Source organism: Paenibacillus sp. MAHUQ-63 (assembly GCF_028765165.1).
GTDB lineage: Bacteria > Bacillota > Bacilli > Paenibacillales > NBRC-103111 > Paenibacillus_E.
Map to the genome: position 1 here is coordinate 479,210 of NZ_JARADB010000003.1, position 230,686 is coordinate 709,895.

Sequence of the window (230,686 nt, forward strand, 5' to 3'; positions counted from 1 at the left end):
CGGCGACGCTATTTGGCGTCATCGGGCATGAATTTGCCTCGAAACCGGCAAATAAGGGCACCCGTGTCCGTTAGAATCGCGTCGCGCCGATTTGCGCGCAATTAGCGGCCGTGGTGTCCGTTAGCGCGGGCGGCGGCGGGGAACGGCCCCCGTGCGGGCGGCGCCAACAACGCAGCGACTCCCTGTGGCCGCTCGCTCCCAGTCCGCACGGCCACAGCTGCCATCCGCCCGCTCCTCGGCGAGCAACGGACACAGCGGACCTTATTCCGCGAATTCGGGCCGGCGCGGAATTCTAACGGACACCGGCGACGCTATTTGGCGTCATCGGGCATGAATTTGCCTCGAAACCGGCAAATAAGGGCACCCGTGTCCGTTAGAATCGCGTCGCGCCGATTTGCGCGCAATTAGCGGCCGTGGTGTCCGTTAGCGCGCAGCGCTCGCCCAGCCCCTCCAGCACGAGCGTCCACCGGCACGCTCTCCCGCCTTCGCGCCCCTCCAGCACGAGCGCCCGCCGGCACGCTCTCCCCGCCTTCGCGCGCAGCGTCACTCGCGGCAGGCACCACCGCCCCCGCGCAAACAAAAACCCCAGCCACAAACATGGCTGGGGATCCTTCTACGCGTATGTACGGCGAATGCGCTCCGCGATCCAGTGGTTGACTTGGAACAAGTCGGCAACAGGCTGGCGGGTAAATGGCAGAGTCGGCATATAGCCCGGAGGACCGAACTCCGGTGTGAACGTTGCGACGGGCTGCGCGGTGATAATGCTATTGCGGAACATCTCATTCCACCATGCTTCGAACTGCTGCAAATGTCCGGCAAACTCCGGAGCTGCAGGATGAGGCACCTGCGGGCCCTCCTCGAAGCCGACCCGGCCGTGAATATGCAGCGCCCGGCTCATAATCAGCGCGAGGTCCTCGCCCTGGTCGGCAAGCATCGACTCGCACACACAGGTGAAATGGCTGAAATCAGCCGTCACCTTCAGATCCGGGAACTGTCTCAGCACGCCGGCCGTCGCTCGCGGTGTGAACATGATGCGCCCGCGGTGCGTCTCATGGCCGACTTGAATGCCGGACGCTTTCTCGACACGCAGCGCATGCTCAAAAAAACGATACTGCACATCCTCGGACATATAATCTTTGCCGCTGTGACTATTAATGATAACCGGCGAGAACTGCTTGGCCCTCTCAACCTGCTCGGCAAAAGATTCCTCATTCGCCGTGAAAATTTGCGGAATGTAAGCAAGCCCAAGCTCTTCCATCAGCTCTTTGAACTCATTCTCCTGCTCAACACTTGGCAATGGCGCCTCGATGCCTTCGTAGCCGTGATCCTTCGCATGGTTCAACTGCTCGCGAAGCGAGCCGGTCATGCCCCAAAGGGCGTGAAACAAGTGTAACTTCATCAGATTCCCTCCTTTATGATCTCATGGATACTTTTCGTGCTGAAATCAGGAATTCCTCCCGCGCTCCCGTTTTTTTCCTGCTTTTTCCCAAATTAACACGAAAAAACACGTTAACGCAGCATATTGCCGCACTAGCGTGTTCATATCGCCTAGATGGAGAAGGCATATTTGCCCGCTGGAGGAATTTCCGCCAATTCGGGACGATTCTCCTTCACCAGAATGCGATCCAGAATCAACTGTTCGAAATAAGCGAACCCGCTGTCCCGCACGCGCGGGCGCGAAAGCGAAATTTTCACATCCAAGGCAATCCTGCCTTCTTCTATTAAAATGACGCGGTCCGCCAGCTGCACAGCTTCCGACACGTCATGCGTCACAAGCAATGCCGTGAACTTCTGCTGAAACCAGAGGCGCTCGATGAGCTGCTGCATCTCGATACGGGTCAGCGCATCCAGCGCGCCGAGCGGCTCATCGAGCAGCAGCAATCTCGGCTGCCCGGCCAGTGCGCGGGCCAGAGCGACGCGTTGGCGCTGCCCGCCGGACAACACCCCCGGCCATTCCTTCGCTCTGTCCGCCAGCCCCACCTGCTTAAGAACCTCCTCCGCTCTCCAGCGTGAGCCGTCTCTTACGCCTACTTGCACGTTCGCCAGTACTCGGTTCCAAGGCAGCAAGCGGGCGTCCTGAAACAGCACGCGCGTATCCGCATGAATCCCCTTCACCTGCTGTCCGTCAAGCTCGATCTGACCGCCGGACGGTTTATCCAATCCTGCGATCAGCCGCAGCAGCGTGCTTTTGCCGCATCCGCTGCGCCCGACAATCGCAATGAACTCGCCTGGCGCTGCGTCAAGCTCGATCTCGTGCAGCACCTGCTTTGCGCCAAACTGCTTCGCCGCCTGTTTCACTTGCAGCCGAAGGCCTTTAGTCTCCGTCATGGTGTCCACTCTCCTCTACGGTTTCAAGAAATTAGGATGCCACTGGAGCCAAGCGCGTTCCAACAGCTTCGCCATATAATCGGACAATTTGCCGAGCAATGCATACACAAGAATACTAAGAATCACGACGTCCATCTGCAAAAATTCCCTGGCATTCATTGCCATATAGCCAATACCCGAACTGGAGGAGATCGTCTCCGCCACGATCAGCGTGATCCACATAATGCCTAAGGAGAAGCGTATGCCCACCAAAATCGAGGGCAGCGCGCCGGGAACGATGACTTTGCGGAACAAATGGATGTGGCGCAGCCCGTAGACGCGGCCCATCTCGATGAGCCCGGGATCGACCGACCGGATGCCATGAAACGTATTGAGATAGATTGGGAAAAACACCCCAAGCGCCACGAGAAAAAGCTTGCCTTCCTCGCCGATGCCGAACCACAGAATGACCAGCGGAATCATCGCCAGATGCGGGATATTGCGCAGCATTTGGACGGAGGTATCCGTAATTTTTTCTAGGATAGGAAGAAGTCCATTGATCAGACCAAGTGCGAAGCCGATACTGCCGCCAATGGCAAAGCCGAGGAAAGCCCGCTTGGAACTGGCGCCGATATAATCGAATAGCGTCCCTTTTTCGGCCAAATGAATACCTGCTGCAAGAACAGCCGATGGCGTGGACAGAATGCGCGTGGAAATAATCCCGAATTGTCCCAACAGCTGCCATAAAGCAATCAGCACGATCGGCAGCGCCCAAGGGAGCAGCCCTTTACCCAGAGACTTTGACAGGCTGGTTGGCATCGGATGAAACCCCCTTCGCCGGCTTCGGCAGCTCCGTATTAGCAATGAGCTCACCGAACGGACTAACGTAATTGGCTGTTTCTTTCGAACGGTTCACGGCAGTCTTCAGCGGCAGATGCGGAAACAGCAGCTCCGCCGTCCGGTAAGCCTCTTCCAAGTGCGGGTAGCCGGAGAAGATGAACGTCTCGATCCCTAGATCCGCATATTCTTTCATGCGGGCGGCTACCGTTTCCGGATCGCCGACTAATGCGGTGCCCGCTCCGCCGCGAACGAGCCCGATACCGGCCCACAGATTCGGACTGACCTCCAGCTTCGTGCGGTCTCCGCCATGCAGCTCCGCCATGCGGCGCTGGCCTTCGGAGTCCATACGGGCAAATATTTGCTGCGCGGAGCGAATCGTTTCATCATCCAAATGAGATATTAACCGGTTGGCATCCGCCCACGCCTCCTCGGAAGTTTCGCGCACGATGACGTGCAGGCGGATACCGAATTTCACCGTGCGGCCGCGTTTGGCAGCGGCTTCGCGCACGGTCTTAATTTTCTCCGCCACTTGAGCCGGCGGCTCCCCCCATGTCAAATACATGTCCACATGGTCGGCCGCAACCTCAATACCTGCCGGCGACGAACCGCCGAAGTAAAGCGGAGGATATGGCGCTTGAAGCGGCGGATAGACGATTTTGCCGCCTTTGACCTGCAAATGCTCACCGGTGAAATCCACTTGCTCGCCGGCCAGCTCCTTTCGCCAGATGTGCAAGAATTCATCCGTCAACTCATAACGGGCATCGTGATCCAGGAACAAGCCGTCGCCTTCCAGCTCCTGCGCATCGCCGCCGGTCACGACATTAATTAGAAGCCGGCCGCCCGAAAGCCGGTCGAAGGTGGAGGCCATACGGGCCGAAAGCGTCGGCGACATCAAGCCCGGACGGACGGCAACGAGGAATTTCAGCCGCTCCGTTGCGGGGATCAAGGATGATGCGACAACCCAAGCATCTTCGCAGGATCTCCCCGTAGGCAGCAGAACGCCGCCGTAGCCGAGTCTGTCGGCCGCTTGCGCAATCTGCTTCATGTAGTCGTAATCGACTGCGCGCGCCCCTTTCGTAGTCCCCATGTATCTGCTGTCTCCGTGTGTCGGAATAAACCAGAATACTTCCATCTTCATCGTCTCCCTTTATCGGTATTAGTTTAAGCTCGAAACTATTTCGCAGCCGGCAATACGGCGTCTTTCACTTTGATTTCTTTCGGAATCAAGCCCAATTTGAAGAACGTATCGGCAATTTTCTGCTGCTCGGCAAGCAATGCCTCATCGATCGGTTGAATCCCGTACGTTCTCCGTTTAGCTGCACGCTCCAAGGAAGGAACGTCAATCCCCAACTGCGGCGACAACGTTTCGGCGAGCTCCTTCGGATGATCCTTGGACCAGGCGTCGACCTTGGCCAGTTGTTCCAGAATCGTTTTCACCGTATCCGGGTTGCTCTCCGCGTACGAGCGGGTGGCAAGATAAAATTCGTGGTTCGCTACGGTGTCTTTGCCGTCCGCCAAAATCTTCGCCTTCGCCGATGTTTCGGCAGCTGCGAAGAACGGATCCCAGATGACCCAAGCATCCACGCTGCCTTTCTCGAACGCAGCCCGTGCATCTGCCGGAGGAAGGAAAGCCACTTGAATGTCCTCATATTTCAAGCCCGCCTTCTCCAGCTGTTTGACTAACAGATAATGCACGTTGGAGCCTTTGTTCAGGGCGACTTTCTTCCCTTTCAGGTCGGCAACGGTTTTGATGTCGGACTTCTCCGGGATAAGGATCGCCTCGCTGGCCGGGCTCGCCGGTTCATGCCCTAAGTAAACGAGCGGCGTGCCTGCCGCCTGCGCGAATATCGGCGGCGCCTCGCCGGTATGACCGACATCGATGCTGCCGACATTCATCGCTTCGAGCAGCTGCGGTCCGCCTGGGAACTCCGTCCATTGCACGGAGATGCCCTTCTCTTTCAGCACTTTATCGAGCTCGCCGTTAGCCTTCAGGAAGTTCACCGTCCCGTATTTCTGGTAGCCGATGCGGAGCGTCGTGCTTTTACCTTTTCCTTCTTCGGCCTTCGCCGCCGCAGGTGCCTTGGAATCGGCTGAGTCTGCCGCAGGCTTGGCGCCTGACCCGCAGCCGGTTAACGCTGTAACGAGTAAAGCGGATAAGGCGAAAGTAACGAATGCATGTTTTTTCATGTGCAAAACCCCTTTTCTTTAAATGAATCTAACCAGAACAAAAAAGAGACACAGCAATCCCGTTATGGATGATTAGCCTGTGTCTCCGGTGGTCCGGTCGATACATAATTATTCTGATGTTTTTACTTGGTTTTAATTTACCAACATTCCCCTTATTCGTCAATCTATTTTTTAGGTATAACATTTTCGACTTTATTCGCCGAAATTAAACATAGGATAATTTACCCAAACGGGAAAACATGACCCCTTACAAAAAAAAAGAAAAACTTCGGAGGCTGGACAGAAATGGATTTGACGAAATTCACAAGAATCACCAGTTTGACAAGGTTGACCAAAATGACGCTTTACAAAAAACTGCTCTGCAGTTTTGTCGTTGTTTTATTGCTTCTTACGGCAATTAGCGTGTCCTCTCAATTGAGAATGAAGTCGATGAGTGCGGCAGCTAAACAAACGACCGAAAAAGGGCTTCCCTCTGTGATCCTGCTTGGCAATTTAAATTTCGATTTGAAAAGTCTCGACGATCAAATGCTGCGTCTTCAATTCAATATGGAAGATAAAACGAAGGAGAACCTAAGCGGAACCGGGATGCTGGAGGAAGAAACGACATCCTCGCCCACCGAAAGGGCACAGAGCTTATTCAATGACATTCAAAAGCAAGTCCAGCTCCTGGACGGGATTTTCCAGAGCGAGAAGGACCTTCAGATGCTGAAAGTATTCAAAGATCAATGGCAGCAATATGCAAGTGTGTTTCCGGCAACGCTCGCAGCGGCTGAGAAGCATGGCGCCGAAGGCATGGCGATGATTCAACTCGCGGACACCAATCTCGGCAGCTGTTCCTTGCTGATTGAATCGTTCACCAAACGTATTCAAGAGAATGCGGAAGGCTGGTCTGCCGAAGTCGATCAATCTTATCAAGACGGCGTGACTTGGAATATGACGCTTAGTTTGATTGCTATCGCACTGGGACTGATCATCTCGTTCCTGATCGCGCGCCACGTCTCCAAACCGATTATCTCGATGAGTGCCGCGGCGAAGCGCATTTCCGAAGGCGACCTGTCCGTTCGTTATGTGCCATTGAAAAGACAGGATGAGATCGGTGGTCTTGACGCATCCTTCGCTCAAATGACCGAGCACATGCGGACCATGATTCAAACGGTAAGCGGGCATGCCCAAAGTGTCTCCACCTCGGCAGAGCAGCTGCGCGCAAGCTCCGTCGACATGCAGGAGGTATCGGAGCAGATCACGCAGACCGTTAAAGAAGTCGCATCCGGCGCCGATCAGCAAACGTTGACGATGGAAGAAACGTCCCGCTCCATGGAAGAAGTCGGCTCCGGCATCTACCGGATGGCCGAGAGCGCCTCGTCCATCGCCGAGTCGATCGAATGGACGAAGCAGCAAGCCGAGGCCGGCGGAACGTACGTGCAGAGCACGGTGCAGCAGATGGAATCGATTCACGCGTCCGTGCACCAGACGGATCAGGTCATGACTGAGCTTGAGCGCAAATCGCAAGAAATCGGGCATATCCTGCAGTCGATTCAAGAGATCGCCCAGCAGACGAATCTACTCGCTCTCAATGCCGCTATCGAGGCGGCACGTGCCGGCGAGCAGGGGCGCGGCTTCGCCGTCGTCGCCTCCGAAGTGCGCAAGTTGGCCGAGCAATCCGGCCAATTCTCGGCTGAAATCTCCTCTCTGCTTGCGGACATCCAAACAACCGTGCACGACTCCGGCCATGCGTTAAGCCAGGTGAAAGACGAAGTGCAAACGGGCATTGAGCTCGTTCAGAAAACCGAGCAAAATTTCGGCGAAATCGTACAATCCACCAATCAGGTGGCGTCGCAAATTCAGGAGATGGCCGCAACCTCCGAGCAGATGTCGGCAGGCGCTCAGCAGATTACGGCTTCCGTCCAGCAAGTCGCGTCCATCGCCAGACAAACGGCCGATTCCTCGCAGGGCGTTTCGCAATCTGCCGTCAATCAGCTGGAAACGACCGGCGAAGTGAAAGTTGCTGCGCAGTCATTGTCCACAATGGCGGAGGAGCTGCAGGAAATTCTTTCCCGTTTCCGTATCGCCTAGCCATAAAGCTCCACGGAGCTGCGTCTTTTGTGTTGAGACGCGAGTTAGATGACTTCCCTCTGGTCCTATGGACCTAGAGGGAAGTTTTTTTGTGGTTGGCGCGGGGGTGCGGGGGCGCGGAGCGAGCGCCGCATGAAGCGTAACTGGAATTTCTCCAGTTATTTCCTCCATTTCCCCCTTCAACTGAGGCGATAACTGGAAATTCTCCTGCTAATTTCACGAGAAATTGCAGTAAGGCTCGTCAATCGCTAATTTTAGATGGAGAAATTCCTTTTATTCCGTCCAGTGGGCTGCCTGGACACTGGAATAACTGGAGTTTTTCCAGTTATTCCAGTGCGGCTAGTTGTGCAGCTTAATGTGGTGCAGATTGCTCAGCTTATGCAGCGCAGCTCAATGTGGTGCAGATACGGCCGCACCTCCCTCACCAGCAAGTTAACGGAAATACGATTCGTTATTTAGCCTCAAGAAGGAGATTTGGGGGAGGAAGCGGAAGTGTAAGACCTTATTTCGCGGTTATTCCTTCAAATTCTGCGAAAAACCGCTTAATAACGAATCGTATTTCCTCTTCATCCGCAGAATGGGTGGTTCTTGGTGAAATAGCGAACTGTATTTCCCTTTCACCGATAGGGTGTGCAACGCAACGCGGGAGCTTACGGGGCAGAAATCAAAAAAGAGCCAAGCCGTATAAACAGCTTAGCTCCTTCTTTACCGACAATTACAAAGTCCGCGCTCGTGCCTCCACCGGCTGACGCCGCTTCATATTGGCGATGGCGACGCCGAGCAGAATCAGGATGCCTCCGCCGATCTGAGCAGCGCGAATCGGATCGCCGAGCAGGAAAAAGCTGACGATAATCGCGATGAACGGCGGAATATTCATAAACATAGAGCTCGTGGACGGACCGACGACGGCGATGCCTTGGTTCCACCAGAAGCCCGCCAAACCTTGGCCGATGACGGCCACCGTAATGAGCAGCAGCCAGGTCAGCCATTGGTGACTAGAATGAAAGTTCCCTTGAAATGCCTCAACTCCGACAGCCGGCGACATCATGATGGTCCCGATCACCGTTGAATAGATGGTCACTTCATACGAGCTCATCCCCGTTGTCAGCTTCCGGATGAACAGCAAGCTGGCTGACATGCCCAGCATCGCCAACAGCAAGTAAATATCTCCTTTGGAAATCCCCAGCGATTTCCCGCCGTATAGCACGATGCACACCACACCTGCAAGCGCAACAACCGCTCCTGTAAGCTTCGTTGCGGTTACTTCTTCTTTTAGAAACAGACGGGATAACAGTGTCGTGGCAATCGGCGATAAAGCGATGATAAGTGCGGCATTACCCGCAGTTGAGTGCTGCAGCCCCGTGAAGTAGAAGAGCTGGTTGATCAGCGTGCCGAAAATACCGGCGAACAGCAGCAATCCCCACTCCCGGGAGGTCGGCCTACGTATCGATTTGTTAATTAGAGCCACGGAAATTAGAAAAAGCGACATGACGACTAAACGGGCGAATGACAAAAAAATCGGCGAGAAATCCCGCAGCAAATAGGCGCTTGCAACATAATTGAAGCCCCATAACAGCGACACTCCCCAAAGCTTCCATAGAACAGTACGGTCTGACATCTCTCTGTAGTCTCCTTGAATGGTTATCGTTCCATGTTTCTTATCATACCAAATTATAAGGGGATGGGGTATGGAAATGTGGAGATGGGTTATGGAAATGTGGAGATGGGTTAGTTATTGAAATGGAAATGTGGAGATGGGGTATTGAAATGTGGAGTTGAGTTAGTTATTGAAATGTGGAGATAGGATATTGAAATGTGGAGATAGTGTATGAAAATGTGAATCCCGCCTAACCGACCAAAGGCTGCCTCCAATTCGTCAGGAAGCAGCCTTCTTTGCTATTTTACCGCCTTGCCAAGTCTGTAATATTCATCGCATCGCGCTGCGCAATCAGGCACAATTCAGCCGCCTTGAAGGCATGCTCTTGCGTCATCGCAACTTCGGTGCGGTGGAGACAGTCCAAGATGAGCTGGCCGAAGTAAGGGAAGCCGACCTTCCCGTTCACTGCAAAATGCTGCTCCCCGTCCCGATTGACCAGGTAAACATGGTTGCTCGATTGATCGCGGGCAATGTCCACATATTTGCGAAGCTCGATATAGCCTTCGGTACCCAAGATCGTCATGCGGCCGTCTCCCCATGTGGATAGACCGTCCGGCGTCATCCAGTCTACGCGGAAGTAACCGGTAGCGCCATTGTCGCCGACAAGCGTCGCATCGCCAAAATCTTCAAATGTCGGATACTGCGGGTACTGGTAGTTGGCGACTTTGCTGTGTACGACTTGGGCATCCTTCGCACCGGTGAAGAAGAGGAACTGCTCGATCTGGTGGGAGCCGATATCGCATAGAATGCCGCCGAACTTCTCTTTCTCAAAAAACCAATCCGGTCTGCTCTTCTCATTCATCCGGTGCGGTCCGAGACCGATCACTTGCACGACGCGTCCAATCGCGCCCTGCTCGATGAGCTGCCCGGCATAAATTGCGCTCTCTACGTGCAGGCGCTCGCTGTAATAAACCGCATATTTGCGCCCGGTCTCAGCCACCTTCGCACGCGCCGCCTCCAGCTGCTCGAGCGTTGTGAACGGCGCCTTGTCCGTGAAGTAATCTTTGCCGCTATCCATAACGCGCAGCCCCAGCGGTCCGCGCTCCGAAGGAATAGCCGCAGCCGCTACAAGCTTCACCTGCTCATCCTGCAGAATCTCCTCCAGCGAGCCGGCCGCTTGAACCTCGGGATACGTGCTGACGAATTTGTCCACCTTCGCCGGATCCGGATCATACACCCATTTCAGCTGTCCTCCCGCTTCCCGCAGTCCGTTGCACATGCCATAAATATGGCCGTGATCCAAGCATGCTGCAGCAAAAACAAATTCCCCCGGCTCACAAACGGTCCTGAAATTTCCTTGTGGTGCGTAGTTCATTCCGTCACTCTTTTGCATAGTTGCTGAACTCCTCTTTTATTTGTAATTGCTGCCCGTCGTAATCGTCTGGGGCGCGAAGTTTTCGATGGATGTTGTCTTCTCATAAAAGTGTGTCGCGTTCGCCTGAACGCCGCTTCTTGTGTAGAACGCGTCTTCGCTCGTTAACGGAAGCTTCACGAGCTCCCCTGTGCTAGCGGATTTATAAATCGCTGTGATGAGTTCAAGCGTTTGGCGTCCGGCTATTCCGTCGATGAGCACAGGCACGCCTGTCTCAATCGCCGTCAGCACGTCATTGATTTGGCCGGCATGCGCTTCATAGACCACTTCCGGCAGGTTGTCATAGAAGGCCTGCAGCTCGGCCTCAAGCTCACGGTTCGGCTCCGGGAAGCCATTGGACGTCGAATTGGATGCCTTGACCTTCCATGGTGTGGATACACGCGCTTTGCTCCCTTGGAAGATGAGCTGCTGCTCTTCGCCGTGATGCACAACAGAGGAAGTCACTTGTCCCAAGGAGCCGTTCGCAAACCGCAGCATGCCGATGGACAAGTCTTCAACCTCCGCATTATCATGAGCCACATTGCTCATGAAAGCTTGAACTTCCGTAGGGCTGCCCATCATCCAGAGCAGCGCATCGATATGATGCACGGCATGATTCAACGTAGGGCCGCCGCCTTCCTTCTCCCAAGTGCCGCGCCACCACAAATCATAGTAGCAATGCCCGCGCCACCAGAAGGAGTCCACCTGCACATGCCCGATTGTACCCATCAGACCGCTATCGAGAACCGACTTCATTTTCATCATCGGCGTTTTGAAACGGTTTTGTGCCACAACCGACAGGATTTTGCCTGTTCGCTTAGCTGCCGCATTCATCTGGTCGCATTCTTCGAGCGACGAAGCCATCGGCTTCTCCACCATGACATGCGAACCCGCTTCCAGGAACTCCGTCGCTAATGCCGCATGCGTATAAGGCGGTGTGCAGATCGAAACGAGGTCGATCTCCTCCTGCAGCAGCTCCTTGTAGTCCTTGACCGCCCGTGCGGACAACTGGAACTGGTCGATGCGCTCCTGCGCCTTGTCCACATAAATATCGCTTATCGCAACAATCTGACATCGTTCAGGGAATTGCAGATATCCTTCAATATGCGCTTTGGAGATCGCGCCTGCGCCGATAATGGCTACCTTTAACATGATCTTCACACTCCATCTCTATTGGTTGCTCTAAGCATACCAAGAACGCGCTTTCATTTGTGACGCTAGTTTGCTCAAAAATACCGTTACTTTGCGGTGGGCAAATCGAAAAGCCGGCTCGGATGAGCCGGCAATGTGCGAACGGATCTGTCTATTCGTGAATGATCACTTGACCGTACTTTTTCTCGGGAAAGCCAGGAATATCGTATAACAAATAAAACCGCCCGTTCACTTCCCCGCGAAAGGAAGGTGGACTTGCCAGATACTGATCCTTGGACAGCAGCGGCAGAACGGCTATATCCACACTCATCCCGAACTTCTCCTTCATGGATAAAGCGGCAGCAAATTTGTTTTCGATGAGGATGATCCGGTCATATTTGGTGTCGTATAAACAGAACTTCATAGGATGCATTCCCCCATTACGTAATAATCCAATTGTAGTGAGAATGGACGCGCTTTCAAATGATACAATTTGTGCTTGGCTTTGATAATTTTTGTTGTCGAATATTCCAGCCCTTCCAAGGAAATGATAACCAGAACTACAAATGCAAACTACCATTGTAAAGCGGGTATGCCCAATGCTTGAACGAATTATCATCTTGCTGATCATTACAGCGCAGCTTCTGTCGGCCGATTTCGGCAAGTTGCAAAAAGCGTCGCGGCGGGAAACGATCGTCTATACCGCAGCGACGCTTGCGGCTGGCTATCTCGCCTTTCTATTTATATTCGGGAAAGACTGGTTCAATTTTAACGATTTGCTCAATCTGGTATTCTCGGCTCCGGCACATAAAATTGTCGAATACCTCAAAGCTCCATCCTAACCCCTGTCGAAGGAGTATGACATGAACAAAAAAGAGCAAATCTCTCTATGGCAGCTGATGTTTTTGTTCATCATAACGATAACCGGCTCAGCAATCGTCAATATCCCGCAGCCTATCTTGGCCGTGGCCCATAACGGAGCCTGGATTTCCCTTATCATGTCCAGCGGGTTCGGGTGGCTGGGCCTTGCTTGCATTTATTATTTGCATCGGCAATATCCGGAAATGACTTTGGTTGAATATGCAAAACAAATTCTAGGACGTCCGATAGGAACTATCATCCTCATCCCTTTCCTGTGCATGCCTCTGATCCTGCTTCCGAATATGGTCGCCGATATCGGCAATTTCTTCACATCGACGATGATGAAGGAGACGCCGGTGTATGCGTTTAATATCGTTATCGTTTTTACGGCCGCCATGACCGTGCAGGCCGGCATCGAAGTGATGGCGCGCATGTTCACTTTCCTGCTCATCGTCATGTGCATCTCGGTCGTCATTGTCTTGTTCTTGGTTTTACCGCTGTATCATCCGGAATATTTGCTTCCCGTCCTGCCCAAGGGGTGGAAGCCGGTCCTTCACGGCGTCTATATTTCGTCCAGCTTTCCCTTCGCCGATGTCATCTTTCTCTCGATGCTTCTTCCCTTCATGCGCCAAGAGAACCGCAGCCGATTCGGCAGCACGGCAGCCATTGCTTATCTGTTGGCCATTGGCAGCCTAATCGTTGTTACACTTTGCAGCACAATGGTGTTGGGGAATGTGGCAGGGCATATCAAGTTTTCCCTCTACCAACTGGCACGCATGATAAGCGTAGGGGACGTCGTAGAAAGGGTCGAAATGCTGGTCGGCATCACCTTAATTGTCGGTTCTTACATGAAGACTTCGATTATCCTGTTCAGCCTCACACTGGGAATCGCGCAACTGACAGGACTCCGCGACTACCGCATCCTGACTTATCCGGTAGCCTGGACGGCCTTCTTTCTATCTCTTACAATGTACGCCAATCAGTCCGAATTCACTGAAAATGTTTCCGTCACCCGGCCATTGATGAGCATCACGGTTTCCACCGTCCCGCTTCTCTTCCTTGCACTCGTGTCTTGTGTGAAGAACCGGTTCACCAAGCGCAGCGGGCTGGAAACCTGAGTCCATCCCGACCACTACACAGCAAGAGAGGGACCTAAGATGAAACTGAAATTTTTCAATCAGAGAAGGTCATACACCTCGTCCCAATCCAATCAAGCGGCAATGGAACCGGCACAAGAAAGTAACGGTATCATGCCATCCATTTCCAAAAATTTGGATTTAAATCGAAAAAAAGTGGAGGAATATTTCCTCAATTGTTATGACCTCGTTTATCATACCTGGAGCTATGGACCCAATTTGGCTTATACCGCTTTGTCCGTCTATTTGGGAACGCTGGTTCAAAATAAGCAAGTCAATTATATGAAAGAGTCTCTTCAGGATCTTGTCGATCACGAAATCGGACCGGCGGATACGGTAACTCCTGAGCAGATCATGCATTTCTTCAATCGTAATGGGGTTTCCGCGCAAAGCGCTTCCGTACTTGAGCATTTCGACGATGCCGTCAGCCGGATTCTAAGCGGGAATATTATCATCTTCTTCGATCAATGGGACAAGGCGCTGAGTTATGAAGCGCTTGGACTAACGTCCAGACAAATTACGGAGCCCGTCACCGAACCGGTCGTACAGGGACCTCATGTGAGCACCATCGAGGATCTCGATAGCAATGTCGGTCTCATTCGCAATTTGTTGAAATCTGCCAATCTCAAAGTTGAAATGTTGACGGTCGGGGCAGAGTCCAAACGGAACATCGCTTACTGTTACTTGAACGGAGCCGTCGACCCGGAGACGTTAAGCGAATTTCAGAAGCGAATAGCGGATATCGATCAGGAGGAAATTCTGGAAACCTCCTATTTGGAGGAATGGATCGGCGAAGGCACCTTTTCTCCTTTCCCCGCCGTACGCTATACGGAACGTCCCGATACGGCCGTTGCTGCGCTGATGGACGGCAAAATCATCGTCATGGTTAACGGTACGCCAACGGTTTTAATTTGCCCCGTTACCTTTTTCGAGTTCTTCTCTTCCAGCGAAGACTATTACCATCGGTCGATCTTCTCAACCTTGATTCGTCTGATACGCGTCGTCGCTTTTCTCATCGCTTTACTGCTGCCAAGTACGTATATCGCGCTGTCTACTTTTCATTCCGAATTAATTCCGACGGTGCTTCTGCTCGCTATCTTGGATACCAGAGAAGGCATTCCCTTCCCTGCCTTTATCGAGGCGCTCCTGATGGAATTTTTCTTCGAGCTGCTGCGGGAAGCCGGTATCCGCCTGCCGCGGCCGATCGGCTCGGCCGTCAGCATCGTCGGGGCGCTTGTTATCGGGCAGGCTGCGATTCAAGCCAAAATCGCCTCGCCCGTCATGGTCATCATCGTGTCCTTAACCGGCATCGCTTCTTTCGCTCTGCCGCAATACAACATGGGCATCGCCCTGCGCATTCTGCGGTTCCCGTTAATGGTTCTCGCCGTTACCTTAGGCGGCTTTGGGGTCATGGCCGGCATCTTGTGGATACTGCTCCATCTATGCTGTTTACGTTCCCTGGGGCAGCCTTATTTCACCCCTATTGCCCCGCTGCGAGTCGAGCAATGGCGGGATGTTTTCATCCGTATTCCCCGCAAAATGCTCCTTCACAACCCGCGCAACCGGCACCTTCATAAGAAAAACGGGGAAAGGGGGAAAGGCCGATGAAATCTTGTATCGCGGTGATGACCTGCCTGTCGCTGCTGTTCCTGTTAACCGGCTGCTGGAATAAAGCGGAATTGACGGAATTCGGCTTTGTCCAAGCCGTTGCCGTTGATCTGAGCAAAGAAGGGAAGATCGAGCTGACCACCCATTTCTATTTGCCCTCCGGCGGTGAAGCGGTGAGTAATACACCGCCAAGACAAAGAGGGGTGAGCATTCAGACGGTAGGCGATACTGCCTTCGAGGCGGTCCGCGATATTCCGATTCATTTCGGGCGCAAGGCCAAATGGGACCATTTCCGGGCCATCCTGTTCGGAGAAGAATTTGCCAAAGAGAAAGGCATTACGGAAGTAATGGATTACTTCATGCGCGACCACGAGCCCAGAGAAACGGTATTTGTCCTCATTGCCAAAGGTCCGGCCAAGGAAGTGCTCAATATAAAGCCGTTTATCGAAAGCACGATCGGCCAGCAAATCCGGCGCATGGTCGATTCCGCCGCCCATTATTCCGCCAAAACTACCCGAGTGCCGCTGCTGGATCTGGCCAATCAATTAAAAAGCGAAACAGGTGTCGCCATGCTGCCCTTAATTCAAATTAATAATAAACCCAACATCGCGTCCGTCGCCGGAATTGCGGCAATTAAAGATGAGAAAATGACGAATCAGTTCATGACTCCTGCCGATGTCGAATCGCTCCTGATGATGCTGAATAAATATCAAAGCGGGGTTATCGAATATCCTTGCGGAGAGCCGGAAAATAACATACACGAGGCGCTTGAGGTTATTGCCTTGAATGGAAAAGTGACGCCGCAGGTCAAAGGGGACAAAGTGCTCTCCCGAGTTTCCATTAAGATTAAGGGGTCTCTGGGAGAAATCAGATGCTCGCCTATGGCAACCAAAGAAGACGGCCGACGATTGGAGCAACGGATCAGCGACTATGTGGAGAATAACTTGCGCAAGACGATTACGGATTTGCAAAAGGCCAAACTCGATTTGATCGGAATCGGGAACAAGATATACAGAAAAGATCCCGCCGTATGGTTTAAACTGAAGCCGGATTGGGAGGAGCATTTCGCGAAAAGCCGGTTCGACATCCAGGTGAAGGTACAGGTCACGAACTCCGGCCAAGATGCGGGTAAGCCATTTTCCAAGGAATGAGGGCGGACGGCGAAAAAAGAGAGGCCCCTAAGCCAAGAAATGGCTAGGGGCCGAATCTTACACAACGCGAATGCCCGCTGCGGCCTTGGAGAAATCGTTACCTTCCATGCTGCTCATCGAAGCATCGACGTCCCGCAGCACTAAATACGTGCCGGTCCCAGCCAAAGCTCTCGTTCTTTCGAGCACGAAGCCTTGAACATGATGCAGCTCCATCACGGACAGATCTTCATTAGCGGCTTTCCCCTTGAACCCTTGGACGTGCAGGTCCTCCAGGTGTTCACCGTACAAGGCATTGGACCAATTGACATTGCGGTCATCTCCCCACTTCACTTCCACATCGCTAAGTACGACGTCCTGCGCATGCCGGAGGAAGATCGCCGGAATAGGATGCGGGAACACCCCGCGCGCAGATGGCTGCGTATCGAACACACCACCGGTATAGCCGCTGAGCTTGCGCAAGGTCGTCTTCACATTGCGGAGCGAAATCCCCTCAATGACGTTATCTTCGGACCCTTCGATGTAGATGCACCCTTCCGCTTCGGCAAGCACCTGATCGAAGCGAATGTTGCGAATTTTCCCAGGCGCAGGCGCGTCCGGCACGTTCCTCCGCTCCGCCGTCATGAAGATCGGCTCAGCCTTGCCCCACCAACGGAGCGTACGCTGAATTTCCTCCTCGTTGCTGAACAATCGGGTTTCGATCAGCAGATTGGAGAAAAGCATATTTTCTACGGTCGCCCCGTCGCGAACCCAGATCCCGACGCCACGGTTGGAATTGCGGATCACACAATTGGTCACCACGATATTGCGAATATCGGCGTGCGTTTCCGTTCCGATCTTAATCGCCGAGTCATGGGATTGCAGCGTGCAATTCGTCACCGTAATATTCTCGCAAGCACCATAACGCTCAGCGCCGTACTTGGTCGTTTTGATCACGATGCAGTCGTCGCCCGTTTCAATATGGCAATTGGAAATATGTACGTCCTTGCAGCAATCGGGGTCGATCCCGTCGTTATTCGGACCGCGGACTTGGCCGAGAATCTTCACGCCGTCGACGGTAACCTGGTTGCATCCGGTCATATGCAGCCCCCAGGAAGATGCCCGGTACAAGGTAACGTCGCGGAAGACGACATTCGTGCAGCCTTCGAAGTCGATCAGCTTCGGACGGAAGCCGCCGAGCGGCTGCAGCACATAATCGCTCACGCCATCCTCCGGCTCCAGGAATTGCTCGCCTCTGCCGTCGATCGTGCCCAGACCGGTGACACCGATATGCACCGCATGCCTCGCACATACGAGTGCCCGGCTGCCTTGTCCCTCGCTCAGTTCAAGCGCCTCCGCTCCGGACGGCAGAATGAAGTCCGCTTCCTCCATGGAGCTGACAATCCGTGCCGCCGGTGTCAGATGCAGTTCTACATAGGAGCGAAGATACAGCGTCCCCGATAGAAACTCCCCTTTCGGAACGACGACCGTCCCTCCGCCTTGTTCCGCACAATAATCAATCGCTTGCTGAATGCTCGCCGTATCTTTGGCGACGCCGTCGCCGACAGCGCCATAATCTTTAATGTTCACGATCATGCCTTACACAGTCTCCTTCCCCTATTCCCCTTCTTTGCCTGCATCGCCGATATAATACGCAAATACTTGATCGATCTGTTTGAAATATAAATATCCGTCTTCCCATGGCTGGAAATGGAGATCCATTCGCGAATCGTTCCAGTTCTCAGGCGTTCCTTTCGTATGAAGCCGCCCAGGCACAACCGGCTCTTCGACGACCTTCGGAAATTCCTGGTAGCCGAAGAGCAAATTCTCGTGCATTGCGATAATTTCATATTTGTCTCCGAAGAAAGCCCGCTCCTCTTGAAGCTGATAATGATAATAGATGTAGCTGCTCATCATTTCCGGCTTCAGGAAAGCGACCCGGCCCGCCCGGCGTTCGACCGGCTGCTCGCGCAGCCAATGTTCCGTGCTTGCCGGCTCGTTGAAGTGAAATACGTCGATCATGCCAATCCACTTGCGCGGTTCGGCTTGCCCCGGCCAGTCCTTCAAGTAGGGGGTAGCGGCTCCGGCAACCTCTTCCGGCGGCAGTTCGCCGTCTATGCATTCGTAGTAGAGGAACAGATTGTTACGCCATGAGAACGCCGCCGCCGTCATGAGCTCCCCCTTCGCTACGCGCTCTTGGGCCTGGGCGCTTGATTTCAATGCCTCCAAACCGGCCGACTCCTGATCTTGCAGCCACTCGGCCCGGTACATCATTCGCTTGATCATAAGGTAGATGCCTCCTATCCTTCCTCTTCTCGTTCTTTTCCTCTTTCTATTTCTCTTTCAGGAAACGCTGCACCTGCATAACCTCCACGCCGGCCAGCATCACGATTCCGATACCGTGGGTATCGTTCAGCAGCCACGGCAGCTCGTCCCGGTAATAACGTCCGGAGAACGAATAACCGGAGCCTCGGCATACGCCGTATACATTGCCGAACTTATCGATGCTTATTTTCGTAAGACCTTCCCAGCCTTTCATCACCGCATGGACATAAGCTTCAGGCTGGAGCAGCCAACCGTTCCGAATACCCTTGGCGAAAGCATACATAAACATGGAGGTGCAGGAAGTCTCCTCATACGAAGTCGGATCGGTCAGCACCTGATGCCATAGCCCGCCTGCCCCTTGGAGCCGCAGATAGCCCTCGCATAGCTCGCGGTAGAAAACAAGCAGAGCTTCCCTGTGCGCATGCTCTTGAGGCAGTGCGCCTAACAGCTCGGCAAGCGAGAACAGCACCCAACCGTTGCCGCGGCCCCATGGAACCAACGTCGGCCGATCGCTTTTGAAATCGTACACGTGCGACATGATCTGTTGATCCGGCATATATAAATACTCCTTATACAGGAGAATTTGTTTGACTGCGTCTTCCATGTAAGAAGCATCCTGGGCGTACGCAGAGTACCTGTATAAGAACGGAACGCTCATATACAGATCGTCGCACCACAGCGTATCTTTCATGAAATCGACGCTGCCGCGCACCCGGTAAAGGGCGCCGTTCGGCAGCCTGTCTTGGACGCGGGCGATGTACGCGGCGATTCGGGCGGCCACCTGCTCCGAACCCTCGACCTTCCCGTACTCCAGCGCAGCGAGCATCGTAGCGCCGAAGGAGCCGCAGTCATCCAAAGAATCAATCAGAGCCAGCTGATTGTTGATGCCTGCCGCGCCATACTGCTTGCCGTCCCACAGCGCATATTCGTCGAACGATGCGCTCTGCTCCACATGGCGAAGCACGTAATCGATGTAGTCTCTGCGCCCGATGGCCGCTCCCGTCTGCATCAGACCGTACAGCGTGACCCCAAGCGGGTAGTTCCATTTGGCGAACAACGTATTCTCCAAATAAGGCCTAACCCAAGTATTCGGCAGATCGGCTCTCCAATAGGTGCCCTCCCGGCCGTCGTTATAGACGCGGTTCAACACCGGGAGCTCTTCCGCAGCCGGGATGTGCTCATTAGCGAAAGTCCCCAGATACAGCCAGTTGTCCTTCAAGCCTTCAACCGGAAAAGGCGGCGTCAGAGACAGCCCCGATTCCTCTTGGGCAGGCTCCAATTCGAATCCCCATTTGCCGCCTGTACACACACTATATGCGGCGATGTCGTTATCGCCGAAGCTCAGCGGGATATCCACCTGGAATTCGGCGCTTTGAGCAGCGGCATACACTTCGGTGCCGTTGACATACAGCTTCAAGGCGCCGTCGTGCTTCCCTATCCAGCGGGCGGGCTTCTCGCGCGTTACCGTGCTGCGCGCTTTCGTCCAGGCAATGGCCGTGCGGCCGCTCTCCGCACCGAACAGCCGCGCGAACACGCCGCTTTGGCGGGCCTCCTCGCTCCAGCCAAGATTCGGCAGCCACTGGGTAAGTCCGCCTGATTCCTTTAATCCCTCGGCCAGCATCTGCTGCGCATCCGCCATCGTCGGCTCCGAGTACACCCAGCCCTCCTGGCCGTCCCGCCCCGGCGTCGGGCAGATGAAGTGCAGCGGGAAATTTTTGTACGAGCCCGTGCCGAACACACCGCCGCAGCCATTCGCCGTTTTCTCGAACTGCAGCAGGAACTCGTTCCAGCCCTTATTCATTTGCGCACGGAAGACGTTCTTCCGTTCCGGCGCCATTTCATCGGATATGTTCGAGGCAAATACGCGTACTCCGTTCACATAAATATGCGTGGGACTATAACAGCTAATGCCGAAATTAAGCTCCGCAGGCTGATCGCTCCAAAGCTTGGCCCAAGCGTACACATACTCGCCTAAGCGCATTTGGTCCCAGCGGTCCTGGAAGTCCATCACATATCTGTAATCGTGAATACGCGTGAAACCATCCTTGCTAAATAACCGATAAACATAAGGATGCGGGGGATTCGCCCCGATATAGCGCTGCGCGATCGTGCGGAGCGTCCCTTCCACATCGTGAAACTGCTTATTAAATACGGATTCATTCGGCTCAAAATACGTCATGGCAGACTTCTCCTCTCTTCTGTAAGACAAAGGCTCCCACACCTAAGCGCGGGAGCCGGTCGAGCTTTTTTTATTTGGCGGCAGCCAGACGCTTCTTGTAAGCATCCGTCAGTTCTTGGCTCATTTTCACAACATTCGCGTCCGCTTTCATCTTGTTCACGAATTCATCCCATCCGGCGATCGATTCTTTGCCCAGGATGACTTTGATTTTCATATCAAGCACTTTCTTCTGCAGCTCAGGCAAGTATTGCATAGCAGTCGGGGAGTACAGACCGATGCTGATATCCGCTTGGCTCGTTTTGGCACGCTCGTCCTGCACTTTTTTGTACAATTCTTGCGTATCTTTCTGGAAGAAGTTTTTCACTGTACTTGCGTAAGGGTCCGCTACATACACGATTTGGTTGAAATCAGGACCGCCGTCATCCGCCAATTTCTTAGAGTCAACGACTTTCACGCCGTCTTTCACGGTATGGTCAACACCTTCAATTCCATAAGTTTGGATAGCGAATACATCGTCGTTCATCCAAGTATCGACCATTTTGAGAATACGCTTCATTTTATCTTCTTTAACGGTTTTCGGAATCGCCAGTACGCCGGAGAAGCCTGGACCTTTCGGATTGTAACCGTTAATGTTCGTAGCCGGGTAGAAATCCGTCTCTTTCACTTTCGTATCGATCTTTTTGAGATCGTTCAAGTAGTCGGACACGACCGTTCCCGTTTTATCGACGAGACCGCCTGCTTTACCGGCTTTCACGATATCTTTCACTTGGCTCGGTTTCAGAGCGGCGAAATCCTCCGGAATCAATTTCTCCTGATACAGCTTAATGACGAATTCCAACGCTTTGCGCTCTTCCGGAAGGAACGATTTGAATACCATCTGGTCGTTCTGCCATTTCCAGTCTCCATTAGAGGCGGCGAAGGCGTTCTCAATTTGACCCAGTGTATCGGAAACTTTATCCCCGCCGTTCGTCGCATTAATCGCAAGACCGATCGTATCTTTCTTACCGTTCTTGTCCGGATCGTTCTCCGTGAACGCTTTGTACACTTGGTACAATTCATCCGTCGTCGTCGGCACTTTCATCCCGAGGTTATCCAGCCAGTCTTTGCGGAAAATAAAGAACGTATCGCCTTCGGTAGGACGAGGACGCGGAATGGAGTAGTTTTTGCCGTCATCCATTTTGGTCAAGTCCCAAGCGGTTTTGGAAATCTTGCTGCTCAAGTTCGGGTAATCTTTGATGTAGTCGCTGATATCCCAGAACGCTCCCTGCTGGACCATCCCGCGGAATACGGAAGTGAACGGATCGGGAATATAAATAAGCTCAGGAATGTCCCCGGATGCGAGTGTAACGTTCAATTTGTCGGGATAGCTGTTAGCCGATACCCATTGAATGTTCATTTTGGAATTCGTTGCTTTCTCGATCGCTTGCTTGATAGCGTTGTCATTTGCCGGCGGGTTAGCGCTGAGCAAAATCGTCATAATGCTGACATCGAGCGGTGAATTATCGCTGCCTGCTCCAGCCGCTGGCGTATTGTTAGATTTGGCTCCGCAAGCCGTAAGCGCCGTTGCGGCGATCAGCATGGCGCTCAACCCGAGCACAGCTTTCTTTTTGACTTGAAATGTCATTCTGATTCATCCCCTTAATCATGTTCTATAAAATGGTTCCGAGCTGTGATTCACACTTTAAGGGATGTTCCTCTTCCCGACAACCAAACTTTCTTGCAGCCCCTCGTAATCGGGGAATTATCCTTTGTTGCACGGTATTCATTCCTTGCGCAGACAGCAGAAACCGCCTACAGCGCCTGTTTTGCGGTTCGTAACAGGCTTGTAAGCGGCATTACCGGCTATTGGTCTTTCTGTATCATCTCTCGGTATTGACCTGGGGATACGCCTTCGACTTTCTTGAAAATACGGTTGAAGTACGTATTCTGGTAGCCGACTTGATCGGCAATCTCATTGATCTTCATCGTCGTCGTACGCAGCAGTTCTTTGGCCTGCGTGATGCGAAGATTGGTCAAATAATCGATGAAATTAATGCCCGACACTTGCTTGATAGCCCGGCTAAGCGTATACGGGGAAGTGTTGAAATGCTCGGCACAAGACTCCAGGGACAGATTCGTTCGGTAATTCTCCTGAATGTAGAGCATCACCTTCTCAATGAACTGCTTCATCTGGAGATCCTGCCTGCCCGCATGCTCGCGGACATAAGTGCCGACCACGCGCGTTTCCAACCACCGGAGCATCTCATGAGGCTCATTAAGCGCGTTCAACTCCTGGAACAGGTTCGCGCCTTCGAACATCGAGATCGGATTAATACCCGACTGCAGCATCGTATGCTGAATGCTTCCCAGCAATTGATTGATCCCCTGCTGAATGACAAGCTTCTTCAAGCCGGCGGACGTCAGCTCGTCCATGAATTGCCGCGCCAGCTTGAGCGCTTCCTCTTCAGAGCCGATCCGAATGGCGTGAATCAATTCTTTCTCCAGCATAAAATTATAAGGAAACGCCAGCTGGCTGGAGGTTTGGTGGAACTGCACCACATCGATGAGCTCGTTGCTGTTGTGCAGGTCCCAGTAATTCAGCAATTGTCTCGTTTCATCGAATAAATACGGCACATGGCTGATCTGGGTCGTCGTATTGCCCATCACGACGACGGCTTGCAATTTCAAAATTTTCTGGATGATCTGCAGCATCTCATCCCCGAATTCCCGCATCCACGCTTTGCTGCGCTCCGCCTCCCACTCCTGCGGCATGGTCAAGAACAACCCCAGCGAGCAATCGTGGAAGTTCAGAACATCGCACCGAATGCCCATATTCTCTCCCAATTCCGCGGCGATATTCCCTACGGCGAAGGCAACCAGCTCCTCGTCGCCCTTGGCGAACCTCGCGCCTTTCTCCCAGTTCAAGCCGCGCATCTGTACAACCATAGCCCCGATCTGCTTGTTCTCCATATCAAGGCCAAGCTGTTTGGAGCGCTCCTGAACTTCGACCTCGGTAAGCTCGAACAAATATCCCTGAACCAGCTGCATCAGGAAGCCTTCCCGCAATAGAGGAAGCTGAAGATCCAGCCTGCTCCGGAGCTTCTCGCCTTCCTTCGTCAGGGATTCCCATTTCATCTCGATCCACTCGAATTCGTTGCGGTTCCCGTCCCGGCCATGGCCTCCGCTCAGCTTGCCGAACAATCGCTCCAAGGGGGAATAGATGCGCCGCGAACCCATCCACGACAGGAGAAGCGCCAGCAGCAGGCCGCCGAGGCTGACGAAAATAATAACTTTGGAGATTAACAAAACCGGCGACGTAATACTTGATAGCGGTGCTGCCGAGAGGAACACCCACGTCGTTCCCAGCCGGGTGAATTGGCTGATGGAGACGGAATAGACCGATTTCTCATAGGAGAACAGGAAGGAATCCTCTTTGGAGCCGCGGCTCTGATATTCGTTCTCCAATGCGGCGTCGAGGTCTGTCCACTGGCCGCCTGACGAGATTTTCCACTGGTTGTCTCCGCTTAACAGCAGGATCGAACCTTCACCCAGAGGATTAAGCGTTTTCAGCTGTTCCTCCAGACGGTTTTTGTTCAGTGTTGCAATCAGCAGCCCATAAGGCTCCGTCGGTCCGCCGGGAAGCTTGTTGACCAGAGCCAGCGTCGTCCCGTTCGTATTCTTCGGTGTGCCCGGAATCCCCGCAGCATCCATCCAATAAATCGATTTGTCCCGTTTCATTAAGGCCTGATATTGATCAAGCGCTTCCTGATTCGTCTGGTAGTCGTAGCCTTCCTTATTCATAACGACCGGACGGGGACTTCCCATGTAGAGAGAAGCCCTCTCGATTAACGGACTGGAGCCTTCGATGATCAACAAGGTCCGGTACAGCTCGTGAACTTGCTCGTAATCGGCCGCGAAGCTCAAATTTTTGAGCTTGGCTCCCAGATTCGGCTCGAACGCCCAGTGCGAGAAGGTCATCTCCAGGTTGGCGAATTGCGCTTCGATATTTTTCTCCTGTTGAATAATCTTATTGTGATGCAGGCGCTGCAGCTCGCCCTCGATTTTATTCGTCACGGTCCAATATGTAACAAGCCCCATCCCGATGCCGGGAATGGCGGCAATTAACATGATCAAGACCAAACTATTCCGGTAAAAGCTTCCTCTTCGGTTCGGCAAAGCATGTCCACCTTCCATGCAGATCTCTGATGATATTCATCCATTATAACGCAATAAAAACATGATTTCGATGGAAATTTCCATCGAAACCATGCTCTCACTGCAAGCCTATCCCTTGACCGACCCTACCATCGAGCCTTTGGCAAAATGCTTTTGAAGGAACGGATATACAAACAGGATTGGAATTGTCGCGACGACAACCGCCGCCATCTTGAGCGTTTCCGCCGGAGGTGCGGCAACGAAAGCATCCTGCCCGAGGTCGCTGTTTTGCGCATTTTGCAGCATATTTTGGAGCAGCACTTGAATCGGCCATTTATCCGCCTCGTTCAAATACAACAGTGCCGAGAAGTAGGCGTTCCAGTAGCCAACCGCGTAGAACAAGCCGAACGCCGCCAAGGATGGTAACGACAGCGGCAAAATGATGCGGAAGAACGTCGTGATATCGTTGCATCCGTCAATCGCCGCCGATTCTTCCAGCTCTGCCGGGATGCCTGCGAAGAAGCTGCGCATCAGAATGACGTTCCAGCCGCTCGCCAAGGCTGGCAAAATGAGCGACCAGGTGTTGTTGATCAAATTCATGTCGCGAACGAGCAAATAGTTCGGAATGATGCCCGGGCTGAACAAAATCGTCAGCAGAATGAGCAGCGAAAACATTTTTCTTCCAGGCAGCCGTTTCCGCGAAATCGCATAAGCGAGTGCCGCCGTAACCATCAGACTTAGCGCAGTGCCGACGATTGCCAGGTAGGCGCTGTTGCCGAGGGAACGCACGAAGGCTTTGGTGCCGAGCAAGTATTTATAGGAATCCAGCGACCAGTTCTCAGGGAAGATAATGAACTTCTTCTGCAGGAACTCCGTCGGATCCGTGAACGATACAACGAAAACGTAGTAGATCGGGAAAAATGTAATCAGGGCAACCAAGGCCATGATCGTGATGTTGACTGCGTCAAAGATGCGGTCATTTGTACTTTTTTTCATATGAGAGCCTCCTTAGTAGACGCCATCTTCGCCCATTTTCTTAGCCAGTTTGTTGGAGAGAACCACCAGGATCAAGCCTACGACCGATTTGAACAAGCCCGCAGCCGTACTGTAGCTGAACTGCCCTTGCTTAATCCCGACCGTGTAGACGTACGTATCGAATACTTCTGCAACTTGGGAAACCGCACCGTTGTACATCAGGAAGATCTGCTCGAAGCCGACATCCATCATTTGACCGAGGCGCAAAATGAGCAAGACGACGATTACGCTTCGGATCGCCGGCAGCGTAATGTGCCAGATCTGACGCAGTCTGCCTGCGCCGTCCATGCGTGCAGCTTCGTATAGGCCGGGATCGATACTGGCGATCGCAGCCAGGAAGAGAATCGTTCCCCAGCCGGCTTCTTTCCAAATCGACTGCACGACGATCATGAGCCAGAACGCATTCGGATTCGTCAAGACGTCGATTTTCTCCCCGCCGAACGACTCGATCACTTTGTTGACGAGCCCGTCCCCTTTGGAGAACAGGAGGAAGGTTAAGCCCGCGATAATGACCCACGACAGAAAGTGCGGCATATAAATGATCGTTTGCACGAATTTCTTGTAGATTTCTTTGCGCAGCTCATTCAAGAACACCGCGATAAGAATCGGAAGCGGGAAATACAGAATCAAGTTCAATAAATTGATCCCCATCGTATTGCGGAAAATGATCAAGAAATCCGGATTGGAGAAAAAGCGCTCGAAATGGGCGAACCCCACCCATGGACTGTGCCACATCCCTTTGAACGGGGAATAGTTCTGAAACGCAATCACGATGCCGAACATCGGAACGTATTTGAAAATCAGGAAAAAGAGCAGCCCCGGCAAAGCCAATAAATATAAATACCGGTTTTTGAAAATTTCTTTGGCCAGGCCGCTTTTCTTGCGCTTGCCGGCCTCTCGGGCCGAAATCCCCGGAGAATGGGAGATCGTTGGCTTCACTGTGTTGTGCATTTACGGTATTCTCCTCTCGCTGTGTATGTCATCTATGCGGTGTTCCCGGTAATCGAAATATTTGCCTTCCAACAGGCCGATCAGTGTGCCGGTCACCCGCACTTCGATCCGGTTGACGCCTTGCTGCAAGCCGGGCGTATCGCCTTCCCACGTGTAAGGGGACCACGGCCTTACGCCTAATGACTTGCCGTTCACCAACACTTCCACCACATCGTGAACGTTCCAGCCGTCGAAGGCCAGCTCGTAGCGCTCCCCTGCCGGCAGAGCTTCCAGCACCCATTCGCGGCTGAAAGCAAGTGTTCCGGCCAGATAAGGATATCCCGGGTAGTAGCTGTCCGTAGAAAGGCTAGCTGCTGCGCCCGGCGCCTCCGTGACGACCGGGCTCTTCGATTCTTCATCGAGCTGTACGCCGAACGTTCCGTATAAGTAGAGCGCATCGACGACGCCTTGCCAATCTTCATTTATCTCAACATGAACCGTAAGCTCGTTCCAGCCTTGAACCAGGCTCTCCTTCAGATCGCATAAGCGGTTCGCATGATCATAAACGATTCGCTGCTTGAAATCCGTCTCGGTGTAGACGTTATCGTTAATTGCAAGCTTCCAATCGCCCAGAATGGCGGATTGATCCATCAGCAGCTCGCACTGCTCCGGTATGCGCTCCACGTAGAATCTGGCGGTATACCGGCATGGAATCGGGTACGCCAGCTTCATCTTCTTCGGCGTGCCGAAGATTTGCGCGAACGATACGGGAAGCTTGAAGCTATCCGCCAAATCGGCGCATTGATCGATGAAGGTTTTCGCCTGCACCCACTCGCCCGCGCCTTCCTGACTTCCGATCGACAGCTGGAAGTTCTCGAAGCGTACCGCATTCGGCGTCAGCGCTTGCTGCTCCCACGGGCCTTCCGCACTCACCGCAAGGCGCTCCATCGCATCAATCGGCTCTGCCGCCGGAATTGCCGCTGCTTCCTGCCTGCGCAGACGAATCATACGCGAGCCATATGGTGCAAAGCTCATCGTAAGCGTACTGCGTTCATCGCTTGTTACTACCGGTACAGGGCTGCTGCCGCCTGTTTCCAGTTCAAGCAGCTCGGCAGCTGCGTAAGTCGCAGGTCCGGCATCAGGCCAGATCTCCGATAGATCCGCTGTGATCCGGGTTTCCCACGCTTCGCCTTCCTGGTTGCTCGCGAAGACGATATACTCCGACTCGGATATATATCTGCCCTGCAGCAGGAAAGAGCGGTTGGGCCGGCTGCATTCGAGCGTAACGGCTCTGGCCAGTACGCGATCCAGCAGCGCATCCAGCTTACCGAGCGCTTCCTGCGGCGAAGCTGCGCCTTGGCGCGGGATGAAATAGGCTTCCTGCTCACCCTTGCACACATCCTGGCTGGGCAGCCCTTGTCCATGCCAGTAGCCGTTATCCGGCGCTTGCGGCAGCCCGAACGCCTTCATCGCTTCTTCCGGCACGGTATTGCCGGCTTCGATGCGCTGGCTCGGCAGCAAACCGAAGGAGATCACGGTGCCTCCGGCGGCAAGAAAACGCTGTGCCGCTTCCCAAGCCTTCTGCTCCAGGTTCGCCATCGGCGGCAGCAGCAGAACCGCATATTGCGCATCGCCGATCACGAGCTTGCCGTCCCGAATCTCCGCTTCAGCCAGCAGTTCGGGATCGAGATGATCGTAATCGCGGCGCGTCTGCAGCAGATTGACGCTCAGGGAACGCCAATCGTCCTTCAGCTGCTCCAGCTTCGCTTTCTCGACCGCGTCATCGCCGCCGTAGTCAAAATGGTGCAGCGGGTTCCCCATGTGCGTCCAGAACGTTGTCGTCGGATCCAGCATGGCGATGCGAATATCCGCGGTGCCCTGCGCCATTATATAGCTGATGCGGCCGGCATAGTCCCCGAGCTTGCGGAAGTGCGGCCAATACGGGTTCTGATAAAATTGGGATGGCGGCGCATCATGCTGCGTCAAACCGTCCACCGTATAGAAAAACGCATGGAACGTGAAGAAATTCGTCCCCAGAGCCGCCATGCGATCGATCATCCATTTGGCATCCTGCATATTCATCGACCAGCCGACGCTGTGGAAGCATTCATCCACGTTCCGTTGGCGGCGAAGCTGGCGGGCGATCGAGCTCGTCATTTTGGGATTGTCGCGGAAGCTGCACGCATACCGCCGCAAGATCCACTCCAGCGAGCGTCCAAGCTTCTCGTGCGCGCTATCCCCGCCCGGTACATGACTGAACCGCTGGGTCGTCATGCGAATCGACGGCACCTCCGCCAAATACTGCAGCCCGCGCTCATCGCACCAATCGTAAACTTGCTTATGATAGGACTGCGTTAGCAGCTCATGCAGCGCTTGATAGTAGTCATAGCGGATCCGTGCAGCATCCCGGTAATCCGCGTGGGACAGCGCCGCGATGTTTGCCGTAATCGAATAGCCGTTGCGCTCTTGGAAGTAAGCCTCCAGCCTCGGCGTCCAAGGCATCGAGCCGAGCAGTCCGATTTCGTCCGTGAACATCCCTTTGACCGTCTTGCCGAATTCATCTCCGATGTATCGGGCGTACCGGTCATGCGTCAAATGGATGAAAGTCTGCATCGCTTCCTTATGACACGGGTCCACGAAAGTCCCGTAGTATTTGAAATCTTCAATCTCCTTCTCCTGGTACACGAGAATATCCCACTCATACGCACTGTCCGGCGCTTGCCAATCAAGCTGGAATACAGTCCGGTATGTGAAAAAGCGCTTCTGGTTATAAGTCGTCAGCCCCGTCTTCTGAAACACGGGGTCCGCTTGCAGGTTGCCGATCGCGTCCTTCAGATCGACGAGCTGATCCCACAGCCGAACGCCGCCTTCCGTGACCGGCACCGCTTTGGCATAGATCACCTTCGCCCAAGGGTACTCCTGCCGCACCTTGGCTCCGCCCCTGACTCGGAGCGTCTTCGTCACCAGCGTCTGGTGCTTGGCGTCCGGATGAAGCAGCGTCACTTCGCCGCCCGCTATGCCGCTCGGATACGGATACTCGTCGTAGAGGTACACGTGCATGCCCCGCTTCTTCGCAGCTTCGATCGCAAAACGCACCTTATCGAACCAGGCTTCCGACAAGTACGGAATCTGCAGCCCTTGACGGGGACAAATGAAGAAGCCGCCTACGCCTTGCACGTGCATCTCTTCGATCTGTCTCTCAATCTCATCATCGTTCATATCGCCGTTCCAAAACCAAAACGGCTGAACTCTATACTCCGCACCCGGATCCATAAACCGTTCCATGTTATTGTAAAACCTCCCCATACTCGCAACTTTGTATCCCAACTTTATGCGCGTGCCCGCTTCCCGGCAAGAATCATTTCTTGCAGCTGGCCAAATGGCCCGATTACACTTTTTTGCGGGCTTAGATTTCGTTGCAAATCATTGCAAATTGTTGCACAGGCTAGGGATATCGGGCTTTGCCGGGTATGCGGGCGGAACAGACAAAAACACATACACATGGCTCATGAGCTAACATACACATACGGCTCATGAGCCGATGGGATAGTGGTATGAGCGGGGCATGCATGCGGGGGGCAGGCGAACACACAAACACAAAAGTCAGAACGCACACTCCTCATGAGTCAACGGGATAGTGGCCTGAACAGGACTTGCATGCGAGGGGCTGCTGGACACACATACAACAAACACAGACGCATACGGCTCATGAGCGGATGGGATAGTTGCATGAGCAGAGCATTCATGCGAGGGGTGAGCGGATTCGGCTCATGAGCCGACGGGATAGTTGCATGAGCAGGGCATTCATGCGGGGGGCGAGCGGATTCGGCTCATGAGCCGACGGGATTGTGGCCTGAGCAGGGCATCCGTGCGGGGGCGAGCGGGTTCGGCTCATGAGCCGACGGGATTGTGGCCTGAGCAGGGCATCCGTGCGGGGGCGAGCGGGTTCGGCTCATGAGCCGACGGGATAGTGCCCTGAGCAGGGCATCCGTGCGGGGGCGAGCGGGTTCGGCTCATGAGCCGACAGGATAGTGGCCTGAGCAGGGCCATCCGCAGAGGTAGAGGGGCGAAGGCCGGAAGAGCTAACGGACACCACGACCGTTATTTGTGAACTTTGGCCTGATGTCTAGTTCTAACGGACAGGGGAGACGCTATTTGTCCATTTTCTGCCTAATTCTGCCCTATTCCAGGGGAATAGAGGCTCTGGTGTCCGTTAGAGCCTGGGGAGAGCCATAAATCGCCAAATAACGGCTGCTGTGTCCGTTAGCGCAGGAGAAACAGTCTCCGACAAAAAAAAGAACCGGAATCGCTTCCGGTTCTTCATTCTTGTTACAGCTCAACTCGCGCACATACAGGGTAATGGTCGGACGGATATCGGCCGCCACCATATAAGCTTCGGTCGACATGCGCCGAGACGATGCCCGCTTGCGCGGAGATGAAAATATAATCAATCGGCTCCCCCGCCTCACCGCCTCTAAAATTATGGAACGTCAGGCCGGGAGGTTCATCCATGACGGCGTACACACTGCGCATGCCCGCCTGGTGCAGAATGCGAACGGCTTCACTCCCCGGTCCGCAGTTAAAGTCGCCGCACAGCACTGCGGGAAGTTCCGCCGATCCGTCACTGACGATATCCTCCATCCGCTGAACGATCAGCTTGGCCCCTTCTCTTCTGGCTTCCTCGCTGATATGATCCAAATGCGTATTGAAGACGAGCCACGAGCGACCGTCTTTATGCCGCAGCTGCGCCCATGTGCATATGCGCGGGCAGGCGGTTTGCCAGCTCATGAATCCGAGCTCTTCAGGACGTTCGGATAAACCGAACGTCCCGCTCTCCATGAGCTCGAAGTCTTCGCGGAGGTAGAAGACGGCGCAATACTCGCCATCTTCCCCGCCGCTGCGACCTTCGCCCAGCCATGCGTACTCGGGGAGCCGCTCCTGCAAATCCCTCAGCATAGCATGCTTGCCTTCTTGCGTACAAATGATAGCCGCCCGGGACGCACGCACGGCCTCGGCCGCCGCCTCTATGCGGTGCGGCCAGGCGTTCTCGCCATCCTGCTCAACATGAACACGGAGGTTAAACGTCATAACGGTTAACTCCAAATTCCTTCCTCCTCGCCGATTATAAATACGCAGCCAACCTTGTCAGAGTTTGCGCTTGTTCGGCCGTCAATTTCTTGCCGCTTAGCGCGCTCATCTCGACGTTGAAAGCGTGGATCATAGCTTCCTTTATATTCTTCTTCCCGCGCTGGTCCGCTTCCTGCGCCAGCATCAATTGCTTGCAGAGGCCTTCTGCATCCGAGCCCAGGAATTGACGTATCAGTTCACACATGCCATCATACGTGACATCAATTCGGAATGTATAAACCGCTGTCGTCGTGTTCCCTGCCCGGTCGGTAGCCGTAGCTGCGATTTCATGATTGCCGGGCTCCAGCGTATAAGCCGGCACTCCCATGAGTTGCTCGGAGCATGGGTTATTCGTTAAACCGGATACGGTATCGGAAGCTGCGCAGCCGATATAGACCGCTTGCTGAACGGTATAGGCAGGCTGCCCGGTGAATTGAACGAGAGGTGCCGTCTTATCGATCCGCACGTCGAAGGACCGACTTGGTTCCGCCAAGCCTGAGAAGTTGGCTGCACCATAGGTCACCGTGGTGACGCCTTCCGCCGTAATCGCTAACTGTGCCGTATTGCTCTGGACCGTCGTCTTGTCGATGACCTGCGAGCCGGCGGCGGAATAGGTGATGTTATAGGCGCCGGTCGATTGGATCGTTATCCCCGCATCCCGGTTGATCCATCCATATTCATTCGGCTGCGGATTCATGCTGATGGTAGAAACAGGAACGGCGGTATCCTTCACGCTCACAGCGAAGTCATCATAGAAAGCGGACGCCATGTTGTATCGGCTCGTCACGGCGATCAGGCTGGCGCTGACGGCATTCGCCGGCGCTTTGCCTTGAAGCGCAACCTTCTGCCACTGCGCTAACCTGGATTCGTCGAGATGAATCTCGAGCGTCGAGATCGTTGCGTTGTTTTGGTCAAAGAAGCGGAACATAAAGCCCGGTTGGCCGGATTCAATATAGATGTTCACGCTCGCTTTGTATTCGTCGCCTGCTTTCACCGGAAACTTGGCGCTCTGCAGTGCGACGGACGCGGTTCTTAAGTTATCCGTGATTTTCAAGCTTTTCGTCCCGGAGAAATGCTTGCTATCGCTAATTTCGTAGCGGTAATCGGCACCCGTTGCGAAAAGCGAGGACCATCCGGGGATGGTGCTCCCGTTCAGCGGCTCCTCAAACCCTGCGTTGCGAACGGAGACGGGAAGTCCCGGCGGCGGCTCCACAATGTCGCCGTCTACCTGCATCCGGTACAAAATGGTATTCGTTGCCTGATCCGTGAAGTACAAGTTGCCGTCCATGCCCAAATCGAATCTGGACGTGTCCGCAAGCGTACGGAATTCAAGCGTTTCCGGATCGATAACGGTCAGCTTATTATTGAAGAGAACATAGAGCAAGCCGTCGTCGGACCAGCGGAGCGGATGATGGGCCCATTGGCTGAAATTGAGGCTTGGATATATTTTTTTGCTTTTCACGACGTTGTACGTCACTGGATCAATCGCAAAAATATATTCATAGGATGCGCCCCAAATAAGGCCGTCCGGTCCTGCTGCGAGGTCGCCGATGAAGATCGGCTTCGTTAAGCCGGGAACGCGGAGCGGAAACTCGGCGATTTTGCGATCGGAGGCGACATCCCAAACGAAAATCTTAGCCTCCTCCGCCGTAGGCTCAGAGCCTAAGCCGCCGCGAATGGTCGTCGAGCCGAAAATTTTGCCATTCAGGTAGGCCGTGCTGAGCACGCTTTGATTTTCCACAACATGGCGGTGAACGTCGGTTTCTCCGGTTGCCGGGTCATAAACCGTGAGCGATCCGCCCAGCGTTCCGTAACCCGAAATCGTGGAAACGAACAATTTGCCTTCCGCCCCCGTTATATTCACAAGCCGTTCCTGATCGTTGCCCAGTACTGCCAGGCGTTTCGGATTCGTTTCGCCCGGTTCGGCGCTCAAATCGTACTCGTACAGCCCGCCTTCCGGATACACGCCCATGTATACTTTATTGCCCACTGCATAGACGCTGTCCGCCTGGCCGATGCTGAAGGGCTTCGCCGTGTTAGTCGTCAAATCGACGAGCGACGAACGCGCTTGCGAGCCGGTTGTGATCAGCTGTGTCGGAGAAACCGCCGCCACCCGATTCACTACGCCCGGGAGACCGGGGATGACCGGAGGCTTCAGAATCACTTGCTTCGTTGCGATATTCATGAACGTCACGCCGCCGTCGTACCGCACGGTGACGAGCGTTTTGCCCGGCAGCTCAGGGTTGTTCGGGAATTCCGCCCAATCCGCGCCGCGCAAGCCGGATGCATATTCCATCCCCGTCAACGCCACTTCGCGGGTAGCCAGATCGAATGTTTTCAGCTTTTTATCGGACATATAATAAATCTTGCCATCCACCGAGTCCGTCGCGTGCAGCCCGGTCACATTCTCCAGCTCCACATCCAGCCAAGAGCCGCTCTGCGTATCGTAAATATACGCCTCTCCGGGAATACCGCTGCCGTCTGTGTATCGTGCAAACAAATAACGGTCGTCGATCGTATCCAGATCGTAAACGGTATCGTTCTTCACCGGAAGGGCAGCGGCGATGTCCGTTTTCTCTCCGGTCGCCAGGTTGACCCGGACGATTTGCTTATGCGCGGTTCCGGCATACACGTTACCGCCCTGGTAAGCGATCGAGCGCACGTACTCCTGATCGGTTGCGCCGATCACTCTGCCGTAATCTTTCGTCAGCTTCGTAACAGGGTCATACTGATACACCTTGCCCCCGGGATAAGTTCCCACGTACACGCGGCCTTGCTCATCCGTCGTAATGCTGTTCGGCACGGATTGTCCGTCGAACTGGGCAACTTGAACGGGCGTATGTGTGACGGGCGAATAGCTCCACAGCCTGGCTCCGCCGCCATCTGCGGCAAGAAACAGCGTGCCGTCCGGTGCGACTGTGTGTGCCCAGGAGCTCTCCGACGGAGCAAGCGGAATGCTTCTCAGCAGTTTATAGTCCTCCAGATCGATAACGTTGAGGTGGCCGGGCTTTCCTTTGCTCGTAGCATAAAGCACATACCGGCCCTCCTCCTTGCCGACCGTACCGTTAAACACTGCTACCGTATAATTGTTCGGGATGAGCAGCTCCTCCGGGCTCCCGTACGTTTTCTGCGACAAGCGGCTGCCTTCCGCCGCAGATAACGTCCCCGTTCCCCACCCTGCCATTGCGACAAGCCAGCACATCATAAGGATAAAAACACGAAACTTTGCGATTATCATGACATGGCCTCCTTCAAGTTTCAGTTAGATTTACGCCTTGAAATGAACTCTTCATTTTTGCAAACGCTTTCAAACTTACACAAGTCCGTGTTCCACATTCCCGTGTCCCTGGCGTTTAACTCGATGTTTTGCCGTAACTCAGCAGCGTCCCCATGCGGTTAGACGACTGCGCATACCCTTCATAGGCCTCCTGCGCCCGCTCCATCGGATACGTGTCTGAAATCAGTCCTTCCAGGGAAATTTGGTTCTCGGCAAGCAGCCGGATATATTCGGCGATGTTCCTGCCTTCCGTCCAACGCACGAAGCCGATCGGATAATCCTTGTTTTCCAGCTCATATCCGGCATCGTACCGGCCTGGTCCGCCGGCTCTGGAGATCAGCACCTGCGCCTCTTTGCCGAACATCAGCCCTCGTGAGAACGACGTCGACAAGTCCCCGACGATCACAATCTTCCCTCTGTCGCGTATCCAGCGAAGCGAGCTGTCGATCAGCTCCTCCCCCGGCCCTCCGGCGCATAAAATGACACTGTCGGCGCCATGGCCTCCCGTGAGCTCTGCCAGCCGCTCCTCCAGCTGCGCCTGATTGTCAACCGCACATTCGACGCCCCGCTGCCGGAGCAGCTCGGCCCGGTGCGGATTCGTATCGAAGCCCGCCACGCGGTAGGCCGCTGCCGAGGCGATCCTGGCGATCAGCTGCCCCAGAATGCCGAGCCCCACGATAATGGCGGATTCGCCGAATCGCAGATCGGCCGTGCGCAGCGCATGAATAGCGATCGCTCCCAGCCCCGCGAAGGCGGCATCTTCCGGCTGCACGTGCGGGGGGACCGCTGCCGTCAAGTTCGTCGGCACCGTCAGCCGCTCCGCATGGCGGACATACGGCGCTCCGTAGCAGGCAACACGCTGGCCGACCTGCAAATGACGGACATCCGCGCCCGCTTCTTCAACGATGCCCACGGCGCTATAGCCCAGCACGGCCAGCTGTTCGGACGCCCGGCGAATGAACGTCATTTCCGTGCCCGGACTAATGGCCGAATATTCCGTGCGCACCCGCACATGCCCTGGCGGCACCGGGCCGGCTTCCAGCTCGGTAATCGTAATCTTCCCTTTTAAAGCGGCAACAGCTTTCATCCTTGCTCTCCTCATTTCCTCCGGCAATTAACCTCCTGGCTTCTTGCGAAACTCGCTCGGCGAAATGCCATAATATTTCTTAAATGTGGTGGTGAACGTGGAAGCATTCAGATATCCTGTCTTCTCCCCGATCTCCGCCACGCTTAGCTCTGTCTGCTTGAGATACTCCCTGGCATGGGACAGCCTTATCTTATTCAAATAATCCACATAGCCGACGCCGAACGTTTTCTTGAAATAGTTGGAAAAATATTTCGGGCTCGTATTCAACACTTCAGCCATATGGTCTAGATAGAGATTATCCATATAATGAAGCTCGATGTATTGGGTGATAAATTCCGGATTCAGCTTGCTTTTGCCCTCCTGCAGCCGTCTGCTTCCGATCCACTGCACGACCGTTTGCAGCGCTTCCGTAACTTCCCCGCAGCTGTACGCATTGTCAACCTTCCGGCAAAAGGCCGTCTCCAGTTGAAAACTCTCCTTGCTCGAGGCAGCCGACGAATCCGTATGCTTCATCAGATAGTAAAAGATGCTTTTGGCAATGTGTGCAAACTGGTGCAGATGGATGCCGCGTTCCGTATTCTCTTGAACGATTTCCAGCAAAATGCTCATCGCTTCATCACTTTTGCCGCTAAGCAGCGTATTCGACAGCTTCTCGATTCTCTCGAATGGAAAATGAATTTGGGACACGTACCGGATTGTCTCCAAATCAACGACCGACCGCTCTGCATTGATATTCCGGTATAGCCGGGCATTCTTAATGTCTTGGTAAGCCTCATGGCAATGGGCTGTCTTGGCATCGTAGAGCTTGCTCACACAGGCCCAGAGCTCGTGCCCTTGCAGCTCTTCCTTGACCGCCCGCTTCACGAAGTTCTCCAGGCATTCGATGACGACTTTGCGCATGGAAGGCTGGCGAATCGCAACGAGCGCCACGAATTCCAGATGTCCCGTGTAAAAGACGGCGGCAGGTCCCGCGGTACGCAGCCCCTCATCCATCATGGACGCGATTTCTTCTATCGGCCTTCCCGGCTGCGAATCGCCTGCTGCCGGCGGCTTCATCTGCAGCGCAGCCATCACAAACTGCCTTTCCGGGAAAAAGAATGCGTAATGCTTCTGCAGCTGCATTTCCAGCTCCCTGGAATACGAATAGCCGTCCAGCATTTGCAGGAAAACACCTCTGCGCAGCTCCTTATCCGCGAAATCCATCGCTGCTCTCAGCGATTCGTTCTCCGCCTGCACCTTGACGATGCCGCTGTATATTTTCCGGAAATCGTTGCCCTTCACATGTCCGCCGCCAAACAGCTTCAAAATATCTTTAACCGGCCGGTACAAATACACACTAAGCAAAGCGGACAGCAGCACCGCACTGATGATGGCAGAAATCATAATCATGTGATTGGCGGCTTCTACGGAACCGATATTTTGAAATTGGTACGGAACTTTGTTGATATAAATAAAATCGTTGTACTCCGACTTGTAGAAGTTATACTCGAAATTCTTGCGGGTCAGCGTCGCCTCTTTGTCCGGACTGAAATAAACCTCATCCAGAATATCGCTCGGATCCTGCGACTTGTCGGTGCTCAGCACAACATTCCGGTTGGCATCAAGCACGACTAAGGAAGCACCCGGAATCATCGACTTGAGGTCCATCTGCTTGAGCAGCCGCTCGGCATTCAGCAGCACCATCACGTTTTTATTGGATAACCGCACCTTATTGCCGTCCGACACAGCCATCAGCTGCTGGGTTCTGCGGGTTAATCCGTCCGCCATGACCGCGAAATCCGTAATCGGAAACACCGTCTGCTCATGCTTGGAGCTGGCAAACATTCGCCAATATTTGGCACTATACGTATCGTGCTTATACTTTTTGTCGAACAAGACGTTGAAGTCGCTCGTTCCCTTGGCCGTAACGGTCAAATCCAGATTATCGTAAAAAACGATCACATCTTCAATATAATCGATGGAGGATGCCAGCCTTGCGATATGCTCTTGAAGCGTATAAGCTTTGGCCATATCGATGCTCTTGTCTGGCGACTCAAGGTCGTAAGGCAGCCCGTGTACGGCAAAAATCAGATTGTTCACCGCAGCGAAGGAGCTGTCGAACGACTGAATAATATTTTTAATGACAAGCCGGTTATTCTGGGTCACTTTATCATAAATGCCGGAAATCGAATTTTTGTAGACGATGTAGTTGGATACGACCATAATTACGATGACTAACAGCAATGCGCAGAAAATTTGCAGGAGCCCCCTGCTCGCCATTAAACGATTGATCGGCGTCACCTTATCACCTCATACGATGTCATCCAACTATAATTCAACAGTCGTCGCTTTAACCCTTTTCCGAACCGAGCATCACCCCTTTGGCGAAATATTTCTGCGCGAACGGATACATCAGCAGCACTGGAATCATCGAAAGCACGATCGTTGCATTCTTCATCGCCTGCGGCGCCAGTGCGGCCCGGTCGACAAGCCCTGCATCATTCTCCGCGTTGTAGATGAGCATATCCCTCAGCACGACCTGCAGCGGGTACATATCCTTATCGCTCAAATAAATCATCGGCAGGAAGAAGCTGTTCCAATGTCCCATGAAATAAAACAGTCCGATTGAAGCCAGCGCCGGCTTGGAGAGCGGAATGACGATGGAGAACAAAATGCGGTAATCGGATGCGCCATCGATAAGCGCTGCTTCGCGAATTTGCGTGGACATGTTCTCATAGAAGCTTTTCAAAATGATGAGCTCCATCGTCCATATCGCGTTCGGCAGCACCAGCGCCCACACCGTATCGAGAAGTCCGAGCTGCTGCACGACCATATAAGTCGGGATGATGCCCGCATTGAAAAACATCGTGATGACGATCATCAGCATAAACCATTTCCGCCCGAAAAACGTGCGTTGGGAGAGCGGGTAAGCAGCTACCGCCGTAAAAAGCAAATTGATGAACGTACCGAGCGCCGTATAATAAACGGAATTGAGATAAGCTCTCGGAATTTTATCGTTTTTGAGCACTTCCTTATAGGCGTCGAAGTTCAAGCCCTTCGGAAATAAAAATACTTTGCCTTGAATGACCGCTGACGTATCGCTCAAAGAAACCGCCAAAATATACAGCACCGGATAGAGCGTTGCTACGGCTACACAGGATAAGAGCAGCGCGTTCAGGATGGTGAACAAGGTAATTTTGCGGCTTCCTACCATAACCCGTTTCCTCCGATCCGTTTACTTATATAGTTGGCTCCGAGCAGCATCATCATCGCGACGAGCGCTTCGAACATGCCGACCGCCGATGCATAGCTGTAATTCGATTCCAGCAGCCCCTTCCTGTACACATAAGTGGAAAAGACGTCGCCGACCTCATACGTCATCGGATTGTACAACAGCAAAACTTTTTCATAGCCGATGCGGATCATCGAGCCGGTTTTCAAAATAAACATCACCAGCAGGGTTGGCAGCAGACCGGGAAGCGTAATATGCCGCATCATGCCGAATCGGCTTGCGCCATCAACCTTCGCCGCTTCATACAGCGTCGGGTTAATGCCTGCTATTGCCGCCAAGTAAATGATTGCTTCATACCCGATCTTCTCCCATATATCCGAGATGACATAGATGGAGCGGAACCAGCCCGGATCGATCAGGAAATATTTCTTAGGGAAGCCGAGCGCCGCCAGAAACTGATTGAACAACCCGCTGCCCGGAGACAGAAAGTCAATAATCATCGAGGATATGATGACGACGGACAGGAACGCGGGCAGATAACTCAGCGTTTGAACCGACTTCTTGAACCATTGCACACGTACTTCGTTCAGCAAAATTGCAAGCAGGATCGGAAACGGAAATCCGAAAACAAGGGTGTAAATTCCTAATAGGAAGGTGTTTCTGAACAACATCCAAAAATCTTGATTCGTGAAAAATTGAATGAAATACTTGAATCCCACCCATTCGCTGCCCCAGATTCCGGTAAACACACTGTAGTCCTTGAAGGCAATGATTAAGCCATAGAGCGGACCGTAGCGGAACAAGATGTAGAACAGCAAACAAGGGGCGAAAAGAATCAGAAGCTGCCTGTCCCGCTTCATGTGCCGCAGAGCATCGGCAAGTCTGGCCTTCATTGGCTTCTTGGAGCGTGCCGGGGCTTCCGCCCCAATGATTGGTTGTTGCATTGGCGGGTCTCCCTCCGATCCGGACGAGTGGCGCCTTCCCCATGCCGGCGGTGCCGTCATGCAACCGCCCGCAGCAGTAGGTCAAGCGGTCATCACCGTACCCCCATGAAGGCGCCACTCCCGGTTTCTTCCTTATTTCGCAGCGTCATAACGCTTTTGCGCGTCGTTGTACACTTTCATATAGGCGTCCACGCCTTTTTTGGCAATGTTTTTCTTCCACTCTTCCCATTGCTCGTCGCCGTATTTTTTATCCAGCACATACTTGGCGTTAAACTCTTCGGCCGCTTTCTGCAGCGTCGTTTGCAGCTCGGCCAGCGTGGAGATCTCCGCATCCGTGAAGTTCAGAATCGGATCAGCCGCTTCCCGCTTATTTCCTTTAAGAATTTTGTCCTGCGCCTCTTGTTCCTTCTCGGAGAATTTGTAGTACACGCTTCGGCGGTCCGGCCGCAGATAGGCGCTCTCCAGCCACATGGCATACCGGTCTTCCAGCACGCTGATATCCACCAGAGGCAGATCCTTCAGCTCAGGGTATACAGGAACGCCGTCTTTGCCCCATTCGAAGTTGACGCCTTCCACCCCAACCGTCATCAGCTCGCTGCCGGACGGACTGGTCAAATAGTCAAGCAGCTTCAAGGCGGCTTCTTTGTTTTTGTTATTCGCTACCGTCACGCTGAAATCGGATACCTTCGGCAGCGTTCTGACGTTGCCCGTCGGACCGATCGGATACGCATACCGCAAATTATAATCCGGATTTTTGGCTTTAATCTGGTTGTAGAACAAGTCAAGACGGCCGATCCAATCCCACGTCACAAACGATTTGTCCGTCGTCATCTTCGTTGTCCAGGAATCCTGCGTATCCGTCAAAAACTCAGGATCGATCAGCCCTTCATTGTACAGCTTCTTCATGAAATCAAGCATTTCTTTATGCACGGGCTGAATTGCGGCAAACTTCCATGTTTTATCCTTCTCATCGTAGTAGGCCGGATAGCTGTCGCTGCCTATCCCCCAACCGTATGACCAGTCTTTGAATACGTTGACCAGCCCTTTGGACGCGTAGGGATACGAGTTCGGGTACGCTTCTTTCAATTTTTTGAGCGCCTGGTAGAACTCCTCCGTATTGGTCCACTCCTTGATGCCGAGCTTATCGAAAATATCTTTCCGGTACATGAAGCCATGATTGACATCCCGGTTCAAATTGTAAATGGGCCACGTGTACAGCTTGCCGTTCTCGTCGCCGTAGGATTTCACAACCCAGCTGTTTTCTTCCAAATACAGCTTTTTGAAGTTCGGCAGCATATCCGCATAATCGTTAATCGCAACGACCCCTTTTTGCTTCCCGATTTTCTTTAATTCCGCAGGCTTTAGCCCGTCGAAAATGTCCGGCAGCTTACCGGAAGCTACGATAACTTTAAGCTTGTCTTGATAGGTCTGAGGGGAATATGTCTGAAACTCGACTTTAATGCCTGTGCGTTTCAAAATTTCCTGAACGACCAGTTTATCTTCTTTAATATTGGTGGAATTGCTTGGCAGCATCCAAGTCACCGTGGTCGGTTGATCGACGAGCGGCAGCTTCAACCCTCCTGTGTCGCCATACTGCTTGGCTGTCTCTGCCGGCTTACCTGCCGGTGCGGTCGATGCTTGCGTTGGACTGGCCGTCTGATTGACGCCCGCGTTCCCGCTGCAGGCAGCCAGTACGGAAGTCATCATCGCAATTCCCGCTACAGCGCTGATCAGCTTCTTTGACATTGTTGTTCCTCCCTTTTGAGCTTGCGTTGGTTCCTATTTCATCATAAAAGCGCTTCCACCTCTCGTAAATAAAATGATTTCCATTCGCTTGTTTATTTCACTGCTGAACGCAAAAAATGCCGAGAAACCTTGTCAGATCAAGGCTTCTCAGCATGTAGATAATGCTAAAGCGGTAGATAATCATAAAAGCACAGGTCAGCATCGGGGGCGGATACACCTCAGTGGCAACCTGCGCCGCGGGTTTATCCGGTGTGAAAGTGCGTGTGTGTAATACTGTGAACATTTCACCGTTCATGGCACAAGCGCTATTAACAAAGCACCGCTCGCTGCTAATGGGCTAGCACTGAGGGATGTAATTTACCGTCCATGGACTAAGTAACCCTAGCACTTCGCACCGCAAAGTCACACCCGCAAAGTTTAGTAGTGCCACAACCATGCACCTTGCGAGGACATCGCTGAAATCATCTCACCTACCCCGCTAAGGGACAGATGATACATTATTTGGCACTTTTTTAATCTCTTTACATTTTAACGGATGCCAGTGCTGCTATTTGCGTATTCATATTCAGGCGACAATTCCCCCCAATAAAAGCAAATAAGCACTCTGGTCTCCGCTAGAATTGAAATGAGGCTAATTTCCGCGTTTAGCAAGCAAAAATTTATTCCCCGGGAAATTTCCTTGGAATTAGGAAACTGTTTGCGGCTTAGGCATGCCGGCCCGAAGATAGCCGATTGCACATATAATGGAGAGGATCACAACCAACGTAAGCCCCCAATAAATGTTACTGTAGGCGTGCGCCAAAGGAAAATCTTTCTGCCATACAAGCGCGCTTGCCGTTGCGGCAACCCCGAAAGCACCGCTAAAAAATTGCAGCAACTGATACAATCCAAGTCCAGAAGCGATCTGTGAAGGGAGCAGCAATCTGGAGATTTCGTTGGAAATACTGCTCGTCAAAATGGTGTAGCTAACACTCATCAGCATATAAATGAACAGGATCGCCAAGAAAGAAACGCCCTCAAGCAGCGCGAACAAAATAACGGAAGCGAGCAAAAACAACGGCGTGTAACGAATGAGCGAGCTGTTCCCGCGAGCATCGATAATCCGTCCTACCTTGCGTGAGACGATCATTGCCAATGCTGAGCCTGGGAAAATAACCAAACCAGCTTGGATGGCGCTCAGCCCGTATTGTTTGACCAATATTTGAGGCATCAGGAATAAAGTTGCAAAACTGCATAAATACGCCGCAATTCCAACGGCACCTAAAATTAAAAATGAACGATTGCTAAACAACGCCGGAAGTACGAAGGGATCTTTGGCCGAGCGAATGCGTATAATAAATAGAACAATGGAAACCAGCCCCGCCAGAAGTGCGATGACCGAATGGTTCGTCAAAAATAAGAGCAGCCCTGTTGTTCCAACTCCAATGAAAAACGCGCCAATTGCATCAAAGGACCCTTTCCGCGGCTCCTCTTTCGGAATCATTGACATATAGAAAGGCACGAGCACTAAAGTGACAGCTGTAACGACAAATAAAAGCTTCCAACCGAGATACTCGACGACAATTCCACCAACGACGGGACCGAAACCAAGTCCGAAAGCGACCGAAGACATGATCATAGCCATAGCTTTCCCACGACGTTGAATAGGAATGTACCGAGATAATAAAACTAGTGCTAAGGCTGGAATCGAGCCTGCTCCGGATGCTTGCACAATACGCACGATCAGCAGCATAGCAAAACTGTTGCTGAACAGTCCCGCGATAGCACCTAGGCTGAGCGATAATATCCCAATAATGAAAAGTCTCCTGATGGGAATAAAATCAGCAAGCCGGCTGTACGTAATCGATGAGATCGCAAATACAATGGAATATCCGGTTACGATCCAAGAGGTAGCCGATGCCGTAAGACTGAACTCCTTAGCCACGTCCGAGAGAGCCAAATTGAACATCATCGTGTTCATGATGACAAGGACGATCGTAATTCCGAGCAGCAAGGTGACGACGCCTTCTCTCATACCGCTATCGCTGCCCTCGCGGTTAACATGGCCAATATGGGCCTTGCTGGCTTGAATTGTATTTTTATGCTTCGGATCATGCTTTTTTCGCATGGTTATTACCTCGCTCTCTTTAAATTCGTTATTTCGATAATAATCGAACAATAGAATAATAACACGGGTTGTGCTATAATTCAATCATATACTGTAAAAAAGTAAGGGGGATGCTCGAGTGAAGCACTTATTTCATCCAGATCGCGCAGACATTCAATTATCCACCGTTCTATATGCACTGAGCGACCCGGTTCGCTTATTAATTGTTTCGGAGCTTTACAAAGGATGTGAACGGGCATGCGGCGACTTCGCAGTTCCCGTTGTGAAATCCACGATGTCACACCATGCTCGCACGTTAAGAGAAGCCGGTGTCATCAACGTACGCATCCACGGCACCCAACGTCTTATTTCCCTTAGATCCGAGGATTTAGACATACGTTTCCCCGGACTATTAACATCTATACTATCCGCCTACGAAGCTTCCGGTGAGAAAATGAAGCTTTATCCCGACCTGTACGAGTCGGAGGCGGAACCCCAACATGAGCACGAGTCTAGAGTAGAATAGTCTCCAAATAAAACGCACAAAGTCCAATGAGCTAATTTCGTATTAGCCATTGGACTTTTGCGTTTGGTAGGAGAGCAGCCCGATTTGGAATAAGGGGAATTTCTCCCGTTATTCTTCACCTTTAATGGTTTAAACAGACTCATAGCTGGAAAAACTCCCGTTATTTTCTCCTAAATGCCAGAACTTCTCGCATTTTCAATGAAAATAACTGGAGAAATTCCAGTAATTTCCCCTCAAGCCATTCATTTAAGGCGAAATAACGGGAGGAATTCCAGTTATCACCGGGCAAGCACTCGCGGTTGGTAGCCAAAAGTAGCTGGTAGGTGTAGTAAGGTATAGTTAGCATCCACTTGCAGCTAGTTTTACTTAGTTGCAGCAGGTGCAACAGTTCGGGCAGTCGCATGCAGCAGGTGCAGTCAGTTACAGCATTTACAGCATTTACAGCATTTACAGCAGGTGCAGCAGTTTTGCGGCAGTTGCACCAGTGCACCAGTTACCAGTAGTTACTACAGTTCAGGCAGGTGCATCCAACAGTCGCAGCAGGTGCAGAGGTAAGTCAGTTGCAGTAGGTACGGTCAGTACATAGGCGCAACAGGTACATGCAGTTACTGTAGTCACTTCATTAATAACAGGTGCAGACAGTTACTTTGCCGCTGCAACCGTCAGCGGCGAAATCGTCCACGCCGGCGATGCCCCCCGGAGCCCGACACGGCCCAGCAGGAACGCATTCGGGTCCGTCCATTTCACAACCGGCGCTTGGCTGCCCTCTGCGAAAACAGCAATGGTCGGCCCGTGCAGCTTCACGGTGATCCGGCGGGTCTGGCCAGGGAGGAATGCCAGCGTGCCGGAGGCTGCCTGAACGGCATTCTCGTAGCTGATTCGCCGCAGCACGACCCTGCCGTTATAGAACGCGAGCCCGTACCCCATGAAAGCATCCTTCACCTGATCCTTGAACTCGGACTCGTTCGTCGTCCTCAGCAGGATGCCCGCTTCCTCCGCGCTTTCAGCCGCATCGGCCTTGAGCGTCAGATCGAAGCTGACGTCGTAGTCCGTCCAGCCCCAATCGCCGCCGAAACGGTTGAAGATGCCAACCGCCGCCGGCTTGACGACCGTCGTCTCGGGCACAGGCGCCGTCAAACTCGCTTCCGCGTACCTGAGCGTGATCTCTCCCTTCGCCCGGCTCAGTGACAGCCACTGCGGCCCTTTCGTTAGCGCGAACTCGCCCAGCGGGACCGTCGTCCACTCCGCATCGGCTGCGAATAAGGAGGCATCCAGCTTGACCTCCTTGCTCTTGCCATTGATTGCCACGGAGAGCGTGGAGCCTGCTGACGATCGGGCTGCCTTCACCGCAAGCAGATAGCTCCCGTCCTGGCGAACGTTCACGGGAAAGGAAATCCCGTCGCCCTTGCCCGACAGGACCACGGCATCGCTGCCGTCGGGCGTTATACCGGATCGTACGTCCGGGTTGCCGTCGCGCAGCCCATGCACAGCTTCCATCGCGCCGGGCAGCGGCTTGATCACTTTCATATCACTGCTGCCGTTCGCATCATTCGCGAATGCCGTATAGCGCAGCTCCGGCTTCGCTCCCTGCGGCCATGCATAGCCGATCCGGCCGGCCTTAGCCGCCATACCCGCCTGCTCGATTCTGAGCAGCCCGTCCCAGTAAAGCAGCGTGCCCGCGCTCCCCGACTCGACGCGAATCGTATGCAGCTTCGCCATATCAGGCAGCGGCTTCGCAGCAACAACCGTGTCGACGCCGTTCACACGGTCGACCAGCGCCAGCTCCGCCCCGTTCACACGGACTAAACGATAATTGCGCTCATCCGCATAGGCGAATATAGCATCCAGCGAGGAACTTCCCCCGGCATCGCCCAACCGGAAGTTATACTCTACGGTATATTTCTCTTCTGTACGGCTTCGCGCCAAAAGTGTCTCACGGCCTTCAAGCTCAGCCGACTCCCACTTCTCCCCGGCTGGCACTGCACCCGGCACGTCCCGGAACACCGGCATCGCCGGCGCTTCTTGCGCTGTCCCGTGCGTCGGCCCGAGAACGGACATTTTATCCCCGTTGAATACGAGCCGGTCCAGATTCAGCTTGCGGACGGGAGGTCCTTCCGCAGAGCGTCCGATCAGGTTATGGTAGACGATATAATAGGAATCGAGATCGGGTCCCATTACAGTCGCACTGTGTCCCAATCCGTTGAAATCAGCCGCCGTGGAAATCAGGATCGGATTGTTCTCGGGAATATGGTAGGTCCCCATCGGAGATTCTTTGCTCACGCCATAATTGACACGGTACCCTTTGCTGAATACGTGATTCCCGGTGTACGTCATGAAGTACCGCCCATTGCGCTTAATGATCATCGAGCCTTCCGTCCAATGACCGAGCGAGGCGTTCAACTGCGTATCCGCTCCGATCGTATACGGATCGGACATTGGGCTCGCCATAATGCCTCCGAATTTGGCGTGTGTGAAATACCACTTCTCATCGTCGTCGATAAACACCGAGCCGTCGATCGTGAACCCGAGATTGTCCGTCTTCTTAACGAACGGTCCGGTTGGCTTGTCGCTCTGGAGAACGTAATGTCCTTTGCCTGCAGGCGACGTATACATATAGAACGAACCGTTCCAATAAACCACCTCCGGCGCATAGGCGCCTACGCTAATGGGCTCCTCCGTAACCAACCCTTCATAGCGCCAGTTCACCAGATCGTCCGAACTCCATGCTTTAATGCCGACTCTGCGGTCCTTCGTACTGCAATACAAATAATATTGGCCATCGTACCGAAGCACATAAGGATCTCCGATGCCATAATCCTCCCACTCCTGATCCAGCACGAACGGATTCTGGTACGTTTGTCCCAAAGCAACCTCCATCCTGTTCGCTCCCTTCTTTCCATCCGACGGCAGCATCGGCGTAACCAATACCAGCGCCACCAGCACAATTGCACTCGCAGCAATAATAAGCAACCACGATTTTCTAGACTTTGGCATTTATCTGTCCTTTATTCAGACTTTAGCATTTATCTAACCTTCTATCCCAAACTTTAGCATTTATCCATCTATCTCTTCTTCTAGCGGGTAATTTCCAGCGCATAAACGGAAGAAGCCCTAAGCTGACAAGTCACTTGTGAATGCATAACCGGCAATTCGCGGGTGACGCACACCACATTCTCCGGGTTCAGCGCATTGTTGATGCTCTCATAATGATCGCCGGTCAGTTCCAGCAAACGGGCTGTACCCGATTCAGCGAACCCGCCCAACTCCACATCGGTTATCGTATCCTCGAGACTTCGGTTCACGATCAGAACCGTCAATTTATCGCCGGCTGTATTCACACAAGCGACGACATCCAGGTTCGGCAGATCATTCAACTGCGGCGCGGGTACCGTCCCCTCTGCACGTTGAACCGAAAAAACGGCGCAATCGGTCTGACTCTCCACAACGTACCCCAAGTCGCTGTTTGCATACATCTTCATGACATAATAAGAAGGTGTGCCGTACACGGTCAAACGGTTCTCGCTTCTGCCGGCAGATTTCCCTCGGAACTGGTCCGCATAGAAATCTCCCACCCGAATGCAGCCGCCAAGCCAACCGTTCACAAGGTCGGAGAAACTGCCGATCTCGATCAAATCGCTATTGCGGATGAATTCGTTGAGATTCGCCGCATTCGCAGCCGCCGCCTCCAGCGTATGCTCATTCGGAAGCCCTTTGCGGATTGTATTCGCATAATACATCGTATTATATTCGGTGACAGCCAATTTCAGATGGGCGTAACGGTCCGAGGACCCGAACTTTTCCCTTAATTGTCTGACGGTTTCCCGCGTCCACTCCGGATAAGTGACGATAGCTTGAAACCGCTCTTCTTGCGGCGTACGGGCATTCATCCCGAACCGGTTGGCGCCATGATACAGATGCAAAGTCAAATAATCGATATACTCGGCAGCCCGCTCCAATAACGGCTCGTTCCAATCCATCCTCACATCGCCGCAAGCCAACAGCACGATTCCCGGATCAGTTGCTTTCATCGCCTGTGCGAATTGCAGATAACGTTCTGCGAACTGCTCCGCCGTGCAGTGACCGACCTGCCAGCCGCCCCACACTTCATTGCCGATCTCCCAATATTTCACGCCATATGGTTCAGGATAGCCATTGGCGGCACGCAGCTTGCCCATCGGCGTATGGGCATCGCCATTGCAGTATTCCACCCATGCGGCCGCTTCCTCGGGCGTTCCCGACCCGTCGTTGACACAGATGAGTGGCTCTACGTTCAGCTCACGGCAAAACCGGATAAACTCATCCGTTCCGAAATATTTGTTCGTCCAGCCGCCCCACGCTTCATTCATCACGCACGGGCGTTCATACATGGGCCCGATAGCCTGCTGCCAATGGTAAGCGCTGATATAATTGCCCGCAAGCCTCATCATGCCGGCATTCAATTCCTTCGTCATCGCCATGACTTCCTGGCGGACATTGCCTGTGCGTACGGAAGGGAGCAAGGAAATGTGATCCAGCCAAAGCATCCCCGTGGATACGTGATCCAGCCAGCGCTCATGCTCCGCAGACACATACAAGCGGAACTCTGCTTGCTCGCAATCGCGTGAAACGGTGAGCACCGCTTCATAGTGCCGCCAGTCGTGGCTGATCGGCTCGATATTCGTCCGGCCCAGCACTTCGCCGCATGCCCGATCTACAATCTCCGCCGTGACCTGCTTGATCTCCACAGAAGCTCGCGCATATAGCGCCAAATCATAGCCTTGCGAATCCTGCTTCACTGCGATCGCTTGGCTTATGCCCGCATAAGCCTCATCATCGCTATAGATGCGAATCATTTGACTATGCCCGGAATGGCGGGCGGCCGCAGCCTCAAGCCCATAAACGGTGCTTTTGCCGTTCGTGTAGGGACGCCAGTCACCGGAAAGCCCTCTGTACGTGACGTCCATACTTTCAAAGTCCATATCTTTGAGCGGATAAGCCAACATGGCATCCATATGATCGCGGATGTCTTCGACGAAGTGTCCGAACAAGAACGGATTAATTTTACTTGTGCCGACGCGATTCGGCATGACCTGGATTCTAGCTTTTGATTGCACCATAGTCTAAACGCTTCCTCCCCCTGTTATCCTTTTAATGAACCAATCATAACGCCTTTCACAAAGTGCCTTTGAACAAACGGGTACATAACTAGCACCGGCAGGCTGGAAATAATGATCACAACATATTTGATGCTTTCGGCAAGCAGCACTTTGGACTCCAGCCCTACATTGCTGTCAGCCGCATCCGCCGAGTTGACCATCAGCACCTCACGCAGCACGAGCTGCAGCGGATACAAATCTTTGCTGCGAATGTAAATCAGCGCGTTGAAATAAGAATTCCAGTGACCGACCGCGTAGAACAGGATCATGACGGCCAAGATCGGTTTGGATAAGGGTAAAATGACATGCGTCAACAGCTTCCAGTTCGAGCACCCGTCGATATGTGCTGCTTCCTGAATCTCCCAAGGGATGCTGGTTTGAAAATAAGTGCGCATCACAATCAAATTATAGGTGGCAATAGCGCCCGGGATTACCAGCGCCCACATTGTGTCCACCATCCCCAAGTTTTTCACGAGGAGATAAGACGGAATGAGCCCCCCGCTGAAAAACATCGTAAGCGTTACGAAAAACATAATGATCCCGCGTCCGGGCAGATCCGGTCTTGACAGCGGGTAAGCGGCGAGCGTCGTCATTAGCAGATTGATCAGCGTACCCACGAGTGTGTAGATAATAGTATTGCCGTAGCCGTTCCAGATTTGCTCGTTCTCAAAAACGTTCCGGTAGGCGTCCAACGTTATTTGCTTAGGCAGTAAGACGACTTCGCCGCTTAGCACCAATGCGGGATCGCTGAAGGATGCGCTAACGATAAAGATGAGCGGGTACAGCACGGCGACCACGATCAGGACGGCCAATATGTTCACGACGGCATCGAATATCTTCTCGTCCGATTTCCTTTTCTTGCGCGTTATTTCCTGCACGACAGGCCCCTCCTTACCATAAACTTGTCTCCGCCTTTTTCCGGGCGAACCGGTTCACGAGCAGCAGCAGCGCCAGATTAACGACAGAGTTAAACAAGCCAATAGCAGCCGTGTAGCTGTATTCGCCTTTCAAAATACCTGCGGAGTAAACGAACGTGGAGATCACATCGCTGGACTCCAGATTTAAATTATTTTGCATAAGCAAAATTTTCTCAAACCCGACATTCATGAAATGACCGACGTCGAGTATTAACAAAATGACGATGACCGGCAAAATTCCGGGAATCGATACGTGCCAGATGCGCCGCAGCCGGCTTGCGCCATCCATTTTGGCCGCTTCGTACAGCTGCGGGTTGACGCCGCTCAGGGCTGCAATATAGATGATCGATTGCCACCCCATATTTTGCCAGATGTTAGAGCCGATGAAGATCGTCTTGAACCATCCTGCCGAATCGAGAAACCGAACCGGCGTACCGCCAATCGCTTCAATAATCGTATTGACCGGTCCCCCTCGGGTAGACAGGAACAGCATGATCATCCCGACCATAACGACAATGGAAATAAAATGGGGAATATACGTAATGTTTTGCACAATTTTACTGAACGCCTTGTTTCGAATTTCCGTAACCAGCAAAGCAAGGAGGATCGGAATCGGGAAAGCGAACAGCAGAGAAAATAAATTAATCGAAATGGTGTTCCAGAGCAGCCTCCAGAAGTAGTACGACTCGACGAACCGCTCGAAATGATCCAGACCGACCCAGGCGCTGCCGCTGATGCCTTTGGCCGGTGAGAAATTCTTGAAGGCAATCTGCAGCCCGTACAGAGGCCCGTAATGAAACACAAGATACCATGCGATGGGGATGAGCAGCATCAAATAGAGGTCGTACCTGCTGCTCACCGCTTTCCAGAGGCTGGAGCGCCTCGATTGGGTTCGAGACGCCACGCCTGCCGTATTTACCGTACTCTTCATCTATAGCCCTCCAGCCGTCAAATACCGCTTATTTTCGCTGCTTTATCTTGTCGTAAGCGTCCTGATACAGCTTTTGCAGCTCGTCGATTTTCATTTTCTTGAGCGTGCTCTGGAACTCGCCCCACTTGTCAAAGCTAAGCGCTCCAGCGATAAACTTGGTGCTTTGTTCTTCGTAATACTTATCAATATCGTTACGTAAAATATTGATTTGCTGCGCAGTTTGCTCGTCGAACATCGGAGCCGCATAGAGAATTTTCGGCATATAAGGATCGAGCTTCTTTTGGGCTTCCTGTACCTGCGGCGGGTTGATGAACGAAGCTACCTTTTCGCTAATCAGATGAGGAGCCCCGCCTCCGGCGTAAGGAGTGATTTTGGACTGATTGCCTGTCGCCAGGAAGGCGTCCGTATAATAAGGAATCCCATTGCGCATTTCATAATTCTCTCCTTGGCGGCCGAATCGCAGCAAAGTAGCTCCTTCGTCACTGTAAAAATAATCAATCCAACGCATCGTTGCTTCCGGATTCTTATTCACCGAGGTGATGGCGAAAGCTCCGAAATCCCGTGGCACTGGAGCTGACAACTGCAGCCTGTCGCCATGCGGCCCTTTTACTGGAGCTATGCCGGCGTATTGTTCGTTCACTTTCCCACCCAGCATCGGATTGTTCGTCTGGTCAAAGAAGAAGCCTGTATTGCCTGATCCTTGCTTCGCCAAATATTGCGCTTCTTTCTGTGAAAAGATCTCCTGATCCAGAAGCTTTTCCGAATACAGCTTATTTAAATACATTAACATCTCTCTATTCCGGTCATTCCCCATCCATATTTGGACTTTGTCATTCTCGATGTTAATGTAATAGCCAAGCTGCTTATCCAGGCCGAATGACCCGCCCATGATATCGGCAACCGGGATGCCTAAGCCAGGTCCACCGCTGGCACGAGCCGTCATCGGAATTTCATCTTGCTTGCCGTTGCCATTCGGATCCTTATCACGGAACGCTTTTAGAACTTCGTACAATTCTTCCGTCGTTTCCGGTTCTTTCAGATTTAGTTTTTTCAGCCACGATTGGTTCATCCATCGCTTGTCCGTTCTGGCAGCGTTTACAGAAACAATGCCTGGCAGCGCATAAATATGACCTTCCGGCGTCGTGATCGCCGAGCGAATCTCCGGATACGTGTCCATCAGCTTCTTCATGTTCGGTGCATATTTATCGATCAAGTTCTCAAGCGGAATCAGCTGCCCGCCCGAGCCGTAGCGAATGGCCTCAAGAGGTGTGAGACCGGAGCGGTACATAGCGTCCGGAAGCTCATTGGACGCGAACAACAAGTTCTTCTTCTCCGCGAAGCCGTCCGTCGGCGCTTCAATGAATTCCACCTGCACGTTGCTCAGCTTCTCATAATCCTGGAACACCGGCATATCCTTGAAAGGTCCGTTAGCCGGCGCAATCCGCGTGAACATCTTAAGCTTGAGCGGTTGGCTTACAATCGGGAATCCTTCGGATGACACGCTTTTCGTTGCATCGCCCTGAGGCTTCTTCTCTTGATCTGTGCTCGAAGCCGTATCGGAGCTGCAGGCGGATAACGTCATACTGGAAACAACTAAAGTAGAAAGCAGTAAAGTCCCCCAATTTTTTTTCATTTTATCTTTCCTCCGTTCGTGGATGTTAGCCCTTGTTGAGAAAGCGTTTTCTAAGGGTTGCTCTCATTATAATGAATGTCGACTCCCCAATGGTTCAACATATATGACTTTCCATTCTACTTTTTTGACTGTTTCAAATGATCGATATACGCTTGCGGCGTCATTCCCGTTATCCCTTTGAATACTTTGAAGAAATACGTATAGCTCACGAAGCCGACCTCGCTGCTGATCTGTTTCAGTGCATAAGAGCCTGATTCCATCAGCATGCAGCCTTTCTTAATGCGAACCCGGTTCAAATACTCGGTGAAGGTCAACTGCGTCTCCTCCTTGAACAGCCTGCTTAGATAGGAAGGATTCAAGTTCAAGGCGCCGGCCGTACTGTCCAGAGAAATGTTAGAAGCATAATGGTCGGTGATGAATTGCACCGCTTTGGCAATATGGCGCGAATACGGTTCGCCGGCATGCTGCTTCTTGATCGTCTCCACCAACTGGGCGAAGTACGCTAACAGCCGCCGTTCCAGCTCGGACACGCTCCCCATGCGGGCAAGCTCGTTCCGTGATGACGCCATGTCCAGATCCTCGGTCGACATGTGCGGATCATGCCGCTTCAACGATAATTGCACGAGATGCAGCATTTCGCTGACGATCACTTGCACCGTCATGGCATAGACAGGGAGATGAGCTGCTGCGGCAAAAATCGTTTGAACCGTGTGCTGGATCCGCTCACCGTCCAGCTGCTCCAGGAAGAGCAGCAGCTGCTTCTGCTGCTCGGCAAACCGGGCATCCCGCAGCATGGAGGCGTTCATGCCTTGCTGGAACTTGGCGTCCAGCTCTTGGTCGGCTGTGCGGTAGCTGCCTCCAAGCTGCTTCAGGCTGCCGCATAGAGGCCCGATGACATGCACGCATTTCATGTTCAAAAACTTCTCCAGCGCGTGAGCTAGCGAGCTAACCGCCTGGCGGATGGAGCTGGCGACCGTATGCTCGCTTCGTTCCTCCGAGGCGAAGAGCGCAATGAAACGCCCCTCCCCTACATAGCCGACCGTCCGCGTCTGCACGTCGCCGATCGCCATCTGCATCACATCGATGGCCTGCTGCACAAGCCGGTTCTTCTGCACATCGTTCAAAGACTCCGTCAGCAGCAGAAAAGGAACGATTTGTACGGCGGCTACGCCGTAATTAACACAATGGGCGTAGAGCCCATTATCCTTCGCATAAGCTTGCAGCGCTTCCCCTGCATGCTCCGCATCTCGGGCCAAATTAGCCACGTATTCCCGAAGGATGACCGGGCTTAAGCGCTCGATCATTTTGGATTGCGCGCTTCTAGCTTCATGCTCCCGTTCTTCGCTCCGCAGCGCTTGAACCGCCTGTTCCAGCAGTCCCAGAAGCGTCGCCGGATTCAAGCGGTGCTTGAGCAAATAGTCCATCGCCCCGTTCATCAAGCAGGTTCGCACATAATCGTAATCGTCGAACGAGCTCAGCATAATCATCTTCACCTTCGGGAACCGCTCTCGGATCATCCGGCTCAGCTCCACGCCGTTCATAATGGGCATGCTCACATCCAGGATGGCAATATGCGGCGCCTCCCGCTCCATCATCGTAAGCGCGATCTCTCCGTTCTGCGCTTCACCGCAGATGGTGAACCCATGCTTCTCCCAATCCAGCATACTCTTCATATCGTTACGGGCCAGCGCCTCGTCATCCACCAACAAAACACGAAACATCTTTCATCCCTCCTGCTGCAATTGGGCCTGCTCCGCCGCCTTCCACGGAATGAGCGGAAATTTAATCTGTACCGTGGTATGGCTGTTCGGCTCGCTATGAACAAACACGCCGTAAGACTCTCCGAACAGGCGCACGATCCGTTCATGCACGTTGCGGACTCCCATCCCGCTGAAACGCGTATTCGTCTGAACCTCGAACAGCGCATCGATCTGCGCTTGCGTCATGCCCTTGCCGTTATCTCTGACTTCAATTCGCAGCTCTTGGCCTTCCACATAAATGTGAATATGCACGAGTCCTTCATGCTCGGAGGCGGAGATTCCGTGAATGATTGCATTCTCCACAAGCGGCTGCAGCATCAGCTTCAGCACGCTGAATTGCAGAAGCTCCTCCTCTTTCACTTCAATAAGCAACCGGATCGGCTCTACATATTTGTATTTTTCAATATTGACATAACTGCGGACATATTGCAGCTCTTCCTGCAAGGTAAGAAATTCATTCGTATTGCCGAGCACACCGCGCATCAGCTCGATGAGCGACTCCGATACCTCCACAATGTTCGGCACCCCGTTCAGCTTGGCCAAATATTTCACCGTATTGAGCGAATTATATAGAAAATGCGGGCGAATCTGCGCCTGCAGTACGGCCAACTCCGCTTCCCGCTTAGCCTTCTCGGTCGTCACGATCCCTTCTAGCAAGCGCTTTAATTCCTCGACCATGCCCTTGAAAACATGGTATAGCTGGCCGATTTCATCTTTGGAGCGGATCTCAACGGCCGGCAGCGTCATGTTGCCTTCCGTCACATGCATCATCATCGATCGCAATCTGCGAATATTCCGGGTAATACGCGAGGATACCTGCAGCGTGCCGATTACGATGAACATAAACACAATAATGGCTACTGTTGCCAGTACATTGCGGATTCGAGCCGTTTCCGTGAGCAGAGACTTCATCGGGACGAGAGTGAGTGTCGTCCATCCGGTATAAGCGGATTTCCGCATGACGACCAGGTACGATTTTTGATCGATCATTCTTTCCACCGATCCGTCCGTGCCCGCCAATTCCTGGCCAAGCCCAACGATCGTTTCCTTGTCGAAGGCGCTCGTCTGCGGCTGGTAGATGAATTCATTCTTCCTGTCCACGACATACATCATGCTGTCCGAGGTCGGTTTGACGTCATATATTTTCTTAATGAACTCGTCATTCAGATCGAACATGACCATGCCGATCAAGCTTCGGTTGTAGCGCAGCTCGCGCCCGGTCACGATCGAATCGCTGACGCCGGTTTGATGGAAATAAGCATGGCCCGACGGATTTTGCAGCAAATCTTTCATCATCGGTGTCAGCAAAATATTCTTATCCAGCCAAGGGGAACCGACGAAGAACACCTTCTCGTTCAAACCAATGACAGCTACCCGCGATATGTAAGGCTTATAGGCGATCAAAGCGGACAAAAACTCCTCGATCCTCTTCTGCTCCTGGAACCATTCGTAACTCGGCTCTACTGACTTGCTTTGCAGCGTATCCAGCACGGTCCGATTCGTAGCGACTACCGTATTCAGACGGCTAACCTCCTCCAGCCGGAGATTCAAGGACTCATCCGCCTGCCGGATGCTTTCGGTTACGGACGTTATCGCATTATTTTTGACCGTTTCTCTCATATACAGATAGACAATACTCGTCACGGCTACGATGCCAAGCAGCGTGACCAGCGAGAAAGCGACGAAGATTTTCCCCTGGATGCTTACCGTAGGTGAAATGAACTTCTTTAAGGAGAAAAACTTCATGGACGGAACCCCTTTCCCATTCGCCTTAATTAGAAAAAAACATGAACCCGGCCCGTCTCCAGGCGTGATTCATGTTCTAATATTACCTACTGCAGGGCGTTATGCATAGCCCCTCTCCGTCATCTTCGGCCTGAAGCAGGACGATACCCGGACGGGTGCGGAACGGAGCGGTCCGGTCGTTGCCGAAGAAGGTTGACCACAGCTTGCCTTCCCGGTCGGTGAACATCGTGCCATGCCCGCCGTGCGGAACCGCCAAGCGTCTCGGCGTATACGGACCGTACACGTGGTCGGAGACGGCGTACATAAGATCGTACGTGCCGTCTACGCGCGTATCGCCGTTCCATTCCGCAGCCCCCAGAATATACTTGCCTTGATGCTTGACAATGAAAGCTCCTTCATACCCGACGCGCTGTCCGTCCGAGCATAGCAGCTTGCAGGGGTCTTCCGCGAAGCCCGTCATATCTGTCTTCATCCGGGCGATTTTACCGTCCTGCCAGACGAAATACACCTGGCCGTCCTCATCTTGGAATAGACTGGAATCAATATCCGTATTCGTCATCCGGCCCATATCGAGATAAGGTCCTTCCGGCTTGCCGGATGCGCTCTTGATTAATCCGGTCCCCCCGCCCTTCAGCGAATATGTGATCCAGAACGTGCCGTACAAATAGATCATCTCCGGTGCCCATAGGCACGGGTCTTCATAAATGTTGTTCTCCCAGGTGCCGTTCTCGGCCAAGTCCCATACTTTGGCCACATGCCGCCACTGCTGCATATCGGCAGAGTTCCACACATGAAGCTGATTGTTGCGGTCCCAGAAATTGCTGTACGGCTTATCGGAGGTCCCGGTCATATAATACGTCCCGTCGGGTCCGACGCTGATATGCGGGTCGCGAATCGGGAAGCCGGCGACCGGCTTCAGGCTGCCCACGGCCCCTTTCTCCAGCACGGCATCCTCATTCGGACGGATGAAGCCCGGTTCCGTCACGGACATCGGAACGATGGAGGGGTAGTGCTCGACAGGCGAATAGCTGCCGCACCCGGTGAAAGAAGCATACAGCCGGTCATCCGGGCCGTCAAACAAGCTGATCTGCCCGCCGTGCGGCAGCGCCAAATACCGGCGGCTGTAGGGGCCATAGATCGACCGGCTTACCGCTGCGAACGTATCGACGGCATCGCTGCCCATTCGAGCGAGCCGGTCCGCACAGAACAGATAATAGTACCCGTCCCGTTTGTACAAACAAGCCCCGTGCGAGCCCGCTTGCCATTGATTCGTGAAGGATGGCCGGTCCTCACGTCCCGGTACTTTCCAAGGCTGCACTTCGGCCGTAATCGGACTCTCCGCAAGGCCGGTCAGATCGTCCTTCATGCGGGCGATTCGGCCATTGCCGTAAACCCAGTAGACGGCCCCGTCTTCATCCTCGAACAGCGAGGCGTCCCGGCCGTCCGCCGTCATCCTTCCCATATCCCGGTAAGGGCCATGAACGGAGCCGGATTCGCTCCGCAGCAAGCCCGTCCCTCCTTCGGTTAACCCGTAAGCGACCCAGAACGTGCCATGCAAATAGCGGATTTCCGGCGCACGAACGCCCTGCCCGCTCCCCTTCTCCTGCTGCCATGTTCCCTCGGCTTCCATGCGCCAGACCGTTTCCGGTCCCGTCCATGCCTTCAAATCCGGGGAAGTCCATATTTGCAGGCTGGTGCCTTGTGTCGTTCCGGTCAAATAGTACGTTCCGTCAGGTCCCTTGCAGATACTCGCGTCTTCCAGCGGGACCGGCATAATCGGGCGGATGACGACGGCCGTGTCCGAATAGCCCGTGCATGCGGACCATTCCGTTTCGGGATGCGGAGGTTTGATGAGAAAGTCGCTCTTCACAAGTAGCGCCTCCTAGCGTGTGTTTTTAAGAATAGTATAACGCGCGTTAGGCTTACGCTTAATAGAGAAACCGGAAGAACAGGTGAGGAATATGGACATCTCCTTCACTCCAAAGCCGTTTTTGTCAATTGTTGTCCTACTTCTTCGCGCCATGCTACAATATAATGACAAGAAATGACAAGCATCGGGATCGACTTATAGAGGGAGCTGCGGACGATGTCGAATACCCCGGGGAAACAAGGGCCTATCTACCATCTGCCTCCTTTTGGAGAGCCGCCACCGTTAAGCGTACAATTCATTGGCGTCAATTACTGTGAACCTCATTACCGGAACGTTCGAACGCTGGCCAGAATTACCGTGATCGGTTATGTGCTTGCCGGCCAAGGCCGTGTACAAGCCGGTCCCTTGTCAGGCATTGCCCGGCGCGGGGATATTTTCATCCTGCCGGCAGGCTGCAGACACGAAGTGACCGCAGACCCGGATCATTCCGACACATGGAGTTACATCTGGTTAAACATAAGCGGCTCGTGGATCTTGAACATGCTGGAGGCTTATAAACTGCTTGATCATATCACGGTACAGGACAGCGGTCTTGAGCCTGTCTTTCAAGATGCTATTGAAAGCGCTAAGACCCTAACGATTGAAGACATGCAAAGTTATATTCAAATCGTCCTGATGCGTATCGTCGTCTCCCTGTCGGAATCGCTTCGCGGAAGAGGAGACACGCTTACCCCTACGGTTCGCGCGATTAAACAATTTCTGGACAATCATATTCTTCATCCGTTCGACTCCGGTAAGCTCGCGGACCATATCGGCCTTTCCTACAAACAGATGAACCGGTTGTTCAAACAAGAAGCCGGTACGACGCTATACAATTATGTTATCAACAAAAAGATTGAATCCGCCAAACTGATGCTGCTGGACACGCAGCTGACCGTCAGCGATATCGGGTATAAGCTGGGATATGACGATCCGCACTATTTCTCCAACTTATTCCATTCCAAAGCTGGCGTAAGACCGAGTGAATTCCGCAAGCTGCTTGGCCGAACGGAGTAATACCGTTCCATCACTTTCAGACGGAGCTTCCCTATGAACGTACAATTGGATTTGACAACGATGCTGATTGCGCTTGTGATCGGGCACCTCTTCACGGTGATGTTCATAGCCGCTTATCTGCGCGGGCAGAAGAACGATACGACCGTTCAACTCTTCATCACGGCCAAATGCGCCCAAGCCGCAGCTTGGTTCGTTCTGATGCTGCGCGGTGGCATGACCGACCCGTTGACGGTCTCTTCGGTGAACTCGCTGCTATTCATCGGGTACGCCTTCGAAGCCGTTTCCATCGTCCATTGCCGGCAGGCACTCAGCCGTTTAACGAAGTTCCTGTACATCGCACTGGTTGCCGTGAATATCGCCGGATTCCATATGATCCTTCTCTTCTTCAACAGTGAGAGATTACGGATTATTTTTGCTTCCGCAGGAATAGCGGCGCTGATAGTCCTGCCCGCATACCGGCTGCTTCGCGGGCGAACGGGTTCCAATCTCGCGAAGATCATGGGCTATTTCTATACGCTGGTTATCGTTACGCTTCTGGGCAGGATCGCTTTGGCCCTTCTTTTCAACAATCCGCTAAGCTTATTCAGCCACGGCGCCAATCAGACCGTGATGCTGCTTGCCCAATATTTGATCATGATTTCGGGGAATACGGGTTTCGTACTATTAATGAAGGAACGAACAGACCGTGAGCTGTACATACTGGCCCATTATGACGATTTGACCGGCGCCATGAACCGCAGAGCGTTTATTTCACGCGCCAAGATGTGCTTAACGGCTCATGCCAGGGTCAGGGAACCGGTCAGCCTGCTGCTGTTCGATATCGACCAGTTCAAACATATTAACGATTCGTTCGGCCACGATGCGGGCGATCGCGTCCTGGTCGACCTTTCCTCGCAAGTGAAACGGCATATGGGTACGGACGATCTGTTTGCCCGGTACGGCGGGGATGAGTTTGCCATTTTACTTCCAGGCACGGCTGAAATGGCATCCACACAGCGCTCGGAACGCATTCGGCAAGCGGTGGAGGAGTCCGTCGCGATGTCCGCTAACATCCCCTATACGATCAGCATCGGCGTCTTGACGGTTATACCGGACCGCGATACGACATTTGAAGCGCTATACAGCACTTGCGATCAAGCGCTATACCAAGCCAAAGCGCTGGGACGGAATGCCGTATCCCGAGCCTTACCCGCCGAATAACGCCTGGTTATGACTTCTTAGAGCGTATCTCTTGGGCGATAAGCTGCGTGATCTCCGCCAAGCCGCTCGAGCCAAGGTCGCCTTCGCCACGCTTTCTGACGGACACCGCTGCGGAGCGTTTCTCGTTCTCGCCCAGCACGAACATATAAGGGACTTTCTCAAGCTGGGCCTCGCGAATTTTGTATCCCAGCTTCTCGTTCCGCACATCGGCTTCAACGCGAATGCCAGCCTCCTCCAAGCTGTGCTTCACTTGCAAAGCGTAGTCGGCATAGTTCTCCGATACCGGCAATAGTTTGACTTGGACCGGCGCCAGCCAGAGCGGGAAGGCCCCGGCAAAATGCTCCGTCAATATCCCGATAAACCGCTCGATAGAACCATATACCGCGCGATGGATGACGACAGGACGATGCTTCTGGCTGTCTTCGCCGATATAGGAGAGATCGAATTTCTCAGGCATCTGGAAATCGAGTTGGATCGTTCCGCACTGCCAGCTTCTCTTCAACGCATCCAGAATATGGAAATCGATCTTAGGCCCATAAAACGCTCCGTCGCCTTCATTCACCTGATAAGGAATTCCGAGCTTCTCCAGTACGTTCTGCAGCGATTGTTCCGCCTGCGTCCACAATTGTTCGGAGCCCATGGAATCTTCCGGCCGGGTAGACAGCTCGACCTTGTACGAGAACCCGAGTACTTGATACACGTGATCGATAAGCGAAATAACACGACCGATCTCTTCCTCGATTTGTTCAGGCTGTACGAACAGGTGCGCATCGTCCTGACAAAATGTCCGAACCCTCATCATGCCGTTCAAGGCTCCCGAGAACTCATGGCGGTGTACTTGACCGAATTCACAAATGCGCAGGGGCAGATCCCGGTAGGAGCGCAAGCTGTTCTTGAAGACGAGCATATGTCCCGGGCAGTTCATCGGTTTGAGCGCATACTTCGTATCGTCTACGTTCGTGAAGTACATGTTGTCTTTGTAATGATCCCAATGTCCGGACTGCTCCCATACCCGGTTATTCATCATCAGCGGCGTGCGCACCTCTGCATAGTCCCGCTGCCGCTGCAGCTCACGGGCAAAGTTCTCGAGCTCGTTGCGAATCGTCATCCCTTTGGGAAGAAAGAAGGGCATCCCCGGCGCTTCTTCCGAGAACATGAACAGCTCAAGCTCTTTGCCAAGCTTGCGGTGATCGCGCTTCTTGGCTTCCTCCAGGACGTGGAGATGCTCTTCGAGCTGGGCCTTCTTCGGGAATGATGTCCCATAAATGCGCTGCAGCATTGGATTGCTGGAATCTCCGCGCCAATAGGCGCCCGCCACGCTCATCAGCTTGAACGCCTTGACCAGGCCTGTCGAAGGAAGGTGAGGTCCCCGGCACAGGTCCGTGAATTCGCCTTGGTCGTACATCGTAATGACGGCATCTTCCGGCAATCCTTGAATGAGCTCCAGTTTAAGCGGCTCTTCAAGCTCCCCGAATGCCTGGACCGCTTCCGCCCGGCTGACCACTCTGCGGATGACCGGCAGATTCTCGCCGATAATGTTCGCCATCTCTTGTTCGATGGCTGACAGATCTTCGCTGGACAGCGGTTTCTCCAGATCCACATCGTAATAAAATCCGTCCTCGATGACAGGTCCGATCCCGAGCTTAACGGACTTCCCGCCATATAGGCGTTTGAGGGCTTGCGCCAAGATGTGAGCCGTGCTGTGTCTATAAATATCCAAGCCGTCTTTGCTGTCCAGGGTAACAATTTCAATAAGGCTATCGTGCTCAATCGGTTGGTTCAGATCAACGAGCTTGCCGTTTATCTTGCCTGCCGCCGCATTTTTCTTCAAGCCCGTGCTGATCGACGCCGCCACTTGTTCAATGGTCGTGCCTTGCGCATACCTCCTATTTGTTCCATCCGGCAATGTTACTTTGATCTCCATGATTTAGCCTCCATTCCTCATTCGTTATTGTTTCGTTGAACGCAAAAAAACGCATCTCTCCCTAGAAGGGACGAGTGCGTTCGGCTCGTGGTTCCACCCTAATTCGACCAGGCTCTTCCGCTCGGCTGTACGCCAAATACTGAAGATGCAAGGTCCTTGTTGGTATCCGGTATCGGGGATAAACCGGTGCCGCTTACTGCCGCCAACATCGGTTGGCTGGGTTGGGCGCCACGGCTGCAAAGGGGTAATTTCACAACCGGTAACTGGAGAAGCTTTCAGCTGGAACTTCTCTCTCTGGACAGTTCGTGAAGGAAATCATGTCTTTGGTCATTGCCTGTTATGAGTTTCAACTTTTCTTGGAACAATCATACATAAGGACATTTCGAAAAGTCAAGCCCCAAATAAAAGCCCGCCGGTTAAGCAATGAAGCGGGCTTCTCTCACAGGCCGGCCTTACGCCTCAAAATGATACTTTTTCTTGGCGAACCGGCCGATCGCGTTCACGATTCCGTACAAGACAATGGAGAGGAGCGCCAGCATCGCAATGCTCACCATGACCATGTTCATCTGGAATACCTGGCCGCCATAAATAATTAAATAGCCAAGCCCTGCCTTCGATGAGAGGAATTCTCCCATGATCACGCCCACTAACGTTAGCCCTACGTTAACCTTCAACGTGGCCAGCAGATTAGGAATGCTCGCCGGCAGGAGCACCATCCGCAGCATTTGCGCCTTCGACGCGCCGAAGGACTCCATTAATTTCAGCTTCGTTTTGCTAATTTCCTTAAACCCGCTTTCGACCATCATGATCGTGACGATCACCGAGATCGCCATCGCCATGCCATAAATCGAGTATCGGTCTCCCAGCCAAATATAAAAGATCGGACCGAGCGCAACCTTAGGCAGCGCGTTTAAGACGACCACATAAGGCTCCAGCACCTTCGACGCGAAAGTGGACCACCAGAAGAGAACGGCAACGAAAGTGCCGATCAACATCGATACGGCGATTCCGATCAAGGTTTCCAGCGCCGTCGTCCAAGTATGCTTGAACAGATCGCCATGGAAGGCGAGCTCTTGGAATGAGCTGACGATTTGCGAAGGCTTGGAGGTCAGCATCGCGTCCACCCATTTCCAATTGGCGGCCAGCTCCCATAACCCGAGGAACAGCACCAGGACAAGCAGTTGGGACAGGCGAACGGTCCACAGCTTGCGCTTCTGAACCCGCAAATAGTCGGCATACTGCGCAGATACCGCCTTCTCCGGGACTAAGGTGATCCCTTGCTCTTTTAATGGCTCCGAACTGATGCTAGGCTCTCTAACCGGCATGAACGACATGACCTTCCAGCTCCCTCCAAATGTGATTAAAGTAATCGTTATACCCGGCGGCTTCCCGTTTGTTCCACGGTGTCAACTGCGCGCCTTGCCCCAAATCAATGTCATAAATGGCAGAGATCGTGCTCGGCCGTTTGGACATCACCATAACCCGGTCGCCCATGCTGATCGCTTCGGATATATCGTGCGTAACCAGTACAGCCGTCTTGCCCTGGTCTTTAATAATGCTATGAATTTCATCCGCCAGCGTAATGCGCGTCTGGTAATCGAGGGCGGAGAACGGTTCATCCAGCAGCAGAATATCCGGCTCCGTCACGAGCGTCCGGATGAGCGCGACCCTCTGGCGCATCCCGCCGGACAGCTGGGCCGGACTATGATGGGCAAAGCCGCCCAAGCCGTAACGGTCCATCAACTCCAGCGCTTTGCGCTTCGCCTTCCCCAGATCCATCTTGCGAATCTCGGCGCCAACCAACAGGTTGCTCAAAATATCGCGCCATTCGAACAAATGGTCATGCTGCAGCATATACCCCACCTTGGGGGAGGTGCCTGTCACCTCCTGCCCGTCAATGAGCACCTTGCCTTTCGTCGGTTGATACATCCCCGAGATGAGCGAGAGCATCGTGCTCTTGCCGCAGCCGCTCGGCCCGACGATACTGATGAATTGACCCGCTTCGATGGCGATATTGATCCGGCGAATCGCCTCAGTCTCCTGTTTGAGCGTGAAATAGCTTAAGCAAACATCCTTGAGCTCGATTTGGGCCATCGTTATTCCGCCTTTCCGATCTTGTTCACGAAGGTCATATCCACAACGGCATTGATATCAGCCACTCGATCGGCCGGCTTCAGTACGCCATTGTCAATCAGCACCTGCTGCAGCGCAGCAAACTGCTGGGCGTTCAATTCAGGAACGGCAGGCCAAGTATCCTGTTTCAGATAGCGGTCGACGGATTGAATCAGAATATCTTTCGGCGTCCCCTCGAAATAAGGCGTCAACGCGCCCGCAATCTCATCCGGAGAGGCGGTTTGCATCCACTCTCTGCCTTTGGCCACGGCATTCACGAATTTCTGGATCACGGCAGGGTTTTTCTTGATGTAATCGGAGGTTGCGACATAGGACGTCTCCGGGAATGCGCCGAATTCCTGACCGACGGAAGCGACATAATGCGCTTTGCCTTCCTTCACCAGACTGGAGGCAATCGGCTCGAAGACTTGGATGAAATCTCCTTTGCCGCTGGTGAAAGCGCCGGCCATCGCGGTCGAAGCGATATTCGTGATCACGTCCGTCTTGGCCACTTTCTCCTGAGTCAGTTTCGTGTTCAACACCATTTGCGGCGCACTGCCCGGCCTCCAGCCGATAACCGACTTGCCGGCCAGATCGCTCCACTTGAAATTAGCAACCGGATTGCGCGAGAGCAGGAAGGAACCGTCTCTCATGGTGAGCTGATGAAAGATTTTGAGCGTTTTGTCCCCCTTCTGGTTATAGATGTAGATGGCTGTTTCCGGTCCGACCAGCGAAATGTCGGCGACACCGGCGATGAGTGCCGCAGCTCCTTTATCCGAGCCCTGCGCCGTGTTCATATCGACGTTCAACCCCATCTCTCGGAAGAAGCCCTTCTCCATCGCAATGTAATGGGGCGCATAGAAGACGGAACGGATCACTTCGGAGAACTTGACCGTTTGCAGCGCCTCGGGCTTCTTGTCTGCAGCCCCGGTTGATGCAGCCGGCGAAGTGGCTGCCTGGCCGCACCCGGCGGCAAGCGTAACTAACATGGCGGAGAGCACAAGCGAAGCGGTTTTCCTCATTGTCAACATGGTCGATCATCCTTTCAGGTTGATTAAAGTATTTGAGCAGCCTGGGGCTGTTTAAACACCAAATGCGATTCGGCCATTTCCTTGCCATATTGAACCATGCCCGAATGTCCGACATCCTTCAGCGGAACAGCGGTTATTCGCTCTCTGAGCAAGAACACCTCGACGCCCGGAAGCAGCATTTCCAGCGCATAAGCAAGCGGAAGGCCATTCTCCATCAGTTCAACGGAATGCGAATTGCCGACGATGAAATTGAGTCCCCGCTGTTTGGCCAGCCGGACGAAGTCATGATCCTCTCTCACCCTGGAGATGCTGGCGATAATCGTATCGGTTTCGGGATACATCTGCAGAGCCGTTTCCAAATTGTGCATCGTAAATCCAGTGTGCGGGAAGAAGTGCAGCACATGTTCGACGGGACTATCCGCCGTGCCGCTGAGCAGCCGCGCCGGATTGGCGAGCGTCGCTTCCTGCAGGCTCATCTCTCCGCGAATGCCCCGCTCCGCCTCGAGAATATCATGATCGATGTCTCTGCCCATGAGCCGGTCGATGCGGGCTAAAATATCGCCGGCCGTGCGGATCTCTTCCAGAGCGATCCCTTTATGTAGGACGTTGCCGGGGACGCCGCCGAAGGCGATGTCCGTTTTCAATTTGCGGTGGCCGTGCAGGAAGGTCATGCCGGGATGGAGCCCGTGGAACGCTTCATGCATTTCGATCAGCGCCAAATTGTACAGAGGCAGGTAATCCGAGAAAGGCACGCCTCCCGAGCTTGCAGCGTCGGCAACGGGATGATGCACGACGATCAAGTCAAGCTCCATGGCGGAGGCCAGCTCGATCACCGATTCCGTCAGCGTCATGCCGACGCCGATCTTCTTCACGGCCTTCTGCTTGTCGCCGAATATAAGGCCGGGAATTTCGATCACGCTTTTGCCCGGAATGTTCGAAGTTTTCATCACGACATACGGATTCGTTCCCGAAGTGATTTCATTCCAATCCATCACCATCCTGCCTCTGGAAATGTGATTCAGCGCCTCAAGGACGGCTCCTACATCGGCTTGCGGTGGTATCCTCTTCATCTCTCGCCCTTCCTTTCTCCTGCTGTTTTGGCCTGCTTGGCCTAACGGGTCCAACAACAAATAACCGCTACTATGCGCATACGGAATCCATGAAGAAATCCGATAGTGTCAATAGTAGCGGTTGTAAAGCTCTCCAGGATTCCGGAGTTCCTTAGCACCTGCTAGAGGTTAAATGAGTGAAGTCAAGCACTATGGCATCCCGTCTCTTGTTTGCACAAGGATTCGATCCGTAACGCTCTCCCTCTTTGTAAAACGCTTCCATAGCCATCATATCATAGATTTGCCAAAAATGCTTGACTAATTGCATATTGTATACAAAAATTTATGACAACTTCTATGTCATCTAAAATAACATGAATCTAGCGTATCGGTCAACAAAAATATAAAAATTTCAATTAGTTTTTTGAATTCATGTGATATTAAATAACACAAATATCACTCCAGCGGCTCTTTAAGCACAATCACTGTTCCTGAGAATTCCGTCTCGGGATCGTAATCCTTCAGGACCAGCTTGACCTCAAGTCCGAGCTTACTCTCGATCTGTTGCTTGAGCATGCGCTTATTAGCTTCCATAAGCAGAATGTCCACACTGGCGGTCAGACTCCGGTTCGATGCATCCAGTACTTTCAAAGCAGGTATACGCTTATGCGTGGCAAAAATAAACACTTTGTCTCCGGATATTTCTATCTTCTGCGACTTGATGCCGGTTCCGAAAATTTCCTGATTGATCGAATTATAAATCTTAATGAATTCCTGTTTTAATTCACCGGTCGAGTATGCCTGCTTCATCCAGCCGCCCCCCTGCCTTTTTTATTACTCATTATAGCATAGGAACCGATAGATTAATGCTCGTTTACATCAACCGGCGATCGGCAGATGAATACTGATGGTTGTCCCTTTACCTTCCCTGCTTGAAATTCGAACCGTTCCGCCGTGAGATTCAATAATTTTCATGGTCGCCATCATGCCGAGCCCCGTTCCGTTTTCTTTGGTCGTGTAAAAGGGAGAGCCGATCTTGGCGATCGCCTCTTCCGGAATTCCTTTGCCTTGGTCCATCACTTGAACCAGGATGGTATCCGGATTCGGTCGCGCGGCTGCAATCCGGATTTCCCCGCCATCCGGCATGGCCTCCATCGCATTCTTAATCAGATTAATGAAGACTTGTTTCAGTTGTGCCGCAACGCAAGCGACAGCGGGCAAATCGTCGACATCGACAGCCTTAATTTCAATACGATTAATCAAAGCTTGGGAGCTAAGGAGCATGACGACGTCATGAATGATTTTGCCCACCTGCTCGCTTTTGAACTCCTGAGCTTGCGGCTTCGCAAGGAATAGCAGCTCATTCGTAATGATTTCAATCCGCGTTAGCTCGTCCGTCATAATGTTGAAATATTCCGGATTCACACCCCGCACATTCTTCTCGATCAGCTGGATAAACCCTTTGAGCGAAGTAAGCGGATTCCTGATTTCATGCGCAATGGAAGCGGCCAGCTGCCCGACCGCCGTCAATTTCTCTGATTCGAGCAGCAGCTGCTCATTCTTGTTCTCCTTGGTAATGTTTCGCGCAACCCCGTACACCCCTACGGTTTCACCGTTCATGATGATGGGCATATTGGTGACTTTCACATCGATAACTTTCCCGTTCTTATGTATCGCTTTCGTTTCATAATGCTGGGTAATTCCTTTGACCGCTTGGGTAAACCGCTTTATCGTCAGTTCTAATTCCTCGGGCTGAATCAATGGGATGAACGACATGTTCAAATATTCACTTTCCCTGTATCCCAGCAATTGCTCCATAGCCGGATTCACGCTGAGGTAGTACCCATCGAGATCAAACGAGAAAACAGCTTCGGGATTATATTTAAAAAGCGACTCATAGTGGAGCTCCTGCTGCAGCCTCGCTCCCTTCTTGCGTGTTATATCTTGGAAAATGACGGTTAGCCCGTCAGGCGATGGATACGCTCTCACTTCAAACCAAGACGCGAGCGGCGGATAATACGCCTCGAACTCCACCTTCTCTTGTTCGCGCATCGCTTTATGATACTGTTCATAGAATGGCAGATGCACCGCTTCCGGAAATTCATTCCACATGCATTTGCCCACTAGCTCCACTTGCTCGCGGAACAAGACCCTTGCCGCTTCCTTATTGATATAGGTGAATTCCCAAAGGCTGTTTACCGCAAAGAAAGCATCGGTGATTCGATCTATCATTCCGTTCATTTCAGGATAATCCGTCATCTTAACCTCCACGCTCCTCGTCTCGCGAAAAGTAACACAGCAAATTAAAAAAGCCTAAATAAAAGCTGCTTCTGCAGCTTGTATTCAGGCTTATGCCCAGCACTGTCTCTGGTTCATTACCGCCAAATTATGGACTTGGATTCAGAATGAACACGATGACGCTTTTATCCAGATGAAAGTCCCAATCGACAAACACATCGATAACTCTCGTATGTAAAATCGGTTCGAAATGGCCGTTGTTATGCAGATAGCTTTTCTCCAGACTGCGTTTCGCAAGCCGAAGACTCTCTTCATGGCCGATTCGAATCAATTCTTTCTCAATGCTAATCAGGATCCCGTTGCGAATGACGACGAGCGTTCTGTCATTAAGCTTGCAGGAATATAACTCTTCCGGCCTCTTCTCAACCTGATGACTCAGACTGTCAATTTCCTGGTGAAGCTCCTCCTTGCCTGTATACCCTTCAAGTAATTCGGGATGCTCCTTACCCTCGTCCGCTTCAATCCCTACCATGATCCCGGAATGATTATGCAAGCCCCAATCGTAATAAAACTCCTGAATGTTCATGCCCGCAATGACAAGCAAATAAGCTTTAAATTCAGGAATTAACGATTTGACCAGCAGGTCTCTCGTATGTTGAATAGCAGCGATTTGGTCCTGTTGAAGGAGCACTTTCTCTGTCGGGGATAAAAAGTTACGCAAATAGATGACGACAAAAGGGCGGTTGATACTGACGAATATGGATTGCGGCCCTTTGCCGAAAGCTTCTCTTAACAATCTGCCTACATGGCTGGCTAGCTCGTTCTGAATCCGTTTCTCATCGGTTTCCAAGATTTATTCATCCTCGATTTAGGCAAAAGCATCGTATCTCTCGCCCACATTAATATTAGTTTCTTTTCTCTCATAAGACAACCTTTAACTGCACATTTCAGTAAGTACATCTACCATTCTGTCCATAGTTTGTAAAAATAAGCTTTTAAATGAAAAAGCAGCTCAACGCGGCTTGAATATACATCCCTATGGTGCATTTGGCGTTAAAATAAACACAATGATACCTTTATCCAGATGGAGATTCCAATCCGCAAACACGTCTGTCAGGTCGGATTTCAAAATTTTCGCGAATTGCTTGTTGTTGCGTAAATATCTTTTGGCGAGATTGCGCTCCGCCAGCTTCAAGACTTCTTCAAATCCGAGCCGAATCATTTCTTTCCCAATGTTAACCAGAATTCCGTTCCGGATCACGAGAAGTGTTCGTTCATTGATCATACAGGAATAGATGTCGTTCGGCTTCTTCTGAATCAGATGAGAGACTCGTTCGATTTCATCGTGCAGTTCTTCCTTACCTGCGTAGGCCTCTCCCGGGCTGCGGACCAGCGTATCGCCCTCGTTCTCAATCCCGACGATAACACCGGAATGGTTGTGCAGGCCCCAATCATAGTAAACTTCTTGAATGTTCATTCCAGCGAGCAGCAGCAAGTACGCCTTGATCTCAGGAATTAACGATTTCATCACCAAGTCCCTCGTATGCTGAATAGCTGCAACCTGCTCTTGCTGAAGCAATATTTTCTCGGTCGGCGACAAAAAATTTCGCAAGTATATGACAATAAACGGCCGTCTGATGCTAACAAAAATCGATTGCGGTCCTTTCCCGAAAGCGTCTCTCAGCAGCCTGCCGATCTGGCTTGCGATTTCGATTTGAGATTGTTTTTCCTTATTATCCAAAAAATCCATCCTCGATCTTGATAATGAATGTCAAGTAAAACTAGTCGAGCTTTCCTTTCTTCGCAGCTAAAAAAGCCTAAATAAAAGTTGAACATTCCAACTTTTATTCAGGCTTATGTCCAGCGAATTATTCTGGTTCATTAATGCCGTATGAGTTTACCGTTACTACCGTTACATGATACACCGTGCAACACGATATAGATAAAAGCATTATTTCTTTTACCCTACTACGTATTGTAATAATTTTTGCCGATTATCACAACTGCAAATTTTCCCAAGCTTGTAGCCAACCCTTCGGCAGCCCTCGCCGCTTACCGATATCCTTTGCTGCCTAGCTCCTCACAGGCAAGTCCCGCTCATCGGCAAGTCACCTCACCGGCACGCCCTCTCCCGGCAGGCGGCAGCCCTAGCCCCGACGCATGCGTAACTGGAATTTCTCCCTTTATTTCAGGGTAAAGGGCCTCCTATCGGCGTGACAACGGGAATTTCTCCTGTTATTTCGGTAAAATTCGCCGCACTTCGGCCATCTGACGCAATATGAACAGGAGAGATTCCTGTTATTCTTCCAGTAGGCCCGATTGAGGATCAATTAACGGGAGGAATTCCCGTTATCGCTGATCGTTGAAAAAGGACCCGCCCGTACCGGCAGTTCCTCCCGTCAATCCCTGCTCCCGCAGCAGCTTCCTGTGCCGCGCGTCAAACCGCTACCGCCCCTACGAAACCTAAGAACTGGCCGCCACGCTCTTGCTTCGCATCAACACAAGCATCAGGACGATGCTGGCCATAGAGGTAAGGATCATCAGAATGAACGGCAGCCTGGGGTCGATCGTATAGGTCCATCCCCCGATGACTCCCGTCGGCGAAATGCATAATAAAACGAGAACTTGCAGAATCGAGAACATGTTGGCACGCTGATCGTCATCGATTGAATTGGCGACAACCGCCTCCAAATATGGACTCGATATAATGCTGCCGGCAGCGGCAAGCATCGTGCTGACAATGATCAAGCTTATTTGCCCTGGCGCTGCGGCGATCAACACAACTTTGGACAGGATCATCAGCAGGAAGCCGCCTATCATATACCGGTAAGCCCGGTTCTCCTGCAACCGCGGTACCACGAGAAACATCAAGACAAGCATCGCCACGGACGATATAGCCGGGAAAATCGAGATGAGCGCATCATTCATGTTCAAAGCTTCGACCAAATAGATCGAGAGATAAGCATTTTGCATCGTCACTTGAAAATTAGAGCATATATACACGCCGAAAATAATCAGCAAAGCGCGTTTGGCCAGAATCGCTTTGACTGCGCCGGCGTACGCGCGAAGCGTGTCCTTGACCTGCAGCGTCGAACTCTCGCTTCGCTTGCGAATGCCGATCTCCGTCTCGTGCGTTGCGAAGTTCCGCGCGAAGAACATAATCGTCAAGCTGATGAAGAACATGACATACAGGATCCGCATGGCAGGAACGAGCGTAAAATGGTTCACAAGCAGCCCGCCAAGAGGAGCAAACAGGCCTCCGATCACGCCGATGAGCTGCAAAATCCGAAAAACCTGAGACCGGTCACTCTCATGGGTATCCTCAACCAGCAAACAGTACCATGCGGTATTCGGCACCCGGAGGAAACTGTTAAGAACGGCCGCGGCGAGAAAATACCAAAAATTTTGCGATACCGCCCAGATCAAGGCAGCCGCACTCCAGCTGACAAGGTCGTAATAGAGCAGCGCACGCCGCCTCCCCATCCGGTCCGTGAGGTATCCGCTCAGGATGGACGTGAAAATTTGCATCACAAGGCCTATGGAAGTAATCCAGCCGATTTGCCTCTCATTCACACCTAGCTGAAACATGTAAACGGTTGCATACATCGTCAGCATACTGTACGGCACAATAAACATCGGTTCATAGATGAGGCAGCCTCTGGCATTGCCTTGAATTTTCCTGAACATTTTGAACCCTCCCATTCCTGCCGCCGCTCCAAAAAAAATCAGACAGAGCTGCTGTGCATCTGACTGATGTCGGTAGAAGGCCTTGATTATTTTTTGAAAGGAAGCTCGATCCGTACGGTCGTCCCCTGATCAATTTGGCTTTCAATCGTTAATTTGCCGCCATGTCCCTCAATAATTCGCTTGCATACCATGAGCCCCAAACCGGTGCCGTTCGTCTTCGTCGTGAAGAAGGGCTCCCCTAATTGTGACAGTCTGTCCTCGGAGATACCTACGCCCTGATCTTCCACGGAGATGATCAAGCCTTCGTGGCACTGATGCTTAATCCCAATTCGGATAATTCCACCGCTGACCATAGATTCTATCGCATTCTTCAGCACATTGATGAGTACCTGCTTGATTTGGTCCGGGTTACATGCAATGGCGGGAAGATCCGGGTCGGTGTCCATTTGGATTTGAACATTATACAGATGAGCATGCGGCTGCAGGAAAGCAATGACACTCTGCACAAGGTCCTGAATTTTGTTCTCCAAGTAATAATTCAGATGCGGTTTGGCCAAAGTCATGAACTCATTCACGACATAATTAATATGCTCCAGCTCTTCCAGCATGACATCGACATAGTCCGTATTTTTGGCTTTAAGCAGATGCACGAACCCCTTCAAAGAGGTCAATGGATTCCGGATATCATGAGCGATTCCGGCGGCCAACTGCCCGATCAGCGACAGCTTCTCGGACCTGATGATCGCTTCTTCCGACTTTTTGCGCTCGGTGAGATCCCGAATCACGCTTTGTACGATGGGGAACCCGATATTTTTGTGGACATAGATCGACGATAATTCAACATCGATGAATGTGCCGTCTAACTTGCGCATCTTCATCTCAATAAACTCGCTGTACCCGTCGGAATTCATGACCTCATGAAGCCGCGCGATGATAAGATCCATGTCGTTGGGGCAGAAAAAATCATAGATCGACCTGCCTTTGAACTCCTCCGAAGAGGTGCCGCCGAACAGTTTGCAGCAAGCATCGTTGACGAACTGGACGAAACCGTCCTTGTGCAAAACAATCGCTTCCGGATTCAGCTTGATCAACCGTCTGAACTGCTTCTCGCTTTCCAGAAGCTCCTCTTCGAATTTCTTCCTCTCACTGATATCCCGTTCGATACCGACGAAAGCGATGACTGTTCCTTCGCTATTTTTCACAGGCGAAACCGTAACGTTCGCGTAGAAGGAAGAGCCGTCTTTTCTAAGCTTCAGCGCCTCGAAATCCTTGACCGTCTGGCCGTCAATGAGCGACTGGTATAAGCGCAGCGCGTCCTCCCTATACGCTTCAGGCGTCATGGGCAGAAACGTGCCTACCACTTCCTCCCTCGTCCAGCCGTGCAGCTCTTCGAATTTCTTGTTCACCTCGAGCACCGTGCCATGTATGTCAACGATTACAATCCCATCGGAGGTTAAGTTCATTAAGGAATCGATTAAATGTTGTTTCAATGTCATGTCTAGCATCCCATCCCTAATTCTAACGATTCAATGCGGTTTAGTAGCTTTATTCGTTTTCGATGGAAAAAATACCTTTTTTATTTGCGCCAATCGATAAAAAAAGAGCAGCCGCCGAGGCGATCTGCTCCTGATCCTCACAAGACCGGCACATCTAGTGCCGTCTTTATATTTTGCAAATCCAATAGAAGCTGTTCGTTCATATTCCATGGGTGATACCACCCTTTTTCCATCATATACCTCATGATTTTCTCATGCGTATCGATGCTTTCTTCCAATTGCTTCTGAAGGATCGCTTTAATTTCCGGCGTGCCCGCTTCGGTTACAGCCATGGCGTAGCTCCTGACGGCGCTTTTGGCCGAAATTAGAAAATCGGTCGCGATGACCTGATCCGTCAACGTATGCATACCCGTCAAATGCTCGATAATCGTATTCATACTATCCGCCTCCTAGAGGATCGCATTGGATATAATCTGTTCCAGCTCCTGCAGCTGCCGCGTCGATAGTTGAACGTCCGCCAGCAATATTTCCTTCAGAGCCGGATCTGAGACCAGAAGATTCATCGTCTTCGCCTTCGTCAGGCCATTCGTTTTGAACGTCGCGATTTCGTGAACTTCCAGCTTTTCGTGCAGCGCATAAGCCATCGGTCATTTCTCTCCTGTCTCTCAATCAATTAAGGTTTCAGCAGCACTTTAATACAATGATCCTGCCTCGTATCGAACAATTCATAGCCTTGCTTCGCTTCGCTTAAAGGCAGCACGTGTGTTACGACATCGCTCGGATCCACTTTGCCGGAATCGATCAGTTCGTACATATACGGCATATAGTGGATCACCGGCGCTTGTCCGCTGCGGATATTGACGTTCCGTTGGAAAATGTCGCCAAGCGGGAAAGCGTTATAACGCCCTCCATATACACCTGTGATTTGGATAGTACCGCATTTGCGAACAGCTTGCGAAGCGAGGACAATCCCGCCCATCGCGCCCCCGTGCAGCTTCAGCCCGGAAGCGATCGACTCCAGCGGAGTCATTTTCCCGCTCATCCCGGTGCAGTCGATCACGACGTCGGCTCCGCCTTTCGTCATTTCCTTCAATATATTTCCGGTTTGTTCACTGTGCTCCAAATTAACGATTTCCACGCGGTTCGTCCTTTTGGCATGCTCCAGACGGTAGTCCAGATAATCGACGGCGATCACGCGGCTCGCTCCTTTGAGCCAGCTGAATTTTTGCGCGAGCAGCCCCACCGGGCCGCAGCCGAGAATGATTACCGTATCTCCGTCTTTGACTCCTGCGTTATCTACGCTCCAATAGGCCGTTGTCATTGCGTCTGCAATCAAACAGAGACTTTCGTCCGGATGCTCACAGCTTTCGGGAATTTTAAAATGCGTAAAGTTGGCATACGGCACCCTGAGCATTTCAGCCTGTCCCCCGGGGTACCCGCCTGTTGTTCCTGAATAACCGAAATAAGCTCCCATTTCACCGTTCTCGTTGGAGTTGTCGCACTGGCTCTCCAGCTGATTTTTGCAGTAGAAGCATTCGCCGCAAGAAATATTGAACGGTATGATAACCCGGTCGCCTTTTTTCAATTTCGTTACGCCGGGGCCGACTTCTTCCACAATGCCCATCGGTTCGTGTCCGATCACATAGTCTTCCTGGAGATTCGGAATCATCCCATGGAGCAGATGCAGATCGGATCCGCATATCGCCGTTGTTGTCATTCTGACAATCATATCGTCGGCTTTCTCGATTTTCGGATCGGGTACTTCTTTCACCACAACATTCTTAAGGCCTTGATAAGTCACAGCTTTCATAATAGTGTTCCTCCACTCCTGTTATTGATCGGGTGTCCGGTCAAACATGCCTTTCCTTGAGGTGTCGCCGGGGAACAGATTCATTCGTCCCATATGTACAGCATTGATCGCGCCTAATTGATCCAGTTTGTACTGTTCCTGAAGCTCGTAAGGGTGAAACCATTTCTTTCTCATCATTAGCTCGGATACTTCCTGGTGAAGCGCAATCCCCTGATGAAGCTGGCTGCGCAAGAGCGCTCTCGCGTCGGCGGACACCGTTTCCGTCAAAGCGATCGCCGTGTTGATGACCCCTTCCTTGACACGAACCAGAAAGTCCATGGCAAAGGTCATATCGGCCATTTCCGGCATATTCAGCGCATTGCTCGGGTCTAAATTATCGTAATCGTACGCTTCCTTCATCTATGCTCACCCTCAATTTCGTATAGGAGTTGGACGATCGGGAATCGGTGCTTGAAACGGGACTCTCTCATAAATGGCCTGCAAATCTGCGATGGCTTGCAAGGATTGTTCCACATCTTTCTGCATCAACGCTTTTAATTCTTGATCGAAAACCAACCCTTGCATCATTTTGGATTTCAGAACACACAACGTTTTGAAATTAAGAACTTCATGAAATTCCATGGACTCGTGCATAGCTAATGTCGGTTGGACTGTCATTGAAACACCTCCACAGGTAGAATGTCCCAATATCGCTTTTTTAACCGGAACACAAACGATAATAACCCTCGAGGCAATGCCTTGAGGGTTAGTTAGGTATGGACATGGTCTCACGTGGCCGGACGTTTTAACAATTCGATCCCGTTAACCGGCAATTCTATGATGCCAGATACGATTTCATTCGATTCCAATCGCGTGTAGACGCGGTCATCAAGAAACACGCTCTTCGCTTCTCCGCTGAAATTCATCACAAATACGTAGTCCGACGAACCGTCCGTCCGCACCTGAGCGGTCACTCCCGGAGGCAGCTCCGTATCTATGGACCGTACGATTCCATTGTGCGTAATCAGCTTATGATAGAAAGCTTGCAGAAAATCCGGCTTTAACCGCGTCGCCATATGATAGGCTTTCCCTGCGCCGAATCGGTTCACGGTCAGAGCAGGCTGTCCGGCATAGAAGCTGTCGGTATAAACACCCAGCACCTCTGCGCCCTCGGCATGGATGATCTCGCATATTTCATGCGCTTCGAATGCCCCTGCCAGTCCGAGCGGATTATCCGGGTGCATAGCCAAGCCATTGCGATCGTGATCGTACAACCCTTCGATCTCTTCCGCCCAAATGCCGAGCGTTCTCCGAAGCGGTCCCGGGAAACCGCCGAGATGGCACAAATCATGCTCATCGACGACACCGGACCAATACGTCGTGACCAGCGTTCCGCCTTGCTCGACGAATTTCTCGAGCTTGCGGCCCGTCTCTTCGCGGCACATATACAGCATCGGAGCAACGATGAGCTTGTATGCGGCCAGGTCATCCCCTGAGCCGATCACGTCCACCGGCACGCCTTGCTCCCAGAACGCGCGATGATGGGCAAGCACGGTTTCCTCGTAATGGATGCCCATATTGCGCGGACCTTGGGCGTCTTTCACCGCCCAGCGGTTATCCCAATCGAATATTATCGCCGTTTGGGCCGGGGTAATCGTGCCGACCAGTTCGGAGACGTTCGCCAGCGTCCGGCCCAGCTCCGCCACATCCTTGAACACGCGCGTATGCTCATGCCCGGCATGATCGACGACGGCGCCGTGAAACTTCTCGGAGGAGCCTCGGCTCTTCCGCCATTGAAAATATTGCACCGAATCCGATCCGTGCGCTACCGCCTGCAAAGAGGACAATCGGTGCATCCCCGGCTGCTTCAGCTTGCTGACCGGCTGCCAGTTCGTCAAGCTCGGCGTGCTTTCCATCAACAGGAACGGCTTCCGTTTCAGCGAGCGGTACAGGTCGTGATAGAAGGCAACGGAGGCTCCGAGCGTGCTGTCATCCTGCCGCTCATGCCAAGTCGGATAAGCATCCCATGAGATGACGTCCAGCATGCCGGCAAACTTGCGGTAGTCCAAGCTTTCAATCATGTGCATATTCGTCGTCACGGGGAGCTCGGGATTCGCCCCGCGAACGGTATCGATTTCATGCCGGCAGAAGTCAACCGTTTGATCCGTAACGAACCGGCGCCAATCCAGATTATGTCCGTGAACCATATGTTCCCCATGCGGGGCCGGCGATTCCACCTGCTGCCAATCCGTATACGTATGCGCCCAGAAGGAAGTCCACCATGCCGCGTTCAAAGCTTCGAGCGAACCGTATTTCTTTTGCAGCCACTTGCGGTAAGCGTCCTGACAATAGTCGCAATGGCAGTCTCCGCCGAATTCATTGGAAATATGCCAGCCGACGACCGCCGGATGCTGACCGTAGCGCTCGGCCAGCTGGCCGTTCAAGATTGCCGTCTTCTCCCTGTACACGGGACTCGTATAGCAATGATTGTGCCTGAGGCCGTGCAAATTGCGGATGCGATTCGCCCCCACCCTTCTTACCTCCGGGTACCGTTCCGACATCCAGGCCGGCCGGGCGCCGCTCGGCGTCGCAAGCCATGCATAGATGCCATTGTCTGCGAATGAGTCCAGCAGCTTGTCCAGCCACTCGAACGTGAACGTGCCTTCCTCCGGCTCCAGAGCAGCCCATGCGAAAATGCCGATCGCCATCACATTGCAGCCTGCGAGCTTCATCAGCCGGATGTCTTCCTCCAAAATGTGCGGGTGCTGCAGCCATTGATCCGGATTATAGTCAGCGCCGTGCATCAGCACGGGCAGCTTCTTGCTGACCGGCGGGAACTTGCGTGTCATCGCCATCTCTCCTCTATGCAGGATATCGTCGTATTCTCTTATTCGCTTTTGATTATAGGATAATTCGCGTCTATACTAATAGAACAGAAAGCATGAAAAATCGTACAATATGAACATAGGTGGTGAGGATCCGCATGATGCCGTTCCTGCTGGCTGAACTCGTGACGTTGGAGAATATCATGCCGCTCTACGTGTACTGCGTAGGCAGCCATGAGCAAAAGCATCTTAAGAGGCCTGACGGATATCCGGCGCAACAGCTCTTCTTGAGCCGCAGCGGCCGGGGAACCTTCCGGCTGGAGGGCGGTCCCGATATGGCGATGACTCCCGGAACGATGCTCATCCTTCCCGCCGGCGTACCGCACGAATATGATCCTGCCCATGGCGAGGATGCCTGGGAGCTCGGTTTCGCCGCCTTCAGCGGCTCTGCTGCCGCTTCCATAATGGCGCATCTGGGCTGCCGGGAGCCCGTTCTGCTCGAGAAAGCTCATTTCGCTGCGCTTTGGGATAAGCTTGAATCGTTATGGCAGCACATCTCCCTGAATGGAGAGAGCGGTTATTGGGAGGCTTCGCGACGGATGTACGATATGCTGCTAACGGTCCTTCAAGGGCAATCGGACCAAGAGGTGAAACAGCGAATGACCCCCGCGGGGCAGCCCAATGCCGCCCTGCAGGAAGCGGTCAAGCTGATCCATGACCACTATAACGAACGCCTGCATGTGTCCAACTTGGCCAGAGCGGTCGGTTACTCCGTCCAGCATTTCCACCGGCTGTTCGTCGATAGTTACGGCGTTACGCCGCAGCAGTATATCCAGCAGATTCGCATGCGCCGGTCGGTTCAGCTGTTTCAAGAGAACCCCGGGATGACCGTTGAAAAAATAGCGCACCAACTGGGAATGGAGCCCAGTTATTTTATTCGTATTTTCAAGCGAACCTATGGCGAGACGCCTAAGCAGTTTATGAAAAGGAGCTAAGCGGGCGGCTGGGGAGGGCGTGCGGTGGCGGGGGCGTGCGCTGGCGGGGGCGTGCGCTGGCGGGGGCGTGGCTGGCGGGGGCGTGGCTGGCGGGGGCTAACGGACACAGCAGCCCCTATTCGTTCCATCGGGGCTGCCTGGAAACTGCAACGGACACCAGCGCCGTTATTTGCTCGTTTCGGGCGTATTTCACGCTCGATTACGGCAAATAGGGTACCTGGTGTCCGTTAGGCGTGAAAACCTGCCGGTTTCACGGAAATAACGGCCGTGGTGTCCGTTAGAACACCACGGCATGCCTCAGCGCGAGGGTCGCGCGCTGACTATCCACAACGCGCGGGCTAACGCGCTCGCGCTAACGGACACAGCAGCCCCTATACGTTCCACCGGGGCTGCCTGGAAACTGGAACGGACACCAACGCCGTTATTTGCTCGTTTCGGGCGTATTTCACGCACGAATACGGCAAATAGGGTACCTGGTGTCCGTTAGGCGTGAAACCCCGCCGGTTTCACGGAAATAACGGCCGTGGTGTCCGTTAGAACACCACGGCATTCCTCAGCGCGAGGGGCGCGCGCTGACTATCCACAACGCGCGGGCTCACACGCTCGCGCTAACGGACACAGCAGCCCTTATTCGTTCCACCGGGGCTGCCTGGAAACTGCAACGGACACCAGCGCCGCTATTTGCTCGTTTCGGGCGTATTTCACGCACGAATAAGGCAAATAGGGTATCTGGTGTCCGTTAGGCGTGAAACCCCGCCGGTTTCACGGAAATAACGGCCGTGGTGTCCGTTAGAACACCACGGCATTCCTCAGCGCGAGGGGCGCGCGCTAACGGACACAGCAGCCCCTATACGTTCCACCGGGGCTGCCTGGAAACTGCAACGGACACCAACGCCGTTATTTGCTCGTTTCGGGCGTATTTCACGCACGAATACGGCAAATAGGGTACCTGGTGTCCGTTAGGCGTGAAAACCTGTCTGTTTCACGGAAATAACGGCCGTGGTGTCCGTTAGAAGCGCCGGTTCATGAGCCGACGGGATAGTGTCCATAGGCGAGAGTCGGCGAGGGTCAGCGAAGATCGCTAACTCCTTGCCCGTCAGGCGCCACCCCCGCAGGCGAGCTGCTAAGGAAGCACATTGCCTGCCGCACGATAAATCTCATACCATTCCTCGCGCGTCAATTGAATCTCGCTTGCTTTACAGCAATCCAGCAAGCGCTCGATATTCATGGTCCCCGTGACCGGCTGCATCCGTGCCGGATGGCGCAGCAGCCAGGCCATGGCGAACGTCGTATTCGTCACATCATATTTGTCCGCGATTTCATCGATCTTCTGATTCAGCTCCGGGAACTTCTCGTTCCCGAGGAAAACCCCTTCGAAGAAGCCGTACTGGAAAGGCGACCAAGGCTGAATCGTAATATCGTTCAGTCTGCAATAATCAAGCACATTGCCATCGCGGTTGACGGCGGAATCGTTCAGCATATTGACATTCATGCCGTTCGAGATCATCGTCGCATTCGTAATGCTGAGCTGCAGCTGATTGGCGACAAGGGGCTGCTTGACGAACTTCTTCAGCAATTGAATTTGCAAAGGCGTCTGGTTGGAAACGCCGAAATGCCGAACTTTCCCGCTGCTCTCAAGAAGATCGAACGCTTCCGCAACCTCTTCGGGCTCCACGAGCGCATCCGGGCGATGCAGCAGCAAAATGTCCAAATAATCGGTTCTCAACCGCTTAAGAATGCTATCTACCGATTGCAGAATATGTTCTTTGGAGAAATCGAACATCCCTTTGCGAATGCCGCATTTGGATTGCAGAATGATCTTCTCGCGAACATCGTCGTTCATATGAATCGCGTCCGCGAAGATTTCCTCACATTTGCCTCCGCCGTAAATATCCGCATGGTCGAAGAAGTTGGCTCCCGCCTCCATCGAAGTCTGGACGAAGCGCTCAGCCTCCCCTTTCTCCAAAGCATTGATTCTCATACAGCCTACCGCTATAACAGGAACTTCCAATTGACTTGTACCAAGCTTGATCGTTCTCATTGTTGGCTAATCCTCCTCCAAGGCTCTATCACAGTGCGCCATATACCTAATCTAGTTGTAACGCTATTATTGTGACACATAAGCCCGACGGTTAGCAAGATTAGCTAACAATGACAATGCCCTCACCCTTGAATGCTCTTCACCATGCAGCCGCAAGTGGCAAGATGCATCCCTTCATGGACGGCCACGAAGCCCAGCAATTCGCCCGCCCGGTGAAAGGTCAACGGTCCCAGCTGCAGCGGCGCTGCCAGGGGCTCCTCCAGACGATCGGGGGCGAGCTCGGAGAGCACGTTGAGCTGCAAGCTCAGCTGCTCGAGGAGCTCATCTTTGGAAGGGGGCGAACCGGTCCAGGCCGCCGGCGAGGTACCGGTATTGAACAACGCGGCGTATGTCTCCGGAATTGCCGATGCATTGGAGAAGCCGAGCATCATGCACGCATCCATCCAATAAACCATATGACCTATGTTCCAGCGAAGCGTGTTGTTGTAAGACGGGGGTTGAATGTCGAGCCATTCCTCAGGAATGGCCTGCACCTGCTGCAGCACCAATTGACGTACAGTTTGAGCCGTGTTCTTCATCATTTCGGACATTTTCGTTTCCTCCTTTGTCATGTGAAGCGCTTGTTATGTACCAAGTATAGGTCTCGGGGCATCAACCATCAATGCACTGCACATTACCGGAACGTTAAGTATAAGTTAACGTTTCCTCATTGACAGATATACAGGAACACGCAAAAATAAGCTTAAAAGGTATCTGCGCTCAAGAACGGAGGAAAGCGATGGAATTCAAGCAATTGGAATATTTCATGGCGATATGCGAAGAGCTTCACTTCACTAGAGCAGCCGAGCGAATGGGTGTCAGCGCTCCGAATATCAGCCAGCAAATCCGAAGGCTGGAAGAAGAGTTGGGGGTCCTGCTTTTCGACCGCATCGGCAAAACGATCGCCCTTACCGACGCCGGCGCAATTCTTCACGAACATGGAACCGCTGTATTCGGACATCTCCAGCAAGCCAAGGACGCCATTGCCGATTTGAAGCAAATGCAAGGCGGCTCGCTATCCATCGGCGTGCTGCCCGGCGATGCGGATCTGATGTTCAACGCTTTGCTGCTGAACTTCCATCAAACGTATCCCACTATCTCGCTATCGCTGCTGGAAACGACCAAAGTCACCGAACAGGTGCTGGACCGAACCATCGATGTCGGCGTTACCATCGGCCCCGTGGCCGATGAGCGTCTCACCGTAATCCCTCTATTCCATGAGGAATTTTCTTTGGCCTTAAGCGCCAATGACCCGTTTTCTGCGGAAAGCTTCATTCCGCTTAGCAAGCTAAAGACCATGAAGACCGTCATGTTCCCGTCCGACCATCAATGCCGCAAGCTGATCGACCGCTTCTGCATGGAGAAGGGATTTGCCCTGCAGCCGCATATGGTCACAACCACCCTGTCCTCCCTCATCCAAATGGTTCAAAGCGGCGTCGGCGCCGCCGTTCTGCCACGGCTGCTCTTGGAGAACCTCCGCAACCCGGACATCAAGGTTGTGCACCTGACCAACCCGGTGCCTTCCCAGGATATCTGTCTAATCTACCGCAGCGATAGATATGTCGGATATGCCATGCGTACGTTCATCAAAACTTTGCGCGCGTACATCGAGTCCGCTATCCATCATGCGCAGTCGTCATAGACAAAGAGAAAAGCTTACCCCTGCCGCACCTCGGCCGGGTAAGCTTTTCTTGCATCGCTGCATCTACTTCTCGAAACGAAGGAAAATGAACGTAACCTGCTGGACGCCTGTCACTTAATGAACCTCCTTCCGATGCCAACCGATGCTGTTCTCATAAAGATCCAAGGTCTGATAGATCAGCCAATCATGAGGCAGGTGACGGGCTCGAATAAGAGATCCGCAATAGCCGATATAGCTGTTACCTCCAAGGAGCTTTCCCAAATTCCCAGCTATCGTTAAAAAGTAAGTTACGATTCATACGCTTCTGGCCTCCTCGACAAAAAAGGCTGTCGATCATGATCGACAGCCTTCCAAATCTCCGTGTATGGGGTCTGAATCACAGCTTCTCCAGCCGGCGAAGTTAATGCTGAGGTAATCGTATGAAGCCCGCGGCCGGCTAACGGACACAGATGCTCTTATACGGCGAATTCTCGCCGTTCTGACGATCTAACGGTCACCAGCGCCGCTATTCGCGGTTTTCGAGCCGATTTCACCGAGAAATCGGTAAATAGGAGCTCCTGTGTCCGTTAGCGCCGAAACAGGCCAGGGCGCCTACAAATAACGGCTGGGGTGTCCGTTAGCGCCCGGCGAACTGAGATTGGCACGGACAGTCCCACTGTTCGGCATGTGTGCCTGCCGTACGTACACCCCAGTCCGGTGCAACGGGATTAGCGGTTAGCAGTCTGGCTCTGCTCGGCCAAAGCTTTTGTACCCGCTTCCAAAACAGCAAGAATACGCTCCACATCGTATACGCTCCCCGCCCAGGTGCCTCCGCTGACAGACTGGAGGGCTGCCCATAGACGCGTGTCGTCGGGGAGCTTCTCGTCAGGCGCAAGCATCGGATGAGGCGAACGCGCTGCAAGCACTCGTGCGCCTTCTTCAGGCGAGAGCAATGCGACTCCGGCAACGGCTTCCGCTCCGACGGTAGCAGTGCCTGCGACATCCGCCCCAATTCCTCCATCGCCACCGCCATGCTCTACAGCCTCTGCATCTCCACCACCTCTTACACCAACCTCAGCTTCACAAGCTTCCACAGCTTCCGCTCCGACTGCGACTTCGCGATCAACGCCCGCTTCATTTGCGCACTCAGCACACCCGGCGCCAACGCCGGCGCCAGCGCCAGCTCCAGCTCCAGCTCCAGCTCCAGCTCCACCGTGTGCGACACTAACGGCGCCAACACCGACAAAATTAATGCTGCCCACCAGCCGGTTGCGGTCAATGACAATGTCGATCAGATCGCCATCCCGCAGCTTCCCGATCGGACCGCCGGCCAGCGCTTCCGGCCCGACATGACCGATGCAGGCGCCAGTCGATACGCCGGAGAACCGGGCATCCGTGATAAGTGAGACGTATTTGCCGAACGGCAAGTGCTTCAATGCCGACGTCAATTGATACGTCTCCTCCATTCCCGTACCCGACGGCCCCCGGCCGATCAGCACCATCACATCGCCGGCTTGAATGCCGCCGTTCTTAATGGCCGAGATGGCCGCCTTCTCCGAGGTAAATACTTTGGCCATACCCCGGTGGCGGTAAACCCCGTCCTCGTCAACGGTTGAAGGATCAATTGCCGTCGATTTGATGACCGAGCCCTCCGGCGCCAAATTCCCCATCGGAAACGTAACCGTAGAAGTCAGTCCCCTCGCTTTGGCTCGTTCCGGACTCATGATGACATCATCCGGATCAATCCCGTCTCTCTCCATAAGCAGGCTTCGCATCCGTACCCGGCGTTCGCTCGCCTCCCACCAATCCAGAACGGTGCCGAGCGTTTCGCCGGTGACGGTCAACGCCTGCTCTTTCAGGACGCCCAGACTGCGAAGATGAAGCATCACTTCCGGCACCCCGCCGGCCAGAAACACCCGCACGGTCGGATGATAATCCGGACCGTTGGGAAGTACGCTCACGAGTCGGGGCACTTCTTGATTGACGCGTATCCAATCCTGAACATCCGGCACTCGCAGTCCGGCTGCATGGGCAATAGCAGGTATATGCAGCAGCAAATTCGTCGATCCGCCGAAGGCCGCATGTACAACCATCGCATTGTGAATGGACGCTTCCGTCACAATGTCCTTCATGCGCAGTCCCGCTTCCTCGAGAGTCATCATCGCGCGGGCCGATTGCCTCGCCATCTCCAGCCACACGGGCTGGCCCGAAGGGGCGAGCGCTGCATGAGGCACCGTCATGCCCATCGCTTCTGCGATCACCTGCGAAGTAGCGGCAGTGCCGAGAAACTGACAGCCCCCGCCAGGTGTGGCGCAAGCCCGGCAGCCCAGGTCTGCAGCGGCTTCCAGACTGAGCTCGCCGCTCGCATATCTGGCGCCGATGGTCTGGATCTTCCCGGCATCCTCCCCTTCCGTCGGAGGCAGCGTCACGCCGCCGGGGACGATGACGCAAGGAAGCTCATGCATGCCGGCTAATGCGATCATCATCGCAGGAAGTCCCTTATCGCACGTTGCCACACCGAGCACGCCTTTGCGAGTCGGCAACGAACGGATGAGACGCCGGAACACGATCGCCGCATCGTTGCGGTACGGAAGGGAATCGAACATCCCTTCCGTGCCTTGAGACCTGCCGTCGCACGGATCACTTACATAGCCGGCGAATGGAACGCCTCCGCTCTCTGTGATCACCTCCGCAGCCGCTTGTGTCAGCAGGCCGACCTCCCAGTGTCCGGTGTGATAGCCGAGCGCGACAGGACTGCCGTCTTCCTTGCGGATCCCGCCCTGCGTGCTCAACAACAGATACTGCTTCCCCTTCAGCCTGGACGGCTTCCATCCCATCCCCACATTCTGGGTCAGGCCGAACAAGTCCCCGCTGGGAGCATGCAGCAGCATGTCCGGGGTAAGCGGCAGCGCGCCTTCCGGCCCCTGTGCGTGCGTACGAATCGCATAAATATCGTTATTTTCAGCCAAAGCCATAATCGATCTTAATTGCTCTGTCATCGACTTTCACCCTTCCGCATAAGGTTCCCTAGCCAGATTGCGCCATGCTGTCAGAACAGCCCAAAAAACTACGCTTTTAGAAATACCGTTTTAATTGAGGTGAAAAATTCGATCGCCGCCTGCCCCTGTTCGCGCGAGTGGGAGCTGGATTGCTTCATGCCGCCGAACGGTGCCTGCAGCTCCACCCCGGCTGTCTCGGCATTAATTCTGACCAGACCGGCATCCATCTCTTGGATGAACGATAAAATGTTGCCGATGTTTTGCGTATAAATCGAAGCGCTCAAACCGTAATCCGAATCGTTCGCGAGCCGAATCGCTTCTTCCATCGTTTTCACCTGAATAAGCGCAAGCACCGGCCCGAATATTTCTTCCCGGGCAATCGCCATATCCGGCGTCACTTTATCGAATACGGTCGGCTGAATATAGAAGCCTTCACGAAGGTCCGGATGATCCGGCGAAGCTCCGCCGAACAATAGCTCGGCGCCTTCATCGATCCCTTTTTGAATATAGGATTGTACCGTCGCCAGTTGATTCTCATTCGCGCAAGGCCCCAGCCATGTCCCGGCATCCAGACCATGCCCGACGGTAAGTCCTTGCAGCTTGGTCAGCAGCTTTTCCTTGAAGCTTTCATACACGTCACGCATCACGATGACACGGCTCGTTGCCGTACATTTCTGCCCGGTCGAGCGGATCCCGCCGCTGATCGTCCCATCAACCGCCAAATCCAGATCGGCATCCGCTGCGATCAGAATCGGATTTTTCCCGCCCATCTCAAGCTGATACTTGGCCCCTCTGGCCAGCGCTGCCTGACCGACCTTTTTGCCGACTTGATTGGATCCGGTAAAAGTAATGCCGTTCACGTCCGGGTGCTCGGCAAGCCCTTGACCGATAACCGCGCCGCTTCCGGTCACCAGATTGATGACGCCGGCAGGCAGCCCCGCTTCTGCGAAGCACTCCACGACTTTGGCAGCGGTCACCGCAGTCTCCTGTGCAGGTTTCAGGACGACCGTATTCCCATAGATGAGAGCCGGAGCCATCTTCCAGACCGGAATCGCCACGGGGAAATTCCAAGGCGAAATCACGCCCACTACGCCGAGCGGAACCCGAGTCGTAAACATCAGCGCTTCGCTGTCCGTAGAAGGAATCACATCCCCGATCTTGCGCATCCCTTCGCCGGCGTAATAACGCAGGATGGCAACGCCCCGTGCGGTCTCGCCTTTGGCTTCCGGAAGCGTTTTGCCCATTTCCCGGGTCATCGTCTCGGCAATTTCATCAAGCCTTCTTTCCAGCGCATTGGCCGCCCGGTATAAGAAGTCGCCTCTAGCTGCGCCCGACAGCTTCCGCCAACCCGATTGCGCGCCTTTGGCAGAGGCGACGGCTTCATTCAAATCCTCCAGCGACGATGACTGCACGTAGCCGACGACTTCGCTGTGTTTGGCGGGATTAATACTGGGAACTGTGTGCCCGGTACCGGCCTGACGCCATTCGCCATTGATATAATTCAAATACGTTTGTCCTCCAACAAATACGGATTCCATACTCATTCCTCCTGCCTAATTTAGTAAATTTAAGATGATTGGCCTGCATCAACAACATGATTAATAAGAGTCCCAATTCCTGCAATATTGATTTCAATCCGGTCTCCAGGTGCGAGAGTAAACTCGTTCGGCGGCACAATACATGTTCCAGTCAGCAATACGGTACCGTCAAACAATTCATTATCGCGAATTAAAAACTGGATCAATTCCTCCAGCTTGCGTTTGAGCTGTCCCGTATTGGCCGTTCCTTCGACGACTTGCTCTCCGTTGCGGTAAATGCGGCTGGTGATTTGCAAATTGTAAGGATCTTCAACCGTTTCGGGCAGCCGGATGGCCGGCCCCAAGGAACAGGATCGCTTCCACATCTTGGCCTGCGGCAGGTACAGCGGGTTCTCGCCTTCAATATCCCGGCAGCTCATATCATTGCCGGCGGTGTAGCCGATCAATTGCCCGCTGGCGCTCAGAACAAGCCCCAGCTCCGGTTCCGGCACCTGCCACACGGAGTCGCTGCGAAGCTGCACATCTCCGCCGGGGCCTACCGTCCGGGCAGCCGTCGATTTGAAGAAAATCTCCGGACGCACGGCATCATAGACCTTATCGTAAAAAGTCGTGGCGTCCAGTCTGCCTTCCGTTGCCTCATAATTGCGCGCATCCCGGCTGCGCTCATACGTAACTCCGGCCGCCCATACTTCAGGCGCTTCGATAGGAACGAGGAGCTGCAGCTGCTCCAGCGAACTTGAAAGCGCTTTAGAATTGGATGCCGTTTCGTTTACTAACTGCAGCGGTGAGATCCCCCTTTCGGCAGCCTCATGGACCAAGGCCAAGTAATCGCGCTGCGGAAGCAGGTAAATCTCCTCATTGTCAGTAACGGCAGCTAACTGGGCAACTCCTTCATTGGCATAACGGATTATTCTCATCCATGCTCACTCCTCGCATTTTGTTTTATAATATAAAACGACGTTCTCAAAATGAGGTGTAAAAATGCCTGGAACTGGCATGCAATTGCTTAAACGCGCCGAAACCCCAGGGTTTGCGAAATCATATCCGCTTCTTTCTTCAGCAGGCTGATATACTGGCCAAACAAGTGATCATCAACCGTAACCACAAGCGTAGAGATGCTGATTGCCGCAGCAATCGAGCCGTTGTGTTCAAAAATGGGAGCCGCACCGCACCTTACGCCAGGTTCGTTCTCCTGGTTGTCAACGGCATAGCCCAGCTCTCTCACCTGATCCAGCTCGTTCATGAACGCTTCTCTCCCCGTAATTGTCGCTTCCGTATACTTGGAGAAATGATAATCCCGAAGAAGCGCATCCCGCTCATTCGGCGTTCGATAAGCCGCCAGCACCTTCCCGACTGCACTGCTATGGAGCGAAACCCTCCGGCCGATTCGGGAATACCGGATCGCCGCCTTGGCTCCTTCCACCTTATCCAAATAGACGCCTTCCCTCCCGTCCAGGATGACGAGATGCGCGGTCTGGCCCGTCGTTTCGGATAAAGCCTCCAGATGCTTGCGGGCAACCGTACGAATATCCAAGCCCTGCAGCATAAGCTGTCCCTTCTCGAGCAGCTTCAGCCCTAGCTTGTATTTGCCGGTGTCCGTATCCTGATGGATGTAGCCGTGTAACTGAAGCGTTTTCAATAAGGCGTGTACCGTACTCTTGTGAAGCTCCATTCGCGCGCTGATTTCCGTAATTTTCAGCTCTGTCGTGTACTCGTCGAATAAATCCATAATTCTCAATGCTCTGTCCAGCGCTTGAATAATCGGCATGCCATCACTCCTAACTACAAGTTCATCATAAACCTTTCGGCCCGCGCAAGCAAGATGAAGTTATCGCAAGGAACGCAGCAAGTCTCCAGAGTGTATCAAGCGGCATTAGCACTGTATAACGCCAAAAGGCGGCCGGTGGCCGCCTCCTATACTTCCCCGCCCGGATACAGCGTTGAGCTCGACAGCCGCTTCGGCTGCGGCAGCGGAACCCCCGTAGGGCGCATGTTCCAGTCCGCTGGCGCTGGCTTGCTGGCATAGATGGAAGCTGACTCGCTGTTATAAATGATAACCTGCTCCGTGCCGCTGCCCCATAAGTCGGCATGAACGGCGTAGCCTTCGGAAGGAAACTCCGCAACGACTTGCATATGGCCGTCGTACAAGGCAGGGGCCAAACCGCCACCTCTGCGGTAAGCCAGAATATAGTCCGGAGCGTCTTCCGTCCAACCGCGCAAAGGCTCGATAATCGTCAGCCAACCCGGCGTCTTGCGGTCTTCCTTCCACACCTCCCGGCCGCTGCTGTCCAGCAGGAACAAAGCGTCCTTGCCGACTAATCCTTTGCCGTCATCCTCGCGCACAAGCCGGTCCAATCCGGCAATTTGCAAGCCCGGCAGATCGCTGCGGAACCTCCCCAGCGCGATATGCTGCGACTCGACCGAGCCTTCGTACCGCCACAGCTCCCGGCCATGACGGTTGTACATGACGGTGACGCTGCCGCCGATCACGAGCTCCGGCTCTCCGTCGCCGTTCACATCGCCGACCCAGATGCAATCGGCGTGATCGTCCAGATCCCGGCAGCTCCATAGAAGGGTGCCGTCATGATCCAGCAAATCGTAACCGGCCATCACTTCGTCGTATCCGTCACCGTCCAAATCGTACACCCAAGGGAAGTGGCCCGGGTTGCCCTCGTGCGTCCACAGCACATCCATATTGCGGTCCAACGCCCACATGCGGTGATAACGGTCCTTGAGAATGAGGTCTCCGGCATGAGAGCCGCCCGTCAAGTTCGCAACGATGATGCAATCGTGCGCCTGCGGGTCCGGCAGTTCATGGGATGAGCGCACACTGCCGTCGTGCCCGTTGATCACGATGAGCCTGCTGTCCATCACACATAGCACCTCCAGGCGGCCGTCTCCGTCAATATCGGCAATCTGTGCCGGATAATCCGAGCCTTGGCTGCCTGCTCCCGGATCCGGCTTGCCCGTCTGCCATAGGAGGTTGCCTTCCAGGTCGTAAGCCGTCAAGCACTGCACCTGATGCGGAATGTAACGCACATCCTGGCGGTTGTCGGGCTGCACGAGCAGCACTTCCATTCGGCCGTCGCCGTTCAAGTCGCCGAGCAGCATTTTGCATCGCGGACCTGCCGCCCGAATATCCAGCTTACCGATAAGCAGCGCTTCCTTAGCCGTCATTTGGTTCATAGGAATCTCCTCCATTATCCGTATGCCTACGGGGCATACACCTGCAAATTTCCGTACTCTGCAATAAGCGGGGCCATCTGGCGAAAGCCTAGCTTGCCTGCTCCGAGAAGCGGCCCCCAGGTCGAACCGTCATCTTGCCACCGGAACAGCACCAGACCATTCACGGCAAGAAGCACCTCACGCCCCCGCTTCAGCGCCAGCATCCGATACGGCCCCACCGCATCCGCCACATCCGGAATCGGATCGGCTCCCTGTGCGACAAGGTGAAAGCCGTAGCTTTTGCGCAGGTTGCACGTGTGAAATTGCCGCTCCTCGGGATACCGGCGGCGAAAGTAGGAGATATGGAACGCATCGATATCTCCATGATGGTATTGATCATAGATGCCTGTTCGCTTGGCCAGCCCGGGATCGAACACATCCTGCCCTTCCCTGCCTTGAGCGCATAAGAACATAATCGCCAGCCCCGGCTCGCGAACCGGCCAAAACTCCCAGCTGACCGCGATATCGGCAGGCAGCGCCTCCGGGCACCAGAACACCAGATTGGCGGCCTGCCCTTCACCGGGGTCGCGCGTGCTCTCGAGCCGCATCCGGCCCATCGGGAAGGAGACCGCCCCGTCCCCCTCCATCCGGAAGCCCGCCACATCGTTCTCCGACCGCAGCGGATTGTTATACACCATGCGCCAATCCGGCGGTATCAGCTCCATACCCTGTACACCTCTTCCCGCCGTCATCTTACCCGCTCCTGTATCGCTTGCCGCTCTTGCGGCACCTGCGGCTCCGGCAACCAGCCGGCAATGAGCTCTAGGGCGATAATCGTATTCAAAGACCACTGCGCCGCTTCGTTCGTATTCATCCAATCGATTTCGTCGAGCGTATCCACATGAGTCACGCTAGCCGCATCCTGCACGAGATCGACGCGCGCGAACGGATTTTCGTTCAGAATGTCCCAGCACTTCCGCGCAGTCTCTTCGTCGTTCTTGTAATAAGCACCGTAAGCGACGATCGCTGCGCTAAGCACGGGATGCTCGAAACGCTTCGTGCTGATACGGCCTTCCGTCAGCTTATCCTTGTCTTCCTGCGACTTGTTATAGTACACGCCGAATTCCGCCATCATCTCTTCCCACTCGGGGTCTTTCAGCATGCCGGCGAGCTCGAACCATACTTGCGGACCGCCCATACAGATCGCCAAATGGCGTCCCCAGTTGTCGTCTCCCATCGGCGTCAGCACACCCGTCTTCGGGTCATAGCCGTAAGTCGGACCCGAGATAAGCCCATAGTTAGCTCCCTTGATGCAATCGATGCCGACCAAGATTTTATCTCTATAAGCTGTGTCTTCATAGCGCTCCCATCGGGTCATCCAGTTCGAGGAGAAAGCCGCCCAATCCGGACCGACCCGGATATGCGTCGGATGCTCGTCTTTCGGGAAGTAAGCCCGCATCGGATCAAGATGAACCGTCGTGAAATCGGAATCCTTCACTTCGTCCATCATATCCCCGATCCGCTCATCTGCGGTCAAATAATAGAAATAACGGTGCAAACCGGCCATGCCGATCCGCGCTTCCTTGCAGCCGCAGCCCCAGTGGACGACGTTATGGCGGGAGCCGAGCCCGGCATATTCACCGAAGTGGTACACGTCGACTTCGCTCGTATGCCGCGTCATTGCCTCCGCCATCCGGAAGATATCGCCTCTTCCCGAGCGCAGGAACATGATCCACAGCCACATATTCGGCGCCAGCTCCGTGTTCTGCCACGCACACCCGCCTAGGTCGTAATTCCAGACGTGGCGCACCGGATCATAGCTGTGCATGAAATCGCCGTAGTCCCAGAACCCGTACCACTTGCGCTGCTCGACTTCCTTCTTGTAAAAGGCAATAATGCCGTCCAACCGCTCCTCCAGCTGCCGTTTGGACGCTGTCGAACGGTCCGGCAAACTCCAGATGCCGAAAGCGCCCGCCTGGCGGTAATACGCCGGCTCGCATACGAGGAGCGATGGGCTGTCCGTCTCCTGCTGCATAAGCTCCAGCGTCTCCGGAGCCGGCGCTCCCTCCGTGCACCACAGCATGAGCTCGTTCGTATTGGCGATGCCGTACGGGGTGGCGCGAAGCTCCTCGGCTCCCTCGTACGATGACTCCACATGCGTCTTCGTATCATAATGCCGCAGATCCATCGGCTCGCCGTCAGGCGCCCACAGCCATACCGTGAGCGAAGCCTCGGACTGCGACGTGCCGTGCGCTTCGAAGCCGGACGGATGCTTCTGCCAGAAATGGCGCAGCCCCGCCGCCAAGCCCCCGCCTTCGCCGCCTACGTAAGCCACACCGCCCGCACGCCGCCCGTCCGTCACTTTCACCCAGGAGCAGCCTTCGCCCGTCCGTTTCCATATCCGGTAATGGTCGGCCGACAGCTGCATCAGCTTGAAGCCGTCCCATGTAGCGGAATCGTCCAGCAGCCCGAGGAAATACGCATCCTCCTCCGGATCGAAGCGGACCGGGCTGCCTGCCGTCTGATGCTCGAACAGTTCGCGGTACTTGCCTTTGGTACGTCGCGTATGCAGCGTCTTCGGCGATTCGCTGAAAGCGCCGCTATCCCCGGCGAACCGGATATGCCGGTTATACTGCGCGCCTCTCATCGGGATTGCGAAGCGGACGCCCAAACCTTTGATATAGTCCTCATGCGGATTGCCGTCATAATAAAACGTATGTACGATACGTATCGTGTCGAGTCCCGCATAGAAATACAGCCGCATCGAGAATGGCAGCCACTTCCTGGCGCCGCCGGCAGCGCGGTGACTGCCTTCGATTTTGACAACCGCCCGAAGAGGTCCCTCCTGCTCCACGGTCAAGCGGTGCACATCGCTCTCGAACGGTTCTTCCCTCGTCGTTCGGATACCGGAGGCTGCGCTGCGGCTCTCCTTGATGCAGACCAGCTCGCCGCCGGAGCAGATCTCCGCGCCGCCGCGAACGATGCTGCGCAGCCAGCGGCTGCCCTGCTTGCCGAGCGTGCACTCGATGACTCCCGTGTTCAACCGGACCGTCTCATCGGTTTGCGTTACCGTCACCGTATGTACCGGAGCGGCGCCTTCGCCTTTGCTCACTGAGAACGCATCGGTCCCGCCTGTCAAATCGGCCGCCGCATGAGCGGTCCATTTGACGCTACCGTCCGGCCAGTAGGCCGTCGCCCAGCTCTGCATCGGTACCGCAGTCCCGTCGCCGCTTCTCAGCAGCCTCAGCTCCTCGTCCCGGCGCAGTTCGCCCTCTCTCCAAGGAATCCCCCAAGTCATCCCCGCCGGCAGCGAAGCCTTATGTGATAAACTGTGCAATTGAATAGCTGTGTTCATAGCCAAACGCTTCATCTCCTTCCCCGTCATAAGCCCCATTGTAGAGAAAGTCCGTCTTGCCCTCAATGAGACTTTATTGACGGGGATGAGCACCGTGTTTTCCGGCCTTTTGCACATTTTTGCCCCTTTTGCACATTATTGATTACGAATGCTGACTAAGCTCTCTGTAGCTCGTCGGCGTCATCCCTTCAAGCTTCTTGAAGATGCGGTTAAAGTAGCTATGCTGATACCCGACCTGCTCGGCAACGTCGTTGATTTTCATCTCGGAGTTGCGCAGCAGCTCCTTGGCTTTCTCGATGCGCAGCTCGGTCAAGTAATCGATGAAGTTTTTCCCTGTCACAATCTTGAACGATTTGCTGAGAAAAAACGGGTTCGTGCCGATATGATCCGCACAGTTGTCGAGCGATATATCGTGCTTGTAGTTTTGCTGCAGGTAAATCATCGCTCCTTCGATCAATCGTTTGACCTCGGCGTTGGAACGGCCGGAGAGCTCCTTCAGGAACGGTGCGAGCACCTTGTCCCTGAACCATTCGAGCATCCGCTTCGGCTCCCGGATTTGGGACAGCTGCTCATACAGATTCGCTCCTCTGAACAGCCGGTTCGGATGAATGCCCGAAACCATAATGGCATGCTGCACATTGCCGAGCAGATGCAGCATCCCTTGCTGCACATCGATTTCCTTGGCGCCCTGACACGATAATGCCTTCAGGAACGCCTCCAGCAGCTCGAACGATTCTTCTTCCCTGCCCGTACGCAGCGCTTGAATAAGCTCCCGCTCCAGCGAGAACGGATACTGCGGCTCCGCCTTGGCATCGCCCTCCATAATGCCTTGCTCCATATCGATGATCTGATTGACATTCTCAAAGTTGCGGTAGCTGACCGCCTGCTTCGCCCGCTCGAACTCATGCGGAATATCCGATATGCGGGCGACCGGGCGGGAGAATGCCATCGTGACGCGCATTTTCAGAATGCGGTTGATCGACGCCGTCAGCTCGTCGCTGAACGCTTCGACGGCCTCCTTGGCCGGACGGTGCTCCGGCAGAATCAGCAGCAAGCCCGCCGTCAAATCGTGGAAATTAAGCGTATCGCACTGCTCGAAATGCTGGGCCGCCAGCTCCTTAATCATGTTGACCGCCGCGAAGGTGACCAGCCCCTCGTCCCCATTGCGGAACGTTCCGTCCACACTCGCCATGCCGATGAGCTGCACATGCAGCACCACAAAATGCCGGTTCCGCACGTCCCACTTGAACTGCTCCATCCGCCGCAGCAGATCTTCTTCCGAATAAGCGTACATATAGCCGTGCAGCAGCTGGTGCAGGAAGCTGTCCTTCACATGCGGCAGCTGCTCCGCCAGCTTCGTGTTCAACTCCAGACTCTCTTTGTGCATATGCTGCCACTGCTTCTCAATCAACGTGAACTCATCGCCCTGCCCGGCCCAGACGGCTCCGCCCCCATGGCCGCCGAGCATCGTGACAAGCCGTTTGACGGGCAGATAAATGCGGCGCGAAGCCAGCCATGACAGCAAAGCTGCGAGCAGCAGCGCAATCAAGCTTACCGTAATAATCAGCTTCGAGATGAAGACGACCGGCGACATAATGCTCGTGATCGGCGAGGCCGAGACATAGGTCCAATCATCCGCGATTCTGGACAGGCTGCCGTAAGAAACCGTATACGTCGAGTCTTTCCAATCGAAGAAGAAAGAGCCTTTCGGCGCATGCAGGCTATCGATTTTGCCCCGCAGCGCTTGCACGAACGGCGATGTGGAAGCGCTTCCGTTCGCGGAAAAGTAAAGGTCTCCCGAATTTTGCAGCAAAAACGCCTCGCCTTCGTAATAAGGCGTCATCGTTTTGAGCAAATTGGCCATTTTCTGGTTATCGAAGCGAAACACGATCACACCGAACGGATCCATGCTGCCGCCGGGGATATGATGGACTAACGTCAGATCCTTTGCCTCCGGATGGTTCGGATCGAATGCCCATTGTGTCCAGAACGTCGTATTTTTACTATGAATCAGCTTCTCGTACACATTGTCCGAAAGACGGTCCTCAGGCACCGAATACTCCGGATTGAACAGCACACGGCTGAATCCGCCCACGTAGAGCTCCGCTTTCTTCACCATCGCGTTCGAGCCCTGCATGGCGACCAGCGTCTTGGTCATATCTTGCGTTCTTTCGAAATTACGAACGAAATCAAGCCCGTTTAAACTGGAATCAAATTTATTATCAAATGCCCAATGAGCCAGCAGCAGTTCCAAATTGCTCAGCTGATCGTCGATCTGCTCGGAGCGCTGCTCGATTTGCTGATAATGGAGCTGCAGCAGCTCGCTCTCGATGCGGCCGCCCGCCATCCCATATACAAGCGCCCCCATGATGAGGCCGGGTATCCCGGAAACGATAAAAATCATAATCAAGCTTTTTCTGTAAAAACGCCCTTTGCCTCCGTCTGTCCGGCTTAACCAATTACCGATTCTGCTTTTAACCGTTCTCATTCTCAAGAGCATGTTCTCACCAACCATTTCTTAAGTTTAAGATGAGCGGACGGTAAATGATGTCGATGAAGCCCGCCTTGAATGACAATCAAATATAATTTCAAATATAAATTCGAGCATACAACGCCAATTGCGTTGGTGGAAGCTAAAATTCCGACTTTCTTATCCAAATTTCCGACTTCTTTGAACACAAAAGAAACCAGCCCCCTGGAAATCCAGGTAAGCTGGTGTCTGGTTGTTGCCATGAAGCTCGGATATTTAAGCCAGGGCCTTACTTCTTCGCTGCGGCATACAGATCGTTCATTTCTTTCACGAGATCGTCGCCGCCCGATTTTTTCCACGTTTCGAAGGCGGCTTTCAGGCCGGCCTCATCCGTTTGACCGACGATGAATTTGATGCGCGCGTCATTGATAACGTTGTCGAGCTGCTGGCCTTTTTGCGAGTAAACCGTGGAGATGAACGGCTCAGCCGGGTTGGCCACGATGTACTGCTCCGCTTCTTTTTGAATCTTCGCCGTTTGCAGACGAAGCGGCGTTTGCTTCACCTTCAGTCCGCGGTCTTCCGGAATGAACGGCAGCATTTGGTTCAAGCCTTCCACCTCGGATTCCAGCAGCGCGGCGTCCTTGGTCGGTACGACAGCTTCGCCGTCTTTCGTATAATGCTTGCCTTCGATCCCGTATCCGGCCAGTGTCGTCAATGCCGGTTCATTCATTTGGTCGAGGAATTTCAGCACGCGCTTCAATTCATCTTCCGTTTTCACCGTCGATTTGGGAATCGCCAGCATGCCAGCGAAGCCTGATGTCGGCAGCGCCTTCAACCCATTTTTGCCCGTCACGCCGATCATATTGTCCACATAATGGACATCCGGCTTGTCTTTGCCTTCCTTCGCGAGCGCCGCATGGATTTTATCGTCGATTCGTGCCGCAGTATCGGTCACGTCTACGATAACGCCGGCTTGATTGTTGACGATAGGATCATTCCATTTCGCCGAATCGAACACGGCAAAATCCTGATTGATCAGCTTCTCGTCATACAGCTTTTTCATAAATTTCAACGCTTCCAAGTACTCCGCCGTTTGATGCTCCGGCACAAGCTTGCCGTCAACGACGCCCCATTTGTTCGGCGCCCCGAACCACAGCTTAATCGTATCGAAACCGCTTGCCCATTGGCCGGTCCATTTCACCAAAACCATCCCGTAAGTATCGGCTTTGCCGTTCTTGTCCGGGTCTTTCTCTTTGAATGCCTTCAGCATATTGTAGAAATCATCGATCGTTTTGGGCTGCTGCAAACCGACGGCTTCCAGCCAGTCTTTCCGGTAATTGATTCCGTTACGGCCGAGTGCGCGTCCGCGGTAGATCCCGTAGTTTTTGCCGTCGATCGAAGAGTTGTTCATGATGATGGCGTTCGCTTGACTCAAAGTAGGGAATTCTTTCAAATACGGTCCGACTTCCCAGAATGCGCCGGATTTGGCCGCATTGACGAAGCTCGGATTTTTCACATCCGGCACATAGATGATATGCGGCAGCTTGCCTGAGGCCAGCGTAATGTTGAATTTATCCGTGTAGGAGGAGTTCGGTACCCATTCCAGGTGAATATTCGTATTCGTTTGCTTTTCGATTTCGGTCACAACCGGCCCGTCGTCTTTCGGATAGTTCGTTTTGAAAATGGGCAGCATGATGTTCATATCGAGCGGTTTGGCATTTTGCGCAGCTGCGGTCGCAGCCGCTCCGGGCGATGCGGCCCCAGCCGCAGGCGTCGTTGCCGCCTCCTTCCCCCCGCTGCACCCTGTAATCGCTGTGATGGCCACCGTACCGATGGCTGTTGTAGAAATCCATTTTTTCATCTCATAACCCTCCTTTTAATAGTTGCCTATATCGTAATCCGTTTTACCCTTTGACCGAGCCGATCAAGACCCCTTTGGCAAAATGCTTTTGCAGGAACGGATAGACGAGCAAAATCGGAATGGTGCCTACGACGATAACGGCCATTTTGATCGATTGATCCGGAGGCGCCACAAAGTTCGGGTCCATCGAATTCAGATCGCCGGCCGCCGCCTGCGACAGCAGAACGATTTGTCTCAGCATGACCTGAAGCGGCCATTTGGCCGGGTCGTTAATGTACAGCAGCGCGGAGAAGAAGTTGTTCCAATGCCCCACCGCATAGAAAAGTGTAAACGTCGCAAGCACAGGCATCGATAACGGAAGAACGATCTTCCACAGCAGGCCGAGCTCCGTGCAGCCGTCGATCTTAGCCGCTTCTTCCAGCTCGGGAGGAAGCTCTTGGAAAAAGTTTTTCACAATAATCAAGTTAAAGGCGCTGATCGCACCTGGGATCATGAGTGCCCAATACGTATCCAGCATGTGCAATTCGCGTACGACCAAGTAGGTCGGGATCAAGCCGCCCCCGAACAGCATCGAGAAGACGACCAGATTCAGCACCGTACTGCGGCCCATCAGAGTGCGTTTGGACAGCGCGTATGCCATTGTCACGGTAAAAAACAAGTTGACCGCCGTGCCGAATACCGTCACGATGAGCGACACCCAAATACTTTGCAAAATCGTATCCGTAGAAAAAATGAATGTATAAGCCGCTAAGGTAAACGTTTCCGGAATGAGGAACACCGCTCTTTTCGTCAGCTCCGCATCCGATGCGAACGAGCCCGCCACGACATAGATGAAGGGCAGAACGGCCAGCAGGCCGATTATGCTGAGCACGATCACGTTCGTAACGTCGAATATTGTACCTGGTATGCTTTTGTACTGCTTTGCCAATAGTCTCTCCTCCTTCTGCGCGAATAGGTTCTTGGCTAGTAAATGCCCGATTGGCCGAACCGCTTCGCTAACCAGTTCGCCCCCAGTACGAGCGTGACGCCGACGACCGCTTTAAACAAGCCGACTGCCGTACTATAACTGAACGCCCCTTGTGTAATCCCCATCATATATACATACGTATCGAATACTTCGGCTACGTCCCGGTTGAGCGGGTTGCGCATCAGAAAGATTTGTTCGAACCCGTTGTCCAGCACATCGCCCATCCGTAAAATGAGCAAAATGACGATCGTACTGCGGATGGAAGGGAGCGTAATATGCCACATTTGCCGCCAGCGATTCGCCCCGTCCGTAATGGCCGCTTCATACTGCTCGACATCGACGCCGGCCAGAGCCGCCAGGAAAATGATCGTTCCGAAGCCCGTTTCTTTCCAAATCGTTTGGATAATGATCATTGGCCTGAACCAGTCGGGGCTGGATAGAAAGTCGACTTTGCTTCCTATATATTTCTGCAGCAGTTCGTTGACGAGTCCCCCTTCGGTCGTAAGGAACACATAAGTCAAGCTCGCTACAATAACCAACGATATGAAATGCGGAACATAAATGAGCGTTTGGATCGTGCGTTTGAAAAATGCAAGCCTGATTTCATTCAGGAGCAGGGCCAAAATAATCGGCGCCGGGAAAAAGAACAGCAAGTTGTAGAACGAGAGCAGCAACGTGTTGCGAAGCAGCATGAAAAACTCCGGATTCGTAAAAAAGATGCGGAAATGCTCCAATCCGACCCAATCGCTTTTCCAGAAGCCCAAGAAGGGCTGATAATTTTTGAAAGCGAGCAGTACGCCCCACATCGGGACATATTTGAAAATAATGAAATATAGCAAACCCGGAGCTAACAGTGCATAGATCCATTTATCTTTTCTTAACCGGTTCAGCACGCTGGAGCGCTGCGAAGCTTTGGCGCTTGCCTTATGCGCTCTCTCCATTTGATTAGGGGCCGCCGCCTGTTTCATTCCCATCACCTCCAAGTTATTGATCGCATCTGCGAGCGGTGTACCCTTATTATCGAGCCGCACTGACCTTTCCGCCAATCGGACATTTTTGAAAACACTTACAAACCCCTGTTTGACGCCAAAATCAAGAAAATGCAAACCGCACAAAAATGTAGAAGACGCCGTACAAAGCTAGAAAAACCGTTCAAAAGACGTACAAATCCGCGTAACAAGGCGTGCAAAAATGTCTTATTGTTCATCCTTTCAAAACCGCTTATAGTGGATGCTATTGTTGAACTGTGAACATGAACGATATTCGAAATGGATGGGTGAATAAAACATGGGAAACAAATTGTATCACGGAGCGGCCTGGTATCCGGAGCTTTGGCAGGAGGATGTGCTGAAGGCGGATATCGAGTGGATGAAGAAAGCGGGCATCAACGTCGTGCGAATTGGAGAATTCGCGTGGTCGAACATGGAGCCGCAAGAAGGCGAGATCGATTTGAGCTTCTTTGTCCGCATAGTCGGACTGCTATATGACAACGGCATCGAAACGGTGATGTGCACACCGACGCCTACCCCGCCGATTTGGTTTACGGACGGTCATCCCGAGCGCATGTACGTCAACGAGCAGCTGCAGACGATGGGCCACGGCTCCCGTCAACATGCTTGCACGAACCATCCTTACTTCCGGGAAAAAGCGGCTATCATTACGGAGCATATCGCCCGCGCCATGGGCCGATTGCCCGGTCTGATCGGCTGGCAGCTCGACAATGAGTTCAAAGCGCATGTATCCGAATGCATGTGTGCAACTTGTCTTACCCAGTGGCATCAATGGCTTGAACGCCGTTACGGTACGATCGAGCGGCTCAATGACACTTGGGGCACGCAGATCTGGAGCGAGTATTACCATCGCTTCGATCAGGTGCCGCAGCCGGGACCGGCGCCTTTCCTGCATAATTCGTCGCTGAAGACGATGTACCAGCTCTTCTCTATGGAGTCCATCGCCCAGTTCGCAGACGAGCAGGCGGCGATAATCCGCCAATATTCGGACGCTGGGATTACACATAACAGCAGCGTTGCATTCAGCGTCGACAATGAGCGTCTGTTCCAAGGCCTGGATTTCGCTTCCTTTGATACGTATGCCACGTACGATAACCTGCCGGCCTATCTCATCAATAACGACCTGTTCCGCAACTTCAAACGGGGGCGCGATTATTGGATTATGGAGACAAGCCCCTCTTATGCCGCTTCGTTGGAAAGCTACGCCAAGCCGCATCCGAACGGCTACCTCAAGGCTGAAGCCGTAGCTGCTTACGCGCTTGGCGCCGAGGCGTTCTGCTACTGGCTGTGGCGGCAGCAGCGGGCCGGCTGCGAGCAGCCGCACGGCTCCGTGCTGAGCGCATGGGGCAAGCCAACCGTCGGCTATATGAACGTGTTGGAGGTCGAGCAGGCGCGGCAGGCTATCGAAGCCACGATCCTGTCCACCCGGCCGGCGCAGGCGGAAGTCGCGATGACTTATTCGGACCGGGCCAAAGCGTTCCTCAAGACGGAGCCGCACCGCAAGCTGAATCATCGCGGACTTGTCACCGACTTCTACGCGCGTCTGCTGCATGTCGGCGTTCACCGGGACGTCGTGCCGGAAGGTGCGGCACTTGACGGCTACAAGCTGCTGTTCACCCCGCTGCTCCCTTACGTCTCGCCGGACTACATTCAGCGGGCGACGAAGCTGGCCGAGGACGGCGGCGTGTGGGTCATCGGCCCGTTGACCGGCGGCCGGACGGAGTCGCACACCGTCCACACGACCTCCGCGCTCGGCGAGCTGGAGGAGCTTGCGGGCGTGGAAGCCGCCTTCACTTACCCGATGGACGACAGCGGCGCCATCGGCAGCGCCTTTGGCCATACGGCCCCGCTCTCCCTCTGGAGCTCCGTCTACGAGCTGAAGGGTGCGTCAGCGGTCGGCACGATCGAGGGCGGCCTGTCGCCGGGCCTTGCCTTCGTAACGGAGAAGCGCTGCGGCAAAGGCAAGATCGTCATGCTCGGCTCCATGCCGGCCGGCGAGGAAGGCCAGCGCATGCTGGACGCCCTCATCATTCACTATGCCGATGAGGCCGGGGTTACGCTGCGCACGGACGTGACGCCGGGCACCATCGTGGCGCCGAGGCGCGGCGACGGGTTCGACGTCTGGGTCGTCGTCAACATGGACGGCAAAGGTGGCAGTGTTACACTGCCTGCCGGCGGCGTCGATGTGTTGACGCAGGAGCTTATCGCGCCCGGCAGCAAGCTTGCGGTAGGGAAATACGAATACAGAATGATTCGGATTTGAGGTTGGATGCTGAGCGGTTTGTGCGCTCAGCATTTTTTGTTGCGCGCGGGGCGCGGGGCGCGAGGCGCGCGGGCGCGGGGCGCGGGGCGCGAGGCGTGGGGCGCCGCATCAATCCGTTGCCTCGGCTAACGGACACAGATGCTCTTATTCGGCCAATCCCGGCCGATTTATGCTGCTAACGGACGCCAGTGGCGTTATTTGCCCTCCGGGGCGCGTTTTCGCCCCCGGAATCGGCAAATAACGTCCTCCGTGTCCGTTAGATTTTTCAAGAGCCGCTTCCCCTGGAAATAGCGGCTCCCCTGTCCGTTAAACCGCGGGCGACGCCAAGCGCGGGCAAATACATCCGAACCCGCGACCACCGCGGGGCGACGCATCAGTCCGTAGTCTCGGCTAACGGACACAGATGCTCTTATTCGGCCAATCCCGGCCGATTTATGCTGCTAACGGACGCCAGTGGCGTTATTTGCCCTCCGGGGCGCGTTTTCGCCCCCGGAATCGGCAAATAACGTCCTCCGTGTCCGTTAGATTTTTCACGAGCCGCTTCCCCTGGAAATAGCGGCTCCCCTGTCCGTTAGACCGCGGGCGACGCCAAGCGCAGGCAAATACATCCGAACCCGCGACCACCGCGGGGCGACGCATCAGTCCGTAGCCTCGGCTAACGGACACAGATGCTCTTATTGGGCCAATCCCGGCCGATTTATGCTGCTAACGGACGCCAGTGGCGTTATTTGCCCTCCGGGGCGCGTTTTCGCCCCCGGAATCGGCAAATAACGTCCTCCGTGTCCGTTAGATTTTTCACGAGCCGCTTCCCCTACAAATAGCGGCTCCCTTGTCCGTTAGACCGCGGGCGACGCCAGGCGCGGGCAAATACAACCGCACCCGCGACCACCGCGGATGCGCCGCATAAGTCCGTTGCCTCGGCTAACGGACACAGATGCTCTTATTCGGCCAATCCCGGCCGATTTATGCTGCTAACGGACACCAGTGGCGTTATTTGCCCTCCGGGGCGCGTTTTCGCCCCCGGAATCGGCAAATAACGTCCTCCGTGTCCGTTAGATTTTTCACGAGCCGCTTCTCCTGGAAATAGCGGCTCCCTTGTCCGTTAGACCGCAAGCGGCGTCTAACGCCCCGCTGCCGTCTTAACGACGGCCAACGAAACGAAAAGACAGAACACCGCCGCATACCATAAGACCGGCCGCAGCTATCACGGCCATATGCATACCGGCCGCAAAAGTGGTGGCCGAGCTCACCATCGCGCCGAACAGGACAACGCCCAGTGTCGCGCCGATCTGGCGGCTTGCGTTCAGCGCGCCCGATGCCGTGCCCCCTAGCTCTCGCGGGGCAGCGGACATCACAGCAGCGATTAAGGAAGGGATCGTGAGCGAGATGCCGCAACCGTTCAAGAGCAAGCCGATCATCGTCAGCCCGTAGCTCGTATTTTCATCCGTCCACACTTGCAGCAGCATCCCGGCAGCTCCGAGAGCAAATCCGGCAACGATCGGCATTCTTGCACCGTATCTGGCGACAAGACGGCCTGTTAGTATGGGGCCCAAAGCTAACGGAATCATCATCGGAAGCAGGGCAAGCCCTGTGAGATGGGCAGAGAAGCCTCTGACATGCTGGTAAAATAATGGCATAACGAACAGCAATCCGGACAAGCCGATATTGACCAACAGACCGGCGAGCATCCCGGCCGAAACCGCTGTGTCTTGGAACAAACGAGGCGGCAGCAGCGGATGGGAATGCTTCCGCTCCAAGTAATAAAACAAAACGCCGCCGGCCGGCACGAGGCACAAGGCTCCCACAATAACAGATGATGCCCAACCGTAAGCATCGCCCTCCATTAGGGCAAAGCATAGCGCTGCAATAACGAGAATGGCGCAGAGCTGCCTAATGACACCTAATTGCTGCCGGCCCCTGCGAGGTGTCTCGCCCGCATAGCGCCATACGATAGCGAAGCTAACGAGAGACACAGGCACATTCAGCATGAAAATGCTGCGCCAACCCAGTGTGTCAACCAGCAAGCCGCCGATCACTGGCCCCGCGGCCATCGCTGTCCCTGTGATGGCAGCCCATATCCCCAATGCCCTCGCTCGCTCCGCCGGTTCCGGATATGCATGGCTTAGAAGCGCCAAGGAAGAAGGTGTAAGGAGTGCACCCCCGACTCCGAGAAGGGCCCGCGAACCGATCAATGCCGCAAGTGAATGAGCTGCCGACGAGACCACCGAGATACCGGCAAAAAGGAGCAATCCGGCGAGAAAGACGCGTTTGGCCCCGAGCTTATCCGCTAATACGCCCATAGAGAGCAGCAATCCCGCGAATAGGATCGTATACGCATTAACAACCCATTGCAGGCCGTCTATACCGCTGCCAAGATCGTTTCTAATCGACGGCAGCGCCACATTCACAACAGTTGTATCCAATAAAACAAGAAAATAACCGAGCGAGGTACCGGTCAAAAGCAACCTCTTCTTGAAATCGTCTGCAGGACGGGCCTGCATTTGTCTTGAAATTTCCAACGGAATTCTCCCCTCTTCACCATGTACATATAGTCGTCGTATTCGACATGGAAAGTGTATAATGGAATTCACATTGAATTAAGATGACGGTTTATCCTAGGAGTTAATCTCCCGGGATGGCTGGCCTCATCTGAAGAAAGGCTGTACTATGGATAACTCAAATCAACAGCGGCTTCGTGAACTGGCCCAGTTCCTGCGGACACGGCGCGAACGTCTAACTCCCGAGCAAGTTGGCTTTTCACCGCAAGGTAGAAGGCGTACGCCCGGGCTTCGCCGGGAAGAAGTTGCCATTCTGTCCGGTGTCAGCGTCGATTGGTACACTTGGCTGGAACAAGCACGGGACATTCAGGTCTCTTCACAAGTGCTCGAGAGCATCGCTTCGGCTCTCCGGCTTGATCCGATTGAACGCAACCATCTATTCGTCTTGGCGCTGCAGCATCAGCCTTCCGTTCGGCAGCAGGAAGACTGTGTCATCCATCCGACACTGCAAAGTTTCCTTGATGGTCAAGGGAGCAGCCCTGTCTATGTCATGAATCAGCGTCTCGATATTGTGGCCTGGAACCAGGCGGCCAACCTGATTTATGGGGATTACGAGAAGATGTCCAGGCAGGATCGCAATTCGCTCTGGCGGTCCTTCGTTTCGCCTTATACCCGCGAGATGCTGCAAGAAACATGGGAAACGCACGCCAGACACCGTCTGGCTCAATTTCGCGCGAATTATGGGAAATACGTAGGCGATCCATCCTTTATGGAGCTAATTGAGGCGTTGAATCAATCGAGCGAGGAATTCAGAGAATGGTGGCCGCAGCATGATGTTTTGAATGGCCCTGAGGGAAGGAAAGTCAACTATCATCCGGCTGTAGGCGTGCTGGAATTCGATCAGCTCTCATTCCTGGTCATGGATGCCCAGCATCTCACCGTTACCGTGAATGTCCCGGCAAATGAGGATACGAGGTTGAGAGTCCATAAGCTTCTAGCGAATTCTTATTGACCTAAGCCTGTTTGGTCGTGTGACAGGCGGCGCTTCTCTCTGCAGCGGATATCAAAAAAGACTGCTGATCATCAGCAGTCTTGCAGTCTTTCAGTCTTACCGTCTTTCAATCTTACCGTCTTACCGTTTTACCGTCCTTCAGCCTTACCCTCTTACCGTCTTCCCCGCCTTTATCCGCGCAGCAAATCCGCTACACTGACCGGCTGTCCGGTTCGGATTGCGCGGTTCGCGGCGATGCCGACAAGAATGGATCGGGCGCCGTCCAGATGGTTTGCCGCTCGTCGGAAGCGGTCCTCCTTCGCTTCTCCGAATATGTCATTGAGCAGCACGGGATCTCCTCCCCCGTGACCGCCAACGCCGCTCTCCACTTCCACTTCATAAGGTTTGCCGAACATCGGAAAGAGTCGAATCTCTTTATTCTTAATCGCGCCTTCAAGCGCTTTATCTCCGCCCGAATTCACATACGATTGCTCCATGATCGTCATCTCCAGGCGCCCTTTCGTCCCGTTGAAAGCAATCCGGTAGCCTTCCCAAGGGGAGTACGCGTTCAGCGAGTAGGTCAGAATCGCTTTGTTCTTATATTGAACAAGCACGCCCATCGTGTCCTCAATGGAGATGCCGTCACCGAAGACGTTCTGGTCGCGCAAATAACCGTCCTCGTGCTCGGCATCCAAATACATCGCCTTGAGCCGTCCGTTCCGGTCCAAATGAAGCGCGAAAGGGTCGTCCTCGGCAAGCGGGTTGCCTGTCGCCCTGTTGTAGAACTGGGTAATTCCGCGTTTTTCCGCATTTTCCCGCCCATAGAAGAGCAGATCGCCAAGCGCAAACACCGTAACCGGTTCCGAGCCGATCCAGAAGCTGACGAGATCGAAATGATGCGTCGACTTGTGAACGAGCAATCCCCCGCTATTGCGCTTGTCACGATGCCAACGGCGGAAATAGTCGGCACCGTGCTTGGTATTGAGCAGCCATTCGAAATGTACGGAAGTAACGTCACCGATAGCGCCGTCCTGAATCAACTCGCGGACTTTCGTGTGGTGAGGCGCGTAGCGGTAGTTGAACGTAACGCGCACGTTCCTGCCCGTTTTCTCCACCGTATCCAGAATGCGCCGGCACTTCTCCTCATCGATCGTCATCGGCTTCTCCGTGATAACATCGCAGCCCAGCTCCATCGCACGAATCATATACGTATGATGAGTGCGGTCCACACTCGTGACGATGACAGCATCCGGCTTCTCGCGCTCGATCATGAGGTCGAATTCCTCCGCTTTGTAGGTGCGGACTTCAGGATAATCGAATTTATGCTGCAGCTGCGCTTTCGCATAATCCATACGCGTCTGGTTGACGTCGCACAGGGCTAACAGCTCCGCGGTTTCCCGAAAGTCGGTTGCAATCGCTGAATAAAAGAACCGCGCTCGCCCGCCGGATCCGACTAGCACGTATTTTTTCTTAATCGTCATGGTTTCACCCTTTTCCTTATGCTGAAGGCCAACCGTTAGACGGATGGTTCCAATATCGCCAAATCGCTCTCGAAGACATAGCGGCCCGATCCGAGTTTGAACCGGCTTTCCTCTGCCGCCGCATTCTCGATGCCGTCAATGGCATACACGTGGCCAGGCACATAGACCGTCGCCGTCGTGTTGACGGGAACCGCCACTTCCAGACGGAACTTCTTCGTTGCGGACAAGCTCCACTTGACCTCAATTGTCCCGTACAGGGATTCATAGCCGGCATGGACTTGAGTCAAACGGCCGCCCGGCCTTGGCCGGATGATGGCGTGTTTGAAGCCGGGTTCCGCCGGATCGGCTTCGATGCCGGCCATGTAACGGAACATCCACTCTCCTACCGAGCCGAGAGAATAGTGATTGAACGAATTCATCGACGGTGTCTGGAATCCATTATGGGCGGTCCATCCGTCCCAACGCTCCCAGATCGTCGTTGCTCCATGTTTAATCGAATACATCCAGGAAGGAAATTCCTCCTGTGTGAGCAGCGTGTATGCGACATCCAGCTTCTCGTGCTCTGTCAGTGCCGGAAGCAAATATCCGACCCCCAGGAAGCCCGTCGACAAGCGGTCTCCTTTCGCGCGAATGTTAGTGGTCAAATGCTCGGCTGCCAGCTTGTTTTGCGCTGGGGTTAACAGACCGAACTGCAGCGCAAGTACATAGACCGTTTGGGTCTCCCCTTGAATGCGTCCGTCAGCGTCAACGAAGGCATCGCGGAACGCCCGGGCGATCTCAGCGAACAACGCCTCATAACGGTTCTGCTCCTCCGTACGCCCCAGAACGCCCGCAATCTGCGCCAACAGCCGTGTACTGTAAGCAAAATAAGCCGTCGCCAGCACTTCCTTAGGCGTATCCGCATCGATGGACAACCAATCCCCATAGTTGGCATAGGCTGGCCGGACCAGATCATCGGTGTTATCCCGAAGATATTCCACCCAGCGGACCATCGCATCGAAATGCTTCGTGAGAATGCGCGTATCGCCATACATTACGTATAACGTCCATGGAATAATAACGCCTGCATCACCCCAACCGGCATTATCGGGGGCGAACCAGTTCAGGTTCGTATTCCACATTTTGTGGCGAATCCAGCCGGCGTCCGGGGCCACATCGGTGAAGGCTCCCGACGGCTGCTGGCTGTCAATGACATCCTGCATATATTTCGTAAAGAAACGTGACACATTCATATTGTAAGCCGCCGTGCGCGCGAATATTTGCGCGTCTCCCGTCCAACCCAGCCGCTCGTCGCGCTGCGGGCAGTCCGTCGGTACGGATAAGAAGTTGCCTCGTTGTCCCCATGTAATGTTGGCATACAGACGATTTACCATGTCATCGTTCGTTACAAGCTTGCCCGTTTCCGGCATCTCGGAATGAATGACTTTGCCCTCAATCGTATCCAAATCCGCCTCTCCGGGGTATCCGATCAATTCCACGTAACGGAAGCCGTGAAACGTAAAATGCGGCTCGTACCGCTCCTCGCCGTCCCCTTTGAGCACATAGTGATCCTGCTGAACGGCCACCCGCAAGTTGTCCAAATACAAGCTGCCGTCCGGATTCAGCATTTCGGCGTGACTCACGGTGACCTTGGTTCCCTTTGGACCTCGAACCTTCAGTTCCGTCCAGCCGACCATGTTTTGACCCATATCGTAAATATAGGTGCCATATTCCGTGCGGCGTATCGATTCCGGCTTCCGCGTTTGAATAATGCGAACCGGAGGCTCCACGTTGCCGGCAAGCAATCCGTTATACCCGGAACGGACATCGGGAATTTCCCAAGCATCCGCTTCCGCGTACCCGGGTTGATCCCAACCCGTCGGCTCCAAGCGGGCGTCGTAAGCCTCCCCTTTGATCATATCGGAATACAGGATGGCCCCTTTGGCTGTTCGCCATGAAGCATCGGATACGATGTTCTCGCTCGTGCCGTCGGCATACTCAATCTGGGCTTGAAGCAGCAGAAACGGTCTCTCCCCATACACATGTTTGCCCAGAAATCCGACCGTTCCCGCGTACCAGCCGTCGCCCAGCATGACGCCAAACACATTCTCGCCAACCGCCAATTCCTCCGTTACATCGTAAGCCTGGACTTGGATGCGGATGTTATAATCCGTCCAGCCCGGCGCGAAGAGCGAGCCGATCCGACGGCCATTTATCCGCAGGTCGTACAAGCCTAACGCCGTTACGTAAACGAAGGCGCGTTTTACGGCTTTCGCCAGACGGAAGCTTTTGCGCAAGTACGGGGATGGCTGCATGTCAACATTGTGCTCCTTCTTGCGGCCGATCCACTTCGCTTTCCACTCCCCGCGGGACAGCAGCCCCATCGACCAGTATGCGGTTTCACTCCAATCCGAAGCGGTCCCGTTACGGTCCCAGACCCGGACCTTCCAGTAATAGGATTGCCCGGAGCGAAGCGCTGCCCCCGCGTAGGCTACCTGCGTCGATTGACCGGAAACCACTTTTCCGCTATCCCACATATCGCCTTTCTCTTCATTCAGCTGCTCCCGCGAGGAAGCGACCAGCACTTGGTATGCTTCTTGTACGGCGCCCCGTTCGTTCGACGCCAGCTTCCAGAACAGCCGCGGCTGTTCAACATCAATTCCCAGCGGGTTATGTGCATATTCCGTTAAGCAGTCAATAATGGCTAAGCTCACAATGCATCCCTCCTTAAAGTTTACAGCTTGCTAGCTTGTATTATAGAAGGAGAATCAATCGCTGTTATGGGGGGATCGACAATAGTTTATAGGGCATAATCATTATTTTTACATCAAAAAAGCGATTCGAATGTCTGCCTTCGTCCATACATGAAAGAAATAACCTATAAAATTGAACTCAATCCCCTATGTTGACGGGCACATTATGTATTACAGTCGAGAAAGTTAACCTGTACTCGCATCCATTGTTTAATCCCGTTTTGAAACCGATTACATCGATGGACACTGTGAGACTTCGGAAAGGAGGAAAGTGATTGTAGACTGACCCGCTCATAGAGCGTATTAAAGGAGGAATTAGATTGAGATCATGGGTACTCTTCGTTATGTCGGTCTTTCTATGCTTTTGCCTGTCGCTGAACATCGCCGCAGCAGCCCCTGCCACCCTAACGGCAGAGCTTGACGGTACGTCAGGGATCGTTACAATATCCGGCAACACCGGCCTGCCGGGCGAACACGCCGTTACGGTGCAGGTTCGCGATCCACTCAAGCGCCTTGCCTACCTGGATCAAGGAACAAGCCATGTCAACGGGGAATTCTCGTTTTATTTTCAAGCGGATTTAAGCGTCTCGGGTACGTATTCCGTATCAGCCCGCGGAGATACCGCTGACGCCATCTCAACAACGACTTTCGTTATCGCAGTTCAAGACACAGTCGCTCCCGTTACGACTGCCTCGGTAAGTCCCCTCGACGGCCAAGGCGGCTGGTACGTGACACCGCCGACTGTAACGCTTAACGCTGCAGACAACGTTTCGGTGACCGAAACCGTGTACCGGTTGAACGGAGGTGCTTGGAACCTGTATACCCAGCCTGTCACCATAACCGGTCCGAACGGCACGTACCCGTTCGAATATAAGAGTGTCGATCAAGCGGGTAATGAAGAAACCATCCAATCACTGACGTTGAAAATAGATCAAGAAGCGCCTATAGGCAGCGTTACTTTAGATAAGAGCACATTGTGGCCGGCGAATCATAAGCTCGTTACGGTGACAGCGGATGTTTATGGATTTGATGCGGTATCGCAAATTGACTCCATCGTGCTAACGTCCATCACAAGTAATGAAATGCTTCAACCGGGAGATATTCAAGGTGCGGACTACGGCACATCCGACTTGCAATTCGCTCTACGCGCCGACAGATTAGGCGGAGGTTCCGGTGAAGGCGCCGGCAGAGTTTACACCATTACCTACACAGTAACGGATAGAGCCGGAAACAGCTCGGCGGCTGTTGCGACGGTCACGGTACCACACGATCAATCCGGCAAAATTAAGTAATGATCCAGCGGAGGTGTTAGTTTGAATAAGCAATCGTTGCAGCACATCATTCGGATCATGGTCCTGATTGCGATGATCACTGCGCTATACGGCGTCCCCCCATTTGAAACGAAGGCTGTGGCTGCCGAAGTAACTGAAGATGGCGGTTGGCAGGTGCTCATTGACGACAATTTCGAGAACAAGACCGTAGGCACAAGTGCGGAAGAGCTCGGTTATGCCGTCGACGAGCCCATGCTCGAAGCCGGGAATGCCGGAAGCTTGAAGGGCGACGCTTCAATTGCCAAGTCCCCCGGCAAATCAGGCAACAGCTTGTATGTCTACGACAACTTTAACTCGGTCAGCCAGGTTGCCTACCGGAATCATACGAGAATCGTCAAAACGTTTGAGAAACAGGAAGGTGTCGTCGTTGCGGAGGTTTCCTTCATGCAGCCGGGTCCTCAGCACGAGAGAACGAAAGTGCTGAACCTGTTAAGCAGCAGCGGAGACTATATCGCACGAATTACGGCGGATCCCGGACAACAGAAGTTCGTTTTCGATGCCAAAACAGGCCCTGACAATATGTACCCGTACGAACCGAATCGTTGGTACAACATTAAACTGGTCGCCGACATCGTGAACGATCAAGTCATGGTCTACGTCGACGGCAACCTTTGCTTCTCCAAGCAGCCGACCGTCGAGGTTCGGAGCGCAGGCACCGCCACAAGTGAGAAAATTAAGCAAAACGTCGCGATGCTGGAAATGCTGACATCAGGCGAATCGCCGAATCCGATCAATGCTTTCTATGTCTCGCAAATTAAAGTAACCGCCAAGCCCCCTGCGATTTCGCCTGATGCGCCTACGGGACTTACGGCATACCCTAGGGATAAAGAAATCTACGTGGAATGGACGCCGTCGGCCAGTGCCAGAACGAATAATGTTTACGTGGCGACCAAACCGGATGCGGCAGACTCCGAGTATGTCAAAGTTATTGACAAATACAACAAAAAATTTGTGCCAAGCGATTACGTGTCCATCACGAAGCTGGGGACGTCTTCCAGCAGCCCTCCGCTCGAGAACGGGAAAACGTATTATGTGAAAGTAACCCAAAACACGAGACTTCTCGCCCGGGGAACCGACTCGGAAGTCGAGAGCCCTCTCTCTTTGTCCCAAGCCGTTGCCGTAACGCCGGCGCCGAGACAAGTTCTGGACTCTTCGGCCTCCAGCGTCATCCAGAACGTTTACGTGAACGATACCAAGAACATCGCCGGGTGGTCGGTGCAAAGCGGTCTCAAGCTGGGCAGCCTGCCTTATGGCGATTCGCAAAATACCATTACCAAACTGCCTTCGAGCTATGTCGGAGCCGATTGGATTCAGGCGGCGAACGCTTCGAGCGCTTACACGGCCAGCGATGTGCTCACGACATTCACCGTTGCGGATGATACGGATGTGATTGTCGCTCTGAGCCAGGAAACGATGGAAGCCAATATCGCTTGGCTGTCGGCATGGACGAAGACGGGCGAAGTCATTGAGCTCGGCGGAGGTTCAGAGGTATTCAATCTGTATAAAAAAAGCTTCCCGGCAAATGCGCAGGTCACGCTAAGCAAAATCGGGCAAGCCGACAGCAATGGCTATTTCGCCATCGTTCAAAGCCGTTCCATTCAGTTGAATACATTTGAATTTATCGACTGGGACGGGAACCCTATCTCCACCTTAACTCCAGGGATGAAGGCGACCGCCAAAGTCGAGCTTACGAATAATACCGATGAGCAGCAGACATTCGTTGTCATCTGCGCGTTGTACGATACCAAACATCGCATAGTGACGTATACCTCCGCCTCCGTGTCCACACGTCCTGGGGAAAAGAGGAGTGTTCATACCGGTTTCAAGGTCCCGGATCAATTAACCGGCTACGAAGCCAAAGCCTTTATTTGGGATAGCTTCGTAAATATGAAGCCTTTATCGAACAGCATAACGATTCATTAGATCCGAGGAGGCACCCATGAAAAAAATAGGTTCCATGTTGCTTGGCATTTGTATTGCGGCCAGCCTGCTCCCTTCGGTAGCGGCCGGGGCTGAGCTCACGCCTGCCTTTCCCGGTGCGGAAGGCGCCGGCATGTATATAACAGGCGGACGGGGAGGCGAGGTGTACGAAGTGACGAGTCTGGACGATTATACGTCTAAGGAGACTCCCATTCCCGGCACATTGCGTTACGGGCTCATGAAGGTCGCCAACAGCAATGCCAAATCGACGGTTATCGTTTTCCGCGTTTCCGGTACCATTCACTTGAAGGAGAAAATTAAAACGAATGTTTACAACTTGACGCTCGCAGGTCAAACGGCGCCCGGCGGCGGTATCGCGATCGGCAATTATTCCGTATCTCTTGGCGGCTCCAATATTATCATGCGTTATCTTCGCTTCCGGGGAGGCTTCGCGGAACTGGATGACACGTTCTCACCGAATGCTCCGAAAATGATGATTGATCACTGCTCGTTCAGCTGGAGCACGGATGAGGTTCTTTCAAGTAAAGACAAAAGCAGCATTACCGTGCAATGGTCCATTATCAGCGATTCCTTGAATATGTCCATCCATGATAAGGGAGCCCATGGGTACGGCGGTATTTGGGGCGGCACGAACATGACGTTCCATCATAATTTGATTGCCAGCAACAACAGCAGAAACCCTAGGCTTGACCGTGACTTCCGGCTTGAAAAAGACGCCCCGCTGCAGTTCGATTTGCGGAACAACGTCATGTACAATTGGGGCGCGAACAGCGCGTATGGCGGAGAGAACGCAACGGGTGTCAATGTCGTCAACAACTATTACAAAGCGGGTCCCGCCACATTCGATGATGTGAAGAACCGGATCTTCAATCCGTGGTCCGAGCAGCCCGGAAACTATTATGTGGATGGCAACTATGTCGCCGGCTACCCGGACATCAGCGCGAACAACTGGGCGGGCGGCATTCAACCGGAATATGGACTGGGAACGGTTCATCGTCTGGCAAACCCCGTTGCCATCACGTACAAAAATACCGACGGCACCGTTACCGATACGACCGTTACGACCGACTCCGCCGAGGAAGCTTACAGCAAAGTGCTGGAGCATGCCGGAGCCGTGCTGCCGAAACGGGATTCGCTGGATGCCCGCATCGTGAACGATGTCAGAAACGGGTTGGGCAAATTCGCCAATACCCCGGACGGTGACGGTGGCTTCCCGGAACTCGCGGAGCTCACCCTGCCGGCCGACTATGACAGCGACCACGACGGCATGCCGGACGAATGGGAAGCGGCGCATGGCCTGAATGCAAACGATGCGGCAGACGGTAAAGCCGTCAGTGGCATCGATGGCAGTGGTTACACCAATCTGGAGAACTATCTGAACGGGATTGTTGGCAATGGCTCCGCCAATCCTGTCGTAGCGATCTCCAATCCCACTGCAAACGCAAGACTGCAAGAAAATCGCGACATTGTCATTGAAGCGTCGGCATCCGACAGCGACGGCACAGTAGCGAGCGTTGAATTCTCCTACTACGATACGAGAACGATGAAGCTAACTCCACTCGGGTCGGTCAACTCCGCCCCATATACGTACACTTGGTCCAACGCTCCGGAAGGCACACATTATTTGTATGCCAAGGCGACTGACAACACCGGCACTCAAACGTTATCCTCCCTGGTTGTTGTTCACGTAAACGGGGATAGCGGCACCGGAGCCTGGACGTCTGCCGATATCGGGGCTGTGACGATTCCCGGGACTGCGAGCTTGTCGGAGTCAGACAGCACCTTCGTCATCAAGGGAACCGGTGAGATTGGAGCTAGCAATGACGGAATCCATGCTTCGGATGCTTTTCAGTACACGCACCGTGATGTGACAGGCGACATGGAATTGATTTCAACCGTTAGCCTCCAGAATCCGTCGGAGTATGATAACGGTGTGAAGGCCGGGCTCATGATTCGTCAGGATCTGAGCGAGACGTCCCCTTTTGCCATGATTGCGGTGAAAAAGGAAGAGTATTATGGCTCTCGCATCCATTTCATGAGCCGTTCCGGCCAAGGCGATCTGGTCGTATCCACGGCGAAGCCGAATGTCGAGCTGCCGGCATTGCTGAAAATAACCAGATACGGTAACGAAATCAAAGGCTACGTTTCCGTAGACGGCGGCTCCAATTGGGAGCTGGTCGGGGCCACGGCGCTTGATTTGCCTGAGCATGCCTATATCGGGATGGCTGTCGACGCCACGAAGAGCACGAACAACTTTGATTACTACAATTCCTCGATCTTTGCGAATACGAAGCTGCGGACGAATAACCTGGCGGGCGATGTCTTCTCTGTAGGCGATATGCAGGTGAATGACGATGAAGGCGAGACTTCGGTCAGTGTTGAGTTTACGAATCAATCCCAGCTGGATAAGAACGGAATCCTCGTCATAGCGCTCTATGACCAGGACAATAACATCGTGAACTATTCGTATTCGAGCGATTTGGTTGAGGGGCTGGGAGCTAGAACGCTTACCGCTAGCTTCCAGATACCTCAAGATTCAGCTTCTTATAAGCTGAAAGCTTTTGTATGGGACCAGCTCGCGAGCAAGCAGGTCATTTCCAATGTCGTTGAGCTGCCTTGAGGCGGATCAACGGAGAAGGAGCTGGGCACACAATGTGCTCAGCTCTTTTTTTGGGGGTTTGCGCAGCTGCGCGTTGGCGCAAGGCACGGCAACCGCAGGCGCTGGCCGCTGGCCGCTAGCGCCGGTTGCGGCCAGCCCCCACGCCAACCGGTCGCGGCCGGCTAACGGACATAGCGGACCTTATTCGGCCCATTTCGGCCGATGCAGAATTCTAACGGACACCAGCGCTGCTATTTGCCCGTTTTCGGCTGAATTTCGCCGGAAATCGGCGAATAGGGTCTCCTGTGTCCGTTAGAATCCGAACGGACCGTTTCCCACGGCTTTAGCGGCCGTGGTGACCGTTAGCGCGCCCGGACTTGGCGCGGGGGATGCTGCCTGCCGTCGCCGGCCCGGCTTGGGCAGCGGACACGCCGGCTGAGCCTAGGGCCGTCCTTCCAGGCGCCTCCGGCAGAGCAACTCGCCACCGGTTGCGGCAAGCCCCCACGCCAGTCGGTCGCGGCCGGCTAACGGACACAGCGGACCTTATTCGGCCCATTTCGGCCGTTGCAGAATTCTAACGGACACCAGCGCCGCTATTTGCCCGGTTTCGGCTGAATTTCGCCGAAAATCGGCGAATAGCGTCTCCTGTGTCCGTTAGAATCCGAACGCACCGGTTCCCACGGCTTTAGCGGCCGTGGTGACTGTTAGCGCGCCCGGCCTTGGCGGCGACGCTGCTCCCTGCCGGCCGGCGGCCCTCTGAACCGCGCCCGGCCCCGCTCGAACTGTCCGTCCGACTAAACGGACACAACAATAATGCCCTCAGCCGTCAAGGCCAAGGGCATCAGTCGTCAACTCGCGCTAATCCGAAGTCGCGAACCAGTCGTTCTTCATCGTCGCCACCAATCGGCGATGACCTTCAAACTCCTCATAAATATTGAAGTCGTACGTTTTGAGGAAGCTCAGCTTGTAGATTAAATCGCCATTCTCGAGGCTGATTTTGAAATCGGTATGCTTGCCGACCTTCAGCTTCGACTGCGGCGTCTCCGGCGATTCATTCGGCTGCCGCTCGAAGCTGCTCAAGTCAGCCGACCATTCGATAGCCCGCATACCGTTCGTATCGTTGATCTGAAAAATAATCTTACGCCCCTGCGTGCTAATCTTCGTGCTCATGTCCTTCACGATTTCATAGTTGAACTTCAAGGACAGCTCTTCATCGTTCAGCGTCGTGCCGAAATGGTCGATGGAGATCGTGTACGGCGCAAGCTGGATCCCCTTCAGCGGTGTCTTCACCTCGTGCTGAGCATCCGGCAGCCAGAAGGCGAAAGGCTTCACATAGAGATCGGCATCAGACGAATCGTCGTCGTCCGAGTCGTCATCGTCATCATCATCATCAGCTTCCGTAGATACCAGCTTGCCATTCTCCGCAACGGCTTCCCCGAGCAGCAGGCTCATACCGCTCTTGTCTAACCCCTTCGGAAGCATGCTGGAGACAATCAGCAGCGCTTTCCCGTCGGGTCCCACCTTCTCCTTCACATCCAGCACGCTCGCAGGATACATGGTACCGCTCGCCGAGCGGAAGCTCGCCACCAGCTTCGCTAAGTTCGTGAATCTTTTCTCCAGATTCTGGGCGAGCACCCGCACCGTGTACTGATCTGTCGATTCGCCTTCGTAGGCCAATACGTTTTGAATGGAATATTTGGCCTGATAGCCCGGATCCGCCAATTCGTACGCAGCTGAAGCCGCTTGAACCGGCACTTTCAACAGATCCGCCTGCGTCTCGAACTCCAGCAAGTCGACGATTTTATCCTCGGACGTTTTTTCCTGCAGCACTAACTTTAACTCGGAGAATTCGTACGTATACGGAACTTTCGCCGCCATCTGCATCCCGATCGAGCTCCCTATCCCAAGCCCCAATACCTTGGCGGGAACGATGACCTTCGCTTCCACTTTCACTTTACCATCCAGCAGGAAGTAACCCTTCAAGTCCGGAATCGGCAGCGAATCCGCCCCTTTATTCAGAAGCGATAAGTCGGCCGTCAGAATATCCTCATCTTCCCATGGCAGTCGGTACATGCCGTTCATTTGGGCCGTATACATGCCATTCTCATCGGTAAACTCCGCCTCTTCGCCCGCACCTGTCACCGCCTGCTCGGACTGGGCCGGCAGCGCCAAATAGGCAACCGGAACGTTCAGCTTCAAATCGGGCAAATTCTGCGCAATCACCAGCTGCCAATCCTCCGAGACGACCGAGGCAGGGATGCTGCCCGTTAGCTCCACTTCCTTCGACTCTTGGGAGCCGACGATGAGATCTTTCAGCCCTTTGGCTTGCAGCGGATACGTATACCCTTCCGAGGAGCGTATAGCGAACTGGTATTCAGGTACGGCAGAACTGTATTTGCCGGTATTGGTAAGCTGCAGCGTTAATTGGGGTAAGCTGTTCTTTTCATTACGGCCAAGCGTATATTCGGTCACCTTGACATCCATGGTTGTGCCTGACATTTTGACGGCTTGCGAGCTGCCGGCCGGCGTCACTTGCGTAAAGTCATCAGGTACGGGAATGTCGCCAAGCTTGCGTTCGAAGGAAGCGAGTGAGAAATCCCATTTGCCCAAACTGAATGTCAGATCATGCAAAGACGTTCCTTCGTTGACCATCGCATAATAGGTATATTGCTGGGTAGAGCCCGCTGCAATTTTCGTTTTCTCTTTGTCCTGCAGCATCATTTTGGCCGTAAATTTATCGCCGTTCTTGCCGTACAAGCGCACCCAGTAATCAATGAGCGACAGGCTCTCCGCGCTTTTGTTCGTAATGCTTAAAGTGAATGTCACGATATTGCCGTTCTGATCCGACAGCAGATTCAACTGATTGATCTCTGCGTAACTGCCTGCACCTAGCTGAATACGATTCAATGAGATAGCCGTTTGCGCCATACTGCTGGCTGCACCGTCTGCATACACGGCAGATGGGATCAGCGAACTTACCATGGCAGCCATAGCAATGGACATGAGGCCGGGAATTCGTTTGGACAATCTGGTCATCAGCAGCTTCCTTTCCACCTAAAATGTCGTTTACGCCTGTTTACCCATCGTTTCAAGACCGAGCAGCTCTTCCGGCCTCATGGCCTTCAACTGCTTTTCGTACAATTCGCGGTACAGCCCGTTCTGCGCGAGCAGCACGGGATGCTTGCCTCGCTCAACGATCCGTCCGCGGTCGATGACGAGGATTTGATCGGCCCGGACTACGGTTGCGAGACGATGTGCGATAACGAACGTCGTCCGCCCTTCCATAAGCCGTCCGAGCGCCTCCGTCACCAAATGCTCGGACTCGGCGTCGAGCGCTGATGTAGCCTCATCCAGAATTAAGATGCGGGGACTCTTGAGAAGCGCTCGCGCGATCGCAATGCGCTGCTTCTGCCCGCCCGAGAGCCGAACGCCGCGTTCGCCGATCATGGTTTCATAACCGAGCTCCCATTCTTCAATGAACTCATGCGCATTAGCCGCCTCAGCGGCCGCGATAATTTGCTCCTTCGACGCCTTGGGGCTGCCGTAAGCGATATTCTCATAGACCGTTCCCGAGAACAAAATATTGTCCTGCAGCACGAGCGCCATATGGCTTCGCAAATCATGCAAATCATAATTGCGCATGTCTTCCCCGTCGAGCGTCACACTGCCTTTATTGGGATCATAGAAACGGAGCAGCAAATTAATAATCGTCGACTTGCCCGCGCCGCTTGGCCCGACAAGCGCAATGACATCGCCGCTTCTAGCCTTGAAGCTGATCCCTTGAAGCGCAGCCCTGGACTCCGTGACCATGGAGGGCGGATCCGGTCTCATTTTCGGCGGAATCCAATAGAACCGCTTGGCGGGCTTCTGCCGCTCAACCAAATCTTTATCCTTCGGCTCCGCTTCGACCGGCTGCTTCTCAGGCCTTTCGATCACGTAATCGAAACCGACATCATGAAATTCAATTTCACCCTTGCACGTTTTGAGCGGCCGGGGATTATCGATATTCTTGATTTCGGGTTCAATATCGAACACCTCGAAAATTCTTTCCACGTTAGCAAGCGAATTTTGGATCGTAACGTTCACATCGGAAAATCGTTGAATGGGACCGTACATTTGGGACAAATACGCTTGAAAAGCAATCAATTCGCCGACCGACATCTTGCCCCGAATGACCATCGTTCCCCCTGCGAACCAGATGAGCAGTCCCCCGAAGTCTTGAAACGTTTGACTGATGCGACCTAAGGTGTTCGAGAGAAATTGGGCCGTCATCGCGTACGTATAATGGGCTGATGCTTGCTTTTTGAAACGGTTCAGCTCCATTAATTCCCGGTTAAAGGCCTGCACCACTTTCATCCCGGCAATACGCTCTACGAGCACGCCGGACATGCGCTCCATCTGCCGGTGCACCGAGCGCCACGCATAACGAATATGCACATTCGCGTTCGTAAAAGTTAAATAATAAACGGGAAGCAGCCATAGCGACAGCAGAGCCAGCTTCCAATCCATATGAAACAGCATAAATCCGGCGAAGACGACTAGAAATAGGTCGATAACGAGATTAATGACCCCGGCGCCGACCAGATTTTGCGCGCCATTCACATCATTCAGAATTCGCGAGACGATGCTTCCGACTTGTCGGCTGTCATAGAACCGCTGAGACAGCTTCTGCATATGCTCATAGAGCTGGAACCGGATGTCGATGACCATCGAATTGCCCATTCTCGCCATTACCCATTGACGGGCATAATTCACAATTGTCCCAAACAGGTAGACGGCTGCCAAAACACCGATCACCTTGGACAGTGTCCATGAACTGCTTTTTAAAGGAAGCACTTCGTCGATTAGCACTTTGGTCATCCAAGGCACGGTCATGGGCACGATAAATTGCAGAATGCCCAGCCCGACAATCGTCAAAATCATAAAACGGTATGGCTTCAGAAATTTAAAATACCGCCGTATCAGATGGGAATTTACCTCTTTCCGCATCGTACACCTTCTTTCCGTCATAGCTGCTATCCGACTACTCCGTCCCTTCAGACAGTCACGATAGCCCTAAGCGAACCCGTTCAAAAAAATCCGGCGGTCCCACTTGCCCGCCCTTCAAGACGACTTCCAAACCGTCCAATCGTTCATCGTGCGAATAGGCCCGGCACAGCGGACCACCCGGAACGACAGGCGCAATCATTTCCAACGCGTATAAATTCAACTGTTTGATCGCAAAGCCCGACGTATCGCCTCCGGCAAAGACGACCCTGCGGAGACCGGCTGACATCACGAGTTGTTTGGCCATTTCGCCCAACCGCCCGCCGATTCGCTCACCGGTTGCCGACAAGTGCCGGCCATCCTGGCTCAGCAATTGATGTGTTTCTGCTATTGATTCATCATTCGGTCCCAGCGCTGTGTACATAATGACATTCTTGCCTGCCCGGAGATGACGCTCCGCCTCGCGCATGACCTGCTCTTGAACCTCTGCTGCATCTTCCGCGAAAAATAAAGGCGCAGGCACGCGAACCCCCGCATATCCGTGCGCCAAAGCCCAATTAATTTGCGCGCTGGTCGCAGGCGAACAGCTGCCGGATACGACGAGCAGCTGTTCGGCGGGTTCCGCTCGCAAATCTGGGGCGCAGGCAGGCAGCCTGCCGAGTTCCCGCAGGTGAGCGACCAGCGCGTATTCCACCCCTGAGGAGCCTGCTGCGAACAAAGGCGCCCGCTTGCTCTCTTCCGCAAGCAGGCTGCCGATTCTGGCAAGATGCTCGTTCGTCAGCACATCGAATAACACGATATCGAGGTTATCCTGCAGTCTCTCTTCCAACCGTTCTTTCAACTCTTCTCCGCTTAGCTCCAGATCGAGGACATCGAATAAGCCGATCGAACCGGATGTCTGCTCAGCCAAATGAACCCGGAGGTCCGCTTCATTCATCGGCGTAACCGGGTGGTTGGTCATATTCGGATGCCGGTCTAAGCGAAGCGTAGCCTCCCCGTGTCCTGTAAAATGGTTGCCAAACACGGTATACCGCTTCAGGACAGGCGAACCTGCCAAAAGCGGCGTAAACCGTTGGTCCGGGAAGAGATCCCGGCCGATTTCGATGGCTTTCCCGATGCTGCCGACTTGCGGGGAGGAATCGAAGGTAGAGCATATTTTGTAGTGAATGATATCCGGCTGGAAAGCTTTAAACGCCGCTAGCGCCGGCCGAAGCGCGCTCTCCATCCCCTCCGGGCTCATCGTCCGGCTCACGCCGGCTACACCGAAGCCGTCGTAATGCCGGAATTTCTCCTCCCACAACGCCTTGCCCGGAACGTCCATGAACAAGATGACGCGCATTCCGCCCGCTGTCAGCGCCTCCAGCACATCCGTTGACCCGGTGAAGTCATCCCCGTAATAACATATCCGCATTCGCTATCGTCTCCCGTCTCTCATCCGCCGAGCTTCAGCCGAAAGCGGCCAAAGCCTGCTTCAATTCCGGATGCTTCTCTCCATACAAGTCGAGCGGAATGCCTGCTAGCGCCGCCTCCCATCCTTGAACAAGGCTGCGGAAGCCTGCGCCCGGACCGCCCGGATGAGCATGAATGCCGCCCCCGGCGATATTCATCAGATCGACGGTGCCCAGAGTCTTGAACGTCTCCGGCGCTGCGCCCGCCCATTGCTTCGAAGACAGCACGGGGAGTACCGTATCCGAGGCGCCGAACATCGGCTTCAAGCAGTCCTGCACGCTATCGATGACGGAGCCGTTGCTTTCATAGAACTTATTGTTGAGCCCATTCACATGCAAATGGTCTACACCGGCGAGGCGGCATAGTTTTTGATAAGCCGCAAAGGACATACCTAGATACGGATACCTCGACAGCATTCCCCACTGGTTCCGGTGCCCGTGAATGCATACAGGCGCATGCTTCCTCAGATGAGCCAAACCCGCAAACCCGATGCTGTTCACGCTGACCATAACACAGTTGCCGCCGGAGTTGACGACGGTTTCCAAATGCTGCAGCATCGGATCGATATCGTCCGTGATGTTAAAGGCGTACATCGTTTTTTTGCCCGTGATGTCCGCTACCCGTTCGATCTCTTCCATTACGGCCTTCACGCGCTGGCTGATCGGAGCATACGGCGGATTGCCGTGAACCTCGTCATCTTTGATGAAATCAATGCCGGCCATCGCAAGTTCCCGGACAATAGCCCGGAGCTGATCGGTCGGCAATCCGATGTTCGGCTTAATAATTGTCCCGATGATAGGCCGGTTATGAACACCGGTCAGTTCCCTTGTACCGGAAATACCGAAGCGCGGTCCTTCGTACCTATCCAGGAATGCTGAAGGCAGCTCAAGATCGAGCAGGCGCAGTCCGGACAGCTCTTCCAATTCGTACAGATTGCCCGCGACCGTCGCGAGCACATTCGGAATGGACGGGCCGATGTTGTCATATGGAAAAGCAATCTTCACGATGCCACGGCGAAACTCGCCTTTGCGTCCGGCAGGAACCTTCGCTCCTGGAAGCGAGGGAAACGGCACGCTATCGAGTTCTGTGATGGATACGATCTGGGCACGGTGCTTCAGCTTTAAGCTCTCCGTTTCGTTCGGCAGCGCGATGAACGTCCCTGTGGACTGCTCACCGACGATAATTTCACTCGCTTGCTCCAAGGAAAGAGCCGTTTCAAGCCAATAGGTGGCAATGATTTGATTGTTCGTTAGCATGGATATTTCCCCTGTCTTTCCAATTCGGCGCGCACAGCCATCATCCCCAACCGGGGGCTTGCATATACGGGAAGTCCGGTTTCCTCCCGCAGCGTTTTCTCCATTCTAACCATGGAGCCTTGTGCCAGCACGAGCGCGTCGGCTTTGCCTGCAACGGATTTAGCCGCTTCATAGATCAACCGGTCATGCTCATCAGGCTGGCCTGACACCAAAGCTTGATAAGCGCCTTCCGCCAAGGCATCATGCACGGTGACCTGGCGCTTCTGAAGCTCGGCTTCCCGCTGCAGCAAATGCCTGGTTGGCTCAAGCGTGGTCGGCAGCGTCGCCAGCACGCCGATCCGTTCGAAATTCAAAGTCGCTTGGCGGGCCATTTCATCATCGATTTTCACAATGGGAATATGAAACAGAGGGCGCACGCGGTCCGCCACTTCGCCGACCGAAGAGCATGTATTGAGAATCAGGTCAGCCCCGATATCTTCCGCGTGCCGGTAGTACTGCACGAGACGACGGATGACGCCCGTCGTCACATTCCCCGCCTGAATGACCTCGGCAATCAAGCTGTCGTCGATAATGTTAACAAGGCGGCAGCCCGGCAATTCCTCCCGAAAGATCGGCGCGATTCGCTCCGAAAGCCCTTGGCCCGTATACACCGCAACAACTGTAGTCATCCCTTCTCCTCCTTTAGCTTGCTGAATCTTGCACAAGCGGCGTGGCATTGCCCAATCGTCCCTCTTGCAGGAGCCAACGGTCCGCGTCCGGGATATCGAAATAGCGGAGCATGCCCGGCATAATAAAGCTTAAGGAATCCGTTTCATCATAAAATGGTTCTCTGATCCACTCGCCGATACTGCTCATTCGGTCCGTTAAATTGACGTTTCTGACCCGATTGTCGAGAAGTGCCGCAAGCTCCGCATAAATGGCATACTTCCCGCTTCCGTAGAGCTCGATCTGATCCGGATCGACATTCTTTAGCGTCGTTGCCAGCTCCACCGCACGCAGGACATCGTAGGTGCGGACGGCCGCCATGCTGTCGCCAAGCCACATGAGCTCATCCGTATAACGGTCCATCATGCCGAAGCGCTTGAACGGCTTCTCTTCAGGATTATTAAGATAAGGCAAAAGCGATCCGATGCCCACGGGGTTCAGCACCATGGCGATGCGGCCGGCGGCACAAGTTTCCTCGATCCAATTGGCATGCGCGTCGGTCTGTTTGGTACCGCCGTCCCAGATGGCGATCGTAATCGGCAGCCTGCGGCCCGCGAGCTCCGACCGGAAGAACTGCAGCGCATTATTGAGCAGTCCCTTCTGGCTCCACCAGACCGTTCTAAGCGCCCACAGCTGCTCCACCTCTCCGCCCCCGGAAAGACGCGGATTCAGATCGCACGGCTTGCGTTTCGCATAGACAGCGTTTCGCAGCCAGGTCAGCGCCTGCCGTTTGTGCATATCCGCCGGCAGCGACTGGCGCGCTTTCTCCAGCACATTCAGACGGTCGACCGTTTCCGTGTGGATGCTTCGGGCATTCGGGCATTCCCCGATCACTTGACCGCTCTGCGTGCAGCGGAGCTGCTCGGCAGGCAGCAGTTGGATGGTTTCCTGCGACACCGTCACCTTACGGCCCAGCAGATGTTCAGAGAAGAACTCGGCAGCCGCCCGTGCCAGCGGAAGCGTGAAGCGGTGCGCATTCTCATCCTCGAAAATATCCAGGAGATGCCCCTTGCCGTGCATCTCCCAGAACCTGCGGTTAATGGCTACCGTATGGCGAGGCGCCTCGATCGGAACGGTATCGTAGGTGGTCGCGAGCACGCGTACCGGTCGCGGAGCCATGGCGAGCACGATATCCTCGTGGTCGAAGCCCAAGGCCGAGAAGCCGGGCCACTTCTGCTCGGCATCCTGCGCTTTGCCCGTGAGCAGGAAGTAAGGGCGGTTCATAATAAATCCGCCGGGTGCGGCGGCAGCGATGCGCTCGTCGTACATCATGAGCAGCGATGTTTGTGTACCGCCGCCGGAATGGCCGGTAACCCCGATCTTCGCCGGATCGACTTCCGGCCTCGTGCACAAGTAATCGATGGCGCGCACGCAATCATGCAGCATGTAGCGCGCGAAGCTGTCGCCAAGCGGCAGGCATTGCCGGCCGACGTTCTCATGCTCCGTCACGCTCGTCATCGGGGCTTGCCCCGTCTCCGGATCATAGAAGCCGAACCGCTCGCCTTGACCTAACGGATCCAGCGACATTACGATTAGACCGGCATGCACCAAGTAGTGGCATACCGTCTGATACTCGTCGCAATGCTTCGCCTGCTCGCGGTGCCCGCACAGGAGCAGCACGGCTCCGCGCGGTTCCGTGATCCCGTCCGGCACGTACAGATTAGCCGTGGCATACACGTGCGGTCTCGGCTCGAAGATGATTTTCTCCACGCTGAAACCGTTCCCTGCAACCTTGCCGGTCACACGCGGATGGAGAGGCGTATCTAAGGCCGGCATACCGCCAAGGCAGTTCACAATTTCCTGGCGGATCTTCTTTTGCCGCAAACTCAGATCGTTGACATTTTGAATAGCTTCACGGTCCTGCTCGCCTTTCTCGGCGGCACGCATGGCGGATTCGTAGATCCACCTCGGAAGTTGGCTTTTGACATCAAAGTTGGCTATTTGAACATTTTGGAAATTCTCAAACACGATGTGTTCCCCCTTTCGAAACTTCTGCTAGGTCCGGCTGAACCAGCAGATCGGCTAAGCGGACAGGTTGATTCGCAAGCGCCGATTTCCAGACGGCTTCACCGGTCAGTACGGCCAAGGCTCCGGCTTCGGCACCTGCCATAATGTCGTAAGGACGCAGCGGATCAGGTCCGAGGAACAAGTCCTCCAGAATAAGCGGATCGCCTCCGCCATGCCCACCTGTTTGCGGTACGACTTGAATCGTTTCTTTTCCCCCGAATAGCGGGAAATAGTCAATCGTTTGCTCCGGTACATGGAAGGCAGCCCGTCCGGACATAATCTCCTTCGTTTCGATTCGGCCTCTGGTACCGTTAATCGCGAGCCTATAGCCTTCGTACGGCAGCGAGAAATTCACCGAATAGCTGAGCATCGCGCCTTTGTCATACTTAACCACCGCTGAGTACGTGTCCTCGATATCAATCTCAGAGTCGAAAATGCATCCGTCAGGACGGTATCCCGTATAATTGGCAGGCTGAATATCCACGGCCGTCACATGGTCGTCCGGCGGTACAACCTCTTTGCTGCGGGAAGACCAGCGCATGAAGTACGTACATGACGGCTTGACTTTGCATGTGCCGCAATACCTGCCGTCTTCCTTCTCGGGATTAAGCTCGCCGTTCGGACCGAAATAGTTGAGCGCCCCATATGCAAACGCTTCCAATGGTTTCTGACCGATCCACCAATTGACTAGATCAAAGTGGTGCGTGCTTTTGTGTATGGACAGCCCGCCGGAGTTGCTGCGTTTGCGGTTCCATCTCTTGAAATAACTCGCTCCGTGATACGTATCGATATACCAATTCAAATCGACGGACGTCACCCTTCCTACCCGTCCTTCTAGAATCAGTTCCTTAATTTTCGTGTGAATCGGTGAATACCGATAATTGAAGGTTACATGCAGCGTGCCTCTGCTGTTGCGCTGGGCGTCCAGCACCCGCTTGCAGTCAGCTCCGCTCGTCACCATCGGCTTCTCCGAGATGACATCAAGATGATGCTCTAAGCCCCCCACAATATAGTCGGCATGGGTATAATCCACGCCTGCGACGATCACGGCGTCGGGCTGCGTCTCCCGGATCATCTGCTCGAACTGCTCCGGCGCGTACACCGGAGTGCCTGCCAGTGCAGGAAATTTCTTGAAACAATTGGCAAAACGGCTTGGATCTGCATCCAGTAGTCCGACGATTTCACAATGCTGTTTGAAGGTATCCAGCATAGGACGGATAAACATGCCGTTCGCCCTTGTGCTGACACCGCATATAACGTATCTTTTCTTAGCCACGTCGTTCCCCTCCTCGCTTCTACTGATAAGTATACAAAGTTGCGAATAGCAAACCAGTAGTGAAAACGACTGTCATTATAGGTCAATCCTGTCTGTGGCTACAGGAAAAAAAGAGAAAGCCCATGTTCGGACTTTCCCGCAAGCTGTTTAATATTTTCTATATTATTGGGCTGTTAAATTTTGGAGACCCAACTCGGCGCCACCAAATCCGATTCCGTCTGATGACAGCTCTAAGATGAATGAAACCGTGCCAGAATATCCGCTGACATCAATTTCACCAAGTCCTCCCCAATAATCGTCGTTTGATGTCACGCACTGACCATTTGCGGTACAAACAGCGGCATAATGCCAATAATTTCCCCTACCCCAGTGGGAATAAAGCACGTCAATTGAAAGTTTGCTGGCATTTGAAACATATGTAGTACCGTATACTGCTCCATAACAGCTGGAATTACTATTTAAACCACCGGACATATAAGTAACTCCGCTATAATCATTCAAAACCGAACTGTATTGGCTCGTATAACACGAACTGTCTGCATCATTAACAGTCCATTGAATAGGGTCCAATCGTGGTGTACCGCTTGCAAATGCTGATTGAACTGTGAAAAACAACGAGCACAAAACTAATATTATGCTTAAGATCCTCCTACGTTTCATCGAATACCCTCCATTTTAATTTTTTTATAGCTGGCCAACTATATGAAAATAATTACATTTTTCCCTTTGAAATAATAGGTAATTCCCTTGAATGTAGGTCTATTACGCAACCAATTGCTAGACCAGGAGAGAAAAATCCCTGCCGGAATCCGGCAGGGATAATTTTGGTTAATTATTCCGTATCGCTGAAGAAAACTTGAGTCTTCGCTTGCTGAGTACCTCCAACGAGGTAAATGGTAAATTGCTTAATATTATTCTTCGACTTATCGGAACCATTGCGTGTGTAAGATAATGTAAAATCTGGATTTACGGATACAACATCCTGTTTAGCCGGATCTAGTTCCGTATATACGATATCCCCAATGAACGCTTGAACGGAAAGCTGATCGTTGATGGAAGTAAACTGATCCTGATTATTTTCTTTTGGACAAGGTGATACGGAACCTGAACATTGGTTGGTAAACGTACCATAACCAGTCGTAACAACTTGAATCTGGCCCATCAGATTAGTCTCCCATAAGTAAACGCCATTCAGAGGATTCGCCGTCCCGCCTGCGCCTTTCAGCGTTTTCGAACTGTTTTTGATCTTCAGTTGATTCGGAACCATGGAGTCAACCCCTGAACCTAAGCTTTGGGTAAGCGACTTCACTCCGGTTGGCGTATCAAAGAATACCGTAAAGTTGAATTTGCCGCTATCCAGACCCATCAGTCTTCCGATGCCTTTTATTTCCTTATAGGCTACAGTCTTTGGATTATCGGAAGTAACAGCCCTAACTTTAACGGTAAGTCCGGTGTCCAAACCTAAGGAGTCCTTTGTTAAAACATTTACATCCTTAGCTAGAGCAGCATAGTTGTTGAACAAATACGTAGCATTCGTAACACTGTCCAGCTTGCCCGAATCGTACAGAATTCTTCCCACAGCTAGAAGATCGCCGGACTTAATATCAAGCGCATAGTTTAAGGTCGGATTCGTCGGATCATCCACATCGACGATAACAGAATCTGAACCAAGTCTTTCTTGAATTTGACCGTTCGTGTCCAAATGAACTAATGTTGCTGTCAGTTTGTAGCTGCCTTTTTGATTAGGAATAGGGCGCAAGGAGATCCCTTTACTACCATTTTTATCGAGTAGACTCGATATATTGGTTAATACAACCGGTGTTGCCTCGCTAAGAGCTGCGGGGCCGGATGTATATACAGCTGCTGTAACTCCGCTAATTCTTTCCAGCTTCATTTCCACTTTATAATCATTGCTGTTTGTATAATAATCAGCGTCGAATTGATCAAATACTTTGAATGCGGCTTTCGTTTTCCCCTCCGGTAAGGTATTAATCACCAAGATGGTCCCTGCAGAGTTGTTCTCATCCATCTTGATAGAACTTGGCTTACGAGCTGGTTGAATCATAATCGGATAAGAAACAGTTTGGTCAAGACCATTAATCCGAATATAAATCGTAGCCGGCCCTGGAGAAGTAACTTCTTTAATACGGATTGATCCAGTTGGATTTAACTTTACATTAACGCCATCGCGAGTAGCTGGGTTCCCTTCCAGAATAATACCTCCGGTTGCGTAAACGGTTATTTTGCCCGCCGATTCCAGCTCTGCAACTTCTTCTCCTTCTAACTCCCGATTGACCGAATCAATCACTTTTAAACTGACTTCTTTATTCAGATCTCCTTCCGTCAGCGGCTCCGTTACGGGTCCAATGACAATGGAATATGGAGATTTAGGCGCGATCACTTTCACTTTCTGTGACACTTGTTCACCGTTGAAAATGAAATTCACGTTGACTTCCTTGTCGCTGTCCAGATCCGGATACGGTGCCAATTGCAATTCCGGAAAGCCATCGTTGTTAAAGTCAACGAAATCGTTCGGAGCGTCTGTTCTAAACACGTTGCCTAGAGCGCCAGTAAAAGTTTTAAGCATTAATCTGTTAAGTATTGTTGAATCAACAATTGGCATATCATACTGGTCATAAGCCTTGAAGGTAAGATACGCTCTTCCTCCGGATTGAAAAACCGTCTGTCCAGCAGGAAGTATCAGATTTCTTTCCGTATCTCCTAAGTCAACTCTCTTCACCTGCGGCATGTCGCCGACCGTAAACGTTTTGCTGACGCTCAGATAACCGCTTCGCTCAAGTAGATTAACCGTAATGGGGCTGTTCGGCGTCAATTCACTCAGATCGAGGATAATGGTATTACTGTTCGCCAAAATGGTCGATGAGACACGCTTATTAGCTCCTACATAAATATTAAGGTTGCTCGCTGCTAATTTCATAGGCTCGCCATACTGGTTAACAGCTTTATATTCGATTAACGCTTTGGACCATGGGAGTATATCTCCTGCCGTTACGATTTCTACCTTCGCCGGACGTTCATTCTCCGGCATGAAAGTCATCGTGCCGTTTGCAACATCTACACCGCTCAGAATGACTTGATACTCAGCGAACTCAAAATTATCCGTCATTTCAAGCTCGGCAGTCGTATTGTCGTCAGACCAATTCGTGATCGGTTCAAGTTTAACCAGCTTGTTGTCGGAATCCAGAAACCCTGCGATCGTCACATTCAGCACAGCCTTATTCGTGTCGACGTCGCGATTCAGCCTTACCGACAATTTATTTTTGCCGATAACCTTCACTTCAGCAATCGATGCCTTCTCTGGCTTGGCCGTAGACGTATGAAGTCTATATGCTTCATAAGCGGCTAACGCTAACGATTGTCTAGTAACATTCGTTGTCCCTTCGAATTTCCCGCCTGTCAGATTGCCCATCAGCTTCTGCTGAAGTGCGTAAGCTACATAGCTTTTGTATTTATCATCGACAGTCGTATCCTTCGATGGCACAGCCTTCTTAGCCTTCTCGTCAAGGCCAAGCCCCTTGAGGAGCAGCATGGCGAGCTCTTGGCGGGTTACAACACCTTCCGGGTTGTACTTGTTGTCGGCAGTGTCGTATGTCAGTAATGCTGCCTTCAGCGCTTCGATGTAAGCGAGATTAGGATCACCCTGCTTCACATCGTTGAAGCTGGATGATTTTACTTTCGGATCCATCGTCAGCCCCATCGCCAGCACAGCTGCTTTCGACAGTTCGGCGCGTGTGATTGACGTGTTCGCTCCTAATTTGTCTGCTGCCTCGCTTTCGATCGCGCCCATTTTCAGCATGACGTTGATTTTCTTTTTATTGTCTTTGGAGAGTCCCTTTAGATCGCTTAGCAGATCAGCGAAATAAGTATCTGAAGTTACTGTCGGAGAGGCAGCAGGCTTCGATGCGGGTTTCTCGTCTGCTTTCTCATCAGCTTTCTCATCTGCTTTGTCCTCGGCCGGTTTCTCGGTTGCTTTCTCGTCCTCGGCTGATTTGGTTGAAGGCGCTGCCGATGCTTCCGCTTTCGTCTCCGTCGATGACGAAGCGGCTTCTTCTGCATAGGCAAGTGGAGTTAAGCTGGAGAACAGCAACATAAAGGATAAAACGAATGCAAGTTTTTTTCTCAATTCATGCACCTCCCTAAAAGATGTCAACCACAATAAAACGCTTACATTTTATGCAAGTACAGCTATTTCTCCAATCCGATCAGCCCCGCTCTCTTATATTCTTTTTCCTGCATGGACTAACTTTATTACAAAAAACCGAAAATTTTATAGGCTCTTTTGTGCAAGATTATAGGTTATTTTATTCATCGTTGCCCGCTTGTAAGATGGATACGAGGTTTTTGCGTCTTCAGTAATGCTCTCCTGTAAAAATGCCGGATCGGTGCTTCTGCGCTTTACAGCCCAGTCCCGCCGATCCGGCACCCTGTTTTACAACTGAATAAACACTTTCCCAGCTTCCACCTTCACCGGATACGTCTGCAAATCCACGCACGCAGGCACGCGCTTCGCCGCACCGGTAGGAATATCGAACCGCCCGTTATGCTTCGGGCACTCGATCTGCTTGCCCATGACTAAGCCATCGGACAGATGAAACTTACCATGCGTGCAGAAGCCGTCCGATGCATAATAGTCGCCTGCATCCGTGCGATAAATCGCATACGTGCGGTCGCTGTAGTCGAATCGGATCACATCCTCCACTTCCACTTCGTCCGCACCGCAAGCTTCAACCCATACGCCAACACTCATCCCAATTCGCTCCTCTCTCTGATTTCATGCACCGGTCCGTACCTATACGGGCGAGCCGTTGCAGGCAGCGGTTTCACCACAACATAGGAAGGGTCCAGCTTTTGCTTTTTTAACGCACCGACAACTTCTTTGAGCGCAGCCCACAGACTAGGTCTTGCCGCCGGACAATCCCCTTTCATTTCTTCATGCAGCTTAGGCAGCGCGTGATAAGGAACCATCGGAAACATATGATGCTCCGTATGATAGTTCATGTTCCAATACAGGAACCGAAAGACGGGATTCATATACACGGTGCGAGTGTTCAACCTGTGGTCAAGTACGTCCTCATAGAGTCCCAGATGCTGCGTAATACCGAACAGGAGAACAACGATACCCCCGTAAAAGGAGGGCAAGAACACAAACATAGCGGGCAGTATGCTTCCTGTGGACAGGCAGGCTGCAACAACAGCTAGAATAATGAGCATGTAAATCCGCGCTTCCAGGAACGCTTTCCGGTGCTGCGATTGAGGAATATATACAGATTCCTGTTCATCCAGTCTGCCGAATGTGTGCAGCAGGAAACGTTTAATTTCGATCGGTCCGCCATACAGATGGAAAATTTGCATAATCAGAATTTTCCAGACCGGCGGACGCTCTGTAATAATTTCCGGGTCGCGCCCGACGATAATCGTGTCCGTATGGTGGCGGGCATGACTCCAGCGCCACGGCGTCGCCGACCGCAGAACTAGGAAGGAGGCTATCTGGTAGACGACCTCGTTCATCCACGGTGTTTTGAAAGCCGTGCCGTGACCGCACTCGTGCCACCTGGAATCGCCTGGCGTCGCATAGAGAATGCCATAGGCCAGGAAGGCAGGAACGGCCCACCAGGTGCCCCAGGATAGGTAAGCCAAATAGCCTAGAACAATAAGTCCAACAAACCAGATCACCGTATCCCGGATTGCGGGACCGTCTTTACGCTTCATCAATTCTTTCATTCGCTGCCGAGGAATCGGACAAGTGTACCATTCCGCTTCCGCCAGTCCGCGGTCGATGGCCTTTTGATTCTCCGCGCCTGTGATGCTGTAATCCCTTTTTTCCCTTTGTTTCGTTGGTTCCATGCTGGCTGGCATGCCAAGCACCTCCTCTGCCCTTCACCTTTAACCGCCGACCCGCTTCAGCTTGTCGTCAAGGAATCGTTTCGCACGCGGGATATCCGCTTCATCCAGATGCTCGATAATAATCGGGATATTCGGATGCAGCTTGGATAGCTTCTGCAAATAAAGCTCATAATTGAGAATTCCGAGACCTGGCGCAGGCAGCTCGACAGCTCCCGCCCCACGGAACGTATGCGACTCGACGGCATCGATGTCGGCATGCTTCTCCGACAAGTCTTCCGCAGGCTTGCAATCCTTGGCATGGGCAATTTTTATTTTATCGCCGAGCGTGTTGAAGATGCGGTTCAGCGTTTCATCGACGTGACCGATGTTGCTGTCCGTGAAGTAATTGGTCGGATCCATGAGCAGCCCGAGTCCCGGATGGTTCACATCGGAAAATAACCGGGTCAGTGCGTCAACAGAGCCAATCACATTATTGACGTAGTTCTCCACAAGGAACACCGAACCATGGTCATAGGCGAATTTAGCTAAGTCCTCAATTTGCTTGCAAATCAGCTCGTAAGCTTCCTCCGTGCCGTTCTTAGGATCCCATACCCAGTCGCTCTCCGTGTTGAAAGTCCCCGTCTCGCTGATGACGTAAGGACTTCCCAAGTCGCGGGCGAATTTCAATAACGTTTGCAAACCGAACAGATTCTGCTCCCGCTTCTTCGGGTCGGGGTGAATAATATTCGTATAACCGGAAATACAGACGATCGGCAAGTTGGCTTCACGGAAGGCATCGCGAATAATGTGGCATTTCTCTTTAGTAAGCGACTCGAAGGCAAGGTCCATTCCTTTGAACGATAGATCCAGCTGCACACAGGAAAAGCCATCCCTTTTGATGCGGGAGATGGATTCCTCCAGGGAATACGGATAATACCCATTGAAAATACCGACTGAGATCATAAGACATTTCCTCCTCGAGATTCTAATTTTTTATAGAAATGAATGGCTGACTTCAGAAAATAATACGGTCCGGCCTTCCTCAATGGACTTATAGCAGGCGTCCACCGCCGCCATCGTTCTTAGATTGTCCCTGCCGCTGATTTCCGGCTCGCTATCAGTCTCAACCGCCCGCAGCAGCTGCGCCATCGTGCCTTGGAACGCATCCGGGAACCAGACCTCATCCCAAGTCGGCCGCAACCACTCGTTCGGAGCCTGTTTGGTCGTGAATGCCAACGTGCTGGGTGATCTCTCCGGATAGAGCGGCCAGCCGATCGTTCCCTGCGCCATGCCTTCAAGTCCTTCTACGCGCCATTTGATGTATATATCTTTCTCTGCTCCTTCGCCCGGCCATGCCCAGACGTCATCGAGACTCGTCGCCATCAGCTCGTTCGCATACTGGAACGTATACTGGGTAATGCCGTCCAGATGCGGGAATTTCGTACGTGGATCCTTACGGGTAACAGCGGTAACCTTGTGAGGATCGCCAAACAAATAACGGAACACATCGACATGATGAATGCCCATATTCAAAATCTCAAGCCGCTCATATTTATGCAGGAAGTCCTGCCAATGCGGGATGGCCCGCATTTCTATGGTCGCCAGCACCGGCTGCCCGAGATAACTCCGGTCCAGAATCGCCTTCAACGCACGCATCGACTGATCAAAGCGCATATTGGAATTGACGGCTAGCTTGATGCCCGCTTGCTCGCATAGCTCGACAATTTCGCGGGCTTCGCGGGAATTCATAGCCAGCGGCTTCTGGCATAGTATCCCCTTGATATGCTTCATCTTCACGGCAAGACGCACGACTTCGAGCTGCCGGTCCGGAGGAAAAGCGATGTCCAGAATTTCAATGTCCGGAGCCTGAACGAGCTCCTCCCACGTTCTGTACACTGTTGCAATGCCGCGCAAATCGGCTGCCGCCTTAGCGTTCTCGTAAGTCCGCGAAGCGATCGCCACCGGGTGAAAGCCTGCATCGCGATAGGCCACGAGATGGCAGTCGCGCATGATGAACCCGGAACCGATGCAGCCAATGCGGAAATCTTTCCTTGCCGGCATTTCCGGCTTGATAGGCAAGTTCAAATCGATGTTACTCATCCGTTATTCCTCCTCACATTATTCGATCCACAAACGATTGGCGAACCGGATCTGTTCACCGGCCCGTATCCCCCGCGCTCCTGTCTGTTCGTGTTCGTAAGGGAGATTGAATGCATCCGTTACATACGTGTAAGGCTCCAGCGAATACGCCTCTGCCCAATCCGGACGAAACAGGACAACATAAGGGAAAAGAGGATCCAATTGATAAGCGATTGTACGGCCTCTGTCTTTCATTTCAATACGGCACGTGCGGTCCAGCGCTTGATCAAGCGTGACCAAGGAACAACCTAGCTGCGGATAGTCCTCCAACGTGATGCCCTCGCTCAGCCTACGGCTGAACGCAGTTGCTTCCGGCAGCCCAGTTACGAAAGCTTGATTCGTTACAGGCCATTCCTCAGCCGCAGGCAGGCGAAGAACCATGCTCTCGCCGAAGGGCAGAGCGAAATAGGGATGCAGCCCGAAGGCGAACGGCGCCTCCTCCATGCCTTCATTCTCGATGACACCCTCCTGGTACAGTCTTCCTTCCTTGACCCGGTATGTCATCGTGAACGTCAGCAAATGGGGGAAATAAGCCATAATTTCCGGATGTTCCGCCAAGCGGAACCGGCTGGTCACCCAAGCCCCCTCCTCCTGCGACGCGCCATACCCCGACACCGTCCATGTTTTGGAGCATAATTCACCGTGTAAATGGTGGTCTGGCGGTTCGTTGAGCGGCAGTTTGTATTCACGGCCCTTGAAGGTAAAACGTCCTTGCCGCACCCGGTTAGGCGGAAACAGGATCGGCGTCCCGTATTTGAAAGCGGCGTCCGTGTCTTGATGAAATGCATGCAAGCTGGCAGGCGGCAGAATGATCTCCTGACCGCCGCACACGAATCGAAAGAGATTGCAGCCGATTGCCGGGATCAGCTCCGCGGTGGATTGGCTGTCGTCGTCGGTCAACTGAATGACCGAGAAGCCTTCCTTAATTACGGAGCCTGCCCAATAGTTGCTCATATGCGTCCTCCTCCTACCACACCATTTCCTCTTCCAGTCTGCGGTACTGGACGTTCCGAAGCGGCGCTTGCTCATAGATCTTGCGGTTGTTATAGAACGGGTGGTGCGTGCCTTCCGGGCTCAGATGAATAACATCGTCACCGCGCCAGCGGGTAATGAAATCCTGCCCGACCGCCTTCTCGATCGTTTGACGCTCGCTAAGCGGGAAGGTAATGGTAATCTTCTCCCCTTCTTGGACTTGCCCCAGCAGAAGGAAGCGCTGATTCACCCACATGCTCGGATCGCCGCCGGACTGTGTTCGTACGGCATCTCCTTGCTCCCGGTGCACGGCGACCTTCGCATAGCCGGCCCACTCCGGAATGCGTACTTGCAGTCTGGGCAGACTGCGGTGAATGTTCAGCTCGACCCGGCCTTCATGCGGCAGGAAGCTGTTAACGTCCAGCAAGCGGGAACCGCGATTCAGCAGGAAGTTCACGCTGACGGTTTCGTTATGCTGTGTAATCGTATTGCTCCAGCCCATGAACAGTCCCCGTGTTCCCGAACCGATGCAGCATGTCTGCAGGTCGTTGGTATGTCCCCGGCCTCCGCTCACATTGCAGCAGAAATCGTTGGGAGCGGAATAACCAGCGAAGGCACCGCGTGCGCGTTCCGCCACGTTATAGTAGGATTTCATACCGACATCGTCATTCGATTTATCCGCCGCGTCCGTCACCCAATCCAGGTTCAGCAGCTGCGATTCCGTCAAATGATTGCGCAGGAAGCGCTCGACGACGCCCCAGTATTCCACGTAGCCGCTGCGGGCGAGCGTAATTCCTGTAGAAATGAGGTCGACAAGCGAGCAAGTTTCATGTTCGAAGGCTTGCTCATGCATATCCCCCGGCGTCCAGCCGAAGCTCGTGCAGCGTGTCAGCGCCCAATCGTAGCTCTTCTTCACGAAATGGATGATGGAGGCGTCCTGGGTATGCCACGCAAAACGGGCTAGCGCGTCCAGCGTGCCGATGCGCGTATGGAAATGCCCGCTGCGGAATGCCAGTGCATCGTTGAAGCTGCCGTCCGGGTTGAACACGCCGCTGCGATGAATGATGAGCGCGCTGAAGAATTGGCACAGCTCGAACGCATCCGTATTCCCCGTCAGCTCGTAATATTTCAGCAGCGGCATGACCAAGCGTCCGCAGAATGCAGCCGGGTCCGGGGCCAGCCGGAGCTGGACCGCATTCGTGGACGGCCAGCCGCCGTCTTTATATTCGGATGCCGGATAGTACCATACGTCCTTCTCCTTCACGGCGATCCGCTTGAGCGCTGCCACGTGTTTATCCGCAACATGCTTGATCTTGCGGTCGCCAGTCGACATGTACCAGGACGTTAGCGCCAAAATAACGGCCCGCTGGTCGATCATGTTGGCGTTGGTTTCCCAAGGCGCTTTCGGATTCAGCTGCCGGTAGCTGAGCCCGTCTTCCTTGAAAAAGCTTAGGAAATTAGTTCTGTAATGCTCTTCAATGTCGCGCCCGCGCTCGTCGCCGGACATGTGGCGGGCCAAAATGAAGGCGTCGATCAGCCGTCCGTGGCTGGAGCCGTAATCCCAATCTCCATGCGTCAAGAACGCTGGCTTCTCCATTAAATTCGCGGCAAAAAAAGGAACATGCCCGAAATCTTCATCGGCCATCCCGATAATGGCGCTAAGCACGTGGCCTGCCCGTTCCTCCAGCAGGAGAGTATCCGGAATTTGCGTTGTAAGCTTGCTAAGCTGGCTAATCATTGACATTTGCTCCTTCGCTATACTTTGATTGGAGGTACAAGCACAATTTTGCCGTCCTCCACCGTTACCTTCACTTTATTAGCTTCCTTCATACCAATGGATTCCAAATAGCTCGCCGGGATTTGCAGCCGTCCCGCTTGGTCCAGCACCGCATATTCAATATGCGATTCTTCCTCCTGCATATCTTCGATGCCCTGCTCCAGGTCGAGGAGTTCCTGCTCATATGACTTGCGTCTCACAATTTCCGAAGACGTCTTCCCGTCCCGGATGGCGACGACGCGGTCCACTTTCTTGGCCAGTGCAGGATCGTGGGTTACAATGACGATCGTGATCCCAAGATCTCTGCACAGCTGGCGGAACAAGTCCAGGATCTGGTTTGCCATGTTCGTATCCACCGAACCGGTCGGTTCATCCGCCAGCAGCAGCTTGGGATGATTCGCCAGCGCAATGGCAATCGCCACACGCTGCTGTTCCCCCCCGGACAGCTGATTCAGCTTGTTGTTTCTCCGGTGGCTGAGCCCGACGGCTTCGAGCAGCTCGAGCGCACGTTCCCGCTTCCTTTTGCCCCGCAGCAGGATCGGCAGCTCCACATTTTCTTGTGCCGTTAAATACGGAATCAGGTTACGCGCGTTGTTCTGCCAGACGAAGCCGACCGATTCGCGTTTGTACTTAACGAGATCTTTCTCCTTCATATTCAGCAAATCTTTGCCGTCGACCGTCAACCGGCCTGCCGACGGACGGTCAAGTCCGCCGAGCATGTTAAGCAGCGTCGATTTGCCGCTCCCGCTGTTGCCGATGATCGCCATCAGCTCGCCGGCCTCTACATGCAGGTCCAGCCCCTGTAAGGCGACTACTTCCAAATCGGCGATTTTGTAAATTTTCACCAAGTTTTCGCAATGTATCATCCTAATCCTCCCCAAGCTTAACTGCCTGATGAATCCGGATTCGCGAAACGATATGTCCCAGCACCGCAAGACCGCATGCAATCATCACGGTGACGATGCCATACAGACGCTCGGTGTCGCGCGGATCGAACGTAACTTGAAACGGCGGCACTTGCGTTCCCGGATCGAACGATAATTCGAAGAGCGGAACGAACAAATGGCTGGCCAAGTTCCCCGTCATAATGCCGATGAAGATCGCGGCACCCGATACCATCACCTGTTCGCCAACCAGCATGACGATAAGCTGCCCGACGGATACGCCCATCGCCCGGAATATCCCGTACTGCAGCGTTCTCGCGGATAACGAGAGCACCCAGTACAAGAGAAATCCGAAAAAGCAGACGACAACCGAAATGATAAAGCCCAAAGTCATGACGCCGTTAATCGCCAGTTGAAAAGGATCCTTGATCGCCTTGATCTGCTCCTGTTTCGCATCGATGACGGCTTCGATCTCATAGCCGTGGTTGCTGACAGCTTCATATACGCTATGACTGCCCGCCTCCGGGGTCAGTTTCATCCATACTTCATAAGGCTCAAGCGCAATATTGTTCTGGATATAAGCCAGGTGCCCGACGATCAGCATCGGCTTCTTCACCTTGGTCGTCGTTCCCGACTTCGTCGTCACCGATACCGTATCTCCCGGTCCCGGATTCGGATTCCAGGACGGCCAGTAATCGATGATGCCGAATACCGTGAACGAAGCCGGCTCGACATTGGACCAACCGGCCGTTATCGTATCTCCTACCTTAACGCCGTATTCATCTGCGATCGATCTGGAGATCAGGATGGCCGAAGGGTTCTTGGCGATCAAGTTCAAATACTCATTGATATGATGATCGAGCAAATTGTCCCTCAGCCACGCCGTTTCTCCGAAATCCTTGGTATCGATGCCCATCAGCTGGACAGTGGCGCTCGTCTTGCCTTTGTTAAAAGAGGCATCCTTGCGAGTGAACACCTTGGCTGCATGCTCGACACCCGGGAATTGGGTGAAGGGCAGGAAGGACGGTTCACTGTATTGAACCCTCGGCGGGGCGGCGGCCGGCGTATCCGTTTCCTCCGTTTCCTCCTCTTCCTCGGATCCTTCGGCGCCGAATAGAATCGCAGGCGGCGCATCGTTCTCCCAATGAATTTGCATGACGATATCGGCACCTGAGGCATAATGGATTTTATCCGTCGTATTCTGATTGATCGTACGTGTGGCGCTGGCGCTGAAGAGCCCGGTAGCGATCGTGATGATCAGGAAGACCATGATGAACTGGTACTGAATAATCGAACGGCTCACCTGAATTAACGTGGAGTACACGGTTGGCGGCCACCATTTCTGCCCTGCCCGGTACAGCAGCTTCATGAACAAGGGATACAGCCGCAGCACGAGCAACCCGAGCCCGAGGATGAACATCGCCGGAATGAGGAACAACAGCGGGTCTACGCGCAAATCCGCCGATTTCAAGCCGAGCGAAAGAATATCCTTGACTCTTGTCTTATAGTTTTGCAAGCCGTACAGTGCAATGCCGATAATGGCGATATCGAGATAAAATTTATGCCAGAAGGACAGCTTCTGCAGTCTCGCCGACTGCTGCTTGTGGCCTACGATTGTTACGCGCGTTGCAAGGATGACGGGAATCAGCGTCATGACCAGCGAGGCTGCAATCGCGGTCAGCGCATACAGATAAGCATCTTCGCTGAGCTTGGTTTCCAGCTTGGCGCGCTGTACGAATTCCAGAAATCCGCTTGAGGCGCCTAACAATTTGGTTAGTGTGGCCCCAAGGTACGGTCCGACCGCCAAGGCAATTCCCCCGAGCACCAACCCTTCGACCGCATAGCTTAAAACGATTTGCAGACGGCTGGCTCCCCGGCTGCGCAGCACGGCGATTTCCGTCTTCTGCCGCTCTGTGATCAAGTTAGCTACCATGAACAAGTAGAAAGCGAGCATCAGCATGACGGGCACATTGAGCGACCAGAGCATTTTCCGCAAATTCGACTCTTTTACGTAATAGTTGCTAAGCGTTTGCAACGCCGGTACGTTCTTATTGTGAGATTCATAATGGGCATCCATGAACGTGCCGATGGCATAGTCGTTATACAGAAACTCGTCGGCCGAGGCCAGTGTCAACAGCTTATAATCGAGCGCCAAATACCAATAACTCGATTGCACGTTCAACTTGCCGCCTTCGGTGAAATCCTTCTCGAACAACTGAAAATCGATCAGGAAGCTGTTCTTGTAGCTGCTCGTATTGTTGTACCAATAAATGTCGGAGTAATCCTTGCGGTCGAACACGCCGACGGGTTTGATCGACACGGGCTGCGGCAAGCTGGCGTCATTGATGACGAACACCGTATTCAGCACCATGCCGAGTTCGGTAAGCGCCTCCGGCGCAACAAGCGCTTCATAGACGCCTTCCACCGCTTCTTTCGCCGGAAGGCGCCCATCCACGAGACGCATGTGGCTTTCCATCCCGTCGATCGCCGATATATCCGCCGATCTTTGGATATGAGTATCGATTCTGTCAGGCTCTGCCGGCACCAGATTGTACCGCTGAGTCGCTCTCTCGCTGACAAAGTTTTGGGCGGGAATGCCGAACCTGTTCTGCCGTTCCTTCAGATATTGTTCCGTCTCCTTGATGTTAACAGGCTTCGTCTGTTTGTCCTGCTCGCCCAATGCAGCCGATATCCAGAAAATCCCCGGATATTGATTGCTGTTCAACTGCAGCTGCTGCATCTCCTGGATCAACATTCTTTGCAAAATGGCACTCGTATAAATCGGCATGCTGCTCGCCAAAGCGACGGACAGCACGAGTCCGAACAACAGGCTAAGCTCAAGCCATTTATTATTGATCATTTTGCGCAAGATCATGATAAATAACGCCAATGTCTTAGCCTCCTAATTGATAGTATGGGGCCCCCGCAAAGTAATCGGAATCATCTCCGGAGCTTGGCGTCACTTTGTGGGGCTACATAGGGATCTTTGGGCGGAGCCCATAGTCTCTCGTTAATTGTTCAGAATAATTTGCTGTCCTTCACTTAGGCCTTTCCGTATTTCCACTTCCGTCGCTGCGACGATCCCCTTCTCGACATCCACCTCTTTGCGGCTCTCGCCATCCAGCACCTGCACATAATCGCGCCCCATGTAGTTGCGCAGACCCGCTCTCGGAATGATGATCACGTCATCCCGTTTCTGGGTGACGATGGTAATGTCGGCTTGGGCGCCGATCGTAACGCCCTCCGGCAAAGTATCCACTTGTATGAATATCGCTTTGGCGTTCTTGTCCTGGATCGCCTTATTGCTGTTCGGCGGTGCGGACAGAGGCGTTTGCACGACTTTCCCGGTAAAAGACTTATCCTTGATTTTGATGGCTACATCCATCCCGACTTCGACCCCGCCGAGATCGTTCTGGCTGGCTGCCGTATAGACCAGCTTCATCTGCTTCGGATCGGACAGCGTGATCAGCTGTTTATAAGCCGCCACTTGATCGCCGGGCTGAATCGTATCGATGAACGTAACAATCCCGTTAATCGTCGACGTCAGCCGCGAATTTTGCAGCTGGTCCTGCAGCGCTTTCAATTGAAGCTGGGCGCTTTCCATATCCAACAGCTTCAACCGGATATCGGGATCATCGGCATCCTTCTCGGCCATGGCCTGCTGCAGCGTTATTTTAAGCTTCTCGATGGAAATTTGCTGAAGCTTGATTTTCATATCCAGGTCGCTCGTTTCCGTCGTAGCCAGCACATCGCCGGCTTTCACCAGATCGCCTAATTTCACATTGATTTGTCTTAGACGCGCGCCAGATTCCGAGTAGAACAAATAATCCATTTTGTCCGAAGCAAAGGTGGCCACACCGGTAATTTGCTGCGAAATATTGCCGCGTTTCACGGCGTACAAACTCAATGTCTCCTTGGCAGGCTCGACAAGCGGCGGTTTCAGTTCCTCTTCCTCGACCGGCAGCAGCGAGCACCCGCTCAGCATCCAGGCCATGCAGCATGCGCCGATCATCGGCATTAAGATTCGCTTAAGTCGCATCGACAATTTGTCCATCCTCCAATGCATAAACATGATCGGCATAGCTCATAATGGCCGGATCATGCGTTGTAAGAATTATCGTCATCCCCTCGTTATGTACGAGATCCCTGAACACTCGCATCACCTGCGCTCCCATCTTGCTGTCCAGCTCCGCTGTCGGCTCATCGGCCAGAATCAGCGCGGGCTTGTGGGCAATCGCGCGGGCAATCGCCACACGCTGCTGCTCGCCTCCCGACATTTCAAACGGTCTGTGCTTCATCCTCGCCTTCAGGCCCACATACTCCAATGCACTTTCGGCATACGACTTGAAATGAGCGGATTTGATGCCGGCTATGCGCAAGCCGAATTCCACATTCTCGTAAGCCGTCATCAATGGAACGAGACCGAACGATTGGAAAATAAGCCCCATGTCTTTCCGTCTTACAGCGTTGCGCCTCTTTTCCGAAAACGAGCTGATCTCGTCGCCGTTGAAGAACACATGTCCCTCCGTCGGCCGATCCAGCGCTCCTAGAATGTTAATCAAAGTCGTTTTCCCGGACCCCGATCGTCCTCTCAGTGCAATGAGCCGCTTGGCCGGTATGCTGAAGCTAGCTCCGCGCAGCGCGTGAACGGCGGAGGAGCCCCGTCCGAACACTCTTGTCACACCATCCGCCTGAATAAGGGGCAGGGTACCGGGTTGTTGCTGTGCATGCATGGCAGTTCACGCTCCTGTGTCGGCAATTTACGGTTAGTCAAAGAACTCCAGTTCGCAAACTGGAGTTCCATTTGTAGTTCCAAAGGCATTAGCCGTTTTGCAGTGTGAACAAAACAAGATTATCGAGCAGCTTCCAAGTGTCAGATGTTGCGTTCTCATAATTGCCTGCGAAGGAGAAGAACGATAGGCGCGCTTTCACTTCATAGCCATTATCTGCGTGCGTACCTTTGTTGTAATAGAAGATCGTTGCTAATTTGGGTTTGCCAGGGATCGTTGCTACGATCGTTGCTTCCTTACCTGGAATTCCGTAAGCAATTGCGGTTTTCGGATCTGTTTTCAACAGCAGGTCCACATCTCCGGAAAGTCCAGCCGCTGCTTTGTCTTTCGGCTCAACAATTGTCGTTGATTTGATGTTGTATTCGTTCGTGCTTTCCTCTTGGGAAGAAAGGCCGAGATAGTACATGCCATGGTTTTTCAAGTAAACCGTTGGAATCGCGACATCTTTCAGCATGCCGGAACGTAAATATTTGGAGTTTAGCGTGTTGCTGACGAATAGCAAATCATAGCCTTCTGTTTTCTCAACCGTCAATTTATCACAGTTGATCCACGTTACTTTGAAGCCAAGATCCTTCAGACGCTTAATAATTTCTTCATCATCTGGAGTATCTTTCAACTGTGACATTTGGGAGCTTTGACGCGTTACGAAAAGAAGCTTCTTGCCTTCAGCGGAAATTTCGCCTGCAGGCGCTGTTGGTTCTTTGCCAGGGTCTGGCTCTGTAGCGGGTACTTCAGGCGTTACGGGCTCGTTGCCAGCGAGGATTTCCTTCGCCGCATAGCTTGCCAGTGCCAGCATTTTGCGGGTAGCGGAAGCTTTCCCGTTGAATTTGCCCTTGGACACATTGGTCAGCAAGTTTTTCTCAAGCGCTACGGCCACATAGCCTTTCGCCCAATCGTCTACTGAAGAGTCGGCAACAGGCTCAGCCGCTGTGGCTTCATCTTCCAGACCAAGTCCACGGATAAGGAATGCCGCCAATTCTTGGCGGGAAACATCTCCAGCCGGTTTGTAGGTTTTGCCTTCGGCATCATAGCCGTTCGTCAAACCTGCGGCTTTCAACGCTTCGATGTAAGGAAGTGCATAAGAGTTAGCCGCATCATCGATGCTCACATCGGAGAAAGAAGAGGTCGTCAGCGATGCGTCTGTTTCCAAGTTGAAAATGATAGCAGCTACTTTCGCAAACTGTGCGCGGTTCATGCGTGCATCCAGCCCGAACGTATCTTCCGTCAACCCGTTGAAAACACCGTCTTCAATAAGGGCTGCGAACTTATCCTTTTCTTCTTGCGGCAAATTTTTCAAATCTTTGAAATCGTCGACGCTTTTGACGGCTGCCGCCGGCTCATCCGCTTCTGCTGCCCAGGCAAACGGCAATACCGTTAAGGACAAGATGAGGATGGATAGGAGCGAGAATACAAATTTCTTCACCTGAATCACCTTCCTAAGTTAGAGTTGGCCAAACATATAGTAGATTGCTTACTACTTGTTGGAAGTTGCTGCTTGATCGATCGTGGATTTAGCGGCCTTCACCGTTTCAATCGACTTCGTGGCCGCTTCCTGCACCATGCGCAGTGCGGTCACCGAGTCCTTGGATTCCTTGAAAATTAACGGCTGGAAGACCCCTTGAACGGGAACGTCGTACCATACCAAGCCTTGATTACGGGCTCCCGGCGGCATCGCATTTTGACTGGCAAAGATCGAAGCCACATTCTTGCCCTGTACTTGCGGCAAGTTTTTCCCGAAGGCAGCCTTCACCGCATCCGTTTGCAGCGGACCGATAACGCCTTCCTTGGCAAGCTCGATCTGATGTTCTTCGGAGAGAAGCGCGTCCATGACCTGGAACGCCAAATCCTTTTTCTTCGACTGCTTCGTAATGTACATGGAGTACAAGTTCGGCTGATACTTCGTGTTCGGAGCATCGCTTAACGAAGGTACGGATGCAATGTCAAAGTTTAGATTCTTGTTCTCCTCATAAAACTTGACCAGATGGTCGCTCACCGTAGCTACCGCCATGGCGATACTCGGCTTCGAAGCGAACGTTTCCACCGTATCGAATTGATTGGCCGGGATTTCATAGAATCTTCTCATATTGTCAACGAGCTTCTTCCAACCAGGGTCGCTCATATCGCCTTTATCCTCGGTTTTGCTCAGAGGAGACAGCGACAGCTGATTGAAGTTCAAATAATGGCCGGGATTTTGCGAGAAGCCTTTATACGTAATATCTCCTTCTACGCGCGTCAGCTTCTTGGCCATTTCGTAAATCTCATCGTACGTCATGCCGTCCTTCGGATAATCGACTCCGAACTTATCGAAAATATCTTTGTTATAGAACAAAGCAAAATCGTTATTGAAGAAAGGCAGCCCGTATATTTTCCCTTCCGGCGTCAAATTTTTCATTTGCGCCATGAAGGCCGGGTTCAATTTGCTCGTGTCGAAGTTATACTTCTTGATCAGCTCGCTAATATCGTATTGCAGATCGTTATCAATCAAATAGCGCTGAACATTCATTCTGGTATCGTCCATGATGATGTCCGGAATCGTACCGGCTGCGATCAAGTCTTTATACTGCCTGCCGGGATTGTCCCAGTGAACATGCTTAATGGTAATATTGGGAAATTTCTTTTTGATATAGTCGCCAATTTGCTTTTGGAAAATTTCCTCTTTGACGTAATACGCCGGCCATACGGTATAAATGAACAATTCGTTCTCAGGTGACGATTGTGCTTGCGGCGAATTAGGAGCACCTGTGCCGCTTGGACTCGGAGCGGCCTCGTCAGTGCATCCCGCCGCCAAAGTCAGCGTAAGGGCAAGCGCGAAGCTCGCTTTTAACATCTTCATTCGGTTTTATGCCTCCTTCAATGCCACTACGTTCGAATCATATTACCCGTTTTGCAAGGTCCACAAGACAAGGTTATCCCACAGCTTCCAGCCCGCATCCGTGGAAACGTCCTGCATGCCGTTACTCCAATAGTAGTACGATACGCGCGATTTTACGGCAAATCCGTTATCGGCTTTCGTGCCTTTATCGTAGTAATAAACGGTTGCTTTCGTTTTATCTCCAGGAAGTGTCGCAATGACCTTTGCTTCTTTACCTGGAACACCGTAGCTGACGCCGTAATTATCGCCAACTTCTGTATAGACATCTACAGTGCCGGATAATCCGCCGGCAATCTTCGACTTGCTGTCGACGATTTCGATCGCTTTCGCTTTCTTCACCGTCGTTCCTTCCTCTTGGGAAGACAAGCCGAGATAGAACATGCCATGGCTCTTCACATAAAACGTAGGAACTGTAACTTCTTTCATGACGCCTGTCTTCAGGAACTTGGAATTCGTCGTTTGACTGATATAGATCAAGTCGAAACCTTTCGTCGCTTCAACCGTCAGCTCGCGGTCGGGCAAATGGCTAACGCTGAAGCCCATCCCCTTCAAGCGGGCTGCAATCGCCGTGTCCTCTACAGGAAGAGGATCGGAATCACGGCCGACGATCAGCACCTTCTTCCCTTGCGGCGAAATCTCCGCTGCCGGAGCCGGTTCAGCCGGGCTGGCGGACGGCGCAGGCGCAGCAGCTTGCGTCTGAGCGGGAGCTGCCGTCGGCTTCGCTGTTGCAGCTGGAGCCGAACTTGCCGGTGCCGGGCTGGCGGTTTTCGCAGCTTCCGTCGTTGCCGCCGGCGTAGCTGAAGCCTCAGCCGACGGAGAGGCGGAAGGTGAAGCGCTTGCAGCAGGAGTCTCGGAAGCTTTGACATCCGCCGTAGCGGTTGCTGTCGCAGACGGCGTCACGCTGGGCGCCGGCGTTGCGGAAACAGTCGGATTAGCAGCTTGCTCCGACGATGAACACGCAATCATCGTGATGGTCATGAACACCACCATCAGCATGGTTAGAAAACGTTTCATAATGGATCCCTCCCTTTTCAAAGCGGAATGAAGGGCCCCCCACACTCAGTATGGAGGAGCCATCCGCATGCCTTATTGTGCAGCTTTCTCAGTTTGAATCGCTTTGGTCGAAGATTCTTCAATCATGCGCAGTGCCGTTACGGAATCTTTGGACTCTCCGAAGATCAGAGGCTGGAACACGCCGTGTACCGGTACGTCGATGTAAGTCAAGCCTGCAGCCCGAGCAGCCGGCGGCATTGCGTTCTTGCCGTAGAAGATCGCTTCCGTGTGCTTGCCCTGCATCTGCGGCAGGTTCTTACCGAACGCTTCCTGTACTTTAGGCGTTTGCAGCGGTCCGATAATCCCTTCCTTAGCGAAGTTGATTTGCATTTCTTCCGACAGCAGGTACTGAATGACTTGGAACGCTTGATCTTTCTTCGTCGATTGCTTGGAAATATAAGCGGAGTACAAGTTCGGCTGCGCTTTCACGCCCGGAGCATCCGAGAACGACGGCATCGCTGCGATATCGAAGTTCAAGTTTTTGTTCTGCTCATACCACTGTACGATCTTCTCCGTCACGTGAACGCTCATGGCCATATTCCCTTTCGGGAAATCATCGACCGAAGTGAATTGGTTAGCCGGTATTTCATAGAAACGTCTCAAATTGTCAACTTGCTTTTTCCAAGCCGGCGTATTCAGCTCCGCCTTATCTTCCGTCAAGCTCAAAGGAGAGAGCGAAAGCTGGTTATAAGTCATATATAGGCCCGGATGCTGCTGGTAGCCTTTGTACGTCTTCTCGCCTTCTACGCGAGTGAGCTTTTTGGCCAGTTCATACACTTCATCATAGGTCATTCCATCCTTCGGATAGTCGACGCCGAATTTATCGAAAATATCTTTGTTGTAGAACAAGACGAAATCGCTTAATTGGAAAGGCAAGCCATAAATTTTTCCTTCCGGCGTCACATTTTTCATTTGCTGCATCGCCGCAGGATTCAATGTACTTGTGTCGAAGTTGTATTTCTTGATCAATTCTGTCATGTCGTACTGCAGATCGTTCTTCAAAATGTTACGCTGCAGATTCATCCGCGCGTTGTCGATAATAATGTCCGGAATCGTTCCGGCGGCAATCAGATCTTTATACTGCCGACCCGGGTTATCCCACTGAACGTGCTTGAACGTAAGGTCCGGGAATTTCTTCTTGAGGTATTGTCCGACCTGCTTCTCCCAGATGTCTTCTTTCGCATAGAATGCAGGATATACGGTATAAATGAAAATTTCGTTATCCGGCGCTTTGGCTGAGGCAACGGGCTGCGTATCGGTCGATGCGGTTTCAGGCTCAGACGTACAACCTGTCACGATGGCAAAGGCCGTGGTGATCATTAAAGTGGCTTTTAGGACCTTCTTCATTTCTCTATGAACCTCCCAATCAAAATTTCAATTATTGTATGCTTTTACTTTATTACGAAATGATTACGTTTACATTAGGGGAGATCTCCAACATTATAGGTTGTTTGTTGCATCTTTCCCCCCTCATTTTTGGCCGGATGCCCAGCCAAGGGCTTCATCAAGCAGTTTCCACCCATTGTCGTTGCGGTTAATCTCTTCCCCGCCGGTTAAGTTGAAGAACATCCGTCTGGCCGGCAGAGGCTCCCCTCTCATATCTTTCTCGCCCTTCTCGAAATAGCAGATGACCGCCCGCTTCTCGTTATCAGGCGCTGAAGCGACAATGTGGCCACCTTGCGGCACGACGTAGCTGATCTTGGCTTCTTCCTTGTAAATGTCCACAGTGCCGGACAATCCGGCGGCAAGCTGGTGCTTGCTGTCCTTGATGGCGATGCCCCGAGCGGAATATTCGCCGTAATCCGAATCGTCTTTGCTGGCAAGAGCGACTTGCCCCAATATTTTACCGTTCGCATAAATAACGGTCACAGGCGCGGTCAATAATTTATCAGCCACGCGATGAGAGCCGGCGAATGAGCTGACATAGACGACTCCGTAGTTTTTGGCCATTTCCGGGGTAAGCTCTTTGTCGGCCGTCAATGTCACCTCATAGCCTATTTCCCGCATATGCTTCATCACAATGCGGTCGTTCGCGCTGTCCGTTCCTACATACAGCGCTTTCTTAGCCATGCCGGAAGCTTTCTGCGTTTCCGTTGAACAAGCGGCTGCCGTTAGCATCAATACGACGAGGATCAAGCAGGAAATAAAACGTTTCAACACGTCCGCCTCCTTCTCCAGTTCAGCTATTAGCTCTTTCCTTGCGCCCAGTTAACGGCAGCATCGAACAGCTTCCAGCCGTCTTCGGTTTGATTGATCTCTTCTCCGTTCATCAAATAGAAAAACACCTCGCGCGCAGCGACCGGCTTCCCTTTGAGATTCGTCACGCCTTTCTCATAAGCGACGAAGGTCGCCTTCATCTCATCGTTCGGCACGGTAGCGATCACGATTGCGTCTTTGCCTGGTGTTACCCAGCCCATCTTCCCGTTATCTTTGTAGACGTCCACGTTGTTTTGCAGACCGGCTGCGAGCGCATGCTGGCTGTTGCGGATCTGAATCGTCTTAGCGGCATTGCCGTTCTCGAGCTGGCCGTTCATATCCGGATCGCTCATGCCGATGTCAGCGGATACTTGCGGCTCGTCATAGATGACAGGCACGGGGGTCGCCACGAATTTGTCCTTGATTTTCCCCGAGTTGACCGATTCACTGACATAAATGAGCGAGAAGCCGTTCGCTTTCTCGGTGGTTACTTCCTTGTCGGATACGATGGTTACATTCATCCCGTGCTTTTCTTTCAAACGCTTAATGACAATGCCGTCTCCGCCCCCTTCTTGGCCGATGAAGAGCACGCTCTTCCCGTTGCTTTGCGTTTTGGCTGCATTCGTGGAAGAGGGCTGATTCGATACGTTTGCCGCCTGCTGAGTCGGGACCGAGCTGCATGCGGATAATGCCAATACCATACAAGCCATGACGGCGGCGCTTAATTTTTTCATGAACAAATTCCTCCCAGTCAAGGTTATCCCTGATTATTTTGAACCGTTCTTGGCAGCCCACTCGATGGCTGCATCCAACAACTTGAAGCCGTCATCCGTTTGATTCATTTCTTCCCCAGCGGACAAATAGAAGAATACTTGACGTGCCGGCACCGGCTCGTTGCCCAAGTTTTTCACGCCTTTCTCATAGCCGAACACGACGGCCTTTTTGTCATCCCCTGGCACAGTTGCAATCGTCGTAGCTTCTTTGCCGGGCAGAGCGTAACCGATTTTCCCTTCGTTTTTGTAAACCGCCACCTGATCCTTCAGACCCGCAGCGAGCGGATGCTTGCTGTCTTTAATCTGCACCGTTTTGGCCGCGCTGAGCTCGTTATAATCCAGCAGACCCGTTAGCTGAGAAATGCCGGCTACCTGCGGCTTGGCATAAACGACAGGCACAGCCGATTGCTTCAGTTGGGCATCGATCCGGGAAGAATTGACCGTAGGGCTGACATAGACGACGTTATACCCCTTCACATTCTCCGATTTGAAAACGTTATCCGCCATGTCGATGACGGTATAGCCCTTTTTCTCAAAATGCTTCACGACATAGGGATCGTTCGTTCCTTCCCCCCGCTTGAGATAGAGCATCTTGATCGGGCCGGCCGGCGCGCTTGCCGACTCCGCCTTGGAGCACGCCGCTACGGTGACAACCGTAGCGCCGATTAAGCATAATGCGATAAAACGTTTCATTTTTCTTGTACCTCCGTTCTTATTGGATCGTCATCTGCTACTCAACCAAACCTGTACGTTCTACGCCTTCTACGAACCAACGCTGCGTGAACGTGTACAAGATCAGAGGCGGGATGATCATCAAGAAAGTCGTGGACATCCGGATCGCTTCATCATTGACCGACGGTCCGTAGGCTTCGGCTTGCTGGCGCAGCGCCGATGCGATCTTCTCGATACCGAGCGATAAAGGGGCCGTTTCAATATCGGACAAATACATGCTCGGTAAATAGAAATCGTTCCATGTCCATATGAAGGAGAACAGGAAAACGACAAGGATGGCCGGTTTGGCTAACGGCATCATAACCTTATAGAAAATCTTGAACACGCCCGCTCCGTCGATGCGCGCCGCTTCCTCCAGCTCCTTCGGCTGTGTAGAGAAAAATTGGCGGTAAATGATGACGAACAGCGCGCCTTTCAAACCGAGACCGAAGAAGGCAGGAACGATAATCGGATAGATCGTATTCAGCAGCCCTAACTGCCTCGCATAAATGATGTTAGGCAAGATCGTAACCTGCATCGGCACAATGAACGTCAGCATGAGGAAGAAAAACAGCACCCGCTTGAACGGGATCTTGAGCCTTGCGAACGCATAACCGGTAACAGCGCACGAGAGTGTTTGCAGAATCGCAACCGACAGCGAGAGGCTTAAAGAAATGCCCAGCGCCTTCGGATATTTCATCCACTCCCATGCCTCTTGAAGGTTCCCGAGATAGATCGTTCTCGGGAACCAATTGACGGCCGGATCGAGCAAGTCGTCCGCATTTTTGACCATCGTCGTAATCATGTGCAGAATCGGCTTCAAATAGATGTAGGCCGTATCGATCAGGATCAAGTAAATGAACAGCTTGAACAGCAGACCTTTATCCGCTTCTCTTCCGATAACCGCATACCGGACTTTGCTGAGCAGATCCAGTATGCCGGCCGTCTGCTCTTCTTTCAATTTGATACGAAACATAGCTTCATCCCTCCAATCGTTTGATGGTTATGTGCGATGCGACTTCGTCACTCGGGCGAAAATGATAAACAGGATGACCAGGAAGAAGGCGATGATCGAGAAGTAAATCCAGAACAACGCACTGTACTGGCCGTACTCGCTTTCCCTTACCTTCGATAAGATCGGGTTGGTCGGGAAGGTGAACAAATCGACAACCGTATAGATCAAATTGAGGAAGATGAACGGTGTCATAGCGGGAAGCGTAATTTTCCAGAACGTTTCCCAAGGGCCCGCTCCATCGATGCGCGCCGCCTCATACGCCGAGTTCGAAATCGTCTGTCTTCCGCCCAGGAAGATCATGATTTGAACGCCTGAGTACCATAAGATAAGGACGAATGAATTCAGGATGGAAATGAGCGGGTCGGACCATGTGGCCGATAAGTTGGCCTGAATGAGGCCGGAAATGTTGAATTTGGACATGAAGCCGAGATCGCCCTCGCCTTGCGTCAGAAACTCCTTCACGACTTCCCCGGTCGCCAGAATGACGGGAAGGAAGAAGATGGCCCGGAAGAACGTCCGGCCGGGAAACTTCTGATTCAAGATAATCGCGATGAGCAGGGCGAAAATGACGATGATCGGAATCATAAACAACGCCTGGCGCAGAAACGGCAGCAGTTGGTTGTACAGAATGCTCCCGTTCTCGAACAGGATGTACTTGTAATGGGTCCATCCGATGAAGCGCGTCGTCGTCTTCGTCGCCGTGATCGTGACGTCCTGGAAGCTCATGAACAGCGAGTATCCGATCGGGAACGCCATGAAGAAGATGAAGCCGATGAACCACGGGGCGATAAACAGCGTTCCTTCCAAATATTCAATCAGGGTTGACTTCATTCTCGCTTTGCGGTTCATTGGCCTCCTCCTCCCCGAATGGCAACAAAGTTATGTGCCGGTACGACCAAATCGCCGCTCCGGTACTCCGTCAAGTTATAGTTGACGATAATTTTTTTGCCGTTCGCATATGTCGTTTCTTTGACGCCTTCGGCCAGCTTCCGGTGACCTGTAATGAATTGGTCCTGCACGTCGCCGAGCGCCTCATTGTAAAGCTTATATTGATCTGCGGCAAACTTCTCCCAGTCCGGGAAATACGTGTTGTAATAGCGCAAGCCGTAGGAATTCACATATGTCTTCGTTTCCGCGTGCGTGAAGACGAACGATGGCGCCGCCCCGTATTCGATATCGCGCAGGAAATCGTTCACATCTTCCTGACGGTTGTTCACATACTCGGAAGAGTACGTAACGAGCCCATGCGCAGCAATTTGCGCGAATGGAACGGATTCGTCTGAGAACAAATCGTAGGAATTGTCATAGACCATGCCCCGGATGTAATTGACATGCGGCATGGCGTACACATTCGACTTCTCTCCCGCTACGCCGCCCAGCGTATCTTTGACCTTCTTCATAATGCGCTCCTGAATGGTGCGCGCCTCTTCTCTCGACGATCCGTATTCCGTGTTGTAATCGTTATACAGGCGCTGCCCGAGCAGTCCGACGGCAAGCCCGTCAACACCCATCGCCTTGTAGGTAGGCAAATCGTTATCCACCATCTGCTCGACGAATTTATCGCTGACGACCGGCGTCCGCTCACGGTTGAACAGAGGGCTCTGCATCAGCGTGCGGCCTGCCAAGTTCACCATCGCGTTGAACTTCTCGTCGAAGCCGCCGCTCTTCGTATTGTTAAGCGCGTACTGCGCCTCCAAATAGACCGGATATCCCAATCCATGCGCATGGTCAATGAAGGCCTTCATGCCGGAATCGCCGCCAATGTGGGAATCGACCGGGAACGTTCGGCCGAAGGAGCTGTATCCGCCTTTCTGCCAGCCGGAGAACGTGAGGGACATATTCTTGATCCCTTTCGCGTGCAGGGCATCGACGATTTGCATGCCCTGGCTCGTCGTCGTCAGATTGAGATAACGGTCGCTGACCACCCCTTTTTCCCGGTCCGCCCCGACGATATTCGTAAACATCGGAATATTCGGATCTTTGACCGTGACGGGCTGTGCGCCTTTCTCCTTCATCAGATATTGGCGGTATGCTTCCGCCATGCCGACGTAGTCCGTCTTCTTGTCGTCCAGCATGTAATACCGGACTGTACGGTCGCTGCCAAACCACTGTTCCCGGTTATAATCGACATATCCCCAGGAGTCCGGAACGTCCGTGTTTCGCGTTGTAAACTGCAGGAAGCTCGAACGGTAGTTCATTTGCGCCCCGACCCAGTTGTAGTTGCTCAGGACGCCGGCTGGCGCTGCGACAATGTCGGCATACTCGTCGCCATCGTGCACGACGGCCAGGAAGCCTTTGCTTCCCGATTTCATGCCGAACACAGGCATCATGATTTTGTTGCGGTTGTTGTTGATTCCCGGAAAGGCGATATCTTGTCCGTATACCAACTCGTCATACATTTTGTTGACGTTCAATTCGTTATTTTTGAATCGAACCAGAGCTCCTGCGCCATCGGGAATGAATAAATATCCGTCCTGGCCTTTGGTGTACTCCGCTCCCATGAACGGGAACAGTCTGACCCATACGAGCCCCATCTTCGTTTCTTTTACACCTTCTTGAATAATTTTGGTTTCTACATAATCCTGCTCAACCGTCACCTGAATCGGGATCGTAAACCCGGTTGCCGGCAATTCATAGGTAAGCTTGAAGCCGCCGGGAATCGTTTGGACGTCCATGACCCGTCCGCCTTCTGCCGCCAGGTTCGTCTCTTTGGCCTGCAAAATGTTTTTCGAGAAATCCACATATTGAACCATCAGCGGAGAGGCCAGATGCTTCTTCCACGTTTCGGAAATTTTCTCTTGCGGCCAATCTTTCGGATCCGGGTAGGAGCGGTAGACGTTGCCGTTCCGTTTATCCTCGACGATAAAATGTCCGGTCTTCTCATCCATCTTCAGCTTCAACGTGCCGGAGTCGGCCACTTCTTTGAAATCCGCATCGGCCGGCAGCTTGGCCGGAACGCTCTTCACCTCGCTTGCCGTGTTGGCTTGCGCCGCCTGTGCGACGCGCCCGTCCGGAGCTTTGAACTCAATCTTCACACGGGTCAGGAAAATGCCGATGGCCGCCAAGATCAGGATGGTAACGATGATGGCTGTTTTATTCATTTTGATCATCCGGATCATCTCAAGGTCACCTCCTGATACATCTGATAAAGTAATGATCCAAAGTCGCTGGTGAGGCCAATAATAATGAAAATCAACACGCCGATGACAAGCATCGTACAGATCGTGAGGAAAATATTCATGATCGTCTCGCCGAACGTGTAATTATGGACATTCTGGATTTTCCAGAAGATGAGCAGTCCGATCCATACCGTCATGGCGTTCCCCATGAATTGGTAGATCGACGACTCCGACATCGTCATCACATTGGACACGATGGCCAGCGGGATGCCGATGGCGATGTATGGCAGGAGAGCGTAAGCACTGCCGATAAAAATATGCTTGAACCGCCCTTCTCCCCGATAAATCGAGCTGACGAGATAGTTAGCTATAATCCAAGCGAACCAGACGATGAAGAATTGGGTGAACGTGGAGTAAATGTCCACGAACGTTTTCGGATTGAACGAGAAACTTGTCACAAATTGGCTGATAATCAGGGATGCATAGACGCAAAGCAGAATGACGCTTGCGCTCAGATAACTCCCCTTGTTCTCATAATGGATCGCGGAGAATCCGTCTATCGGGTGTTTCAAAATATGCAGCACAAGCCTTGTGTTCGCGATGAAGCGGTTCTGGCTCTTCGGCCGGTTGCGCCATCTCGTCCGGAACTCGCGATTCGCCGTCATTTTGTCCGCCGCGATGTAGAGGATGATGCCGAGCACCAGCACGCTGGCAATCCAGGAGAAATTTTGCTGCAGCCACAGCATCCTGATCTGCCAGAACGAATCGGAATACCCCTGCTGGTCTCCCGCTTCCTTGAACAAATCTTTCGCCACTTCATACTGCTCTTTCTTGAAAGCCGACTTGGCGAGCCCCAGATAAGCCGGTGCGAACTGTCCATTGAGACGGAGCACCTCTTTCCACGGCTGCTCGCTATCCTCGTAACGGCCGGCCAATGTAAGCTGGTTCGCTTGGTCGACCTTTTGCCCGAATTCCGACAAGCGGAATACTTGCACGATATTCTCCTGATCGTCCAGCACGAACAGTTCGTTCCTGCTGTTCACATCGAGCGCGACCGGGCTTTTGAGCAGCCCGACCTGGGAGGAACCGATCGCAGAGGCGCCGCCCCAGAAGTAGAGCAAATTGCCTGAGGCGTCATAATGGCTGATATATTTATTTTGCTGATCGACTACGATCATGTTACCGCTCTGATCTACGGCAACGTCGCTCAATTGAGGTCCTGTGACGACCCCTTCCGCCGGAACGTCCCATGGGGCGGTTTCCCCGAACGGTTTGGAGGAGCCGCGAAGCAAGTTGTCGCCTTTGACGTTCAGCTTCTTCAATTGATTCGTTGTCGCGGTTCCGCCGGTGACGGTGAAGATGTACCCGTTCTTATCCGTAGCTACGCTGTTGATCGGTTCCGGCCGCTTGGCGACCTCGTTGGCGTACATTGTCTTCGTGTACAGCATTCGCTTCAAGGCATCCAAAGGCGAAAGCGCCGTGTTGTTAGCGCCGAAGAAGCCCTGGAATTTGCCTTTCGGGTCAATCATCACAAGCCCTTCATAACTGCCGTGTACGGCGACATACATGAATTCACGCTCGTCGACCATGACCTTGGCCGGATCGAATACGAACGTTTCGGGGATATAGCGGGATTCCGGACGTTTGTACTCCTGCACCAGCTTGCCGCTGGCGTCCAGCTTGAGCACCCGCTTATTCCCCGTATCGGCGACATAGATGCTGCCGTCACCGGTAACGAATACGCCTTCCGGTTTATTGAAAGGATTGTCGGGCAGTGTAATGTACCTTAGGAGCTTCCCGGTTTCCGTCATATGCACGAGCCGGTTATTGCCCGTATCGGCGATATAAACTTCCCCCTTCGCATCGATGAAAATATCTTTCGGATTCTTCATCGGCGAGCTGATCAGCGCCTTGCTGGCGGGATCCGTCGCGGTCAAATTTTGCCCGATGACACCCAGTGGAAAATATGACGGCTGAAGCCAGATCAGATTGCCCCGGCTATCCTTCGTATAGGTGGAGTACTTCACCGAGGCATATGCTGATGCTGGCCATAGTGCAGCGCATAAGAGGATGCAGGTTATTACGAACAGCCCCCACTTATGGATTTTCATGCTCAACCCTCCGTTTCCATCTCTCTGTGTATAAATTAATTTGCCCAAATAAGCCATAAGGGCGCAGCCGATAGTCCGGGGTGAAATGCTGCCCTTCTTGGCGGAAGGACGCCCAGCTCGTTGTCGCACTCTCGCCGGCCGCCTGATGGAACGGCCCCAGCATATTGCGCGGGCTGCCCATCACTTCGATCTCAATCCTGTTCGGACCCTTGTGAAGCCGTTCCGTGAGATCAAGGCGGTTCGCAGCCCGCCATGGTATATGCCCGGCGTGCTCGCCGTTCACCCGCACCTCGGCGGTCACTGCCGCATAATCGCCAAGCGCAAGCACCTTCCGGCTGTCCGTCAGGTCGTCCGCTTGAACGTCGAAATGATAAATCATGCTGCCGCTGTAGTGCGGATAACCTTGTTCGCACCAGTCTCCGAACGACAATTCTTCCGGTTCGTCCGTTATGCGCCTTGCCTTATCTACGCCGAACGAGCCGATCACATAAATATCCTCCACTTCCATCCGGTTCAGATAGCCGCACGATAAGATCAACTCGTTCTCCCCAGCCTTTAAGCCGGGTAACGGGATCTTGTCGAACGTCCTATCGAGGAACCATCCCTCCGGCCGGTTCGCCACAGGCTCCCCATTAAGCTGGATCTCGTAATATTCCGCCGATTCTACAACGGCATATACGGGCTCTTGCGGTACGGCTGCAGCCTGGAACGTGAATTTGAATTCGACCTTCTGCCCGTCTTGGGGATGAGGCTCGTGAATCCATTTATACCTCTGCTCGATGCCGTTGCCATACACCTGCCTCATGCCCAAAGCTTCCCGAACGGCCCGCTGGGCTTGCCAAACTTCCATCCCGCTCGACCACTCGCCTCCCGCCATGCGGTAGGAACAAATGTCCAGCGTCAATACGTTTGGCTCTGTCCGGGTGAACTTGCACACGGGCCCCAGCTCCTGTGCGACCGCTGCGGGTTGTACAGGCCGTTCCTCTTTCACAGCTGACTGCCGGCTTGACTTATGCCAGACGTACAGCTTGGAATCCGCGGGACCGAACTCCTCCTGGAAGATGGCGCAGCCGTCTTCGAAGCTCGTGGCTACCGCCTTGACCTCGCCGGTCAAAGCACACCATTCCTCCATATGACCGGTTTCGTTCTCCATCGCAACGGAGATGGTTACGCGGCGGCTGCGCTCGCGGTTGTTGTTGACGGCGAAGAGCGCCAGGCTGTCTCCCAAATCCCTTAACATATACAGGAAATCGGAGCATTCTCGGTCATCCGCTTCCCGGATGCTGACCTTCCTTGGCAGCCGCTGCTCCAACGCCGCAATGGCTTGCTCCGCATCCGGAACAAGAGTCATCTGCGGATGTTCGTAGAGGCCGGACAGAAGGCTCGTTTCCCTGCCCTCCAGCATGGCGGGGCGGGGGCCGACCGCGATCGCCCGGCCTCCTCCGTCCAAGAACTGCATCAGCAAGCGAAACGTACTGCCGAGCATCGTCCGAATTTCCGGGATGACGACAACCCGGTATTCCGCTGCACCGACGGTCAGCTGATCTCCGCGGACGGCGCCGGTCTCGGCCATGATCGTCTCATCGCCGAGATCGACATCGTAGTGCGCCCTGAGCAGCTTGCCGAGAAATTCGTTGTACGCATGGCCGTACTTGTTCGCCGCAGAAACGTCGGGGTCTTTGCCACGGGCCGGAAACCCGTAAGGCGCCGTGCCGATCATGCTCCATGCCGTCGAAGCCGGATGCAGCACGAGAACGTCGCGAACCGGACGCCCTTCGCTCAGAACGGCAGACAGTCTGGCGAAATAATGTTCGATGACGGCATTGTATTTCCACCAGCTCGTGTTGTAATTGAAGACCGGCGGATAATCCCGCTTCCGGCATCCCTTGATGGAATAAAGCGCCAAATGCTGGGATCGCAGATTCACGCCGAGCACGAACTGAAAGTCCCCGATCCATCTCTGCCCTTCGAACGTGAAGCCCCAGCCCGTGCAGCCGTAAGTTTCGGTAAGGACGAATCTTCGATCGTATTGATGGGCAACGCTGGTGCATTGCTTGACAGTTATGTATTCGTTCGTCTGTTCGTTCAACATGTCGATGCCCGGAACGTGCTGATAGCGGTAATTGGGCATCACCGCCCCGCAAACCCGGGTGGCTGTGCCCAAATTGTTCTCCCAGAGATAATGGCCGGTGAAGGACAGGTTATGGTTCCCGCACCATTCGCCGATTTGTTTGGAGTAGGATTCGCTGAACCGTTCGGTGATCGTCCGCCAATAATCGTGACGTACCTCTGCGGATCGCTCCCCGTTGAAATACAAGTATGGGACAAGATCCAGCAAATCGTATCCGCGTTTCTCCTGAAAATAATCAGGCAGGGACCAGCTCCACGGCATCCAGCCGCGCCCTTCCGTGAACTTGCAGTGGCGGTCGTGGATGCTCGGTTCGTCGGTGAAAACGCCGCGGACCGTTTTGCCGAAATGCCCGCCCACTTCCCGCTTGTAAGCTTCATACGTAATGTCGATGAACGCCTGCACGGAGTCGGGATTCAACTGATCCGGCGGCGCCTCATCGTTGAACCAGGCGCTCCGCTCCGACACCTCGACACGAAAGACGAGCAGCGCGGCATCCGCATCTCCGTCCGCAGCGGCGGCACCCGGTTGAAGCCGCTCGCAGTGAAGCAATTCCCTGTCGCGGATGACGGCTCTGAACAATGCCACGGCATCATTCAAGGAAGCGGCCCCATCGGCTGCCACTTCAGACGCCGCAGTGCCGCGGAGCACCTCCATTGTCAGGCCCTTGGCACGGAAAGCATCACCGCCGCGCGCCTGCACGAGGCCGCCGGCAAAGCCCGACGGCCAGCGGTCCTCGTCATACAGCCACGCCTGCATCCCGAGCGCCTCCGCGGTCTCCACCGTCTCGCGAACGAGCTCCATCCATTGTTCGCTCATATAGACGGTTTCCAGCCCATCGCGCGAATGAATGAAGAATCCGCCCATGCCTTGGTCCTTCATTTGCCTCACTTGCCGCTTCAGCTCTTCCTCCTCCAAGTCGTCGTTCCATGCCCAGAACGGCAGCGACCTGTATTCGGCGGACGGATTTGCAAATTGGCGGCGCAGTCGCTCAGTCGCTTCCACTCGCAACAGCCTCCTTAGGGGTCTCGAGAATCATGACGCTCTTGGGCGGAAGCGAGAGATCCCCGCTCACGCGCATGCCGCTAAGGAGCTCCTGCTGCTCGTGCTTCCCAGCCGGTATGTTATGCGTTTCGTCGCTATGGTTCAGTACAAAAGTAAACTGCCTGTCTGCGTGCTCGCGGCGAACGATTTCGACGTCGTCCGGTGCTTCCAGTATCGGGGTAATTCCCTTGTTGTCGCAGAGCCATTTCATCCACTGCCGCAGGAAGATCCGGCTTGGATTCGTCGCTGCATACCAAGCGTCTCCGCTGCCGAAGCGGTTCCGGGTTAAAGCCGGAGAGCCTGCATAATAATCACTGCCGAAGGTGGCGATTGTGTCTGCACCCTCCCCGTGGACCACCTCGCAGAGCAGCCCGCAATCGTAAGAGCCACTCAGCTCGCCCAGCTCCTGCTGCATAGCCAGCGAGTTTCGCTTGTCGGGATGCAGCGCATCGATTTCCTCCACCCAGATGCCGAGCAGGCTGCGCAGCTGTCCAGGATACCCGCCTGCCGTCACCAAGTCGTTCTCGTTCGCAATGCCGCTGTAACATGTCGTTACGAAGCTGCCCCCTTGCCGGACATACGCTTCCAGCTTCTCCGCATAGCCAGGCTTCACCATATATAACAGCGGGGCTACGACCAGATCGTAGGGTTGCAAATCGGACCCCGTCTGGACGAAATCAACTTGAATATGATTCTCATAAAAAGCGTCGTAATAATGCTGAATTTGATCGAGATATTTCAGATGTGCGGAAGGACCGCCTCCCAGCTCAACCGCCCACCAGTTTTCCCAATCGAACACAATGGCGACCCGGCTCTTCACACGCGCATCCAGCAAGCGATCGCCGAGGAGCTGCAGCTCCGAGCCCAGCTCCGCGCATTCGCGGAACACGCGCGTGTGCTCATGGCCGGCATGATCGATGACCGCGCCATGAAATTTCTCGTAAGCGCCGAGCGAACGGCGCAGCTGGAAAAACATGACCGACTCCGCGCCCCGGGCGATCGCCTGATAGCTGCGAAGCCGCATGACGCCGGGCCGCTTGGTCGGGTTCACCGTCTTCCAGTTGAGCACGCTCGGCGTCGACTCCATCAGCATGAAGGGGGCGCCGTCTTTCAGTCCGCGCATGAGATCGTAACGGAGCGCCATATAGCTTTCCGGCGTCTGGTTTTCGGGATATATATCGAGAGCGACGATGTCCAGATAAGGCGCCCATTTGAAATAATCAAGCGGCTTATACGTACCGTTCCCCTGGAAATTGGTCGTGACGACCGCATCCGGGATGACCGATTTGATCGCGTTATATTCAATGAGATAACAAGCCAGCCAACTGTCGCAATTAAAACGGTAGAAATCCAATGTCATGCCTTGAAAAGCCGTTTGGTCGGAGTTCCCTCCTGAGAGCCCCTCGCTTAATGCGCTCGGAAGGACGATATCCTCCCAGTCATAGTAGGTATGTCCCCAGAATCGCGTATACCAAGCCTCGTTGAGCTTATCCAGCGTACCGTAGCGGTTCTTCAGCCACTCCCGGAACGCGTTCTCACAATTATCGCAATAGCAGCGAATGCCGATTTCATTGTTCACATGCCACAGCAGCAACGCCGGATGTCCTTTATACCGTTCCGCCAGCCTCCTTGCCAACTCGGCGGCATAATGGCGGAACGTCGGACTGTTCGGACAGGAGTTGTGCCTTCTTCCGAACTTTCTTTTCTTGCCGTCGGAGGTAACGGTCAGAATGTCGGGGTACTTCCTTGCCATCCAAGCCGGATGCGCCGCCGTTCCCGTCCCCAAGCATGCATGCATGCCGTTCGCCTGCAGCTTGTTCATCACCTCGTCCAGCCATTCGAAGCGGTACGTCTCCTCATCAGGCTGGTTGAGCGCCCAAGAGAATACGTTCACCGTTGCGATATCGATGCCGGCAAGCTGAAACAACCGCATATCCTCATCCCAGATTTCTTTGGGAAATTGCTCCGGGTTGTAGTCGCCGCCGTACATCATTTTGGGAAACTTCCTGCTGATCATTGTCCCGCCCCCTGCATGATTAATCGGCCGTCCTTCATGCTGCTGACCGCATCCTGCTCCGGCCACCGCTTGCTCAGCTGCATCGGCGACGTATCGCGGGCGGAGAACGGCTTCAGCCGCAGCCGGAATGTCGCATCCTCGGGTTGGAGCAAATACCGCTCCAGCGGAGGCGCTTCCCCGCAGCTGTGATTGCCGATAGGCGCTTGCCTGTAATCCATGTTCACAATCGTCTCCTGCAGCCGGACTAAGTCTGTCGTATGCTTCGCAGCTGCAACATTCGCCGTGGCATAGTGGCTCACGCTTACATCGAACATCGGCATGCCGCCGATGAACAACCCTGTGCCAAGCGCATTCGTGACCGCCGCCCACCGGGCATCGGCTTTATTCCCGTGCTCCTGCGGCTTAATGTACGGCACATACTGATCTTGAACCGATCCGTGATACACACCGAGCCTGCCGCTCGTCTTCCGATCGATATAACATTCGTGCGGGCCCAGCCCGAACCACGAGAATCGATCGAAGCCGCCGGGCATGACCATTTGCAGGCCCAGGCGCGGCAGAGGCGGCAGAAGCGGCAGCCCGGAACGCGGCTTCACATGTACGGTCATGACGACATCTCCCGATCCGTATACCGTGTAAGCCACGCAGGTTTCGAAGCATGCGCCTAATCCGGCTGCGCCCAACGTCGCTTTCACCTTCATCTGCACGGACTGATTCCCGTGGGGAAGGATCGTGAACGACTTCACCCGCTGCTGCAAGGCATCATACCCGGCCTTCTTCCACTCCTTCGACTGGCGGGAGTCGTTATCGATCGTGGCGCGCCACATATTAACGACGGGACCCGCTTCAATCAGCGGCAGTCCGTTATATGAGAAGTCGGTCAGATGGCCGCTGTTTTTGTCCCAAACGATGTGGAAGTCGTTCCCGTGGACGTGCACCTCATGCTGATGATCCGCAACCCGCAAGCCGGGCATCGACTTCATGCTGACGTGCGGAGCGGCTAACTGCTTAGCGGCCAGCGGCAGCTCTGCCCAGGCCACCTCATGCCCCCGCTGCGCCCAGCGTGTCTCACGCCGCAGCGTGACCCGCAGGCGAAGCCAGCGCTCGCCTTCCAACCGTTCGTACGCCTTGCTGATGGGGACGACGATCAAGCCCTTGCCGCCGGCCGGTACATCCGGCTGCGGCAGCTCGCCTTGCTCCACGACTTCGCCGTCATGCAGCAGCTGCCAGAAGAAGTCGAGGTGGTCCAAGGACAAGAAATCGTAGCGATTCTCGATGAGAACCGTGCCCGCGTGCAGATCAACCGCTTTGATTCTGACGGGCTCAATCACTTTTTTGAACTCAATGAGCGAAGACTTGACCGTACGGTCCGGGAAGACGAGACCGTCGATACAGAAGTTTCCGCTGTGCGGATGATCTCCGAAATCGCCGCCGTACGCGTACCATTCTTGCCCGTCTTCCGTTTGCCTGCGCACCGCCAGATCCGCCCATTCCCAGATCAAGCCGCCGAGCAGCCGCGGATACTCGTCGATCGCATCCCAATATTCTTGCAAATTGCCTGACGCATTCCCCATCGCATGCGCGAATTCGCACATCAGGAAAGGCCGCGGATCGTCCGTTTTCTTCCCTTCTTCAATCAGCGCATCCAAGGAAGGATACATGCAGCTCACAATGTCTACGATTGCGGCATCCCTGGCCCGTTCGTAATGAATCGGACGTGTCGGATCGGCCTGCCGCACCCACGACGCCATGGCGTCATGATTGATGCCGTACCCCGATTCGTTACCAAGGGACCAGATGATGACCGACGGGTGATTTTTATCCCGTTCCACCATATGGCGCGCGCGGTCGACAAACGCTTCCTGCCAGCTCGCGTCCTCAGCCAGATGGCTTTCATTGCCGATAAAATGCATGCCATGGGTTTCCAGATCGGCCTCATCGATAACATACAATCCGTAACGGTCGCATAAATCAAGCCAGCGCGTATCATTCGGATAATGGGATGTGCGCACGGCATTCATGTTGTGCTGCTTCATCAGGCGGATGTCCTCCACCATCGATTCAAGCGGAATGGCGAAACCTAGCGTGGAATGGAACTCGTTCCGGTTCACGCCTTTGAGCGTAACCGGCGTACCGTTGACCAGCAGCCGCCCGGCTTCGATGGCAACTGACCGAAACCCGACGGAAACGCTTACAGATTCCAGTGAAACCCCCGTTTCATCCAACAGCTCCAACACTAAGCCGTACAAATACGGATCCTCTGCCGACCACTTGCGCGGTGCCGTTACCGGGATGCGCAGCGCCAGCGTCTCGTCGCCGGTGATCTGAAGCGGATCGGCCGCTTCACGGTGAATGATCTGGCGCGTCTCATCCCATAGGGTAAGACTTACACTACAGCTGCCCGTTGCCCCGGCATAACGTTTCAAAGCGATCCGCACGTCAAGCTCGGCATCTGGGGAATGTTGAAGGAAATGCGTTTGCACGGCAACGTCCCGGATATGCACATCAGGAGTCGCTTTCACATACACATCGCGGAAGATGCCGCTGAGCCGCCATTTATCCTGATCTTCCAGATAACTGCCATCGCACCATTGGTACACCTGGACGGCCACGATATTTTCTCCCGCATGCAGCAGGGAAGTAATCTGAAATTCATGGTGCAAATGGCTGCCCTGCCCATAGCCTGCCAATTCTCCGTTCACCCATACGTGGAAAGCGGAATCAACGCCTTCGAAAACGAGGAATACTTGCCGGTCCTGCCAAGCGTCCGGAATATGAAAGCTTCTGCGGTAGCAGCCATGCGCATTATCGCCGGGTATATGCGGCGGGTCGATCGGGAACGGATAGTAGCTGCTGGAATAATGCCGGCGTCCGTATCCCTGCATTTGCCAGTTGCCCGGTACCGGAATCGTAGACCAATGATCGGATTCGTATGCCGGATCGTAGAACGACTGGGGTGCTTCCGCAGAGCTGGAGGCATATAGAAATCTCCAGCTTCCGTTCAGCGACTGATAGTATGGCGAAAGCGCCCGCTCGTTCGTAAGCGCCGTCGCAGCGTCTGCGTATGGAATGTAGCCGGTACTCGGAGGCTCCGCATAGCGCTCAAGCACGTTAAGATTCTCCCAATCCGGCATTTCTTTATCTATCATGTGATCTCCCTCCGATTTATCTCCGTCATGCCAACCTGTCTCGAAACCGCAAAGCATGATGAAGTACAAGCGCGGTAACCCATGACGGGTTCCATTTGTTGCTGTGTCCTCTGTGATTCCAATACGTTTGGAATAAGCCTTCCCCTTGCTCCCCGATCACCGTAAAGCCCCATTCGCCCGGCTTCGTGCATATGCACTGCCCCATCGCGTCCAGCACCGTCCGGCCCCAGTGTTCATACTGCTTATTTCCAGTCAGCTTGCCGAACTGCCAGAACTCATAGGACGGAAAGAAAACATCCAGGTGATGATTCTGCACGCTGACCCCCGGCCAGCCCACGGCGCTGAAACCCGTTTCGCGAAATGCCGAGCCCCGATCATAGACCGGGTTCCACATAAAGACGAAGGTTAACAGCCAGTCGCCGGAAACTTCGGCCCATTGCCGGTAGCGGTCATTTCTTGTCAACAAATACAGCTCGTAGGCGGCAAGGAAGAAGTACATTCCCGCTTCCTTATCCTCACACTTGGCGTCCAGCGTGGACCGGGCGAACGGCCTGTCGAACGTTTCGGCATGAAGCTCGTAATACCGCTGCATCATCGACTCGGCATATTCCAAATAGGTGGGCTCCAATGTCATCCAGTACGTTTTCACCAAAGCGATCAAGCAGGGAATGCCCGCTGCCGTAATCATCTCATCCGCCGGTGTACCGTCCATCCGCCAAGCGGATGGGAAGATGCCCGAAGGCAGAGCGCCGTTCAAGAAGAAATCGGCTGACTCCCGCAGCGCCTCGATCCAAGCCGCCGGAACTTCCCGGCCGCTCTCCCGAAACAGCAGCGCAATTTCGGCCAAGTCGGCCATCGTCTCGCCATAAGCCCGGCTTGATGCCACCGGCAGCTTATTCCAGTGGAAATCGTCCCATACCCCGTCCTCCAGACGATAGGAGCTGTGCCGTAAACCCGGTACGCCAGTGCGGCTCCCCGTCAAATAAAAATCGACGGCTTGCGCACATTTGGCAATACGCTCTTCCTGACCTTGCTCGAAGCCCAGCTTCGCATCGCACCAGGACAGCTTAAGACTTTGCCCCGTCCAACCGTACATATAATGCAGCGGATGCTTGGAGGCGTTGCCGAAAGCATTCGAATCGGTGAACTTCACATATCCGGCAGCCCCGTTCCCGCCGGTTCGCCAGCGGTCGTCCATCGCATTCGTCTTCAAGCCGATCAGCTCGTCGAGCGTATGCGGCTGCTTGCCTTCAGGCTTCAGCAGCTCCATCCCTTTGCGAACAATTTCACGGTAGGCATGACCGGTATGAGGGACAGTGCCCCAGTCCAGCGCATACGCTTTGGTCAGGGAGAAGCCCTGCGCCCAATCGAGATATCCCCCCGAATACGATTCGGTTCGATTTTTAGCTATATAATAGACGTCCTTCTCGCCATTAAACATGAGTACTCCGCTAAGCGCAGCCGCTGTGGTAGCCTCATCCTCCCGGATGGCCCCAAGCGAGCCGTAGTGCACGGTTCCATCCGCTTTCTCCACGTAATCCGGTACGGAAAACAAGGAGAAATACCGCGTGTCCTGTTCCTCCCACTCCACATTCACGCAAGGAATGGGCAGACGGTGCTCTTCGCAGATGAAGCCTTGGCCCGGACCCTCACCCAGCCGGGGAACGACCCGGTTCGGATCGGAAGAAGGATTGTTATTGTAGATCATGTGAGGGATCGTCACCTTCTCCTTGCTCCGCCTCGGAAGCCGGAAGTAGAGACCGACGGCCGCATCCTGCAGCTCGCTTCCACTCCGGTTCTCCCAATTAGCTCCGATCCGCAGCAGATCGTTGTCGTCGAAGGCCAGCTCCAACGTGACAGACAACTCGCCTAATTCCCCATCGATCCGAATCGATCCTGCCCCGTTTTCCACACCGACGTTCCGTAGACCCGGTGTATCCGCGCGCCACGGCCTGCCGGCCGAATAGATCAGCATGTCTTGTAACCGCCCCTTGAAGTAAGGGGAACGCTCACCCTCCGTTGTCAGCATGAGCTGTATTCCTTCTGGCGTATCCGCTACTTCGGCTCTTCTCCTCCGGTTGCGGCTAACAATGGCGTGCACTTGACACACTCCCCTTTCTTGCTGAACAAAGCTAACAAGAGTCGGTCCAATGTCGGATTGAAGCCTACTCTGCCCATTAGCGGCATGCAGACGAAGATCACCAGACCTTGCCCCAATCGTTTGAGCCCGACCACAGGCAGCTTACGCTTCCCGCTTGCTCCGCTGTTCGGCTGATAAGCGAAGACGATGGGCTCGATTCCTTCGCCCTGCAGATGGCTGTTGGTCACGCCGTCGATCCGATCGGTCGTCAAATTATATAGATAAGAGAAGTCATCCGGCTGCAGGCCCGGGATGTCGAGCTCTCCGGCTTGTATAGAAAGCGTATACACTTCTCTTAATTTCACGGTCTGAACTTGCGTTTCATCCAGATCCCACACACCGTTATCCGAGTGTTTCAATAAACAAACGGCCGTTGCGCCACTGCGTATTTTCGTCAGCAAGGAAGCTCTGTGCTGTTCGAATACTTCCGGCGAAGTGACGACAAACGTGCTGCCCGCCGCCGCTTCGTTCGAATAACGCTCGCCTGCAACTTGCAGCAGCGACCCGACAAGCTCCGATGCCGAATCGAGATAAACGATTTTCGCTTGTTTTGGATAGCCCGCTCTCGCGAAGGCATCAAATGCGAATCGTTCGGCGTTGAGCGTATTCCCGTTCTCGTCCAGCAGGTTCGCATCCACATACAAAGTCTTGCGGTCAGCAACCGTCGGTACGGAGAATCGGATCGAACCTCCATACTGGGAGGAAGCTACCGGTATAGAGGCGGCTATTTCGTAATGGCCGTATTCCCTGGAATCGTCCCGCAGCGTCGCCACGATGCGGCAGCGTCCGTATTCCTTCGCCGTATCGTTCAGAAGCCATGTCTCAATCTCCAGCGTTTCGCCTTCATACGCCTTCCACCGGTCGCATCGCAGGTTCACGCGCACAGGCTCCAAGCATGCCTTGTAAGTAAAATATGCCGGTTTGGGTATGCGGTCGACGCCTACAAGCGCTTTCATCCAACCTGCCGGCCAAGCATCGATAAGCAGGTGGATGGCTGTCGACACGATTCGGTCGGATCTTCTGCGCCAAGCATCCGTCATCAGCTTCGTCGCCAGACTCTGATGCTTCTGGCTAGCCTCGATCCATTCGCGCAGCGTATGCTGCTCGGCGTACCAATCGCCGTGAAGATTGTACGTTTGTGCGCCATGGATCACATTCGGCAGCCATTGGTCCTCTTGGGAGGCGGGCAGCCAGTCCTTCGGATAGCGGGCATGCATCAGTTCCGCATGATCCAGTCCTTCCGTCCCGTACTCGCCGCACCCGGCCTTCCAGCCGTCTCTGATCGTCGGCAAGTAGCCTTTATACATTTTCCCTACCGAAATCACATTGTTCGTATACCACAGATTGTAGCAATGGAAATCGGGCAGTCCCTCACGGGTTGGCGGGTTGTAATCACCCTCCGCATTTTTCACGACACGGTCGGGATTCTCAACGAAGATCGCCTGCCTGGAAGCAACGAAGAAGGCTTCGAGCTCATTCCGGTGTAAGAAGCGGTGCCCCTTGCGCCGTTTCTCCGTCCGTGAAGGCTCATTGATGAGCGAGACCATGATGGAGGACGGATGACTGCGGATCAGACGCTCCATCTCCGCCGCCTGCTTCACCCCTTCGACGAACTGGTTCCGGCGAATGAATCCGAACGTAGGCAAATCGCATTGATGCATCATGCCGAGCATATCGAAATAATCGTAAATCTCTTCTTGCACCGGCCGCTGCGTAACCCGATAGAAATTCATATTCGCGATCTTCGCGATCAGGATATCATCGATAAGCTGATCGAAATCGTTGTTCATGACGCACTGCTGCAGATGTCCCATTTCATTAGCGCCACGCAGTATAATCGGTTTATTGTTCAAATAGAGCGTGCCTTTCGAAGGCTCCATTTCGTCCATATGGAATTTGCGCATACCGAAAATTCGATCTCTGCTGTCCGTGCAATCTTCGCCGTTCCTGATCTGAATTCGCGCCGCATACAGCAGCGGAGAATCGGGCTCCCATAATTGGAATGACGGGAAATCCACCTTGTAGCGGAAATAATTGATGCCCGGTCCGGCATAAGCAACCGTGAACGAGATCGGGCCGACGCCTTCGCCCTCGAAATTGTTCGGCATGATGTCCAGATTCAGCTCGAAATTTTCCACAATTTGCGTCGTCGTGTTCACGGCATCGATCCATACTTCCACCGATCCGCTGTCAATATCCGGCCTTATGAACACGTCCTGGATGAACAACTCGGAACGCTGTTCCAAATAAACATGATTGTAGATCCCCGCTCCCGGCGGGCAGTGGTTCCAGCCGTCGTTAGGATCGTCCCAGCCCGGACCCGTCGCTGCATAAATTTTGTCGCCATCGAGCTTCGTTCCGCCGACACCCATCATCGGGAAATCGGTGTGCACCTCAACGACCAATGTGTTCTGCTCTTGCAAGAAATCGGTCACATCAAATTCAAATGGCGCGAAGAAGCCTTCGTGACTGCCGATGCATTTGTGATTCAAATAAACTGTCGTTTTATAGTCAACACCCTTGAACACGATGTAAACCCGTTTGCCGGCAGGAATAGCGGGATACGCAAACTGGCTGCGGTAAAATCCGGTCCACTTGCCTTTCTCCCCTGTAGGACCGCGGAAATCAGGAATCGTGACTTCCTCCCAGTCCCCCGCTCCCTCGAGCACACGGGTAAAATCGGTATCGGCCGGTGTCTGATAGCGGAATTGAAACTTGCTGCATAGCTGGCGGTCCCGCTGAAAAGCCGAAGACGGTGCCAAGCTGCGCATATACGGGCGGTACTTCTGGCGCAATTGCTTCAGTTCTTCCTGAAAGGCAGCCAACTGCTCGTCGAACGTTAGGCTGACGGTACGCATAGCCCCTTCCGTTCCCGGTGCGAAATATTTTTTCTCATATGTGATAGGCGGAATGTCCCGCAGTTCCTCTTTATTTCCGGGATGCTCGCGAAACGCGATTTCCGCGAACTGATCCAAACGTTTTGTCGGCTCCAATCAGATCTCCACCTTACCTCGTCATTCCTGCACAATGTCAAAATCTAACGCAAATCCTTCTTCATCCTGCGGGTACATCCGCACTTCCGTTGACCCGAAACGCTGTGTCCACACCCGCTTCTCGCCCAAGAACGGCTCTACAGCCTCTCTTGCTTCGCTTCCCAGGAAATCGCCGGTAACGATCCACTTGCCGAAGCCCGCCTTGCCGCTTTCCTTGAAGCGTTCCGGACCATCCGCCGGGAGAAGCCAGTCGGCGATAACGACGACGGCGCCCTCTTCCGCTTTCTTGACGATGTTCGCGAATGCAGCTGGGGACAGCGTCGAACCGCCAACAACAATTAACTTAGGCTGGCCCAATTGTTCGGCCGTTACGTGCTCGTCAAATGCCAGTACATTGTTCACCGGATAAAATAAAGGATGCACCCGCCTGCCCTCTGCACCCGTAAATCCTTGCTTCAACGGGAACCGGTCGAGAGGCACTTCCCGCTTCAGCTGATGTCTCGGGAAATCGTATCCCGGAATATGCATGCAGCTGCCGTGAGCGGGGATCGTCCCCCGGCTGAGCAGATGCCAGATGTGAAACACGCTCTGGCTTCGCTCGATGTCCTGCGCGTTCCGCAGGCGATTGCCGAAAAGCCGCTCGTTCTGGCCATAATTCGCGTCATCCGAATGAATGACGGCAATGTGCGGGGCCGCCTCGGCATGAGACCAAGTCAGCCGATGCTCGGGTATAAACTTGCGGACGAATTGCTGCCATACTTCGCCGAATTCCGTTTTGGCGAAGCCTTTTGGCCCGTGCTCCAGCAAAACATCGATATTTTCTACGAACAAATGGGACGGACCCATGAAATATCCCAGCTTCAAAGCGGACTCGAATTCCTGCGGCGAATGACCCGGGAATCCGGGAAAGCGCGTGAACCACGGTCCGGTGTCAGGCCCCCATAGGTCGGCGCAGATCCACAGCGCCCTGCCGTACTGCTTCGCCGCCCCTAAAGCTGTAGAGAGCTGCAGCGATTGGAACGACTCTTTCATGATTTTGGGGCACACATCCATGCCGGCTCTGGCATGCGTATGAAACATCGTCGGAAACACTTGCTCCGAGATCAATGGCACGGATGTGCCCGTTCCCCCTGCACGCTCCGCCAGCTGCTGAACGTGCTCCGCTTGTGTTCGAACGGCTTGCTCCACCTTGCTTCGCGAGTTCGCCGCATCCAATCCGTCCGTGTCGGCCCAGTGCGGATACCATCCGTCTTTGCGGTACTGGCCGGCGTTAATTTGCAAATGCTCCGGCTCGTCATACAGCAAGCCGATGCAACGCCCGGATGCGGCTGCCTGGATGACGTCCTTGTCGGCAATATCGTACCGGTTCGTTCCTTCCACCCACGGACCGTTAATGTTGCCGTATTCGTTGCCGAGGCAAATGTCCATTCCCGCTGCCGTAACATCCCGGACCACCTCTGCCAGATCGGCACCCGGCAGCACATGATGAACGTAGAAGTCCGCTCCCAGCTCCTGCATACCGGTAACGAAAGCTCCGGCATCCGGTTTCGGATCTTGCGAGGGGTAGACGCTGCCTGTTCCCGTCCGCATCACGAGATCCGATGCCTCGCCTGCCCATGGATCCTGCCACGCGACAACAGGCCCTTGAATACCCAGTTTCGGTTTATGCGTCACCGGCGTGTTTCACTCCCCTGCTGGCTTCCACATGCTCGAAGGAATGGCGGATGATTGCCAGGCAATCGTCGACTTCTTCAGGCTTGGCATGCTCCAGAATGAGGGGGACCTCCGGCATCCGGCGGGACAGAAGCTCCGCATACACGTGCCAGTCCGCCTGCCCTGCTCCCACGCGCGGAGTCGTGAACCCTTCGGTTCCGTACAGCGCATCCTTGGCATGCGCGATCGGGCAATTGGCGCCGATCTGGTCGAACATTTTGGTCATCGCTTCCTGCTGTCTGGTCAAATCTTCCTGCGTCAGATAGTTGAAAGGATCCATGATGAACGCCAGCCCCTCCGTTCCCAAGCGCTGCAGCATTTCTGCGGCCTGGTCCGTGCTTGCAAGCACATTGAGCACGAAGCCTTCGGCAAGCAGTACGGCATCGTTCTTCACCGCCCTGTTGCGCAGCCGGTCCGTAATCTGCAGCAGCTGCTCCCATGCCTCTGGCGTGCGATTGCCTTCGTAATCGCGCCAAGCATTAGTCGGATGCAGACTGCCTGTTTCGGTCGCGATATACCTAGTTCCGTAGACCGAACATAGGTCGATCATCCGCTCTAATTGTTCGAGCTTCGTTTCTCTTTTCGACAAATTCGGATTCATCAAATTCGTATACCCCGATAAACCGACGATACGGATGCCTCTTTGCTCGAAAATGGAGCGAATTTTCTCTGCGCGCACCGGCGAGAGCGGCTGGTCATCCATGACCTGAACGGCTTGCTTGGGATCCAGCTGCACATAACGCATGCCCTTGCTGCGCGCGTCTTCCGCCATCGCCTCTGCGCTCCAGCCCATATAGACATAACTCATAAAACCGAGTTCATTCATCCCACAACGCTTCCTTTCAGCACATCCGTTCTTTCCACCACACAGCCTTGTTGGCTCGATGCGACCATCGCCGTGGTCAAAGCAACGGTTTGCAGGTTATCCTCCGATGTGACCGGCGGGAGCTCGCCTTCTTCCAAAGCCGTCATGAACGCAATCATCGAACCGGCGAATGCGTCCGGGAACCAGCTTCCTTTGAGCTTGATCTCGTGCACGGCGTTTTTGTGCTTGTTCAGTGCCATGTACAGCGCATCCTGCGTGCACCAGAGGCTTCCTTCCGTGCCGTCGATCCACCACGTATTGCCGTGCGAGCGGTTCGCTTTGGCAATATTGTTGAAATGCAGCGTTGCCATCAGCGGGTTCCGGCCGCCCTTCGGCCCGAACTCCACGTTCGCCGAGTAGATGAGCGGGCTGACGGCATTTTGCCCCGGAAGCTGCGCTGTCGTGCAGTGCACCCTGGACCATTCCTCCTGATGAGGATTGAAATGCCGGCACAGGTCCACATAGTGAACGCCGTGGTCTACAATGTTGAAGTTCTCCATCTGCGTCCACCATCTCCCAGCCTGGTCTTGATAGGAACGCATATTATGATAAATGCTGTAGATTTCACCTATGAGGTCTTGTTCAAGCACCGTCTTTAGTGCTTTGTGGGCCGGCGCCCAGCGGGCTTGCTGATTGACGCCAAGGACAATGCCGAGCCGGTTGGCTTCGTCGCTCAGACGCTGTGCCTGGGGCAAATTCAGCGCCAACGGCTTCTGGCATAAGACCGGTCGCGGGGCTTTCCCGATCTCTCTCAGCACTTCCAGACGCGGTTCGGGATGGATCGCGAGATCGATTACCCCTACATCCTCCCGCTCCAGCAGCTCATTCACATTCGTCGTCCAGAATGGGATATCGAATTTCTCGGCTGTGGCGCGCGCCGCATCCGCATTCACGTCGCAGCATGCAGCGATATGCAGGCCATATTTGCGGTACGCGGGCAAATGCGCCGTATTGGCGATGCTGCCGCATCCGATAAGGCCGATTCCGTATTGATTCACATTAGCGATACGCTTCTTATTGGGCAAATAATCTTCTGGTCTAATGAATTCCATGGTCCCACCTCTTTATTTCTTACATTACACGAGTATGGAAAAACATTTATGGGGTATTTATGCTTTTTTGTAGGGATGATTCAACCACGTTGGCACATCGCTGTGAAAAGGATCGAAATGTGACGAGAGAGGGGCGTTGGAGGAGTGTTGGAGGAGTGTTGGAGCAGCGTCAGGGGAGGCGACTTGTCTTTGGGCGCCGTTGCTGTCCCTTGCGGTGGGGGGCGAGAAATTCTGCTGCGCTGCGCTAGAGGGTTGTCTGGGTGGCGTAACGGGAATTTCTCCCGTTATTTTCGAGAATTTTGGGCTTGGAGCGCGAGTAGGGGGAATTTCTCCTGTTAATGCGGTGGCTGCTGCCTGGAATGGCCGATTTTTCGAGTAAATAACGGGAGTTTATCCTTTTAATTGGTGATGCGGGGGTGGATGCAGGAAGAATAACGGGAGTTTTTCCCGTTATTGTCGGACAGCTACTTTATCGGCGAGGGAACTCCCCGCTAGTGGGGAGCAGCTACTTTATTAGTCGAGGAACCGCGGTGACGTTGGAGGAGACCAGTTACGTTCGGAGGAGGGGCCTCCGAGGGACGCTAGGGGATGCGTAAGGATGCGTAAGGATGCGGCTACCAGTTACTCTCACCGGAGGTACCAGAGCGGGCGGAGTCTGACGCCTATCGAACAGCAAAACAAAAAGGCCACCCAACAGGTGACCTTTCGCGATACATCAATGATTCGTAGCTTCTTTGAGAACGCCTTCCATCGTTTGCACGCCGAGCTTAAGCACGTAGCGCTTACCGACCTCGGCTTGGAACCGGATCGTGTCGGCATGCGCCTCCACTTTCACCGGCACGCCGTCGGATTCGACGATCAGCGGAGCCCCCTGGCCGTTTCTGTAAACAACGGTGCAGGCTTGGCTCGCCTTGGCCTGAATGACGCAGTGGGTCAGCGCCCCATCGGCCCAGGCCATATCGACATCGAAGCCGCCTCTTGCTCTTAAGCCGCTGACGGAGCCTTTGGACCACGCGCTTGGCAGTGCCGGCAGCAGGTTAATCTCTCCGCGGTGCGACTGCAGCAGCATCTCCGCAATGCCGGCGGTTCCGCCGAAATTGCCGTCGATCTGGAACGGCGGATGATTGTCGAACAGGTTCGGCAATGTGGAGTGGCCGAGCAGCATGCGCAGATGCTCGTAAGACTTCTCCCCGTCTTCCAGTCGCGCGAAGAAGTTGATGATCCACGCCCGGCTCCAGCCCGTATGGCCGCTGCCGGCTTCCAGTCTGCGCTCCAATGTGCGCTTGGCGGCATTCGCCCACTCCGGCGTGTGGCGCACATGGATCATTTCGCCCGGATGAAGGGCGAACAGATGGGAGATATGACGGTGACCCGGGTGCACTTCGTCCCAATCGTTGACCCATTCCTGCAGCTGCCCGTGCTTGCCGATTTGCGGCGGCGGCAGCTTGCGGAGCATCCGCTCCCACTCGTTCCGCGTGCCTTCGTCCGTCTTCAGCAGCTCGGAAGCTTCGATACAGGCCCGGAACAAGGAGTAGACGATCTGCGTATCCATGGACGGCCCGACCGTCAAACAGCCTACGCTGCCATCGGCGCCGATAAATTTGTTCTCCGGCGATGTGGACGGCCCTGTAATCAAGCGCCCCTGCTCATCTTCGAATAGATAATCCAAGAAAAATTCGGCGGCTTCTTTCATAACCGGGTAAGCCCGTTCACGCAGGAAACGCACATCCTGCCCATAACGGAAATGCTCCCACAGATGCAAGGTCAGCCAAGCGGCCCCCATCGGCCATATCGAGCCCGGCATGAAGTTGCCCTCAATTTGGGTAGCTCCCCACATATCCGTGTTATGATGGGCAACGAATCCCCGGCAGCCGTAAACTTCCTTCGCCGTTTTGCGCCCGTTGATGCGCATGCGGTCGATGAGGTCGAACAGCGGCTCGTGGCACTCCGGCAAATTGGCCACTTCCGCATGCCAATAGTTCATCTCCGTATTGATATTGATCGTATATTTACACTCCCAAGGCGGAGTAAAGCTTTCATTCCATATGCCTTGCAGGTTGGCCGGGTTCGAGCCCGGACGGGAAGACGCCATCAATAAGTAGCGGCCGTACTGAAAATATAGCGCCATCAGTCCGTGATCGCTGCCGCCTTCCTTGAAGCGCTGCAGACGGGCGTCGGTAGGCAGGATATCTGCTTCTTTATCCTCCTCGGGCCGCCCCAGCTCCAGCTTCACGCGCTGAATCCGGTTCACGTGATCGGTCACGTGATCTTTTCTCACTCTCTCGTATCCTTTGCCTGCGGCATGCTCCAGCTGCCGGATGCATACGGCGATCGGGTCCGAGTGACGGAAGGAGGTTTGTGCGGCTACATAGATCGTGACCGCCTCGGCCTGAACGATGAGGAAATCGCCGACCGCTTTCACTGAGCCGCCGTCAGGAACCGCTTTCACAGCGGCACAATAAGTAACCCCGCCTCTGCCGTTCTCGCCGCTCATGACAAGGGTGTCGTTCGCAATTTTCTGAGTGCCTTCATCGAAGGGACGCCGGCTCAAATGCATGCGCAGATTCAACTTGGCGGGCCGGTCGCATGTGATGCGGATCGCCATAACCTGATCGACGGCCGAGCTGAACAGCTCTCGGGTATGCAGGATATCGTTCAGGCAGTACCCCACCTGCGCGACGCCTTGCTCGATATCCAATTCCCGATAATAATTGGAAATCATCTTCTTCTCGCCGTCATGGTAAATTTGGAAATCGCCGAGCGGCTGGTACGGATGCAGCGATTTGGGAATGGACATCATCCCCATCTGTGCGAGCTCCTCCGCTTCGATTTGCTTGCCTTTCATCAACAGCTGGCGGACCATCGGGAAATATTTCTGCCCTTCCGGGTTATCGCCGTTCACAGGACCGCCGTACCAAACGGAGTCTTCATTAAGCTGCAGTCTTTCGTTATTCACTTTGCCGAATATCATGGCGCCCAGCCGTCCATTGCCGATCGGCAGCGCTTCATTCCACGATCTTGCGGGTTTCTCGTACCACAACTTGGTTCCGTTAGCTGAATTGCGAGCTGGTTTCATCCGCAGCACTCCTCATTTTTTGAATTCTTATCGCATAATAAAGCTCTCCAGGCAAATGAATGCGGAAACGCCCTTCATAAGTGCCTTCGAGTCTCGTTATATTCATGTTCCACGTATCGATTAGATCTACTTGATAACTTCCTTCAGCCATTGCAAATTCACGGTAGGCAAAGCGATGCGGGCCAAAATATTGCAAATAGTATTCGCCTGGCAGCGACAATGTCGCGGCATCGTAGCTATCGCTCGTATAGGCGATCTGCGCCGGAGCCTCCTCCATAATGCTTCTGAGGAATTCGATTCTCCGGACGCTCTTCCCATGCAGCTCCCCGCCATGCGAACTCCACGGAATGTGCTCCGCATTCCAATACGATTCCCCGTGCATCACATAGCCTCCGCGGCACGTGCCTTCCCATAGGCGGCATAGCAGCTCTTCAGGCGATAGACTGCCCCAGAGGGTATCCATGTTGCCCTCATAACCGCATTCCTCAATAATAGCCGGTTTACCGTATTGTTTGGTGCACTCCGAGATCACTTTCACATCCGCGTGACGCAGGCTGGCGTGGGTCGTCCATGGCGTGCCGTAATCATACCACGTGCTGCTGTTATGAATGGACCGCAAATGGCCTCCGCAATCGCATTCTTGTATAATTCGGAACAAACGGTTCCAATCCTCTGTTTGTTTCTGCTTCATTTCATCATATTTATCCGCTAGCGACCACCAAACATGACTGAACGCGCCTAATCGCGCAACGACATACCGAACGTACCGGTCATCCGCTTCCGCGGGCATCCGGTCAAACCCCCAGCCGCCTTCAGCATCCGGATGGAACAGAACGAGCTCGGCCTGGATGCCAAGTGCCGCCAGATCGTGCACCCGTTTCTCCAAATGCTGAAAATACGCCGGAGAAAACCTGGTGAGATCAAAGCCCGAATCCGGTGATCCTGCGAACGGATACAAGACCGGTTCCGCTTCATTCTGCATGTGCGGCTTCGGCAAGACGAACATGCGAACTTTATTGAAAGGCGCACTGCTTAACGTTCGCAGCGTTTGTTCCTGCATTTCGCTGCTTTGCAAGTGCCACGCCTCACAGGTCGTTCCGAACGGTATAAACCGGGTGCCGTCCGCGTAATGAAAGCGGGCCGCATCTTTGACCCTAACCGGACCGTGGCGGTCCGGCGCAGCCGGGGTGCAAGCAAACTCCCCTTTGAGCCCGTCCATCTCTCCGATATGACTGGAGGTTTCGAAGGTCCATACCCCTTCTTCGTCCGGCATATACCGGATTCGGTACTTGCCGGAACCGTCATAGAAGCCTTCGGCGTAACCCTCTGTTAATCCTTTCTTGAACAGTGCGCTGAGTCGAACATCCGTGAACGGATTTCCTTGAGAAGGAACGTCCAACGTAAGCTCGAACATGCCCCAGCGCTCAACACTTCTTGTAAATTCCAGGACCATCCCCTCCTTTCAGGTAAGCGAGCTGTGGTTTTAACCAACATCAACCCGTTGAATACGAAGCGCCATATAAGGCTTGCCAGGCAGTTCAATCCGGCATTCCCCGCGGTACGTGCCATCCAGAGGAGTCACCGTCATATTCCACGTATCGATCAGTTCAATCACGTAATCAGCGTCCTGCCTCAGCTTCAGCGATTTATAAGCGTACTGATGGCGCCCGAAGTACATCAGGCTGTATGTCCCCTCCTCGCCGGCTTTCATCCAGTCGGCGGGACCTTCCTCCATCACTCGGCGTAAGAACGCGATTCTCTCCGTGCTCTCGCCGTACAGCTTGCCTCCGGAAGAGATCCAGGCCCTTGTCTCCCGGTCGATGAACGACTCGCCATGACCGACGAACCCCCCTCGCGACATTCCTTCCCAGAAGCGATGCGTCAGTTCCCCGCCGGAGATGTTGCCCCACCGTCTGGAGCTGTTGCCTTCGTAAGAGATCTCGTCGATCACGATCGGTTTGGCCACCGCATCCCGCCAGGCGGTTGTCAGCTCCGCATCCCAATGCTGAATGCTTTGATGCGTAATCCAAGGTTTGGTGAAATCATACAAGCTCGATGATTTGTACATTTTCGTTCCGTTATGGATCGATCGCAGATGCTGATACGGATCATAACGTTGAGTCAATTGAAGCAGCCGGTCCCAATCGGCAACCGTCTTATATTTATTAAAGTCGTATTCGTTGCACAGCGACCACCACACGTTGCGGAACGAAGCCAAGCGCGCGATCACATAGCGCAAATAATAAGCGTCCGTCTCCGCGTCCATGTTGTCGATGCCCCAATACCCTTTGTCATAGGGATGGAACAGTACGAGATCGGCTTCGATGCCAAGCTCCATCAGATCGCGGATGCGAGTTTCCAGATGTGCGAAAAATTCCGGATTAAACCGCCGTCTGTCGAGATCCTCCGGACTCGTTCCGGCGAAGGCGAGCCGGAGCGGAGGCTGCATATCCCGAGTCGGCAGCAGGCACATCCTCACTTTATTGAACGGCGAGTTCTTCAGCGTCCGCAGCGTGAGCTCTTCGAGCTCTTCGTTACGGTGATGCGTCCAATGGTAGCAGGTCGTCCCGAAGGGCATATAAGGCGTCCCATCGTCATAGGCGAACAAATACCGGTCCTTCACCCGCACGGCTCCATGATTGCCGGCGGACGGCGCGGTGCAGAGAAATTCGCCGCTATGGCCGTCCAGCTCAGCATGGCTGCTGCTGGTCACATACCGCCAGTCGCCGGGCCTGTCAGGCATGAAGCGAACCCGGTAGGTGCCGTTCCCGTCGTAGAATCCGTCGGGTTCGGCCATATAATTTTTGTACTGAAATTTCGCAGAGAATCGTACTTCCTCATAAGGATTTCCTTCCGAAGGACCGTTCAGCGTCAGCTCGAACTGTCCCCATTGTTCCACTTCCAGCTTGGTGCGATGCCGAGTCATGCTAGTTCAGTCCTTCCTTTATTTGATCCCGGAATGAGCCATCGTAGCGATGACCTTGCTTTGAAAGACGAGAAACATGATCAGGTTAGGCAAAAACAGGAGCAGCGCAGCCGCTGCCGCAGCGCCTTGTCTGGCCACGCTGTTGGCCATCCCGCTCGTTAATGTTTCCACATAGAACGGGAACGTCTTCATCGCCTCATTCTGCATATAGGAGGTTGAAGTACTTGAATCCTTCCATGCCGAGTCGAACGCGATGATGGCGATCGTTGCCACTGCGGGCATCAGCATCGGCATTACGATACTGATAAACAGCCGCAGCTCTTTGGCGCCGTCCATCTTCGCCGAATCGAGCAGCTCATCCGGCAGTTGGTCAATAAATTGCTTCATGAGGAACACCCCGGTCGGCACGGCGACCAGCGGCAGAACGTGACCCCAGTAAGTATCGAAAATGTGCAGCTTGCTCACGATCAAATATTTAGGGATTTCAACGGTTTCCGGAACGAACACCAGTGTGAGCAGGATCGTGCCGAATACGAGCTTATATCCCGGGAATTTATGCTTGGAAATCGCATAAGCGCACATCGCGCTTGTCATCGTGATCAGGAAAACCGCCATCGACGTCACAATGACACTATTGAACAAATACCGGGACACCGGAACCGCCGTGCCTTTGGTTGTGGCCAGCAGCTCCGCAAAGTTCTGCAGCGACGGTTCTCTTACAAAGATGTTCGGCGGGTAGATAAATAACTCCTGATACGGCTTGAAAGCGTGATTAATAATATAGACGATCGGCAGCAGCATGAAGATGCTAAGCGCGACGAGAAACAATGCCGTACACAGCTCGAATGTGCTGAGCTTCCGAAAGCCTGCGCGTCTGCGCCACGAATCCAGCTTGTGAAACGATGCTGACAGTTTCATTTATTCCTCTCCCTTCGTTCCGAACAGCTTCCAGCTCAGCTTCTGGGCGAAATAAACGATCGTTAGCAAACATACGGTCAAGGCTGTCGCATAGCCGAGCTCAAACCGTTTTAACCCGTAGTCGTCAATATGCGTCGTAATCATATGGCCCGCATATTCCGGTGTCGGATTCATGCCGGACAGCGCCGTTCCGATAGAAGACAGCTGAATCGCCCCGACGATGGCCATGACGGCCCCGAACAGCATCTGAGGTTTCGTGGACGGTATCGTAATATACCAGACTTCCTCCAACCGGCTGCGAATGCCGTCCAATCGTCCGGCCTCATACAGCTCGGGATTGACGTTGAGAATACCGGCCAGCATGCCCAGGAAGCCGATCCCCATGCTTTTCCACAGGGATACGACGACCATCGAGGTCATTAAGTGCTCTTTACTAGTTACCCATTGTACCGGTTCGCTAATCAAGCTCATTTTGAGCAAGAAGCTGTTCAAATATCCGATTCTGTCGCTGGAGAGCATCGGCGTCCAGATGATGCTCATGGCAACTAAGCTTGCCAAGGATGGCGTGTACATGGCCAGTGTAAACCATTTGCGGTACACACCGGGTAAAATGGAAATCAGCCATGCCAGCATGAAGGCGCATACGTAGCCACCGGAGCCGACAATCAAGGCGAAAGATAACGTATTAGGCAGCGCATATTTGATCAGAATCAAATCTTGCGAAAGCATATAACGGAAATTATCCCAGCCGATGAAACGAGGCGTTTCGATAGCGTTAAAATACGTAAAGCTGAGCGCTAAGGCGGATAATACCGGAAGCAGAATAAAGATAATGAAGCAGATCATGAAAGGGGCGATGAATAAATACGAAATCCTGTATTGCCAAAGCGTATGCAGCGCCGCCAGCAGCCTGTTTTTGCGGACTTTGACCGTATGCAGCGGCCGCGGAAGCACCTGCACCTCACTTTTTAACATACTTATCCACTCCTTCCCAAGGCTTTGTAATGACAGGTAAGTTCAAGGAACGAAGCAATTGTCCGTTCGCGTCGGCAAAATGGAACTCTTGATTCTTTCTTACGATTTCTCGGTCGACTTCTTTAATCGCGGTTTCCAGCGAAGTGCGGTAGTTTTCCCCGCCAATGACGGTTCGTGTCCATGCGTTAAGCAGCTCGCGTTCCATATAATAGCTGCCCGGCACTTTGCCCACTTCCCGGAACCATTTCCATTGCTCCAGAATGGCTTGCAGGTCCTCTTCCTTCCAAGGCAGCTTGACGAACGCATCGACATTGGACGTGTACCAACGGAACGTTACGCCATTAAGCGTCTCCAAGTCCGTGCCGTACTGCTCCTGCACCTCTTCGGACATCCACCATTTCAGGAATTCCCAGCTTTCTTTCGGCTTCTTCGTATTTTGGAAGATGGCTGAAGCGAATTGATCGCCGCCATTGCCCCCCGTCCATCTGACAACGGATCCGTCCGGCTGCTTGACGCCGGGAATCGGCGCTACGCCCCAGACACCGTTCAGTTCGGGAGCGGCAACCGTCAATTGGAGATAGCCGTTCAGATCGGCAATCCCGATCGGATATGAGCCGTCGCGGAAATGCTGCACGAAGTTGTCGCTTTTCTGATCGATCCCGTATTTATTTTGCAGATCCGTCCATGCTTTGAACGCCTCGAAGCCTTTATCCGTATTGAGTCCTGTGCGCGAGCCGTCCTGCTTGAAGTATTCAAGCCCATGCATTTGCATGAAGATGCCGTGCTCGACCGGCGTGAAATTCATTCCGTTCTGCTGCAGCACCGGCAGCATCCGGTATACGTCATCCCAGGTGTCCGGGACGCTCAGTCCGAGGCTTTGCAAAATATCTTTCCTGTAGAACATCATGGAGAACGTCTGCGTTTCCGGCAAGCCATAGTAGCCCCCATTGTAGTAATAAGGCATCCATGCGCCAGGAGCGAATTGTTTGAACACTTCTTCGAAGTCCGGGAACTGTTTCAAATTGTAAGCTCCGTTCCGAATCGCATAGTCGAACGGCGTGTCGGCCGTCAGACCGATTCCGACGTCGGGAGCCATCCCTGCGGCATTCATCAGGAGAAGCAGCTTATCGTCCTTGAGCAGATTCACCTTCACCTTAATGCCCGTTTGCGGAGTAAACGATTCATTCGCCATGCTTTGCAGCAAATTGACATAATCGCGTCCGCGGTTCATCCATATATTAAGAACTTTATCATCCGTGTTCGTCGCGTTCTCTTGAGATCGGAACGAATTCAGGAAGTTAATGAGCGAGCCTTGAATCCGTTCCGTGAACGTCGCTTCCATCTTCGGTAACGGCTTGTTAGCCGGTACGATATAGAGACGGTCGAGCTGGAGCGGCTGAGAGCTCAGCTGTTTGACTAATTCGGCAAGCTTGCCCTGCATTTTGTTCATTCTGCCTGCATCATAAGGAATTTCGTCAGGGTACTTGAGCAGGGTTTCAATATCTTTGCCAACCGTAACCAAGCCTTGGGACAAGGCATCTGAACGGCCGTTGATGGCAATTAACTGCTCTCTCGTCGCCGCGAGGTTATCGTTCAGACTTTGCAGCTGTTCGACAAAGCCCGGCAAGTCCTTTTTCAAATCCCATGTCCGGTTCTTATCGTCTACGCCGCCCGTTAACGTGCGCAGATCGGCGGACAGCTTAACCAATGTCGCAATCGCCTTATCCATGTCCACCGCGGCAGCGGTGAGCGGCGCCTGCGTGACGCGCATCGAAATGGCGTTCGTGCCTTTCTGCAAATAGAACTCGAACGGCTCCCCTGCTTCGTTGGCCAGCGCTCTGCCCTTCCACCCCGTTGCGTATGGGAAGCGGTAAGCTTTCAGCTCGGAGAACGGCACTTTGCCGTTGATCATAATCGTCCGGAACGCAGAGCGGTTCGAGACAAAGGACTGCTGCTGGCGCAAGGCGATTTTGTAAAATCCGGCTTCAGGAACCTCGAAATTCCAACTTATTTCCTGATTTTTCGACGACCAATGCAAGCCATCGAGCGTATTATAGCTAATTTTGCCACGTACATACGGGCTGTTCGCAATATCGTTATCGAAAGCTAACGTAATGGAAGAATCGTTCTTCCAGGCGACCTGCTCCGCTTCGATCACAATCGGCTCGGCTTCAATGGCGGCAGCGTCCTTCGGCTGATCTTTGCGAACCGTTGCATAATCCGCAATGACGTCAGGCGCTTTGAACGTAATCGACTCGAGCGCCATCGGATCGCTTCCGGACAACCGGATCTTATGCTTCCCTGGCGTCAAATTCCAGAGCAGCGCATCGGCATAAGCACCGGACATATCGCGAAGCTCCCAGGTTTGCCACCCGGAGACATCCGTGGCGGCAGGGCGAATTTCATCGCCGTTGTCATCCCGGACAACCGGCATCTTATCCTTCCAATGGCGGTACAGCTCAAGTGATTTGGACTCCAGATAAGGCGCCGTTCCGTCCACGCTCAAGCTGAGCGCGATCGGTTTCCGGTCTCTCGTATCGACGAAAGGATGATAGGACAACTCGATGGCATACAAGCCGCCCTGCGTAACATCCAATTCGTATTCAACCCATTCGTCACTCTTGGCGCTCCATACCAGAACGCCGTTCTTACCCTTGTATGCCTCTACCGCCGTATTAGCGTTAGGGGATTTCGCCGATATACTTGCTCCGTTAATCGTTATCTTTCCCGTGTGGTTGACCGAAGCCCCGTTCTTCTTCCACCCCTCAAGCACTTCGGCATAGGCCGGCAGCAAATTTCGGGTGGACTGCGATCCCGCTTCCGTTTCGACAACCGGCGTACTTGCCTTAGGCAATGTGCCGCTGTCGATCGCGAAGGTCGATAGCCCTGGACCAGCTAGACACGCGATGGCTAACATCATCGACACCCATGTCCGTGTTCTTCGTAACGCTTTCAACTCCATCCCTCCCGCTGCTCTGCACTAGTACGACAGATTCTCAGTGGAATCTTTATCGAAGAACAGTGCTTTCTGCATATCTATCGTTAAAACGAGCTTCTCACCGTCTGTAAAATCATGATCGGACTGCGCTCTGGCAATGAGCAGTTTAGGACTGCCGATGTCCATATACAAATACATATCCGCTCCCATTAATTCATTCAGCTTCTGGATCCCGGTAATTTGCGAATGCGGATTGGCCTCGCGAACTGCAGGGTCCAGGTGAATATTCTCACAGCGAATCCCCAAGATGACGGTCCGTTCCACTTTCTTATGCTTTCTTAACATGTCTGCATGACGCGGTGGAATTCTCAAGTAATACCGGTTGGTGTGGAACTCAAGCGTCCCTTCGCTGCCTTCCAGCACTCTGCCTTCGATAAAATTGATCGGCGGAGAGCCGATGAAGCCGGCAACAAACATATTTCGCGGATTGTTATAGATCGTCTTAGGCGTATCCACCTGTTGAATGACGCCATCCTTCATGACGACAATACGGTGTCCCATCGTCATCGCTTCTACCTGATCATGCGTCACATAGACCATCGTTACGCCTAATTGCCTCTGCAGAGCGATGATTTCGGTCCGCATCTGGACTCTGAGCTTCGCGTCCAAGTTGGAGAGCGGTTCATCCATCAAGAAAACTTGCGGATTACGGACGATCGCCCGGCCAAGCGCGACACGCTGCCGCTGTCCGCCGGATAGCTGCCTTGGCTTACGGTCGAGGAAAGGCTCGATCTCCAATACGCGCGATGTGCTTTTGACCGCTTGATCGATCTCGTTCTTGGCCATCTTCCTGAGCCGCAAACCGAACGCAATGTTCTCGTACACGCTCATGTTCGGATACAGGGCATAGTTCTGGAATACCATAGCGATATCCCTATCCTTCGGCGGTAAATGGTTCACCAATTTATCTCCGATATAGAGCTCTCCCGAAGTGATATCCTCCAGGCCCGCGATCATGCGCAGCGTTGTCGATTTGCCGCAGCCGGAAGGCCCGACCATGACAATAAACTCGCCATCCTGAATCTCCAGATTGAAATCTTTTACCGCATATGCTCTCTCTTTACCGAAACGTTTCTCAACATGATTTAATAGAATTCGCCCCATTACTGTACCTCCTATAGGTCAGATCAACATACTATTGATAACGGTTTCAATACGCTTGGTTTTTATTATACACCCCTGCGTTGGACGCATTATAGGTGATGATTACTTAGTTATAGGGGGAATCCTGCTCTCAGGTCCCTGCGGCCGGGAACAGCCAAACAAAAAAAGCTGCTCCATATCAATGGCCAGCTCCATAAACTAACAAGAGATGTCGGTTTCGTCGAGTTCCTGAAAGTTTTGACGGTATTGTCTTGGCGTTACACCCGTTTTTTTGCGAAATAGAGCATGGAAAAATTTCATATCTTGGTATCCGACCTGATTGGCGATCTGATAGATCGGAATATCGGTGGATTTCAGCAGCTCACAGCATTTCTGTATCCTGACATTTTGCAAATACTGTGTAAACGATAAGCCCGTCGACTTCTTAAACAACCGCTGAAAGTGGCTGGCGCTCAAGAAAAAGTAATCGGCCACATCCTGGACGGTTAAGTTGTGCGTGTAGCGGGACTTGATGAAATGCACGACCTCATCGAACATCCGAACCGAGGCGGTCTCTGCCTCCTTAATCATTTCAAACCGCTGAAGCAGCACGAGCATTTGAATGAGCAGAGCGGTCAAAACCGTTTCGTAGCCCGGGCTTTTCTTCAAATATTCCCGGTACATGTTCTGAACGATTACGGAAAAAGTGTCGTGCTTATCCTGAAAATGCAGCCATCGCTGCGCGCAATTGGCCGGATCGTTTATGGCATGGTAGGTGATGGAATCTTGCTGAAGAAGTTCTTTCCATTTCACAAGCAGATCGATTCGGAAAATACAGTTGTAGATAACCAGCAACTTATCCTGCTTGGGGGATGACGGGCGAAATACGTGAGACGTACCGACCGGGATAATAAACAGATCGCCCTGCTTGACGAATATCACTTCATCATCGATGTAATGATAGCCGCATCCTTCGCCGACGAAGCTTATTTCAACGAAATCGTGCGTATGCTGCAGCGTTGTAAACGATTCCAATTCACGGTTCAAAAAAATGTCCAAGCCATTTTCAAAAAATGATTCACCGCTTAAATGATCGATTCTCCCAGTCATTTCGTCACCTTTTCTTACAAGTATTTGTGAACGGAAGCATGCATGCCTTTGCATCCTCAGCAAGATGAGATGACCGGGAACACGCTGCTCGCGCGTTCCCGGTTCCTGCTATGACAATCCCTCTTGAACCCAGTTCGATGGTACTCGGACGTATTTAATTCCTTTCCGCAAATAAGAAAAAGCGAGATGGATCTGTTGATCGCGCGTCGCGATGATCGATGGATAGGAATACCCGATTTCCGATTCTTTATATTCCAAATCCGCCATTTGAACATTTCGGAAATACGGCCACGTCTTGCCGTTGTCCTCCGAGATCGAAAGCGTGAGCGGCGTCCGGAGCGGTTTCTTCCGGAATTCGCCCTTGCGCTGCACCCACCGGAATTGATCCCGCTCCATCGTCGAATTGTTGTAGATGACAGCCAAGTTGCCGTTGTGCAGCTTCACGAGCTGTGTCGACGAATTATTGTTCGGCAGCTCGCTCTTAACCGGGACGGTCCAGTTCTTGCCGTCTTGCGAAACGCTCGTATAGATCCGGTCAGCCTGCCGGCTGCGGAACATCGCATACAGCGTGCCGTCGTCCAATTGGACAACGTTCATCTGGACGCGGTGCGTGCTGCCGGGCACCTCGTACTCCGTCCACGTCCTGCCTTCGTCGGAGGAAATCAGCACGACGCTGTAATGTCCTTCGAGCTTGCAATAATATGCCGGCAGCAGCCAGTCGCCGTTGTTCAGAACAACCGGAGGATGCCGCAGGAAGATTCCCAGTCCGTCTGCAAGCGTAGTTGTTTCGCCCCATGTCTCTCCCCGATCTTCGGAAAGTCTGTAGACAATTCGGGATGTTTTCTGGTTGTGCGGTTCATTGGACGTATGGAGCAGCCAAAGCTTCCCGTCCGGGGCTTGAAACAGCACCGGGTTCTGTTCGGAGCGCTCAGGATCCGCCGACAGCTGGATCGGCTCGGACCATTGCTGCGACCCGGCGGCCAGTCTCGACATGACGATGTTCGTATCCGGGTTGCCCTCCCCGCTGCCGGAGAACCAGACACAGAGCAAATCGCCATTATCCAGTTCAAGTAAATTAGCCGCATGATTGTCATTCGGATGGAAGGCCGGAATGTAGGCCTCCTGCATCGTTGTATCCGCAGTCCCTTCCAGAACCGCGCCATTGAATCTGCTCATGTTAAGATCGCCCCTTTCGTCCCCGTTAATTTCCTTATCGGAAGCTCGACTCGGCACAGCTTATCGTGTGCGAATACAAGCTCTCCGTCTACATACAGCCGGTACCCGTCCTTCAGATCAGGTATCTCCGCATGCACGCCAGGCTTCTTGTACGTAATGCGAAACTCCATTCCGGCCGCCTTCACGCGATCCAGACTGAAGTAGTCCAAGCCGGCATCCAGCGGATCCAAGATGACCGAATCCTTCTCGATCGTGAGTCCGGCCACATGGCTGATCACGAGATCGATATAGAACGAGTGATTATATTCCTGTTCATCGCTAAGCGGTTCGCCTGTTGCACTGTTGTAATGCTCAACAAGGCCGGGTTGGTTCAAATCTCTTTTCATAAAATGAAGGAAAGAATACTCACGCAGCGAGTGTGCGAAGAAGTCGTCATATTGATGATCTCTGCGCTTGCTCTCCTTGGCGAGTGCGTCGAGCGTGATCGAATTCGTATAGGGCCAGGTCGGACCGTCCCAGACGCAGCCGTTTCTTCCTTTCACATAATGCCCCATCCAGCCTCCCTCTTTGGAATAAGCCGGGCAATCGGCGGACACCGACGGAAACGGGCATTTCGTTCGGAATTCATCCTCGTTGAACAAGTGGCCGATCATACCGTTATAGGGCTCATCGATCATTTTCGCCCATGCCGGATAGAAGCCGACGATATTCTTCACGAACGCTTTCTCGTCCGTCTCGTGATGAAGATCATAGAAGAAGGCCGTCTCTTCATCCCACATTTTCTCAAGAATATCTTTCTTGATCGCTTCGGCTAACCGGCGGTAGCTGGCAGCCTGCGTATCACCGGCAATCTCGCACATATACGCTAATGCAAGCGTATTCAAGTAGTGATAAACCGTTCGATCCACTCTTTTCAGGTGTGTATAAGTTTGTTTATCTTTCGGATTCTTCGGGTAATTATGGAAATACCAGTAACTAGGCTGGTACTCTTTCCCCGTCCGTGTATGTTTATATTCGATCATCAAGTGATCGCTTTCGTTGCCGTGTACGCGAATCGCTTCCGAAATTTGACTTTTGAACGAAGGAAGCAACTTGACGATGAGATCCCGGTTGCGGTGCACCAGGTACAGCTGGTAAGCGGCCCAACAAGTAAAGTTAGCGAAAGCATGCATCACCGTATCCACAGTCAGACAACAGAATTGGCCGCCCTCCCCCGGCGATTCCGCCATGTTGCGCAAAGGGCCTTCCGCATAGGAGACATCCTGGTACCATCTCGCATCCATGATATGAAGCGGAACGGACAGATTGATGAGCTTGCTGAACTCCCAACCGCCTTTGCTGAAGGGTTCCTTGCTTTTCTTGTGGGACCTGCCTTCGTAGAATAGCGGGTACGTCAGGTTGCCGTACTTCGGATCGGCCAAATTGTGGCGCAGCAGGAACCAGCGGTAGAGCCATGTTTTGTCGAGCAGAGCGTCGCTGCTAGTGAAGGCCGGCGCATGATCGAACCATTCCTGGTATTCCTCGCACTGCTTTTCGACAATTTGATCGGCCGTCCAGCCGCACTCCGTGAACGCTGCCGCCCTAGCATGCAGCATGCTCATCTCGTCCTGGCCGGAGATGCCCAGCGCCGCCGCAATGATGAACGTAGCGGATTGTCCGGGCGCAAGGCGCATGCCATCTAACAATTCCGTGTCGCTGACCGAGATGGCGGCTGCGACGTCGAAGCTGTAATGCGGAATGGGATAGATGCCTTGCAAGCGCTTGCCATCGTGCAGCTCAAAGCCGTCCGCATACGTACGCAGCCGCAGGATGAGTTCCTCCGCACTGTGGTTCGTCCAGGTCTGACAGGAGACGGCGCAATCGTTCCAGGAAATAAACTTCCGCTCCTCCAGAGACATTCGGGTGCTCGTATAAGTCATGCGCAAGTAACTCGGATACCATTCCGTTTGGCACGGTTCATAACTGTTTGTTACATGATTATCGATTTGGAACAATATGGGAATATTAACTTTATGAATGAAATCGAATCGCCCGGAGAATCCAGGCACCGGATCTACATAATCGGCCCACAGCCTCGCCCCCGTTGAACCGAGCAGCAAAGCGCCCGGATGCGTGCGAAGCGTTTTCCGTCCTGCATATAGTCGTTGATTCAAATCGTTAGCAGTCAGAAAAATCCGCCCCTATCAAAATTAAAATATCTGTCGCTATTTTAACTTTCCTCTAACTATATAATAAAACGATAGTAGAATAGTAGTCCTAATATTCCCAGAATATAGGTCATTCCTGCTCAAAGTTCTAAGCTAACCCGTTGAAAGGCAATTCGCTCCCTTTTCCAGGTATAGGTAATATAAAGCTCTTGGCCTTTCGCTACGATCGCAGGGTACGAGTACTGTTTCTCGCCTTCATCCAATAACAGCTCCTGTTCCCAGGATAGACCGTTATCCCTAGATAACGCTAGAACAAGAGGGGTTCTCGGACCTTTATGTTTCCCCGGTTCAGGACGGGTAGGATTGTATACGAGCGCTAATGCCCCATATTCCAGCTTGACGAGATCGATTCCGCTATTGTTATTGGGCAGTTCTGTCGGATAAGCCGGACACCAGGTTTTCCCGCCATCCTGCGAATCGCTGCGGTATATCGCTCCTTCCGTGCTGCGGAGGAGCATGTGCACGACGCCCGGTTCGGATTCCCACAATGTCGGCTGAATGATGCCTTTGCCCGTCAATGCGCTGCGGTCGAGCGGAACCGTCTCGCTGCGCGTCCATGTCTCCCCGCCGTCATCGGATAGATCGACGAAGGCGTCCCAGGCCGGCTCCAACGACGCCGGAGCGGCAATCGTGCCGTCATGCAGCACGATCGGCTTGTTTTTGACCGGGCCTCGGCCCCCCCGATCCCCGGCGATGAGCGGCACCGGAGCCGTCCATGTGTAACCGTCATCCGAGGAGCGCATGACCATGGTCTCCCACTCCTCAATGGAGGTGCCGATTTTGTAATACAGGAACAGTTCGCCGTCCGGTCTGCGGAACAGCACCGGGTTCCAATGCGGTATATGGTCCTGATCGGCTACCTTGAGCGGCGCTGTCCATCCGGCGTCCGTTCTGCGCGATACCCAGATGGCAACATCGGGGGCCTTCTCCTTCGTTCCGCCGAACCATGCCGCCAGGACGTGTCCGTCAGGCAGCTTCTCCAGCGTCGAAGCATGACAGCTCAGGAAAGGTCTGTCATCCTCAAAAATATATTCCTTGATTACATCTCCGTAACTCATGTCGCATCGCTCCTTGGAACCAATTCGTAACGCTCGCCCTTGCCCGTTCCGAGCGCAACGACGCCCGGTCCGATGTCTGTAAGCGGAATATCGCGCCCGTTCTGCCGCACGCTTAACGGCTCCGCCGTACGCAGGCGAAGCTCCTTGCCGGCCGTTGATGTGATGCCTGCCCGCAGCAGCTTGCCGTTCTCCCACGCCAGATCGATCTCGAAGCCCCCGCGAGCCCGGAGCCCTTTCACCTCCCCTGACTTCCATTCTTCAGGAAGCGCAGGCAGAAATTGGACCTTACCGCCATGACTCTGCAGCAGCATCTCGGCAATTCCCGAAACGCCCCCCAAATTTCCGTCGATCTGGAAAATATTCAGCTTCACCTTGGGATGCCGGTGCGCATTCAGCATGTTCGGGTGCAGGCCCGCAAGCAGCTCGTTCGTGTACCGGGAAGCATGCCTCGCTTCTCCGAGCCGTGCCCACAGATTAATCATCCAGGCGCAGCTCCATCCCGTATGCGCTCCGCCGTTCTGCATGCGCCGCTCAAGCGATCTTCTGCACGCTTCGGCAAGCTCCGGCTGCTCTTCCCGCGTAATCTGGTCCAAAGGATGCAGAGCGACCAGGTGGGCGGTATGCCGGTGTCCCGGCTCGAACTCTTCGAAATCTTCGTTCCACTCCTGGAGCTGTCCATACTTCCCGATACGGTACGGCGGCAGCTTCAGAAGCGCTTGCTCCAGCCGACTGGCGAAGGCATCATCCGTATCCCGGACGATCCGGCTTGCTTCCAGGCAATGACCGAATAAATCTCTCAAGAGCGCCACATCCATCGTCGTTCCCTGCGTTACACTGCTTCGCTGTCCGTCAGGCGTTACGAAGAAGTTCTCCGGCGATGTGGAAGGACAGGTCGTCAAGCTGCCGTCAGGCCTTTCAACTAACCAGTCCAGGCCGAACAGGGCCGCTTCCTTCAGCACCGGGTAAGCTTGAGCCAGGAACTCTTCGTCCTGACTATAGGCATAATGCTCCCATAGATGCTGGCACAGCCAAGCCCCGCCCATCGGCCAGAACGCCCAGCTGGGCGATCCGCCGACAGGGGTCGCCGTCCGCCACAGATCGATATTGTGATGGGCCGTCCAGCCCCTGCAGCCATAATTGACTTCCGCCGCTTTGCGTCCGGTATGCCGGAGATCGCGCAGCAAGTCGAACACCGGCAGATGGCATTCCGCCAGATTGGTCACTTCCGCAGGCCAATAGTTCATCTCAATATTGATGTTCGTCGTCCAGCTGCTGCACCACGGAGGACGTATGCTCTCGTTCCAGATGCCTTGCAAGTTGGCCGGCTGCGTGCCGGGACGAGAGGAAGCGAGCAGCAAATAGCGTCCGTATTGAAAGAACAGGGCGGCCAGCCCCGGGTCTTCCGTACCGCTTCGCACCGCTTGAATCCGCACATCTGTCGGCAGTTCGCTGCGATCCGGTCCGTCAAGCTTCAAGCTCACCTTGCCGAATTGCGCTGCATGGTCGGCCAGGTGGCGTTCTTTCAGCCTCTCGTAACCGAGCGATGCCGCATGCGCGAGCCTTGCTTCGCTCGCTTCGGCCGGCTTATCGCCCGCTCCCGCCGGATCCTGATCGAAGCCGCAGAAGCCGGTTTCGGCGGCCAACAGCAGCGTGACGGTCCCGGCGCCGATCACTCGGATCCGCCCGCCGCTTACCTCCACCCTGCCTTTATCAGTCAGCGCCAGCAAGCGAATGGCGAATGGGATGCCCCTCCCTTCCTCATACAGGACGGGATCGGCCGACTTGATCGTGTTAGGCATAATTTGCACGGGACTGCGACCGGTGAGCATCACCTGATTGGCCGACACTTTGCGCACCTGGTATTGCAGCGGGCTGCCGAGCACGGCCGTTAATCCGAGCGTACGCTCGCCATGCAGACGAATTGCCATCACTTGGTCAACCGCCGACACGAACAGCTCTCTGGTATGTACGGCGCTCTGCTGCACATACCGCACTCGTGCGATCCCTTCGGCCAAATCCAGCTCCCTGCGGTAATCCGAAATTCCGGCGCCGCCCGCCTCGTCGTGAATGATGTCCAGATCGCCGAGCGGCACATAAGATTCGATCTCGGGACCTTGCATATGGCGCTCGATGATTTCCTCCGCCTCGGCATGCTTGCCCGCGAAGATCAGCTCCCGCACGAAATCCAGATGCTTCGCCGCCTCCGGGTTCGCCGTTTCCCGCGGTTGCCCCGACCACAGCGTATCCTCGTTCAGCTGGATGCGCTCCCTGTCCGTACCGCCATAGACCATCCCGCCGATCCGGCCGTTGCCGACGGGGAGCGCTTCGAACCAGTTTCCGGCTGGTTGCGCATACCATAAAGTCGTATCTGTATCCGACATCCGATTCCCCCCACCTTTATTCGTACAGCCAATCCAATGTGTCGACACCGTCGTTCTTATGCTCCACGTCGCGCACGCGCATCTCCTGGTCGGCCGGGACAACGCCCAAGATCAAGAAGGCACCCTTGCCGAAGTCGAGCACATGACGTCCCGCTTCATATAGAAAAGCGTGCATATTCACAGAAGGATAAGCGTATAAACGCAGACCTTTGCGCAATACCGGCGCATATCCGCCCCTGTCGTCCGCATGCGTATTTTCCTCCAGACTCGGCACTTGCAGCCACTGCTCATCCTTGTTGTTGAAGTACCCCACCAGCACTTTCGACGGCTGCTGCAGCTCGATTTCGACGGCCAGCCCTTGAAGGCCCGCCTGTCTCTGGCTGAAGCGAATGCCGCTCAATCCGTTCAGCTCCTCCGCAATGCCCACAATTTGAATGTCGCCATCCGTGAATACTTCCGCCCCTTTCTCCACGCGGTACACCTCGGCATGGTCGGATAGCAGCTTAAATGGCGCTTCGTCGTAACGCACGATCGGTGCCTTGAGATTTCTGAGCGCCGCAGGCAGCGATCCGGCCTTCAGCTCCTGCAGATGCGTGCGGAATGCGTTCAGTTCGGCTTCGTACAAGGGCAAGCAGGCGGTCCAGTGACGATAATCCATACCACCGCGAATCGGCACCTTCCGCTGCGGCGTCTGCATGCTGTTGGCGAACAAATACGTTTGTTCCGTCAGCGCCGTGAGCTTCTTGTAGCTGTCCAAGCTCCCCTCCAGCTCTGCAGCCGCTTCTTCCAGCAAGTCGAGACGCTGATGATATTCCCCTTTGACCGTATGCTTGTAGGTCAAAATACGAATCGCCGCCTCTACTTTATGCGCATACGCTTGCACCATATGGTGAATTGCGGCGATATCGCCGGCCAGCCGCTCGTATTCGTCCTCGTTGTGGGCGACGAAGCTGCGTGCACGTTCAATCGCCTCCAGCGCTTCCTGCGCATGCCGCTGAGCATCCCCGATAATATCCGCCGGCGTCTCTCCGACATGAGGCTGCCCGCTCAGCTCTTTGACCACATAGTCCTCCAGCCGTTCGCCTTGCGGCGACTGGGATTCCCACAGATCCGGCCAAGGCATATGGCGTTCCGGATTGGTGAGCTGGCTCATCGTCATCCCGAGGCTCATCGTCTGGCGGTTGCCTTCGGTAATGCCGAATCGGCGCAGCAGCTTCGGCGCGCATTCCCCGGATGCTTCATACGCATCCAGAATCGCTTCGCCGGCCTCCCGGCTGCCGTACCGGCTGCCGAGCGTCTCGATCCAATAGTGGCGTTCGGCTTCCGGGTCGCGGTCCGGGTTCCATGCATACCGGAACCATGACGCGAACCAAATCCAATCGCGATCCAGCTGCCGCAGACGCTTCTCCGCCCGGTCCGGCGCATAGGGCCAATCCCAGAAAAACAAAGGATACAGATGCAATCCGTTCGCTTTCAGCCGGTATTTGGCGGCTTGCATACATTTCTGGATAAACGAAGGAGCGCCGTAGCGGAACGGCTCCAAATTCGCCAAGATGTGCACGTTCACAATATGAATGGTCTGTAAGGAACCGAGCCGGTTATGCGTCTCCTGCCATTTACCCCGCGGGGTATAGGTCGTGAGGGATTCTCCGTTATACTTGGCCTCCGTATACAAGTTCGGATACAAAGGCAGGGCTGCCTCGATCACCTTCTGCGGCTCGATGGCATGCGAACGCAGAATAATCGGAGGTTTCTCCTTCACGTTCGAGTTTTTCAAGCCTTCGAGAAGGCCGGCGAGAATCGTTTCATTGAACCATTCCACACCGTAAATTTGTCCTTGGAGTGCCTCGCCCAGACAGACCATAAGTCCGGCATTAGGAAACGACTGCACGAAAGCCGTGATCGACTTCTTATAGTAATCGCTCGTCAATGGCAGCGGTTTCGGCTGATGCAGCTTCAGACCGTGTTTCTCCGCGAATGGCAGAGGGATATGAATATTGTAAAACTTGAGAACGACCCAAATGCCGCGCCGATCCGCCTCCTCGGTAAGCCAGCGGAATGTCTCGGCATTCAGCGCCAACTCCTCGTCCGTCACTTCTTGCGCTTCCGGGTAATCCGCCAGCTTCACCAAGGAAGAGAACGGATGTCCGGACCAGATGTAAACGACGTTGCACCGCTCCTGGACCATCATATCCAGGAAGTCGAGCCACAGGTCGCGGTCGTAAAACCAAGGAAACCGTTCCGGTGTAATCGGATACTCATACGTCTGGCGCGGAGGCTCGACAGTCGTCTTCTGCAAGCCGATCGCGGGCCCCCGCAAGGCAAAGCGCGGACCGTCGCCGTAGGCGATGTCGCTTGGCAGCTTCTGAGCGTCGCGAATGCGGCGCGCAAGCTCCATGCAGCCGTACAGTACGCCCGAATCGCTTCCGCCGGAGATCACGGTCAGACTCCCCGGACAAGTGGCCAAATAGAAACCTTCACCTTCCGGAGCCGTCGTGTGATACAAGAGCACGTCCCGCTGCTCTAACTGCTGCACCAATTCGGCTTCCTGCCGGTTGCCGATATATATTTTCAAACCCGGATGAGCCCGGTAGCTGTCCCATGTCCAAGACGTGTCCGCTTCATGCACGGTATAACCGCAGTCCTGAAGCGCCATTCTCAACTGGCTGATGCCGAATGCCACCCGTGGTGCGGCGTTTCGTTCATATCCTAGCGTAATAGACTTCATCGTTGTCCTGGCCCGCCTTTCATAAATAGTTCAATGACCGGCACGGCCACGTTCGGCCTCTTCACAGGCAGTGACAGAACTAACGTCGACTCGTCCCTGCCTTCTTTGAAAGCGCCGTTGTCGATGCCGCTCTCTACCTGCCCCTGCTTGAACCGGATCTCGGATGCATCGTTCAGCAGCTGCGCATATTCCACTTGGCCGGCCAAGCCGTAAAGGTGAATGCTCTTGAACGGCCAGCTGTATACATGCACATACATGCGGTTCGTCTCCGGATTATAGGTCAGCCGGCAATCCTGCGGACACTGAATCGCTTCCGGCGCCTGCGTGCACCCATAGATCGAGCGGCTGTGACGCTTCATCCATTCGCCGATCCCTTTCAGTCGGTCGATCGAGCGCTCGTCGAATTCGCCCCTTCCGGTCGGCCCAACATTCAGCAGCAGATTGCCTCCCTTGCTGACGACATCGATCAGCATTTTGACCAGCATATCCACGCTCTTCCAAGATTCTTCGTCACGGTAGTAGCCCCAGGAACCGCTGAACGTATGCGGTGTCTCCCACACGACCCGCTTCCCGTTCACCTGCACCCACTTGGTCGGCAAATACTGCTCCGGCGTCGTAATATCGCCGCCGATCTGCAGCCGGTCGTTCAGCAAAATGTTTGGCTGCAGCGAGCGTATCATCTTGATTAACTCCGTACTGCCCCAGTCCTCTTTGCCTTTCCCTGGCAGCCCGTTCTCTGCTGGGAACGAAAAATCATAGAACAATAAGTCCACGTCGCCGTACTCCGTTAACAATTCCCTCGTTTGCCCGAACAAATATTCCCGGTAAAGCGAGAAGTCCTTCTTAGCGCTTTCTGCAATCGCTTCCTCATCAAATCGCAACGGATGCTTCGTGTCGACAGTATAGTGCGGATGATGCCAATCGATCAGCGAATGATAAAAGCCTACCTTCATCCCTCTGTTACGGAACGCTTCCGCCAATGGCCGGATAAGATCTTTGCCGGCCGGCGTGTTCGGCGCTTTGTAATCGGTCAGCTTCGTGTCCCATAAACAGAAGCCTTCATGGTGCTTGGTCGTAGCCACCGCATACTTCATGCCCGCATCGCAGGCCAGCTGCGCCCATAGCTCAGGATCGTACAAGTCCGGGTCGAACTTGTCGAAATATTTGTTGCGGTATTTCTCACCGCTCAATCTCTCCCGCGACTGCAGCCATTCATGCCTCGCAGCCAGCGAGTACAGACCCCAGTGAATGAAGAGACCGAACCTGTCGTGTGTAAACCATTCGCTGTCCCCGGTTGTTCGCTCTATCTCGTAAGTCATTTGTTCCCCTCCTAGTTCAACTGTTCAAAATGACAATGCATGGCAGTTACTTGGTATTAAGCTCATGATCAGTCTACAAGAAAGCCGGCAGACCATTATAGGCTGAATTTATCATATATATAGGTGGCGCGATTCACGTATAAAAGTTAAAAAGCAGCCTGCCTTGTCTCAGGGCGGCGCTCGTAAGGCAGAGTTCTTCTCCCTGCGAGGCTGGTTAACACCGATCGCCGGCAATGGGAAAAGCCCCTTTCCCTTGTACGGGACGGGGCATTCACGATCGTCGTTGTGAAAGCACGCCTAACGGACACCGGCGGCCTTATTCGCCGGTTGCGAGGCTGCCTCTTGTCCGGAAGGAACAAATAGCGGCGCTGGTGTCCTTTAGAAGTGCGCGAGACTCGCACGCACGAGCAAGCTCCGGCTAACGCCGCTCCACGGCCTTCAACCAGGTCGTGGCCATCAGCATGTCGCCGAGCGAATTCATATGCACGCCATCGGTCGTCAGATCCTGGCCGGTCTCCCGGTTGAGGAAATCGATGAACGCATGATGCGTAGGAACGAGTACGGCATCGTATTCCTCCGCCAGCCTGTTGACCACGTCCACATAGGGTGCCAGCAACCGGTTGCCCGTGGCATCGGAATACTCTTTGATAACCGTAGGCTGCATAAGAATGAGCCGGCAATTCGGCAGGAGCTTCGTCTGCTCCAGCAGGTTGCGGTACACCTCTTCGAACTTGTCGGGATACACCTGCTCGATCCCTGGGGAATCCAATTGGCGCCATACGTCATTAATGCCGATGGAGATAGACAGCCACTGCGGTTTGTGATCCAGCACATCCAGCGTCCATCTCTTCTCCAGATCGGTCACCCGGTTGCCGGAAACGCCTTCGTTAATCATTTTCAACGCGAGATGCGGGTAAACCGCCGTAAGATAATCGTGAATAAGCCGAACATAGCCCGATCCCAGCTTCAACGGGTCTTTCTTTCTCCCTTTATCCGTAATGCTGTCACCGATAAATACGATTCTGTCCTTTGGTTGGAACGGCACAGATTTGCCCCCTCTTTCTGATCAATTAGGAAAGCTGCTTCTTTACGAGTTCATAGAGCGCATCCAGCTGCTCCACTTCCAGCTTATGATTGTCCCGGAAAGCGCCTGCATCTTTGGAGCGCGTATAGAGCGAGAACGGCAGGCCTCTTTTCCCGAGATGGTATTTGGCGTTAACGGGATACATCTGCAGCTCTACAAGCGATGCGGCTCCTACGAACGACTGCAGCATGTCCGCCGCTTGCGGTTCCTCCCGCCACTTCTCGGTCAGACGCACATACAAGTCGGGATGGAAATTCGCCATCACCCCGCTGAATCCTGCCGCCCCCAAACGCAGCGAGGCCAGCAGAGTTGCAGAATTCGCATTGTAGAGCTTCAGCGGCGTCCCTGCTACCGCTTGGAGCTTGGCGGCAATTTGCTGCAAATCGCAGCTCGTATCCTTAAGAAAGGCGAATCTCCCGGTCTCCGCGCATTGCTTGAGAAGCTGCGGGCTGAGCAGCCTTTTGTACGGATACGGACATTCGTAAATCCCCATCGGCACGTCAGGCACCCGGTCAATCAGCTTCAGAACGCGGTCGAACCATACGCTGTCGGATTCGTCCGAAGCCGCCAAGCGATTGCTTACGAGCACGACGGCCTTGACTCCCGTACCTGCGATCTGCTGCAGCTCCTCCGCTTGCGCGTCGAAGCCGTCGGATACATGCCCCGACGCGATGACCGGTACCCGGCCTGCCGCTTGATCAACGACGAACCGGGCAATGCCGACTCGTTCCTCCAACGTCAAATAAAACATCTCGCTGGACTGACATACGGCGAAGAGTCCGTGCACACCTTGGCCGATATACCACTCGATCAACTGCTCCAATGCCCGGTAATCCACTTGACCGGCATCGGTGAATGGCGTCACCATCGTTGGCCATACGCCATTTGGAATATTCGCAACCATGCTCTTAACCTCACTCCTTATGTAATATCGGCTTGCTCTAAATAACGGTCAATCACGATTCTAAGCTGCTCTTTGGCCGCCGCATTCAGCGGTTGTACCGGCAAGCGCGACAATCCGGCCGGCAAGCCGATCATGCACATCGCTTCCTTCAGCACGGACGGCAGCGTCCCCAGCGCAAACGCGCTCCGCAGCGCGCGGAGCTTCCGCTGCTGCAGCTCCGCTTCATCCAGCTTCCCCTGCTGCCAATTCGTATAAATCGATTTCACGACTTCCGGAAAAACGTTGGCCGTTGCCGCAATTGCCCCATGGCCGCCCGCCATCAGCGTCGGCAATATGAGCGAATCCGTACCTGCCAGCACGGCGAAGTCCGGACCGGATAGCTCGATATATTGCAAAATCGTATCGAAGCTGCCGCTGCTGTCTTTTATCCCGACGATATTCGGCACTCGGCTCAGTTCTTTCACCGTCTGCGGCTGAAGCGAATTGCCGGTCCTTGCCGGTATGTTGTATAGCAGAACGGGGAGGCTGCACGCGTCTGCGACGGTTCGGAAATGGCCCGCCAGCTCCGCTTGCGTATACGACAGAAAATACGGCGTGATGACCGATAAAGCATCAACCCCCATACGTTCGAGCCGTACGGCCAATTCGGCCGTTTCCTTCGTGCTTGCGCAGCCTGCGCCGACATACACCGGCAGTCTTCCTTGGGCTTCCTCCATGACAATCTCGGCAACCCGCAGCTTCTCCTCAAAAGTCAACGAGAAAAACTCGCCGTTCGTCCCCAAGCAAAATAATCCGTCCACATTCGCGCCGATCAGCCTGCGGGTCAGCTGCCGCAATGCCAGCTCGTCGATTTCGTAATGCTGGTCAAAGGGGGTGACCATGGCGGGAATGATGCCTGACGGTTGCAGCATAGGTTTCATATTCATTCTCCTTCTCTGTGGAATGCAATCCTTCACGAGGTTACGGCAGCAGCCTGCGGTAAACCGCCTCGATATCCGCGATGCCCATCGGTTTCGGATTGTTATGCATAAGCCTTGTGACCTTGGAAGCGGCAATCGCTAATTCCTCAACGTCTTCGCCGGTAACGCCGAATTCGCGTAAATTTTGCGGGATGCGCATGCGGGACGTCCATTCGAAAATACGCCGGATGACCGCCTCGGCAGCGGAACTTCCTCCTTCGGTCCCGGCCTGCAGCCCCATCGCGAAGGCGACGCTGCCCAGCCGGTCATAGATGGCGTCCATATTGAAAGTCATCACGTGCGGCAGCAGCATGGAATTCGCGACGCCATGCGTAATGTGGAACTTGCCGCCGAGCGGATAAGCGAGCGCATGAACCGCCGCGGTTCCTGCCGCAGTAAGCGCCATGCCTCCGTACATGGAACCGAGCAGCATGCTTTCTCTCGCTTTCAGATTCGCTCCGTCCTCGTAAGCAGGCAGCAAGCTGCCTGCAATCAAGCGAATCGATTCCAGCGCGAACATATCGCTGATGGCATTGGCTTTGATCGAAATGTACGATTCCAAAGCATGTGTAAACGCATCCATTCCAGTTGCGGCCGTAATGGCGGGCGGCAAGCTTACCGTCAATTCCGGATCGAGAATGACCATCATCGGGAGCAGGTGCCTGCTAATGATGCCTACCTTCAACTCCTCTTCGGGAATCGTAACAATCGCATTCGGCGTCACTTCCGAGCCTGTGCCCGACGTGGTCGGAATCAATACGGTCGGAATACCGGGTCTTGCTACCCGGTCCGTGCCGATCAAATTCATGACATCTACGGGATCCGTCGCCAAGACGGAAAACAGCTTGGTTGCGTCAAGCACGCTTCCGCCGCCGATTCCGATCAATAGATCGACGGGCTCCGCGTTAATCGCTGCGAATACGTCCTGAATATTCGCAACCGTCGGCTCCGGCTTCACGTCGGTCACGACCCTGCTGGAAATTCCGGCCTGCGCCAGCTCGCCGGTGATCCGCTCAATGACCCCTATCGCTCTCATCGATGGTTGCGATACGATCACCGCGTGCTTGAAATTCCCTCTCAACTTCAGACTGGGAACCAGTTGGGACAGCGACTGATTCCCCGCTATGATATGGCCTGCCGTTTGGAACATAAACGGAACAAAACCCAGATTCTCCTTCACTTCAGCTCCGCCTTTCTTGCAGAATGGCCTGATTTTCCCCCTCATCCTACGCCGGCGGCTTCCCGCTGTCAATGCGGATGAAGCCTGAAGATCGCTTTGACCTATATATCGGATACAATCCCCCACACAGCGAGTAAGCGCTTAATTGTAATCTGAATACAATGTTATTTTTGTGTTCTCACAACTCATGAAGAGGAGCGTAACGCCTTGAACATTACCCCTTATCTCACTCCATATAAATTAGGCCGCCCCGTTCTCACCGGTTCCGGAGTGTCCGGGAACTTCGACGAGCGCGCGGTCGATTGCCCGTTCGTTTTTCAACATAACGGCATGTTCTACATGATGCATGTAGGTTTCGACGGCATCGGATACCAAACCGCACTGGCGGTTAGCCATGACCTCATGAACTGGGAGCATCATGGCGTCATTCTGGAGCGCAACGGCGCTAAAGCCTGGGATTCCGTCAGCATTGCAGGTACGTGGATCCTAAAAGAAAACCGCCTCGACGCTCCGCCTGTACTGAAAAAGTGGCAGAACAAATACTGGCTCGTCTATCACGCATATCCGGGCGAAGGCTATGAGGAAGGTTCCGCCAAGATCGGTCTTGCCTGGACGGAAGATGAACAGCTGCTGGCGTGGCACCGGCTGCCCGACCCCATCCTGACGCCGGAGGAAGGCGCCGATTGGGAGCAAGGCGGTCTGTACAAAGAGTGCCTCGTCGAGCACGGAGGCAAGTTCTATTTGTTTTACAACGCCAAAAACACGAATAAAGGACGCTGGATCGAACAGACGGGCGTCGCCTTCTCGACGGATCTGGTGAATTGGACCCGGTATGAGCAGAATCCGGTTCTGCAGGTGACGCCGGATGGGTGGGATTCCGGCTTTGCCAGTGATCCTTGCGTGCTGTATGACCAGGACCGTAATCAATGGGTTATGTATTACTTCGGGTATAACTACAAGCAAGCTCAAGAAGGAATCGCTCTCTCCCCTGATTTGCTGCATTGGGAGAAACATCCCGAACCGATCATTCGGGTCGGCGAAGAAGACAGCATCGACGCTATTTTCGCCCATAAGCCCTCCGTTATTACGCACCAAGGCGTGCTTTATCATTTCTATTGCTCTTGCAGGCGGTACCGGGAAGGCGATCCAGCCAAAAACTTCGGCAAAGAGTTCCGAACAATCACATTCGCAGCGTCACATCCGGTGGCAGCGCAAACTTGATGACAAAGGAGTCCAGATCGATGCACGTCGATGAAATGTTTGTTGAAAGCATGCGCACTCCGCTCGGAATCGACGTCCGCCAGCCGGCTTTCAGCTGGAGCTTCGGCGCTGCACAGCAGCGGGCTCAGCTGCAGACGGCCTACCGGATACTCGTCGCCGACGGTGAGGATAAGTTACGGCAAGGCCAAGGCTTGCTTTGGGATAGCGGCAAATGCTCCAGCCGCAACAACGCGCACGTTCCCTACCAAGGTCCCCCGCTTCAGTCAAGGCTTCGGTATTATTGGCAAGTGCAGGTTTGGGACCGCCAAGGGCAAATGACCGAGAGCGCTGTCTCTTGGTGGGAGATGGGACTGCTGGATGAGAAGGATTGGGGCGCTCGATGGATTGCCGCATATGAATCCGAGCCGGACGGCAAGCCTGCTCTCCCGTTATTCAGACGCGAATTTCACCTCGACAAGCCGGTTTCGAGCGCGAGAGTTTACATCTGCGGATTAGGCCAGTACGAGCTGCGTTTAAATGCGCGGAAAGTCGGCGATCGCGTGCTGGAGCCAGGATGGACAAACTATGACAAGACTTGTCTCTACTGCGTCTATGATGTGACGGAGGAGCTGTCGGAGGGCGGTAACGCGATCGGTGTCATGCTGGGGAACGGCTTTTTCAATGTGACCGGCGGGCGTTACAGTAAATTCAAACGGTCATTCGGTACGCCGAGATGTCTGGTTCAATTGGAAATCACACATACGGACGGCACCCTGACGCAAATTGTCAGTGACAGTGGGTGGAGCGCCGCCCCCGGGCCGATTACGTTCTCCTGTATATACGGAGGGGAAGACTATGATGCGCGCCGGACGCCAAAAGGCTGGGACCGGTATGAAGGAGCAGCCGGCGATGCCTGGAGGCCCGCCCGGGAGGTTAATGCCCCTGCCGGACAGCTGAAGGCTCAAGCGTTCCCGCCGCTCCAAGTGAAGGAAACGTTGCGTCCCGTCCAGATATCGGAACCGGCTCCCGGCGTGTTTGTGGCCGATTTCGGGCAGAACTTCTCCGGCTGGGTGCAAATTCGCGTCAAAGGTCCCGAAGGCGCACCGATCGCCATGTCACCGGCCGAACTGCTGAAGGAAAGCGGCACAGTGAACCAGAAGTGGACGGGATCCCCCACCAAATTCACTTATGTACTGAACGGGAACCGGGAAGACGAAGTCTGGTCGCCACGATTCAGTTACACCGGCTTCCGCTATTTGCAGATCGAGGGCGCCGTGCCTGCGGATAAAGCCGTTGACGGCCAAGACGTTCCCGTCCTTCTCGCGATCGAAGGGCAGATGATTTATCCGGATATGCCGATTCACGGACATTTCGCTTGCTCGCACCCTCTTTTGAACCGCACGCATGAAATCATCAATCGGGCTATGCTCAGTAATATGAAGAGCATTTTTACGGATTGTCCGCACCGGGAGAAGCTGGGCTGGCTGGAGCAAGTGCATTTAATGGGCCCTTCCCTAGCCTATAACTATGACGTCGAACGGCTGCTAGTCAAAACGATGGAGGATATCCGGGATGCGCAGCTTCCAAACGGGATGGTGCCGACGACCGCACCGGAATATGTCGTTTTCTCGGAGCAGTGGCGGTGTTTCCGGGACTCTGTTTCATGGGGCGCAGCTTACATTCTCACCGGCTGGAACTTGCTGCATCTCTACGGCAACCGCCGGGTATTGATCGAGCATTATGAAACGATGAAAGCCTATATCGAGTATGTGAAAGCCAATTCCGACGAATTGATTGTCCGGGAAGGCCTTGGCGATTGGTACGATGCCGGGAGCAATCCGCCCGGTTTCGTGCAGAATACGCCGGTCGCGCATACGGAAACCGCGATGTTCTACCATATCGCCGATGTGTTCGCGCAAATCGCCGCACTTTTGCATCAAGACGATGATGCAGCCGCTTATGCGAAGCTTCGCGAGAAGATCAAGAGGGCTTTCAACGCCGCATTCTGGGATTGCGAGAAAGAACAGTATGCGTCAGGCAGCCAAAGCTCCAATGCCATGCCGCTTGTGTTGGGTTTGACAGACCCTTCTTCTAGAGAAAAGGTGCTTTCTCATATCATCGAAGACATCGAACGGCACGGCTATCATACGACGGCAGGCGATGTCGGCCATCGATCCGTACTGCTTGCCCTCGCTGAATACGGACGTTCGGACATCGTCTACGCGATGAGCCGCCAAACCGATCACCCGAGCTATGGCTATCAGATCGTCCACGGCGCAACGACATTGACTGAAGCTTGGGACGGACCGACCGTCGGCAAGTCGCAGAACCATTTCATGCTGGGGCATGTGGAGGAATGGTTCTTTCGGGATTTGGCGGGCATCCGGTACCGGATTGATCCTGTCGACGAGAGCTGCAAGCTTGTCGTCAAGCCGGCGATCGTAAACGGCTTGGATGAAGCTTCTGCAGACTGCAGGCTGCCTGCCGGACAAGCGAAGGTCGCTTGGAAACGCCATGAACACGGTCGCCTGACGCTCGACATCACCGTTCCCGTGAACTGTACGGCGGAAATTTATGTGCCGTCCGAGTCATTGGATACCGTATTGGAAAGCGGCAGACCGATTAAAGAAGTGGCATCCGTTCAAGTTCTCCGGACGGAAAACCGCCATTATATTGTTATTGAGGCAGGCTCGGGCAGCTACCGGTTTGAGAGCCGACAATGCCGAGCCTGAAATTTGGACCAAGAGGTGCCGCCATGATCGATCGAAAATCTTTAGTTCAACGCCACAATCCGGTTATTACCGAATTCGATAAATTCAGTTCCCTCTCCGTCGGCAACGGGAATTACGCTTTCACGGTTGATGCGACCGGTCTGCAAACCTTCCCTTCGCTATACAAAGACGGGGGCGTGCCGCTCGGCAATTTCTCCAACTGGGCGTGGCACACGCATCCGAATCCGGAAGGCTATCGCGCGGACAAATTCCCGCTCACCTATTACCCCACCTTCGGTGGGAGAAGCGTCGGATTCCCGTATATGCCGCCCGGACAAATTACCGAAGAATACAAATGGCTGAAGTTCAATCCGCACAAGCTGCATCTCGGTATCGTTTCGTTCCGACTTCTGCTGCCTTCCGGCGAGGAAGCCTCCGCCGAGGACTTGAAGGACACCCGGCAGGTGCTCGATCTGTGGAGCGGCCGAATCGACAGCCAATTCGCGCTGAACGGGCATACCGCAAGCATAACCACCTGCTGTCATCCGGACCAGGATTTGATTGCCGTGCGCATTCGATCCGGATTGATTCGGCATGGGTGTCTGCAGCTCGCTTTTCATTTCCCTTACGGTACTTGGAAATTCGCCGGTACCGATTGGGACAAATCCAGCCGGCATGAGACGGATTTCGTCATGCGCAGCGGCAATGCCGTGCAGATCGACCGGAAGCTGGATGAGGATTCCTATGCCGTATCGGCAGCCTGGTCGAACGGAACTTTGGCTCGCAGTGAGCAGGATAGCCACCTGCTGCTTCTGACCCCTTCGCCGGATTCCGAGGAGTTCGAGGTGCGGTTTCGGTTCACTCCGGCGACCGATGAGTCGGAGCTGCCGTCCGTCCTCTCTACGCTAAACAGCGCCGAGGCGCATTGGCGAAGCTTCTGGACCTCCGGCGGCGCGATAGATCTCTCCGGCAGCCAAGACCCGCGGGCGCACGAGTTGGAGCGAAGAATCGTGCTATCACAGTATTTGACGGCGATTCAGTCCTCCGGCACGCTTCCGCCAGCGGAATCCGGGCTCACCCATAATAGCTGGGCAGGGAAATTCCATCTGGAGATGCACTGGTGGCACTCCGTTCACTTCGCACTCTGGAACCGGCCCGACTCCTTGGCGAACAGTCTGGAATGGTATGAGAGCATTCTGGGCGCAGCCCGCGCGCTCGCTGCCTCGCAAGGCTACGAAGGCGCAAGATGGCCGAAATGCGTCGCTCCCGACGGTGTGGGCGGCCCTTGCTATATCGAGCCATTCCTGATTTGGCAGCAGCCTCACCCGATTTATTATGCGCAGCTGCTGTATACCATTCATCCCAGCCGGGACACCCTGGAGAAATATGCCGAGATTGTCTTCGAAAGCGCGGCATTCATGGCTTCCTTCGCCGAATGGGACAGCGAGCGTGAGCGTTATGTGTTAGGCCCTCCTGTGGCGCCGGCCCAAGAAATATTCGATCACGCTGTGACGATGAACCCGACCTTCGAGCTGTCGTACTGGGCGTTCGGGTTATCGACGGCGCTTGCTTGGAAGGATAAGCTCGGACTCCCGAGGGTTGAGAAATGGGAGCACGTATTAACCCACTTGTCCGAGCTGCCCGTCACGGACGGTCTGTACGTGTCCGCCGAAACAGCTCCCGACACGTTCACCAATGGGAGCGGAACGAAAGACCACCCGACGATGCTGGCACCGCTCGGCATTCTTCCGGGCTGCATGGTGGATCGCGAGACGATGCTGAGAACGCTACACGAAGTCGTTCGAGCGTGGGATTGGGATGCCACCTGGGGGTGGGACTATCCGCTGGTGGCGATGACGGCGGCCCGGCTCGGCGAAGGCCGGCTGGCCATCGACATGCTCTTGACCGACAAGGTGACCAACACTTACTTGCCGAACGGTCACAACTATCAGCGCAAGCCGTTAACCGTCTATCTGCCTGGAAACGGCGGGCTGCTGAGCGCTGTGGCCATGATGGCTGCCGGGTGGGCTCATGGACCGGACACCGATGCACCGGGCTTTCCGCAGGACGGCACATGGAACGTGAAGCATGAGGGTCTGGTCCGGATGCTATAGGTGCGTGCGGCGGGCCTTGCTGCATGGCGGCCGAGCCCGCACGGCGCGGCTAACGGACACCACGGCCGTTAATGCTGCCATACTCGGCTCGCTTCAACTCTAACGGACACCGGAGACGTTATTTGCCGATTTTCGGGGGAATTCCCCCCGAAATGAGCAAATAACGGCGCTGGTGTCCGTTACATATTCGCAGCAGCCTATTGGGCCCATGCAAGGGCTGCTGTGTCCGTTAGCGGGCTGGGCGGCGCAAGCTTCCCCCGCGAACGCGACCTCGCCGACCGGGCGGGCGGCGCGCAGTCCGCGCGATGCTTGCCGCTTCGGCGGCGGGGCTGAGCCTCGCCGGTCCAGCACGGCCAAGCCCGCACGGCGCGGCTAACGGACACCACGGCCGTTAATGCTGCCATACTCGGCTCGCTTCAACTCTAACGGACACCGGAGACGTTATTTGCCGAATTTTCGGGGGAATTCCCCCCGAAATGAGCAAATAACGGCGTTGGTGTCCGTTACAAGTTCGCAGCAGCCTATTGGGCCCATGCAAGGGCTGCTGTGTCCGTTAGCGGGCTGGGCGGCGATGCCTCCCCCGCGAACGCGACCTCGCCGGCCGGCTGGACTCAGCTCCTTTATCTTTTATCGTCTTCCCTGAGCCGACGGGAGAGTGCCCATAAGCGGACGCCTGCCGATAAATCCCACGTCAGTCCCCCTTGGCCACAAAGGCCGTCGGCGACATCGAGGTAAACTTCTTGAACATTTTGAAGAAATAAGAGGTGTCGTAATAGCCCAAATACTGCGAGATTTCCGTAACGCTCATACTTGAATTCACCAATAAATTACGCGCCTCCAGAATCCGCAGCTGATGCATATATTGGATGGGAGATTGTCCGTTAACCTCTTTAAACAAGGAGATCGTATAGTTGGGTGAACGCTGAATCATCTCTGCAAGCTGCTCGATCTGGATGGGGGAGCGGTAGTTTTCCAGAAGATAGTGCTGAATGGTTTTAGCCAGCTTCATCTTGATCGGCGACAGATCCAGCGCCTCCGCTTCACGTCCGACCAGAGCCAGCAGCTCATGCAGGATGCCTGTGCGAATGAACTCGAACATATACTTCCGCTCCATATCCTCCCTGTACAGAAGCATAAACCGTTGTTTGAAATACTCGAAATTGCGAATTTTCAGATGTAACAGACGCCCGTTCTTCAAGAACGGAATACCGGTATCCCCCTCGTTCATGCCGTAATGATTGTATTGGAACAATACGGTATATTTCTGATGCGGCTCTTCATTCCCATTCTCGGCCGCCCGGCTGGTCCCCTTAGGTATAAGCAGCATATCCCCTTCTTCGGCCATCCGTTTCTCCCCGTTCAAGGTGTATAACACTTTCCCCCGAGTAACCAACACGAGTATATGATAATTAATGATATCGAGTTGGTTGCGCCAGTTAGGAATGAGATTGTCAAAATACGTGGAATAGATCGTTAGCATGCTGCATGCCGCCTCCTTATGCCCTTAAGCCCAAGATCTAATATGTAGTAATATACACTATAGTATGGCGTGTTTCCTCGAAAATTTGAAGGTTACACCTATGAATCGGAGTAGTTTTATACAATTAATAATTGAATTATACATGGACGCCAAAATCAGCCGATCCTATAATTTACAGTATCACCCCTAAGATTGAAAGCGATTTCCTAAAGCGATTATAAGGAGGAATGTCCCTATGAAGCTTAGCCTGCGTACAATGACGCAAGCCATTGCCGTTAGCAGTCTGATTTCACTGAGCGCCTGTTCCACGGCGGATTCCCCGCCCGCAGCTTCGGCACAAGCAAATGCCGCCGGTGGTAGCCCTGGCGCCGATAACGGTCAAGTCGTCTTACGCATCATGGACTGGAGCGACAGCGTCAAACAATTGCGCGAAGAGTTCCACCGGAAGTTCACGGAGAAATATCCGAACATCAGAATTGAGTATACACAATTGACGATCGACCAATTCAAAAATACTGTACTGACAGCGGTCAAAACGAATGACGCCCCGGATTTATTTCCCGTCCCCACCGGTATGAAGCTTACGACTTTGGTGAAAGAAAACTGGTTTCAGCCTCTAGATCCATTCATTGACGATACCTTCAAAAACATGTTCGTCGAAGGTACTTTTCAGAACGGCACCACGATGGTAGACGGTAAAATTTACTCCATTCCCGAAGCCCTTTCTCTCCCGAGCACACTTGTCTTCTATAACAAAAAGCTGTTCAAGGAAGCAGGACTCGATCCCGAGAAACCACCGGTTACATACAATGAGTTTCGTGACTATGCGCGAAAAATTACGGCGGCCGGCAAAGGCAAATATTACGGCATTATCGAAGGCGGCAAACAGAGCAATCGTTGGCTTTCCACGCTGAGGGAATGGTCCTCGCTCGGCGGCAGCGGCCTGAACGGCAGCGCGCCGGTAAGCTTGGTTACGAAGCAGCCGACCTACGATTCGCAGCCTGTACTCGATCTCTTCGCCTTGTTCAAAGGCTTGGCGCAAGACGGCAGCTTCCATCCCAAAACGATGAGTATCTCGGCTCCGGAAGCCCGGGCGTTATTCGCTCAAGATCAGGCGGGATTCATTATCCAGGGAGCATGGAACGTGGGGGTATGGAATAAAGATAATCCCCAGTTGGACTACGGTGTGATGGCCCCTCCGCTGCCCGAATCGGGGCTGAAGGGCTCGATCCCGGTCACGAGCAATTCGGCTTGGATCGGACTCTCCGCCAAATCCAAGCATCCGAAGGAGGCTGCGCTATATTTGAAGGAATTTTATGGCGGCGATTTTTTTCAAGCCAAACGAGTTGAATCCGGAGATTCCTTCTCGGTCGTGAAAGGCGTTAACGAGAAGTATGCCAAAGCACCGCAGTTGAAAGCTTATTACGATATCGTTCAACAATATGGGCGTATGATTCCGGACCCCAGTGTGCGCAATCCGGATACAGCCGCTATTTTTGCAGAGTTCAAGGACGTACACCCGGACGCCGGAGAGATTCTGTCGGCGGTCGTCGCCGGAGCCATGAAGGATGAGAAGAGCGCGCTTGCCTTATATTCCAAACAGCTTGGAACTGCCTGGAACAGCGCGATCGAAGCGGCCAAGGGCAAAGGTGCCAAAGTGTCCGGTTCCGACTTCGAGTTCCCGAACTGGGATCCGATGAAGAATTATACGGCGGACGATTATAAAGCTCTGAAGTAATGGCTTCGAATGAGGAGGATTGACATGGAGAATGTCATTTCAGCACCTGAGCAGCATCGGTCCGTGCCCCGGACCCGCAGTAAACGCCGCCGTGCCATTCAGCTCTGGTGTTTGCTGTTTATTGCACCGAACTTGATTTTTTACGCAATGTTCCAAGGATGGCCTATCCTCATTAACTGGTACTATGCCCTGCATGACTGGTCGGGCCTCAGCTCGGACATGCCATTCGTCGGGTTGCAGAACTTCAAGGAAATCACCCAAGATTTGTACTTCTGGAAGGCCTATGCCAACAGCTTCAAGTTTATGTTCGGGTCCGTTCCTCTGCTTCTGCTGCTGGCCCTGTTCCTTGCCCTCGTGCTGAACAATCCCAGGCTGCGGGGAGCGACGATTTACCGGACTCTGTATTTCATACCGGTTGTCACGACAGCCTCCATCGTCGGGATCATTATGGTGTATATTTGGGGCTCGGATGGCGCCGTCAATGCTTTGCTTACCGCGCTTGGTATTATCGATCAACCGATTAACTGGCTTGGCGACGCCAAATGGGCAATGACAACGGTGATTATGATTTATGTGTGGAAAAACCTCGGCATGAATATGATCTACTGGCTGGCAGGACTGCAAACCGTCCCCCGGGAGCTGTACGAGGCCGCCAGGGTGGACGGGGCCGGCCATCTGCACACTTTCTTCTCTATCACGCTGCCGCAAATCATTCCGATCGGCCTTGTCATTCTGCTGCTGAATATCGCCGGATCCTTGAAAGTGTTCGATCTCATCAAAACGATGACGGAAGGCGGGCCTTTCTACGCTACAGATGTGGTCTCCACGTACATTTACCGGTATGCCTTCTCCAGTGAAATGGGCTTGCCGCGTATGGGGTATGCATCCGCAGCCGGAATTCTCTTCGCTTTCACGATCATCGTGGTTGCCGTCATCCAGTCCTGGGTCAATAGCAGGTTGAAAAATTCCAGCAGAGGAGAGCGCCTATGAATTCATTGGAAACCAAAGCACTCCATCGCAATGTCAAGTCGGTTCGCGGAATTCTCCTGCACATTGTTCTCTCTGCCCTAGCATTCCTCTGGATCTATCCGTTTCTATGGATGATTTCGGCTTCATTCAAAAGCCAGGATGAATTTTTCACCAAAGGGCTCAGCTTGATCCCCTCGTCCCTGCAAGTATCCAACTTCGTCCGGGCATGGGATGCCGGCCATTTCGACCGGTATTTCCTGAATTCGATCGTCATCACGGTTGCGGTCATCTTCATTGTACTATCGATAACTTCCACGTGCGGTTATGCGCTTGGCAGATACGCCTTTGCAGGCAAGCAATTCATCATAACCGTTCTGGCCGCCAGCATCTTCGTGCCTCTGGAATTTTCGATCATCCCGGTATTCGAATTAATCAAGCACTTAGGATTGATGAACTCGCTTGCGGGCATCATTCTGGCCGAATCCGGCGGCGGACATCTCGTCTTCGTGCTCTTATTCGCAGGCTTCTTCCGGCAAGTGCCCAAAGAGCTTGAAGAAGCTGCGATTATGGACGGCTGCGGATTTCTGCGCACTTTTTTCCATATCATGCTGCCTCTCTCCAAACCGATTGTCGGCAGTGCGGTCATCATGCAGTTCATCTGGACGTGGAACTCGTTCCTGCTTCCTCTCGTTCTCACGTTAAGCAATCCCAATTTGAGAACTTTGGCTGTAGGTCTGTATGCGCTGCGCGGTGAAAATATCGTCGACTGGACGGGCATCGCTGCGGGAGGAACGATTGCCTTGGTTCCGATTATTCTTGTATTTCTGCTGCTTCAGCGCTACTTTGTCGACGGCATGGCCGGCGCCATTAAAGGGTAACCCAAATCATTTCGAAGGAGAATGTCTATATGAAACGAAACAAAACGAGAGTCCTGCTGCTGGATCTGGATTCCACCCGCCCGGATCATTTGGGCTGCTACGGCTACCACCGGAATACATCCCCCAATATTGACAGCATCGCCAAAGAAGGCGTTCGCTTTACGAATTATTACACCTCGGATGCGCCATGTTTTCCGTCGCGCACCGCTCTGATGACAGGCAGGTTCGGTATTCACAATGGCGTAGTCGGCCATGGCGGGACGGCTGCGGATGTCCGGCATGAAGGAACGGACCGGGCTTTCCGCGACCGTCTGGGGAAAGAATGCTTGCCGGCCATTTTCCGCAATGCCGGCATGAAGACCGCTCTAATTAGCCCATTCGCCGAGCGTCATTCGTCCTGGACCTTCTATGCCGGGTTCAATGAAATGCATAACACAGGCAAAGGCGGCATGGAATACGCCGAAGAAGTAACGCCCGTGGCTCTGAACTGGATCCGCCAGCATGCGCAGGAGGATAATTGGTTCCTGTACGTAAACTACTGGGATCCGCATACGCCCTACAGGACACCGGAAGATTTCGCCAATCCATTCGAGCAAGACCCGCTTCCCGCTTGGATTACGGATGACGTGCTGGCTGCCCATATGAACAAAATAGGACCGCACAGCGCGAGCGAAATCAATATGTATGACAATCGCACATTGCCGCAGTACCCGCGCCACCCCGGGGAAATTACGGACAGAGCCGGCCTGCGAACGATGATCGACGGATACGATATGGGCATCCGCTACATGGATGAGCATATCGGCCGCCTCTTCCAAGAGCTGAAAGATCAAGGTGTCATGGACGACCTGATCGTCATTATTACCGCCGATCACGGTGAAAATATGGGCGAGCTGGGCATTTACGGCGAACATGGAACGGCAGATCAAGGCACGTGCCGTATTCCGATGATTATACGCTGGCCGGGACTCATGTCCAATCACGTGGACAATAGCCTGCACTATCATTTGGATCTCGCTCCGACGCTGGCCGAACTGCTGGATGCGCCCGCTTCTCCGAGCTGGGACGGAGCCAGCTACGCTGCCGCCCTTCGCACCGGCGAATCGTGCGGAAGAGATTTTCTCGTAATTTCCCAATGCGCGCATGTTTGCCAGCGAAGCGTCCGGTTCGGGGATTGGCTGTATATCCGAACCTACCACGACGGCTATCATCTGTTTGACAAAGAGATGCTGTTCCACCTCGGCCGCGACCCGCATGAACAATATAATCTGGCGGCCGAGCACCCTGAAATTTGCCGGGAAGCCGTCTATTATTTGAATGAATGGCATGATGAGATGATGCACAAGATGCCGTTCGACGTTGATCCCCTATGGACCGTAATGAAAGAAGGCGGCCCTTACCATGCCAAAGGCTTCCTCCCGGACTATGTGAAGCGTCTGGAGGAGACGGGGCGCTCGTATGGGATCGAAGAACTGAAACGACGTCATCCGAGGGAGTTCGCCTAAAAACAACGAAGCTGCCGTGTTGGTTCACGGCAGCTTCATCTTTCTTTTCTGTAGTACAACGGAACATGTCCCGTAACGGACTTGAAGACTCTGCCGAAATGCGTAACACTGCCGAACCCGACCTTCTTCGCAATCAGACTGACTTTCATCGACGTTTGCTCCAGCAGCTTCTTCGCTTCTTTGATCCGCACGCTGTTCAAATATTCCACGAACGTGAAGCCTGTCGCCTCTTTGAAAAAACGGCTCAAATAATAAGGACTGACGTAAAATTTCTCAGCCAGCACGTGAAGCGGCAGGTCCTGCATATAATGGCCGTTCATATAACGAACAACTTCCGAGATTCTTTCGTGCATGGGGCTTGGCGACTCCGCCGGTTCCATACTGTTCGCCTTCACATGCCGGCAGCAAATGATCAGCAGCTGCAGTACCAAAGTCTGCGCATACATCTCGAAGCCGGACCTGCTGTCCTGGATTTCCTGCATGATCGTGCGGGCAAGCGCCTCAAGGGTATGCCGGTCATGCAGAGGACATTTGACGATGATGTACTCGTTCTCGAACAGCGGCTGCAGAATGTCCCGGTAAGCGGGATTGACGGCAGCCATATATTGCTCATGAATATTAACAATGAGCCGCTCGTGCTCGGGCATCTCTGCATTGGTCGTCCGATGGAGAATATTCGGAGAAATAATAATGACATCCCCCTCGTTCATGACCAGCGTCCTGTCTTTTATGAAAAATGCCCGATTGCCGGACATCAAATAGTAGATTTCGAAGGTGCTGTGAAAATGACTGATCGGCATATGGTGGCTTAACGCCTTCCGGTGAGAGACCGAGAAGGTGCTGTCTTCATTATTGTATTGGAAACTCCCCATCGAATTCCGCCTCCCCACTCTCTTGTCACCCATTATACGCCTCTCCATAAATCCTGCAAGATATAAGAAGAAATCCGAGTTTTAAGCAAAAAATGTACATATTCCTCTGCTAAGATAAGGTTTATACAAGTGAAAAGGAGAGTACAAAATGAATTCTTCTCAATCCAATCTTAAAATCGAGAATATCGGTCGCGAAGCTTTCACTCCGCTAGAATGGGCGGAAAAAGCGTGCGAGGCGCTCATGACAAAATTCGAACCGGAACAGCTTCCGCCGGACCGTTTTCACTATCACCAGGGTGTGTTCCTCTCAGGGATGGAGAAATGCTGGAAGGAAACGAAGAAAGAGAAATACTATGACTATCTGAAGCGGTGGGTGGACAGCCAAGTCCTTGCCGACGGCAGCATCAAAAAATACAAGCCCGATGAGCTGGACGATATCCAGCCCGGTGTACTTCTCTATAACCTGTATGAGCAGACGGGAGACGAGCGGTATAAAAAAGCTTTGTATACGCTGGTGCCGTTACTCAAGTCTTGGAAAACAAATCCGTCCGGCGGGTTCTGGCATAAGGAGCATTATCCGAATCAAATGTGGCTGGACGGTCTGTATATGGCCGGCCCGATTGCCGTCCAATTCGGCCAGACGTTCGGCGAAAGCGAATATTTCGACATGATGACGTTCCAAGCGATTCTGATGGAGCAGCATACGAAGGACCCTAAGACCGGATTGCTGTACCACGGTTGGGACGAGACCAAAGCGGCTTCGTGGGCTGACCCCGAGACGGGGTTGGCACCGGAATTCTGGGGACGCGCAATCGGCTGGTATCCTGTCGCCTTGCTGGAAATGTTCGAATACCTTCCCGAGAACCATAAGGACAAAGCGCAGTTGGTCAGCATCCTGCAAGACCTGCTTATCGCCTTGACGAAATACCAAGATGCCGACACGGGCCTATGGTATCAAGTCGTCGACAAAGGCGACCGGGCCGATAATTGGCTGGAAAACTCCTGTACGGCTCTTTACGTACATGCCATTGCCAAAGCCGTGCGGTTCGGCTACCTCGACGTCAACTATTTGCAATATGCCTGGAAAGGCTATCAAGGCGTTATCGATACGTTGAAGTTCGATGAGAACGGCAACGTCGTCATCGGCCAAATCTGCATCGGCACAGGGATTGGAGACTACGCCCACTACATCGCTCGGCCTACCAGCGAGAATGATTTGCACGGCGCAGGCGCCTTTATTCTCATGTGTGTGGAGATGAGCTTGGCGCAGCAAACGAATTTGTAGCTACTGCCGGGCGCAGTGCCGCCGCTTGCCAAGCCGCACTGCAGCCGCCGCGCCTCGGCCGGCCGGCTAACGGACACAGCGGACCTTATTCGGCAGTTCGAGGCCGGCATGAGATTCTAACGGACACGGGAGCCGCTAATCGCCCATTCGGGCGTCGTTTTGCCATAAAAGCCGGCAAATAAGAGCTCCGGTGTCCGTTACATTTGAAACACGGCCGGTTTCACCCGAATAGCGGCCATGGTGTCCGTTACGGCACAATTAAACAAGGCCCCTCTGCCGCGACAGAGGGGCCTTGTTTATGAATCAAACCGTAATGACATCCATTCCGCTATCGCGAAATTGCCGGACCGCACTCTCCGAAATCCCGCTGCCTGTGATCAGGGTATTGATGGACGTACACGGAGCGACGGTATGCAGGGAGACTTTGCCGATTTTGCTGTCGTCCGCTACGACGATGATTTTCTCCGCAGCCTCGATCATCCCCTTCTTCGTCGGCACAAGCTGCGCTTCCGGATGCATAAGGCCATATTTGGGATGAATGACCGGTATGCCGATGAACGCCTTCTGCACATGCAGAGATCCGAGCACATGATCGGTGAACATGCCGTTTAGCATATAGCTGGAAGGATAAAGCTCGCCGCCGGTAACGATCACTTTGATGCCGGGAGCGTCTCTCAGCTCTGTCGCAACATTCATATCATTCGTGACGACGGTAATGTTGGAGCGCTGAACCAGATTCTTGGCAATATGCAAGGTTGTCGTCCCGGAATCGATAATGATATGTTCCCCATCCTCGACGAGACTTGCCGCCATTTTGCCGATCCGGTCCTTCTGATCCAAGTGGTGGGCAGCTCTTTCGTTGAAAGACGGCTCATTATTCGTCCATTGATCGATCGTCACGCCGCCATGCGTCCTCTTGGCCAGCCCTTTCTGCTCGATCTCCTCGAGATCTCTGCGGATCGTCGCCTCATGAACGTTAAATTCCTGCGCCAATTCGGCGATGGTGGCAACACGATGAATTTTTACATATTCGACGATTCGAAATTTCCGTTCAGCCGCTAGCACAGGGCACCTCCTTCTTTGCGCAATTCTACCCCTCATAAGTTCAAAATAGATCGTTTCCGCTCAATTTTGCTTATACATTATTATAAGTTTTTTATAAGGTCAAGTAAAACTTACGACTTTTCACTATTCCGCCTTGGGCTCGTCGCGGTTCTGTATCGCTTCACCCGGAAGCAGACGGTCGAATGTGAACATGTTGGCTAACCGCAGGGGGGTGAACGCCGATGCAAAGCCTACGCTGAGCTCCGCTTTCTGCGGATGCTTGACGTCAGGTATACGAACGGCCAGCCCCTCCGGCTCTCTGAAGGACAAATCGCTGCCCGCTGTGATCAGCTGTTTATCGACAACCTCGCCCGTATTGAAATCCACGGTGGTAATGTACGTATTCCCGACAGGTTCAACCGATCCGGAAGAGCCGTATGAACTGCCTTCCAACAAGTACAAATATTGTCCGTAAGAGGCGAATCCCTGGAACGTGCCGACACTTGGCTGGACTACATCCGCAATCGGTTCATACCGGTTCCGCTTGACATCCTCCAACGCGTATACGCCGAAGTGAAATACGCCGTCCTTCCGGTACCGCATCGTCAGCAACTCGTTCGCCGCATCGATATTGACGGTTGTCCGGTCCGCCCCCTGGACGAGCACATGCTTCTGAAGCTCCGGCGACTGAGGGGTCAAGATTTTACCGTTCTCGAACTTGAATCTGGTGATGACCGTCCCCCAGCCATCCTTTCCTTCCGCTACGGAATTGGTTTCCGTCCATAGATAGGGGACGCCGTCCTCCGTCTCGAGGCCGATCTGCACGCCATGGCCGAATCCTTTCAAATACATGTAGCCGGTTTTGTTGCCGTCGGCGTCCAGCTGCGTCAGCGCCAGGTCGCCGTTCAGGCTGCGGTTCGCTCCGCTTACAGGTGCAGCTTCGCCCGGAAGCGTTAGCCCGCCCGCCATCAATTGAACGGTATACGTGTGCCCATTGACGTTATCGAAAGCAAACGATTGCAGAACGGTTCCGTTTTGCAGCGTTTTGTCCCGGATGAGTTCCGTCCCCTGAACGGACAAATCGAACATTTTGGCATTCCATTTGGCAGGCTTCGCGCTTGCCGTTCCATGGATAGATCCCAGCAGTGTCAACGCCACGATGCCTGCAATCCACATATTTGTTTTCATCGGCTTATTCGACCTCTCCTTCGCAATCCAAATATTGCTTCACCAGCTCAACGAACACACTCGGCTCGTCAACCGCATAACGCCGAATCCCCATGTCCAGCAATTCGAATAAATCTTTCCGTTCCAATTGGAACGGAAGCACTTCCAATTGAAGCCCCGCAGCGCTCAAATGCCCGAGTGCCTCCTCGAGGAACGCCTTCGGCAGTTTATACCGCCAAGACCGATGCTCCTCCAGGTCCTCCAGGTCCTCCAAGTCCGGCAGATGAAGCTGAACGATATCGAGCGAATCAAACCCGGTTTGGCGGACCTCCGCGAACTTGCTCACGGCCGCTTCCGGGAAGCGCGCAGGAATCCACAGCATCGTGCGAATGCCGGGAATCAACCGTTTGATCGTCTTGCAATTCTCATGATCGTTGTGAGCGAAAATAATTTGTCCGGCTGTGCCAGATTCCCGAATCTGTGCAGCCAGCACCTCCAGATCCACCTGTTTGAAGTCCAGATAGAGCTGACGCTCGGGGTGCTGCGATAGAACCGCCAATACTTCGTTCAGCGAAGGGACCTTTTCCATGCGGAACCGCTCCCCGAATTTGACGCCGGCGTCCCACTGGCGTATCTGCCCGAACGTAAGTTCGGAGATCAGCCTGTCTTGCTCAGCCTCGGGAACAGCCGTCGTTCGTTTCGGCGTCGCATCATGCATACCGATGATGACGCCATCGGCCGTTTGCCGGATATCGATCTCCGGAATCCCTCCCAGCTCCCAAGCGTAATTCATCGCTGCCATCGTGTTCTCAGGCGCTTCCGAATTCGAATTTTGGTGCGCCTGCCATTGAATGGCCTGCTTGCCCGTCAACTTGGCTTTCATGGATATGTCCCTCCGATTATTTGGATTTCAAGATACGTTCCGATTCCTTCTTGAAAGCATCCAATGAAGTATTGATATCCTTGCTGTCGTACATAATCGCTTGCATCACCGAATGGAACTCTTTCATCACTTCCGGCCATACGACACTCTTGTTCGTATCGGTCGCGAATTGCAGTTGATCGTAAGCGACTTTGCGGTTCGGTTCTTTCGTCCATAGATCCTGGAGCTGTTTCGTCTCAACCATTTTCTTAGTGAATGGCAGATAGCCGGTATCGATGATGAACTGTAAGCCGCCTTGCGGATCGGTTTCTACCCAATTGATGAATTCCCATGCCGCATTCTTGTTCTTGGAGCCGGACGTCATCGCAATATTGGCTCCGCCTGTAGGCTCGGCGTTTACTTTATCCTTCGGCATGAAAGCGGTTACCATCTTGAACTTGACATTGGATAGCGAGCCCATGACCCCTGTGGACTGAAACATCATGCCGACTTTCCCGTCCGTAAACATCTGATTGACGATGCTTCCGGAGTTTTGTGAAGGCGGGTAGTACAAGGCTCCTGTACTTTGCATATCTTTCAAGTAGCTGAACACTTTGTTGCCGATGCCGTTATCGATGAATCCGAGCGAGGTTGTTTGGTCATTGAAAAATTTGCCGCCTGCTTGCGTGATGAAAGCGATTGGATACCACGAATCGTGAACCATCGTCAAGCCATAACGTTTGTACTCGCTGCCTTCCTTGACCACAAGCGCGTTGGCCACTTTCTTCAATTCGTCCCATGTTGTCGGAACGGCAAGCCCTTTCTCATCCAGCATATCCTTATTGATATAGAAAATTGGCGTAGAGCGGTTGAGCGGCAAGGATACCAATTTATTGTTAAATGTGGAATGCCCCATCAAGCCAGGAACGAAATCGTCAGCGCTCAGCTTCGAATTTTTCATATAGGAATTGAGATCCTGCAAAACGTCGGCGTCCGCAAACTGCTCGACATAAGCCCGTTCCAGCATCGTCACATCCGGTGCGGTATTAGCTGCAATAGATTGCTGCAATTTGGTAGCGGTTTCATCATAATTGCCTTGAAACGTTCCGACCACTTCGATGTTCGGATGGGAAGCATTGAAGCGATCGATCATCGCCGTCATGTATTCGCCTGTTTTGCCGCCAAGAGAGTGCCAGAATTGAAGCGTAACCTTGCCTTTGGCCGGTTCGGACGAAGTCTTCGCCGCCGGAGCTGGAGCCGTTCCCGGAGCCGCCGACCCTTCAGAACCGCCGCTTCCGCCGGACGAACATCCTGCAAGCAAGCTTGTGATTGCGACTGCGGATACCACTAATTTACCAAATTTGTTCTTCATGTACTTACCCCTCCATCATTTGGATTAGATTGTCATACCTAAATCAAGTTATTTAATGCCGGAGTAGACGAACGCTTTGACAATGTATTTCGAACAGAACGCATATACAATCAGAATAGGAATGACCAGCACAACATTGGCAGCCATTAGAATATTCCAGTTGCTGACACCCTCGGTTTCCTTCAGCATGGAAATACCGATGGTCAGCGGTCGAACGCTGGTGGAGTCAGTCATGACGAGCGGCCAAAAGTAATCGTTCCAATGGCTGACGAAACTGAACAACACGATCGTCGCGAGTGCGGGCAGCGCCATAGGCGTCAGAATGTTCCACATAATCCGGAACTCGCTGGCATTATCCATTCTGGCCGCCTCGATAATCTCCTCAGGCGCTTGCATGAAATATTGGCGCAGCAGGAAAATCCCGAATGCATTGGACATGAATGGTAGGATTTGCGGCAGCAGCGTCTTGATCATCCCCCACTCCGCCAGCATCAAATAGACCGGAATGAATGTAACCTGGCCGGGAATCATGAAAGCCAGCAGCACCATGCCGAACAAGATGGTTTTTCCGCGGAAATTGTACTTGGCAAAGGCATATGCGGCTGGAATCATCACGATCACTTGCAGGATGATGACAGAAACGGTCACGATGACCGAGTTCCTCGTATAAGTGAGGAACGGCCCTGCGCCCATGGCGTCCGAGAAATTGTTCCACTGCGGCATGGCCGGAACCATCGTCGGCGGGAACGTCATGATTTCATCGTAAGACTGAAGCGAGGTCGATATCATCCATAGAAACGGGAATATAAAAATGAGCAGAAGCGCAATTTTGAATATAAAGCTTAAGGTTCGCTTCATGGCAAATCGGACTCTCCTTTTTCATCCTCTAGTTGCCATTAGGAATAATGGACTTTTTTGGACAGTAATCGGAAGTACAGCACGGTCAATAGCCCAATTGCCGCCATCAATACCACACCCGTCGCTGAAGCATACCCGATATTCGTTGTGCGGAACTCATAAATGTAGTAGACCAGCGTGTTGGTAGCTTTATTAGGACCGCCGCCTGTCATAATTCGGACCGTATCAAAAACCTTGAAGGAACCGATCGTCATAATAATCAGGATAAAAAAAAGCTGCGGCGAAATCATCGGAATCGTGATGGAGAAAAGCACACGAAATTTACTGGCGTTGTCAATGGCTGCCGCTTCAAGGATCTCCTTCGATATTCCCCGGATAGCCGCAATAATAATCAATGCATAATAGCCGATGCTGTGCCATACCGAAACGAGAATAACCGAGACAAGCGCCGTTCTCGAGCTCTGCAGCCACTGAGACGGAGGCAGACCGAGCGCTTTCAACATGTAATTGAGATAGCCGACACTCGGCTCCATCATCCAAAGCCAAACGAGCGCAATGGAGACGATCGAAATAATATGAGGCGTAAATATCCCGACTTGGATGAGAGAATTAAACTTGCTGCTATGGCTTAACCAGACGGCAATAATCAGGGATAAGGCCAACGTCAGCACGACGACCCCGACCGTATACAAGCACGTATTCCACAACGACTTGTAAAAGTCTTCTCGCGTGAAGATCTCGGCGAAATTATCCAGTCCGATGAATCGGCTCTTCGCCTTGTTCAGCATGTTGTACTTGAAAAAGCTCAAGTACACTAGATACAAGATAGGGTAAATCACAAATACTAAGATGCCTGCCATAGCCGGCGCAATCATAACATAGGGGCGAAGCTTGCTCCAAAGCCTCATCTTGTTCAAATGAATCCTCCTTCCACTAGGGTCCGTGAGTAATACCTGCGCGATAATGTTCAAAATTATGTGGTAAACGCTTTCTTTTGTGCTTAGATAAGTTTACTTCAATTCATTATTTTTGTCATTACTCGAATTGCTTCTGCTTCTGAGCTTCCATTCACCACTTGATGTCCAATAAAACCTTCTGCCACCCCCTGTTAGCTTCTGCAAACTCCATGGCGTGCGAGAAATCTTCAGAGGATTGGATTGACTTCCGTTCATTCGGCAGCAGTTTTCTCAAAGTCGCCTGGCACCGCACATCTTTCATCGCTTCCAGCACGGGAATGAAATCAGGGATGGAGCTCCGGCTGCTGCCTCGCATTGTGATGCCTTTCTCCAGAACGTCGCGCGTATTAATGGGCACCCTGTCTTCGGTGACTCCCATTAGGATAAGATGACCTCCGGGATTCAAAACATCAATCGCTTGATTAATGGCGCTTTCTGAGAATTTGCCCCCGGTGCATTCCAATGCGACATCATATTTGCCGCCTTGGGAGAAGTCGTAATCCTGCACCAGCCTGCAGGTTGCAAATTCGAACTGCGCCAGCTTCTCCGGAACGGCGCCGAACACCGTCAGCCGGTCTTGGCTTACTCCATAAACATGATGAAGCATCGCCGCCGCCAAATATCCGACCGGACCGTCTCCGAACACGACAACGCGCGCCTCCTTCAGCGTCTCCGCAATATGGCTGAGCGCTTGATAGGATACGGAACTGAGCTCCGTCAACACGGCAATCTCATCCGGCACTTCATCGGGAATCGGGATCGCGCTTGCGGCCGGGATGACCAGCCGGCTCTGCATGATGCCGTCCGTCCCGCTCCCCAAGAAGCGCCCGCGTTCGCAATAGTTCATTCCTTTGCCGCTTCTGCACGATTCGCAGCAGCTCTGGCGGTCCGCCCCATCCAGCAGATAACCCTGAATATTCGGAACGATAACAACCCGCTCGCCAACTTTCACATTCGGCGATGCGCTCGCCTTCACGATTCCGATCCCCTCATGGATGAGCGCCATAGGGAGCTTGCGTTCCAATGCTTCCGCTCGCCGTTGACCGCTGTAATAGCGCAAATCTGCATGACAGACGCTGCCCAGCGACGGTTCCACAACGACCTCCCAATCATGAACTTCCTTCTCAAGAACCTTCTCTTCCACCACATGGGGCTTGGTGAGGCGGTACACACGAGATTGGACGTAATTCGGTTTTCCTTCAGCCTGTTCCACGTACGATTCCTCCCAACTTCATCTCTCAAGCTCTTTAATGTTCATTTTATGCATTAATAAGTTCATTAATGCTCGTTATTGCTTGATTAGAGTATATATCGACGATTTATTCGGCGTCAAGCATTAATTTTATGCGTATTTCATGCTTTGTTACTGACTTGCAGGACTGATTTACAGCAAAAAGAAGCATGACTACACCGTGAACGCCTGGCCTCATGGCTTGAGGTCGTTCACTGGTTGTCATACTTCTTTTCTTTTTCATACATATTGAAAAAGCACCTTGCCCCCTGGTTGATTCATTTGGAATGTAAGGATGATTTCCATGCATGTTCATACGGATTATTTCCCAGGTAATTAGGTTGAACGCTCGGAACAATAGCGAGAACACCCTCGAGGGAATTTAACGCATCTGTTATATCTGCAAGCAGCTTTTCGTTACGAGCCGTTACGATAAGTTTCAGGGAAGTTTCCGGATCCGGTACAACGCGCACTCTCTCCGATCTTTCCTCACCGTTCATCACTTGCAGATGACGAATTTGCACCTGCAGCTCCGCCAATTTATCAAAAAGATGATTTAACTTCGCCGTATTGCTCGTTACCCAGATCACGTATTCCTTGCTCCGCCGTTTCCTCATCCAATACTTCTCCCAATGATTGAGAACAAACAAGCTAAACAAGACGAGCACAGCCGCCATAATCGAAACGTAATAAAATCCGGCACCGACAGACAATCCGATGGCGGCGACTACCCAGATCGAAGCCGCTGTCGTCAGCCCTGAAACCGTTGCCCCCGTGCGCATAATCGCACCCGCGCCCAGGAAGCCGATGCCACTGATCACCTGCGCTGCCAAGCGGGCGGGATCGATCCTTACATTCGCTTCGTTAACGAATTCGTTGAACCCGTAAACCGACAAAAGCATGATCGTCGTGGAGCCGACGCAGACGAGAATATGCGTGCGCAGTCCCGCTGCATGATTGCTCCACTCGCGCTCCAGACCGATTAGCCCCCCGAGTACGACGGATAAGATCATTCGGAAAGTCAGTGACCAATCGCTAATATACCAAATTGAGTCTTGCGATAACAATCGGCGATCCCCCCTAGATAAGCTAGCTTTCAAATGCTTTGTTTGCTTTTGAATACGGAATGTTCATTTAGATTAATTTAATGCTCATAAATGTTTATTTAAATCCTATTTCATCTTTGCGGATGTGTCAAGCACATCATGGAACAGAACCACCAACATGCCGGCTGCTTCCGGTGGACAAAGAGACGGGGGTTGGCCCCTGCGTATATAAGGGCACTGGTGTCCGCTGCGCAAAGCCTCCCTCAACCAATAAGGGCCTCGCTGGCTGTTAGCGAGTGCTGCAAAATACGAACCCCGGCCGCCTTGAAGACCATTGTGGTCGAAAATTCATATACATTTCGCGTTGCGAGGGCAATATCATATAAATCTATATGAAAAATAGTATACATTTGCGTTTTTTTCCTCTTACCCCGATGAATCTATTCGAAAATTCATATAGATTCTCACAATTCGCCCGCGCAAACAAAAAAAGCCGCTAAAGCGATTATCTCCAGCTCAGCGGCTTTGATCATATTCACAACCCTTTGCTCACCCAGAACGTGATGCGGTCGCCCTGGCGGACGGCAGCTCCCGGCGTGAGGTCCTGCTTGAAAACAATCCCTTTGGCGGCGGCATTCGCCTCCAGGAAAAATTGGTAGCGCAGCCCGGCGGCTTTCGCCATCCGTTCAGCGTCTTCCCTCGTATGGGCGATCAAATCCGGGACGACGCCCGCTTGCACTTGAACGCCTCCGTCGGTTGGAGGCGCATCCGTCTGCACAGCCGCGGGCTGGGATGTCGGATTAGCCGGCGGAGCGGCTGTCGGTGCGGCCGATTGCGCAGCCGACGGCGCAGCCGTTGCTGCCGGCAGCTGAGACGCCGGCACGCGATTCGCCGATAAGGAAGGCTGCGGATTGCCGCCGCTCACAGAGGCCGGGCCCGGTCGCAGCGTTAGCCAGAGCAGCACGATCAGCGCACAGAAGCCGGCGCCGGCGAGAAGCTGCCGGCTGCGCAGCCGTAACGCTGAGCGGTCAGCAGCCTTCTTGCTGGCCGCGGCAGTGCGGGCGCGCGGCTGCGGCTGCGGCTGCGGCTGCGGCTGCGGCGCCGGCTCCGGTCGCTTCCCTTCTGGTGCCGCCACCACACTCTCCGGCTTCTTCACCTCGCGGCTGCCGAGCAAAGCTTCCAGCTCCGCTTGGAAATCGGCCAGCGTGCATTCTCCTTCATACGCCCTGCAGGCTAGCGTCACAGCACGTTCCCGCGTCTCAACCGGCATATCCGCAAACAGCCGGTTCATCTCGAAGGCGTAGGCGCTGAGCGATGATGTCGGGATATCCGTTCTGGCGCCCAGCTGGTATAGCAGCAGCGCCAATCCCGGGACACCGCGCCGGCCGTGCTTGCCTTCCGACCAGTAATTCAGGATCCGCATCCGGCCGCTATGATCCAGCCACAAATTACCTGCATCGACGGAGCATTCCGGCAGCCGGTTGCGGCGGCTTTCCCGAATGCCTTTGGCGAGCTCGCGGACATATTCAAGCGCCTTCCGGCCGGTAATATCCAGATCGATTAACCGTTCCTGCAGCGGACTTCCTGTTTCCGCCTGCAGAACAACGATTATATGACCTGCCTCCGCTCCCGCCTCAACCATGCGCATGAGGTGCGCACCGGATATCCGGCACGCTTTGGCCAGCCAGCGCAAAGCTTCATGATGCGCCAACTCATCGGTTTCTTGATAGGTATAGAGAAGAACCTCCCGCCCGAGGGTCAGATCCGTCCCCCTCGCCAACATCCCGTTCATCATCGTTTGAATCGGCTGTTCTGTCCGATAGCGATTTCCGTCAAAAGTCATGGACGTGTTCCCCCTTTATATCCATAGATATTCGCCGCGTTGCGTTTATTTGCGTCATCGGCACTTTTTCCCGGCACCGTCTTGCCTTCTCCTTCAACTTCATGCTACTGTGAGAACGAGCACTCCTACTATTCAGTAAGAACGAAAGCGAGGGAATGACGTTGCTATATGAACTGCGCATTTATACGATGCATGAGGGTAAAATGGAGGCCATTCAACAACGGTTCAGCGAGCATACACTCCGGATTTTTGAACGGCTGGGGATGAACGTCACCGAGTTCTGGATCGATCAAACAGGGCTTTCGAAGCTGTATTATGTATTGGAATATACGGACAAGGACGAACGTCAGCGGCAGTGGGACGCCTTCCGGCAAGATCCCGAGTGGATCGAGGCGAAACGCAAATCGGAGGAGAATGGACCCATCATTGAAAGCATTCAGGAAATTTTCATGAATCGAGCTTCATTTTTTGCGAAATAGCATAGAAAAGCCCGCCATTACTTGGCGGGCTTTCCAATTCGCAGCGGCAAATGAACTGCCTACTTGGTTTTCGTTCCGATCCTTCTGATCTTGGTCTCCATCGAGACTTCGAAGGACATTTCTTTATAAGCCGCTTCCCAGGCTTCCTTCGTTCTGATTTGCTTATTCCAGTATGCAGACTGCTTGGCGCGTACATATTCTCCGAAGCCAAAAATATCGCAGCCATCGTGCTGTGTTTGCTGGATGAACGCTCGAATCCCCGACTCTGCGTCCTTTTTAATTTTTTCCTCCAGCTTCTTCATATTTTCCTTCGTGATAAGTATTTCTTCGTTCGACTTTTCCTTTAAATTCCCTTCGACTTGGCATTTGATGATCGCATGTACCTTACCGTTCCTGATCTTCGTCGTTATTTTGGATTTCCGGTGCGTGGTTTGGTAAACGACCAAAGTTTCGGAGTCGGGCATTTGTTGAAGAATGCTATATCCGCTTGGGTTAATCTCTTTGACCGCCATATACTGGCCGATTTGCAGCGCCGTTGAGGAGCCTACCATTTTGTCGTTCCTGAAATAAGCCAGCCCGGCGATTTCGATATTCGATTCCTTCTTAAGTTCCAAATAAGGAATTATTCCTTCCTGGCCTTTGGCCGAACTGGCACTTAAAAACACACCCAGGAAAATGTTCGGCAGCTTCCCCATTTCTCTTGCATGCTCCAAAGTCGCCAACAAATACAAAGTAGGAACTCGCTCTAATTGCGGTGTGGCGTTCAATATATCAATC

161 protein-coding genes (1 of these 161 only partly in view) are annotated in these 230,686 nt (G+C 53.6%); 26 read left to right on the top strand and 135 right to left on the bottom strand.

Annotated elements, in window-relative coordinates; genetic code table 11:
- Positions 1–613: 613 nt before the first annotated feature.
- From PUT07_RS18425 to PUT07_RS18445, 5 genes are all read right to left on the bottom strand, one after another.
- Entirely contained in the window at positions 614–1,399 is a 786-nt protein-coding gene (locus PUT07_RS18425; RefSeq protein WP_274469822.1) for a sugar phosphate isomerase/epimerase family protein, read from the bottom strand.
- 149 nt (positions 1,400–1,548) lie between these two features.
- The gene (locus PUT07_RS18430) at positions 1,549–2,328 is read right to left on the bottom strand and encodes an ATP-binding cassette domain-containing protein (RefSeq protein WP_274469823.1); all 780 of its coding nucleotides are present in this window, start codon (positions 2,326–2,328) and stop codon (positions 1,549–1,551) included.
- Between the two features lie 15 nt (positions 2,329–2,343).
- The gene (ssuC, locus tag PUT07_RS18435; protein WP_274469824.1) at positions 2,344–3,126 is read right to left on the bottom strand and encodes an aliphatic sulfonate ABC transporter permease SsuC; all 783 of its coding nucleotides are present in this window, start codon (positions 3,124–3,126) and stop codon (positions 2,344–2,346) included.
- Complete coding sequence (gene ssuD / locus PUT07_RS18440; protein WP_274469825.1) at positions 3,095–4,279, bottom strand: FMNH2-dependent alkanesulfonate monooxygenase; 1,185 nt, start codon at positions 4,277–4,279, stop codon at positions 3,095–3,097. Before ssuD ends, ssuC begins: the two co-directional genes overlap by 32 nt.
- Positions 4,280–4,320: 41 nt before the next feature.
- Entirely contained in the window at positions 4,321–5,334 is a 1,014-nt protein-coding gene (locus tag PUT07_RS18445; RefSeq protein ID WP_274469826.1) for a sulfonate ABC transporter substrate-binding protein, read from the bottom strand.
- Between the two features lie 285 nt (positions 5,335–5,619).
- Between PUT07_RS18445 and PUT07_RS18450 the strand changes: the two genes are divergently transcribed.
- On the top strand, positions 5,620–7,407 hold the full coding sequence (locus PUT07_RS18450) for a methyl-accepting chemotaxis protein (protein ID WP_274469827.1): 1,788 nt from the start codon (positions 5,620–5,622) through the stop codon (positions 7,405–7,407).
- Between the two features lie 715 nt (positions 7,408–8,122).
- On the opposite strand, the gene PUT07_RS18455 is transcribed toward PUT07_RS18450, so the two are convergent.
- The 4 genes from PUT07_RS18455 to PUT07_RS18470 all read right to left on the bottom strand — a co-directional run bounded on the left by PUT07_RS18455 (position 8,123) and on the right by PUT07_RS18470 (position 11,970).
- The gene (locus tag PUT07_RS18455) at positions 8,123–9,025 is read right to left on the bottom strand and encodes a DMT family transporter (RefSeq protein ID WP_274469828.1); all 903 of its coding nucleotides are present in this window, start codon (positions 9,023–9,025) and stop codon (positions 8,123–8,125) included.
- Positions 9,026–9,308: 283 nt separating this feature from the next.
- Positions 9,309–10,397 carry a Gfo/Idh/MocA family protein gene (locus PUT07_RS18460; RefSeq protein ID WP_274469829.1) on the bottom strand — a complete coding sequence of 363 codons (1,089 nt, stop codon included), beginning with the start codon at positions 10,395–10,397 and terminating at the stop codon, positions 9,309–9,311.
- A gap of 18 nt (positions 10,398–10,415) precedes the next feature.
- Entirely contained in the window at positions 10,416–11,567 is a 1,152-nt protein-coding gene (locus PUT07_RS18465; RefSeq protein WP_274469830.1) for a Gfo/Idh/MocA family protein, read from the bottom strand.
- Positions 11,568–11,718: 151 nt separating this feature from the next.
- Complete coding sequence (locus PUT07_RS18470; protein WP_274469831.1) at positions 11,719–11,970, bottom strand: hypothetical protein; 252 nt, start codon at positions 11,968–11,970, stop codon at positions 11,719–11,721.
- A 175-nt stretch (positions 11,971–12,145) separates the two neighbouring features.
- On the opposite strand from PUT07_RS18470, the gene PUT07_RS18475 reads away from it, so the two are divergent.
- Genes PUT07_RS18475 through PUT07_RS18490 form a run of 4 tightly spaced genes read left to right on the top strand, consistent with a single transcriptional unit; the run spans position 12,146 to position 16,302 of the window.
- A complete protein-coding gene (locus PUT07_RS18475; RefSeq protein WP_274469832.1) occupies positions 12,146–12,388 on the top strand; it encodes a hypothetical protein in 243 nt (80 codons plus the stop codon).
- Between the two features lie 21 nt (positions 12,389–12,409).
- The gene (locus PUT07_RS18480) at positions 12,410–13,525 is read left to right on the top strand and encodes a GerAB/ArcD/ProY family transporter (protein WP_274469833.1); all 1,116 of its coding nucleotides are present in this window, start codon (positions 12,410–12,412) and stop codon (positions 13,523–13,525) included.
- Between the two features lie 39 nt (positions 13,526–13,564).
- The gene (locus PUT07_RS18485; protein ID WP_310188036.1) at positions 13,565–15,151 is read left to right on the top strand and encodes a spore germination protein; all 1,587 of its coding nucleotides are present in this window, start codon (positions 13,565–13,567) and stop codon (positions 15,149–15,151) included.
- Positions 15,148–16,302 (top strand): Ger(x)C family spore germination protein, encoded by a 1,155-nt coding sequence (locus tag PUT07_RS18490; protein WP_274469834.1) that lies wholly within the window; start codon positions 15,148–15,150, stop codon positions 16,300–16,302. Before PUT07_RS18485 ends, PUT07_RS18490 begins: the two co-directional genes overlap by 4 nt.
- A gap of 57 nt (positions 16,303–16,359) precedes the next feature.
- Here the strand turns inward: PUT07_RS18490 and PUT07_RS18495 are convergent, their stop codons facing one another.
- The 16 genes from PUT07_RS18495 to PUT07_RS18570 all read right to left on the bottom strand — a co-directional run bounded on the left by PUT07_RS18495 (position 16,360) and on the right by PUT07_RS18570 (position 44,380).
- Positions 16,360–17,874 carry a glycoside hydrolase family 28 protein gene (locus PUT07_RS18495; protein ID WP_274469835.1) on the bottom strand — a complete coding sequence of 505 codons (1,515 nt, stop codon included), beginning with the start codon at positions 17,872–17,874 and terminating at the stop codon, positions 16,360–16,362.
- Between the two features lie 21 nt (positions 17,875–17,895).
- Entirely contained in the window at positions 17,896–18,564 is a 669-nt protein-coding gene (locus tag PUT07_RS18500; RefSeq protein WP_274469836.1) for a hypothetical protein, read from the bottom strand.
- 46 nt (positions 18,565–18,610) lie between these two features.
- Positions 18,611–20,782, bottom strand: coding sequence for a glycoside hydrolase family 88/105 protein (locus PUT07_RS18505; RefSeq protein ID WP_274469837.1), 2,172 nt, complete (start codon positions 20,780–20,782; stop codon positions 18,611–18,613).
- Positions 20,783–20,852: 70 nt separating this feature from the next.
- Positions 20,853–22,406: an extracellular solute-binding protein gene (locus PUT07_RS18510; RefSeq protein WP_274469838.1), complete on the bottom strand. Its 1,554-nt coding sequence runs from the start codon at positions 22,404–22,406 to the stop codon at positions 20,853–20,855.
- Between the two features lie 218 nt (positions 22,407–22,624).
- Positions 22,625–24,937: a helix-turn-helix transcriptional regulator gene (locus tag PUT07_RS18515; RefSeq protein WP_274469839.1), complete on the bottom strand. Its 2,313-nt coding sequence runs from the start codon at positions 24,935–24,937 to the stop codon at positions 22,625–22,627.
- A 108-nt stretch (positions 24,938–25,045) separates the two neighbouring features.
- On the bottom strand, positions 25,046–25,912 hold the full coding sequence (locus PUT07_RS18520) for a carbohydrate ABC transporter permease (RefSeq protein ID WP_274469840.1): 867 nt from the start codon (positions 25,910–25,912) through the stop codon (positions 25,046–25,048).
- Between the two features lie 12 nt (positions 25,913–25,924).
- Positions 25,925–26,890, bottom strand: a complete 966-nt coding sequence (locus PUT07_RS18525; protein WP_379240350.1) for an ABC transporter permease — start codon at positions 26,888–26,890, stop codon at positions 25,925–25,927.
- Positions 26,891–26,902: 12 nt separating this feature from the next.
- Entirely contained in the window at positions 26,903–30,166 is a 3,264-nt protein-coding gene (locus PUT07_RS18530; protein ID WP_274469842.1) for a glycosyl hydrolase, read from the bottom strand.
- A 1,044-nt stretch (positions 30,167–31,210) separates the two neighbouring features.
- Positions 31,211–31,984 carry an endonuclease/exonuclease/phosphatase family protein gene (locus tag PUT07_RS18535; RefSeq protein ID WP_274469843.1) on the bottom strand — a complete coding sequence of 258 codons (774 nt, stop codon included), beginning with the start codon at positions 31,982–31,984 and terminating at the stop codon, positions 31,211–31,213.
- 19 nt (positions 31,985–32,003) lie between these two features.
- Positions 32,004–35,246: a PQQ-binding-like beta-propeller repeat protein gene (locus tag PUT07_RS18540; protein WP_274469844.1), complete on the bottom strand. Its 3,243-nt coding sequence runs from the start codon at positions 35,244–35,246 to the stop codon at positions 32,004–32,006.
- A 115-nt stretch (positions 35,247–35,361) separates the two neighbouring features.
- Positions 35,362–36,372, bottom strand: coding sequence for a zinc-dependent alcohol dehydrogenase (locus PUT07_RS18545; RefSeq protein WP_274469845.1), 1,011 nt, complete (start codon positions 36,370–36,372; stop codon positions 35,362–35,364).
- 27 nt (positions 36,373–36,399) lie between these two features.
- On the bottom strand, positions 36,400–38,652 hold the full coding sequence (locus PUT07_RS18550; protein ID WP_274469846.1) for an AraC family transcriptional regulator: 2,253 nt from the start codon (positions 38,650–38,652) through the stop codon (positions 36,400–36,402).
- Between the two features lie 49 nt (positions 38,653–38,701).
- Positions 38,702–39,565, bottom strand: a complete 864-nt coding sequence (locus tag PUT07_RS18555; protein ID WP_274469847.1) for a carbohydrate ABC transporter permease — start codon at positions 39,563–39,565, stop codon at positions 38,702–38,704.
- Positions 39,559–40,476, bottom strand: a complete 918-nt coding sequence (locus tag PUT07_RS18560) for an ABC transporter permease (protein ID WP_274470878.1) — start codon at positions 40,474–40,476, stop codon at positions 39,559–39,561. Before PUT07_RS18560 ends, PUT07_RS18555 begins: the two co-directional genes overlap by 7 nt.
- 183 nt (positions 40,477–40,659) lie before the next feature.
- On the bottom strand, positions 40,660–42,273 hold the full coding sequence (locus PUT07_RS18565; protein ID WP_274469848.1) for an extracellular solute-binding protein: 1,614 nt from the start codon (positions 42,271–42,273) through the stop codon (positions 40,660–40,662).
- A 685-nt stretch (positions 42,274–42,958) separates the two neighbouring features.
- On the bottom strand, positions 42,959–44,380 hold the full coding sequence (locus PUT07_RS18570; protein WP_274469849.1) for an MFS transporter: 1,422 nt from the start codon (positions 44,378–44,380) through the stop codon (positions 42,959–42,961).
- Between the two features lie 118 nt (positions 44,381–44,498).
- Here PUT07_RS18570 and PUT07_RS18575 point away from each other — a divergent pair, with 118 nt between their 5' ends.
- Positions 44,499–44,885 carry an ArsR/SmtB family transcription factor gene (locus tag PUT07_RS18575; protein WP_274469850.1) on the top strand — a complete coding sequence of 129 codons (387 nt, stop codon included), beginning with the start codon at positions 44,499–44,501 and terminating at the stop codon, positions 44,883–44,885.
- Between the two features lie 642 nt (positions 44,886–45,527).
- On the opposite strand, the gene PUT07_RS18580 is transcribed toward PUT07_RS18575, so the two are convergent.
- The 8 genes from PUT07_RS18580 to PUT07_RS18615 form a co-directional block, all read right to left on the bottom strand.
- A complete protein-coding gene (locus PUT07_RS18580; protein WP_274469851.1) occupies positions 45,528–47,879 on the bottom strand; it encodes a family 43 glycosylhydrolase in 2,352 nt (783 codons plus the stop codon).
- 80 nt (positions 47,880–47,959) lie between these two features.
- Positions 47,960–49,981 carry an alpha-L-arabinofuranosidase C-terminal domain-containing protein gene (locus PUT07_RS18585; protein ID WP_274469852.1) on the bottom strand — a complete coding sequence of 674 codons (2,022 nt, stop codon included), beginning with the start codon at positions 49,979–49,981 and terminating at the stop codon, positions 47,960–47,962.
- 23 nt (positions 49,982–50,004) lie between these two features.
- Entirely contained in the window at positions 50,005–50,889 is an 885-nt protein-coding gene (locus PUT07_RS18590; protein ID WP_379240353.1) for a carbohydrate ABC transporter permease, read from the bottom strand.
- Positions 50,890–50,911: 22 nt separating this feature from the next.
- Positions 50,912–51,868: an ABC transporter permease gene (locus PUT07_RS18595; protein ID WP_274469854.1), complete on the bottom strand. Its 957-nt coding sequence runs from the start codon at positions 51,866–51,868 to the stop codon at positions 50,912–50,914.
- Positions 51,869–51,896: 28 nt separating this feature from the next.
- Positions 51,897–53,501 (bottom strand): extracellular solute-binding protein, encoded by a 1,605-nt coding sequence (locus PUT07_RS18600; RefSeq protein ID WP_274469855.1) that lies wholly within the window; start codon positions 53,499–53,501, stop codon positions 51,897–51,899.
- Positions 53,502–53,617: 116 nt separating this feature from the next.
- Complete coding sequence (locus PUT07_RS18605) at positions 53,618–55,222, bottom strand: response regulator (protein WP_274469856.1); 1,605 nt, start codon at positions 55,220–55,222, stop codon at positions 53,618–53,620.
- Between the two features lie 3 nt (positions 55,223–55,225).
- Positions 55,226–57,007, bottom strand: coding sequence for a cache domain-containing sensor histidine kinase (locus PUT07_RS18610; RefSeq protein WP_274469857.1), 1,782 nt, complete (start codon positions 57,005–57,007; stop codon positions 55,226–55,228).
- A gap of 82 nt (positions 57,008–57,089) precedes the next feature.
- Positions 57,090–58,877, bottom strand: coding sequence for a family 43 glycosylhydrolase (locus PUT07_RS18615; protein ID WP_274469858.1), 1,788 nt, complete (start codon positions 58,875–58,877; stop codon positions 57,090–57,092).
- A 216-nt stretch (positions 58,878–59,093) separates the two neighbouring features.
- On the opposite strand from PUT07_RS18615, the gene PUT07_RS18620 reads away from it, so the two are divergent.
- Together PUT07_RS18620 and PUT07_RS18625 are read left to right on the top strand one after the other, a co-directional pair.
- Positions 59,094–59,933 (top strand): AraC family transcriptional regulator, encoded by an 840-nt coding sequence (locus PUT07_RS18620; protein WP_274469859.1) that lies wholly within the window; start codon positions 59,094–59,096, stop codon positions 59,931–59,933.
- Between the two features lie 33 nt (positions 59,934–59,966).
- Positions 59,967–61,133, top strand: a complete 1,167-nt coding sequence (locus PUT07_RS18625; protein ID WP_274469860.1) for a GGDEF domain-containing protein — start codon at positions 59,967–59,969, stop codon at positions 61,131–61,133.
- 7 nt (positions 61,134–61,140) lie between these two features.
- Here PUT07_RS18625 and thrS read toward each other — a convergent pair whose 3' ends face one another.
- A complete protein-coding gene (thrS, locus tag PUT07_RS18630; protein ID WP_274469861.1) occupies positions 61,141–63,057 on the bottom strand; it encodes a threonine--tRNA ligase in 1,917 nt (638 codons plus the stop codon).
- Between the two features lie 156 nt (positions 63,058–63,213).
- Here thrS and PUT07_RS18635 point away from each other — a divergent pair, with 156 nt between their 5' ends.
- Entirely contained in the window at positions 63,214–63,366 is a 153-nt protein-coding gene (locus tag PUT07_RS18635; RefSeq protein ID WP_274469862.1) for a hypothetical protein, read from the top strand.
- Positions 63,367–63,509: 143 nt separating this feature from the next.
- Here the strand turns inward: PUT07_RS18635 and PUT07_RS18640 are convergent, their stop codons facing one another.
- From PUT07_RS18640 to PUT07_RS18715, 16 genes are all read right to left on the bottom strand, one after another.
- Entirely contained in the window at positions 63,510–64,391 is an 882-nt protein-coding gene (locus PUT07_RS18640; RefSeq protein ID WP_274469863.1) for an ABC transporter permease, read from the bottom strand.
- Positions 64,372–65,151 carry an ABC transporter ATP-binding protein gene (locus PUT07_RS18645; protein WP_274469864.1) on the bottom strand — a complete coding sequence of 260 codons (780 nt, stop codon included), beginning with the start codon at positions 65,149–65,151 and terminating at the stop codon, positions 64,372–64,374. The genes PUT07_RS18640 and PUT07_RS18645 overlap by 20 nt, the downstream gene beginning before the upstream one ends.
- Before the next feature lie 2 nt (positions 65,152–65,153).
- A complete protein-coding gene (locus tag PUT07_RS18650) occupies positions 65,154–66,200 on the bottom strand; it encodes an ABC transporter substrate-binding protein (RefSeq protein ID WP_274469865.1) in 1,047 nt (348 codons plus the stop codon).
- A 23-nt stretch (positions 66,201–66,223) separates the two neighbouring features.
- Positions 66,224–67,270 (bottom strand): Nif3-like dinuclear metal center hexameric protein, encoded by a 1,047-nt coding sequence (locus tag PUT07_RS18655; protein WP_274469866.1) that lies wholly within the window; start codon positions 67,268–67,270, stop codon positions 66,224–66,226.
- A 435-nt stretch (positions 67,271–67,705) separates the two neighbouring features.
- The gene (locus PUT07_RS18660) at positions 67,706–68,059 is read right to left on the bottom strand and encodes a Na-translocating system protein MpsC family protein (protein WP_274469867.1); all 354 of its coding nucleotides are present in this window, start codon (positions 68,057–68,059) and stop codon (positions 67,706–67,708) included.
- A 69-nt stretch (positions 68,060–68,128) separates the two neighbouring features.
- Positions 68,129–69,508 (bottom strand): PAS domain-containing sensor histidine kinase, encoded by a 1,380-nt coding sequence (locus tag PUT07_RS18665; RefSeq protein WP_274469868.1) that lies wholly within the window; start codon positions 69,506–69,508, stop codon positions 68,129–68,131.
- A 127-nt stretch (positions 69,509–69,635) separates the two neighbouring features.
- Positions 69,636–70,337 (bottom strand): Na-translocating system protein MpsC family protein, encoded by a 702-nt coding sequence (locus tag PUT07_RS18670; protein ID WP_274469869.1) that lies wholly within the window; start codon positions 70,335–70,337, stop codon positions 69,636–69,638.
- A 186-nt stretch (positions 70,338–70,523) separates the two neighbouring features.
- Positions 70,524–71,228, bottom strand: coding sequence for a DUF2294 domain-containing protein (locus tag PUT07_RS18675; RefSeq protein ID WP_274469870.1), 705 nt, complete (start codon positions 71,226–71,228; stop codon positions 70,524–70,526).
- Between the two features lie 722 nt (positions 71,229–71,950).
- Positions 71,951–73,174, bottom strand: coding sequence for an MFS transporter (locus PUT07_RS18680; protein WP_274469871.1), 1,224 nt, complete (start codon positions 73,172–73,174; stop codon positions 71,951–71,953).
- Positions 73,175–73,260: 86 nt separating this feature from the next.
- Positions 73,261–74,670, bottom strand: coding sequence for a PAS domain-containing sensor histidine kinase (locus PUT07_RS18685; RefSeq protein WP_274469872.1), 1,410 nt, complete (start codon positions 74,668–74,670; stop codon positions 73,261–73,263).
- 137 nt (positions 74,671–74,807) lie between these two features.
- Positions 74,808–75,107 carry a spore coat protein gene (locus PUT07_RS18690; protein ID WP_274469873.1) on the bottom strand — a complete coding sequence of 100 codons (300 nt, stop codon included), beginning with the start codon at positions 75,105–75,107 and terminating at the stop codon, positions 74,808–74,810.
- A 12-nt stretch (positions 75,108–75,119) separates the two neighbouring features.
- Entirely contained in the window at positions 75,120–75,314 is a 195-nt protein-coding gene (locus tag PUT07_RS18695; RefSeq protein WP_274469874.1) for a hypothetical protein, read from the bottom strand.
- Positions 75,315–75,343: 29 nt separating this feature from the next.
- On the bottom strand, positions 75,344–76,480 hold the full coding sequence (locus PUT07_RS18700) for a zinc-dependent alcohol dehydrogenase (protein ID WP_274469875.1): 1,137 nt from the start codon (positions 76,478–76,480) through the stop codon (positions 75,344–75,346).
- Between the two features lie 21 nt (positions 76,481–76,501).
- Positions 76,502–76,879, bottom strand: coding sequence for a spore coat protein (locus tag PUT07_RS18705; RefSeq protein WP_274469876.1), 378 nt, complete (start codon positions 76,877–76,879; stop codon positions 76,502–76,504).
- Between the two features lie 12 nt (positions 76,880–76,891).
- Positions 76,892–77,137 (bottom strand): spore gernimation protein GerQ, encoded by a 246-nt coding sequence (locus tag PUT07_RS18710; RefSeq protein ID WP_274469877.1) that lies wholly within the window; start codon positions 77,135–77,137, stop codon positions 76,892–76,894.
- Between the two features lie 110 nt (positions 77,138–77,247).
- Positions 77,248–79,308, bottom strand: coding sequence for a beta-galactosidase (locus tag PUT07_RS18715; RefSeq protein ID WP_274469878.1), 2,061 nt, complete (start codon positions 79,306–79,308; stop codon positions 77,248–77,250).
- 134 nt (positions 79,309–79,442) lie between these two features.
- Here PUT07_RS18715 and PUT07_RS18720 point away from each other — a divergent pair, with 134 nt between their 5' ends.
- A complete protein-coding gene (locus PUT07_RS18720) occupies positions 79,443–80,279 on the top strand; it encodes a helix-turn-helix transcriptional regulator (protein WP_274469879.1) in 837 nt (278 codons plus the stop codon).
- Positions 80,280–80,314: 35 nt separating this feature from the next.
- The gene (locus PUT07_RS18725) at positions 80,315–80,491 is read left to right on the top strand and encodes a hypothetical protein (RefSeq protein WP_274469880.1); all 177 of its coding nucleotides are present in this window, start codon (positions 80,315–80,317) and stop codon (positions 80,489–80,491) included.
- A 911-nt stretch (positions 80,492–81,402) separates the two neighbouring features.
- Here the strand turns inward: PUT07_RS18725 and PUT07_RS18730 are convergent.
- Both PUT07_RS18730 and PUT07_RS18735 read right to left on the bottom strand, forming a co-directional pair.
- Entirely contained in the window at positions 81,403–82,320 is a 918-nt protein-coding gene (locus tag PUT07_RS18730) for an aldo/keto reductase (RefSeq protein WP_274469881.1), read from the bottom strand.
- 122 nt (positions 82,321–82,442) lie between these two features.
- Positions 82,443–82,910 carry a DinB family protein gene (locus PUT07_RS18735; protein WP_274469882.1) on the bottom strand — a complete coding sequence of 156 codons (468 nt, stop codon included), beginning with the start codon at positions 82,908–82,910 and terminating at the stop codon, positions 82,443–82,445.
- A 188-nt stretch (positions 82,911–83,098) separates the two neighbouring features.
- On the opposite strand from PUT07_RS18735, the gene PUT07_RS18740 reads away from it, so the two are divergent.
- Complete coding sequence (locus PUT07_RS18740) at positions 83,099–84,001, top strand: LysR family transcriptional regulator (protein ID WP_274469883.1); 903 nt, start codon at positions 83,099–83,101, stop codon at positions 83,999–84,001.
- 707 nt (positions 84,002–84,708) lie between these two features.
- Here the strand turns inward: PUT07_RS18740 and PUT07_RS18745 are convergent.
- The 11 genes from PUT07_RS18745 to PUT07_RS18795 all read right to left on the bottom strand — a co-directional run bounded on the left by PUT07_RS18745 (position 84,709) and on the right by PUT07_RS18795 (position 101,303).
- Positions 84,709–86,979 (bottom strand): YjhG/YagF family D-xylonate dehydratase, encoded by a 2,271-nt coding sequence (locus tag PUT07_RS18745; protein WP_274469884.1) that lies wholly within the window; start codon positions 86,977–86,979, stop codon positions 84,709–84,711.
- Positions 86,980–87,047: 68 nt separating this feature from the next.
- A complete protein-coding gene (gene gucD / locus PUT07_RS18750; RefSeq protein WP_274469885.1) occupies positions 87,048–88,517 on the bottom strand; it encodes an alpha-ketoglutaric semialdehyde dehydrogenase GucD in 1,470 nt (489 codons plus the stop codon).
- A 29-nt stretch (positions 88,518–88,546) separates the two neighbouring features.
- Positions 88,547–89,434, bottom strand: a complete 888-nt coding sequence (locus tag PUT07_RS18755; protein ID WP_274469886.1) for a fumarylacetoacetate hydrolase family protein — start codon at positions 89,432–89,434, stop codon at positions 88,547–88,549.
- 89 nt (positions 89,435–89,523) lie between these two features.
- Positions 89,524–90,285: an IclR family transcriptional regulator gene (locus tag PUT07_RS18760; protein ID WP_274469887.1), complete on the bottom strand. Its 762-nt coding sequence runs from the start codon at positions 90,283–90,285 to the stop codon at positions 89,524–89,526.
- A 146-nt stretch (positions 90,286–90,431) separates the two neighbouring features.
- On the bottom strand, positions 90,432–91,703 hold the full coding sequence (locus PUT07_RS18765) for an FG-GAP-like repeat-containing protein (protein ID WP_274469888.1): 1,272 nt from the start codon (positions 91,701–91,703) through the stop codon (positions 90,432–90,434).
- A 26-nt stretch (positions 91,704–91,729) separates the two neighbouring features.
- Entirely contained in the window at positions 91,730–92,434 is a 705-nt protein-coding gene (locus PUT07_RS18770) for a DUF1961 family protein (RefSeq protein WP_274469889.1), read from the bottom strand.
- A complete protein-coding gene (locus PUT07_RS18775) occupies positions 92,431–95,037 on the bottom strand; it encodes an exo-rhamnogalacturonan lyase family protein (RefSeq protein ID WP_274470879.1) in 2,607 nt (868 codons plus the stop codon). The genes PUT07_RS18770 and PUT07_RS18775 overlap by 4 nt, the downstream gene beginning before the upstream one ends.
- A 142-nt stretch (positions 95,038–95,179) precedes the next feature.
- Entirely contained in the window at positions 95,180–97,537 is a 2,358-nt protein-coding gene (locus PUT07_RS18780) for a helix-turn-helix domain-containing protein (protein ID WP_379240013.1), read from the bottom strand.
- Between the two features lie 259 nt (positions 97,538–97,796).
- Positions 97,797–99,368 carry an extracellular solute-binding protein gene (locus PUT07_RS18785; RefSeq protein ID WP_274469890.1) on the bottom strand — a complete coding sequence of 524 codons (1,572 nt, stop codon included), beginning with the start codon at positions 99,366–99,368 and terminating at the stop codon, positions 97,797–97,799.
- A 43-nt stretch (positions 99,369–99,411) separates the two neighbouring features.
- Positions 99,412–100,296, bottom strand: a complete 885-nt coding sequence (locus tag PUT07_RS18790) for a carbohydrate ABC transporter permease (RefSeq protein WP_274469891.1) — start codon at positions 100,294–100,296, stop codon at positions 99,412–99,414.
- A 35-nt stretch (positions 100,297–100,331) separates the two neighbouring features.
- Positions 100,332–101,303, bottom strand: coding sequence for an ABC transporter permease (locus PUT07_RS18795; RefSeq protein ID WP_379240355.1), 972 nt, complete (start codon positions 101,301–101,303; stop codon positions 100,332–100,334).
- Between the two features lie 319 nt (positions 101,304–101,622).
- Here PUT07_RS18795 and PUT07_RS18800 point away from each other — a divergent pair, with 319 nt between their 5' ends.
- A complete protein-coding gene (locus tag PUT07_RS18800) occupies positions 101,623–103,608 on the top strand; it encodes a beta-galactosidase (protein WP_274469892.1) in 1,986 nt (661 codons plus the stop codon).
- Positions 103,609–104,747: 1,139 nt separating this feature from the next.
- On the opposite strand, the gene PUT07_RS18805 is transcribed toward PUT07_RS18800, so the two are convergent.
- On the bottom strand, positions 104,748–106,127 hold the full coding sequence (locus tag PUT07_RS18805; RefSeq protein WP_274469893.1) for an MFS transporter: 1,380 nt from the start codon (positions 106,125–106,127) through the stop codon (positions 104,748–104,750).
- Positions 106,128–106,275: 148 nt separating this feature from the next.
- Here PUT07_RS18805 and PUT07_RS18810 point away from each other — a divergent pair, with 148 nt between their 5' ends.
- Positions 106,276–107,118, top strand: a complete 843-nt coding sequence (locus PUT07_RS18810; RefSeq protein ID WP_274469894.1) for a helix-turn-helix transcriptional regulator — start codon at positions 106,276–106,278, stop codon at positions 107,116–107,118.
- A 170-nt stretch (positions 107,119–107,288) separates the two neighbouring features.
- On the opposite strand, the gene PUT07_RS18815 is transcribed toward PUT07_RS18810, so the two are convergent.
- Together PUT07_RS18815 and PUT07_RS18820 are read right to left on the bottom strand one after the other, a co-directional pair.
- Complete coding sequence (locus PUT07_RS18815; RefSeq protein ID WP_274469895.1) at positions 107,289–108,578, bottom strand: Gfo/Idh/MocA family protein; 1,290 nt, start codon at positions 108,576–108,578, stop codon at positions 107,289–107,291.
- 35 nt (positions 108,579–108,613) lie between these two features.
- Positions 108,614–111,271, bottom strand: coding sequence for a family 78 glycoside hydrolase catalytic domain (locus PUT07_RS18820; protein WP_274469896.1), 2,658 nt, complete (start codon positions 111,269–111,271; stop codon positions 108,614–108,616).
- 359 nt (positions 111,272–111,630) lie between these two features.
- Here PUT07_RS18820 and PUT07_RS18825 point away from each other — a divergent pair, with 359 nt between their 5' ends.
- The 3 genes from PUT07_RS18825 to PUT07_RS18835 are packed head-to-tail and all read left to right on the top strand — an operon-like array spanning position 111,631 to position 117,202.
- A complete protein-coding gene (locus tag PUT07_RS18825) occupies positions 111,631–112,602 on the top strand; it encodes an OmpL47-type beta-barrel domain-containing protein (RefSeq protein ID WP_274469897.1) in 972 nt (323 codons plus the stop codon).
- Positions 112,603–112,623: 21 nt separating this feature from the next.
- Positions 112,624–114,564: a hypothetical protein gene (locus PUT07_RS18830; protein ID WP_274469898.1), complete on the top strand. Its 1,941-nt coding sequence runs from the start codon at positions 112,624–112,626 to the stop codon at positions 114,562–114,564.
- Between the two features lie 16 nt (positions 114,565–114,580).
- A complete protein-coding gene (locus PUT07_RS18835; protein WP_274469899.1) occupies positions 114,581–117,202 on the top strand; it encodes an Ig-like domain-containing protein in 2,622 nt (873 codons plus the stop codon).
- Between the two features lie 322 nt (positions 117,203–117,524).
- Here PUT07_RS18835 and PUT07_RS18840 read toward each other — a convergent pair whose 3' ends face one another.
- The 57 genes from PUT07_RS18840 to PUT07_RS19120 form a co-directional block, all read right to left on the bottom strand.
- Entirely contained in the window at positions 117,525–117,716 is a 192-nt protein-coding gene (locus tag PUT07_RS18840; protein WP_274469900.1) for a hypothetical protein, read from the bottom strand.
- A 323-nt stretch (positions 117,717–118,039) separates the two neighbouring features.
- Complete coding sequence (locus tag PUT07_RS18845) at positions 118,040–120,217, bottom strand: hypothetical protein (RefSeq protein ID WP_274469901.1); 2,178 nt, start codon at positions 120,215–120,217, stop codon at positions 118,040–118,042.
- Between the two features lie 30 nt (positions 120,218–120,247).
- Entirely contained in the window at positions 120,248–122,170 is a 1,923-nt protein-coding gene (locus PUT07_RS18850; protein ID WP_274469902.1) for an ABC transporter ATP-binding protein, read from the bottom strand.
- Positions 122,171–122,225: 55 nt separating this feature from the next.
- On the bottom strand, positions 122,226–123,578 hold the full coding sequence (locus PUT07_RS18855; RefSeq protein ID WP_274469903.1) for a four-carbon acid sugar kinase family protein: 1,353 nt from the start codon (positions 123,576–123,578) through the stop codon (positions 122,226–122,228).
- A gap of 34 nt (positions 123,579–123,612) precedes the next feature.
- Complete coding sequence (locus PUT07_RS18860; RefSeq protein ID WP_274469904.1) at positions 123,613–124,872, bottom strand: ribulose-bisphosphate carboxylase large subunit family protein; 1,260 nt, start codon at positions 124,870–124,872, stop codon at positions 123,613–123,615.
- Positions 124,866–125,540 carry an aspartate/glutamate racemase family protein gene (locus PUT07_RS18865; RefSeq protein WP_274469905.1) on the bottom strand — a complete coding sequence of 225 codons (675 nt, stop codon included), beginning with the start codon at positions 125,538–125,540 and terminating at the stop codon, positions 124,866–124,868. The genes PUT07_RS18860 and PUT07_RS18865 overlap by 7 nt, the downstream gene beginning before the upstream one ends.
- A 13-nt stretch (positions 125,541–125,553) precedes the next feature.
- A complete protein-coding gene (locus PUT07_RS18870; RefSeq protein ID WP_274469906.1) occupies positions 125,554–127,545 on the bottom strand; it encodes an alpha/beta hydrolase family protein in 1,992 nt (663 codons plus the stop codon).
- On the bottom strand, positions 127,538–128,860 hold the full coding sequence (locus tag PUT07_RS18875; protein WP_274469907.1) for a Gfo/Idh/MocA family protein: 1,323 nt from the start codon (positions 128,858–128,860) through the stop codon (positions 127,538–127,540). The genes PUT07_RS18870 and PUT07_RS18875 overlap by 8 nt, the downstream gene beginning before the upstream one ends.
- 162 nt (positions 128,861–129,022) lie before the next feature.
- The gene (locus tag PUT07_RS18880; RefSeq protein ID WP_274469908.1) at positions 129,023–129,334 is read right to left on the bottom strand and encodes a hypothetical protein; all 312 of its coding nucleotides are present in this window, start codon (positions 129,332–129,334) and stop codon (positions 129,023–129,025) included.
- Positions 129,335–129,692: 358 nt separating this feature from the next.
- The gene (locus PUT07_RS18885) at positions 129,693–133,004 is read right to left on the bottom strand and encodes a cell envelope integrity protein TolA (RefSeq protein WP_274469909.1); all 3,312 of its coding nucleotides are present in this window, start codon (positions 133,002–133,004) and stop codon (positions 129,693–129,695) included.
- A gap of 306 nt (positions 133,005–133,310) precedes the next feature.
- The gene (locus tag PUT07_RS18890; RefSeq protein WP_274469910.1) at positions 133,311–133,628 is read right to left on the bottom strand and encodes a MocE family 2Fe-2S type ferredoxin; all 318 of its coding nucleotides are present in this window, start codon (positions 133,626–133,628) and stop codon (positions 133,311–133,313) included.
- Complete coding sequence (locus PUT07_RS18895) at positions 133,625–134,737, bottom strand: fatty acid desaturase family protein (RefSeq protein WP_274469911.1); 1,113 nt, start codon at positions 134,735–134,737, stop codon at positions 133,625–133,627. Before PUT07_RS18895 ends, PUT07_RS18890 begins: the two co-directional genes overlap by 4 nt.
- Positions 134,738–134,764: 27 nt before the next feature.
- Complete coding sequence (locus PUT07_RS18900) at positions 134,765–135,667, bottom strand: sugar phosphate isomerase/epimerase family protein (RefSeq protein WP_274469912.1); 903 nt, start codon at positions 135,665–135,667, stop codon at positions 134,765–134,767.
- 30 nt (positions 135,668–135,697) lie between these two features.
- The gene (locus tag PUT07_RS18905; RefSeq protein ID WP_274469913.1) at positions 135,698–136,804 is read right to left on the bottom strand and encodes a Gfo/Idh/MocA family protein; all 1,107 of its coding nucleotides are present in this window, start codon (positions 136,802–136,804) and stop codon (positions 135,698–135,700) included.
- 18 nt (positions 136,805–136,822) lie between these two features.
- Positions 136,823–137,797 (bottom strand): aldose 1-epimerase, encoded by a 975-nt coding sequence (locus PUT07_RS18910; RefSeq protein ID WP_274469914.1) that lies wholly within the window; start codon positions 137,795–137,797, stop codon positions 136,823–136,825.
- Between the two features lie 13 nt (positions 137,798–137,810).
- Positions 137,811–139,553, bottom strand: coding sequence for a hypothetical protein (locus tag PUT07_RS18915; RefSeq protein ID WP_274469915.1), 1,743 nt, complete (start codon positions 139,551–139,553; stop codon positions 137,811–137,813).
- Between the two features lie 17 nt (positions 139,554–139,570).
- Positions 139,571–140,458, bottom strand: coding sequence for an ABC transporter ATP-binding protein (locus tag PUT07_RS18920; protein ID WP_274469916.1), 888 nt, complete (start codon positions 140,456–140,458; stop codon positions 139,571–139,573).
- Between the two features lies 1 nt (position 140,459).
- Positions 140,460–143,366 carry an ABC transporter permease gene (locus PUT07_RS18925; RefSeq protein WP_274469917.1) on the bottom strand — a complete coding sequence of 969 codons (2,907 nt, stop codon included), beginning with the start codon at positions 143,364–143,366 and terminating at the stop codon, positions 140,460–140,462.
- A gap of 120 nt (positions 143,367–143,486) precedes the next feature.
- Positions 143,487–144,515: an efflux RND transporter periplasmic adaptor subunit gene (locus PUT07_RS18930; RefSeq protein WP_274470883.1), complete on the bottom strand. Its 1,029-nt coding sequence runs from the start codon at positions 144,513–144,515 to the stop codon at positions 143,487–143,489.
- On the bottom strand, positions 144,505–145,209 hold the full coding sequence (locus tag PUT07_RS18935; RefSeq protein ID WP_274469918.1) for an ABC transporter ATP-binding protein: 705 nt from the start codon (positions 145,207–145,209) through the stop codon (positions 144,505–144,507). Before PUT07_RS18935 ends, PUT07_RS18930 begins: the two co-directional genes overlap by 11 nt.
- Before the next feature lie 88 nt (positions 145,210–145,297).
- Entirely contained in the window at positions 145,298–146,689 is a 1,392-nt protein-coding gene (locus tag PUT07_RS18940) for an S-layer homology domain-containing protein (protein ID WP_274469919.1), read from the bottom strand.
- A gap of 51 nt (positions 146,690–146,740) precedes the next feature.
- Complete coding sequence (locus PUT07_RS18945; protein ID WP_274469920.1) at positions 146,741–148,099, bottom strand: ABC transporter substrate-binding protein; 1,359 nt, start codon at positions 148,097–148,099, stop codon at positions 146,741–146,743.
- 42 nt (positions 148,100–148,141) lie between these two features.
- Positions 148,142–149,152, bottom strand: a complete 1,011-nt coding sequence (locus PUT07_RS18950; RefSeq protein WP_274469921.1) for a hypothetical protein — start codon at positions 149,150–149,152, stop codon at positions 148,142–148,144.
- Positions 149,153–149,224: 72 nt separating this feature from the next.
- Complete coding sequence (locus PUT07_RS18955; protein ID WP_274469922.1) at positions 149,225–150,538, bottom strand: ABC transporter substrate-binding protein; 1,314 nt, start codon at positions 150,536–150,538, stop codon at positions 149,225–149,227.
- Positions 150,539–150,661: 123 nt separating this feature from the next.
- Complete coding sequence (locus tag PUT07_RS18960; RefSeq protein WP_274469923.1) at positions 150,662–151,348, bottom strand: hypothetical protein; 687 nt, start codon at positions 151,346–151,348, stop codon at positions 150,662–150,664.
- 29 nt (positions 151,349–151,377) lie between these two features.
- Positions 151,378–152,121, bottom strand: a complete 744-nt coding sequence (locus tag PUT07_RS18965) for a hypothetical protein (protein ID WP_274469924.1) — start codon at positions 152,119–152,121, stop codon at positions 151,378–151,380.
- A gap of 33 nt (positions 152,122–152,154) precedes the next feature.
- Positions 152,155–152,853, bottom strand: a complete 699-nt coding sequence (locus PUT07_RS18970; RefSeq protein WP_274469925.1) for a hypothetical protein — start codon at positions 152,851–152,853, stop codon at positions 152,155–152,157.
- A 37-nt stretch (positions 152,854–152,890) separates the two neighbouring features.
- The gene (locus tag PUT07_RS18975; RefSeq protein WP_274469926.1) at positions 152,891–153,847 is read right to left on the bottom strand and encodes a carbohydrate ABC transporter permease; all 957 of its coding nucleotides are present in this window, start codon (positions 153,845–153,847) and stop codon (positions 152,891–152,893) included.
- Between the two features lie 27 nt (positions 153,848–153,874).
- The gene (locus PUT07_RS18980) at positions 153,875–154,735 is read right to left on the bottom strand and encodes a carbohydrate ABC transporter permease (RefSeq protein WP_274469927.1); all 861 of its coding nucleotides are present in this window, start codon (positions 154,733–154,735) and stop codon (positions 153,875–153,877) included.
- Positions 154,732–157,005 carry a DUF5696 domain-containing protein gene (locus tag PUT07_RS18985; protein ID WP_274469928.1) on the bottom strand — a complete coding sequence of 758 codons (2,274 nt, stop codon included), beginning with the start codon at positions 157,003–157,005 and terminating at the stop codon, positions 154,732–154,734. Before PUT07_RS18985 ends, PUT07_RS18980 begins: the two co-directional genes overlap by 4 nt.
- A complete protein-coding gene (locus PUT07_RS18990; protein WP_274469929.1) occupies positions 157,002–159,116 on the bottom strand; it encodes a YIP1 family protein in 2,115 nt (704 codons plus the stop codon). The genes PUT07_RS18985 and PUT07_RS18990 overlap by 4 nt, the downstream gene beginning before the upstream one ends.
- Positions 159,103–162,249, bottom strand: a complete 3,147-nt coding sequence (locus tag PUT07_RS18995; protein WP_274469930.1) for a glycosyl hydrolase — start codon at positions 162,247–162,249, stop codon at positions 159,103–159,105. Before PUT07_RS18995 ends, PUT07_RS18990 begins: the two co-directional genes overlap by 14 nt.
- Entirely contained in the window at positions 162,236–164,305 is a 2,070-nt protein-coding gene (locus PUT07_RS19000) for a beta-galactosidase (RefSeq protein ID WP_274469931.1), read from the bottom strand. The genes PUT07_RS18995 and PUT07_RS19000 overlap by 14 nt, the downstream gene beginning before the upstream one ends.
- The gene (locus PUT07_RS19005; protein ID WP_274469932.1) at positions 164,302–167,454 is read right to left on the bottom strand and encodes a glycoside hydrolase family 2 TIM barrel-domain containing protein; all 3,153 of its coding nucleotides are present in this window, start codon (positions 167,452–167,454) and stop codon (positions 164,302–164,304) included. The genes PUT07_RS19000 and PUT07_RS19005 overlap by 4 nt, the downstream gene beginning before the upstream one ends.
- A 25-nt stretch (positions 167,455–167,479) precedes the next feature.
- Positions 167,480–169,555: a hypothetical protein gene (locus PUT07_RS19010; protein WP_274469933.1), complete on the bottom strand. Its 2,076-nt coding sequence runs from the start codon at positions 169,553–169,555 to the stop codon at positions 167,480–167,482.
- Positions 169,510–172,587, bottom strand: coding sequence for a glycoside hydrolase family 2 protein (locus tag PUT07_RS19015; RefSeq protein WP_274469934.1), 3,078 nt, complete (start codon positions 172,585–172,587; stop codon positions 169,510–169,512). The genes PUT07_RS19010 and PUT07_RS19015 overlap by 46 nt, the downstream gene beginning before the upstream one ends.
- A 21-nt stretch (positions 172,588–172,608) precedes the next feature.
- Positions 172,609–174,261: a hypothetical protein gene (locus PUT07_RS19020; protein WP_274469935.1), complete on the bottom strand. Its 1,653-nt coding sequence runs from the start codon at positions 174,259–174,261 to the stop codon at positions 172,609–172,611.
- On the bottom strand, positions 174,251–175,126 hold the full coding sequence (locus tag PUT07_RS19025; RefSeq protein ID WP_274469936.1) for a sugar phosphate isomerase/epimerase family protein: 876 nt from the start codon (positions 175,124–175,126) through the stop codon (positions 174,251–174,253). Before PUT07_RS19025 ends, PUT07_RS19020 begins: the two co-directional genes overlap by 11 nt.
- Positions 175,123–176,217, bottom strand: coding sequence for a Gfo/Idh/MocA family protein (locus PUT07_RS19030; RefSeq protein WP_274469937.1), 1,095 nt, complete (start codon positions 176,215–176,217; stop codon positions 175,123–175,125). The genes PUT07_RS19025 and PUT07_RS19030 overlap by 4 nt, the downstream gene beginning before the upstream one ends.
- Positions 176,218–176,932: 715 nt before the next feature.
- Positions 176,933–179,293 carry a glycoside hydrolase family 95 protein gene (locus PUT07_RS19035; RefSeq protein WP_274469938.1) on the bottom strand — a complete coding sequence of 787 codons (2,361 nt, stop codon included), beginning with the start codon at positions 179,291–179,293 and terminating at the stop codon, positions 176,933–176,935.
- Positions 179,268–180,746, bottom strand: coding sequence for a DUF5060 domain-containing protein (locus PUT07_RS19040; protein ID WP_274469939.1), 1,479 nt, complete (start codon positions 180,744–180,746; stop codon positions 179,268–179,270). Before PUT07_RS19040 ends, PUT07_RS19035 begins: the two co-directional genes overlap by 26 nt.
- Before the next feature lie 30 nt (positions 180,747–180,776).
- The gene (locus tag PUT07_RS19045) at positions 180,777–182,219 is read right to left on the bottom strand and encodes a DUF5605 domain-containing protein (RefSeq protein WP_274469940.1); all 1,443 of its coding nucleotides are present in this window, start codon (positions 182,217–182,219) and stop codon (positions 180,777–180,779) included.
- A gap of 18 nt (positions 182,220–182,237) precedes the next feature.
- On the bottom strand, positions 182,238–183,137 hold the full coding sequence (locus PUT07_RS19050) for a carbohydrate ABC transporter permease (protein WP_274469941.1): 900 nt from the start codon (positions 183,135–183,137) through the stop codon (positions 182,238–182,240).
- Positions 183,138–184,112: a carbohydrate ABC transporter permease gene (locus tag PUT07_RS19055; protein WP_274469942.1), complete on the bottom strand. Its 975-nt coding sequence runs from the start codon at positions 184,110–184,112 to the stop codon at positions 183,138–183,140.
- Positions 184,099–187,074 carry an extracellular solute-binding protein gene (locus tag PUT07_RS19060; RefSeq protein WP_274469943.1) on the bottom strand — a complete coding sequence of 992 codons (2,976 nt, stop codon included), beginning with the start codon at positions 187,072–187,074 and terminating at the stop codon, positions 184,099–184,101. Before PUT07_RS19060 ends, PUT07_RS19055 begins: the two co-directional genes overlap by 14 nt.
- Positions 187,075–187,092: 18 nt before the next feature.
- On the bottom strand, positions 187,093–188,214 hold the full coding sequence (locus PUT07_RS19065) for an ABC transporter ATP-binding protein (RefSeq protein ID WP_274469944.1): 1,122 nt from the start codon (positions 188,212–188,214) through the stop codon (positions 187,093–187,095).
- Between the two features lie 198 nt (positions 188,215–188,412).
- Positions 188,413–189,303 carry an AraC family transcriptional regulator gene (locus tag PUT07_RS19070; RefSeq protein ID WP_274469945.1) on the bottom strand — a complete coding sequence of 297 codons (891 nt, stop codon included), beginning with the start codon at positions 189,301–189,303 and terminating at the stop codon, positions 188,413–188,415.
- 108 nt (positions 189,304–189,411) lie between these two features.
- On the bottom strand, positions 189,412–190,479 hold the full coding sequence (locus tag PUT07_RS19075) for a sialidase family protein (RefSeq protein ID WP_274469946.1): 1,068 nt from the start codon (positions 190,477–190,479) through the stop codon (positions 189,412–189,414).
- Positions 190,476–192,632, bottom strand: coding sequence for an MGH1-like glycoside hydrolase domain-containing protein (locus PUT07_RS19080; protein ID WP_274469947.1), 2,157 nt, complete (start codon positions 192,630–192,632; stop codon positions 190,476–190,478). Before PUT07_RS19080 ends, PUT07_RS19075 begins: the two co-directional genes overlap by 4 nt.
- 134 nt (positions 192,633–192,766) lie before the next feature.
- Positions 192,767–193,744, bottom strand: a complete 978-nt coding sequence (locus tag PUT07_RS19085) for a sialidase family protein (protein WP_274469948.1) — start codon at positions 193,742–193,744, stop codon at positions 192,767–192,769.
- Positions 193,741–196,125, bottom strand: coding sequence for a glycoside hydrolase family 95 protein (locus tag PUT07_RS19090; protein ID WP_274469949.1), 2,385 nt, complete (start codon positions 196,123–196,125; stop codon positions 193,741–193,743). The genes PUT07_RS19085 and PUT07_RS19090 overlap by 4 nt, the downstream gene beginning before the upstream one ends.
- 16 nt (positions 196,126–196,141) lie before the next feature.
- Positions 196,142–198,853, bottom strand: coding sequence for a hypothetical protein (locus PUT07_RS19095; RefSeq protein WP_274469950.1), 2,712 nt, complete (start codon positions 198,851–198,853; stop codon positions 196,142–196,144).
- On the bottom strand, positions 198,850–200,172 hold the full coding sequence (locus PUT07_RS19100; protein WP_274469951.1) for an alpha-L-fucosidase: 1,323 nt from the start codon (positions 200,170–200,172) through the stop codon (positions 198,850–198,852). The genes PUT07_RS19095 and PUT07_RS19100 overlap by 4 nt, the downstream gene beginning before the upstream one ends.
- A 418-nt stretch (positions 200,173–200,590) precedes the next feature.
- Positions 200,591–201,217: an SGNH/GDSL hydrolase family protein gene (locus tag PUT07_RS19105; RefSeq protein WP_274469952.1), complete on the bottom strand. Its 627-nt coding sequence runs from the start codon at positions 201,215–201,217 to the stop codon at positions 200,591–200,593.
- A 25-nt stretch (positions 201,218–201,242) separates the two neighbouring features.
- Complete coding sequence (locus PUT07_RS19110) at positions 201,243–202,160, bottom strand: dihydrodipicolinate synthase family protein (RefSeq protein ID WP_274469953.1); 918 nt, start codon at positions 202,158–202,160, stop codon at positions 201,243–201,245.
- A gap of 17 nt (positions 202,161–202,177) precedes the next feature.
- Entirely contained in the window at positions 202,178–203,080 is a 903-nt protein-coding gene (gene dapA / locus PUT07_RS19115) for a 4-hydroxy-tetrahydrodipicolinate synthase (protein WP_274469954.1), read from the bottom strand.
- Positions 203,081–203,120: 40 nt separating this feature from the next.
- Entirely contained in the window at positions 203,121–204,269 is a 1,149-nt protein-coding gene (locus tag PUT07_RS19120) for an iron-containing alcohol dehydrogenase (protein ID WP_274470884.1), read from the bottom strand.
- Between the two features lie 237 nt (positions 204,270–204,506).
- On the opposite strand from PUT07_RS19120, the gene PUT07_RS19125 reads away from it, so the two are divergent.
- Genes PUT07_RS19125 through PUT07_RS19135 form a run of 3 tightly spaced genes read left to right on the top strand, consistent with a single transcriptional unit; the run spans position 204,507 to position 210,324 of the window.
- Positions 204,507–205,520: a hypothetical protein gene (locus tag PUT07_RS19125; RefSeq protein WP_274469955.1), complete on the top strand. Its 1,014-nt coding sequence runs from the start codon at positions 204,507–204,509 to the stop codon at positions 205,518–205,520.
- 20 nt (positions 205,521–205,540) lie between these two features.
- Positions 205,541–208,231, top strand: a complete 2,691-nt coding sequence (locus tag PUT07_RS19130) for an alpha-L-rhamnosidase (RefSeq protein WP_274469956.1) — start codon at positions 205,541–205,543, stop codon at positions 208,229–208,231.
- A gap of 23 nt (positions 208,232–208,254) precedes the next feature.
- A complete protein-coding gene (locus tag PUT07_RS19135) occupies positions 208,255–210,324 on the top strand; it encodes a glycoside hydrolase family 65 (RefSeq protein WP_274469957.1) in 2,070 nt (689 codons plus the stop codon).
- A gap of 691 nt (positions 210,325–211,015) precedes the next feature.
- Here PUT07_RS19135 and PUT07_RS19140 read toward each other — a convergent pair.
- Positions 211,016–211,804 (bottom strand): helix-turn-helix domain-containing protein, encoded by a 789-nt coding sequence (locus PUT07_RS19140; protein WP_274469958.1) that lies wholly within the window; start codon positions 211,802–211,804, stop codon positions 211,016–211,018.
- A gap of 235 nt (positions 211,805–212,039) precedes the next feature.
- Between PUT07_RS19140 and PUT07_RS19145 the strand changes: the two genes are divergently transcribed.
- From PUT07_RS19145 to PUT07_RS19160, 4 genes are read left to right on the top strand one after another with little or no spacing between them, the layout of a single operon-like run.
- The gene (locus PUT07_RS19145) at positions 212,040–213,542 is read left to right on the top strand and encodes an ABC transporter substrate-binding protein (RefSeq protein ID WP_274469959.1); all 1,503 of its coding nucleotides are present in this window, start codon (positions 212,040–212,042) and stop codon (positions 213,540–213,542) included.
- 24 nt (positions 213,543–213,566) lie between these two features.
- Positions 213,567–214,532: a carbohydrate ABC transporter permease gene (locus PUT07_RS19150; protein ID WP_274469960.1), complete on the top strand. Its 966-nt coding sequence runs from the start codon at positions 213,567–213,569 to the stop codon at positions 214,530–214,532.
- The gene (locus tag PUT07_RS19155) at positions 214,529–215,389 is read left to right on the top strand and encodes a carbohydrate ABC transporter permease (RefSeq protein ID WP_274469961.1); all 861 of its coding nucleotides are present in this window, start codon (positions 214,529–214,531) and stop codon (positions 215,387–215,389) included. The genes PUT07_RS19150 and PUT07_RS19155 overlap by 4 nt, the downstream gene beginning before the upstream one ends.
- A gap of 29 nt (positions 215,390–215,418) precedes the next feature.
- Positions 215,419–216,894 (top strand): sulfatase family protein, encoded by a 1,476-nt coding sequence (locus PUT07_RS19160; RefSeq protein ID WP_274469962.1) that lies wholly within the window; start codon positions 215,419–215,421, stop codon positions 216,892–216,894.
- A 35-nt stretch (positions 216,895–216,929) separates the two neighbouring features.
- On the opposite strand, the gene PUT07_RS19165 is transcribed toward PUT07_RS19160, so the two are convergent.
- Positions 216,930–217,766: an AraC family transcriptional regulator gene (locus PUT07_RS19165; RefSeq protein ID WP_274469964.1), complete on the bottom strand. Its 837-nt coding sequence runs from the start codon at positions 217,764–217,766 to the stop codon at positions 216,930–216,932.
- Positions 217,767–217,914: 148 nt separating this feature from the next.
- On the opposite strand from PUT07_RS19165, the gene PUT07_RS19170 reads away from it, so the two are divergent.
- Positions 217,915–219,051: a glycoside hydrolase family 88/105 protein gene (locus PUT07_RS19170; protein WP_274469965.1), complete on the top strand. Its 1,137-nt coding sequence runs from the start codon at positions 217,915–217,917 to the stop codon at positions 219,049–219,051.
- Between the two features lie 303 nt (positions 219,052–219,354).
- Here the strand turns inward: PUT07_RS19170 and PUT07_RS19175 are convergent, their stop codons facing one another.
- The 9 genes from PUT07_RS19175 to PUT07_RS19215 all read right to left on the bottom strand — a co-directional run bounded on the left by PUT07_RS19175 (position 219,355) and on the right by PUT07_RS19215 (position 229,430).
- Entirely contained in the window at positions 219,355–220,116 is a 762-nt protein-coding gene (locus tag PUT07_RS19175; protein ID WP_274469967.1) for a DeoR/GlpR family DNA-binding transcription regulator, read from the bottom strand.
- Positions 220,117–220,239: 123 nt separating this feature from the next.
- Entirely contained in the window at positions 220,240–221,283 is a 1,044-nt protein-coding gene (locus PUT07_RS19180; RefSeq protein ID WP_274469968.1) for a phage baseplate protein, read from the bottom strand.
- Between the two features lie 4 nt (positions 221,284–221,287).
- Complete coding sequence (locus PUT07_RS19185) at positions 221,288–222,145, bottom strand: glycerophosphodiester phosphodiesterase family protein (RefSeq protein WP_274469970.1); 858 nt, start codon at positions 222,143–222,145, stop codon at positions 221,288–221,290.
- Positions 222,146–222,161: 16 nt separating this feature from the next.
- Entirely contained in the window at positions 222,162–223,496 is a 1,335-nt protein-coding gene (locus PUT07_RS19190; RefSeq protein WP_274469971.1) for an ABC transporter substrate-binding protein, read from the bottom strand.
- Between the two features lie 48 nt (positions 223,497–223,544).
- On the bottom strand, positions 223,545–224,354 hold the full coding sequence (locus PUT07_RS19195; protein ID WP_274469972.1) for a carbohydrate ABC transporter permease: 810 nt from the start codon (positions 224,352–224,354) through the stop codon (positions 223,545–223,547).
- 38 nt (positions 224,355–224,392) lie between these two features.
- Positions 224,393–225,271 carry a carbohydrate ABC transporter permease gene (locus tag PUT07_RS19200; RefSeq protein WP_274469973.1) on the bottom strand — a complete coding sequence of 293 codons (879 nt, stop codon included), beginning with the start codon at positions 225,269–225,271 and terminating at the stop codon, positions 224,393–224,395.
- 151 nt (positions 225,272–225,422) lie between these two features.
- Positions 225,423–226,523, bottom strand: coding sequence for an alcohol dehydrogenase catalytic domain-containing protein (locus PUT07_RS19205; protein ID WP_274469974.1), 1,101 nt, complete (start codon positions 226,521–226,523; stop codon positions 225,423–225,425).
- A 296-nt stretch (positions 226,524–226,819) separates the two neighbouring features.
- Complete coding sequence (locus PUT07_RS19210; protein ID WP_274470885.1) at positions 226,820–227,554, bottom strand: MgtC/SapB family protein; 735 nt, start codon at positions 227,552–227,554, stop codon at positions 226,820–226,822.
- A 568-nt stretch (positions 227,555–228,122) separates the two neighbouring features.
- Positions 228,123–229,430, bottom strand: a complete 1,308-nt coding sequence (locus PUT07_RS19215) for a PASTA domain-containing protein (RefSeq protein ID WP_274469976.1) — start codon at positions 229,428–229,430, stop codon at positions 228,123–228,125.
- Between the two features lie 155 nt (positions 229,431–229,585).
- On the opposite strand from PUT07_RS19215, the gene PUT07_RS19220 reads away from it, so the two are divergent.
- Entirely contained in the window at positions 229,586–229,909 is a 324-nt protein-coding gene (locus tag PUT07_RS19220; protein ID WP_274469977.1) for an NIPSNAP family protein, read from the top strand.
- Between the two features lie 59 nt (positions 229,910–229,968).
- On the opposite strand, the gene PUT07_RS19225 is transcribed toward PUT07_RS19220, so the two are convergent.
- Positions 229,969–230,686, bottom strand: partial view of a Ger(x)C family spore germination protein gene (locus PUT07_RS19225; RefSeq protein WP_274469978.1) — the 3' portion only. Its footprint extends 500 nt past the window's final position; the window shows 718 of its 1,218 coding nt (coding positions 501–1,218); its start codon lies off the right edge, out of view — the gene reads right to left on this strand; the stop codon is at positions 229,969–229,971.

Coding starts and splice junctions, on each gene's coding strand:
- PUT07_RS18425 (WP_274469822.1), bottom strand. CDS start 1,399: ATGAAGTTACACTTGTTTCACGCCCTTTGGGGCATGACCGGCTCGCTT.
- PUT07_RS18430 (WP_274469823.1), bottom strand. CDS start 2,328: ATGACGGAGACTAAAGGCCTTCGGCTGCAAGTGAAACAGGCGGCGAAG.
- ssuC (WP_274469824.1), bottom strand. CDS start 3,126: ATGCCAACCAGCCTGTCAAAGTCTCTGGGTAAAGGGCTGCTCCCTTGG.
- ssuD (WP_274469825.1), bottom strand. CDS start 4,279: ATGGAAGTATTCTGGTTTATTCCGACACACGGAGACAGCAGATACATG.
- PUT07_RS18445 (WP_274469826.1), bottom strand. CDS start 5,334: ATGAAAAAACATGCATTCGTTACTTTCGCCTTATCCGCTTTACTCGTT.
- PUT07_RS18450 (WP_274469827.1), top strand. CDS start 5,620: ATGGATTTGACGAAATTCACAAGAATCACCAGTTTGACAAGGTTGACC.
- PUT07_RS18455 (WP_274469828.1), bottom strand. CDS start 9,025: ATGTCAGACCGTACTGTTCTATGGAAGCTTTGGGGAGTGTCGCTGTTA.
- PUT07_RS18460 (WP_274469829.1), bottom strand. CDS start 10,397: ATGCAAAAGAGTGACGGAATGAACTACGCACCACAAGGAAATTTCAGG.
- PUT07_RS18465 (WP_274469830.1), bottom strand. CDS start 11,567: ATGTTAAAGGTAGCCATTATCGGCGCAGGCGCGATCTCCAAAGCGCAT.
- PUT07_RS18470 (WP_274469831.1), bottom strand. CDS start 11,970: ATGAAGTTCTGTTTATACGACACCAAATATGACCGGATCATCCTCATC.
- PUT07_RS18475 (WP_274469832.1), top strand. CDS start 12,146: ATGCTTGAACGAATTATCATCTTGCTGATCATTACAGCGCAGCTTCTG.
- PUT07_RS18480 (WP_274469833.1), top strand. CDS start 12,410: ATGAACAAAAAAGAGCAAATCTCTCTATGGCAGCTGATGTTTTTGTTC.
- PUT07_RS18485 (WP_310188036.1), top strand. CDS start 13,565: ATGAAACTGAAATTTTTCAATCAGAGAAGGTCATACACCTCGTCCCAA.
- PUT07_RS18490 (WP_274469834.1), top strand. CDS start 15,148: ATGAAATCTTGTATCGCGGTGATGACCTGCCTGTCGCTGCTGTTCCTG.
- PUT07_RS18495 (WP_274469835.1), bottom strand. CDS start 17,874: ATGATCGTGAACATTAAAGATTATGGCGCTGTCGGCGACGGCGTCGCC.
- PUT07_RS18500 (WP_274469836.1), bottom strand. CDS start 18,564: ATGATCAAGCGAATGATGTACCGGGCCGAGTGGCTGCAAGATCAGGAG.
- PUT07_RS18505 (WP_274469837.1), bottom strand. CDS start 20,782: ATGACGTATTTTGAGCCGAATGAATCCGTATTTAATAAGCAGTTTCAC.
- PUT07_RS18510 (WP_274469838.1), bottom strand. CDS start 22,406: ATGACATTTCAAGTCAAAAAGAAAGCTGTGCTCGGGTTGAGCGCCATG.
- PUT07_RS18520 (WP_274469840.1), bottom strand. CDS start 25,912: ATGAAAAAAAGTACAAATGACCGCATCTTTGACGCAGTCAACATCACG.
- PUT07_RS18530 (WP_274469842.1), bottom strand. CDS start 30,166: ATGGAACGGTTTATGGATCCGGGTGCGGAGTATAGAGTTCAGCCGTTT.
- PUT07_RS18540 (WP_274469844.1), bottom strand. CDS start 35,246: ATGATAATCGCAAAGTTTCGTGTTTTTATCCTTATGATGTGCTGGCTT.
- PUT07_RS18545 (WP_274469845.1), bottom strand. CDS start 36,372: ATGAAAGCTGTTGCCGCTTTAAAAGGGAAGATTACGATTACCGAGCTG.
- PUT07_RS18555 (WP_274469847.1), bottom strand. CDS start 39,565: ATGGTAGGAAGCCGCAAAATTACCTTGTTCACCATCCTGAACGCGCTG.
- PUT07_RS18560 (WP_274470878.1), bottom strand. CDS start 40,476: ATGAAGGCCAGACTTGCCGATGCTCTGCGGCACATGAAGCGGGACAGG.
- PUT07_RS18565 (WP_274469848.1), bottom strand. CDS start 42,273: ATGTCAAAGAAGCTGATCAGCGCTGTAGCGGGAATTGCGATGATGACT.
- PUT07_RS18570 (WP_274469849.1), bottom strand. CDS start 44,380: ATGCGAAAAAAGCATGATCCGAAGCATAAAAATACAATTCAAGCCAGC.
- PUT07_RS18580 (WP_274469851.1), bottom strand. CDS start 47,879: ATGCCAAAGTCTAGAAAATCGTGGTTGCTTATTATTGCTGCGAGTGCA.
- PUT07_RS18585 (WP_274469852.1), bottom strand. CDS start 49,981: ATGGTGCAATCAAAAGCTAGAATCCAGGTCATGCCGAATCGCGTCGGC.
- PUT07_RS18595 (WP_274469854.1), bottom strand. CDS start 51,868: ATGAAGAGTACGGTAAATACGGCAGGCGTGGCGTCTCGAACCCAATCG.
- PUT07_RS18600 (WP_274469855.1), bottom strand. CDS start 53,501: ATGAAAAAAAATTGGGGGACTTTACTGCTTTCTACTTTAGTTGTTTCC.
- PUT07_RS18605 (WP_274469856.1), bottom strand. CDS start 55,222: ATGTTTCGTGTTTTGTTGGTGGATGACGAGGCGCTGGCCCGTAACGAT.
- PUT07_RS18610 (WP_274469857.1), bottom strand. CDS start 57,007: ATGAAGTTTTTCTCCTTAAAGAAGTTCATTTCACCTACGGTAAGCATC.
- PUT07_RS18620 (WP_274469859.1), top strand. CDS start 59,094: ATGTCGAATACCCCGGGGAAACAAGGGCCTATCTACCATCTGCCTCCT.
- PUT07_RS18625 (WP_274469860.1), top strand. CDS start 59,967: ATGAACGTACAATTGGATTTGACAACGATGCTGATTGCGCTTGTGATC.
- thrS (WP_274469861.1), bottom strand. CDS start 63,057: ATGGAGATCAAAGTAACATTGCCGGATGGAACAAATAGGAGGTATGCG.
- PUT07_RS18640 (WP_274469863.1), bottom strand. CDS start 64,391: ATGTCGTTCATGCCGGTTAGAGAGCCTAGCATCAGTTCGGAGCCATTA.
- PUT07_RS18645 (WP_274469864.1), bottom strand. CDS start 65,151: ATGGCCCAAATCGAGCTCAAGGATGTTTGCTTAAGCTATTTCACGCTC.
- PUT07_RS18650 (WP_274469865.1), bottom strand. CDS start 66,200: ATGTTGACAATGAGGAAAACCGCTTCGCTTGTGCTCTCCGCCATGTTA.
- PUT07_RS18655 (WP_274469866.1), bottom strand. CDS start 67,270: ATGAAGAGGATACCACCGCAAGCCGATGTAGGAGCCGTCCTTGAGGCG.
- PUT07_RS18660 (WP_274469867.1), bottom strand. CDS start 68,059: ATGAAGCAGGCATACTCGACCGGTGAATTAAAACAGGAATTCATTAAG.
- PUT07_RS18665 (WP_274469868.1), bottom strand. CDS start 69,508: ATGACGGATTATCCTGAAATGAACGGAATGATAGATCGAATCACCGAT.
- PUT07_RS18680 (WP_274469871.1), bottom strand. CDS start 73,174: ATGTTCAGGAAAATTCAAGGCAATGCCAGAGGCTGCCTCATCTATGAA.
- PUT07_RS18685 (WP_274469872.1), bottom strand. CDS start 74,670: ATGACATTGAAACAACATTTAATCGATTCCTTAATGAACTTAACCTCC.
- PUT07_RS18690 (WP_274469873.1), bottom strand. CDS start 75,107: ATGAATACGATTATCGAGCATTTGACGGGTATGCATACGTTGACGGAT.
- PUT07_RS18695 (WP_274469874.1), bottom strand. CDS start 75,314: ATGGCTTATGCGCTGCACGAAAAGCTGGAAGTTCACGAAATCGCGACG.
- PUT07_RS18700 (WP_274469875.1), bottom strand. CDS start 76,480: ATGAAAGCTGTGACTTATCAAGGCCTTAAGAATGTTGTGGTGAAAGAA.
- PUT07_RS18705 (WP_274469876.1), bottom strand. CDS start 76,879: ATGAAGGAAGCGTACGATTACGATAATTTAGACCCGAGCAATGCGCTG.
- PUT07_RS18710 (WP_274469877.1), bottom strand. CDS start 77,137: ATGACAGTCCAACCGACATTAGCTATGCACGAGTCCATGGAATTTCAT.
- PUT07_RS18715 (WP_274469878.1), bottom strand. CDS start 79,308: ATGACACGCAAGTTCCCGCCGGTCAGCAAGAAGCTGCCCGTGCTGATG.
- PUT07_RS18720 (WP_274469879.1), top strand. CDS start 79,443: ATGATGCCGTTCCTGCTGGCTGAACTCGTGACGTTGGAGAATATCATG.
- PUT07_RS18730 (WP_274469881.1), bottom strand. CDS start 82,320: ATGAGAACGATCAAGCTTGGTACAAGTCAATTGGAAGTTCCTGTTATA.
- PUT07_RS18735 (WP_274469882.1), bottom strand. CDS start 82,910: ATGTCCGAAATGATGAAGAACACGGCTCAAACTGTACGTCAATTGGTG.
- PUT07_RS18740 (WP_274469883.1), top strand. CDS start 83,099: ATGGAATTCAAGCAATTGGAATATTTCATGGCGATATGCGAAGAGCTT.
- PUT07_RS18745 (WP_274469884.1), bottom strand. CDS start 86,979: ATGACAGAGCAATTAAGATCGATTATGGCTTTGGCTGAAAATAACGAT.
- gucD (WP_274469885.1), bottom strand. CDS start 88,517: ATGGAATCCGTATTTGTTGGAGGACAAACGTATTTGAATTATATCAAT.
- PUT07_RS18755 (WP_274469886.1), bottom strand. CDS start 89,434: ATGAGAATAATCCGTTATGCCAATGAAGGAGTTGCCCAGTTAGCTGCC.
- PUT07_RS18760 (WP_274469887.1), bottom strand. CDS start 90,285: ATGCCGATTATTCAAGCGCTGGACAGAGCATTGAGAATTATGGATTTA.
- PUT07_RS18765 (WP_274469888.1), bottom strand. CDS start 91,703: ATGAACCAAATGACGGCTAAGGAAGCGCTGCTTATCGGTAAGCTGGAT.
- PUT07_RS18770 (WP_274469889.1), bottom strand. CDS start 92,434: ATGACGGCGGGAAGAGGTGTACAGGGTATGGAGCTGATACCGCCGGAT.
- PUT07_RS18775 (WP_274470879.1), bottom strand. CDS start 95,037: ATGAACACAGCTATTCAATTGCACAGTTTATCACATAAGGCTTCGCTG.
- PUT07_RS18780 (WP_379240013.1), bottom strand. CDS start 97,537: ATGCTCTTGAGAATGAGAACGGTTAAAAGCAGAATCGGTAATTGGTTA.
- PUT07_RS18785 (WP_274469890.1), bottom strand. CDS start 99,368: ATGAAAAAATGGATTTCTACAACAGCCATCGGTACGGTGGCCATCACA.
- PUT07_RS18795 (WP_379240355.1), bottom strand. CDS start 101,303: ATGAAACAGGCGGCGGCCCCTAATCAAATGGAGAGAGCGCATAAGGCA.
- PUT07_RS18800 (WP_274469892.1), top strand. CDS start 101,623: ATGGGAAACAAATTGTATCACGGAGCGGCCTGGTATCCGGAGCTTTGG.
- PUT07_RS18810 (WP_274469894.1), top strand. CDS start 106,276: ATGGATAACTCAAATCAACAGCGGCTTCGTGAACTGGCCCAGTTCCTG.
- PUT07_RS18815 (WP_274469895.1), bottom strand. CDS start 108,578: ATGACGATTAAGAAAAAATACGTGCTAGTCGGATCCGGCGGGCGAGCG.
- PUT07_RS18835 (WP_274469899.1), top strand. CDS start 114,581: ATGAAAAAAATAGGTTCCATGTTGCTTGGCATTTGTATTGCGGCCAGC.
- PUT07_RS18845 (WP_274469901.1), bottom strand. CDS start 120,217: ATGACCAGATTGTCCAAACGAATTCCCGGCCTCATGTCCATTGCTATG.
- PUT07_RS18850 (WP_274469902.1), bottom strand. CDS start 122,170: ATGCGGAAAGAGGTAAATTCCCATCTGATACGGCGGTATTTTAAATTT.
- PUT07_RS18855 (WP_274469903.1), bottom strand. CDS start 123,578: ATGCGGATATGTTATTACGGGGATGACTTCACCGGGTCAACGGATGTG.
- PUT07_RS18860 (WP_274469904.1), bottom strand. CDS start 124,872: ATGCTAACGAACAATCAAATCATTGCCACCTATTGGCTTGAAACGGCT.
- PUT07_RS18865 (WP_274469905.1), bottom strand. CDS start 125,540: ATGACTACAGTTGTTGCGGTGTATACGGGCCAAGGGCTTTCGGAGCGA.
- PUT07_RS18880 (WP_274469908.1), bottom strand. CDS start 129,334: ATGTCCGGTGGTTTAAATAGTAATTCCAGCTGTTATGGAGCAGTATAC.
- PUT07_RS18890 (WP_274469910.1), bottom strand. CDS start 133,628: ATGAGTGTTGGCGTATGGGTTGAAGCTTGCGGTGCGGACGAAGTGGAA.
- PUT07_RS18895 (WP_274469911.1), bottom strand. CDS start 134,737: ATGCCAGCCAGCATGGAACCAACGAAACAAAGGGAAAAAAGGGATTAC.
- PUT07_RS18900 (WP_274469912.1), bottom strand. CDS start 135,667: ATGATCTCAGTCGGTATTTTCAATGGGTATTATCCGTATTCCCTGGAG.
- PUT07_RS18905 (WP_274469913.1), bottom strand. CDS start 136,804: ATGAGTAACATCGATTTGAACTTGCCTATCAAGCCGGAAATGCCGGCA.
- PUT07_RS18910 (WP_274469914.1), bottom strand. CDS start 137,797: ATGAGCAACTATTGGGCAGGCTCCGTAATTAAGGAAGGCTTCTCGGTC.
- PUT07_RS18915 (WP_274469915.1), bottom strand. CDS start 139,553: ATGATTAGCCAGCTTAGCAAGCTTACAACGCAAATTCCGGATACTCTC.
- PUT07_RS18920 (WP_274469916.1), bottom strand. CDS start 140,458: ATGATACATTGCGAAAACTTGGTGAAAATTTACAAAATCGCCGATTTG.
- PUT07_RS18930 (WP_274470883.1), bottom strand. CDS start 144,515: ATGCGACTTAAGCGAATCTTAATGCCGATGATCGGCGCATGCTGCATG.
- PUT07_RS18935 (WP_274469918.1), bottom strand. CDS start 145,209: ATGCATGCACAGCAACAACCCGGTACCCTGCCCCTTATTCAGGCGGAT.
- PUT07_RS18945 (WP_274469920.1), bottom strand. CDS start 148,099: ATGAAGATGTTAAAAGCGAGCTTCGCGCTTGCCCTTACGCTGACTTTG.
- PUT07_RS18950 (WP_274469921.1), bottom strand. CDS start 149,152: ATGAAACGTTTTCTAACCATGCTGATGGTGGTGTTCATGACCATCACG.
- PUT07_RS18955 (WP_274469922.1), bottom strand. CDS start 150,538: ATGAAGAAGGTCCTAAAAGCCACTTTAATGATCACCACGGCCTTTGCC.
- PUT07_RS18965 (WP_274469924.1), bottom strand. CDS start 152,121: ATGAAAAAATTAAGCGCCGCCGTCATGGCTTGTATGGTATTGGCATTA.
- PUT07_RS18970 (WP_274469925.1), bottom strand. CDS start 152,853: ATGAAACGTTTTATCGCATTATGCTTAATCGGCGCTACGGTTGTCACC.
- PUT07_RS18975 (WP_274469926.1), bottom strand. CDS start 153,847: ATGTTTCGTATCAAATTGAAAGAAGAGCAGACGGCCGGCATACTGGAT.
- PUT07_RS18980 (WP_274469927.1), bottom strand. CDS start 154,735: ATGAACCGCAAAGCGAGAATGAAGTCAACCCTGATTGAATATTTGGAA.
- PUT07_RS18985 (WP_274469928.1), bottom strand. CDS start 157,005: ATGATCCGGATGATCAAAATGAATAAAACAGCCATCATCGTTACCATC.
- PUT07_RS18990 (WP_274469929.1), bottom strand. CDS start 159,116: ATGAAAATCCATAAGTGGGGGCTGTTCGTAATAACCTGCATCCTCTTA.
- PUT07_RS19000 (WP_274469931.1), bottom strand. CDS start 164,305: ATGATCAGCAGGAAGTTTCCCAAAATGATGTACGGCGGCGACTACAAC.
- PUT07_RS19005 (WP_274469932.1), bottom strand. CDS start 167,454: ATGATAGATAAAGAAATGCCGGATTGGGAGAATCTTAACGTGCTTGAG.
- PUT07_RS19025 (WP_274469936.1), bottom strand. CDS start 175,126: ATGAATGAACTCGGTTTTATGAGTTATGTCTATATGGGCTGGAGCGCA.
- PUT07_RS19030 (WP_274469937.1), bottom strand. CDS start 176,217: ATGGAATTCATTAGACCAGAAGATTATTTGCCCAATAAGAAGCGTATC.
- PUT07_RS19035 (WP_274469938.1), bottom strand. CDS start 179,293: ATGAAACCAGCTCGCAATTCAGCTAACGGAACCAAGTTGTGGTACGAG.
- PUT07_RS19040 (WP_274469939.1), bottom strand. CDS start 180,746: ATGGTCCTGGAATTTACAAGAAGTGTTGAGCGCTGGGGCATGTTCGAG.
- PUT07_RS19045 (WP_274469940.1), bottom strand. CDS start 182,219: ATGACTCGGCATCGCACCAAGCTGGAAGTGGAACAATGGGGACAGTTC.
- PUT07_RS19050 (WP_274469941.1), bottom strand. CDS start 183,137: ATGAAACTGTCAGCATCGTTTCACAAGCTGGATTCGTGGCGCAGACGC.
- PUT07_RS19055 (WP_274469942.1), bottom strand. CDS start 184,112: ATGTTAAAAAGTGAGGTGCAGGTGCTTCCGCGGCCGCTGCATACGGTC.
- PUT07_RS19060 (WP_274469943.1), bottom strand. CDS start 187,074: ATGGAGTTGAAAGCGTTACGAAGAACACGGACATGGGTGTCGATGATG.
- PUT07_RS19065 (WP_274469944.1), bottom strand. CDS start 188,214: ATGGGGCGAATTCTATTAAATCATGTTGAGAAACGTTTCGGTAAAGAG.
- PUT07_RS19070 (WP_274469945.1), bottom strand. CDS start 189,303: ATGACTGGGAGAATCGATCATTTAAGCGGTGAATCATTTTTTGAAAAT.
- PUT07_RS19075 (WP_274469946.1), bottom strand. CDS start 190,479: ATGAGCAGATTCAATGGCGCGGTTCTGGAAGGGACTGCGGATACAACG.
- PUT07_RS19085 (WP_274469948.1), bottom strand. CDS start 193,744: ATGAGTTACGGAGATGTAATCAAGGAATATATTTTTGAGGATGACAGA.
- PUT07_RS19090 (WP_274469949.1), bottom strand. CDS start 196,125: ATGTCGGATACAGATACGACTTTATGGTATGCGCAACCAGCCGGAAAC.
- PUT07_RS19095 (WP_274469950.1), bottom strand. CDS start 198,853: ATGAAGTCTATTACGCTAGGATATGAACGAAACGCCGCACCACGGGTG.
- PUT07_RS19100 (WP_274469951.1), bottom strand. CDS start 200,172: ATGACTTACGAGATAGAGCGAACAACCGGGGACAGCGAATGGTTTACA.
- PUT07_RS19110 (WP_274469953.1), bottom strand. CDS start 202,160: ATGGTTGCGAATATTCCAAATGGCGTATGGCCAACGATGGTGACGCCA.
- dapA (WP_274469954.1), bottom strand. CDS start 203,080: ATGAAACCTATGCTGCAACCGTCAGGCATCATTCCCGCCATGGTCACC.
- PUT07_RS19120 (WP_274470884.1), bottom strand. CDS start 204,269: ATGTTCCAAACGGCAGGCCATATCATAGCGGGGAATCAGTCGCTGTCC.
- PUT07_RS19130 (WP_274469956.1), top strand. CDS start 205,541: ATGCACGTCGATGAAATGTTTGTTGAAAGCATGCGCACTCCGCTCGGA.
- PUT07_RS19135 (WP_274469957.1), top strand. CDS start 208,255: ATGATCGATCGAAAATCTTTAGTTCAACGCCACAATCCGGTTATTACC.
- PUT07_RS19140 (WP_274469958.1), bottom strand. CDS start 211,804: ATGCTAACGATCTATTCCACGTATTTTGACAATCTCATTCCTAACTGG.
- PUT07_RS19145 (WP_274469959.1), top strand. CDS start 212,040: ATGAAGCTTAGCCTGCGTACAATGACGCAAGCCATTGCCGTTAGCAGT.
- PUT07_RS19150 (WP_274469960.1), top strand. CDS start 213,567: ATGGAGAATGTCATTTCAGCACCTGAGCAGCATCGGTCCGTGCCCCGG.
- PUT07_RS19155 (WP_274469961.1), top strand. CDS start 214,529: ATGAATTCATTGGAAACCAAAGCACTCCATCGCAATGTCAAGTCGGTT.
- PUT07_RS19160 (WP_274469962.1), top strand. CDS start 215,419: ATGAAACGAAACAAAACGAGAGTCCTGCTGCTGGATCTGGATTCCACC.
- PUT07_RS19165 (WP_274469964.1), bottom strand. CDS start 217,766: ATGGGGAGTTTCCAATACAATAATGAAGACAGCACCTTCTCGGTCTCT.
- PUT07_RS19170 (WP_274469965.1), top strand. CDS start 217,915: ATGAATTCTTCTCAATCCAATCTTAAAATCGAGAATATCGGTCGCGAA.
- PUT07_RS19180 (WP_274469968.1), bottom strand. CDS start 221,283: ATGAAAACAAATATGTGGATTGCAGGCATCGTGGCGTTGACACTGCTG.
- PUT07_RS19185 (WP_274469970.1), bottom strand. CDS start 222,145: ATGAAAGCCAAGTTGACGGGCAAGCAGGCCATTCAATGGCAGGCGCAC.
- PUT07_RS19190 (WP_274469971.1), bottom strand. CDS start 223,496: ATGAAGAACAAATTTGGTAAATTAGTGGTATCCGCAGTCGCAATCACA.
- PUT07_RS19195 (WP_274469972.1), bottom strand. CDS start 224,354: ATGAAGCGAACCTTAAGCTTTATATTCAAAATTGCGCTTCTGCTCATT.
- PUT07_RS19210 (WP_274470885.1), bottom strand. CDS start 227,554: ATGATCTTATCCGTCGTACTCGGGGGGCTAATCGGTCTGGAGCGCGAG.
- PUT07_RS19215 (WP_274469976.1), bottom strand. CDS start 229,430: ATGACTTTTGACGGAAATCGCTATCGGACAGAACAGCCGATTCAAACG.
- PUT07_RS19220 (WP_274469977.1), top strand. CDS start 229,586: ATGACGTTGCTATATGAACTGCGCATTTATACGATGCATGAGGGTAAA.